Annotated in this window: 171 protein-coding genes, 4 tRNA genes and 5 pseudogenes (1 of these 180 running past the window's edge); 96 read left to right on the top strand and 84 right to left on the bottom strand. The window is 70.6% G+C overall.

Features of this window, described 5'->3' with window-relative positions:
- Positions 1-192: 192 nt before the first annotated feature.
- Positions 193-1,104, bottom strand: coding sequence for a phosphatase PAP2 family protein (locus ACIBZJ_RS36875; protein ID WP_395938126.1), 912 nt, complete (start codon positions 1,102-1,104; stop codon positions 193-195).
- Between the two features lie 572 nt (positions 1,105-1,676).
- Here ACIBZJ_RS36875 and ACIBZJ_RS36870 point away from each other — a divergent pair.
- From ACIBZJ_RS36870 to ACIBZJ_RS36855, 4 genes and pseudogenes are all read left to right on the top strand, one after another.
- Positions 1,677-2,489 (top strand): annotated as a pseudogene (locus ACIBZJ_RS36870) (BTAD domain-containing putative transcriptional regulator); the annotation flags it as partial.
- A gap of 156 nt (positions 2,490-2,645) precedes the next feature.
- The gene (locus tag ACIBZJ_RS36865; protein WP_395938160.1) at positions 2,646-5,132 is read left to right on the top strand and encodes an ATP-binding protein; all 2,487 of its coding nucleotides are present in this window, start codon (positions 2,646-2,648) and stop codon (positions 5,130-5,132) included.
- Between the two features lie 85 nt (positions 5,133-5,217).
- The gene (locus ACIBZJ_RS36860; protein ID WP_395938124.1) at positions 5,218-5,820 is read left to right on the top strand and encodes a VanZ family protein; all 603 of its coding nucleotides are present in this window, start codon (positions 5,218-5,220) and stop codon (positions 5,818-5,820) included.
- A 130-nt stretch (positions 5,821-5,950) separates the two neighbouring features.
- Complete coding sequence (locus tag ACIBZJ_RS36855; RefSeq protein WP_395938122.1) at positions 5,951-6,355, top strand: GntR family transcriptional regulator; 405 nt, start codon at positions 5,951-5,953, stop codon at positions 6,353-6,355.
- Positions 6,356-6,439: 84 nt separating this feature from the next.
- On the opposite strand, the gene ACIBZJ_RS36850 is transcribed toward ACIBZJ_RS36855, so the two are convergent.
- Positions 6,440-7,330 (bottom strand): ADP-ribosylglycohydrolase family protein, encoded by an 891-nt coding sequence (locus ACIBZJ_RS36850; RefSeq protein WP_395938158.1) that lies wholly within the window; start codon positions 7,328-7,330, stop codon positions 6,440-6,442.
- A gap of 222 nt (positions 7,331-7,552) precedes the next feature.
- Here ACIBZJ_RS36850 and ACIBZJ_RS36845 point away from each other — a divergent pair, with 222 nt between their 5' ends.
- A complete protein-coding gene (locus tag ACIBZJ_RS36845; RefSeq protein WP_395938120.1) occupies positions 7,553-7,945 on the top strand; it encodes a transposase in 393 nt (130 codons plus the stop codon).
- Positions 7,946-7,954: 9 nt separating this feature from the next.
- On the opposite strand, the gene ACIBZJ_RS36840 is transcribed toward ACIBZJ_RS36845, so the two are convergent.
- A complete protein-coding gene (locus ACIBZJ_RS36840) occupies positions 7,955-9,160 on the bottom strand; it encodes a serine hydrolase domain-containing protein (protein WP_395938118.1) in 1,206 nt (401 codons plus the stop codon).
- Positions 9,161-9,295: 135 nt separating this feature from the next.
- On the opposite strand from ACIBZJ_RS36840, the gene ACIBZJ_RS36835 reads away from it, so the two are divergent.
- The 5 genes from ACIBZJ_RS36835 to ACIBZJ_RS36815 all read left to right on the top strand — a co-directional run bounded on the left by ACIBZJ_RS36835 (position 9,296) and on the right by ACIBZJ_RS36815 (position 12,572).
- Positions 9,296-10,423, top strand: a complete 1,128-nt coding sequence (locus ACIBZJ_RS36835) for a histidine kinase (RefSeq protein ID WP_395938116.1) — start codon at positions 9,296-9,298, stop codon at positions 10,421-10,423.
- Complete coding sequence (locus tag ACIBZJ_RS36830) at positions 10,420-11,097, top strand: response regulator (RefSeq protein WP_395938114.1); 678 nt, start codon at positions 10,420-10,422, stop codon at positions 11,095-11,097. The genes ACIBZJ_RS36835 and ACIBZJ_RS36830 overlap by 4 nt, the downstream gene beginning before the upstream one ends.
- Positions 11,098-11,121: 24 nt before the next feature.
- Positions 11,122-11,334, top strand: coding sequence for a Scr1 family TA system antitoxin-like transcriptional regulator (locus tag ACIBZJ_RS36825; protein WP_395938156.1), 213 nt, complete (start codon positions 11,122-11,124; stop codon positions 11,332-11,334).
- The gene (locus tag ACIBZJ_RS36820) at positions 11,331-11,537 is read left to right on the top strand and encodes a DUF397 domain-containing protein (protein WP_395938112.1); all 207 of its coding nucleotides are present in this window, start codon (positions 11,331-11,333) and stop codon (positions 11,535-11,537) included. Before ACIBZJ_RS36825 ends, ACIBZJ_RS36820 begins: the two co-directional genes overlap by 4 nt.
- 405 nt (positions 11,538-11,942) lie before the next feature.
- Positions 11,943-12,572, top strand: a complete 630-nt coding sequence (locus tag ACIBZJ_RS36815; RefSeq protein WP_395938110.1) for a class I SAM-dependent methyltransferase — start codon at positions 11,943-11,945, stop codon at positions 12,570-12,572.
- 59 nt (positions 12,573-12,631) lie between these two features.
- On the opposite strand, the gene ACIBZJ_RS36810 is transcribed toward ACIBZJ_RS36815, so the two are convergent.
- Positions 12,632-13,333, bottom strand: a complete 702-nt coding sequence (locus ACIBZJ_RS36810; RefSeq protein WP_395938108.1) for a cation transporter — start codon at positions 13,331-13,333, stop codon at positions 12,632-12,634.
- Entirely contained in the window at positions 13,333-13,662 is a 330-nt protein-coding gene (locus tag ACIBZJ_RS36805; RefSeq protein ID WP_395938106.1) for an ArsR/SmtB family transcription factor, read from the bottom strand. The genes ACIBZJ_RS36810 and ACIBZJ_RS36805 overlap by 1 nt, the downstream gene beginning before the upstream one ends.
- Positions 13,663-13,769: 107 nt before the next feature.
- Between ACIBZJ_RS36805 and ACIBZJ_RS36800 the strand changes: the two genes are divergently transcribed.
- A complete protein-coding gene (locus tag ACIBZJ_RS36800; RefSeq protein ID WP_395938104.1) occupies positions 13,770-14,531 on the top strand; it encodes a TSUP family transporter in 762 nt (253 codons plus the stop codon).
- Here ACIBZJ_RS36800 and ACIBZJ_RS36795 read toward each other — a convergent pair.
- The 6 genes and pseudogenes from ACIBZJ_RS36795 to ACIBZJ_RS36770 form a co-directional block, all read right to left on the bottom strand.
- A pseudogene (locus ACIBZJ_RS36795) lies at positions 14,528-15,507 on the bottom strand (arsenic resistance protein). The gene ACIBZJ_RS36800 and the pseudogene ACIBZJ_RS36795 sit on opposite strands and share 4 nt — an antisense overlap.
- 106 nt (positions 15,508-15,613) lie before the next feature.
- Positions 15,614-15,922: pseudogene (locus ACIBZJ_RS36790) on the bottom strand (MerR family transcriptional regulator); the annotation flags it as partial.
- A 61-nt stretch (positions 15,923-15,983) separates the two neighbouring features.
- Positions 15,984-16,298 carry a hypothetical protein gene (locus tag ACIBZJ_RS36785; protein ID WP_395938102.1) on the bottom strand — a complete coding sequence of 105 codons (315 nt, stop codon included), beginning with the start codon at positions 16,296-16,298 and terminating at the stop codon, positions 15,984-15,986.
- The gene (locus ACIBZJ_RS36780) at positions 16,295-16,762 is read right to left on the bottom strand and encodes a MerR family transcriptional regulator (RefSeq protein WP_395938100.1); all 468 of its coding nucleotides are present in this window, start codon (positions 16,760-16,762) and stop codon (positions 16,295-16,297) included. The genes ACIBZJ_RS36785 and ACIBZJ_RS36780 overlap by 4 nt, the downstream gene beginning before the upstream one ends.
- Positions 16,759-17,094: a hypothetical protein gene (locus ACIBZJ_RS36775; protein ID WP_395938098.1), complete on the bottom strand. Its 336-nt coding sequence runs from the start codon at positions 17,092-17,094 to the stop codon at positions 16,759-16,761. Before ACIBZJ_RS36775 ends, ACIBZJ_RS36780 begins: the two co-directional genes overlap by 4 nt.
- Positions 17,095-17,154: 60 nt before the next feature.
- The gene (locus ACIBZJ_RS36770; RefSeq protein WP_395938096.1) at positions 17,155-17,787 is read right to left on the bottom strand and encodes a class I SAM-dependent methyltransferase; all 633 of its coding nucleotides are present in this window, start codon (positions 17,785-17,787) and stop codon (positions 17,155-17,157) included.
- 196 nt (positions 17,788-17,983) lie between these two features.
- Between ACIBZJ_RS36770 and ACIBZJ_RS36765 the strand changes: the two are divergent.
- The 14 genes and pseudogenes from ACIBZJ_RS36765 to ACIBZJ_RS36700 all read left to right on the top strand — a co-directional run bounded on the left by ACIBZJ_RS36765 (position 17,984) and on the right by ACIBZJ_RS36700 (position 31,126).
- Positions 17,984-18,309, top strand: a pseudogene (locus ACIBZJ_RS36765) (ArsR/SmtB family transcription factor).
- Entirely contained in the window at positions 18,306-18,788 is a 483-nt protein-coding gene (locus tag ACIBZJ_RS36760; protein ID WP_395938094.1) for an SRPBCC family protein, read from the top strand. The pseudogene ACIBZJ_RS36765 and the gene ACIBZJ_RS36760 overlap by 4 nt, the downstream one beginning before the upstream one ends.
- Complete coding sequence (locus tag ACIBZJ_RS36755) at positions 18,785-19,411, top strand: maleylpyruvate isomerase family mycothiol-dependent enzyme (protein WP_395938092.1); 627 nt, start codon at positions 18,785-18,787, stop codon at positions 19,409-19,411. Before ACIBZJ_RS36760 ends, ACIBZJ_RS36755 begins: the two co-directional genes overlap by 4 nt.
- A 311-nt stretch (positions 19,412-19,722) precedes the next feature.
- A complete protein-coding gene (locus tag ACIBZJ_RS36750) occupies positions 19,723-20,322 on the top strand; it encodes a phage integrase central domain-containing protein (RefSeq protein ID WP_395938090.1) in 600 nt (199 codons plus the stop codon).
- A complete protein-coding gene (locus tag ACIBZJ_RS36745) occupies positions 20,274-20,957 on the top strand; it encodes a site-specific integrase (protein WP_395938088.1) in 684 nt (227 codons plus the stop codon). Before ACIBZJ_RS36750 ends, ACIBZJ_RS36745 begins: the two co-directional genes overlap by 49 nt.
- A 207-nt stretch (positions 20,958-21,164) precedes the next feature.
- On the top strand, positions 21,165-22,337 hold the full coding sequence (gene xerC / locus ACIBZJ_RS36740; RefSeq protein WP_395938086.1) for a tyrosine recombinase XerC: 1,173 nt from the start codon (positions 21,165-21,167) through the stop codon (positions 22,335-22,337).
- A gap of 256 nt (positions 22,338-22,593) precedes the next feature.
- On the top strand, positions 22,594-22,779 hold the full coding sequence (locus ACIBZJ_RS36735) for a helix-turn-helix domain-containing protein (protein WP_395938084.1): 186 nt from the start codon (positions 22,594-22,596) through the stop codon (positions 22,777-22,779).
- A gap of 450 nt (positions 22,780-23,229) precedes the next feature.
- On the top strand, positions 23,230-24,045 hold the full coding sequence (locus tag ACIBZJ_RS36730) for a hypothetical protein (protein WP_395938083.1): 816 nt from the start codon (positions 23,230-23,232) through the stop codon (positions 24,043-24,045).
- A 437-nt stretch (positions 24,046-24,482) separates the two neighbouring features.
- Positions 24,483-25,934 (top strand): replication initiator, encoded by a 1,452-nt coding sequence (locus ACIBZJ_RS36725; protein WP_395938081.1) that lies wholly within the window; start codon positions 24,483-24,485, stop codon positions 25,932-25,934.
- Positions 25,935-26,256: 322 nt separating this feature from the next.
- Positions 26,257-26,634 (top strand): hypothetical protein, encoded by a 378-nt coding sequence (locus ACIBZJ_RS36720; protein WP_395938079.1) that lies wholly within the window; start codon positions 26,257-26,259, stop codon positions 26,632-26,634.
- A gap of 46 nt (positions 26,635-26,680) precedes the next feature.
- Entirely contained in the window at positions 26,681-28,042 is a 1,362-nt protein-coding gene (locus tag ACIBZJ_RS36715; protein ID WP_395938077.1) for a hypothetical protein, read from the top strand.
- A 145-nt stretch (positions 28,043-28,187) separates the two neighbouring features.
- Positions 28,188-28,967, top strand: a complete 780-nt coding sequence (locus ACIBZJ_RS36710; RefSeq protein ID WP_395938075.1) for a hypothetical protein — start codon at positions 28,188-28,190, stop codon at positions 28,965-28,967.
- 211 nt (positions 28,968-29,178) lie between these two features.
- On the top strand, positions 29,179-30,492 hold the full coding sequence (gene hisS, locus ACIBZJ_RS36705) for a histidine--tRNA ligase (protein WP_395938073.1): 1,314 nt from the start codon (positions 29,179-29,181) through the stop codon (positions 30,490-30,492).
- 22 nt (positions 30,493-30,514) lie between these two features.
- Positions 30,515-31,126 (top strand): hypothetical protein, encoded by a 612-nt coding sequence (locus ACIBZJ_RS36700; protein ID WP_395938071.1) that lies wholly within the window; start codon positions 30,515-30,517, stop codon positions 31,124-31,126.
- A gap of 308 nt (positions 31,127-31,434) precedes the next feature.
- On the opposite strand, the gene ACIBZJ_RS36695 is transcribed toward ACIBZJ_RS36700, so the two are convergent.
- Both ACIBZJ_RS36695 and ACIBZJ_RS36690 read right to left on the bottom strand, forming a co-directional pair.
- On the bottom strand, positions 31,435-31,821 hold the full coding sequence (locus ACIBZJ_RS36695) for a hypothetical protein (RefSeq protein ID WP_395938069.1): 387 nt from the start codon (positions 31,819-31,821) through the stop codon (positions 31,435-31,437).
- Positions 31,822-32,191: 370 nt separating this feature from the next.
- Complete coding sequence (locus ACIBZJ_RS36690; RefSeq protein ID WP_395938067.1) at positions 32,192-32,569, bottom strand: hypothetical protein; 378 nt, start codon at positions 32,567-32,569, stop codon at positions 32,192-32,194.
- A 122-nt stretch (positions 32,570-32,691) separates the two neighbouring features.
- Here ACIBZJ_RS36690 and ACIBZJ_RS36685 point away from each other — a divergent pair, with 122 nt between their 5' ends.
- The gene (locus ACIBZJ_RS36685) at positions 32,692-33,615 is read left to right on the top strand and encodes a helix-turn-helix domain-containing protein (protein WP_395938065.1); all 924 of its coding nucleotides are present in this window, start codon (positions 32,692-32,694) and stop codon (positions 33,613-33,615) included.
- On the top strand, positions 33,612-33,818 hold the full coding sequence (locus tag ACIBZJ_RS36680) for a DUF397 domain-containing protein (protein ID WP_395938063.1): 207 nt from the start codon (positions 33,612-33,614) through the stop codon (positions 33,816-33,818). Before ACIBZJ_RS36685 ends, ACIBZJ_RS36680 begins: the two co-directional genes overlap by 4 nt.
- A gap of 332 nt (positions 33,819-34,150) precedes the next feature.
- On the opposite strand, the gene ACIBZJ_RS36675 is transcribed toward ACIBZJ_RS36680, so the two are convergent.
- A tRNA-Lys gene (locus tag ACIBZJ_RS36675) sits at positions 34,151-34,223 on the bottom strand.
- Positions 34,224-34,523: 300 nt separating this feature from the next.
- Here ACIBZJ_RS36675 and ACIBZJ_RS36670 point away from each other — a divergent pair.
- The 6 genes from ACIBZJ_RS36670 (at position 34,524) to ACIBZJ_RS36645 (ending at position 36,714) form a co-directional block, all read left to right on the top strand.
- Positions 34,524-35,315: a polysaccharide deacetylase family protein gene (locus tag ACIBZJ_RS36670; protein ID WP_395938061.1), complete on the top strand. Its 792-nt coding sequence runs from the start codon at positions 34,524-34,526 to the stop codon at positions 35,313-35,315.
- A gap of 141 nt (positions 35,316-35,456) precedes the next feature.
- A tRNA-Glu gene (locus ACIBZJ_RS36665) sits at positions 35,457-35,529 on the top strand.
- A gap of 27 nt (positions 35,530-35,556) precedes the next feature.
- Positions 35,557-35,631, top strand: a tRNA-Asp gene (locus tag ACIBZJ_RS36660).
- Positions 35,632-35,680: 49 nt separating this feature from the next.
- A tRNA-Phe gene (locus tag ACIBZJ_RS36655) sits at positions 35,681-35,757 on the top strand.
- A gap of 92 nt (positions 35,758-35,849) precedes the next feature.
- Entirely contained in the window at positions 35,850-36,215 is a 366-nt protein-coding gene (locus ACIBZJ_RS36650; RefSeq protein WP_395938059.1) for a nuclear transport factor 2 family protein, read from the top strand.
- Positions 36,216-36,321: 106 nt separating this feature from the next.
- Positions 36,322-36,714: a VOC family protein gene (locus ACIBZJ_RS36645; protein WP_395938057.1), complete on the top strand. Its 393-nt coding sequence runs from the start codon at positions 36,322-36,324 to the stop codon at positions 36,712-36,714.
- A 105-nt stretch (positions 36,715-36,819) separates the two neighbouring features.
- Here ACIBZJ_RS36645 and ACIBZJ_RS36640 read toward each other — a convergent pair whose 3' ends face one another.
- Positions 36,820-37,128, bottom strand: a complete 309-nt coding sequence (locus ACIBZJ_RS36640; RefSeq protein WP_395938055.1) for an ArsR/SmtB family transcription factor — start codon at positions 37,126-37,128, stop codon at positions 36,820-36,822.
- A 92-nt stretch (positions 37,129-37,220) separates the two neighbouring features.
- Here ACIBZJ_RS36640 and ACIBZJ_RS36635 point away from each other — a divergent pair, with 92 nt between their 5' ends.
- Positions 37,221-37,697, top strand: a complete 477-nt coding sequence (locus ACIBZJ_RS36635) for a hypothetical protein (RefSeq protein WP_395938053.1) — start codon at positions 37,221-37,223, stop codon at positions 37,695-37,697.
- Here ACIBZJ_RS36635 and ACIBZJ_RS36630 read toward each other — a convergent pair.
- Positions 37,694-38,422, bottom strand: coding sequence for an alpha/beta fold hydrolase (locus ACIBZJ_RS36630; protein ID WP_395938051.1), 729 nt, complete (start codon positions 38,420-38,422; stop codon positions 37,694-37,696). The genes ACIBZJ_RS36635 and ACIBZJ_RS36630 overlap by 4 nt on opposite strands.
- A 251-nt stretch (positions 38,423-38,673) precedes the next feature.
- Between ACIBZJ_RS36630 and ACIBZJ_RS36625 the strand changes: the two genes are divergently transcribed.
- Genes ACIBZJ_RS36625 through ACIBZJ_RS36615 form a run of 3 tightly spaced genes read left to right on the top strand, consistent with a single transcriptional unit; the run spans position 38,674 to position 40,773 of the window.
- On the top strand, positions 38,674-39,090 hold the full coding sequence (locus tag ACIBZJ_RS36625) for an SRPBCC domain-containing protein (RefSeq protein WP_395938049.1): 417 nt from the start codon (positions 38,674-38,676) through the stop codon (positions 39,088-39,090).
- 10 nt (positions 39,091-39,100) lie between these two features.
- The gene (locus ACIBZJ_RS36620) at positions 39,101-40,297 is read left to right on the top strand and encodes an LLM class flavin-dependent oxidoreductase (protein ID WP_395938047.1); all 1,197 of its coding nucleotides are present in this window, start codon (positions 39,101-39,103) and stop codon (positions 40,295-40,297) included.
- Positions 40,298-40,341: 44 nt separating this feature from the next.
- Positions 40,342-40,773, top strand: a complete 432-nt coding sequence (locus ACIBZJ_RS36615) for a response regulator (protein ID WP_395938045.1) — start codon at positions 40,342-40,344, stop codon at positions 40,771-40,773.
- Positions 40,774-40,862: 89 nt separating this feature from the next.
- On the opposite strand, the gene ACIBZJ_RS36610 is transcribed toward ACIBZJ_RS36615, so the two are convergent.
- The 9 genes from ACIBZJ_RS36610 to bldC all read right to left on the bottom strand — a co-directional run bounded on the left by ACIBZJ_RS36610 (position 40,863) and on the right by bldC (position 53,892).
- Positions 40,863-41,708, bottom strand: coding sequence for a hypothetical protein (locus ACIBZJ_RS36610; protein ID WP_395938043.1), 846 nt, complete (start codon positions 41,706-41,708; stop codon positions 40,863-40,865).
- A gap of 110 nt (positions 41,709-41,818) precedes the next feature.
- Positions 41,819-43,048, bottom strand: coding sequence for an exonuclease domain-containing protein (locus ACIBZJ_RS36605; protein ID WP_395938041.1), 1,230 nt, complete (start codon positions 43,046-43,048; stop codon positions 41,819-41,821).
- Positions 43,049-43,193: 145 nt separating this feature from the next.
- Positions 43,194-46,580: a UvrD-helicase domain-containing protein gene (locus ACIBZJ_RS36600; protein WP_395938039.1), complete on the bottom strand. Its 3,387-nt coding sequence runs from the start codon at positions 46,578-46,580 to the stop codon at positions 43,194-43,196.
- A 51-nt stretch (positions 46,581-46,631) separates the two neighbouring features.
- Positions 46,632-47,132 carry a hypothetical protein gene (locus tag ACIBZJ_RS36595; RefSeq protein WP_395938037.1) on the bottom strand — a complete coding sequence of 167 codons (501 nt, stop codon included), beginning with the start codon at positions 47,130-47,132 and terminating at the stop codon, positions 46,632-46,634.
- 25 nt (positions 47,133-47,157) lie between these two features.
- Positions 47,158-48,810 carry an FtsK/SpoIIIE domain-containing protein gene (locus tag ACIBZJ_RS36590; RefSeq protein ID WP_395938154.1) on the bottom strand — a complete coding sequence of 551 codons (1,653 nt, stop codon included), beginning with the start codon at positions 48,808-48,810 and terminating at the stop codon, positions 47,158-47,160.
- A gap of 1,369 nt (positions 48,811-50,179) precedes the next feature.
- The gene (locus ACIBZJ_RS36585; protein WP_395938035.1) at positions 50,180-50,404 is read right to left on the bottom strand and encodes a hypothetical protein; all 225 of its coding nucleotides are present in this window, start codon (positions 50,402-50,404) and stop codon (positions 50,180-50,182) included.
- Positions 50,405-50,550: 146 nt separating this feature from the next.
- On the bottom strand, positions 50,551-52,074 hold the full coding sequence (locus tag ACIBZJ_RS36580) for an Hsp70 family protein (protein ID WP_395938033.1): 1,524 nt from the start codon (positions 52,072-52,074) through the stop codon (positions 50,551-50,553).
- Complete coding sequence (locus ACIBZJ_RS36575; protein ID WP_395938031.1) at positions 52,071-53,483, bottom strand: tetratricopeptide repeat protein; 1,413 nt, start codon at positions 53,481-53,483, stop codon at positions 52,071-52,073. The genes ACIBZJ_RS36580 and ACIBZJ_RS36575 overlap by 4 nt, the downstream gene beginning before the upstream one ends.
- A gap of 202 nt (positions 53,484-53,685) precedes the next feature.
- The gene (bldC, locus tag ACIBZJ_RS36570) at positions 53,686-53,892 is read right to left on the bottom strand and encodes a developmental transcriptional regulator BldC (RefSeq protein WP_035858691.1); all 207 of its coding nucleotides are present in this window, start codon (positions 53,890-53,892) and stop codon (positions 53,686-53,688) included.
- A 703-nt stretch (positions 53,893-54,595) separates the two neighbouring features.
- Here bldC and ACIBZJ_RS36565 point away from each other — a divergent pair.
- From ACIBZJ_RS36565 to tgmB, 3 genes are all read left to right on the top strand, one after another.
- Positions 54,596-54,796 (top strand): DUF3073 domain-containing protein, encoded by a 201-nt coding sequence (locus ACIBZJ_RS36565; RefSeq protein ID WP_395938028.1) that lies wholly within the window; start codon positions 54,596-54,598, stop codon positions 54,794-54,796.
- A gap of 258 nt (positions 54,797-55,054) precedes the next feature.
- Positions 55,055-55,423 carry a putative ATP-grasp-modified RiPP gene (gene tgmA, locus ACIBZJ_RS36560; protein WP_395938026.1) on the top strand — a complete coding sequence of 123 codons (369 nt, stop codon included), beginning with the start codon at positions 55,055-55,057 and terminating at the stop codon, positions 55,421-55,423.
- Positions 55,424-55,426: 3 nt separating this feature from the next.
- Positions 55,427-56,380, top strand: coding sequence for an ATP-grasp ribosomal peptide maturase (gene tgmB, locus ACIBZJ_RS36555; RefSeq protein ID WP_395938024.1), 954 nt, complete (start codon positions 55,427-55,429; stop codon positions 56,378-56,380).
- Here the strand turns inward: tgmB and purM are convergent.
- Positions 56,377-57,456: a phosphoribosylformylglycinamidine cyclo-ligase gene (purM, locus tag ACIBZJ_RS36550; protein ID WP_395938022.1), complete on the bottom strand. Its 1,080-nt coding sequence runs from the start codon at positions 57,454-57,456 to the stop codon at positions 56,377-56,379. The two genes, tgmB and purM, sit on opposite strands and share 4 nt — an antisense overlap.
- Before the next feature lie 82 nt (positions 57,457-57,538).
- Entirely contained in the window at positions 57,539-59,062 is a 1,524-nt protein-coding gene (gene purF, locus ACIBZJ_RS36545; protein WP_395938020.1) for an amidophosphoribosyltransferase, read from the bottom strand.
- 228 nt (positions 59,063-59,290) lie between these two features.
- Between purF and ACIBZJ_RS36540 the strand changes: the two genes are divergently transcribed.
- The gene (locus ACIBZJ_RS36540) at positions 59,291-59,749 is read left to right on the top strand and encodes a hypothetical protein (protein ID WP_395938018.1); all 459 of its coding nucleotides are present in this window, start codon (positions 59,291-59,293) and stop codon (positions 59,747-59,749) included.
- Here the strand turns inward: ACIBZJ_RS36540 and ACIBZJ_RS36535 are convergent.
- Positions 59,746-60,072, bottom strand: coding sequence for a sterol carrier family protein (locus tag ACIBZJ_RS36535; RefSeq protein ID WP_395938152.1), 327 nt, complete (start codon positions 60,070-60,072; stop codon positions 59,746-59,748). The genes ACIBZJ_RS36540 and ACIBZJ_RS36535 overlap by 4 nt on opposite strands.
- 201 nt (positions 60,073-60,273) lie before the next feature.
- Between ACIBZJ_RS36535 and ACIBZJ_RS36530 the strand changes: the two genes are divergently transcribed.
- On the top strand, positions 60,274-62,991 hold the full coding sequence (locus ACIBZJ_RS36530) for a carboxypeptidase regulatory-like domain-containing protein (RefSeq protein ID WP_395938016.1): 2,718 nt from the start codon (positions 60,274-60,276) through the stop codon (positions 62,989-62,991).
- A 77-nt stretch (positions 62,992-63,068) separates the two neighbouring features.
- Here ACIBZJ_RS36530 and purL read toward each other — a convergent pair.
- From purL to ACIBZJ_RS36510, 4 genes and pseudogenes are all read right to left on the bottom strand, one after another.
- Positions 63,069-65,303, bottom strand: a pseudogene (gene purL / locus ACIBZJ_RS36525) (phosphoribosylformylglycinamidine synthase subunit PurL); the annotation flags it as partial.
- Between the two features lie 23 nt (positions 65,304-65,326).
- The gene (gene purQ, locus ACIBZJ_RS36520; protein WP_395938014.1) at positions 65,327-66,001 is read right to left on the bottom strand and encodes a phosphoribosylformylglycinamidine synthase subunit PurQ; all 675 of its coding nucleotides are present in this window, start codon (positions 65,999-66,001) and stop codon (positions 65,327-65,329) included.
- Positions 65,998-66,258: a phosphoribosylformylglycinamidine synthase subunit PurS gene (gene purS, locus ACIBZJ_RS36515; RefSeq protein ID WP_395938012.1), complete on the bottom strand. Its 261-nt coding sequence runs from the start codon at positions 66,256-66,258 to the stop codon at positions 65,998-66,000. Before purS ends, purQ begins: the two co-directional genes overlap by 4 nt.
- A 164-nt stretch (positions 66,259-66,422) precedes the next feature.
- On the bottom strand, positions 66,423-67,016 hold the full coding sequence (locus ACIBZJ_RS36510) for a TetR/AcrR family transcriptional regulator (RefSeq protein WP_395938150.1): 594 nt from the start codon (positions 67,014-67,016) through the stop codon (positions 66,423-66,425).
- Positions 67,017-67,109: 93 nt separating this feature from the next.
- Between ACIBZJ_RS36510 and ACIBZJ_RS36505 the strand changes: the two genes are divergently transcribed.
- Entirely contained in the window at positions 67,110-67,733 is a 624-nt protein-coding gene (locus ACIBZJ_RS36505) for an NAD(P)-dependent oxidoreductase (protein WP_395938010.1), read from the top strand.
- A gap of 114 nt (positions 67,734-67,847) precedes the next feature.
- Here ACIBZJ_RS36505 and ACIBZJ_RS36500 read toward each other — a convergent pair whose 3' ends face one another.
- The 6 genes from ACIBZJ_RS36500 to ACIBZJ_RS36475 form a co-directional block, all read right to left on the bottom strand.
- Positions 67,848-68,435, bottom strand: coding sequence for a hypothetical protein (locus ACIBZJ_RS36500; protein WP_395938008.1), 588 nt, complete (start codon positions 68,433-68,435; stop codon positions 67,848-67,850).
- 580 nt (positions 68,436-69,015) lie between these two features.
- Positions 69,016-69,357 carry a hypothetical protein gene (locus tag ACIBZJ_RS36495; protein WP_395938006.1) on the bottom strand — a complete coding sequence of 114 codons (342 nt, stop codon included), beginning with the start codon at positions 69,355-69,357 and terminating at the stop codon, positions 69,016-69,018.
- Between the two features lie 1,381 nt (positions 69,358-70,738).
- Complete coding sequence (locus ACIBZJ_RS36490; protein WP_395938004.1) at positions 70,739-71,170, bottom strand: hypothetical protein; 432 nt, start codon at positions 71,168-71,170, stop codon at positions 70,739-70,741.
- A gap of 163 nt (positions 71,171-71,333) precedes the next feature.
- Entirely contained in the window at positions 71,334-73,160 is a 1,827-nt protein-coding gene (locus ACIBZJ_RS36485; RefSeq protein WP_395938002.1) for an ABC transporter substrate-binding protein, read from the bottom strand.
- Between the two features lie 96 nt (positions 73,161-73,256).
- The gene (locus ACIBZJ_RS36480; protein ID WP_395938000.1) at positions 73,257-74,096 is read right to left on the bottom strand and encodes a helix-turn-helix domain-containing protein; all 840 of its coding nucleotides are present in this window, start codon (positions 74,094-74,096) and stop codon (positions 73,257-73,259) included.
- 126 nt (positions 74,097-74,222) lie between these two features.
- The gene (locus ACIBZJ_RS36475) at positions 74,223-74,456 is read right to left on the bottom strand and encodes a hypothetical protein (RefSeq protein WP_395937998.1); all 234 of its coding nucleotides are present in this window, start codon (positions 74,454-74,456) and stop codon (positions 74,223-74,225) included.
- A gap of 770 nt (positions 74,457-75,226) precedes the next feature.
- Between ACIBZJ_RS36475 and ACIBZJ_RS36470 the strand changes: the two genes are divergently transcribed.
- Positions 75,227-75,457 carry a hypothetical protein gene (locus tag ACIBZJ_RS36470; RefSeq protein WP_395937996.1) on the top strand — a complete coding sequence of 77 codons (231 nt, stop codon included), beginning with the start codon at positions 75,227-75,229 and terminating at the stop codon, positions 75,455-75,457.
- On the opposite strand, the gene ACIBZJ_RS36465 is transcribed toward ACIBZJ_RS36470, so the two are convergent.
- The 5 genes from ACIBZJ_RS36465 to ACIBZJ_RS36445 all read right to left on the bottom strand — a co-directional run bounded on the left by ACIBZJ_RS36465 (position 75,454) and on the right by ACIBZJ_RS36445 (position 79,354).
- Complete coding sequence (locus tag ACIBZJ_RS36465) at positions 75,454-76,038, bottom strand: hypothetical protein (RefSeq protein WP_395937994.1); 585 nt, start codon at positions 76,036-76,038, stop codon at positions 75,454-75,456. The genes ACIBZJ_RS36470 and ACIBZJ_RS36465 overlap by 4 nt on opposite strands.
- An 8-nt stretch (positions 76,039-76,046) precedes the next feature.
- Positions 76,047-76,211: a hypothetical protein gene (locus ACIBZJ_RS36460; RefSeq protein WP_395937993.1), complete on the bottom strand. Its 165-nt coding sequence runs from the start codon at positions 76,209-76,211 to the stop codon at positions 76,047-76,049.
- Between the two features lie 33 nt (positions 76,212-76,244).
- On the bottom strand, positions 76,245-77,663 hold the full coding sequence (gene purB / locus ACIBZJ_RS36455; protein WP_395937991.1) for an adenylosuccinate lyase: 1,419 nt from the start codon (positions 77,661-77,663) through the stop codon (positions 76,245-76,247).
- A 14-nt stretch (positions 77,664-77,677) separates the two neighbouring features.
- Positions 77,678-78,607 (bottom strand): zinc-binding dehydrogenase, encoded by a 930-nt coding sequence (locus tag ACIBZJ_RS36450; RefSeq protein ID WP_395937989.1) that lies wholly within the window; start codon positions 78,605-78,607, stop codon positions 77,678-77,680.
- 72 nt (positions 78,608-78,679) lie between these two features.
- On the bottom strand, positions 78,680-79,354 hold the full coding sequence (locus tag ACIBZJ_RS36445; RefSeq protein ID WP_395937987.1) for a hypothetical protein: 675 nt from the start codon (positions 79,352-79,354) through the stop codon (positions 78,680-78,682).
- A 111-nt stretch (positions 79,355-79,465) separates the two neighbouring features.
- Between ACIBZJ_RS36445 and ACIBZJ_RS36440 the strand changes: the two genes are divergently transcribed.
- Complete coding sequence (locus ACIBZJ_RS36440) at positions 79,466-79,744, top strand: hypothetical protein (protein ID WP_395937985.1); 279 nt, start codon at positions 79,466-79,468, stop codon at positions 79,742-79,744.
- Positions 79,745-79,875: 131 nt separating this feature from the next.
- A complete protein-coding gene (locus ACIBZJ_RS36435) occupies positions 79,876-81,528 on the top strand; it encodes an APC family permease (protein ID WP_395937983.1) in 1,653 nt (550 codons plus the stop codon).
- 13 nt (positions 81,529-81,541) lie between these two features.
- Here ACIBZJ_RS36435 and ACIBZJ_RS36430 read toward each other — a convergent pair whose 3' ends face one another.
- Entirely contained in the window at positions 81,542-82,249 is a 708-nt protein-coding gene (locus ACIBZJ_RS36430) for a TetR/AcrR family transcriptional regulator (protein ID WP_395937981.1), read from the bottom strand.
- A 90-nt stretch (positions 82,250-82,339) separates the two neighbouring features.
- Between ACIBZJ_RS36430 and ACIBZJ_RS36425 the strand changes: the two genes are divergently transcribed.
- Entirely contained in the window at positions 82,340-83,194 is an 855-nt protein-coding gene (locus ACIBZJ_RS36425; protein WP_395937979.1) for an NAD(P)H-binding protein, read from the top strand.
- Positions 83,195-83,254: 60 nt separating this feature from the next.
- On the opposite strand, the gene ACIBZJ_RS36420 is transcribed toward ACIBZJ_RS36425, so the two are convergent.
- The 3 genes from ACIBZJ_RS36420 to ACIBZJ_RS36410 form a co-directional block, all read right to left on the bottom strand.
- Positions 83,255-83,443: a DUF2283 domain-containing protein gene (locus tag ACIBZJ_RS36420; RefSeq protein WP_395937977.1), complete on the bottom strand. Its 189-nt coding sequence runs from the start codon at positions 83,441-83,443 to the stop codon at positions 83,255-83,257.
- 137 nt (positions 83,444-83,580) lie between these two features.
- Positions 83,581-84,981, bottom strand: coding sequence for a dihydrolipoyl dehydrogenase (gene lpdA, locus ACIBZJ_RS36415; protein WP_395937975.1), 1,401 nt, complete (start codon positions 84,979-84,981; stop codon positions 83,581-83,583).
- Positions 84,982-85,015: 34 nt separating this feature from the next.
- Positions 85,016-85,435 (bottom strand): PaaI family thioesterase, encoded by a 420-nt coding sequence (locus ACIBZJ_RS36410; protein ID WP_395937972.1) that lies wholly within the window; start codon positions 85,433-85,435, stop codon positions 85,016-85,018.
- 105 nt (positions 85,436-85,540) lie between these two features.
- On the opposite strand from ACIBZJ_RS36410, the gene ACIBZJ_RS36405 reads away from it, so the two are divergent.
- Positions 85,541-86,908: an EAL domain-containing protein gene (locus ACIBZJ_RS36405; protein ID WP_395937970.1), complete on the top strand. Its 1,368-nt coding sequence runs from the start codon at positions 85,541-85,543 to the stop codon at positions 86,906-86,908.
- Between the two features lie 37 nt (positions 86,909-86,945).
- Here ACIBZJ_RS36405 and ACIBZJ_RS36400 read toward each other — a convergent pair whose 3' ends face one another.
- Positions 86,946-87,917, bottom strand: coding sequence for a magnesium and cobalt transport protein CorA (locus ACIBZJ_RS36400; RefSeq protein ID WP_395937968.1), 972 nt, complete (start codon positions 87,915-87,917; stop codon positions 86,946-86,948).
- Between the two features lie 110 nt (positions 87,918-88,027).
- On the opposite strand from ACIBZJ_RS36400, the gene ACIBZJ_RS36395 reads away from it, so the two are divergent.
- The 4 genes from ACIBZJ_RS36395 to ACIBZJ_RS36380 all read left to right on the top strand — a co-directional run bounded on the left by ACIBZJ_RS36395 (position 88,028) and on the right by ACIBZJ_RS36380 (position 92,986).
- Positions 88,028-89,725: an ATP-binding protein gene (locus ACIBZJ_RS36395; RefSeq protein ID WP_395937966.1), complete on the top strand. Its 1,698-nt coding sequence runs from the start codon at positions 88,028-88,030 to the stop codon at positions 89,723-89,725.
- A 126-nt stretch (positions 89,726-89,851) separates the two neighbouring features.
- Entirely contained in the window at positions 89,852-90,307 is a 456-nt protein-coding gene (locus ACIBZJ_RS36390; RefSeq protein WP_395938148.1) for a response regulator, read from the top strand.
- Between the two features lie 1,828 nt (positions 90,308-92,135).
- Positions 92,136-92,447, top strand: a complete 312-nt coding sequence (locus ACIBZJ_RS36385) for a hypothetical protein (protein ID WP_395937964.1) — start codon at positions 92,136-92,138, stop codon at positions 92,445-92,447.
- The gene (locus ACIBZJ_RS36380) at positions 92,444-92,986 is read left to right on the top strand and encodes a GAF domain-containing protein (RefSeq protein ID WP_395937962.1); all 543 of its coding nucleotides are present in this window, start codon (positions 92,444-92,446) and stop codon (positions 92,984-92,986) included. The genes ACIBZJ_RS36385 and ACIBZJ_RS36380 overlap by 4 nt, the downstream gene beginning before the upstream one ends.
- 75 nt (positions 92,987-93,061) lie before the next feature.
- Here ACIBZJ_RS36380 and ACIBZJ_RS36375 read toward each other — a convergent pair whose 3' ends face one another.
- Both ACIBZJ_RS36375 and ACIBZJ_RS36370 read right to left on the bottom strand, forming a co-directional pair.
- A complete protein-coding gene (locus ACIBZJ_RS36375; protein WP_395937960.1) occupies positions 93,062-93,376 on the bottom strand; it encodes an STAS domain-containing protein in 315 nt (104 codons plus the stop codon).
- A gap of 100 nt (positions 93,377-93,476) precedes the next feature.
- Positions 93,477-93,902, bottom strand: coding sequence for an OsmC family peroxiredoxin (locus ACIBZJ_RS36370; RefSeq protein ID WP_395937958.1), 426 nt, complete (start codon positions 93,900-93,902; stop codon positions 93,477-93,479).
- A 190-nt stretch (positions 93,903-94,092) separates the two neighbouring features.
- On the opposite strand from ACIBZJ_RS36370, the gene ACIBZJ_RS36365 reads away from it, so the two are divergent.
- On the top strand, positions 94,093-94,671 hold the full coding sequence (locus ACIBZJ_RS36365) for a hypothetical protein (RefSeq protein ID WP_395937956.1): 579 nt from the start codon (positions 94,093-94,095) through the stop codon (positions 94,669-94,671).
- A 13-nt stretch (positions 94,672-94,684) separates the two neighbouring features.
- Here the strand turns inward: ACIBZJ_RS36365 and ACIBZJ_RS36360 are convergent, their stop codons facing one another.
- Complete coding sequence (locus ACIBZJ_RS36360) at positions 94,685-95,059, bottom strand: cupin domain-containing protein (RefSeq protein ID WP_395937954.1); 375 nt, start codon at positions 95,057-95,059, stop codon at positions 94,685-94,687.
- Positions 95,060-95,144: 85 nt separating this feature from the next.
- Here ACIBZJ_RS36360 and ACIBZJ_RS36355 point away from each other — a divergent pair, with 85 nt between their 5' ends.
- Both ACIBZJ_RS36355 and ACIBZJ_RS36350 read left to right on the top strand, forming a co-directional pair.
- Entirely contained in the window at positions 95,145-95,588 is a 444-nt protein-coding gene (locus ACIBZJ_RS36355; protein WP_395937952.1) for a MarR family winged helix-turn-helix transcriptional regulator, read from the top strand.
- Between the two features lie 38 nt (positions 95,589-95,626).
- A complete protein-coding gene (locus ACIBZJ_RS36350) occupies positions 95,627-96,538 on the top strand; it encodes a hypothetical protein (protein WP_395937950.1) in 912 nt (303 codons plus the stop codon).
- A gap of 122 nt (positions 96,539-96,660) precedes the next feature.
- Here the strand turns inward: ACIBZJ_RS36350 and ACIBZJ_RS36345 are convergent, their stop codons facing one another.
- Together ACIBZJ_RS36345 and ACIBZJ_RS36340 are read right to left on the bottom strand one after the other, a co-directional pair.
- Positions 96,661-96,867: a DUF397 domain-containing protein gene (locus ACIBZJ_RS36345; RefSeq protein ID WP_395937948.1), complete on the bottom strand. Its 207-nt coding sequence runs from the start codon at positions 96,865-96,867 to the stop codon at positions 96,661-96,663.
- 25 nt (positions 96,868-96,892) lie between these two features.
- Positions 96,893-97,735 carry a helix-turn-helix domain-containing protein gene (locus ACIBZJ_RS36340; RefSeq protein WP_395937946.1) on the bottom strand — a complete coding sequence of 281 codons (843 nt, stop codon included), beginning with the start codon at positions 97,733-97,735 and terminating at the stop codon, positions 96,893-96,895.
- A 379-nt stretch (positions 97,736-98,114) separates the two neighbouring features.
- Here ACIBZJ_RS36340 and ACIBZJ_RS36335 point away from each other — a divergent pair, with 379 nt between their 5' ends.
- The 3 genes from ACIBZJ_RS36335 to ACIBZJ_RS36325 all read left to right on the top strand — a co-directional run bounded on the left by ACIBZJ_RS36335 (position 98,115) and on the right by ACIBZJ_RS36325 (position 99,826).
- Positions 98,115-98,297, top strand: coding sequence for a hypothetical protein (locus tag ACIBZJ_RS36335; RefSeq protein ID WP_395937944.1), 183 nt, complete (start codon positions 98,115-98,117; stop codon positions 98,295-98,297).
- Complete coding sequence (locus tag ACIBZJ_RS36330) at positions 98,294-98,824, top strand: hypothetical protein (RefSeq protein ID WP_395937942.1); 531 nt, start codon at positions 98,294-98,296, stop codon at positions 98,822-98,824. Before ACIBZJ_RS36335 ends, ACIBZJ_RS36330 begins: the two co-directional genes overlap by 4 nt.
- A 333-nt stretch (positions 98,825-99,157) precedes the next feature.
- Positions 99,158-99,826, top strand: coding sequence for a hypothetical protein (locus ACIBZJ_RS36325; RefSeq protein WP_395937940.1), 669 nt, complete (start codon positions 99,158-99,160; stop codon positions 99,824-99,826).
- 68 nt (positions 99,827-99,894) lie between these two features.
- On the opposite strand, the gene ACIBZJ_RS36320 is transcribed toward ACIBZJ_RS36325, so the two are convergent.
- A complete protein-coding gene (locus ACIBZJ_RS36320; protein WP_395937938.1) occupies positions 99,895-101,088 on the bottom strand; it encodes a PQQ-binding-like beta-propeller repeat protein in 1,194 nt (397 codons plus the stop codon).
- 95 nt (positions 101,089-101,183) lie between these two features.
- Positions 101,184-101,585: a winged helix-turn-helix transcriptional regulator gene (locus ACIBZJ_RS36315; RefSeq protein WP_395937936.1), complete on the bottom strand. Its 402-nt coding sequence runs from the start codon at positions 101,583-101,585 to the stop codon at positions 101,184-101,186.
- A gap of 77 nt (positions 101,586-101,662) precedes the next feature.
- On the opposite strand from ACIBZJ_RS36315, the gene ACIBZJ_RS36310 reads away from it, so the two are divergent.
- Positions 101,663-103,060: an MFS transporter gene (locus tag ACIBZJ_RS36310; RefSeq protein WP_395937934.1), complete on the top strand. Its 1,398-nt coding sequence runs from the start codon at positions 101,663-101,665 to the stop codon at positions 103,058-103,060.
- Here the strand turns inward: ACIBZJ_RS36310 and ACIBZJ_RS36305 are convergent.
- Together ACIBZJ_RS36305 and ACIBZJ_RS36300 are read right to left on the bottom strand one after the other, a co-directional pair.
- Positions 102,989-104,473, bottom strand: a complete 1,485-nt coding sequence (locus tag ACIBZJ_RS36305; RefSeq protein WP_395937932.1) for an acetyl-CoA acetyltransferase — start codon at positions 104,471-104,473, stop codon at positions 102,989-102,991. The two genes, ACIBZJ_RS36310 and ACIBZJ_RS36305, sit on opposite strands and share 72 nt — an antisense overlap.
- A 51-nt stretch (positions 104,474-104,524) precedes the next feature.
- The gene (locus ACIBZJ_RS36300; RefSeq protein ID WP_395937930.1) at positions 104,525-105,142 is read right to left on the bottom strand and encodes a TetR/AcrR family transcriptional regulator; all 618 of its coding nucleotides are present in this window, start codon (positions 105,140-105,142) and stop codon (positions 104,525-104,527) included.
- Positions 105,143-105,211: 69 nt separating this feature from the next.
- Between ACIBZJ_RS36300 and ACIBZJ_RS36295 the strand changes: the two genes are divergently transcribed.
- Positions 105,212-106,330, top strand: a complete 1,119-nt coding sequence (locus ACIBZJ_RS36295) for an NAD(P)H-dependent flavin oxidoreductase (RefSeq protein ID WP_395937928.1) — start codon at positions 105,212-105,214, stop codon at positions 106,328-106,330.
- Here the strand turns inward: ACIBZJ_RS36295 and ACIBZJ_RS36290 are convergent.
- A complete protein-coding gene (locus tag ACIBZJ_RS36290) occupies positions 106,327-107,556 on the bottom strand; it encodes a serine/threonine-protein kinase (RefSeq protein ID WP_395937926.1) in 1,230 nt (409 codons plus the stop codon). The two genes, ACIBZJ_RS36295 and ACIBZJ_RS36290, sit on opposite strands and share 4 nt — an antisense overlap.
- Positions 107,557-107,672: 116 nt before the next feature.
- Here ACIBZJ_RS36290 and dnaE point away from each other — a divergent pair, with 116 nt between their 5' ends.
- Genes dnaE through ACIBZJ_RS36270 form a run of 4 tightly spaced genes read left to right on the top strand, consistent with a single transcriptional unit; the run spans position 107,673 to position 113,901 of the window.
- Positions 107,673-111,212: a DNA polymerase III subunit alpha gene (gene dnaE, locus ACIBZJ_RS36285; protein WP_395937924.1), complete on the top strand. Its 3,540-nt coding sequence runs from the start codon at positions 107,673-107,675 to the stop codon at positions 111,210-111,212.
- Positions 111,209-111,730 (top strand): DUF6300 family protein, encoded by a 522-nt coding sequence (locus ACIBZJ_RS36280; RefSeq protein ID WP_395937922.1) that lies wholly within the window; start codon positions 111,209-111,211, stop codon positions 111,728-111,730. Before dnaE ends, ACIBZJ_RS36280 begins: the two co-directional genes overlap by 4 nt.
- A gap of 55 nt (positions 111,731-111,785) precedes the next feature.
- Positions 111,786-112,784: a nitronate monooxygenase gene (locus ACIBZJ_RS36275; RefSeq protein ID WP_395937920.1), complete on the top strand. Its 999-nt coding sequence runs from the start codon at positions 111,786-111,788 to the stop codon at positions 112,782-112,784.
- A gap of 55 nt (positions 112,785-112,839) precedes the next feature.
- Positions 112,840-113,901: a sensor histidine kinase gene (locus ACIBZJ_RS36270; RefSeq protein ID WP_395937918.1), complete on the top strand. Its 1,062-nt coding sequence runs from the start codon at positions 112,840-112,842 to the stop codon at positions 113,899-113,901.
- Here ACIBZJ_RS36270 and ACIBZJ_RS36265 read toward each other — a convergent pair.
- On the bottom strand, positions 113,898-114,158 hold the full coding sequence (locus ACIBZJ_RS36265) for a hypothetical protein (protein WP_395937916.1): 261 nt from the start codon (positions 114,156-114,158) through the stop codon (positions 113,898-113,900). The genes ACIBZJ_RS36270 and ACIBZJ_RS36265 overlap by 4 nt on opposite strands.
- Positions 114,159-114,490: 332 nt before the next feature.
- Here ACIBZJ_RS36265 and ACIBZJ_RS36260 point away from each other — a divergent pair, with 332 nt between their 5' ends.
- Together ACIBZJ_RS36260 and ACIBZJ_RS36255 are read left to right on the top strand one after the other, a co-directional pair.
- Complete coding sequence (locus tag ACIBZJ_RS36260) at positions 114,491-115,708, top strand: helix-turn-helix domain-containing protein (RefSeq protein WP_395937914.1); 1,218 nt, start codon at positions 114,491-114,493, stop codon at positions 115,706-115,708.
- Positions 115,709-115,742: 34 nt separating this feature from the next.
- Entirely contained in the window at positions 115,743-117,173 is a 1,431-nt protein-coding gene (locus tag ACIBZJ_RS36255; protein WP_395937912.1) for a hypothetical protein, read from the top strand.
- Here the strand turns inward: ACIBZJ_RS36255 and ACIBZJ_RS36250 are convergent, their stop codons facing one another.
- Positions 117,174-117,587, bottom strand: a complete 414-nt coding sequence (locus tag ACIBZJ_RS36250; protein WP_395937910.1) for a MarR family winged helix-turn-helix transcriptional regulator — start codon at positions 117,585-117,587, stop codon at positions 117,174-117,176.
- Positions 117,588-117,664: 77 nt separating this feature from the next.
- Here ACIBZJ_RS36250 and ACIBZJ_RS36245 point away from each other — a divergent pair, with 77 nt between their 5' ends.
- From ACIBZJ_RS36245 to ACIBZJ_RS36235, 3 genes are read left to right on the top strand one after another with little or no spacing between them, the layout of a single operon-like run.
- Positions 117,665-118,036 (top strand): VOC family protein, encoded by a 372-nt coding sequence (locus ACIBZJ_RS36245; RefSeq protein WP_395937908.1) that lies wholly within the window; start codon positions 117,665-117,667, stop codon positions 118,034-118,036.
- The gene (locus ACIBZJ_RS36240) at positions 118,033-118,467 is read left to right on the top strand and encodes a helix-turn-helix domain-containing protein (RefSeq protein ID WP_395937906.1); all 435 of its coding nucleotides are present in this window, start codon (positions 118,033-118,035) and stop codon (positions 118,465-118,467) included. The genes ACIBZJ_RS36245 and ACIBZJ_RS36240 overlap by 4 nt, the downstream gene beginning before the upstream one ends.
- Before the next feature lie 10 nt (positions 118,468-118,477).
- Positions 118,478-118,888 carry a VOC family protein gene (locus ACIBZJ_RS36235; RefSeq protein ID WP_395937904.1) on the top strand — a complete coding sequence of 137 codons (411 nt, stop codon included), beginning with the start codon at positions 118,478-118,480 and terminating at the stop codon, positions 118,886-118,888.
- On the opposite strand, the gene ACIBZJ_RS36230 is transcribed toward ACIBZJ_RS36235, so the two are convergent.
- The 3 genes from ACIBZJ_RS36230 to ACIBZJ_RS36220 all read right to left on the bottom strand — a co-directional run bounded on the left by ACIBZJ_RS36230 (position 118,875) and on the right by ACIBZJ_RS36220 (position 120,484).
- Positions 118,875-119,630 (bottom strand): maleylpyruvate isomerase family mycothiol-dependent enzyme, encoded by a 756-nt coding sequence (locus ACIBZJ_RS36230; protein WP_395937902.1) that lies wholly within the window; start codon positions 119,628-119,630, stop codon positions 118,875-118,877. The genes ACIBZJ_RS36235 and ACIBZJ_RS36230 overlap by 14 nt on opposite strands.
- An 85-nt stretch (positions 119,631-119,715) precedes the next feature.
- A complete protein-coding gene (locus ACIBZJ_RS36225) occupies positions 119,716-119,877 on the bottom strand; it encodes a hypothetical protein (protein WP_395937900.1) in 162 nt (53 codons plus the stop codon).
- Between the two features lie 22 nt (positions 119,878-119,899).
- Positions 119,900-120,484, bottom strand: coding sequence for a TetR/AcrR family transcriptional regulator (locus ACIBZJ_RS36220; RefSeq protein WP_395937898.1), 585 nt, complete (start codon positions 120,482-120,484; stop codon positions 119,900-119,902).
- A gap of 74 nt (positions 120,485-120,558) precedes the next feature.
- On the opposite strand from ACIBZJ_RS36220, the gene ACIBZJ_RS36215 reads away from it, so the two are divergent.
- The gene (locus ACIBZJ_RS36215; protein WP_395937896.1) at positions 120,559-122,010 is read left to right on the top strand and encodes an MDR family MFS transporter; all 1,452 of its coding nucleotides are present in this window, start codon (positions 120,559-120,561) and stop codon (positions 122,008-122,010) included.
- Between the two features lie 8 nt (positions 122,011-122,018).
- Here ACIBZJ_RS36215 and ACIBZJ_RS36210 read toward each other — a convergent pair whose 3' ends face one another.
- Together ACIBZJ_RS36210 and ACIBZJ_RS36205 are read right to left on the bottom strand one after the other, a co-directional pair.
- On the bottom strand, positions 122,019-123,488 hold the full coding sequence (locus ACIBZJ_RS36210) for a tetratricopeptide repeat protein (protein WP_395937894.1): 1,470 nt from the start codon (positions 123,486-123,488) through the stop codon (positions 122,019-122,021).
- 42 nt (positions 123,489-123,530) lie between these two features.
- A complete protein-coding gene (locus ACIBZJ_RS36205; RefSeq protein WP_395937892.1) occupies positions 123,531-123,950 on the bottom strand; it encodes a VOC family protein in 420 nt (139 codons plus the stop codon).
- A gap of 65 nt (positions 123,951-124,015) precedes the next feature.
- On the opposite strand from ACIBZJ_RS36205, the gene ACIBZJ_RS36200 reads away from it, so the two are divergent.
- Genes ACIBZJ_RS36200 through ACIBZJ_RS36160 form a run of 9 tightly spaced genes read left to right on the top strand, consistent with a single transcriptional unit; the run spans position 124,016 to position 130,611 of the window.
- Positions 124,016-124,561, top strand: a complete 546-nt coding sequence (locus ACIBZJ_RS36200) for an RNA polymerase sigma factor (protein WP_395937890.1) — start codon at positions 124,016-124,018, stop codon at positions 124,559-124,561.
- On the top strand, positions 124,558-125,364 hold the full coding sequence (locus ACIBZJ_RS36195) for a zf-HC2 domain-containing protein (protein WP_395937888.1): 807 nt from the start codon (positions 124,558-124,560) through the stop codon (positions 125,362-125,364). Before ACIBZJ_RS36200 ends, ACIBZJ_RS36195 begins: the two co-directional genes overlap by 4 nt.
- Complete coding sequence (locus tag ACIBZJ_RS36190) at positions 125,361-126,215, top strand: ATP-binding cassette domain-containing protein (protein WP_395937886.1); 855 nt, start codon at positions 125,361-125,363, stop codon at positions 126,213-126,215. The genes ACIBZJ_RS36195 and ACIBZJ_RS36190 overlap by 4 nt, the downstream gene beginning before the upstream one ends.
- Entirely contained in the window at positions 126,212-127,765 is a 1,554-nt protein-coding gene (locus ACIBZJ_RS36185) for a hypothetical protein (RefSeq protein WP_395937884.1), read from the top strand. The genes ACIBZJ_RS36190 and ACIBZJ_RS36185 overlap by 4 nt, the downstream gene beginning before the upstream one ends.
- Positions 127,753-128,433, top strand: coding sequence for a hypothetical protein (locus ACIBZJ_RS36180; RefSeq protein WP_395937882.1), 681 nt, complete (start codon positions 127,753-127,755; stop codon positions 128,431-128,433). Before ACIBZJ_RS36185 ends, ACIBZJ_RS36180 begins: the two co-directional genes overlap by 13 nt.
- A gap of 36 nt (positions 128,434-128,469) precedes the next feature.
- A complete protein-coding gene (locus ACIBZJ_RS36175) occupies positions 128,470-129,102 on the top strand; it encodes a TMEM175 family protein (RefSeq protein ID WP_395937880.1) in 633 nt (210 codons plus the stop codon).
- The gene (locus ACIBZJ_RS36170; protein WP_395937878.1) at positions 129,086-129,586 is read left to right on the top strand and encodes a DinB family protein; all 501 of its coding nucleotides are present in this window, start codon (positions 129,086-129,088) and stop codon (positions 129,584-129,586) included. The genes ACIBZJ_RS36175 and ACIBZJ_RS36170 overlap by 17 nt, the downstream gene beginning before the upstream one ends.
- A gap of 12 nt (positions 129,587-129,598) precedes the next feature.
- Positions 129,599-129,916, top strand: coding sequence for a hypothetical protein (locus ACIBZJ_RS36165; RefSeq protein ID WP_395937876.1), 318 nt, complete (start codon positions 129,599-129,601; stop codon positions 129,914-129,916).
- Positions 129,913-130,611, top strand: coding sequence for an alpha/beta fold hydrolase (locus ACIBZJ_RS36160; protein ID WP_395937874.1), 699 nt, complete (start codon positions 129,913-129,915; stop codon positions 130,609-130,611). The genes ACIBZJ_RS36165 and ACIBZJ_RS36160 overlap by 4 nt, the downstream gene beginning before the upstream one ends.
- A 24-nt stretch (positions 130,612-130,635) precedes the next feature.
- Here the strand turns inward: ACIBZJ_RS36160 and ACIBZJ_RS36155 are convergent, their stop codons facing one another.
- From ACIBZJ_RS36155 to ACIBZJ_RS36145, 3 genes are read right to left on the bottom strand one after another with little or no spacing between them, the layout of a single operon-like run.
- On the bottom strand, positions 130,636-131,082 hold the full coding sequence (locus ACIBZJ_RS36155) for an SRPBCC domain-containing protein (protein WP_395937872.1): 447 nt from the start codon (positions 131,080-131,082) through the stop codon (positions 130,636-130,638).
- A gap of 39 nt (positions 131,083-131,121) precedes the next feature.
- Positions 131,122-131,415, bottom strand: coding sequence for a hypothetical protein (locus tag ACIBZJ_RS36150; RefSeq protein WP_395937870.1), 294 nt, complete (start codon positions 131,413-131,415; stop codon positions 131,122-131,124).
- Between the two features lie 29 nt (positions 131,416-131,444).
- Positions 131,445-132,437: an EamA family transporter gene (locus ACIBZJ_RS36145; RefSeq protein WP_395937868.1), complete on the bottom strand. Its 993-nt coding sequence runs from the start codon at positions 132,435-132,437 to the stop codon at positions 131,445-131,447.
- A gap of 38 nt (positions 132,438-132,475) precedes the next feature.
- Here ACIBZJ_RS36145 and ACIBZJ_RS36140 point away from each other — a divergent pair, with 38 nt between their 5' ends.
- Positions 132,476-133,015 (top strand): CGNR zinc finger domain-containing protein, encoded by a 540-nt coding sequence (locus tag ACIBZJ_RS36140; protein WP_395937867.1) that lies wholly within the window; start codon positions 132,476-132,478, stop codon positions 133,013-133,015.
- On the opposite strand, the gene ACIBZJ_RS36135 is transcribed toward ACIBZJ_RS36140, so the two are convergent.
- Positions 133,012-133,689, bottom strand: coding sequence for a TetR/AcrR family transcriptional regulator (locus ACIBZJ_RS36135; protein ID WP_395937865.1), 678 nt, complete (start codon positions 133,687-133,689; stop codon positions 133,012-133,014). The genes ACIBZJ_RS36140 and ACIBZJ_RS36135 overlap by 4 nt on opposite strands.
- A gap of 79 nt (positions 133,690-133,768) precedes the next feature.
- On the opposite strand from ACIBZJ_RS36135, the gene ACIBZJ_RS36130 reads away from it, so the two are divergent.
- Complete coding sequence (locus ACIBZJ_RS36130) at positions 133,769-134,827, top strand: FAD-dependent oxidoreductase (protein WP_395937863.1); 1,059 nt, start codon at positions 133,769-133,771, stop codon at positions 134,825-134,827.
- 11 nt (positions 134,828-134,838) lie between these two features.
- Positions 134,839-135,228, top strand: a complete 390-nt coding sequence (locus ACIBZJ_RS36125) for a nuclear transport factor 2 family protein (RefSeq protein WP_395937861.1) — start codon at positions 134,839-134,841, stop codon at positions 135,226-135,228.
- On the opposite strand, the gene ACIBZJ_RS36120 is transcribed toward ACIBZJ_RS36125, so the two are convergent.
- Positions 135,221-135,826, bottom strand: a complete 606-nt coding sequence (locus ACIBZJ_RS36120) for a TetR/AcrR family transcriptional regulator (protein WP_395937859.1) — start codon at positions 135,824-135,826, stop codon at positions 135,221-135,223. The genes ACIBZJ_RS36125 and ACIBZJ_RS36120 overlap by 8 nt on opposite strands.
- Before the next feature lie 61 nt (positions 135,827-135,887).
- Here ACIBZJ_RS36120 and ACIBZJ_RS36115 point away from each other — a divergent pair, with 61 nt between their 5' ends.
- Complete coding sequence (locus tag ACIBZJ_RS36115; protein ID WP_395937857.1) at positions 135,888-136,454, top strand: GNAT family N-acetyltransferase; 567 nt, start codon at positions 135,888-135,890, stop codon at positions 136,452-136,454.
- Positions 136,455-136,457: 3 nt separating this feature from the next.
- Here the strand turns inward: ACIBZJ_RS36115 and ACIBZJ_RS36110 are convergent, their stop codons facing one another.
- Positions 136,458-137,075 (bottom strand): hypothetical protein, encoded by a 618-nt coding sequence (locus ACIBZJ_RS36110; RefSeq protein ID WP_395937855.1) that lies wholly within the window; start codon positions 137,073-137,075, stop codon positions 136,458-136,460.
- A gap of 239 nt (positions 137,076-137,314) precedes the next feature.
- Between ACIBZJ_RS36110 and ACIBZJ_RS36105 the strand changes: the two genes are divergently transcribed.
- Positions 137,315-140,086: an AAA family ATPase gene (locus tag ACIBZJ_RS36105; protein ID WP_395937853.1), complete on the top strand. Its 2,772-nt coding sequence runs from the start codon at positions 137,315-137,317 to the stop codon at positions 140,084-140,086.
- Between the two features lie 9 nt (positions 140,087-140,095).
- Here the strand turns inward: ACIBZJ_RS36105 and ACIBZJ_RS36100 are convergent, their stop codons facing one another.
- Positions 140,096-141,673 carry a DUF6194 family protein gene (locus ACIBZJ_RS36100; protein WP_395937851.1) on the bottom strand — a complete coding sequence of 526 codons (1,578 nt, stop codon included), beginning with the start codon at positions 141,671-141,673 and terminating at the stop codon, positions 140,096-140,098.
- A gap of 101 nt (positions 141,674-141,774) precedes the next feature.
- Here ACIBZJ_RS36100 and ACIBZJ_RS36095 point away from each other — a divergent pair, with 101 nt between their 5' ends.
- The gene (locus ACIBZJ_RS36095; protein WP_395937849.1) at positions 141,775-142,464 is read left to right on the top strand and encodes a TioE family transcriptional regulator; all 690 of its coding nucleotides are present in this window, start codon (positions 141,775-141,777) and stop codon (positions 142,462-142,464) included.
- Between the two features lie 30 nt (positions 142,465-142,494).
- A complete protein-coding gene (locus ACIBZJ_RS36090; RefSeq protein WP_395937847.1) occupies positions 142,495-143,169 on the top strand; it encodes an alpha/beta fold hydrolase in 675 nt (224 codons plus the stop codon).
- On the opposite strand, the gene ACIBZJ_RS36085 is transcribed toward ACIBZJ_RS36090, so the two are convergent.
- Positions 143,158-143,337 carry a hypothetical protein gene (locus ACIBZJ_RS36085; protein ID WP_395937845.1) on the bottom strand — a complete coding sequence of 60 codons (180 nt, stop codon included), beginning with the start codon at positions 143,335-143,337 and terminating at the stop codon, positions 143,158-143,160. The two genes, ACIBZJ_RS36090 and ACIBZJ_RS36085, sit on opposite strands and share 12 nt — an antisense overlap.
- 311 nt (positions 143,338-143,648) lie before the next feature.
- On the opposite strand from ACIBZJ_RS36085, the gene ACIBZJ_RS36080 reads away from it, so the two are divergent.
- Positions 143,649-144,644, top strand: a complete 996-nt coding sequence (locus ACIBZJ_RS36080; RefSeq protein ID WP_395937843.1) for a response regulator — start codon at positions 143,649-143,651, stop codon at positions 144,642-144,644.
- A gap of 22 nt (positions 144,645-144,666) precedes the next feature.
- Here the strand turns inward: ACIBZJ_RS36080 and ACIBZJ_RS36075 are convergent, their stop codons facing one another.
- Positions 144,667-145,191: an RNA polymerase sigma factor gene (locus ACIBZJ_RS36075; protein WP_395937841.1), complete on the bottom strand. Its 525-nt coding sequence runs from the start codon at positions 145,189-145,191 to the stop codon at positions 144,667-144,669.
- Complete coding sequence (locus ACIBZJ_RS36070; protein WP_395937839.1) at positions 145,188-145,970, bottom strand: hypothetical protein; 783 nt, start codon at positions 145,968-145,970, stop codon at positions 145,188-145,190. Before ACIBZJ_RS36070 ends, ACIBZJ_RS36075 begins: the two co-directional genes overlap by 4 nt.
- Before the next feature lie 115 nt (positions 145,971-146,085).
- On the opposite strand from ACIBZJ_RS36070, the gene ACIBZJ_RS36065 reads away from it, so the two are divergent.
- Positions 146,086-147,504: a class I SAM-dependent methyltransferase gene (locus ACIBZJ_RS36065; RefSeq protein WP_395937837.1), complete on the top strand. Its 1,419-nt coding sequence runs from the start codon at positions 146,086-146,088 to the stop codon at positions 147,502-147,504.
- A gap of 120 nt (positions 147,505-147,624) precedes the next feature.
- On the opposite strand, the gene ACIBZJ_RS36060 is transcribed toward ACIBZJ_RS36065, so the two are convergent.
- Positions 147,625-148,587: a hypothetical protein gene (locus ACIBZJ_RS36060; RefSeq protein ID WP_395937835.1), complete on the bottom strand. Its 963-nt coding sequence runs from the start codon at positions 148,585-148,587 to the stop codon at positions 147,625-147,627.
- A gap of 103 nt (positions 148,588-148,690) precedes the next feature.
- Positions 148,691-149,632, bottom strand: coding sequence for an NADP-dependent oxidoreductase (locus tag ACIBZJ_RS36055; protein ID WP_395937833.1), 942 nt, complete (start codon positions 149,630-149,632; stop codon positions 148,691-148,693).
- A gap of 26 nt (positions 149,633-149,658) precedes the next feature.
- On the opposite strand from ACIBZJ_RS36055, the gene ACIBZJ_RS36050 reads away from it, so the two are divergent.
- Positions 149,659-150,264 (top strand): TetR/AcrR family transcriptional regulator, encoded by a 606-nt coding sequence (locus tag ACIBZJ_RS36050; protein WP_395937831.1) that lies wholly within the window; start codon positions 149,659-149,661, stop codon positions 150,262-150,264.
- On the opposite strand, the gene ACIBZJ_RS36045 is transcribed toward ACIBZJ_RS36050, so the two are convergent.
- Positions 150,261-151,562, bottom strand: coding sequence for an MFS transporter (locus tag ACIBZJ_RS36045; RefSeq protein ID WP_395937829.1), 1,302 nt, complete (start codon positions 151,560-151,562; stop codon positions 150,261-150,263). The two genes, ACIBZJ_RS36050 and ACIBZJ_RS36045, sit on opposite strands and share 4 nt — an antisense overlap.
- 91 nt (positions 151,563-151,653) lie before the next feature.
- Between ACIBZJ_RS36045 and ACIBZJ_RS36040 the strand changes: the two genes are divergently transcribed.
- Both ACIBZJ_RS36040 and ACIBZJ_RS36035 read left to right on the top strand, forming a co-directional pair.
- Positions 151,654-152,151: an Lrp/AsnC family transcriptional regulator gene (locus ACIBZJ_RS36040; protein ID WP_395937827.1), complete on the top strand. Its 498-nt coding sequence runs from the start codon at positions 151,654-151,656 to the stop codon at positions 152,149-152,151.
- A 25-nt stretch (positions 152,152-152,176) separates the two neighbouring features.
- Positions 152,177-153,013, top strand: a complete 837-nt coding sequence (locus ACIBZJ_RS36035) for an SMP-30/gluconolactonase/LRE family protein (protein ID WP_395937825.1) — start codon at positions 152,177-152,179, stop codon at positions 153,011-153,013.
- A 302-nt stretch (positions 153,014-153,315) separates the two neighbouring features.
- Here the strand turns inward: ACIBZJ_RS36035 and ACIBZJ_RS36030 are convergent, their stop codons facing one another.
- The 4 genes from ACIBZJ_RS36030 to ACIBZJ_RS36015 form a co-directional block, all read right to left on the bottom strand.
- Positions 153,316-153,663 (bottom strand): hypothetical protein, encoded by a 348-nt coding sequence (locus ACIBZJ_RS36030; protein WP_395937823.1) that lies wholly within the window; start codon positions 153,661-153,663, stop codon positions 153,316-153,318.
- Positions 153,664-153,894: 231 nt separating this feature from the next.
- The gene (locus ACIBZJ_RS36025) at positions 153,895-154,140 is read right to left on the bottom strand and encodes a hypothetical protein (protein ID WP_395937822.1); all 246 of its coding nucleotides are present in this window, start codon (positions 154,138-154,140) and stop codon (positions 153,895-153,897) included.
- A gap of 33 nt (positions 154,141-154,173) precedes the next feature.
- Entirely contained in the window at positions 154,174-154,749 is a 576-nt protein-coding gene (locus ACIBZJ_RS36020) for a TetR/AcrR family transcriptional regulator (RefSeq protein WP_395938146.1), read from the bottom strand.
- Positions 154,746-157,034 carry a transketolase-like TK C-terminal-containing protein gene (locus ACIBZJ_RS36015; protein WP_395937820.1) on the bottom strand — a complete coding sequence of 763 codons (2,289 nt, stop codon included), beginning with the start codon at positions 157,032-157,034 and terminating at the stop codon, positions 154,746-154,748. The genes ACIBZJ_RS36020 and ACIBZJ_RS36015 overlap by 4 nt, the downstream gene beginning before the upstream one ends.
- 116 nt (positions 157,035-157,150) lie before the next feature.
- Between ACIBZJ_RS36015 and ACIBZJ_RS36010 the strand changes: the two genes are divergently transcribed.
- Entirely contained in the window at positions 157,151-157,612 is a 462-nt protein-coding gene (locus ACIBZJ_RS36010) for an Lrp/AsnC family transcriptional regulator (protein ID WP_395937818.1), read from the top strand.
- 9 nt (positions 157,613-157,621) lie between these two features.
- Positions 157,622-158,758: a hypothetical protein gene (locus ACIBZJ_RS36005; protein WP_395937816.1), complete on the top strand. Its 1,137-nt coding sequence runs from the start codon at positions 157,622-157,624 to the stop codon at positions 158,756-158,758.
- A 25-nt stretch (positions 158,759-158,783) separates the two neighbouring features.
- On the opposite strand, the gene ACIBZJ_RS36000 is transcribed toward ACIBZJ_RS36005, so the two are convergent.
- Positions 158,784-159,863, bottom strand: a complete 1,080-nt coding sequence (locus ACIBZJ_RS36000) for an epoxide hydrolase family protein (RefSeq protein ID WP_395937814.1) — start codon at positions 159,861-159,863, stop codon at positions 158,784-158,786.
- Between the two features lie 62 nt (positions 159,864-159,925).
- On the opposite strand from ACIBZJ_RS36000, the gene ACIBZJ_RS35995 reads away from it, so the two are divergent.
- The 3 genes from ACIBZJ_RS35995 (at position 159,926) to ACIBZJ_RS35985 (ending at position 162,689) form a co-directional block, all read left to right on the top strand.
- Complete coding sequence (locus ACIBZJ_RS35995) at positions 159,926-160,882, top strand: helix-turn-helix transcriptional regulator (RefSeq protein WP_395937812.1); 957 nt, start codon at positions 159,926-159,928, stop codon at positions 160,880-160,882.
- Positions 160,883-161,001: 119 nt separating this feature from the next.
- Positions 161,002-161,889, top strand: a complete 888-nt coding sequence (locus tag ACIBZJ_RS35990; protein WP_395937810.1) for a DMT family transporter — start codon at positions 161,002-161,004, stop codon at positions 161,887-161,889.
- Entirely contained in the window at positions 161,886-162,689 is an 804-nt protein-coding gene (locus ACIBZJ_RS35985) for a hypothetical protein (protein ID WP_395937808.1), read from the top strand. The genes ACIBZJ_RS35990 and ACIBZJ_RS35985 overlap by 4 nt, the downstream gene beginning before the upstream one ends.
- Here ACIBZJ_RS35985 and ACIBZJ_RS35980 read toward each other — a convergent pair.
- A protein-coding gene (locus ACIBZJ_RS35980) for an SIS domain-containing protein (RefSeq protein WP_395937806.1) crosses the window boundary here: on the bottom strand, positions 162,679-162,873 show its end. The gene runs 930 nt beyond the window's last position; the window shows 195 of its 1,125 coding nt (coding positions 931-1,125); its start codon lies beyond the right edge, outside the window — the gene reads right to left on this strand; its stop codon occupies positions 162,679-162,681. The genes ACIBZJ_RS35985 and ACIBZJ_RS35980 overlap by 11 nt on opposite strands.

Genomic DNA, 162,873 nt, shown 5'->3' with positions numbered 1-162,873 from the left:
CGCCCCGCGCCCCGCGCCCCGCGCCCCGCGCCCCGCGCCCCGCGCCCCGCGCCCCGCGCCCCGCGCCCCGCGCCCCGCGCCCCGCGCCCCGCGCCGACGATCTCAGCCGAGCTGACCCCGTCCAACGCTTCACGACACGCCGGCCGCCTCGAGCCCTTCAACAGGCAGGCACCGCCGAAGCGTCGGACGAGCTCAATCGCCCCCCTGGGAGTCAACCGATCCGAACGCGTTGAGAGACCCGGGTCGGCCTCCGTCGATCGTGTCGCCTAACGACTTCGCCGGGCCCCGCACGTCGATCTGATCAGCGGAAGGATCCCCAGCCTCATGCCGCCGCCGAGACAACTGGGCGAACGTATCGGCGGCCGCGACACCGAGCAGCACCAGCAGGCCCGCGGCCAGCGCGTCCGACCAGTAGTGATTGCCGGTGACCACCACCACGAGCACGGTGACCACAGCGTGGGCCGGACCGATCCACCGCCACCGGCTCTTCGCGACGCAGAAGACAGCCGCCCCGGTGGTGATCGCCCAGACGCAGTGCAGGGACGGCATCGCGCCGAGCTGCGGCGCGAAGCCGGCGCCGTCGTCGGCGTAGACCCGCGGGCCGTACAAGCTCAACGTGTCGACGATGCTCGACAGCGCCAGGCGAGGCGGTGCCACCGGGATCACCTGCACGAGCTCACCGACGATCGTGCCGACCGCCAGCACGGTTCGCCAGCGCGCGAAATCCGGCCGGTGCCAGAGGTAGAGCCACACCAGGAAGATGGTCATCACCGGCATGTGACCGGCGATGTAGTACCAGTTCGCCGCCTTGATGAGCAGGTGGCTCTGCATCGCGAGGTGCTGAGTCCATTCCTCGCTCGGGAGGTGGACCGTGCGTTCGAAATTCACGATGGCCAGGCCGTGGGCCACCGCTTGGGAGTTGCCCCCCAGGTTCAGCCGCCCGACGAGCTGCCAGACGGCGTAGAGGACCAGCGAGATCGCGCTCTCCTGGGCCAGGTCGCGAACCCACAGCCAGCGCCGCGACGGGACGTACACGCGCATGATCGTCGCCAGCACAGCGAGTCCGATGCTGAGCCAGACCGCGGCTCGCCACGACAACCACATACGTCATATCTACCCGGCAACGTCCGACCGGCGGCAAGCGGCCCGAAACGCCGGAGATTCTGCACCCGATCACGTCGGGCACGGTCTGACTGCCGATCCCCCCGGTCGTCGCTGTTGCAGACGCGAGACACCACGAGTTCGTCTCCGCGACGCTGACTCAGGCCGTCGAACGTCTCGCGACCGACCTGCGGTTCCTCGACGTCCGCGGTGCGTGCGAACGAGAACCGCGCCACCTGCTCCACGGTGAGCTGTCGCCTCGAGCTGATCAACCCACGGCCTTTCGTGCTCCCATTGCGGCATCGCCGGCGATCACGAGAGAAGTCCTGGGTCGGTGGCGAACTCAGCGGCGAGTCGGCCGCCAGCGCGGTACCGCTGAACAGTGCCACCAACGACCACCAGTACTGGCGCATCGCCGCCGACACCGGTGTGGTCGCGTGGAACTCGAGCTCGCCCGGCGCGACGCGGGCGATCTCGCCTGCTACCCGGTCCAACCGCGCGGCGGACAACTGCGGGATCTCGGCGTCGATGTCCTCGGCGCTGGCGCTCACCGAGACGCCGGCCGGACACCCACCATGCGCAGCCCCTACCGGAGGAGCGAACCACCGGCTGCCCTCGTCCGGACGTGCCCAGCGAGCGACGGGGGCGTTCGAGTTCGTCCACAACCGACAGTCGGGTTCGTGACTGTCGGCTGTCGGGCGTTCACTTCGATCAACTATCTTTCTCGCTTCATGGGGGAATTGCAGGTTCGCCTTCTCGGCCCGGTCGACATCGTCAAAGGTGACGAAGCTCGGCCGGTGGCCGGGCTCCGACGCAAAGCCATTTTGGCCGCTCTCGGACTGAGCCGCGGAATCGTGGTGAGCGTCGATCGCCTCATCGATATCGCCTGGCACGAATCCGCGCCTGCCACCGCGGTGAATACCCTGCAGCAGAACATCTCGTATTTACGAACGGTCTTCGGAGACCGGAGCGCGATCGTCTCACGCTCTCCGGGATACGTATTGAATACGGCCGAACCCAGTGACGCCGAAACCGCCGACCGGCTCATCGAACGCGCGAAATCGGCACCGGACGCCGAAGAACGCGCGCGGCTCCTCACCACGGCCCTCGCGCTCTGGCGCGGACCTGCACTTGCCGACGTGGCCGCGCTTCCCGAATTGCAATCGCACGCCCACCGATTGCAGAACCTCCGCGCGCAGGCCGAAAGCGAGCTCATCGACGTGCGCCTCTCGCTGGGCGATCATGCCCGGCTGTTGCCCGAGTTGGGTAAGCGCGCCGCCGAGCATCCGTTCGACGAACGCGTCCAGATCCAGCTCGTCCTGGCGCTGTATCGCGCCGGCCGGCAGTCCGAGGCGCTGGACGTCGTCCGTCGAATCGGGGTCGCGCTCCGTGGTGAATTGGGCGTCGATCCGGGACCAGAACTCCGTGAGGTGGAAGCGGCCATCCTCCGTCATGAAGTCCCACCGGTCGCCGCGCAACCGAAACGCGTTTCGTCTCTCGCCGCGGCCGCGGTGGTCCCGGTTCCCCACCAGCTTCCGGGAGAGGTGAGCGGCTTCATCGGCCGGGACACACAGCTGAGGTGGTTGTCCCAGCGCTCGTCCTCCGGAGACAGCTCTACCGGCGTGGTGATCGCGGCGATTGCCGGCGCCCCCGGGGTGGGCAAGACGGCGTTGGCGCTCCGGTGGGCGCATCAGGTGCGCGACCGATTCCCGGATGGGCAGCTCTACGTCAACCTAGGCGGCTACGCGAGAGGCGCGGAGATCTCGCCGCTCACTGCGCTGTCGGGCTTCCTGGACGCGTTGGGGATTCCGTCCGAGAGGGTGCCGGTCGACCTCGACCAGGCAGCCGCGGTCTACCGATCGTTGCTGACCGGGCGCCGGGTCCTGGTTCTGCTCGACAACGCCGCCAGCGCGGCTCAGGTACGGCCGCTGTTACCCGGTAGCGCTGGGTGCCTGGCGCTGGTCACCAGCCGCAAACGACTCTCGGGCCTCACGGCTCGGGACGGGGCGCACCGGCTGACCCTCGACGTGCTCTCCCCGGACGAGGGCGTCGCCCTGCTCCGAGCCGGCCTGGCACCCGAGCGCGTCGATGCGGAGCCCGACGCGCTCGGCGAACTGACCACGGCGTGCGCGCACCTGCCGCTGGCGCTGCGCATCACGTTGGCCCTGCTCAACGATCACCCTGATCGTTCGATCGCCGACCAGGTCGAGGCGCTCAACGGCGATGACTGGATCAACGTGTTGTCGATCGAGGACGACCCCGACACCGCGGTGGGGCCTGCCTTCGAACTGTCCTACCGCGCCCTGCCGACGCCGGCCCAGAGGATGTTCCGGCTCCTGGGGATCGTGCCCACCGCTAGCTTCACCGCGCCTGCGGTCACCGCCCTTACGGGCCTGCCACGGCCGGACGTCGACCGCATGCTCGACCGGTTGGCCGCCGCGCACCTCATCGGACCCAGCACGCTCGGCCGGTACACGACGCACGACCTGTTACGCCGGTATGCCGCGATCCGCGCGAGCGAGTCCGACTCCGAGCCGGTTCGCGCCGCGGCGATCGGCCAGCAAATGGATTGGTATCTGGCCACCGCGGACAGCGCGGCTCAGTTGCTCTATCCGCAGATGCTGCGGTTGCCGCTGGAGGCGCGGCGTACGGCCGGGGGCGAGATCTTCGCCGATCCCGATGCGGCCCTGGCCTGGCTCGGCGGCGAGCGCAGGAACCTGGCCGCGGTGATCACTCACGCTGCCGAGCACGGCCCGAGGCCCCTCGCCTGGCTGCTCGCGGACACGCTGCGGGGCTACTACTTCCAGTCGCGCCACATGATCGAATGGCTGGACGTCACCCGGGCCGGACTCGTCGCCGCAGAGCAGGACGGCGATCTCCGAGCGCAGGCCGCGATGAAGCTGAGCCTCGGCACCGCCGAGGCCAGCGCCGGCCGCGGTCTCGCGGCGATCGAGCACTACGCCTCCGCCGCTGACCTGGCGAAGCGGTCCGGTTGGGTCGACGGGGAGGCCGCTATCGCCGGCAACCTCGGCAACGTCCACGCCGAGGTGGGTCGACTTCCGCCGGCGATCGCGGCCCACACGAGAGCGTGGCGCCTCTATCAACAATCGGGACGGCTCGCCGGCCAGGCGAACACACTGTGCAACCTCGGCTACCTCGCCCGGCAGCTCGGTGATCTGCGCATCGCGGCCGACCATCACGCCGAGGCACTGCGCCTGTTCCGGCAACTCGGCTCCGTCGCCGGCGAGGCTCAAGCCAGGGAGAACCTCGGCGAGACCGAGCACGACCTCGGGCGGCTCGAGTCCGCCCGAGATCACTTGGAGGCGGCGCTGGCTCTTCACGGGCAGCTCGGCAACCGCTACGGCGAGGCCGGCACGCTGCTCTACCTCGCCGGCGTCCGTCGCGACGCAGGGCAGCTCGCCGCCGGCCACCAACTAGTCGAAGCGGCGGCGCAGGTGGCCGCCGACCTCGACGACGAACGTATCGAGGCGGAGGCCAGCAACGTCCTCGGCACGATCCAGCTGCGACTACGTCACCCGCGAGAGGCCCTCGCCGCGCACCGGCGCGCGCTCGACCTCGCCCGCGACGCCAGCGCTCACTACTCCAAGATCGTCGCGACGCTCGGCCTCGCGGAGGTCGCCGTGAGTCAGCACGACTGGACCGGAGCCGCCGATCTGGCGGATCGGGCACGGCACTTGGCCCAGCACGCCGGCTACCGCGTGCTCGAAGCCAATGCCCGGACGACGCTGGCCGCCGCACACCTGGCGTCCGGCCGGGGCGACCAGGCCACGGAAGCGGCCTATCGGGCCCTCACTCTTCACGCCCAGACCGGCCACCGGCTCGGTGAAGCACGGACACTCACGATCCTGAGCCAGATCGCCGACACCGACGCCGAACTCGGTGCCCTCTGGTCGGACCGCGCCCGCGCGACCTACCTCGCTTGCGGCGTCCCCGACGGCACCGTCGAAGAGATGCTGAACGGGGCTCCGAGCGGGCGACGGCACCCCCGTCGTCCCAGCGCCACGGCGTGAGTCATCCATTAACGGCCCACACGCCGCGTTTGGGTGTCCCGGCTACGCTGCGTCACGTCCGAGGCCGTCCGAGGAGACCCGCACGATGCCCGACCCGTACTACGAGATCTCCCGGCTGCCAGTGGCCCTGCCGCTCGCGGCGGCCGCCGTCGCGGCACTGCTGTGGCGACTGCGTCGCGTCGCGGCTCTGACCTGGCCGCGGGTCCTGGTCGTCGTCGCGTTCTGCGCCTACGGCGCCGCCGTGCTCGCCGCAACCCTCCTGCCGATCCAGCTCGGCAAGCCCGGCTACCCGGTGCCGTGGCGATGGCTCGTCAACCTCAGCCCACTGATCGACGCCGAGTGGTACGACGTGGTGCAGAACGTGGTGCTGTTCGTTCCCCTGGGTGTACTGCTGCCACTCGTCGCCCGTGTCGACTCGGTCCGCCGGATCCTGCTCGCCGGGTTTCTCGCCAGCCTCACGATCGAACTGCTGCAGTTCGTCTCCGACCTCACGATCCGCGCCGGCCACGCGGTCGACATCAACGACCTGCTGGCCAACGTCCTCGGGGCGCCCGTCGGATACGGCCTCTTCCGCGGCGCGCTGCGCCTACCTGCCCTCGCGCGCCTGGCCGACGCCGCAACCTGGCCGGCGCGAACGTCCGGCGAGGCCGGCCCGCAGCACGTCAGCGAGACGGCGCCCGGCGCCTGACCGTCACCGGCGCCAGGCGGGCCAGCGTCCGGTCGGTGCGGTCTCGCGCTCCAACCGCTGCTGCAGTGATTGACAACGGAGGTCCGGCTCTCCATCCTGTCTTACTGTCGTAAGACAATAGGGATGCGATGTGATCGAGTTCGTTCTGGACGGCCGTTCCCGGGTGGCCACGTACATGCAACTCGTGCTTCAGGTGAAGCAGGCGCTGCGAGTGGGGCTGGCCGAGCCCGGTGATCAGCTGCCGAAGGTGCGGCAAGTGGCGCAGTCGCTGGCGATCAACCCGAACACGGTCCTGAAGGCCTACCGGGAACTGGAGCTGGAGGGCCTCGCCGAGGGGCGCCCCGGCGTCGGAACCTTCCTGGTCCGTGGCCTGGCCGGGCCGTCGCTGGAGCACCAGGGCGGGCTGCGTGACGACTTCGTCGACTGGCTGCGCAAAGCCCAGGCCGTCGGCTTGAGCCCGGAGGACATCGCCGCCCTGGTCGAGACGACGATGCGCGCCACCCTCGACCGGCCCCCGACCAAGGAGAAGCGATGACCCAGGTACCTGGCGCGGTCCCCATCGCGCAACGGGTCGCTGGCGGCAAGAGCGGACGTTGGTCGCCGTCGCTTCAGCCGTCGGTTAAGCGAATGGCGACGTGACGAAGTCTGGCAGCGGCTCGCGGGAGGTCCGCCAGTCGAGAGGGATACCGTCGCGACCGGTGTACGTCGCGACGACGCCTCCGACGATCGCCGCGGTCGTGTCGACGTCGCCGCCGGCTCCGATGCAGGCCAGGATCGCCGAACGGTAGTCGTCGAGGTAGGTCGCGGCGACCCAGAGCGTGAACGGCACGGTGTCCTGGGCGAGGACCTGCGAGCCGTTGCCCAAGAGGTAGGCCGCTTCGGCGACCGTTGCGCCAAGTAGCCGCTGTGCTGCCTCCACCCCGGCTTTCACCCGGCTATCGACGAGGTGGTCCAGAACTGCGTCCAGGATCGCGGACGGCGCGGGCCGGACTCCGTTGTGTCGGGCCTGGCCGGCGCTCGCGGCGGCGACCGCCACCCCGACGGCTCCGAGGACCGCTTCGGGGTGCACATGGGTCACTTCGGCCGAGCGCACCGCGTCCAGGGCGGCGGTCGTGGGGCTTTCGGCATGGAACGCGCCGATGGGCGCGACGCGCATCGCGGCGCCGTTGCCCATCGATCCCTGTCCGCCGAAGGCTGCTCGTGACGCCTCCCGCCATCCGGTGCCGTTGCGGATCTGCCGGAGTATCTGCACGGCGCCACCGCCGTATCCGCGGTAGGGCTCGAAGTGCTCGGCGAAGGCGGCCGCGAGATCGTCCTGGTCGATAGCGCCGTTCACGCCGAGAACGGTGACCACCGAGCAGGCCATCTCGGTGTCGTCGGTCCACGGCCAGGGAGAGTCCGGAGCACGTCCCGCTACAAGGTCTGGGAACGACGTGCCCGGAACGAAGAACTGGGCGCCCATCGCGTCGCCGACAGAGAGTCCGTGAAGGCTGTCGAAGCAGAGTTCCATGGAGGGATCCCCGGCGGCGCGCAAGCGCGACGACGTCTTCGACGGTGAAGGTCCCGTCGCGTGATGAGGCCGCCGCGTCGACCGAGGCAGTGTTGGTGCTGCCCGCGCCGGTGGTGCTGCCCGCCGAACCCAATGCAACCCGACGGACCGGGGGCCGGACGTGCGTACCCTGGTCGATCGCCGCCGCTCGCCGGGCGAGGACCACATCAGGATGGCTCTCGCGTGTCCGACCGCGCGACGCCGCGGGCAAGACGCACCGACGTGTCGCCGCGGACCTCGTCGCCGACCGCTCCCATCGACGCCTCCTCCGGAGACCACGTCCGGCACCGGCTCTCCCGCGGCGGCAACCGGCAGATCAACCGAGTGCTGCACACCATGGCCGTGGTCCAGTTACGCAACGCGACCCTCGGGCGGGCCTACTACGACCGCCTCAAGAGCGAAGGCAAAACCTCGATGGAGGCGATGCGCGCGCTCAAACGTCGACGTCGACGTCGACGATCAGCCGCGCCCGACGCGGTGGTGCTGGCCGACGGCTTCTCCTGCCGCACACAGGTCGACGACCTGCGCGACCGGCCGTCCGTCAACCTGGCCCAGCTCCTCGCGCCGGGGCCCTGACCGCCGGGGTCAGGAGCAAAGCGCGTCCTCGATCAGGGTCAGCGACTGGTCCCGCGTCGGGGCCGGTGCGCCGGGCTCGGGGACCAGCGAATCGGTGTTGAGCGACACGATGATGCTGCGGCTGCCCTGCGAGTTCACACCGTTGCGGGTCTTGTAGCCATGGATGTCGCCGCCGTGTGACCAGATCAGGCCGCACGAACTCGGGGTCGACATCAGACCCAGCCCGTACCGGGCACCCGGGAACGGGGCCTGGAACCCCGGCGCCGGGACGGTCTTCTTCATCTCGGCCAGCTGGGCCGGGCGCAGCAGCGTGCCGGCGAGCAAGGCCCGCAGGAACGTGTTGCCGTCCGCGGTGGTGCTGATGATCGCACCGGCCGCGTCGCCCCAGGTCGGGCTGAGCTCGGTGGCGTCGATCGCCGGGCCGTACTTCGGGTCGGTCGCGGTCGCGTCCGGGCCGGGGAACCGCTCGTAGCCGATCGCGTGCGGCTCCGGGACGGTGTGGTCGGTCGCCGGGATCGTGGTGTCCTTGAGCCCGAGCGGCCGAATGATCCGCCGGGTGACCTCGGCGCGCCAGTCGTGGCCGGTGACCTTCCGGATGATCAGGCCGGCCAGCACGTAGTTCGTGTTGGAGTAGCTCCAGTTCGTGCCCGGGGCGAAGTTCGGCTTCAGCGCCATCGCGAACGCGACCAGCTGCCGGGCCGCGTAGTCCTTGTCCCGGCCGGCCGTGAAGCCCTCCTCGCTGCCGAGGAACGCGAACTGCGGGGCGGCCAGGTAGTCGGGCAGGCCGCTGGTGTGCTGGAGGAGCTGACGGACGGTGATCTTCGTGCCGTCGTTGCCGTTGCCGGTGACGACGCCCGGGAGCCACTTGTCGACTGAGTCGTCCAGCGAGAGCCTTCCTTCGCCGACCAGTTGCAGCACGGTTGTCGCGACGAACGTCTTGGTGAAGCTGCCGACGCGGAACTTCGCGTCCCACGGCACCGGCTTCCCGGTCGTCGTGTCGGCGACGCCGGCGCGGACCCGCACGTGCCCCGTCGACGTGGAGAGATCCGCGAGAACACCCGGGGCGCCCTGGCGGAGGATCGCGTTCGCGTCTTTCTGCAGCTGCCCGGGAACCTGCGTCGCGGACGCGTCCGGGGTCTGCGTGACCGCACCGATCACCCCGGCCACCCCGAGAACTGCCACCGTCGCCGCTGCTGCCATCGGAAGTCGTTTCATGCCGGGAAAGCTACGGGCGGCGGTGACGCTGAGTCATCGCCCTGAGAGGGCAACTGACCTACCCCCCTGGTGGTAGGTGGATCCGCTCCAGCCGGGTGACGCGGCGCGGGCCGGGCCTCACTAGCGTGATGCTCCGTGCGGGTCAGACCGAAAGCGTTCGCGATCGACGTGCTGCTGGCCGGCGTCCTGAGTCTGGTGACGGTGGGCGCGGCGTTCGTGCGCCCCGGTCCCGTCGCGGTGCTCGCGGTGGTGTTGTCGCTGCTCACGTCGGCGCCGATCGCGTTACGCCAGGCCGCGCCGGTCGGCGTGCTGAGCGTCGTGCTCGGAGCCGAGCTGGCGCTGGCGGTGCTGGCCGGAAGCACCTTTCCGGACGGTGGCTTCGCGGTCGTGATCGCCGGGATCTCGGTGGCCACGCTGTGTTCGCGGCGGACCGCGCTGGTCATGCTGGGGGTGACGTGTCTCGTGCTGATCGGGTGCCTGCTGATCACCGGCGTGAACGCGTCGGCGGCGCTGTTCTGGTCGGAGGGGATCAAGGCGTTCCTCGGCGTCGTCGTGGCCTGGACGATCGGCATCGGCACACGGCGGTGGGCCGAACGCACCGAGCGCCTGGCCTTACAGGCCGAGCGGGCCGCACTCCGGGCCGAGCGGGCCGCGTCGAACGAACGGGTCCGGATCGCCCGGGAACTCCACGACGTCGTCTCGCACCACATGTCGGTGATCTCGTTGCAGGCCGGGGTGTCCCGGTTCCTGCTCGACACCGACCGGGACGCGACCCGGACCGCGCTGGTCGCGGTCGAGGACTCCAGCCGCGAGGCGCTGTCGGAGATGCGCCGGCTCCTCGAAGTGCTCCGCCCGAACGAAGACGCCGACTACCGGCCTCAGCCGGGGCTGGCCGAACTGGACGGTCTGGTCGAACGGACCCGCGCGGCCGGCGTGCCGGTCGCCGTGACGGTCACCGGCCGGGCCCGGCCGCTGGCCTCCGGCCCGGACCTGTGCGCCTACCGGGTAGTCCAGGAGTCGCTGACGAACGTGATCAAACACGCCGGCCCGGCCGACGTCCGCATAGAAGTGGACTACGGCGAGAACACCCTCACGCTGCGGGTCCTCGACGACGGCGCGGGGCCGACGACGGCGGGGAAGACCGAAACGGCGGCGCACGGCATCCGCGGGATGCGGGAGCGCGCCGAGCTCTACGGCGGGGTGCTGACCGCCGGACCGCGGGAGGAGAGAGGGTTCGGCGTGGTCGCCCGGTTGCCGATATGACGATCCGGATCCTGGTCGCCGACGACCAGGCGTTGATCCGCGGCGGACTCGTCGCGCTGTTCACCGCGGTGCCCGGGATCGAGGTGGTGGGCGAGGCCGGCGACGGGGCCGAAGCGGTCGAGCTGGCCACCCGGACCCGGCCGGATCTGATCTTCATGGACATCCGGATGCCGGTCCTCGACGGGATCGCCGCCGCACGCACGATCTTCGCGACCGATCTCGAGCCGCGTCCGAAAATCGTCGTGCTGACGACGTTCGACCTGGACGAGTACGTCTACGCGGCGCTCGGCGAAGGCGCCTCCGGCTTCCTGCTGAAGGACACCGCGCCGGAACGGATCCTCGCGGCGGTGCACACCACGATGGCCGGGGACATGCTGATCACGCCGTCGATCACCCAGCGGCTGATCGAGCACTCCTCGCGGCACCATCGGGTCTCGGTCGTCGGTCAACCCCAGCTGACGTCGCTGACCGGCCGGGAGCTGGAGGTGTTGCGGCTGGTCGGGATGGGTCTGAGCAACGAGGAGATCGCCAGGCGCCTGGTGCTCAGCGCGGAGACCGTGAAGACCCACGTGAAGCACGTGATGGCCAAGCTCGGCCTGAACAGCCGCGCGCAGGCGGTGGTGATCGCGTACGAGACCGGGCTGGTGGTGCCGGGCACCGCCGAGCAATCGTAATGTTAGAGGCGGCGCAGCCTCACCATCCCCGACTTCGACAGCGACGATCCCCCGGTCGTCTACCTGGAGAACATCAGCGGCGCGTTGTTCCTGGATAAGGCCTACCATGTGCAGGGACACAGCCTGGCGTTTGACCATCTCAGGGCGACCGCCTTGTCCCCGGCGGACACGGTTACGCTTCTGCGCGGCAAGGCCGACGCCATGAAGGCACAAGCAGTAAGGGAGGGCGCAGAATGACTGCGCCAGAGTTTGCTAACGCAGTGTGGCGCAAGAGCACACGGAGCAACGGAACGGGACAGTGTGTCGAGGTCGCCGTCCTCGGTGAGGCGATCGCGGTACGCGATTCGAAAAATCCCGAAGGGCACGTGCTTCTGCTGCGGCCTGCCAACTGGTCAAGGTTCTTGGTGAATGTTAAGTCAGGGATGTTCGACCCTCAGTGAGTTGCTGACCGACGCTGAGGCGAAGCACGACGCAGGTTGACGCCATCAAGAATTGAGCCGCGCGTAGCCCGTCCGAGTGTCTTTGCACAGCTGAAACACCACGAGCCCGGCCGCGACGGGCGGAGAGCAGCGCGTTGATCACCGTGGACAACAACGAACGCATCAGGTCCGGGGAGGCGTCGGAGAGGGCTTGGCCCAGCAGGCGGCCAGGGTCGATCATGTGTGGTGCGGTCATCGCGTCGATGCCCTTTCGAGAGTGCTGTGAGAGGTTCGCTCGAAAGATCACGCGATGGCCGCGTTCCTCGTTCAGCCCAACCGGGCCGCCCGACGATCACGCCAACCGCGTCACACCACTATCAGGGACGCAACTCGGATGCTGTGAACGCTCGACGGGAGGAGTCACCCGTGTCCGAGCTCAAAAGCCGCGACGCCCGTCTTCGCCGGTTCTGGGACAAACAGTCGAAGTCCTATGACCGGCAGATGGGGTTCATGGACCGCCGCTTCTTCCGCGACACCCGGGCATGGATCTGTCGGCAGGCGGCCGGTGAGACCCTCGAGGTGGCGATCGGCACCGGGTTGAACTTGCCGCACTATCCCGCCGGCGTCCGGCTGACCGGCGTGGAGTGGAGCCCGGAGATGCTCGACCGGGCCCGCCGTCGCGCGACCGACCTCGGCCGGGATGCGGATCTGCAAACCGGGGACGCCCAATCGCTGCCGTTCCCCGATGCGTCTTTCGACACTGTGGTCTGCACGTTCTCGCTTTGCGCGATTCCCGACGACCGCCGGGCGGTCGGCGAAATGGTGCGGGTGGTCCGCCCAGGCGGACTCTTGCTACTCGCCGACCATGTCGAAGCCACATCCCGGATCGGACGCCTGCTGCAGCGATCACTTGAGCTCTACACCGTTCGGTTCCAAGGCGAGTACTGGCGTCGCCGACCGATCCGCCACGTCCAGGCACTCGGCCCACCGATCGAGCATCACGACGGCTTCAGTTACGGAGCCGTCGAGCGATTCGCCGCTCGAGTCCCGGGCTGACTGACCCGCGGCCGGCCTGCCGCCTCAGCAAACGCTAGCCACGTAAGTGGCGTAGGCCGTTAGTCACCCGCGCAGCAGCCGTCCGCACAACCGTCCGTATCCGTAGATGAGGCCGGGGTCAGTGCGGCGGCCGGGGAGCAGCAGGCGTCCCCACGCCAAGCCTCTCGGCCCTCCTTGACCGCCACGACCGCGATCACCAGAGCGGCGACCGGATCCGCCCACCACCAGCCGAACAGCGAGTTCACCGCCAGTCCGACGAGGAGGACACCGGAGAGGTAGGTGCACAGCAGCGTCTGTTTGGAGTCCGCGACGGCTGACGCGGACCCCAACTCGCGGCCGGCCCGGCGCTGTGCTGCTGAGAGCACCGGCATGATCGCCAGCGACAGCGCGGCCAGCACGAGGCCGATCGTCGAATGCTCGGCACGGTCGTCACCGAGAAGTGCTCGCACTGACTCGACCCCGACATAGGCTGCAAGGGCGAAGAACGACACCGCGATGATCCGCAGCGCCACCTTCTCCCGCGCTTCCGGGTCCTTCCCGGAGAACTGCCAGGCCACCGCCGCGGCCGAGGACACTTCAATGATCGAGTCCAGTCCGAAACCGATCAGCGCCGTCGAAGAGGCGATGCTCCCGGCGGTGATCGCGACGATCGCCTCGATCACGTTGTAGGTGATCGTGGCGGCGACCAGAAGCCGCACCCGCCGCGAAAGCACCGCGCGACGAGCCGGAGACGGACCGAGGCCGAGCAGCGGCAGGCTCATCAGCAGCAACCTTTCTCGTCGGAGTCGGGACAGGCCGCCGGGTCCACGGCCAGCACCAGACCCAGCAGGTCGGTCAAGGCGTGGGCCAGCCGCGGATCGGCGAGCTCGTACCGGGTGCGGCGACCCTCCGGGACGGACACCACGAGCCCACAGCCCCGCAGGCACGCCAAGTGGTTCGACAGGTTCTGCCGCGACGCACCCAGCAACTCGGCCAGATCCGCCGGATACCCCGGCCCGTCCCGCAGTGCCAACAGCACCCGTGCTCGCACCGGGTCGGACAGCGCGTGCCCGAACCGCGCCAGCACCTGCCCGTACGTCGCCGTCTCCATAAGGCCGGACAGTACATCAGATGATGAATACATCGCTAGATGTACTCCGAGGGCTTCGGCGCTCTCGGGATCTCCGCCGGTAGAGTCCGCGGCTTGTGGACGGGTGGATGCTCGCGGCAGCGTTTCTCGCCGGACTGGTGATCGCTGTGGTGACCGCGCCGGTGGGGGTGTCCGGTGCGGTGTTCCTGCTGCCGGTGCAGCTCAGCGTGCTGCACGTCCCCAACCCGGCGGTGACACCGACGAACCTGCTGTTCAACGTGATCGCCGGCCCGGGAGCGCTGCTGCGGTACGCCCGGGCCGGTCAACTGTGGAGTCCGCTCACCGGGCAGTTGCTGGCGGGCACGGTGCCGGGCGTGGTGATCGGCGCGGTGGTGCGGGTGTTCCTGCTGCCGGGCGCGGCAGTGTTCCGGCTGGTCGCCGCTGGTGTGCTGCTGCCGCTGGGCTGCTGGCTCTGCGTCCGCGCTCTCCACCCGGGGCGGGTCAGGGCAGCACCCGCGGGCCAGGTGACGGTGCTGGCGTTCGTCGTGGGTGTGGTCGGCGGGATCTACGGCATCGGTGGTGGCTCGATTCTCGGGCCGATCCTGGTCGGCCGGGGTCAGCCGGTGGCGGTGGTAGCGCCGGCCGCGCTGGCCTCGACGTTCGCCGCGTCGCTGGCCGGGGCCGCCACCTACGCGCTGCTCGCGCTCGTCGCGCCGGGCAGTATCGCGCCGCACTGGACCTTGGGGCTGCTGGCCGGGCTCGGGGGTCTGGCCGGCGGCTATCTGGGCGCGCGGCTCCAGCCCCGGCTGCCCGAGACCGGTCTGCGGTTCCTGCTCGGCGTCATCGCCGCAGCGGTCGGCGGGATGTATGCGGTCCAATCGCTGGTCTAGCGCACGAGCCGGGGCACGGCACGGACGTAGATCACCATGCCGATCACCTCGACCAGAGTCTGCGTGACCACGACGACCCCCGCGACGGCAAGGTCACCGGGCAGCGCGAGAGCCAGCGGAAGCACGACCAGCGAATTGCGGGTCGCACCGGTGAACACGATCGCGCGGCTATCGGCCACCTCCAGCCGGAACAGCCTCGCGACGAGCAACCCGGCCACCGCCATCACAACCAGGAACAGAACGTAGAACGGCACGACGCCGACGACGCGGGCGAAATCACCGTCGAGACGCGGGACCTGGGACGCAACAACGGTCAGCAGCGTGACCGCCATCAGCGGCACCATCGTGGCCCCCATCGCCGTGGAGAACCGCTCCCCCGCGGTCCGGCGCGCGGCCCAGGCCTGGGTAAGCCACGCCAACGCCAACGGCACGACGATCAGGATCACGAACGCCTCGACGAACGGCCGCACCTCCACCACCTCGGCCAACTCCGCACCGAGGAACAGGTACAGCAGGGCCGGCAGCGCGAGCATCTGGGCCAGCAGGAGCAGCGGTGTCGCCGCGAGCAACCGGCGGGCGTTTCCGCCGGCCAGGCCGGAGAAGACGATGACGTAGTCCACGCACGGCGCCAGCAGAACGAGCAGCACACCCAGCCGGACCGCCCGATCATCGGGCAGGAACGCGAACCCGCCGGCCACCACCAACGGCACGACCACGAAGTTGACGACCAGCGCCGCGGCCAGGAACACCCCGCCCGCAGCGACCGACCCAGCTCCGCCGCCGGGACCTGCAGGAACGTGACAAACAGCAGGGCGGCGAGGACGGGGTTGATCGCGTGTTCCAGGCCGGGTCCGGCCGCCGGTGCCGCCCGTCCGACCACCGCGCCGGCGACCAGGGCCCCGACGTAGGCGGCGACCTGGTGCTTCTCCAGGGACGCGGCGAGGCGTGCCGGGCCCTGCTGCGTAGTAGCGCTCATCGAACAGTTCCGGCCGCAGGCGGGCGCAGGAACGCGCACTGCGGATCACAGCGTCCGGACCGGTCCGGGGGCTGTCTAGGTGCTCGATCGAGCGGCGCAGCGTCGACGCGAAGTCCAGCAGTTGCGCGGCGCGCTGCTCGGCGTCGGCGATCCGGGCCGTGATCCGCGGCCGCAGATCCTGCTTGACCTGCGTACACGAGCTCGTGTCGCGGACTTGCAGGAGTTCGGCGATCTTCTCCAGCGGCAGGCCGAGGTTCTTGGCCGCGCCGATGAACGCCAGCCGTTCGACCGCGTCCTGCCCGTACACCCGGTATCCGGCCGGGGTCCGCTCGGTCGGGAGGAGACCGGCGGTTTCGTAGAACCGCAGTGTGGTGGCCGGGACCCCGGTCCGCTCGGCCAGGCCGGAGATACGCATCGTGCTCACCGGCCGACGGTAAACCCTCGACCTGACTCGAAGGTCAAGCCGCCCGCGCAGGTCAGCAGGCGCAATCGTCGCCGCAACCGGACTGCCCGGCACGCTGCGCGCGGCGGCGCCGCAGCCACAGCAGCCCACCGGCGGCGAGCATCAGCACCGCTCCCACCCCGAGAAACACGTTCTGCAGGCCGGCCGCCGCTGCGCTCGTGAGGAGCCCGACCCCGACCAGCACCGGCAAGCAACACGCCGCGCACGCGATCAGCAGGCCCAGGCCGCCGGAGATGGCCCCGGCCGATGCGGCCAGCCACCCCAGGATCCGGCCTCTGGGGCGCGCGGCAGTTTTCTCGATCGGCAGCAGTTCCAGTGGCGTGGTCATCCGTGTCCTTCCGAGACGGCGAGGGGCAGCACGGTGGAACCGGCCGGCACGTCGGCCAGCGCGGTGAACGGCAACGGGCAGCAGTCGCTGCCCGCGCACGCGGTCAAGTCGTCGCAGCCGGCGTCCAGTGCCTCGACGAGCGTGGCGCGGATGGTCTGCAGGTCCCGGATCCGGGCGTCGACCTCCACGAGCTTCGCCCGGGCCCGGGCCTGCAGCCCGGTGTCGGTGCGGTGCCGGTGACGGCCGGCTTCGCGCAGGTCGGCGACCTCGTCGAGGGTGAACCCGAGGCGTTGCGCGACCTTGATCACCCGCAGCACCGTCACCGCTTCGGCCGGATACACCCGATGCCCGCCGCTGGTCCGATCCGGCTCGGCCAGCAGACCCCGCCGCTCGTAGTAGCGCAGCGTCTGCGTGTTCACCCCCGCGGCCGTCGCGACCTGGCTCGTCCGCAACCCCTCACTCACGACGCCACCAGACCGGACGCCCGCTCGATCAGGCCGTCGAGCACCGCGACCTGCTCACCCGGCACCTCGACGCCGAGCCATAGCGTGTCCGCGTCGGCCGGTGTGAAAGTGAAGGTGAAGAACGAGCAGCACGCCGTTTCCCGCGCGGTGATGTCCGCTGCCTGCGCGCGTGCGGCCTCTAGCAGCAGGATCCGGGCCCGGGTCGGGCCGAGCCGCTCCACCCGGCGGGCCGCCGTGGTGAACAGATTGTCGAACTCGGCGATCCGCAGCGGGCGATCCGCGGTCGGCAGCGTGCACGAAGAGGGCGCCCACTCGGCGCTCGAGGTCGTCATGAAACGACCGTAAGCCTGTACCTAGGTACCGAATGCAAGCGTCGTGGCCCGATCGCCGGGCTAGATCTTCGCGCTGGGGTCGGGATCGGCGAGAAGCACCCAGGTGAACGGCTGCAGCCCGCCGCCGGGCGTGCGGTGCTCCTGCCGGGCGCTGTCCACCAGCTCCAGCCGCGGGAACTCGGCGGCGAGTTCCTGCGGGGTGTAGCGGGCGGTGGGCAATCCCGAGCACTGGGTCGGCCCGTCCGCGGCGAAGGTGCCGATCACCATGCGGCCACCCGGAGCCAGAGCCTCCGACGCGGTGCGCCGGTAGCGGTCCCGCGCGGCCGCGTCGGTGAGGAAGTGGAACACCGCGCGGTCGTGCCAGAGTGCGTAGCGGCGTTGCGGATGCCAGGACAGCACGTCGGCGACCAGCCATTGCACCCGCTCGGCCGCCGGTCCCAGCCGCGCCCGGCTGGTCGCCAGCGCTTCGGCGGCCACGTCGAGCACCGTCACGTCGGCGTAGCCGGCCGCCAGCAGCCGGTCGGCCAAGACGCTCGCGCCGCCGCCGACGTCGATGACCGGATCGCCCGGGCCAGTGCCCGCCTCGGCGATCAAGCCCAGCGACTGAGCGGGGTCGGACTCGAACCAGCTGACCTCGGTCACGGCCCGGCTGCCGTACACGCCGTCCCAATGCGCGCGCCGCTCGTCCTCCACGCCGCCAGCCTTCCATCTCGACAGGGCATGCCTCCAGCCCATTCACCCGAGCTTCACCTCACGCCCGCCGGGCACCCCCCTTTCCGCCGCGCGACTTCCCGAGATCATCACCCAGCACGTCACCGCCGCGATCGACGGCGTCATCAGCACCGCGAGGGCTTGAGACGCGCACTATGTGCGTCTAGGCTTACCGTTCGTGGCAGCTTACGGAGATGCCGGTCTGGGCCTGCTCGGAGACCCGAGCCGGCGGGCGATCTTCGAGCTGCTCGCCCGCGAACCGTGCTCGGTGCAGGAGCTGGCTGACCGGCTGCCGATCAGCCGACCGGCGGTGTCTCAGCATCTGCGTGTCCTGCGCGACGGCGGGCTGGTGATCAGCCAGGCCGAGGGAACCCGCCGGATCTACCGGCTCAACCCCGATGGCGTCGAGGCCCTGCGCACGTGGTTGGACGGGGTTGGGGCGCCGCGCTCACGAATTTCCAGAAAGCGGCCGACGCCGCCCGCGACCACGGAGCCTCGTCATGACTACTGCTGCCTCCATCCCGCCGATCACCGGGACCGTCACCGTCGGCCTGCCGATCGAACTTGCCTTCGCGCTGTTCACCGGATCGGTTGACGCGTGGTGGCCGCACCAGTTCCACATCGGGCCGGCCGACGTCGCCGAGATCCTCCTCGAACCGGCCGTGGGCGGGCGCTGGTACGAACGCGGCGTCGACGGCAGCGAATGCGACTGGGGCCGCGTCCTGGCCTGGGAGCCCCCGGACCGAGTGGTGTTCACCTGGCAGATCAACGGTTCCTGGCAGTTCGACCCCGACCCCGCGCACGCCAGCGAGATCGAGGCCCGCTTCACCGCGACCGGCCCCGACGAGACGACCGTCGACCTCGAACATCGCTACTTCGAACGCATCGACGGCGGGCAGACGATCCGCGACACCATCCAGGGCGGCGGCAGCTGGAAACTCCTGCTCGACAGCTACGCCACCCTCGCGGCCAGTCAGTCATGACCGACACGATGCGGCTCGCCGAAGACGAGCGCGCCGAACTCCTCGACCTGCTCACCGGGCTCACCGCCGAGCAGTGGGAGGCCCCGACGCTGTGCACGGGATGGTGCGTCCGCGACGTCGTGACTCATGTCGTCAGCTACGACGAGCTCAACCCGCTGGGCGCCGTCGGCGCCTTCCTCCGGGGCGGCTTCCGGTTCGGCCGCGTCAACCAGCTACGCATCGACGCCTACGCCGACCGCAGCCCCGACGAACTGATCACTCTGTTCAAAGCATGCCTGCATCCCCGCGGAATCACCGCGGGCCGCGGCGGCCGGATCGCGCTGTGCGACGGCATGATCCACCAGCAAGACATCCGCCGACCCCTCGGCCTGCCCCGCACGATCCCGGCGGAACGGATGATCGCCACCCTCGACTTCGCCCGCACCGTCCCGCTGATCCACGCCCCGAAACGCATCCGCGACCTCACCCTCGCCGCCACCGACCTCGACTGGACCACCGGCACCGGCCCCCGCGTCGAAGGACCCGCCGAAGCCCTCCTCATGGCCATCGCCGGCCGCAGTGGCATCACCGACGAACTCACCGGCCCCGGCCTGCCCACCCTCGCCCAACGAATCGGCGGATGACGACACCCCACGCCTGACCCCCGCCACGCCACCTCCACCCTCAGGCGGATACCCGCACCATTCCGCGAGCGCAGTCTCGAAGACAAACCGCAGCTCACGGGGGTAAACGATGGCCAGACACGGCACCATAACCAGATACTGCACCTGCAACAGCGACCACCCACGCCGGCGCCGCAACCGCACCTGCCCACGCCTGTCCGAACGCGGGCACGGCCGATGGGCGTTCGACTGCCGCATGCCCGACCTCACCGGCCGCTCCCGCCAAGTCCGCCGCGGCGGTTTCCTCACCAAAACCGCTGCCCTCCGCGCCCGTGACGAACTCCTCTCCCAGACACCCGAACTCCGCGCCGGCGCCGCCTGGACCCTCGAGCAATGGCTCAATCACTGGATCAGCACCCGCACCTCCATCCGGGCCCACCACCGCGCGCAGCTACCACAGCCACATCGAGCTCTACCTCGTCCCCACCCTCGGCCACTACAAGCTCGGACAAGTCACCGCCCGGCAACTCACCGCCGCCTTCGCCGAACTCGCCCAGCGCACCAACCGCTACGGCCAACCCCTCGCCGGCTCCACCCTCCACCGCGTCCGCGCCACCCTCCGCGCCGCATTCAACTCCGCGATCCGCGAAGGCATGATCACCGACAACCCGGCCCGCCGCATCGAGCTCCCACCGGCCCGCCGTCCCCACGCGGTCGTCTGGACCGACACCCGCGTTCAGCACTGGCACCGAACCCACGAGCGAGACTCGGTCTCGGTCTGGACCGTCGACCAGCTCGCCGTCTTTCTCCAACGGGCTCAGCGCGACCGGCTCCACGCTCTCTTCCACCTGTCGCTCTCCGCGGCCTCCGGCGGGGCGAAGCCGTGGGCCTGCGGTGGTGTGACGTCGACCTCGACGCGCGGCAGATCATGATCACCCAGTCGACCACCGAGTCCGGCTCGGAGATCGTCACAGGACCGCCGAAGAGCGCCGCCAGCCGCCGCACGATCGCGATCGACAAACACACCGTCGCAATCCTGCGCGCTCATGCCGAACGACAGCGCTTCGAGCGCCGCGCCGCCGGATACGACTGGGTCGACACCGGTCACGTCTTCACTCGCATCGACGGCACCCAGCTGCGGCCCAGCACCGTCACCTACCGCTTCCGGAAACTCTGGAAGGACGTCGGACTGCCGCCGGTCCGCCTCCATGACCTCCGCCACGGCGCCGCGAGTCTGGCGCACTGCGCCGGCGCGGACCTGAAGACGATTCAAGATCAGCTCGGGCACGCCAGCATCGTCCTCACCGCCGACACCTACACCAGCGTTCTCCCACCCGCCCAACACGACGCAGCAGCGGCCACCGCCCTCCTCGTCCTCGACGCCGCCCGGCGACTGAGAGGAGATGTGACCGCAGCGAACCGCCGCCGGCGCGCACGCGTGAACGCACGCAAACGACGGCTCGGTGAGAGCGCAAAGCCACAGGTCACAGCCTCACAACGGCTCACGCGACCGCAAGCAACCTGCCGGAAGAAGCGAGCAACCGGCGAGCAAGCAGTGTCCGCATAGGAACACGTAAGAGCGCATTGCCCCAGGTCAGCGGGTGGGCCGCCTGGGGATCGAACCCAGAACCCGCGGAATTCCAGTGGCAATTTTTCGTTGCTTTTCGTTAATTGCCGATTGTGCCCCTAACCTGCACAGACGCTATTCTTTGGTTCCTATTCATCACCCCTGTAATTCGTCATTTTCGGGGGGTTAATGGGGTATAGTAAAGGCATGGGACGGCCAACACTTCCGCTCGGCACCTACGGTTCGATCAGTACCGAGCGTTACGGCAAAGGATATCGGGCGCGTACGTACTTCCGGGATTTCGACGGAGTGACGCGTCGAGTCGAGCGGCACGGAAAGACCAGGGGTGCTGCTGAGAACAATTTGCGTGAGGCTTTACGAGATCGCGGGACCAGTGGCGGTTCGGTGGGGATCACGCGTGAGACTCGGTTGAACGTGCTCGCCGAAGAATGGTGGAAGCAGGTCGAGGCGGGAAAGCTCAGCATCAGCACGAAGGAGAAGTACCGGTACCGGCTGGATGGGATCATCCTTCCGGCGCTGGGGAATCTGAAGCTGCGTGAGCTCACGGTGTCGGTGCTGCATCGTCATCTGACGACGGTCGGCGAGAAGCACGGGAAGTCGTCGGCGAAGATGGTTCGCACGGTGCTTTCTGGGGTGCTGACTCGGGCGGTTCAGGAAGACGCGCTCGACCGGAATCCGGTGCGTGAGGTCGCGTCGCTGGACATGGGGCCGAAGAAGCTCGCTCGGGCGCTGACGGTGGAACAGTGCGTGGCACTGCGGGCGGCGCTGCGGGCCGACAAGAAGGCGACCGACCGGGACCTTCCGGAGTTCGTGGACTTGATGCTCGCTACGGGGCTGCGGATCGGTGAGGCGGCGGCGGTCGTCTGGGATGCCGTGGATCTGGAGGCGCGCACGGTGGAGGTACGGGGCACCGTGATCCGAATCAAGGGCAAGGGGCTGATGATCAAGGAGGAGCCGAAGACTGACGCCGGTTACCGGACGCTGGTGATGCCCGCGTGGGCGGTCGAGATACTGAAGGGTCGTCTACCGGATTCGGGTGAGCCTCGGGGCGGTGACGTGGTGTTTCCGGCGGTCATGGGCGGTCTTCGTGATCCCTCGAACACTGCGGCGGATCTGCGGGACGCTTTCGACGACACCGGGTTTGACTGGGTGACCTCTCACGTGTTCCGCAAGACGGTGGCGACACTGATGGACCGTGCGGGACTGGGTGCGCGGGCTGCGGCTGATCAGCTCGGCCACAGCAAGGTGTCAATGACGCAGGACAACTACTACGGGCGGAACGTGGCGGACACGGGTGCGGCGACGGTGCTGGAAGCGCTGGTTCCGGCGGCGGCCGGTGGTGCTGCGTCGGCGGCGTGAGGGCTTGGTTGTGCTCATCGGGTGGGGGTGCGGGCGTCGGCTGGCGAATGGTCGTGAACCTTCGGCGGTCGGCGTCCGTGCCTCTTCTGTCGCCGCGCTGATCGCCGTACGGGGTTGATGTTCCCCCGTTTCTGATTTCCCTCATTCTTCCGCACTGGTCGCGTGCTCACACACATTTCTTTGCCGTTGCTGTGTGGTGGTCGCGGCCTATCCGTGATCGCTGGTTCGATCCGACTTGGCGGGATAGGTGGCAATCATGGCTCGTGTGGAGTGGCTGACGGTGGAGGATCTCGCGGCGGAATTGCGGGTGCCGAAAGCGACGATCTACAAATGGCGGTCGATCAAGTACGGTCCGCGTGCTGCGCGTGTCGGGAAGTATCTGCGGTACCGGCGTGAGGACGTGGACGCGTTCTTGACCTCGTGCATGGATGACGCTGCATAGGCATTCGGCCGGCTGCTGGCTGGCGGTTTGGATGTTGGGCGCGCTGCGCGTACGGGCAGTTGGTGGTGTGCTCCCGTCGGCCGTCGTCCCGCCGTGAGGGTGCGGGCCAGCACCGGGGCTGCCCCCTGACCGCGCGTCGTGTGACGGTTGCTCCAGTCGATGGGCGGCCCCGGTGCTGGGCTGCTCGGCTTGCCCGGGTCGACGGACGTCGGGAGCACACCACCCCTACAGGACCCCCTCTGACGGAGCGCCCGGCGGCGCGCCATGGGCTCAGTCCTGCTGCTCTCGGAGCGCCCGAGGAAAGCTGTTGTTCCTGCTCTCGCGTGATTCGAGTATCCACGCAATCCCTGTGATCGCTCGCGCTGTTGCGCTGGCCGCCCCTGCTGTGGGCCTTGCCGAGAACCGACATCACACCGGTTGTCCACGGCGATTCGTCAGGAGGACGAAGACATGGGCAGGCATGCGAATCCGGGCGACCCGGCAGATGAACCGGTCGCCCCGACCCACCCGGAAGAAGACGGCTCGACGGAACCGGGCCGCGGGGGCATCCGGCGCGGGTCGGCATGGTCGGATGCGGAGAACATCCAACTCGTCGACGGCGTGAAGGCGGGCCGCAGTATCGCGGAGCTGGCGACGGCGCACGAGCGGTCCTCGTCGGCGATCCGGGCGCAGCTCGCCGCGATGTGTCCGGCGGAACTGGGGCTGGCGCGGGCGGTCGCTGCCGAATGGACGATCCGAAGGCTGGTGCGCGGGGATGGTCACTACGACTGGCGGCGTTCGCTGCGCGCCAAGCGCCGGGTGTACTGGTCGGTGGAGGATGACGTGCTTCTGCGGGCAGCGTGGACCGATCGGGAACCGCTGCCGGTGGTCGCGGCGCACTTCGGCTACGTCGAGCACGACGTGCACAAACGGTTGACCGAACTCGGGCTCTCGACGTCGTATCAGGCCACGATGGTGCAGATGGGCGCCACCCCGACCGGGGTCGTGTCCGCCCGCGCCCGGCGTGAGTCAGCCTTGCCGCCCCTGTCGGTGGTGGTCCTCCAGGTAAATGGGGTCGCGTCGGCGTCCGGGCCGGTGCCGGTCGCAGTGTCGCTGCACTCCTCGATCGAGGCGGCGCACGTGGCGGTGCGGGAGCTGTCGCGGCTGCACCAGGCGAACTCGGCGCGGCTTCGGATGGGTCCGGCGTCCTGGTGGCTGTGGCCTCGGATGGTCGACTCCCATCGGCCGGTGGGCCGCGATGAATCCGGGCAGATCGCGGCGGCGTAACGCCGAAGCAGGAGCACGACGGGTCGCGCTCTCGACGGTGAATCCCGTACAGCAGAACTGCTGTAAATGATGCTTGAAAGCCTGTCGCTGTTGCCGTTGATTCGTGTGATAACGGCTGTGGCCAGCGTTTTGCACGGGGATTCAGAACAGCAGAATTGCCGTCGACAAAGAGTCATTCGTCTGTGCTGATCGCGGCGGAGGCAGAGTGGCTCCCGCTGCCGCCCGGGTCCGGGGCGGCGTGACCGCCGGGCCGTGCCGCGCGCTAGCGGCGGCAGGCCCGAAGCGGGCGCGCCGCAGACCCGGCCCGAGGGTGCGGCGGCGGGAAGGCCACGGCGGCCGGAGTCCGCCCTTGAGAACTGTAAGGAATCTCTAATCAAGCCGCCGGTTCTGGCGCTGGTCGCCGGGCTGGGTGGTTGCTGCGCGCGGAGGACAGAGGCGTGTCGGAGGAAGAGGGTTGGGCGGCGGTGCTGGCGCGAGCCGGTGTGCCGTGGGATGCGTGGTCGGGGCTTGTGGTGTGGGGCCGGTCGGGTGGCCTCGCCGAGTTGTCCGAGCAAGTGGCGGCGGTGGGTGGGTGCACGCGGCCGGTGCGGCTGGCCGGGACGGTGCGGTCGTTCTCGGCGTCCACGGGTGAGCTGGTCGGCGAGTACGAGACGGGTAAGGGTCCGGCGGGTGGATTGCTGGTGGCGTGCGGGTCGCGGCACGCCGGTGTGTGTCCTTCGTGCGCGCGGAGGTGGCGCGGCGATACCTGGTGGCTGGTGCTGGCGGGGATGGTCGGCGGGAAGGGCCGGGCGGCGGCGGTGCGGTCGCATCCCCGGGTGTTCCTGACGCTGACCGCTCCGTCGTTCGGCGTCGTCCATACCCGACGCACGGGTGTGGATGGTCGGGTCCGGCCGTGTCGTGCGCGGCGGGATTGGCCGGTGTGTGTGCACGGGGAACCGGCGTGGTGTGGTCTGCGGCACGGTGAGCACGATCCTGAGCTGGGCGCGCCGTTGTGTGCGGGTTGTTACGACTGGGCGGGGCTGGTGTTGTGGAACGCACACGCGGGTGCGTTGTGGAACCGGTGGAGTGTGCAGACGGGCCGGGAAATCGGCCGGCTGTCGGGTCGGACGGCGGCGGCGGTGCGCGCGGCGGTCAAGGTCGAATCCACACGGGTCGCGGAGATGCAGGCCCGGGGCGCGGTGCATCTGCACGCGATCGTGCGGGCGGACTCCGGGAGGGATCCGGATACCGGGCCTCCGGCCTGGCTGAGCCCGGAACTGCTGGCAGAGGCGGCGATCGGTGCAGCGCGGCGGGTCAGGCTGGAGGCGGACGTGCCCGGCCTCGGGGAGTGGGTGCTGCGTTTCGGTGAGCAGATCGAGGCGCATCCGATCCCGCCCGGGGCCGATGATGGGCAGGAGCGGCGGCTTGCCTCATACCTGGCCAAGTACGTCACGAAGGAGACCGCGGCCGGGTTGGAGCGCCCGATCGGTGGGGCCGGTGAGATACCGCTGCTGGGAGTAGCGCCCCATGTGCGGGCGCTGGTCGGTACGGCGTGGCGGCTGGGCAGCCTGCCGGGGCTGGCGGAGTTGAAGTTGCGGCGGTGGGCGCATCAGTACGGCTATCGGGGGCCGGTCGCCACTCGCTCGCGCCGGTACTCCGCGTCGTTGGCTGCGTTGCACGCCGATCGGGTGGCCTACCGGCGGCAGCAGGCCGCGCGGACGGGTGACGACCGGCTGGCGCCGGTGGGAATGCCGGGACAGACAGTGACTGTGCCCGCGCTGCGGCTGTCACGCATCGGATTGGACGCGGCCGGTGGCTGGCTGGCCGAACAGGCGAGGACGGCCCGGGACGACGCGCGACGGGTGGGACGTGAGGAAATCGAGAGGGATCTGGGGCCGGATGCGGCGTAACAGGTTCACGACCGGTCACCCATTTCTGTAATTGGGTATACCGTCCGTGAAGACTCTGCACTTCATGCAAATATGCCCGACTCGGGTGCTTTGAATAAGCGCGTGGGAAATGAATCACGCGTGTCCGGTATGACTCGCAGTCATATGCTCCTAGCTGGACGAACACGCAAAGAAATCAGTGATTCACGTGAACCTTCCGAGTTGCGGTACGCGTGTACTTGCTGACGATTCACCGCTTCACCGGGAAGCGGGGGGCCTGAATCGCCGGGGCGGCACGGCAGGTCGCGGTGTCGTTTCACGAATCAGGTTGGAGAAATTTGTCATGGCTCGGAATGAGATCAGCGTCAATCTCACGGGTGCAATTGTGTTGTCGGCGGGGGTGGCTCAGCCGCGGACGGATCGCAAAAGCGGGGAGCAGTTGATCGATCGGGAGACCGGTGCGCCGTTGTACCGAGTGCAGATGCTGGTGATTCAGGCGGCGGGTGCGCAGCTGGCGGACGTGACGGTGCCGAACGCGGCGGGACTGCCGGTGGCGGCGCCGCTGCGGGTGGAGGGCATGCGGATCAATCAGTACGAGTTCGACGGCCGTTCAGGGATTTCGTGGCGGGCGGACTCGGTGGAGGCGATCGGCGGGGCGTGCGTGGACGAGAACGGCAATCCCACGGTGCCGGTCCGGGGTTCCCAGAAGCAGGCGAGCTAAAAGGTCGGCTGTCGGTTCTCGTCGGTCCTGACGGGCTGATCCGGCGGTGCTTCTGCTGCTGGGCTACCTGATCGGGCAGAACGGCCTACTGCGGACGCTGTGGCGACTCTTTGCGTTCGGGGTGTGGCTGGTGCTGGCGGTGGCGTGGCTGGGTGTGCTGTTTACCCGGCCCGCCGCTGCGCTCGCCTTATCGGTGGCATGGACTCTCTTCTATATTCTTTGGATTCTGCGCGCCCGGGTGTGGGCGCTGGTCTGGCGCTTATGGGGTTATCAGATTTCGTTGTGGATCCCGCGTCGTGCCTGGATGTGGCATTTCCAGTTCAATTCCTGGCCGCGTCTGGTGTTCCGGCTGGGTCTGGTGTTCCGGGACGGGCACGGTCTCTCGCGTGGCACGGTGCGTTATCCGAAAGGCCGGTGGACTCTCGCCGGGGACAACAACGGCTGGACCGTGGTCGTGAACGTCCTCGATGGGCAGTCTCCGGCGGACTTCATCGCCCACGCGGAGACCTTCGCCGAAGCATGGGGTGTACATCACGTCGCTGGGGATTCCCCCAAGCGGGGCACGGTGCGGCTGCGCGCCTACATTACTGACCCGCTGCGCACGCCGCTCCCGGCGCCGCCGATCCCGGCCGAGACCGACTTCTACTCGGCGCTGCTCGGGATGCGGGAGGACGGCCAGCAGTGGCGGGAACGCCTTCTCGGGCGTCACCTGTTCATCGGGGCGGCGACCGGTGGCGGTAAGGGGTCGGTGCAGTGGGCGGTGATTCGCTCGCTGTGCCCGGCAATCCGGGCCGGGGCGTGTGAGGTGTGGACCGTCGACCCGAAGGCCGTGGAGTTCGCCAAGGGCAAGTGGCTGTGGCGGCGCTACGCCGCTGATCCCGAGGACATCGTGGAACTGGTCGAGAGAGCTGCTGAGTTGGTGGCTACCCGCCGGGCGGCGATGGCCGGTGACACGCGCACGCACGTGCCGGTGCCGGGTGATCCGTACGTGCTGCTGAACATCGATGAGCTAGCGGCCTGCACGGTGTACATGTCTAAGGATCTGGTCGACCGGTTTAACCGGGCGTTGGGGTTGATCCTCACTCAGGGGCGTTCGCTGTCGGTGTCGGTGATGGCAGCGGTGCAGGACCCGCGCAAAGAGATTGTGCCGATGCGGCAGCTGTTCACCACGCGCATCGTGCTGCGGGTCGATGAGGTCGGGCAGGCCGATCTGGTGCTGGGGGGCGGCGCTACCGCAAGGGGTGCGCACGCGCATCTGATCCCGGCCGATGAACAGACCGGCGCCGGTATCGGCTACGTGAACGGCGATGACCGGGCCACCCCGATCCGGGTGCGGGCCGGTTACACGTCGGACTCCGACATCGACCGCATGTGCCTGACCTACGCCCCGGCCATCACCGAGCCCTAAGCCGGGGCACGTTCGCTGGGCCGGCGGCGCCTCTTCGCAACTGGCGTGCGCGAATCCCACACGTCCGACGGCGCGGCCGGCGCAGCGAACCCCAATGCGGCGGTGACCTCACCGCACTCCCCAGACAGGAGAAAGGACCATTGTCATGCTCGGTTTCCGCAACGGCGACGATCCACTGTTCACCGCTGATGGGCCGTCGCTGCCCACACTGCGCCCTCGTTTCCACGACGACGACACAGAGTTGTTGGCCGACGCACAGCAGGACGGGGGCGCCGGTGACAGCGGGTCGGGTGATCGCCGGACGGCTCGCCGGTCGTTACGGCTGCGGCTCGGCGTCGTCGGGCTCGTCGCGGTGGTGATTCTGGCCGCGCTCGGTGTCACGGCCGATCTGCTGCGGCCTGATCCTCCGCCCGATCGCCCGGACCTGCGGGTGATGACGTGGTGGTGGGACACCTTCGACGTGCTTCCCGGTAACCCGGTCGGGTCCGGCCCGTGGGAGGACTCGGTGTGCGGCGGCGACGTCGGTCACGTTCTGGAGGTGATCGACTCGGAGGTGCAGCGGCAGACGGCCGGATGGCCCCCGAACAAGTTCGTGGTGTCGATCGACTTCGCGGATGTGGCGTATACGTCGACCGGCGGGGACGCGGCGACGGTGACGCTGACCTCGACTACGGATTTCTATCCGCGCGGGGAGAACGGTTTCAACTCGTGGGCGGCGCCGGATCAAGACTGGACGTTCACGATGCGGCGATACGGCGATCGGTGGTGCGTGCACCGGATCTCGGTAATGTACCGGCCCGGGTTCGACCCGGCGCAACAAACTCCCACCTACGGTGCAGGCGACCTGATCGGTGGCGACGCGTCAGGCGGGGCCGGTGACGACGACAGGGCCGGAGGCGGTGGCCAGGGACAAGCGCACAGGTGACTCGACCCTGCGGAGGGCCAGAAGGAGGTGGCGGTAGTCGACCGGCGGCCGGTTCCCTGAACGACGGGGACCGGCCGTCCAATGTTTCAGCGGATGAACCGCCCCGTTTTCCTGAACTGTGGGTAGCCGTTCAGGTACTTTCTGTCAGAAGGTCAGGCGGCGGGCGATGGCCGGTTTGTGCCGGGTCTTGCCCGTCGGGAAGGCTGGTCGGGTGACTGCGAAAAAAGTGGATGCCGCGTCGGGCACGCGGGACTTTCTGGCGTCCGACGTGCGTGCACGTGAGGAAGCCTTCGCCATCATCCGGCAGACCTTCGACCGGTACGGCTTCGAGCCACTGCAAACCCCGGCGTTCGAGCGGCTGGAGCTATTGACCGGGAAGTACGGCGAAGAGGGCGACAAGCTGGTCTTCAAGATTCTGCGCCGGGGCGAGCATGAGGCCAGCGGCGAGGCGGACTTGGCGTTGCGTTACGACCTGACGGTGCCACTGGCACGGGTCGTTGCGACGTACGGCAGTCAGCTCCCGTCGCCGTACAAGCGGTATGCGATTGCTCCGGTGTGGCGGGCTGACCGCCCCGGAAAGGGCCGATTCCGCGAGTTCTATCAATGCGATCTCGATGTGGTGGGATCGACGTCGCCGCTTGCGGATGCTGAGGTCGTGTCCGCGCTGGCCGATGCGCTGAGCGCGCTCGGCGTTCCGGAGTTCCGATTCCTGGTCAACTCGCGCAAGGTGCTCTATGCCCTGCTGGACGTGTTCGAGGTGCCGAGGGCGCTCGGGGGTCGCACGCTGATCGTCCTGGACAAGCTGGACAAGCTGCCCCCTGCGGCTGTCGCCGTGGAACTGGGGGGTCTCGGACTCGACGCGGGTACGGCTGGGCGGCTGGTCGACACGCTCTCCGGGCCGGATGCGGACACGTCGGTACGGAAAGCGCTTGCGGGCTCGGACGCAGGACGCGCGGGACTGGCGGAGGTCGATCAACTCATCGGGATGAGTGTCGGTCAGGTTGGGGAGCATCGGATCGGGTTCAGTGGTTCTCTGGTGCGCGGACTGGACTACTACACGGGGCCGATCTACGAAGTGACTGCGCCGGGTGTGCCGGGGTCCATCGCGTCGGGGGGCCGGTATGACGGGCTGGTCGCCAAGCTGGGCGGACCGGACCTGCCCGCGTGCGGCGGCTCGCTCGGTGTGGAGCGTATTCTTCCGCTCCTGCCGACAGCTGAGACCGCCGGTACGGGGCTGGACGTCGCGGTCACGGTGCTCGATGCGGACAGCGGCGCTGATCTCGCGGGGATAGCTGGCCGACTGCGGGCAGCCGCGATCCGCACGGGCGTCTACCTCGGGGGCAGCGGCAAACTTGCCCGTCAACTGAAGTGGGCCAACGACCAGCACGCGCGTTATGCGCTGCTTTACGGCGCGGCCGAACGTGAGCGCGGTGGCGTCACGGTCCGGGACATGCAGACCGGTGAACAGCAGGACGTACCGATCGAGGAAGTGACGGCGTACCTCGCTGGGAGGCTCGCCGAGTAGCCAACCCGAAAGGTGGCGGCACATGGGTGTCCAGGGACGCAAGATTTTCGCGGTCACGGCGGAGCGAGGCTTTCCCGAACCGTGGCTATCGTTCGGCAACTGCCTGTGCAACGAGTCGGCGTTATCCACGCGCCTGAAGGCCGCCATCGAGACCGCCCGCAAGGAGCAAGACGGAGTAAGCCTGGCCACGGTCGGGGAAGTCTTCGACGCGAAGCAAGCCAACCTCGCCACGGCGGCTGGCATTCTCCAGCAGGTTCGCTCGGAGTACGACGGCACCGGGGAGTGGAAGCGGCTGGACGCGCTGGCGGCCCGGTTGGACATCGCCGATGTCTCCGAGGAATGGGGCGCGGTCCTCAACGTTCATCCGCTGCCGCTGGTGATGACCTCCCTCCAATTCAACTGGGCATACATGAAGGAGCACGGTGTCGCGGCGTTCTATGCCATGTGCTCGGAGTACGTGGCGGCGCTTCAGAAAAACACCGCCCGGTGGCGTACCGCGTGGACGACGGAGGTTGAAACCGGCGCGGTCGACATCTTGACCACGGTGCAATGCGACCTTGTGTCGATCGAGGCGCCGTTGCACTGCGACGCGTGTAAGAAGACCATCACCGCCCTTCTATATCTGGACGTCTGACGGTGACATGAGCGGCTGCCAGCGCGACCACCAACAAAACGCGCTGGCAGCCCTTCTGCAATGTGGTCAGCCGTGCTGCATGGGGTTGTACTCACGGTGCGGCGTGAACCAGTGGGACGGTCCCTCGTCGTCCGTCGCGCTCCAGTCGGGGAGGTCTAGGGCGCGTAGAGTCGAACCCGGAACGCGCCTGGGCAGACGCGGGAGTCCTGCACCGCGGCTCCTGGTCATGGTCTGAGGCTGGCGGTAGCGAACCGGTGCCCTACCGCTGATTATTGGCCGGTCGTCGCGGAGCGGGGTGGACGTGGAAATCATGCCGGTGCCTCCGTGCCGTGGTGGTCCTCTTGTTCGGTGTCCTCGTCTTGGTCGGTGTCCTCGTGCCGCTTGTAGCCGTTGCTCGCTGTGACCGGTGGGAGCTGGCCGAAGAAATAGACGTCGCATGCGGGCGGAGATAACGGCGGTTGGTCGCCGGGACCGTCGGTGATGCGCTCCATCGCCCATGTGTCGGTATCGCATGGCCAGGGTGTGAGGTCACGGGCGCAGACCTCGATGCGTCGGCGCGTGCCGTCTGGTCCGGTGTCCCATCCCGTGATCGGCCGGTGGGTAGCGAGCACGTCACGCGCAAGTCCGTACTCGACGCGGGCGACCTGTTCGGGTGACAACTCCGCGTCGGGAGGCACGGGGGTGCCGTTGTTCATGACGGCGCTCCTTCGGACTCGACGTAGTGAATGACGCCCCCGGCGGCGTGAACCCATGCGGTCAGTGATGCACGCTGCGACGGGTCCACTGCGAGGTCGGCTCGGTGCGGTACGACGACGGCGTGGGCCGGTCCCATTCGGATCGCCGCTAGACACCGGTCGAATCCGCTGGCAAGCATGCCGTCGGTGGGCGCGGAATCGTGGTAGACGGCAGCGACAACGCCGAGGTGATGACTGGCGGCGTATGCACGAACGTCTCGTTCGAGGGCCGCGATGTTGGCGAGAGCGTCTCCGACGACGTAGCCGACCACCTGAGGCTCGCCGGGGGTGAGGCGCTGTGGCTGCTGGCGGTCGGGGTGCGATGTGTGGGTCATGCCGTTGCGCTTTCCATCGGGTACAGCACGCCACCGGCCGCGCGGACCCACGCCTCCAAGATCCTTCGGTCGTACTGATCGGTGGCGATGGTGTCGTCGTCAGGGACAATGACACCGTGCGCTCGGCCTGAGGCCAGGTCGCGGAGAGCAGCGTCGAATCCGGCGTAGAGGTTGCCGTTCTTCGGCCCGGTGTCGCGGTAGACCGCTTCGACCATCCCGAGCTGCCGCCTATCGGCGAAATCATGGACCGCGTCGAGCCACGCCGGAAGTTCTGCCGGCTCTACGAGACCCACGTAGGCGACAACCCGACGATGCGTGAGGTCTCGCGTATAGACCTTGAACGTCTTCGGCGACGAAAAATCCGCGTTGGGCATACCTCTGCCTTCGTTCGGGAGGTCGGGGCAGTGGGCCGCTCAACGGCCCGTCGTGATGCTCTCTCACGATTGCAGGATTCTCACAGTCGCGCAACTCTCAGAATCGTGAGAACAATGATCGCGTGAGATTCGGCGGCTCTGAGCGATGCGGCACACTGTCGCGTGTGAGCTTCACCCCAACTGCGCAGAGTCGACGGCTTGCGGCTGAGCTCCGGAACCTCCGAGAGGCGGCCGGGCTAACCATTGAGCAAGCGGCGTCGCAAGTGGAGACGACCCTGAGCCGTGCCACGTTGTCGCGGATCGAGACGTCCAAGACGGGCGTCCAGCCGCGTACGGTTGCCGCGCTGCTGCGGATCTACGAGGTCGGCGAAGCAGAGGCGGAGGCGCTAGTCGAGCTGGCCCGAAGCGCCCGCCAACATGCCTGGTGGTACGACTACGCCGGAACGATGCCGAAGTGGTTCGCCGGATACGTCGCATTCGAAAACTCGGCTACGCAACTGCGGGTGTACGACATCCAGCTCGTTAATGGGCTGCTCCAGACGGATCGGTACGCCAGGGCACTGATCGCTGCCGACCACCCCGAAGACCCGCCCGGGAGGATCGATGAGCGGGTCGAGCTACGGATGGCGCGTCAACAAATCCTCCATCGCGACAAGGCGCCAAGGCTCTGGATCGTCATGGACGAAGCGGCGCTCTGCCGTCCGATCGGCGGTCCGGCCGTGATGGCGGCCCAGTTGCAACACATCGCCGACCTTGCCCAGCTACCAACAGTGACAGTCCAGGTACTTCAGTTCAGCCAAGGTGCCCACATGGCGATGGGGGCCAGCTTCACCATCCTCGACTTCGACAGCGACGATCCCCCGGTCGTCTACCTGGAGAACATCAGCGGCGCGTTGTTCCTGGATAAGGCCTACCATGTGCAGGGACACAGCCTGGCGTTTGACCATCTCAGGGCGACCGCCTTGTCCCCGGCGGACACGGTTACGCTTCTGCGCGGCAAGGCCGACGCCATGAAGGCACAAGCAGTAAGGGAGGGCGCAGAATGACTGCGCCAGAGTTTGCTAACGCAGTGTGGCGCAAGAGCACACGGAGCAACGGAACGGGACAGTGTGTCGAGGTCGCCGTCCTCGGTGAGGCGATCGCGGTACGCGATTCGAAAAATCCCGAAGGGCACATGCTTCTGCTGCGGCCTGCCAACTGGTCAAAGTTCTTGGTGAATGTTAAGTCAGGGATGTTCGACCCTCAGTGAGTTGCTGACCGACGCTGAGGCGAAGCACGACGCAGGTTGACGCCATCAAGAATTGAGCCGGGCGTAGCCCGTCCGAGTGGTCTTTGCACAGCTGAAGCACCACGAGCCCGGCCGCGACGTGGGTGGCGCGTGGGTGGGGGGCGGCGCGGCCGACCCCCGCTCACGCAGAGTGACCAACCAAAAGATCGCATCCAAGGGATAGCATCATCCACATTGGAGCCTCTGCCCCCTGGAAAGATCGTTCTCGGGGGGTAAGTAGGGGGCGCAAACCGGGGGGCAACGTCCCCATCTCGGCTACACCTCCTCTGACCTGCGGCGGAACGTCTTGCGGGTGGGCCGCCTGGGGATCGAACCCAGAACCCGCGGATTAAAAGTCCGCTGCTCTGCCAATTGAGCTAACGGCCCGGCACCTCAAGTGTCTCAGACCGGATGGCGAACCACGACAGACATCCCCCCGGCCCGGGATCGCACGCTACGGTACCCGGTTCGTCCGGCGTGCGGATTGTGGACGCTTGACCTTCTTAAACGGTCCAAACGTGCCAACTTTCTGACAGTTGCCGCGCAGTGACCGCTCCCTGCCGCACAGTGCTGAGCTGGGTGGACGTTGTTTTCTACCGAAAACGGCGACCTCCACGGCGGCCTACGAGCCTTGCGAGCGGCTCATACGGTCCGATGCACTGCACGCTTTAGTGACAGGCAGGAACGATGACGCGAGCATTACTCGGCCTCGGCGCCGCGGTGGTACTGGTCGTGGCTCTGGTGACCTCGGTGGCCCTGCACCGGCCGGCAGACGGTACCTGGCTCAGCGCTGCCGACCTCCGCGCCGACGGTGAGGGCGGAACCGTCCTCGCGCACACCGTCCCGAGCAAGAAGCCCAAGGCGAAACCGCAGCCGAAGCCGCTGCTGCCGCCCGCGTCCAAGCCCTACTTCCGCACCGGTACGAACGCGGTGGCCCTCACGTTCGACGACGGCCCCGACCCGCGCTGGACGCCCCAGGTCCTCGCCCTGTTACGCAAGTACCACGTCAAGGCGACGTTCTGCATGATCGGCGTCAACGTCCGGGCCCACCCCGACCTGGTGCGGAAGATCGCCAAGGACGGGCACGCGCTGTGCAACCACTCGACGACGCACGACCTGCACCTGAAGAAGAAGTCGCGCGCCGCGATCTTGTCGGATCTCCGACACACCAACGCGCTGATCACGAAAGCCAGCGGCGGCATCGCGCCGACGTACTTCCGGGCGCCGGGCGGTAACTGGTCGGGCGTCATCGTCTCGGCGGCGCGGTCGCTCGGGATGGCGTCGATCGGCTGGAACGTGGATCCGAAGGACTGGACCAAGCCCCCGTCCAGCACGATCGTGGCGCGAGTGCGGGCCGGCATGGCCCCCGGTGTGATCGTCCTCATGCACGACGGAGGCGGCGATCGGTCCCGCAGCGTCGCCGCGTTGAAGGTCCTGCTGCCTCCACTGAAGTCCCGGTACCGCTTGACCAGGCTCTGACCTGGGAATATCCAAAGGTCGGCCCCTGCTTTTGGTAACTGGTGGCGCCATCGCCTATGCTGGGAACCGCTCCCGACGCGGACGGGGTGGGTGCGCCGCCCGGCGGACATGTGTGACAACATGAACGCCGTTCGGGTTCACGCCCTCATCGTCTAGTGGCCCAGGACGCCGCCCTTTCAAGGCGGTAGCACGGGTTCGAATCCCGTTGGGGGCACGGCAAGACCCGGTCTTACCGAGACCAGGTCCCGTGGAGCAGCTCGGAGTGCTCGCCGCCCTGTCAAGGCGGAGGTCGCGGGTTCAAATCCCGTCGGGACCGCTCACGTTGCCGCGCTAAGGCGCGGCAACGGAGCGGCGTCGCCGCAAACGGCCAGGTAGCTCAGTTGGTACGAGCGTCCGCCTGAAAAGCGGAAGGTCGGCGGTTCGACCCCGCCCCTGGCCACCACGAAACCGCCACCGATCAATCAGCGCCCTCGCCGAGGGTGCTTTTTTGTCGGAACCTTGTCGAGGCCGCGCCATCGGCTACGACTAGGCCCCATGAGCGCACACAAGCAACTGGTCGAGACCTACCTCGACGGCTTCCGCACCAACGACCACGCGACGATCCTGTCCTGCCTGGCCGACGACATCCGGTGGACGGTCTTCGGGCACTTCCGCCTCACCGGCAAGGACGCGTACGACGCCGAGATCGACGGCCCCGACTTCGTCGGCCCGCCGCGTCTGGAGGTCGTGCGCCTGGTCGAGGAGGGCGACACGGTCATGGCCGAGCTCCGCGGCTGGGCTCCCCAGAAGGACGGCGACCCGGTCCGGATGTCGATGGCCGAAGTCTTCGTGATCCGTGACGGCAAGATCGCCGAGCGCCGGGCCTGGGTGATCCCGCTCGCCGAAAATGAGTACCGCTGACTGCGATACTGGTCACCACGTCGATACCCGGAAGGAGGTGCGGTGATGACCACGTCCGTTTCCCCGCGCGTCCGCATGGTGGCGCGCTGTCTGTAAAGGACACCGCATGAACGTCCGTGTCAGGAACATCACGATCGACTGTGCCGATCCGTATGCGCTGGCCCAGTTCTGGTCCGCGCTCACCGGCTACGGCGAGGACCCGGAAGACCCGAACGCGCCGGAAGACCCCGAGGCGTTGCTCGTCGGCCCGGATCGTCAGACTCCGGCCCTGCTGTTCGTCCCGGTCCCGGAGCCGAAGACGGTCAAGAACCGGATCCACCTCGACCTGCAGCCCACCGGCGGCACCCGGGACGAGATGGTGGCCAGGGCCCAGCAGCTCGGCGCCACGATCGTCGGAGACCACCGCAAGCCCGACGGCACCGGCTGGGTCACCCTCACCGATCCCGAGGCCAACGAGTTCTGCATCGAACGCAGCGCCGCCGAACGCACGGCCCACTGAGCCCACCCGGCCCCAGCAACACGTTCCGCTGAGGCCTCCCGGCCCCAGCGACACGTTCGGCTGAGGCCTCCCCGCTCCGGCGGCCCGGGAGGGCCGCTGGAGCGCTCATTCCGGGTGCGCGTCCAGGTGCGCCTCCAGCGCGTCGAGGCTGCGCCCCCACAGACTCCGGTACGGCGCCAGCCAGCTGTCGATCTCGGCCAGCGGCTCCGGCCGCAGTTCGTACCAGCGACGCTGCGCGTCCTGCCGCACCCGCACGAGCCCGGCGTCCCGCAGGACCTTCAGATGCTTGGACGTCCCGGGCTGGCTCAGCCCGAGTTCCTCGACCAATTCGTTCACCGGACGGGGACGTTCGAGCAGCAGATCGAGGATGCGCCGGCGGGTCGGCTCGGCCAGCACCGCGAACGAAGTGGTCACCCCGCAAATATAACCGAGGCGGTATATGCGCCACCCGAAAATCGTCGGTGGTCGCCGCTACGGTGCCTTCGACGAAGTCAGGGAGGCCACGGATGTTCGACAGCGACGAGCCCACCGACGACTGGTTCGGGCCCGGGCTCGGCGACGACGAATCCACCACCGACCGGTTCGACGCCGGTTCCGACGAGAACAAGGAGGGCGTGGCGTCCGCGATCCACGGTGCGGTCGCGCTGCTCCAGTCCCTGCACACCGACCGGGCCGCGGTTCCCGCGGCCGTTGCCTCCTGGGCCGCCGTCTACGGCACGGCGACCGTAGAGCCCGATCCCGACGATCTGCAGCGCGAGTTCCTGCTGCGGCGCCCCCGCACGGTGGCCGACGCGTTCATGGCCGGCGCCGTCGCGATGGGCGACGCGATCAGCACGCCCACGTCCGACCTGGTCAGCCAGCAGCTGGCCGCCCACGTCAAGATCGAGACCGAGCTGCTGCGGCTACTGGCCCAGGCCACCGACCAGCCGATCCGCGAGGTCCTGGGCACGCTGGAGGAGTGGGCAGCCGTCGAAACCAGCTAGCCGGGCGCCACCACATCGACGAGTAGTCCGGCGAAGTCCTCCGGGCGGGAGAGGAACGGATGGTGCCCGGCAGCGAACTCCACCAACTGCGTCGCGTGCTTCGCCCGCTCGCGCTGGGCCTCGGCCGGGATCGCCAGGTCGTCCGTGCAGACCACGTAGGTCGACGGCACGTCCCGCCAGGCCGCGGCCCGCACCGGCTGGCCGAACACCGTCATCGCCTGCCGGGTCAGGCGGCCTACGGCCGCGTCCTGCGTCGGGCCGTCACAGTCCTGTACGAACAATTGGCGGACGCTATCCGGCTGGACGCCGATCGTGCCGTCCGCGCTCGGGTCCAGCCAGGGGGCCGGATCGGTGCCGACGATGGCGCCCTGAGACTCCCCCACGTCCGGCATCACCGAGCTCACGTACAGGAGGCGCCGCACGGCCGGGTGCCCGGCACCGGCCTCGGTGATCACGACGCCGCTGTACGAGTGCCCCAGCAACACCGCCGGCTCGTCGTCCTCGTCCAGCACCGCCCGCACCGCGTCCACGTCGTCGTACAGGTCACCCAGCCCCGCCCCGCCGGCGATGCCGCCCGGCACCGCCCCGCCGGCGACGTCGTCGCGGCAGCTCGGCAGGGCGACCGTGCGGCTGCGCAGGCCGGCCTCGGCGAGCGGCCCGACCATCCGGTGCCACCACCACTCGCCGTCCCGGACGCAGGCTCCGTGCACGTAGATCAGCCGCATCGATTCTCCCGACCGGTCCGGCCCGGACGAGCTCCGAGCACACCGCCCACGCAATCACGCCCCCGGCGCAGCCCCGCCCCGATTCCGCCCCGATTCCGCCCCGAGCAGAACGATTGCGCTCTCCGCGCACCCGCTCCCCAGCCCGGCTCGCGCCCGGTCCCGCCCGCCGCATCCGCACCCCGTTCCCGCAGACCCTCCCGCTCCCCGCACCCCACAGACTCACACCCCCACAAACCCGCAGGAGGCCCGGCATGGAGCGACAGACAGGCCAGACGAGAGACGTCGGGTTCGAGATCGGCGTGTCCCGCACCGTGCCACACCCCCTCGAAGAGGTCTGGGCCTTCCTCACCGGGGCCCCGGGCCTCGCGCTCTGGCTCGGCCCCGGCGCAACACCGGCCTGGGCCAAGGGCACGCCGTACGAAACCGCCACCGGCACCACCGGCGAGGTCCGCAGCTTCCGCCCCGGCGACCGGCTGCGCGTCACCTGGCAGCCCGACTCCTGGCCCCACGACAGCACCGTGCAGATCGTCGTCCGCCCGGCGGCGAACGGCACCAGCATCCGCTTCCACCAGGAGCGTCTGGCCGACGCGACCGAGCGCGAAATCCAGCGCGAGCACTGGCGCTCCGTCCTCGACGAGATCGAAACGGCTCTCCTACTTGCCCGATAGGGTTAAACGCATGAGCCTGACCTTTCACTGGTTCCTGCCGACGATGGGCGACAGCCGCAATCTCGTCGCGGGCGGCCACGGCGTCGACCTCGGCCAGGCGGCCGGCGACCGTCCGGCCTCGCTCGGCTATCTGACCCAGATCACCCGCGCCGCCGAGCAGCTCGGCTTCGTCGGCGCGCTCACCCCGACCGGCGTCTGGTGCGACGATGCCTGGCTCACCACCGCGATGCTGGCCCAGGCGTCCGAGCGGCTGAAGTTCCTGGTCGCGTTCCGGCCCGGCATGCTCTCCCCCACGCTCGCGGCCCAGATGGCGTCGACGTTCCAGCGGCATTCGAACAACCGGCTGCTGCTCAACGTCGTCACCGGTGGGGAGAGCAAGGAGCAACGGGCGTTCGGGGACTTCCTCGACAAGGACGGCCGCTACCGGCGGACGGACGAATTCCTCGAGGTCGTCACGCGGCTCTGGCGCGGTGAGAGCGTCACGCTCGACGGCCGGCACCTCCGGGTGGAGGACGCGATGCTGAGCCGCGTCCCCGACCCGATCCCCGACGTCTACTTCGGGGGGTCGTCCCCGGCCGCGGGTGACGTGGCCGCGAAGCACGCGGACGTCTACCTGACCTGGGGCGAGAAGCCCGAACAAGTGAAAGCCAAGATTGACTGGATCAAGGGCCTCAGTCAGAAGCGCAACCGGACGCTGCGGTACGGCATCCGGCTGCACGTGATCAGCCGCGACACGTCCGAAGCGGCCTGGGCCGAGGCCGAGCGCCTGCTCGGGGCTCTCGACCCGGCCACGATCGCCCGGGTGCAGGACGGGCTGGCGCACAGCGAGTCCGAGGGGCAGCGCCGGATGGCCGAGCTGCACGATCACGGCCGCGCCAAGACGGGCCTGCGCGACCTGGAGATCTCTCCGAATCTCTGGGCCGGGGTCGGACTGGTGCGCGGCGGCGCCGGTACCGCGCTGGTGGGCAGCCACGCCGAGGTCGCCGACCGGATCGTCGAGCTGAGCGAACTCGGGCTCTCGGAGTTCGTGCTGTCCGGATACCCGCACCTGGAGGAGGCGTACTGGTTCGGGGAGGGCGTACTCCCTCTGCTGCGGGCGCGCGGGCTCTGGCAGCACCCGTCGGCCGCGACGCTCGAGGCCCCGTCGGTCGACGTGCCGTTCGCGGGCAGCGCAGGCCGATCTCTGGCACCGACGGCTCCGCAATGAGCGGTAAAGTGCGCCGACGAACCGCCGGAACCGGAGAGTAGGAAATGCCCACACCGCCACTCGAGGTCTTGGTCGTCGAGGACGATGCCGGTGACGTGCTGATGATCGAGGAGGCCCTGGAAGCCAACGACGTCCCGAGCCGCCTGCACGTCGTGTCCGACGGCGTCGAGGCGCTGGCGTTCCTGCGCAACGAGGAGCCGCACGCAGAAGCACCGCGCCCGCAGCTGATCCTGCTCGACCTGAACATGCCCCGGATGGACGGGCGTGAGGTGCTCGCGGCGGTCAAGGGTGACGATGCTCTGCGCTCGATCCCGGTCGTCGTGCTCACGACGTCGGCGCTCGACGAAGACGTCCTGCGCAGCTACCAGCTCCACGCGAACGCGTTCGTGACGAAACCGGTCGACCTCGACCAGTTCACCTCGATCGTGCAGCAGATCGAGTCCTTCTACGGCCGCACGGTCCGCCTGCCCCGCTAGCCCGCCAGCCCCGCTGCCCCGCTGCCCCGCCAGCCCGCCTGCCCCGCCAGCCCGGTAACCCGGAACCCGCCCCTGACGCCCCCAAGATGCTAACTCCCCCGGAGACGAGCGGTCGCGCGCCGTTGCCGGTCCTCGGCGGTCAGCAGCGCCCGTTCGGCCACCTCGAAGCCACGGTCGGCCTCGGCCAGCCGCCGGGTCGCCTCGGCGAGCACCGCGGCGGCCTCGTCGCGCGCGTGCCGCGCCACGTCGCGTCCGCGCCTCGCGGCATCCCGCTCGCAGCGTGCCGCCACCGCCTCCTGGTCCGCCAGCGCGCTCTCCGCCAAAGCGCTCTCCGCCATAGCGCTCTTCGCCAACGAGCCCCCGGCCAACGAGTCCGCGGCCGCCTCCGGCTCGCCCGCTCCGGACGCCACCCGGCGCGCCCCCTCCGTGAGGGAGCTCTCCGGAAGTGGCCCGAACCCGGCGTACGACTCGGCCCGGACCAGCCGGCCCGACAGCACCCGCTGAGCCACCGCCGCGTCGGCCACCGCTGCGTTCAACGTCGACTCCAGATCGACGATCACCGACGACTCGAGCGGCCCTTGCGCACCCCACCGCGGATGCGACTGCGCCACCAGCCGCCCGGCCGCCTCGACCAGCGTCGCTATCCGCTGCCTCCGCTCGGCCGAGAGCGTCCGGATCGCGCCGAGATCAGCCCGCCGCTGTGCGTCGGCCAGCCGCGCGCCGAGGGCCGTCAGCGCCACCAGGTCGTCCCGGTGTGAACCCACCAGGAGGTTCACGCACCATGCGGCCATCGTCGGCCGGCGTAAGAGCTTGAGCCGCCCGGCCAGCGCGGCCTGGTTCTCACCCCGCAGCTCCGCGATCCGGACGTCGCGGGCGGTCGTGAACTGGCCCGGCGGCAACGCGTACAGCGCGGCCGCCTCCCGTTCGTAGTCCATCCGATCCGCCTTCCGATCAACACGATGTATTGATCGGAACACAGTGCGTCAGCGATCGACAGGCCCTGGGAGCAATGACCCCAGGAGCTCGGCCCCGAGCGCCGGGACGTCTAACTCGCGTGTGTGTGGTGCGTCCAGGTCTTTCCGTCGTACCACCGCAAACCCGGCTGACCGTACGGATCCGGGTACCACCCGGCCTCGTACTGGGGGCTGGCCGCCATCGCCGGGGCCGAGCCCTCCTCCGCGTCCGGGTTCGTCTCCTCGATCAGCCCGTCGACCTCGGTCGGGGACAGGTCCAGCAGCTTGCCCACCGCCACCAGGTCGGCGCGCTCCTCGTCGGTCACCTGCCGGTCGGCCCACGCCGTCGCGGCGAGCGTCCGGACGTACTGCCGGTGCGCGTCGCTCTGCTCGGCCTCGAAGATCGCCAGCGCGCCGGCCAGATCCTTGAGGTGGATCGCCTCGGTGAACGAGAGCACCCGGTCGGACACCGCGTTGTCGAGCGCGCCGAGGTAGGCGCTGACCGGCCCGGACTCCTCCGGCGACCGCGGTGCGTCCTCGACGACCTCGGCGACGAACTCGCTGTCGACGGCCGGCGCCTCGGCCACCGGGGTCGGCGCGGCCCCGGACGACATCCCGGCGAAAGCCGCCGCCATCTTCGCCATCTCGGGGCTGACGATCGCGGTCTGCTCCGGGTCGGCGGCCTCCCAGTCTTCTTCCTCGGAGCGGGGCGACATCTGGAAGTCGACCATCGGAACCCGCGGCCACGACATCCGACGGGCCCGCTCGATGTACTGCACCCACGGCGACGGCAACGTCGGACGCTGGGCCAGGAACGTCCCGAACAGGGCGCCGGCGGCGCGGGCGTGCGTCATCGCCGACCGCGGGCCGTCCAGCGGGATGCCGGCCGCGGCGCAGCACTGTTCCAGCGTGCGCCCGGGCAGCGAGGGCAGGTAGCGGGGCGCGTTGGTCATCGTGCAGATCGCCGGGACGTGCGGCATCTCGAACCCGGCGCGGCGGAATTCCTCGTCCAGGAAGGCCGAGGTGAACAGCAGGTTGTGCCCCACGAGCACCTTGCCGCGCAGCCACTCGACCAGCCAGCCGGCCAACTCCTCGAACTGCGGCGCGTCGAGCACGTCTTCGTTACGGATGCCGTGGCCGTCCGCGGGGCCGACGTCCATGCCGGGGTTCACCAGCGTGGCCGCTTCGCCCATCGAGTTGCCCCGCTCGTCGAGCACCACGACCGCGAGTTCGACGATCCGGTGTTCCTTCGGGCTCAGCCCGGTGGTTTCGGCGTCGATGACGACCCACGTCGGGGCCCCGGCTTCAGTCGACACGCTCATCGCGTCGAGGATAGGCCACCCACCGGCCCCGGCCACCAGCGCTCAGCCCGAAATGCGCCCGATCGAGATCTCAGCGTCGCGCCCGGCTACGCCCCGTAACGAGAACCGCCTCCACGGGCCCTCCTGGTAACCGACTGCGCCCGCGTCAGATCAGGCGCATCTGGCGGGCGGCCGGGCGCCGCGGGGACCCGACCGCGCCGGTACGGTCCAGGAGCCCTTCGTCCACCGGGGTCAGGAACGGCGTGAGCTCGGCCGGTGACGTCCGCCCCCGGCGCGACACCCCTCTCGGCGCCGACACGAACAGCCGCCGCTGCGCCCTCGTGACCCCGACGAAGAACAGCCGGCGTTCCTCGGCCTCCTGCGCCGGATCGGCCGGACCGCCGAACCGCATCGGCAGCACGCCGTCCACCGCTCCGACCAGGAACACGACCGGATACTCCAGTCCCTTGGCCGCGTGCAGCGTCAGCATCGACACCGCGTCCGCGCGCGGATCCAGCGCGTCCACCTCGGCTCCGGTCGCCACCTGGGCCAGGAACTCGTCCAGGTCGTCGCCGCACGAGGCCGCCAACGGCCGCAGCAACTCCGTCGCCGCCCACACGTCGGTCGCCCGCAGCCCCGAATCCGCGGCGAACAGATCCGGCGCCGCCGCCCGCGCCGCCAGCACCGCCCCGGCCGCTCGCAGACGAGCCGCCACGGATCCGGGCAACCGCGTCATCTCCTGCAGCGCCACGCCGACCCCCGGCCGGGACGCCAGCCGGTCGATCCCCCGCTTCTGGAACGGCAACCCTGCCGACGTGAACGCGGTCTGCAACGCCCGCGACTGCGCGTCGGTCCGGTACAACACCGCGACATCCGCGAACCCGTAGTGCTCCTCGACCTCCGAGTTGCCGTCCACCCGGCCCGAATCCAGCGAATGGAACGACGCCCCGCCGACCAGCCCGTCGATCGTCGCCGCGACCCACCCGGCCTCTTCGACGTCGGAGGCGACCGAGTGCACCACGATCCGCGCCGCCCCCAGATCACGCCGCTCGGCCGAGAGCCCCCGCCCCGGCACCAGCGTCTCCGGCCGTACGACCTGCACCGCCGCCGCCACGATCGGCGGCGCCGACCGGTAGTTCCGCGTCAGCGTGACCGTCGCCGCCCCGACGAAATCCGCCGAGAACCGCAGGAAGAACCCCACGTCCGCGCCCCGGAACGAGTAGATCGACTGGTCCGGATCCCCGATCGCGAACAGGTTCCCGCCCGGCGGCACCAACGCGCTCAACAGCGCGTACTGCGACGCGTCCACGTCCTGGTATTCGTCCACCAGCACGTGCGTCCAGCGCGCCCGGTACGCCTCCCTGAGCCCGGCGTCGGCGAGCACCGAGACCGCCGACGGCACGAGTTCGTCCAGCTCCAGCAACCCGCGCTCGCGCAGCCGCTTGTGGTACCCCTCCCGCAGTTCGTCGGGCACCGGCTTACCGCTCGGCACGTCGAGCTCGGCCAGCACCGCCGCCTGGTCCGCGTCGTCCGCGACCGACGGCGGCGCGTCGAACCCCAGCGCGACGAACTGCTCGCGGCAGATCGCCAGTGCCAGCGCGTGGAACGTCGCCACGAACGGCGAACCCGCCCCGGACGGCAGCAGCTCCGTCAGCCGCGAGGAGAGCTCCCCCGCGGCCCGCCGCGTGAACGTGATCGCCAGGCACGCCTCCGCCGGCACCCCGCGTTCCGCCACCAGGTACGCGACCCGATGCGTCAGCGTCCGCGTCTTCCCGGTGCCCGGCCCGGCCACGACCAGCAGCGGCCCGTCGGCCGCGCCCGCCGCCGCCCGCTGCTCCGGATCGAGTCCCTCCAGCACCCCTCGGTCGGGGATCTGCAGTGGAAGAGCGATGTCTACGCCGGCCCGGTCGCCCGCCGCCGGCTCGTCCGCGGAGTCGTCCGGTGGCCCGCCGTACGAGGCCCCGCCGTGCGTGGCCGGCCCCGCAGCATCCTGCTCGCCCCGTGCCGTGGCGGGCCCGGCGCCCCGGCCGGCAGCGTTCCCGACCACGTCGGTGTTCCCGTCCGGGGCGGTGGCCAGCCCGCGAGGAGCCGGAATCCCGACCGTCTCGATCAGCGCCGCCGGATCGGCCGTGCGCCCGGCGGCCGAGCCGGAGCGGCGCCGCCCCGGTGCGACGGCGGCCTTCCCGCTGTCCGCGCCCACCCGGGCGGACACCCCACCCACGGTGGTTCGCCGATCGGCGTAAATCTCCTGTTCCGGCAGATCGAAGAGCGCGGACGTGCCGGCCGAACGCCGGAGCTCGGACGGCTCGAAGAGCCGGATCACGCCGTACTCGCCGTCGTAGCCCGGCTGACGGATCACGTCACCGCGACGGAGGCGGCCGATCGCCTCGCCGAGCAGCTCGCCGCCGACCGCGGCGATCTGGTCGGCCGGGACCTCGGTCAGGATGTCGAGCTCCGGGCCGAGCGCGGCGACCAGGCTGTCGACCTCGCGGGCCACGGTCTTGCTGCGCGGGCCGACCGAGTGGATCTCGCCGACGACCTCCGGCAGCGGAACGAGGTTGCGGAAGTTCGCCGCCCCGGGCGGACGCTCCCCGTCCGGACGATCGGCCAGTGCCTCGACCCGGGAGAGCACCCCGACCGTGACCGGCTTGCCGCAGACCTCGCACTTCCCGCCGGCCGCGATCGTCTCGGCCGGTTGCCAGCTCACCTCGCAGGCCCGGTGACCGTCGGCGTGGTACTTGCCCTCCTCGGGGAAGAACTCGATCGAGCCGGCGTACCCCTCACCCGTGCGCAGCGCGTCGCGCACCGAGAAGTAGTCGAGTTCGCAGTCGTAACTGTGCGCCTCGCGGGCCAGTGCCGGTGGCGAATGCGCGTCGGAGTTGCTGACCAGCGTGTACCGGTCGAGCGACGACACCCGCCAGTTCATCGACGGGTCCGAACTCAGGCCCGTTTCCACCGCGAAGACGTGGTCGGCCAGGTCGGCGTAACAGTCGGCGATCGCGTCGAAGCCCGACTTGGAACCGAGCGCCGCGAACCAGGGTGTCCAGATGTGCGCCGGGACGAGGTAACCGTCCGGACTGGCCTCCAGCGTGATCTCCAGTAGGTCGCGCGAGTCCAGTCCGAGGATCGGGCGGCCGTCGGAGGCGATGTTGCCGATCCGGGCCAGCCGGGTGTTGAAACGGCCTACCGCCTCGAGATCGGGCAAGTAGACGAGGTGGTGGACCTTACGGGTCTGGTCGTCTCGCTTGTAGATGGTCGAGATCTCGACGCTGAGCATGAACCGGACCGTGCTGGCCGCGACGATGCCCGGGAGCGTGCGATCGACCGATCTCGCGAGGTCGTCGTTGAGGCGGTAGAGCCCGGGTTCGGCCTCGACCAGCGTCTCGTGCAGGTGGGCGTTCCAGGCCGGATGGGTGAAGTCACCGGTGCCGACGAGGGTCAGGCCCTTGCGCTTGGCGTACCAGGTGAGATGTTCGAGGTCGCAGTCCCGGCTACAGGCCCGGCTGTACTTCGAGTGGATGTGCAGATCCGCGTGGAATCGGGGGCGCGGCATCACCCGATCTTCCCACGCGCCCCACCAACCCCGGAGCCCGCCACGCCCCGGTCAGAAGATCACTCGCAGTAGGAGCGCGCCGAGAATGATCAGTGCGATCAAGCCTCCGATGCGGATCAGTTCCCGGCGGAGGGCGGCCTTGCGGGCGGCCTCGGCGGCGCGTTCCATCGCGCGGGCACGGCCGGCGCGACGAGCCTCGTTCAGGCCTGCCACCTCGGTCGCCAGCTTCTTGTCGAGTTCGCCGAGCCCCTCGATCAGCGGATCCGGTGCGTCGTACGAGATCGTCGGCGCCGCGGACGCGTCCGGCACCAGGATGTGCGCCGCGACCAGGCGCGCCTCCGAGTTCGCGAGCGTCCGCTTCGCATAGGTCTGCCACTCGTCGCACCGGTTCAGCGCCAGCTCGCGCGCGCTCGTCGCCCGGGCGATCGACGCCTCTTCGTCCGATTTCGCGATGCGGCGCCGTTCGTCGACCAGGTTCGGCAGCCCGGCCAGGCCGTTGACCGCCTCCAGGTAGTCGATCCACTCCGGATCCGGCGACGGGTGCTGGCTCATCGTCCCCCTCCGTTCGGGCTACGCATCATGAGGGCAGGGCAAAAGGCACCACCGGCACCGGGCGGCCGCCGTGCGAGAGGTCGCAGAACAGACCCCGGTGCGGCTGCGGTGCGTACCGCAGATACGGCCCCAGCACGCCTTGGACGTCGGCCTCCGGCGCCCGCAGGAACACGTAACCGCCGACCAGCGACGTGAATTCGTAGCCGACGTGCTCGGTGAACACCCGCAGGCTGTTCCACCACCCGATCAGATGGACGTCGACCAGCGGGCCTTCGCGCACCAGCGTGCGGAGCGCGTCGGTCGGCGCGACCCCGGTGTCGTCGTAGTGGTCGAGTCGCGCGGCCCGGTGCAGCCCGATCCCGAGCACGTAGATCGGACGCCGCTCGGCGCTCAGATCGGCGTGCTTCCCGCTGGCCTTGATGCGCTCCTCGACGATCTCGGCGAGTTCGGAGAGCCCGCGCCCGACCCCGCTGCCGGTCTGCCGGTGGACCTTGTGGTCGTACGCGCCGGCGGCCTCGTCGAGGAGCTCGGTCTCCGGCGAACCCGTGTCGCCGCCGACGGCGTCCAGCAGCACGAACTCGGCCCCGCCGCGGACGTGCTGCGCGGCCAGCGACCAGACGACGGCCCCGAGCGTGCCGAACGCGTCGTCCCGGCCGTCGCCGACGATCGCCAGCGTCCGGCCGGGGTCGGCGGTGAGTCCGAACGCGACCGGAGCCGGATCGACGTCGACCGGCAGGCCGAGCAGGGCGAACTTCGTGTCGTCGCCCGGCGGCGCGTCGGTGAGGACACGCTGGAGCGCACCGGTGAGCAGGTTCGGGTCGGACGGGCGGGCCGCGTAGAACACCCGCGGTGCCATCGGACGCCCGGCCCGCTCCCAGAGGTCGTGGCGCAGGTCGTCCAGCAGCTCCTCGTCGGCGTAGGCGACCACGCCCCGGCGGTTGTGCGTGGGGTCGCCGTACTCGCGGTTGAGCACGATCTCGCCGCGGAACCGCAGCTGGGCGGCCTCGGTGTTCTGCCGTCCGAGCACCGCCTCGGACTCGCTGGCCTCGGTCTTGAGCGACACCCGCCAGGGGAACTGGCCGAAGATCGACCGTTCCTTGGTCACCAGCGTCTCGATGCCGCTCAACGTCTGCGAGGCCAGAACGAGGTGGACGCCGACCGCACGGCCCCGGCGGGCCAGCGTCTCGAGGATGACGATCGACGCCCTGGCGATGTCGTCGTCCTCGGCGACCAGCACCTGGAATTCGTCGATCACCAGCAGCAGCCGCGGAACGGTCTCGTTCGGGCGCAGCGTGCGGTACCCGGCGAGGTCGTTCGCACCGGCCAGCCGGAACTGCTCGGCCCGGCGGCGGAACTCCCCGTCGAGGTAACGCAGCACGGCCAGCCCGAACGCGCGGTCGCCCTCCAGGCCCAGCACCCGGGCGTGCGGCAGGTGCCACGGACGCCCCGGACGCGGGCCGAGCCGGTCGAACTCCAGGCCGTCCTTGAAGTCGAGCAGGTACATCGCGACCTCGTCCGGCGAGTACGAGGCCGCGATCGAGTGCAGCAGCACCAGCAGCAGGTTCGACTTGCCCTGCCCCGACGCCCCGCCGATCAGCACGTTCGGCAGCGACGGGTCGGAGCCACGCAACTCCAGCTCGACGACGTCCAGGCCGGCCCGGCCGATCTTGGCCGTCATGCCCTTGACCGCGCTTTCCGACCAGACGCCGGCCGGGCCCGGCAGCAGCGCCGCGAAATCGACGACCGGGGCCGCGCCGCGCCGGGCGCCCTCGGCCACCTTCGCCGACACGCTCTCGATCAGCTGCCTGCTCGGCGGCAGATCGGGCCGGACCGTGACCGCGGGCAACGCGCTCACGGTGATCGCGGAGTTCCGGCCACGGGCCAGATTGAGGTGCTTGAGCAGATCGTTCGGGTTGACGTTGTCGTCGGTCTGGGCCCGCGGATCGTGGTGGACGAGCAGCGAGACGCCCCGGCGCGGGCCGCCCTCGGCCAGCCGGATCAGCTCGGTCTGCGCGTCGGCGTCGATGCCGTACGGGTAGTCGCAGACGACGAGCAGCCGGTACGGCTCGGGCTGCACACCGGTCGCCTTGGTCAGCTCGGCCAGGTCGGGGACGTCGTGCGCACCGGCCAGCTCGGCGACGCGCATCACCGCGGCACGCAACTGGATCAGCCGCTTGATCAGCTCGGCCGGCGTGGCCAGCGGATCGGCGAGCAAGTCGTTGCCGGCCTTGCGCAGTGCCGCGAACGGGCTCGTGACGCCCCGGATCCGCGGATCGTAGGTGACGATCTCCAGCCGCCCGGGCGGTGCGGTGGCCAGCGCCCGCAGCAGCAGCGAGCGGATCGTGCCGATCGGCCACTCCCGGTCGTCGCCCTCGGCGATCAGCCCGAGCGAGGCCGCGTCGAGCAGCGGGATGAGCGCCGGAAGCGAGTCGGGATTGGCGTTGCCGGTGCGCGGGCCGGCGCCGGGCACCGAGAGCGAACCGAGCCGGATGTACCGGGCCGGGCCGCCGCCGAGCCAGTCGTCCGAGCGCCAGCCCGGGTCGGTCCAGTCGGCGGACGCCGCGAACGGCGCGATCCGGCGGGCGCGGTCACCGAGGATGTCGCGGGCGCGCTCGTAGGCGTCGTCGGCCTCCGCGCCGGCCCGCTCGACCGCGCGGTGGGTGCGCCGGGCGGCGTCCCGCTCGGCGATGTCGTAGGCACCGGTGGCGGCGCTGCGCCCGGCGTCGGCGGCGGCGAGGATCGCGTCGGCGGTGCCGCGCAGGCGCAGGAACGTGGTGCGGATCTGACGTTCCTCGTCGGGCAGCGGGTCGCCGTCGTGGTCACCCGCGCCGAGCGGCGAGTCGTCGCGGAGCCGTTCCTGACGGTGGTCGTCGTCGGTCGGGCGGCGCGCGCGGGACCAGCGTCCACCGGCCCGGCGAGTGCCCGGACCGCCCGGGTTGCCACCGGGCTGATTCGTGCGTGGAGGCATCATCCGACGCGTCGTCTCCTCACCTGCCACACCGCTCGCGATTTACGGACTCCGGGTTACCCACATAATCACGGGGGTCCTACAGGGTGCCTGCGAACTTCTTGCCCTCCGAGGCCGCGTGCTTGAGCGCCTGCGCCGCCTCGTCCAGCTTTTTCTCGGCGGCCTGCAGGGCGGCCACCATGTTCTGATCGGTTTTCCGCGCCGAGCCGCCGATCGTCCCCTGTACCGCGGAGATGGCTTGGTTGAAGCTCTGTTTCTGCGCGAGGAGGGCTGTGGCCATCTTCTCGGACTTGTCGGACAGCATGGAGAGCTGCTGTCGCAACTGGACGAGTCTCGACTGCGTTGACACCGGCCTCGTTCCTCACTTGCAGTGTCTTTGTGCAAACCACCAGTAAACAGGGTAGCCGCTGCAGCGGCGGCCCAACCCTGTGCCCGGCCTATCCAATCGCATCATCCGACCTCGAGGCTCCGGAGGGCCGCGCGCATGCGGTGGATGTCCGCTGCGTCCAGATTGGCCTGACGGTCGATGTCGAACTCGGCGATCTGCCGCCCATCGTCCGGTTCGGTGAGCGACACGTGAATGATGCCGTCTGCGTCGTACGAAATCACAATGTCGAACTCGACCGCACCGGTCTTCTGCGGAATCGCCAGCCGGGCCGAGCCGACCACGGTCGCGAACCGGAGATCCTGGTCGTCCCCTTCGGTGACCACCAGTAACACCTCGCGCTGGTTCTCGGCGAGGGTCCGGAACCGGCGGCGGCCCTGGCACGGGATCGGGGTGTTGCGCGGGATCACGATCGAGTTGACCTGCTCACCGCTGTTACGGGCTCTCGCGACCACACCGACACCCTGCGACGTGACGTCGTTCACACTCACGGTCCGGCGTGGACGGCTGTCGGGCTTGCGGCGCGCGTTCGCCAGCACGTCCGCCAGGACCGCGGCGCCGAGTGCGACCGCCTCGTCCGGATGGACCGAACGGTCGGCGCGGACGCCGGTCACCTTCTCGACCATGGCGGTCACCATCGGCATGCGGGTCGACCCACCCACCATGAGGACGCTCCCCAGCCGGCCGAAACCGACCGCGGCCTCCTCCATGACCTCCTGGACGATCTCCTCTGTGCGGCGCAGGAGCGGCCGGGTGAGCGCCTCGAACGTCGGGCGAGTGACCGTGACGACGTGCTCGCCGCCGTCGACGTCCATCGCGATCTTCGCCTCCGGCAGCGTCGAGAGCTGCCGTTTGGCCTGCTCACAGTGCTCGCGCAGGATCGCCTCGGTCTCGCCGTCGTCCAGGCCGGGCGCGAGCAGCCAGAGGCCGGTGGCCTTCTGCAGCAGCTCGGCGACGTGGATCATCAGCGCGTTGTCGAAGTCGAACCCGCCCAGGTTGCGGTCACCGGCGGTGGCCAGGACGTCGAACCGGCCGTAGCCCATCCGCATGACCGTGCAGTCGAACGTGCCGCCGCCGAGGTCGTAGACGAGCAGCGTCTCCTCGCGGTCGGCGTTGTAGCCGAACGCCAGCGCCGCGGCGGTCGGCTCGTTCAGGACCCGCAGGACGTCGAGCCCGGCGATCTCACCGGCGTCGGCGGTGGCCTTGCGGCGGGCGTCGTCGAAGTACGCGGGCACCGTGATCACGGCCTCGGACGCCGGGGCGCCGAGCGCGGTCGCCGCGTCCTCGGCCACGCGCTTGAGGATCATCGCGCTGATCTGCTCGGCGCTGTACTCCTCGCCGGTCGTGGTCGGGAACCGCCAGGTGGGATCACCCATGTGCCGCTTCACGAACTCGACGCAGTCGGCCGGAGCCGCGGTCACCGACCGGCGGGCGGCCAGTCCGACGACCGGCTTGTTGTCGCGGAAGCAGACGACCGACGGGGTCGTGGAGTGTCCCTCGCGGTTGCGCAGGATGTACGGCTCGCCGTTCTCGGCCACGGCGGCCGCCGCGGAGAACGTCGTGCCCAGGTCGATGCCGATCGCGTTCACGACGTTGCCCCTCCACCGCGACCCGGCCACCGCAGGACGCGGCGGCCTTTGCTGCGCTCCTCCCCGGCCGGTGCGGGGCCCTCGTCGCCCGCCTCCGGGCGGAAAGAGCCCTTGCCGTCGGCCGGGGCCTTGCCATCGCTCCGGTCACCGGGGCCACGGCCGACCCGCCGTGGCACCGTCCGGGCGATCAGCGCGGCGTTGCGTCTGTAGACCGGTTCGTAGCAGGTGTACAGGAGTGCACCGAGGAACGTCAGTACGACGATCAGGAGCCCGACAGCGAACGACTGCTGGACGATGTCTCCGCTCTGACTCGCCCGCCAGATGTTCGGGGCGCAGCAGCAGCCCGACACCGCCAGCAGGCCGATCCCGACCGGCCACCGCCAGTTGCGGCGGAACGCGTTCGGGGAGAACTTCCGGCGCCGGGCCCGGCGGGAGTACTCGCGCTGCTGCTCGAGGTCCTCCCTCACCGCCGGGTCGGCGGGGCGGATCGAGATGCCCCGGCTGGCCAGCGCGTACACGTAGCTGGCCTGGGCCTCGCTGGAAATGACCAGGCGGCCGTCCTCGAGCTCGTGCTGCGCGGCCACCGCTCGTTCGGCCAGCGCGGTGCCGAGCGCGGTGCGGACGTCGCCGTCGTCGGGACGGGTGCGGTAGGCGTCCTCGCCCTCGCGGACGGCCTCGTCGACGCGGCCGGCCCGGAGCAGCGCGGTGACGATGCGGACCCGGTAGTCGATGCGCTCGGGGTCGAGTTCGGCGGCGGTGCGGTAGGCGGCCACCGCGCGCTCCGGGCGTCCTCCGCGGTCGAGGATCCAGCCCCGTTCGGCGTGCAGGTGTGCGGAATCGGGTTCGAGGGCGAGCGCCCGCTCGATCGCCGACTGGGCGGTCTCGGTGTCGTCCGACCGGGCGGCCGCGTCGGCCAGCACCGACCAGGCGTAGGCGTTCTGCGGGTCTTCGTCCACCGCGCGGCGGGCGGTGAAGATCGCCAGGTCGGACTGACCGCTCTTGAGCTGCTCGACCGCCCGGACCAGCCACTCGCGGGCGGCCGGGGCGACCGGCGGGGGTCCCGGCTGATCTCCGGCCGGCGGCGTCTCCGGCGGCTCGGTGGCCGCGGACGCGTGCGGAGCGCCGGTATTGGCGTCGGGGTCGTCGGGCGGTGGCACCCGGCGGGGACTCTCACCCCCGAGCAGCGTTCGTTCGGCCAGGTCGAGCGCGGCCATCCAGCGCTCGGCTTCCTGGCGGGCGTTGATGTCGGGTGCGGTCGTGCGGCGACGCCATTTGCGACGTTCGGCGGTGATGCGCTGGCGGATCGTGGCCGGATCGGCGCTCCGATCCAGACCCAGGAGCGCGAGATAGTCGCCGTCCGGAGCCAAGGGTCCGGGCCCGGCCGGCCCGTCAGGCCCGAGGCTGCCCACTGCGCGACCTCCGCTGTCCTTCCGCCGCCGCTCGGGCGCGGGCGTTCCGTGCTGGGACTATAGCCTCGCGCACAGGTGACAAACGAAAGCGCGGCCTACGACGAAACGTCGTAGGCCGCGCTCGAACCGATGAGTGTCGAGACCGGAATGCTGTAGGGGCAGCTGGTCTCGCGCACCGGAAGCGTGTAGCTGAGCTTTTCGCTCAGTCGCCGGTCCGCTGCTGCGGGATGCCGGCGAGAAGGGCCCGGACCTCTGACTCCCGGTACCGGCGGTGGCCGCCGAGCGTCCGGATCGCGCTGAGCTTGCCGGCCTTCGCCCACCGGGTGACGGTCTTCGGGTCGACGCGGAACATCGTCGCGACCTCGGCCGGCGTGAGCAGGGGCTCCGATTCGGGGGTACGGGTAGCCATGGAAATCTCCTTCAGAGGGGTATGCGACGGGGAGGGCGCCGCATTGCCCTCCATGCTCCCGGGTGTCCGCCTTGCCCGACATGGGCCGAAAGGATGATCCTACGTACCGATCCGGCCTAATAAGGGAACCGTGCGCATACCAGCCGTTTACTGACGGTAGTCCGAAAGGTTGGTAGGGCGACTGTATCCGCAGGTAGGCCCCCTTTCGACGACGGTTTCACCGCATCTCAACCGTTCGGCCAATACGGATACCGCCATGTTGTCGGTCGTGGCGGTCTGTCCCGACTAGCCCAACCATCCGCCTTCTTTAGGCGACCGTCCCTTTGCCGGGTGTAGCTGACGAATCGGCGGAGGTCTGATCGTCTTTCCGTACCACTGCGAGAGGGGCCGAGTGATCGGCGTTTTCTACCGGCCGGTCTGATCGGCGTCACCACCGGGCCGACCACTTCGTCCGCCAACGGCTGATCCCGGCGAACGGCATGTGATGCGCGTCACGTAAAATCGCCCTGCAGAACGCTGCACGAGAACGCCGCCGCACCTCCAGGTGCGGCTATCGTCCTCAACCGTCCCCCGAGAGACGATCGGCCCAACCCGCGAGGTGCCGAACGTTGGGTGGGGACGGTACGGTGTCACTACGAGACATGCCATCATCCGGGGCCTCTCGCATGACGCCCCGATACACCTGTGCGAGGGGGTCGAGCCAATGGGGCGCGGCCGTGCTAAGGCAAAGCAGACGAAGGTCGCGCGTGAGCTGAAATATAGCTCTCCTAACACCGACCTCGACGCTCTCCAGCGGGAGCTTTCAAGCTCCCCTAGTTCCGCCTCCACGGACGACGACGACGACGAGTACGAAGACGAGTACTCGGGTCAATACGACGAAGACGACTGGGCGCCGAGGCGTTAGCCGTACAGCGTCCGGTCACGTCGTCCTGTCTGGTACCAGTTGCCGCGCCGGCACCTTCCGGCGCGGTGTTTCGTGCCGGGCTAGTGGGAGCGGTGAGTGTCGAGGTCTGCGGGAGCAAGCTCACGCAGCAGGGGCTGGCGGGGTGGGACGAATCACCCCGCAGTCAATGGATGCGGGATCTCCGGGAGCCTGCCCACCCAGTTCTGGGATGCTGATCAGTGGCCCAGACGGTGCGCGGAATCCCTGGAGGACACGGTGTTGACCAGCCAGCACGCGGCTTACGCGACGGTATTTCCGATCAGCGATCAGCTGCCGCTCGGCCGGGCCATGATGGCGGCGTTGCGATCCGGCGAACCGCTGGGCAGCGACGGCGTCAAGACCGGTCACGATCCGGACGAGCGTCCGGCCGAGGGTGCCGCCCGGCCGTTCGGGCTGCGGTTCGCGACGTTGCCGGAGCACGGCGTCGAGTTGCCGCTGGACGCGATCGCCTACGACGACGACGCCCAGATCGCGCTCGCGCGCGACGGTGCGGGCTGGACGCCGCTCATCGACCACTCGATGGGTCTCACGCTGCGAACCACGGGCCAGATCCCGCGCGAGGACGAAATACACGACAAGTCGTCCTGACTCGTGCCCCGCACCGTGCTCGTTCTCACCGAACAGCTCGATCCGACCGCTGACCTGGTCGTGACCGCCCTGCACGAGCGCGGCGCCGAGGTTTTCCGGGTCGACACCGCGGCGTTCCCGCTGAGTCTCACCGTCACCGCGTCGCTCGGCGACTCCTGGCACACGGAACTACGCTCGCCGTCCCGCTCGGTGCGTCTGGAAGACGTCTGCGGTGCCTACTACCGGCGTCCGTCGTCGTTCGTGTTCCCGCCGATGAGTGCGGCCGACCGGCAGTGGTCCGAGCTCGAGGCCCGTGTCGGCCTCGGCGGATTGCTCGCGACGGTGCCGAACTGGCTCAACCACCCCAGCCGGATCGGCTACGCCGAATACAAACCGGTGCAGCTGGCCACGGCCGCATCGGCCGGCCTCGCGGTTCCCCGCACGCTGATCACCAACGATCCGGACGCGGCCGGGCGCTTCGCCCACGAGATCGGCCCGATCGTCTACAAACCGTTCTCGTCGCCGGCCGAACAGGACGGGCGTACGGCGTTCGTCTACACCTCGCCGGTGTCGGCCGCCGAGCTGTCCGACGAGGCGATCCGGCTCACCACGCACCTGTTCCAGGAACACCTGGAGAAGGCGTACGAGGTGCGGCTGACGGTCGTCGACGACCAGTTCTTCGCGGCGTCACTGACGGCCCGCTCGGCGGCGGGGCGGATCGACTGGCGGAGCGACTACGACGCGATCGAGTACGCGGTCGCCACAGTGCCTCCCGCGGTACGGGAGGCACTGTGCCGGATGCTCCAGACGCTCGGCCTGCGGTTCGCCGCTGTCGACTTCGCGGTGACGCCGTCCGGCGACTGGTACTTCCTCGACCTCAACCCCAACGGCCAGTGGGCCTGGATAGAACACGAGACCGGTCTCCCGATCTGTGCCGCCATCGCTTCCGCGCTGATGGGACCGGCCCTGACCGGCTAGGCCGGATGCTCGTCCACCAGGCGCACGGTGCCCGTGCCGGAGACGATCTCGCCGGTGACCCAGGCGTTGACGCCCTTGGCCGAGAACGACGCGACCGCGCGGTCGACGTCTGACGGCGGCACCACCACGACCATGCCGACGCCCATGTTGAACGTCCGCTCCATCTCGGCCCGGGTGACCCGGCCGACGGTACCGATCAGGTCGAAGATCGGCTGCGGACGCCAGGTGGCCCGGTCGATCACGACGTCGACGTCCTCGCCGATGACCCGCACGACGTTGCCGGGCAGCCCGCCACCGGTGATGTGTGCCAGCGCGTGCACCTCGCACTCGCCGATCACTTCGAGGCAGGCCTTGGCGTAGATCGTGGTCGGCGTCAGCAGCTCCTCGCCGAGCGTCCGCTGCTTGCCGAGCTCCGGGATCTCCTGGTCCAGGCGCATCTTGCCGCCGGCGAGCAGCGCGTGCCGCACCAGCGAGTACCCGTTCGAGTGCAGCCCGGACGAGGCCAGCGCGATGATCTGGTCACCGGCCTTGATCCGCTCGACCCCCAGGATCGAGTCGGCGTCCACCACGCCGATGCCGGTCGCCGCGATGTCGTACTCGCCCGGTTCGAGCAGCCCCGGGTGCTCGGCCGTCTCGCCGCCGAGCAGCGCGCACCCGGCCCACCGGCACCCGTCGGCGATACCGCCGACGATGTCCGCGACCTTCTCCGGGACGACCTTGCCGATCGCGACGTAGTCCTGCAGGAACAGCGGCTCGGCCCCGCACACCACCAGGTCGTCGACGACCATCGCGACCAGGTCGACGCCGACCGTGTCGTGGATGTCCATCTGCTGGGCGATGGCCAGCTTCGTGCCCACTCCGTCGGTCGACGACGCGAGCACCGGCTTCTTGTACTTGTCGGTGTCGAACGCGAACAACCCGGCGAACCCGCCGATGTTGCCGACCACCTCGGGCCGGAACGTCTTCTTGACCTTCGAGCGCATCAGCTCGACGGCCCGGTCGCCGGCCTCGATGTCGACCCCGGCCGCCCGGTAGGAGGAGCCCTCCTCCTTGGCATCGCGTGACGTACGCGTCACTCGAGCACCACTCTGGGTTGGTGCTCCGGACGTCACCACGTCCTTCACTCTGCCTCCATGTTTTTCGGCCCCGTAAGGAAAGTTAGGGCCGGCTGAGAGCGCCGGCGCCGCCTGGCGAACCCACCAACGGCAATGGCTTACCGACTCCACGCTCGATTCCCTCGAGCACGTGCTTACCGATCATGTCGTCGGCGGGCAACGGGATCGGGTACTTCCCGTCGAAGCACGCCATGCACAGCCGCTTGCGCGGTTGCTCGGTGGCGGCCACCAACTCGTCGAGCGACACGTAGCTCAGCGAGTCGGCGCCGATCGCGGCCCGGATGCCCTCGGTGTCGAGGCCGTTGGCGATCAGCTCGGCCTTGCTCGCGAAGTCGATGCCGTAGAAACACGGCCACTTCACCGGCGGCGACGAGATGCGCACGTGCACCTCGACCGCGCCGGCCTCACGCAGCATCCGCACCAGCGCTCGCTGCGTGTTGCCGCGGACGATCGAGTCGTCGACGACCACGAGCCGCTTGCCGCGGATGACGTCACGCAGCGGGTTGAGCTTCAGCCGGATACCGAGCTGGCGGATCGTCTGCGACGGCTGGATGAACGTCCGGCCGACGTAGGAGTTCTTGACCAGACCGAGGCCGTACGGAATGCCGCTGGCCTGGGCGTAGCCGACCGCGGCCGGGGTGCCGGACTCCGGCACCGGGATCACCAGATCTGCGTCCACCGGGTTCTGCGCGGCCAGCCGCCGGCCGATCTCGACGCGCGTCGCGTGCACGCCGCGACCGGAGATCGTGGTGTCGGGCCGGGCCAGGTAGACGTACTCGAAGATGCAGCCCTTGGGCTCGGGCATCGCGAACCGCTCGGAGCGCAGGCCGCCCTCGTCGATCGCGATCAGCTCGCCGGGCTCGACCTCGCGGACCAGGCTCGCGCCGACGATGTCGAGCGCGGCGGTCTCGCTGGCCACCACCCAGCCGCTCTCCAGCCGCCCCAGCACCAGCGGCCGGACGCCCTGCGCGTCGCGCGCGGCGTACAGCGTGTGCTCGTCCATGAAGACGAAGCTGAACGCGCCGCGCAGCGTCGGGAGCACCTCGAGCGCCGCCTGCTCGAGCGACCGATCGGGATCGGACGCGAGCAGCGAGGTCACCAGCGAAGTGTCGTTCGTGCTCACCGGGCCCTGGGCGCCGATGCCGGTCGAGGCGACCGCCCGCGCGAGCTCACCGGTGTTGACCAGGTTGCCGTTGTGGGCCAGCGCCACCGAGGTACCGGCACTGGTCGACCGCAGCGTCGGCTGCGCGTTCTCCCAGGTCGAGCCACCGGTCGTCGAGTAACGGGCGTGCCCGATCGCGAGGTGGCCCTGCAGGCTGGCCAGCGTCGACTCGTCGAAGACCTGGGAGACCAGGCCCAGCTCTTTGTAGACCACGACACCGGTACCGGCGCTCACCGCGATTCCGGCGGCTTCCTGCCCCCGGTGCTGGAGCGCGTACAGGCCGTAATACGTGAGCTTGGCGACGTCTTCGCCGGGGGCCCACACGCCGAAAACCCCGCAAGCGTCTTGGGGGCCGGTGTCTGAGGGGTCGAGTTCGTGCGTCAGTTTGCCGTCACCACGGAGCACGGGCCCAGTCTAGGCCCTGTTTTCCGGAACGCCTGCCGCCAGCGGGTGCGCGCAGGTGGGGACGGTGTGGTTCACTCTTCGTCGTGACCACGACCTTCGCCTGCGCCCTGTCACCGGTGATCACCGGTCAGTGCGGCGAGTGTTGTCGCTGACGATTCGTCCGGCTCGCGCGCAGTCCGCTGCGGACGCCGTGAGCATTCCCGCGCTCTACCTCGAGACGGATTCGTCATGCTGGATTACCCCGAGCCTTACCTGCTCGCACCCTCCGCGCTGACCCCGACCGCGCTACGTGAGCGCGCCGAGTCGATGGTCGTCGACGCCGCTCTGCTGGCCGACCTGCCGATCGGCGGCGCGGTCGAACTGCGCGGCAACTTCCTCTACGACGCCTGGCTGGTGAAACTCGGCCCGGACGCCGCCAGCGACCTGCACGCCCACGAGGCCGGATACGGCGCGGTCGCGGTCGTGTCGGGCGCGCTGCGGGAGACCAGGGCGTCCCGCGACGGCCTGGACGAGCGGGTGGTGCGTGCGGGCGGCACGGTCAGCACCCGCCCCGGCGACACGCACCGCCTCACGGTCGAGGGCCCGGGCGCGGTGGCCGTGTACCTGGCGTCCCCGCCGCGCGGCGACGCGCCCCGCATCGTCACCAGCGCGACCGCCGTCCCGGTCGTCCCGATGGCCGTGGTCTAGGCGAGCGGGAGCCATCGGGTCAGGTCGGCACGCGAGCCGCTCGCCGAGACCTTGCCCGCCGCCACCGCGTCGGCCCACGGCAGCCGGCCGGTGGCCAGGGCGATCCAGGTCTCGGGGTCGGTCTCGACGACGTTCGGCGGCGTACCGCGGGTGTGCCGCGGTCCGTCTCCGCACTGCACCGCCCCGTACGGCGGCACCCGCACCTCCACGGTTCTACCGGGCGCCGTGCGCGCCAGTACGCCCAGCAGATGCCGCACCGCGTTCCGGAGCACCAGCGGCGCCACCGCCTGCCCCGCGTCCAGCGACGCGACCGCACTGGCCACCGCGTCCGGATCGTCGACCACCTTCGCCACCAACGAACCGTATCCGGCCCACCGGACGGCCGATCGCAGCCGGTCCGAGCGGTCGGAGGTAAGGCCTGCGACTCGGGCAAACCGGTGAGACGTTAGGTATCGGATACCTCGGCAAGGCATAGTGATCGGTCGGAGCGCTGTCCGGCGCGAACCGATACGCGGGAGACAGTGGTGTACGCAAAGCGACTGGGCTCGACGCTGTTAGCGGCCCTCGCAGCGGCGAGCCTCGTTTTCCTTCCGGCCGCTCCCGCCAGCGCCGGTGACCCGGCCGACCTGCGGCTCGAGGTGCGTCAGGGCAACCTGGCGACCCAGGCCGGCGGCCAGCCCGCCACGCTCGTGTTCGCGATCACCAACGACGGCCCGTCCAAGGCCGACGCGTTCAACGCCAACGTCGTCATCCCGTTCGGCGACCGGGGCGTCGTGCTGGCCAGCAGCAGCCCGAGCTGCAACCAGGTCGGCGGTCCGACCGTGCTCTCCTGCCCGGTGAACGAACTCGACGTCGGCAAGACCACCGTGTTCACGCTCGTCATCGCGCCGCCGCAGGCCGGGTCGCTGCCCGCCACCGATGCCCCGCTGAACGCCACCGGCCAGATCAGCATCGACGCGGGCGGCGACGACCCGAACGGCGCCAACGACACCAGCCAGTTCACGCTGACGCTCACCGGCGCGCCGCCCCCCGTCACCCAGATCAACGGCACGGTCGCCGACGGCCAGTCGGGCCAGCCGGTCGTCGGGGCCAGCGTCACGACCCGGGACGTGAACGGCGCCACCTGCCTCTCCACCACCGACGCGACCGGCACGTTCAACTGCACGCCCGCCCAACCGCTCGCCGGTGGCCAGGTCACGATCGAAGCGACGATGGCCGGCTACCAGGTCAGCCGCACGACGGTGACGCCGCAGAACGGCACGGTCACCGGGGTGTCGCTGGCGCTGGAACCGGCCGCGAGCGCCAGCCCGAGCCCGTCGCCGGCCGCGCCGAGCAGTCCGGCGGCGTCGACCCCGGCTCCGCAGGCCGCGGTGAAGTCCGACGGTGGCGGATTCCCGTGGGACACCGTGCTGTTGATCGTCGGCATCGTGGTGGCGCTCGGTGGGCTGGGGGCGCTGGCGTTCTGGCTCTACAAGCGCAGCGAGAAGGACAACGGCGACCCCGGGGGCCCGGGCGGGCCCGGCGGGCCCCAGGATCTGCCCGACCTGGTCGCGGCCGAGTCGATCATGCCGACGATGCCCATGCGGGTGCCCGGCGCACTGGCCGAGACCACGGTGGCGACGCAGCCGCCGTACCCGGCCCCGGTCGGTGCCGACGCGACCGCGGTGTGGGGTGCACCGCCTCCTTCCCCGGAGGGCGCGGGCAACTGGCAGCACGTGAACCGGTCGACCGAGCCGATCCAGGTCTCCGGGGGCGCGGCCGGGTGGTCCGCCGGCAATGCCACCGACAGCACCGCGGAGTGGCCCGTGGTGTCCCCGGACGCCCCGGCGTCCGGGATGCCCGCGCCCGTCTCGGCCGACGCGACGGCGGCGTGGCCCACGGCCGATCCCTCCGTCGAACAGCAATGGGGGACGCCCGGCCGCACGGCGTACGGCTCTCCGCCCGCGGAGGCTCCGCTGGCGGGCTGGGACGTTCCCCCCGCGGCGGCCCAGCCCCCGGCCGGCTACCAGCCCTCGGCCGCGTACCCGGCGTCGGCACCCCCGGCCGCGTACCAGGCCTCGGGGCCTCCGGCCGCGTACCAGGAGGCCTCGGCACCCCCGGCGGAGTACCAGTCCTCGGCACCTCCGGCGGGGTACCAGTCCTCGGCACCTCCGGCGGGGTACCAGTCCTCGGCACCTCCGGCTGGGTACCAGCAGGCCTCGGCACCCCCGGCGGAGTACCTGGCCTCGGCACCCCCAGCGGGGTACCAGTCCTCGGTGCCTCCAGCGGGGTACCAGTCCTCGGCACCTCCGGCGGGGTACCAGACGCCGGTGCCTCCCGCGGGGTACCAGACGCCGGTGCCTCCGGCGGGGTACCCGGCGGCCGCGAACTATCCGGCGTCGGCCCCGCCGATGGGCTATGCCGGGTCGGCGTCCTCGGCGTCGGGCTACCCGCCGCAGCCCATGTCCGGACCGCCCGCACCGGGCTACCCCGCCCGGCCGATGTCGGGGCCACCGGCAGGCAGCTACACCGCGTCGCCCACACCGCCGATGTCGGGGCAACCCATGTCGGGGCCACCTTCGCCGGGCTACCCGGCCTACCCCGCGTCCGGGCCGCCGGCCCCGGGTTACCCGGGCCGGCCGATGTCAGGACCGCCCGCACCGGGCTACGCGCCTCCCGCACCGCCGATGTCAGCACCGCCCGCACCGGGCTATGGGCCTCCCGCGCCGCCGACGCCGGGACCGCCGATGTCCGGACCGGCGATGTCGGGAGCACCGATGTCGGGGCCGCCCGCACCGGGCTATGGGCCTCCCGCGCCGCCGATGTCCGGGGTTCCGCAGCCGACCGCGCAGTGGCCTGCCTCCGACTACTCCGGACCGCCGCCGAACGGCTACCCGGCCTCCGCGCCACCGGCGTACCAACCCCAGCCGCCCGCGCCGGGCTACCCCGGCCAGCAGGCGAACTACCCGTCCTCGGCGCCGCCCACCGGTTACCAGCCGCCCGCCGGGTACCAGCCGCCCGCCGGGTACCAGTCACCGGCCTGGCAGCCCCCGCCCCCTCCGGGTAACCCCCCTCCGGGTAACCCCCCTCCAGGTAACCCGTCTCCGGATTACCCGTCTCCGGGGTACCCCTCGTACCCGGCCCAGGGCTACCAGCATCCGCCACCGCCCCCGCCCGGCCAGCCGTACGGCTCGTATCCGCAGCAGCCCGAGCCGCCCGAACCGGAAGTCCCCGACTGGGACCAACCGCGCCGGCAGCGGTAGGCAGCCAGGCGCCAGAAACCACACCGGCCCGCACCCCGAACAGCGAGGGGTACGGGCCGGCCCGATGAACGCCCAGCTCAGTGGCGTCCACCAAAAAGAGCAGGAAGGGTGCCGGTCCACGCGGACCGCAACTCCTCCAACGGAATCGTGAACTGACCCTGGACCTCCAGCGCCCCGCCGACCTTGTCCACGACGCCGATCCGTGCCCACGGAAGCGCCCGCATGGTGCACATGTCGGTGAACCGGAGTTCCTCGGTGCGCGGCACCGAGACCAGCACCCGGCCGGCCGACTCCGAGAACAGCCAGACGAACGGGTCCGCGCCTTCCGGCAGCACGACCCGCGCGCCGACGCCGTACCGCAGCGTCGCCTCGGTCAGCGCCTGCGCCAACCCCCCATCGGACAAATCGTGCGCGGCCGACAGCATCCCGTCGCGCGAACCCGCGATCAGGATTTCGCCGAGCAGCTTCTCGCGGGCCAGGTCGACCCGCGGAGGCACCCCGCCGAGGTGGCCGTGCAGCGCCCAGGCCCACTCCGACCCGGACAGCTCCTCCTCGGTCGACCCGAGCAGGATCAGCGACTCGCCGTCGTCGGAGAATCCCATCGGCGTCCGGCGGGCGACGTCGTCGAAGACCCCCAGCACGCCGATGACCGGCGTCGGGTGGATCGCGGTCGTCCCGGTCTGGTTGTAAAAGCTGACGTTACCGCCGGTGACCGGCGTCCCCAGCGTCTGACAACCGTCGGCCAGGCCGGTGACGGCCTGCTGGAACTGCCACATGACGCCCGGGTCCTCCGGACTGCCGAAGTTGAGGCAGTTCGTGACCGCCAGCGGAGCCGCACCGGTCGTCACGACGTTCCGGTAGGCCTCGGCCAGCGCGAGCTGGGCCCCGGCGTACGGGTCGAGTTTCGCGTACCGGCCGTTACCGTCGGTAGCCAACGCGATCCCGCGGTTGCTGTCTTCGTCGAGCCGGATCACGCCGGCGTCTTCCGGCTGCGCCAGCACGGTGTTGCCCTGCACGTACCGGTCGTACTGCTCGGTCACCCAGCTCTTGTCGGCCAGGTTCGGGCTCGCGACCAGCGTCAGCAGCGTCTCGCGCAGCTCGTCGCCGGTCTTCGGGCGCGGCAGCGTCTCGGCGCGGTCGGCCTGGACCAGTTCGAAGTCACTGGGCCGCTCGATCGGCCGGTTGTAGACCGGACCTTCGTCGGAGAGGCTGCGGGGAGGAACGTCGACCACGACCTCGTCGTGCCAGGTGATCACCAGGCGGTCACCGTCGACGACCTCGCCGATCGCGGTAGCGAGCACGCCCCACTTCGCGGCCAGCGCGAGCACCTCGTCGAGCTTCGACGGCTCGACGATCGCGAGCATCCGCTCCTGCGACTCGCTCGCCAGGATCTCGTGCGGCTCCATCGACGGCTCGCGCAGCGGGACCCGCTCGAGCCAGACCCGCATGCCGACCTTGCCGGCCGCCGCGGTCTCGGTGGTGGCGCAGGTCAGTCCGGCGCCGCCGAGGTCTTGAATGCCGACGACGAGCTCGCGGTCGAACATCTCCAGACACGACTCGATCAGCAGCTTCTCGACGAACGGGTCGCCGACCTGGACGGACGGACGCCTCGACTCCGAGCCGGCCTCGAACGTGGCGCTGGCGAGCACCGAGACGCCGCCGATGCCGTCACGGCCGGTCTTGGCGCCGAGCAGCACGACGACGTTGCCGACGCCCTTGGCCGCCGACAGCTGGATCCGGTCGTGCGGCATGACGCCGACGCAGAGCGCGTTGACCAGCGGGTTGCCCTGGTAGGAGGGGTCGAACACGACCTCGCCGCCGATGTTGGGCAGGCCGAGGCAGTTGCCGTAGCCACCGACCCCGGCGACGATGCCGGGCAGCACCCGGGCGGTGTCGGGGTGGTCGTGGGCGCCGAACCGCAGCGGGTCCATGACCGCGATCGGGCGGGCGCCCATCGTCAGGATGTCGCGGACGATGCCGCCGACACCGGTCGCCGCGCCCTGGTAGGGCTCGACGAAGCTCGGGTGGTTGTGGCTCTCGACCTTGAACGTGACCGCGAGCCCGTCACCGACGTCGACCACACCGGCGTTCTCACCCATGCCGACGAGCAGCGCGTCGGTCTTCGGGGCCTTCTCGCCGAACTGGCGCAGGTGCACCTTGCTCGACTTGTAGGAGCAGTGCTCGCTCCACATGATCGAGTACATCGCGAGCTCGGTCTGGGTGGGACGACGGCCGAGGATCTCGCGGATCCGGGCGTACTCGTCGTCCTTCAGGCCGAGCTCCAGGAACGGCTGCTGCTCGTCGGGGGTTTCCTCGGCGGCTTTCGTCGTGTCGGTCATGCGGGCACCAGCGCCCGGATCACCGAGGTGAAAAAACCCAGGCCGTCGGTCGACGGCCCGGTGAGAGCCTCGGTGGCGTGCTCGGGGTGCGGCATGAGCCCGACGACGTTGCCGGCTTCGTTGCTGATGCCGGCGATGTCACGGGCGGACCCGTTCGGGTTGCCGACGTACCGGGCGATGACCCGGCCTTCCGCCTCGAGCTCGTCGAGCGTCTTCTCGTCGGCGACGTAGGCGCCCTCGCCGCTCTTCAGCGGGATGAGGATCTCCTGGTCTTTCTCGTAGTCCTGCGTCCAGCGAGTCGCGGTGGACGCGATCGTCAGCTTCTGGTCGCGGTTACGGAAGTGCAGGTGGTGGTTGCGACGGAGAGCGCCCGGCAGCAGGTGCGACTCGCACAGCACCTGGAAGCCGTTGCAGATCCCCAGCACGGGAAGGCCTTGTTTGGCCCCATCGACCACTGAGGCCATCGCGGGCGCGAACCGGGCGATCGCCCCGCAGCGCAGGTAGTCACCGTACGAGAAGCCGCCGGGCAGGATCACCGCGTCGACGCCGTGCAGGTCGGCGTCCGCGTGCCAGAGGGACACCGGATCACCGCCGGCCAGCCGGACCGCGCGCAGCGCGTCCCGGTCGTCGAGCGATCCGGGGAACGTGACGACTCCTATTCGCGGGTTCATTCCACGACCTCGACGCGGACTTCGTAGTCCTCGATCACCGGGTTGGCCAGAAGCGTCGCCGCGGCGCGGCGCACCTCGTCGAGAGCCTCTTCGGTGGCCTCACCGGCGAGTTCGACCTCGAAGCGTTTGCCCTGACGGACACTCGCGATCGAGGAGAATCCCAGAGTGGGCAGGGCGTTGGCGATCGCCTGACCCTGCGGGTCGAGGATCTCGGGCTTGAGCATGACTTCGACGACGACGCGTGTCGGCGCGGGCACGGAAACTCCTGGAAGGCACGGGATGCGACGATTCAGCCTACCGAGGCTTCCGCCGTACCCGGTCACGACCGCCAGGGATACGCCCCGCACCCGGCGAGTCACCCGGCGAATCGCCCCGCGCCAGCCCGTTCCGGACCGCCGGAAGCCCGTTCCGGACCGCCGGATCAGCGCTGCCGCGGGTCGTCCGGCGGGCGGCGAGACGACGTCAGCGCTGGAGACAAGGCGTCGACCAGCGCGGCGGCGGTTGCCTCGGCGTCCGCACGTTCGTGGTCCGCGAATTGGGCCAGGAACGCGTGCTGGAAGCAGGCGCCCAGCAGTAGCGCGGCCAAACTGGCCGCATCGGCCTCCGGGTCGACCCGGCCGAGCTGCTGCTCAGCGGTCAAGTAGGCGGTCAGAGCCTCGTTGGCCTTGTGGGGACCGGCGCCGCTGCGGCGGAGCCCGGCGCGGTGGGCCTGGAGGACCTTGGGCTCGGCAAAGATCGACCCGGAGATCGGAAAGCTGTCGGTATAGAAGTTGATCGCCGCTTTTGCGGTTTCCCGGAGGTTGGCGGCCACGGTCGCGTCACCGGGTCGCAACGCATCGATCGCCGACGAGAACGGCGGCAGTCGCTCGGCCAGGACGCGCACGAACATCTCGGTCTTGTCGGCGAAGTGCTTGTAGAGCGTGGCCTCGGAGAAGCCGGCCGCCCTGGCGATCTCTTTCGTGGTCGCGTGGGCCAGGCCGCGCTCGCGCATGACCGAGGCGGCGGCGTCGAGGATGCGGTCGCGGGTACTCAGCGGGACTCCCTTGACGGGACGGCGGTGGTGTCGTCAGTCTAGGGTGGTGAGTACTTACTAACCACGGAGGGTGTCGTGAAACTTGTCGTGATGGGAGCCACCGGCGGAATCGGCCGGGAGGTGGTCCGGCAGGCTCTGAAAGATGGCGACCAGGTGACGGCGCTGGTGCGCAACCCGCTCGACCTGGAACATCCAGCGCTGGAGGTCGTGCGGGTGGACGTGCTCGATCCGGCGGCGCTGGCGCCGGCCATCGCGGGCCACGACGCCGTGATCAGCGCTCTGGGCCACCGAGGAGGCGGTCCAGCCACGGTCTGCGCGGACGGGGCTCGGGCGTTGGTGGCCGGAGCCGGCGACGTAGGCCTGCGCCGGGTGCTCCTGGTGAGTGCGAGCGGCGCGTACGTCGAACCATCCGACGACGTGGTGACGCGGCGACTGGTGAAGCCGATGCTCGGCCGATTCCTTCGCCGCTCGTTCGACGACACCCGCGAAATGGAGGCGCTCGTTCGGGCGAGCGATCTGGACTGGACACTCGTACGCCCACCGCGCCTGACGAACGGCCCCCACACCGGCCGGTACCGCACCGGCGTCGATGGCGTTCGCCGGGGCTATCGGGTGGCCCGGGCCGACGTGGCTGACGCGCTCCTGGCGCTGATCCCGCAACGCGGCTCGATCCGGCGCGCCCTGACCGTCGCCGGTTGAGGCTCGGCCCGCCCTCACCGTCGCCGGTTGAGGCTCGGCCCGCCCGGCGACGCCTACCCCGCGTACCACTGCGAGGTAGACGCCGCGGTCGACGCGACTATCGCGTGGGCCTGATCAACGCCAGCCGGTCACGGCGGAGATCATCTGCCCGAAGGGACCACTGGCCACCGGGAACCCCTGCGGCGCGGTGGTGATCGCCCCGGGAGCAGGCGATCCGTTCACCGTGTTGCCGGTCCCGTCGGCACCCTGGACGCCACCGATACCCACGTTGACGAGGCTGTAACTGCCCGCCTCGTTGTAAATACCGGGGCCGCCTTTTCCGCCGGATCCCGCCTCGACGTCGTTGCCGCTGGCGGAATTGTCATCGCCGCCGTCGCCGCCCGATCCCCCGTATCCGAAGTTGACCGGGGAAACCGAACCGGCCGGGTTGTACCGAGCCGGACCGAGGAAATCTCCGCCACTGCCCGAGCGAGTCCCGTCACCGTGAGTCGAGTTGAAATTCCCGCCTTGGCCACCGGAGCTACGCCGCAGATCCGCATTGTCGCCGACGTCTTGAAGAGCCGTGTCGGCAGCCCCGACCGCCGGTGAATCGGTCGGCAGATTCGCGTCCACCGGTGACGCTTGCGCCACGCCTGCGCCGGCCAAAACTAACCCACTGGTCAAGGCGGCGATCCCCGCACTCCGCTGCATCCATTCGTTCACGATTGAGTACACCTTCCACGACTGAAACGAATTACTCGGAATTACCGAAATATCTCCGGTCGATCATCGAATGCGCTTTCGGCTTCGATGATTGAACAGCCTGCCATTCGCGCAGATCGATCTTCAACCCCGAGGACACGAGTCAGTCGGCCAGCAAATCAGGGGGCGGCACAAATCACTGAGCCCGGAGCTCCTGCCTGGCCCCCGCGCCCGTCGACGACATTTCCTTGTCCACCGCTCCCAGGGTGCACCCGGACACTGATACCCCCGCATTCGACCACGAGCCCGTCAGCAGTGGCGGCGCCCGATACGACCGGTGACGTCACCGGCACCGGACTGGGCGGAGCGGCCGATCCATTTACTCCGGCCCCCTCGGGCGCGGCCTCACCGGCTGATCGCCCGATAGCGTCGATCATGCACAGCGACAAGGCGAAACTAATAACTGCAACCGTCACCCGAACGAACATCACTAAACCCCCGATTCCCAGCGTGGCTGCCGGGATAAAGGCCAGTGCCCGTCCCGTTCGCGACGGGACGGGCACTGGTGAAGGACTCGGCTGAAATGTCAGCCGTCAAGGCGTCAGCGCAGGATGACGTTGCCACCGACGCCGGCGTCGGCGCCGTAGTAGCCGTTGTTGTCGTTGCCGCCGGTGCCGCCGTAGACGTCGTAGTTGGCGGGAATGGCTCCCCGGCCGACGTCGACGGTGCCGCCCTGGCCAGCCACACCGGTGGGGCCGTAGGCGCTGTTGTTGTTACCGCCGTAACCGCCCTGGACGACGCCACGAACCGGCGGCGCGGGCGGCGGGGGCGGCGGCGGGGTCAGGTGCACGCCGGACAGGTTGGCCTGCGGCGTGGCGGCCGACTGCGCCGCCTGGGCACCGGCAGCGCTCGCGGCGACCATTCCCGCAGAAAGCAAGCTCACGGCAACGCCGTAGCGAATCCACGACTTCATTCTGAAGATTTCCCTTCACGACGGCATCCCTGACCAGAAGGCAAGAATGCCGAGTATGAGATGGATGGAACCGCGAACTGCCTAACACAGTTCTCGGCGCCTTCGCCCGACAGGATTGCGGACGGCCACCGAACCCAACTGCGCTAGCCGGTCGGCACCCACGATGATTGATGGCACCGATTCGCGGCCGGATCTTGCTGACGAGGAAACCTGCGCTTGTCTAAGCAGGCAGTTAAGCCGGCAGCGCGACTCACAATGCTTCTTCGCCGGAGGGCGTGATTCGCGGTGCGATTGAATCGTGCCCTAAGGCTTGAACCCCCCGCCACGAACCTTGGCATATGCCCCGAGGCGGTGCAACCCCGACATCGCTCATTTTTCGTGACACTTCATCGTGACTTGCGGCTAACAACGGTAGGGGTCAACGCGCCCGGCGCGGACGAGTCGGCATTACCCGGCAGGTGCCGTCCCGACCGATCGTTATTGAGTGCCCCACCCCGGCGGCGGCGCCGGGCCCACGAGCCTTTTTGCCGTTTCCGCCACTCGGAGCCGTAACGATCAACCGGCCTCCCACTCGTCTCACCTGGCAGCCGCGGAAGGAACTACTGGCGCCTCCGGCATGGGCCGCCGGCGGGTGCGGCGGAATAGGTGCCCGGGGTGGCGGCGCGGCAGCAGGCGGCGGCGGTGGTGGAGGCGGGGGAGGTGGCGGGGACGCAAAAGCGTCCGTCATCGGCGAAACACACGCTCCGGCGACTCCGACGGTTACCGCGAATAGGCGAAACCGTTTCAGTCCTCTGTTCATCATCTCAGCTACTTCCTCGGAGATTCGATGGCACAACCCCGACAAGCGGTCGCATCGTGCTACGAGATGCCGTCGTGTCGCGGTACGGTGCTATTCCGAGTGCGACCCCGGGCTCGACGGCTCCTCGATGCTACGACTCCCCGATCAATAACGAGGCCCCTCGCTCCGGCGCGCCGACGGACTTGCCTCTCATGCCCCTGAGATGCGGTAAAGCAGGAGAGACATGCCGCACACCAGCGCTTACGAGAATAGAAATAGAAATTGCCGAGGGTTCGAATCAGAACCGGAACGAAGTGGCCGCTCCGAGGGAACGGCGTCACCGAGCCACCGATGTTCCGGACGACACCGAGCATTGCGCGCGACCGGCCACGGTCCGCACCCGAGGGGTTGCGTAGCTACCCCACCGACCTGAGCACGTCGACTGACGATAACTCATCGTCAATCCCGACAAAAGCCCTGCACAGGTCTTTTCTGCGCCCGGCCCATCAAACGTCCCCCGCGGAGACCCGGGTCGGCCGTCCCGTTCCGCCCGCCGCGGGGCAGTTGGCCGGTCTAGTACGCTTGGTACATCGGGATCTTGCGGTTGCTCCGGGACACGCCGGTAACCAGGAACATCACCCCGGAGCCCACCAGCAACGGCGGCCCCACGAGCCCAGCCAGGTACTGCACGACCGGCGGCCGCGTCCGCGCCGTCTCGCCCACCAAGCGGGCCGGAATCGCGTCGTACTCGAACTCGCCGCCCGACTGGCGGTAGTCGATCAGATGCCCCTGGTGCACCTGGGTTCCGGTCAGCCACATCGCGTCGCTACAGGTCACCTGACCGGTCGTCGTCTGCAGCGCCGACAGGCACTCGTCACCGGGCTGGATCGTCACCTTCGAGCCGAGCAGGTAGGTCCACGCCATCCACGCCCACACGCAACAGAGCGCGGCGATCGCCACTAAACCGATCGCTACGACCCTGGCCGGCCGGATCGAAGAGCTCACGCCACCTACTCGCACCATGACACCAATTGAGGGGTCAACTATAGGGTCGAGCCAGCGGGTTTACGGGATGTTTACGCCTTTGGTCCCGACCCGAGTCCCGGCGCACTCAACAAGTGGACTGTGCATACGCACAGTAAGGTAATAACCCACCGATAGCGGCCGACTACTGCACGCGGCTCTTGCCCAGGAATCCATCGGTGCCGACCACGAAATACCACTCCGGTGGAGTGCCGGCCAGATCACCGTCCGGCTTGAACGCGATCGGCCCGGTGACGCCCTTGCCCTGGTACGAATCCAGGAACTTGTTCACGTCGGCGCGCGACTTCTTTCCCGCCGCGAACGCGGCGAGGAGCGCGTTCGTGGCGTCGTAGGCCTCCCCGGTGAAGACCGCGGGGCTCGTCGTCGTCTTCGACCGGACCTTGGACTGGAAATCCGCCGGCAGACCGGCCCCGGGCACGCACGCGCAGACGACGATCGTGTCCTTGCCGCCTTCACCCGCGTCCGTCACGTACACGGTGTCGAGCAGACCGGGCCCGCCCACGAACTCGATCTTGCTGCCACCCTTGTCGTTGACCGCCAGCCGGAGCGCGGCGGCCTCCTGGGAGAACCCCGCGAACGCGATCGCGGTCGCGCCCGAGTTGACGATCGTCGACGCGAGCAACGTGAAGTCGGTCTGGCCCGGCTTGATCGTCGACGAGTCCACGACCGAGGTGCCCAGCGCCTCCTTCGCGGCTGCGGCGGCCGCCTTCGGGTACGTCGTTCCGTCGTCGACGACGAAGACCTTGGCGTCCGGCTCGCCGCTCTTGATGTACTTCGCCATCGCCCGGCCGGTGTCGCCGTCGGTGCCGACCGTCCGATGGAAGCTCTTCATCTTTTTCTCGCTGAGCGAGACCGTGGAGACGGTGGGGTTCACCATCGGCACGCCGGCCGCGTCGAAAATCGGCGCGGCCGCGTCGGCTTCCTTCGAGAACAGCGGGCCGATCACCCCGAGGATCGACTTGTCCTCGATGATCTGCTTCGCCAGAAGCTTGGCCTTGTCAACCTCGCCGCCGCTGTCGAACTCGCGGATCGCGACCGTGCAGTCCGGGTGGGCGGTGTGGTACTCCTCCGCGGCCAGGTTCGCGACCGCGACCACCGCCTCGCCGATGCTGTCGGCGTCACCGCCGGTGTCACCGACGACCGCGAGCGTTCCGCTCGAACACTTCGCCGCGACCGGCGCCTTGGCCTTCGCCGTGTTCGTGTCGCCCTTGTCGTCCTTCAGCGCGTACCAGGCGGCCGTGCCGCCCCCGCCGATCAAAACCAGAGCAACTACCACGATGAGGACGACGCCCAGCAGCGATTTTTTGGGCCTGGGAGCGTCGGGGGGCGGCGCGGCGGCGTACTCCTGGGGCCCATATTGGACGTAGGCGGCCTGGTCGGCGTAGGGCTGCCCGGACGCGTCGTAACCGGCGTACTGCTGCTGCTCGTACTGAGGCTGCTCGTATTCGGGCTGGCCGTACTGAGGCTGAGCGTATTGAGGCTGGCCGTACTGCTGCGGTTGCTGGTACTGGGGTTGCTCGTACTGCGGCTGCTCGTACTGGGGCTGGCCGTACTGGGGCTGGCCGTACTGGGGCTGGCCGTACTGGGGCTGGCCGTACGGGGGCTGGCCGTACTGCTGCGGCTGCTGCTGTTGAGGCTGGTCGTACTGGGGCGGCTGCTGCCGGTACTGCTGCGGGTCTTGCCCGTACTGCTGCAGGTCTTGCCCGTATTGGGGCGGCTGCTGCGCGAACTGGCCGTACTGCGGGGGCTGCTGGCCGTAGGACGGATCCTGTGGCCCGTAGCTACCGTGCGAATACTCTCCGTACGACGGTAAACCCGGCTGCGGCGGCGTCGAGGATTGGCCCGGCGCCGGTGGTCCGCTCGGCGACTGCTCGGGCGGGAGAGTCCACGACGGCTCGTTCGGATTCTCGCCCTCGGGCGGTTGGCCACCGCCGGCCGGATACTGGGTCATCACCGTTCCCCGTGGTCACACTGGCATTACTCGGAAGCTCTAGTACCCCCCGAGAAGCGCCAGAATACGGACCACCCGCCACCGGCGCATCGCCGACTACCCGGCGTACCGCCGCGTGGCACCGAGAATCAGGTCGGTCGCCATCGATCCGCGCACCGCCAGAAGCGAGAACGCGTCGAAGATCCGCTCGTACACGAGAATCTCCGCGGGCTCACGCAGCGTGAGCTCGGCACCGAGCGTCTCCACCAGCGCGTAGTCCCGATCGAAGAGCCAGAACCCGTTCAGCGGCCCCACCGGCCAGCGCGCCCCGAACGGAACCACGGCCAGATCGACGTTGGGCATCCGGGCGACCGTCAGTAACCGATCGAGCTGGGCGTGCATGACCGGCGCCTCGGCCATCCGGCAGTAGAGCGCGGTCTCGGCCAGGACGAACTGGTACCGCCGCCCGGGCTGGTGCAGCAGCTCCTGGCGACTCAGCCGGGCCCGGACGCCGTCCTCGACGTCGTCCGCGATCTGGTACGTGCTCACCAGCCCTTGGAACACCGCTCGGGCGTAGTCGGCGGTCTGCAGTAAGCCCGGCAGCACGCCCGGCTCGAACACCCGGATCAACGTCGCTTCGGCCTCGGCCTCGAGACGCTGCACCTGGCGCGCCCGCGTGCCGGTGGACAGCCGCTGCCGCCACTGGGTGTACTCCATCCGGGCCTGCCGCAAGGCGACGTGCAGCCGCTCGGCGTCGTCCGATCCCGCACCGGTGGCATCCACCCATGCGTCCACATCAGACCTGGTCGCGGTCTGCTGACCGCGCTCCAGCTTGGACACCTTCGAATGCGGCCAGCCGGTGCGATCGGCAACCGCTCGCCCGGTGAGACCGGCATCTTCGCGCACTTGGCGCAGTTGCAATCCGAAGACGCGCAGAGCGTCATGGGGCTTGGCCACGGAACCGGTGATCCCTCCTCGCCGAAGGGTAACGGTCGGGGTCCGCCCGTCCGGACACCGACCACCGCGATTACCGACCCCTCCGTCCTCAGTGGTCTCCCACCGCCGCAGGGGATCTCAGCTACCTCACGGATCGGGCGGAAAAGACCCCAAACAGCCGTCGGCGGGGAAATATCCCAGCAGCTCCAACGGGATCTCGACCGCCGTCTCGTGTGCCGGTAGCCCCCGCGCGGCCAGTGCTGCCACTGCTTCCCCGTCGGTGACGCGCCAGCCCTGGACGACCAGCGTCCCGCGATCGGTCTCGTAGACGGACGGGCACGAGCCGCTCGAGCTGTTCGTGCCGCGAAAAGTGAGTTTCATGATTCCCCCCAGGTCCACACTGAACTACCCAGCACCGCCCGGTATTGCGCTGGAGAGTCAGATGGTTGCTAAACGCGGAGAAAATCCCAACCCCGCATCGGCCATCTGCAGTCTATTTCTCGCAATTTCTTGAAGTTGAACACGGTAAACCGGCATCCTCGAAGGAGGGAGCCGAGCGCCGACGACGCCGCACGGCCCCCACACCCCGCCCCGAGTACCCCACTCTCCGTTCCGGGATGAGGGGATCGGAGGACACGTGTCGAGGCTCTCGGCAGTTCGCCGCACCACCGCGCTCCACGCCCGCCAGGGCACTCAGTCGCGCCCGCACGGGGCCAGCACCACGCGTCCGAGACCGGGCCGTCCCCGGCCGGCCGGGCCGCGCCCGCCGAGTCCGGCCACGGCCGGGTGAGCCTGCCGGGGCCGGTCGGCGGTACCACCGACGCGGAACTCTGGCTCGCCGGCTATGAGTTACGAACCGCGCATCTCCCGGTCGGTGATTCGCCCGAGTGCCCGATCTGCCACACGAATGGGGAGTGCGTCCTCTACCGGACCGGCGTCGAGATGATGCGCCGGGCGACCGACGTCCCCCCGCCGCCCCTCGGCCGCGACTGGGCGTCCGGCGAACCGCGCTCCGGAACAGGTTGACCCGCTCGGGAGCGGGCCGGTGGGCGGCACCCGAGCCGCAACCGGGCTGCGACCGGGGACGCTCTTCCGGGCCGGGATGGTCTCCCTATCGCCTCGGGGGAGGCGCAACCGGCAGGGGGAACACCATGACGCTCACTGTGAAGGCCGAGGCACTGTTCGTCAGCGTGCTGCAGCCGTCGGACGCCAGCAGTTCGGCTCAGCTCGAAGCCGCGATCGAGAGCAGCCTCGAGCAGTTCGGCGGCCCGTCCGGCTGTGCCCAGCGCCTGGCCGCGGAGTTCGGCGACCACCCGGAGATCGCGGTCCCCCGCATGCGGTGGGCGCTCGAGGCGCTGGAAGCCACCGACGCACCGTTCTAGTCGCGCTCACGCTCGTTCACATAGGCGTCCCGATCGAATGGTCCCAGTCGTAGCGCCCGGCCGGTTCGGTGCTCCCCACGGACGCCACCCGGACCCCGATGTCGTCCCGCCACTGCATCGCCCACCGCCGAATCGCGCCGATCCGCCCGTCGTCGAGCCCATAGGCCCGGAAGAGTCGGTCGCCCAGGTACTCCACCGCTCCGAGGCGGTCCGCGCACTTTGAGCCCGACTGCGTCCTCCAGGCTGACGACCGGCCCGAACGCCGACCGGGCCGGCGGCTGCAGCGCCTCTTTCAAGAGGTCGACCTCGCACTCTCCGTCCGGCGTACGGACCTCCATGCGGGCCATCCGAGGGGTCACCTGGAGCACCTCCACGCCGAACCCTCTCGCGCGGTAGGCGGCCGCGAGTCGCTCGACCACCACGGCCATCGGTATGGGCTCGCAATAGGCGAAGTCGACGTCCTTCGACGGCCGGTCGACGAGGTCGTGGGCCTGCATCGCGTAGCCGCCGGCGAGTACCAGGCCTAACTCGTCCCCCGCGTCGAATCCGACGTCGAGCATCCGCCGATGCAGGGGATCCATCGGCATGGTCAGACCGCCGGCGTGAGCGAAAGCCGTTCTTCCCACAGTTGCCGCAACTGTTTAAGGATCAACCGCCGCAGCAGCGCCCAGTCGTGCCGGAGCAGCGTGGCATCCATGTACTCCGCGACATCGCCGCGCTGACCCACGTCGATCAGGATCCGGTAGAGGTGCACCCGATCCTCGGCGTCGAACTCCTCTAGACGTCCCTACAAGATGTCCCCCGGCGCATACGCCGCCGCCGCCGGATGCCGCGCCGCGATCTCCGAAACCCTCCGCGCCACCTCCGCCACCTGCGCCGACGCCGCCCCGGTGAACGACGTCGGGTCGGCGACGAGCCCCCGCACGGTGGCCGTGTCCAGCCGCAGCCGCTCGTCCGACGCCAACCGCTCCAGCAGGTCGTTGCGCTCGATGCCCTTCTCGCGCATCTCCAGCGCCACCGCCACCGCGTGCTCCTTGATCGCCTCGTACGCGACCTCCCGGCCCACCCCCCGCTGCACAGCCGCGACCAGCACCTTCGTCGTCACGAGGAAGGGCAGGTACCGGTCGAGCTCGCGCTGCACCACCGCCGGGTACGCCCCGAACTCGGTCAGCACGGTGAGGAACGTCTGGAACAGCCCGTCCGCGGCGAAGAACGCGTCGGGCAGCGCGACCCGGCGGACGACGCTGCAGAACACGTCACCCTCGTTCCACTGGTTGCCGGCCAGTTCACCAGTCATCGTCGCGTACCCGCGGATGATCACCGCGAGCCCGTTCACCCGCTCGCACGAGCGCGTGTTCATCTTGTGCGGCATCGCCGACGAGCCGACCTGACCGGCTTTGAAGCCCTCGGTCACCAACTCCTGACCGGCCATCAGCCGGATCGTCGTCGCCAGGCTCGAAGGCCCCGCGGCGGCCACGACCAGCGACGAGACCGCGTCGAAGTCCAGCGACCGCGGATACACCTGACCGACGCTGGTGAACACCTGACCGAACCCGAGGTGCCTGGCCACCGCCTGCTCCAACGCGGCCAGCTTCAACGGGTCACCGCCGAGCAGGTCGAGCTGGTCGGCCGCGGTGCCGACCGGGCCCTTGATGCCACGCAACGGGTACCGCTCCAGCAGCGAGGAAATGCGGTCGTACGCCAGCATCTGCTCCTCGGCCGCCGACGCGAACCGCTTGCCGAGCAGCGTCGCCTGCGCGGGCACGTTGTGCGAGCGGCCGGTGAGCACCAGGGCGTCGAATTCGACCGCCCGCGCCGCCAGGCGCACCAGCGACGACACCACCCGGTCGCGGATCAGCTCCAGCGAACCCCGGACCTGCAGTTGCTCGACGTTCTCGGTCAGGTCGCGCGAGGTCATGCCCTTGTGGATGTGCTCGTGCCCGGCGAGCGCCGAAAACTCCTCGATCCGTGCCTTCACGTCGTGCCGGGTGACCCGCTCGCGCGCCGCGATCGACTCCAGGTCGACGTTGTCCACGACCGCTTCGTAAGCCTCGACCACGCCGTCCGGAACGGACACCCCCAGGTCCCGCTGTGCTCGGAGCACCGCGATCCACAGCTGGCGCTCGAGCACGATCTTGTGCTCTGGCGACCACAGCTTGGTCAGCTCGGGAGAGGCGTAGCGGGCGGCGAGAACGTTCGGGATCACGTCCCCATCTTCGCTCACACGGCGAGCAGCGTCTTACCGACCGCGGTCCGCGCCTCGATGGCCGCGTGCGCGTCGGCCGCCCGGGCCAGCGGGAACGTCTGGCCGATGAACGGCTCCAGGCCCGCGGCCAACGCGTCCCGCGCGAGTTCGGCGGGCGTCCCGGTCAGGTCCCGCAGCGTCAGGATTCGCGCGTTCACCGTCGCCGGGTCCGTCATCGACCCGCTGGCGGCTCCGTGGATCACGAACCGGCCCGCCGTGCTCACGAGCCCGGCCGCCGCCGTGCCCACCGCGCCGCCGACGCCGTCGAACACCACGTCGACGGCCGCGCCCCCGGTCAGCTCGCGGACCCGATCCGGCCACTCGGGCTGCCCGTAGTCAACGGCCTGCGTCCTCTTTCTGACGATATTCAGCTTGCCACCACTCGACGCCCCGATGACCCGGGCGCCGGCGCGGAGCGAGAGCTGAACGAGCAGCGTGCCGACCCCACCGGCCGCCGACTCGACCAGCACGATCTCCCCGGCGACCGGAGCGGCCAGCCGGAACAGCCCCAGCGCGGTCCGCCCGTCGGTGGCCAGCGCCACGCTGTCCGCCGTCGTCATCCCGGCCGGGATCTCGACGAGGTCGCCCACGCCGGCCAGGGCCTTCGACGCGTACCCGCCGTGGCCGCCGGTCGTCGCGAACACGCGCCGCCCGAGCAGCGCCCGGTCGACGCCCGGACCGACCGCGCTGACGACCCCGCCGACCCCATTACCCGGGATGAACGGCGGATCGGGCAGCGGAAACGCCCGCGGCGGTCGCCCGGCCCGAATCTGGGTCTCGACGAACGAAATGCTCACTCGTTCGACGTCCACCAGAACTTGGCCGGAAGCGGGAACCGGATCTTCGACCTCGACCGGCACCAGAACAGAGGGATCGCCGAAGGCGGTGAGCTGTATCGCGCGCATGGGGAGCAGCCTGCAACCTCAACCGAACTGGAGGTCAAGCGGTCGCCGGCGAATCGGCGCGACCTGATCGGCCTATCCGGCGGAGTAGGCGGCGAGCGCGGTGTCCCAATCGATGGCGAGCGCGTTGGGGTCGGTCGGTGAGAATCGCGCCGGCAACCGCGAGCCGGGGAACAGCAGCGGCACGGCCGCCGGCGGCACCGGGTTGCCCAGGCGGGCCTGGTAGGGCGCCATACCCGGCCGGAACACGGTCAGGATGAACGCGTACAGGTCGACGCCGGTCGGGCTGCGCATGCCCATCGAGTCGCTCTGGATGATGACGATCTCGCCCGGCAGGCCAGTCTGCAGCAACTCCGCGGCGGTCGGCCGGCCCGGCGTGGCCACTGCCCGGACGACCGGGGGCTGCGTGTGCCAATCGATCGCGACTTTGGCCCGGTCGACGGGGTCGACGCGTACCGCGACCAGCGTCCGGCCCGGCTGCAGCTGAGGAAGGACGTGCTCGGCGATCCGCTGCCGCACGGTGGCCCGGTAGGGCGGGGTGTCGTCCAGGCTCACCTCGAGAGTGACGACGCAGACCCGCTCGGGCGGCCCGCCCATCTGGACGGTGGTGCCGGTCAGCTGGACGTCGACGATGACGCCCCGCGCGAGTTGCCCGGCGCGCATCAGCTGCTCGTCGACGCCGGCGACCAGGCCGCTGGCCGCCGCCTTCATTTCGTCGGCAGCCTTGCGCATGTTCGAAAAGATTCCCATGCCTTGGAAGGTAAAGCCCTACGACTCCACAGCCCCGGCCAATGACAAAAAGTCGACCGCCCGGACGCTAGGGTCGCCCTCGCACCGGTCGGGCTAGCGCGAGGCAGGAACATGGCCACGGAGTTCGTGTTCGACAGGCAGATCCTCGTACTGGACGGCCGAGTCCTGGAGATCTTCCATCGCGACACCGAGGAGAGCCTCCGCTATCACGTGGCCTTCCTGCGGATCGAGGCCACGCCGCACCGAGACGGCTTCAAGGTACGGCTGGGCCGCGCCTACGGCGAGAACGACATCATGGGCGGACGGCGCTGGACGATGACCGCGGACGAGTTCGCCGCCTTCCGCGTCTTCATCGCGGATGCCATCGCCGCGCGCGACGGTCACCGATAGACAGCTCTCAAGTTCACGGTCCTTACGACCCGTAAGCGAAGAATGTCGCCGGAACGTCCTCCGTGTGGTGGATGCCGGGACGCCGCTCTCGAATGCGATAACCGGAGGACCGGGTGGCTGGGAGGGGCGCGATGACACACGACACGCAGGCCGTGGCGGATTCGGGCGCGGGGGCCGGCGACAAGGGGCTCAAAGGCGGGGCACTGGGGTTGGCCGCCAGCGTCGTGATCGGGATGTCGTCGACCGCGCCCGCCTATAGTCTGGCCGCGACCCTCGGCTTCATCGTCGTCGCGGTGGGCGTGAAGGCACCCGCGGTCATCCTGCTGGCGTTCATCCCGATGTACCTCATCGCGCTGGCGTACCAGGAGCTCAACAAGGCCGAGCCCGACTGCGGTACGACGTTCACCTGGGCGTCGCGGGCGTTCGGCCCCTGGGTCGGCTGGCTCGGCGGCTGGGGCATCATCGCCGCCGACATCATCGTGATGGCGAACCTGGCGCAGATCGCCGGCTCGTACAGCTACAAGCTGGTCGGAGCCGACGGGTTAGCCGACTCCACGTTCTGGAGCACGGTCGCCGGCGTGCTCTGGATCGTGATCATGACCTACATCTGCTACCGCGGCGTCGAGGTCTCGGCCCGGCTGCAGTACGCGCTGCTGGGCATCGAACTCGTGCTGCTGATCGCGTTCGCGGTGATCGCGCTGGCCAAGGTGTGGTCGGGCAACGGCGCCGACACCTCCATCCACCCCGCGCTGAGCTGGTTCTGGCCGGGTGGCCTGGGCGCCAGCGACCTGGTGGCAGCAACCCTGCTGGCCGTCTTCATCTACTGGGGCTGGGACACCGCCGTCGCCTGCAACGAGGAGACCGCCGACCCGGCCAAGACCCCCGGCCGTGCTGCGATCCTCTCCACCGTCCTGCTCCTGGTCACCTACGGGCTGGTCGCGGTCGCCGCGGTGGCGTTCGCCGGGGTCGGGACGAAGGGCATCGGCCTGGGCAACCCCGACAACGGGGACGACATCTTCAACGCGCTCGGGCCGGCGGTGTTCGGGCACTCGTTCATCGGTCAGGCCTTCGAGGTTCTCCTGCTGATCTCGGTGCTGACCTCGGCGTCGGCCTCCACCCAGACGACGATCATCCCGACCGCGCGCACGGCGCTGTCGATGGGCGCCTACCGGGCCATCCCCCGCAGCTTCGCCCGGATCCACCCCAAGTACCTCACCCCGACCGTGGCCACGATCTGGATGGGCGTCCTGTCGATCGTCTTCTACGTGGGCCTCACGCTGGTCAGCCAGAACGTGCTGGGTGACTCGATCGCGTCGGTCGGCCTGATGATCGCGTTCTACTACGGCATCACCGGCTTCGCCTGCGTGTGGTTCTACCGCAATCAGCTCACCAAGAGCGCACGCTCGTTCTGGATGCAAGGGGTCCTGCCCGGCCTGGGTGGGCTGATGCTGCTCGCCGCGTTCCTGAAGTCGGCCTACGACTATTCGAAGCCGGACGCGGGGAGCACGACGCTGGGCGGCGTCGGCGGGGTGTTCATCATCGGCATCGGCACGCTCGTGCTGGGCGCCTTGTTGATGATCGGTTACGCGCTGGTGGCGCCCGCGTTCTTCCGGGGCCGGACGCTGGTGAAGGGGACGGCAGATCTGGTGCTGGCGGGCACCGAACGGGATCCGTTGTTCGGTCTGCCCGACTCCGGCGACCAGTCGATCGTGATCGCGCCGGACCTGTCCAACGAGCCGCCGACCGTGCCGCCCGAGGACGTCATCCGACGGCAGCGGGATTAGTCGGAGTCCGGGGTTATCGGGGCTGTTCACCCGCCGGCCCCGGTCGGGCGGCGGCCAGCGAGCGGCTGAGCCACTCGCTCATCAGTGTCCGCTCGGCGTCGGTGAGGGCGGGCAGGTCGTCGATCAGCGTTCCGAACGTGATCGCGACCGTCCGCAGCGAGTCGTCGGGTACGGCCGTTCCCGCGCCGAGGATCGCGCTCGCGACCGCGTCGAACATCGCGTCGGCGAACCCGGGGTCCCGCCGGTCGGCGGCGCCGTCGAGCACCGCCAGCACGGCGCCGACACCGGCCGCGTGCACCATCGCGAGCGCGCGGTCCTCGTCGACCCGGAGCAGCCCGGCGGTGGCGAGCGCCCGGATGCGCGCGCGGAGCTTCTCGATACCGGCGGCGATCGCCGGTGACTGCGCGGTGCGCTCCGACGAGTACATCAACGTGAACAGGCTCGGGTTGGCCAGGCCGAACTCGATGTGCGACCGCCAGCCGGCCCGCAAGTCGGCCACCGGGTCGTCGTCGACGTGGGTGCGCAGTTTCGCGGCCACGTACGCGCTCAGCACGTGTTCGGCGACCGCGTCGACCAGGCCGTCCTTGTCGCCGAACAGGCGGTAGATCGTGGGCGCCTGTACGCCGGCCGCCTCGGCCACGGCGCGGGTGGTCACGGCGCGGATCCCGTGCTCGCGCAGGAGTTGGGCCGCGGCCTCGACGATCTGCTCTCTTCCGGTCACTTATCAACGATAACAATCGGCCGTTGGCAGTGAAAACAAACCAGTGCTAACGTCGTTTGCGTATCGCTGGAAACAACAAGGGAGACCGCCATGTTCGTCATCACCGGAGCCACCGGCCAGCTCGGATCGCGAATCGTCGAGCGGCTGCTGCGGCGGGTGCCGGCCGAGCGCGTTGCGATCAGCGTGCGGGAACCCGCGAAGGCCGGCGCGCTCGCCGAGCGCGGCGTACGGATCCGCGCCGCCGACTTCACCGACCCGGCCTCCCTGGAGCACGCGTTCGAGGGCGCAGAGCAGGTGCTCGTCGTCTCGGCCGCGATCCGCGGCGCCGACGAGGCAGTGGCCGCGAACACGGCCGCGCTCGACGCAGCCAGTGCGGCCGGCGCGAAACGGATCCTCTACACCAGCCACCAGGCCGCGTCCCGCAACTCGCTGTTCGGGGCGGCGCAGACCCACGCGCGGACCGAGGAGCACCTGGCCGGGCTCGGCGTGCCGTTCACCGCGCTGCGCAACGGCTACTACGCCACCGCGATCGGCCTGACTCTCGGCGGCGTCCGGGAGACCGGTCGGCTGACGCTGCCCGAGGACGGCCCGTTCTCCTGGACCTCGCACGACGACCTGGCCGACGTCGCCGTGGCCGCGCTCACCACCGACGGCCTGTTCGACGGCGCCACACCGCCGCTGACCGGGCCCGAGGCGCTGGACTTCGAGGCCGTGGCCGCGGTCGTCAGCGACGTGCTCGGCCGCCCCGTGACGCGGGTCGTGGTCAGCGACGAGGAGTGGGCGGCCACCAGCGGCATGCCACCGGCCGCCGCCGAATTCTTCCTCGGCATGTTCCGCGCCGCGCGCCGGGGTGAGTTCGCGGTCACCGACCCGACGCTGGAGAAGGTGATCGGCCGGCCCGCGACCGGGGTGCGCGCCGTCGTGGAGCGGTTGCTTCAGACCTGACCGATCGAGAACAGGACTGGCCCGCGCTTCGCGGGACCGGCAACCGCTACTCCTGGGTAGCTACCGGAGCAGCCGGCTCGCGCCGATGATCTCGACGCCCAACAGGTGGCCGGCAGCGTCGAAGTCGAGCACGACGTCACCATGGCCAGGCCGATCGATGACCACTTGCTCGACGGCTTCCCCGTCCTGGACGTCGTCGGCGATCTCGACGTACGCCGCATCGGCTTCCTCGTCCACCGTGATCCGCACGCTGGTAGTGGACCACGCTCGAACCTCATCCCCAGCGAGACCCGGGCGCGCAAGCCATCGACCAGACGCCCAAGAACGACGCATGGCCTGAGCGGCCCCCTGACCCGCACAACCGCAGGTCAGGAGGCCCAGTAATGTCAGAAGTTGATCATGTGGCCGGCCAGGCCGTGGATCGCTTCCTTTACCGCCTCCGACAGCGTCGGGTGCGCGTGCACGTTCCGGCCCACCTCGTGCACCGTCAGGTCCCACTGCTGGGCCAGCGTCAGCTCCGGCAGCAGCTCGGTCACATCCGGCCCGATCATGTGCGCGCCCAACAGCTCGCCGTACTTCGCGTCCGACAGGATCTTCACGAAACCACCCGGGTCGCCCAGCCCGTGCGCCTTCGCGTTCGCGGTGAACGGGAACTTCGCGACCTGGACGTCGTACCCCTTCTCACGCGCCTGGGCCTCGGTGTAGCCGAACGAGGCGATCTGCGGCTGGCAGTACGTCGCCCGCGGGATCATCACGTAATCGACCGACTGGGTCTCGGCCCCGGCGATCGTCTCGGCGGCGATGATGCCCATCGCCTCGGCGGCGTGCGCGAGCATGAGCTTGGCGGTGCCGTCGCCGATCGCGAAGATGTGCGGGACGCTCGTCCGGCAGAACTCGTCGATGTCGATCGCACCGCGGTCGGTGAGAGCGACCCCGGTCTTGTCGAGGCCGAAGCCCTCGGTCCGCGGCGCGAACCCGATCGCCTGCAGCACCTTGTCGGTCTCCAGCACCTGCTGGGACCCGTCTTTGGAGACCGTCACCTTCACCGACGGTCCCGAGTCGTCGATCGACTCGACCCGGGTCGACGTGAGCACCTTGATGCCGAGCTTCTTGTAGCGCTTCGCGAGCTCCGTCGACACCTCGACGTCTTCCAGCGGCACCAGCCGGTCGAGGAACTCGACGATCGTCACGTCGACGCCGTAGTTGCGCATCACGTACGCGAACTCGACGCCGATCGCGCCGGCACCGGCGATGACGATGCGCTCGGGCAGGTTGTCGGTGAGGATCTGCTCCTCGTACGTGACGACCCGGTCGGAGAGCGAGGTGCCCGGCAGCAGGCGGGTGGTGGCCCCGGACGCGACGATCGCGTTGTCGAACGTGATCGTCTCGGTGCCGCCGTCGTTGAGCGCGACCTCGACCGTGTTGGCGTCGGTGAACGTGCCCCAGCCGTGGAACTGCTGGATCTTGTTCTTCTTCATCAAGAAGTGGACGCCCTTGACGCGGCCGTCGGCGACCTTGCGGCTGCGGTCGTACGCGGCCTTGTAGTCGAACGAAACCGTGCCGTCGACGGTGATGCCGAACTGCTTCGCCTCGTTCTGGAAGAGGTAGGCGAGTTCGGCGTTCCGCAGCAGCGCCTTGGACGGGATGCAGCCCACGTTGAGGCACACCCCACCCCAGTACTGCTTCTCGATGATCGCCGTCTTCTTGCCGAGCTGCGCGGCTCGGATCGCGGCGACATACCCACCCGGGCCCGCGCCCAGTACCACGACGTCGAAGTGTGTGCTCACGGTGTCCACCCTATGCCGGAACGCCGCGCGAGCATTAAGCGCCCGGTAGCGGCACGTTCTGCAACCGGACCTGCCCTCGAGCCACTGCTTTGTCGTCGGAGTCCCTGGTCAGGACCACCAGCCACAGCTGCTGCGTCCGGCCCTGCTGGATCGGCGTTGCGACCAGGCTCACCCTCCCGTCGGTCATCGACCGCAGAAAGTCCGTGGCGTTGTGTACGCCGACGGCGAACTGGTTGCGGTCCTGCACCGCGAGCGACGCTCCGAAGCTCGCCGCCGTCTCCACCGCGGACGCGTACACGCCGCCGTGCACCACACCGAACGGGGTGTGGTGCTCCGGCCCGAGGTCGAGGTACCCGCGCACCTCGGTGCCGCCCGCCGCGGTCAGGATCAGGCCGGCGGCCCGCATGTACGCCGACTGCGACTTCCCGAGCTCTTCGAGCTCCGACTGGCTCATCTCCATTGGTGGTGCTCCTCAACTATCTATTGGGACGTCCATTGAGCAACCGAACCGCAACCGCGCTCTACTCGCCGGCTAACAGACGGCACCGATCAAGTCAGCATGACCGAGACTTCGTACGCCGAGCGGGCCGCGGACAGCACGCTCCGGCTCGTACCGCGCCCCGGCTCGATCGCCGCCCAGGCCCGCTCCGGAGCGGTCGGTGCCGCGCGCCCCGACAGCCGCGGCCGCGCGAATACTCGGTTCCCCACGATCGACGCGGTCATCGACGCCCGCGCGATCTTCCCGATGTTCCAGCCGCTGGTCCGGGCCGAGGACCGGGCGCTGATCGGCTACGAAGCACTGAGCCGCGGTCCGCAAGGCACCCCCTGGGAGTCGCCGATCGCACTGTTCGAGGCGGCCGCCGAGGTCGGACGGGTCGCCGAGCTCGACTGGGCCTGCCGGGCCCGGATCGGCCGCGCGGCGATCGCCGCCGGCCTCGACCGGACCACCGCGCTGTTCGTCAACGCCGAACCACCGGCTGCCGCGACCGCCTGCCCCGACGACCTGCTGCCCGCGATCCGCGAGGCCGAGCGCCGGCTGCACCTGGTCGTCGAGATGACTGAGCGGTCGATCGCTGACGACCCGGCGGGCCTGCTCACCGCGGCGTCCGCGCTGCGGGCCGCGGGCTGCGGCATCGCGCTGGACGACGTCGGCGCGATTCCGGCGTCGCTGGCGCTGATGCCGTTGCTCGACCCGGACGTCATCAAGCTCGACATGCACCTGATCCGTCGTCCGGACGACCTCGAGACCGCCCGGGTGGTGAACAGCGTCATCGCGCAGGCCGAGCGGTCCGGCGCGGCGATCCTGGCCGAGGGCATCGAGACCGCCGCGCACCTCGCGACCGCCCGCACGATGGGCGCGTCGATCGTCCAGGGCTGGCTGACCGGGCGTCCGGCGGCGCTGCCGACCGAGGGCGCCCCGTCGCTGCCGCCGGAGCGGCTCTACCGCCGGGTGGTCGAAGATCCCACCGGGACGCCGTTCGACCTGCTCTCCGCGTGCCGCCCGCCGCACCGAGCGACGAAGAGCGCGCTGCTCACGATCAGCAAGTACCTCGAGACGAAGGGATTGGACTCCGAGGAGCCGCCGGTCGTCCTGGCGTGCTTCCAGCACGACCGCAACCTCTCGCCGACCACCCGGGCCCGGTTCGCCACGCTGGCCGAGTCGGCCGGGCTGGTGGCCGCGATCGGCGAGGGGGTCAGCGCCGAGCCCGCGCCGGGCGTCCGCGGTGCCGGCCTGGAAACGCACGACCCGCTCACGCGCGAGTGGAACGTCGTCATCGTCGGACCGCACTTCGCCGGTGCGCTGGTGGCCCGCGACCTCGGCGACACCGGCCCGGAGGGCGAGCGCCGCTTCGACTACGTGCTCACCTACGAGCGCTCGCTGGTGCTCCGCGCGGCGCGCTCCCTGGTCCGATGGCTCGCCCCGTGAAGCCGAGGGCTCGCTCCGTGAAGCCGAGGGCTCGCGCCTAGAGCCAGTGGTTCTTCCGGAACACCCGGTACAACGCCCCCGACACCGCGACCATCATCAGCACCGCCAGCGGATACCCGAGTAGCCAGTGCAGTTCGGGCATGTGCGTGAAGTTCATGCCCCAGATCCCGGCCAGGAGCGTCGGCCCGGCGATCAGCGCCGCGTACGCGGAGATCTTGCGCATGTCCTCGTTCTGCCACGCCCCGGTCCGGGCCAGCTGGGCGTTGAGGATCGAGGTGATCAGGTCGTCGAAGCCCCTGACCTGCGTGTTCACCTGCAGTACGTGGTCGGCGACGTCCCGGAAGTGCGGCGTGTTGCCGCCCGGCAGCACGGTGTCGCCGCGCATGATCGCGCGGGCCACCGGCTCCAGCGGCTCGACCGCCTCGCGGAACTCCAGCACCTCGCGCTTGAGCTCGTAGATCCGCTGGGTGACGTCCTGGCGTTCCGGCGCGAACACCGCCAGCTCCAGCTGGGTGACGTCGGTGCGCACCTCACCGACGATCGCCACGTACGAGTCCACGATCGCGTCGGCCAGCTCGTAGACGACCGCGCCCGCGCCGTGCTCAAACGCCTTCGGGGAGCCGTCCAGCCGGCGGCGGGCCTCCCGCACCGGGTCGTGCTGGTTGCCGTGGCTGACCGTCACCACCGCGTTCCGGAGGAGGAACAGCTCGATCTCACCGGTCTCGATCGCCGAGGTCTCGTCGGTGTATTTCAGCGTCTTCAGTACGACGAACGTCTGATCGTCGTACCGCTCGACCTTGGCCCGCTGGTGGGCCTGCAGTGCGTCCTCGACGGCCAGCGGCGGCAGGTTCAGCCTGGTCGCGACCGTGCCGAGCTCGTCGGCCTCCGGCGTCCAGAGGGAAAGCCAGCCGAAGTCGGAGCCGGTGAGTCCCTCCATCGCCGCCAGCATCGCTTCGAGGTCACCCTCAACCGGTTTGACCACGCCGTCGACGTAGATCACGCAATGCATCGATCACCCCTTACAGGCCTCACGCCAGTGTTATCCAGAATTCGTGCTTAGCCGCTCAGCGCAGCGGGTAAAGAAGAGAATTACGCCGTTTCTGGGCTAATGTCCGCGAGATGGCGCAGCGCGACATCCCCCCGGCCAAGCCGCCCACGGATCCCTTCCCCGAGAACCTTCCGCAGCAGTTCCTCCGTTCCCTCGTCGAGAACCTCGACAGCGCTGTCGTTTTGTGTGATCCGAAAGGACGCATCCTCCTCTTCAACCGTGCGATGGCGATCGCCTGCGCCAGCGGCACCACCGCGAGCTGGGAGCGGACCGCCGACGACGCCGACCTCGGCGAGTTGCGCGTCGGCCTCGACGTGAGTCGCATCTCCGGATGCCTGCGCAATCCCGACGGCTCCCGGCTGGTCCAAGGGGAGCTCCCGCTGTCCAGGGCACTGCGCGGCGAGCGGATCCGCGACCACGAGATCCACCTCGGCCCGGACGGCCGCCGCCCCCGTACCTACCGCGTCCACGGCGAGGCGGTGCGGAACGAGGCCGGACGCACGCTGGGTGCGCTGCTCACCCTGCACGACATTACCGAGCGCCGTCTCGCCACCCGATTCGGCGACTGCGAACTGGCCGTGTCCGAGGCGCTCACGATCTCGGCTTCCGTCGCCGAGGCCGGTACGGCCGTTCTGGCCGCGGTCGGGAAACGGCTGTCCTGGCCGTACGGCGAGCTCTGGCTCGCCGACGAGGCCGAGGACGTGCTCTATCCCGCGGCCCGGTGGGTGGCACCCGGCCATCAGCCGTCCGACCCGATGCCCGACCGGCTGGCCCGCGGCGAGGGACTTCCCGGCGAGGTCTGGGCGACGACCGCTCCCCGCTGGTACGCCGACGTGGCCGCCGCCGGAGCGCATCCCAGCCTGGCCGCGACCGCCGGCCGCTTCGGGCTGCGGTCGGCCGTCGCCGTCCCGATCCGGACGCCCGAGCAGTTCATCGGCGTCCTGACGTTCTTCGGCGCGACGGTCGAAGAGCCGGAGAGCTCGCTGCTCTCGCTGCTCTCGGGCGTCGCCGCGCACGTCGGGCAGTTCCTGTCCAGACGCAGGGCCGACGGCCTCTCCCTCGAACTGACCCGGACCAAGGACGACTTCCTGGCCCTCGTCGGGCACGAGCTCCGCACGCCGCTCACGTCGATCGTGTCCCACACCGAACTGCTGCTCACCGACACCGAGCACATCGTGGGCGACAACCGGATGCTCCTCGAGTCGGTCGACCGCAACGCCCACGCGCTGCGCGGCATCGTCACCGGCCTGCTCGACCTCGCCGGATTGGAGTCCGGCGACATCTCGCTGGACCTCGTCCAGGTTGATCTCTGCGAGATCGTCGCCGCGTCCGTCTCGGCGCTCCGCCCGGTCGCCGAACGCAACGACGTCAAACTTCACGTGGACGCTCCGCGGGTGCTGGCGGTGTGCGGGGACCCGGTGCGGCTGCGCCAGCTGGCCGACGAGTTGCTGTCGAACGCGGTGAAATACTCCCCCGACGGCGGCGACGTCGGAATACGGCTCGAGCACGACGGCGATCACGCGGTGCTGACCGTGACCGACGCCGGTCTGGGGATCCCGGAAGCCGAGCGCCCACGCTTGTTCGAGCGGTTCTTCCGGTCTTCGGCCGGTACCGAGCGGGGCATCAACGGGACCGGTCTGGGCCTGCCACTGGCCCGGGCGATCGTCGAGAGACACGGCGGCACGATCCGGGTCCGGCACGCCAATCCCGGCACGACGATGGCGGTTTCGGTGCCGGTCGACGGCCCGGAAACGAGCCCGAAGAATTAGCCGTATCAGGCCTTCGGCCCCCTATACCGTCCGACGTCGTGGAACCGTACGATTGGCGCCGGACTCCCGTCCAGAAGCGCGCGGGGCGATCCGTACCCGTCGGCACGGTAGGAGACCCCCATGATGATGACGCAGATATCTCCGCCGGTTCCGTTCGATGTCTTGATCGTCGACGACGACGCCGGTGACGTCCTGATCATCGAAGAAGCGCTGATCACCCACGGTTTCGGCAGCACGCTGCACATCGTCTCCGACGGCGTGCACGCGATGGAGTTCCTGCGCCGGGAGGGTGAGCACAAGGACGCGCCGCGTCCGCACCTGGTGCTGCTCGACCTGAACATGCCCCGGATGAGCGGCCGCGAGGTGCTCGAGGAGCTCAAGCGCGACGACGACCTGGCGAGCATTCCGGTCGTCGTGCTGACGACCTCGTCCGCCGACGAAGACATCCTGCGCTCCTACGACCTGCACGCGAACGCGTACGTGACCAAACCGGTCGACTTCTCCGAGTTCGAGGGCGTCGTCGTGCAGATCGAGCAGTTTTACGGTCAGACGGCGCAACTCCCAGGCCGCCGCCGCGATTAGTGGGCGGCCTGCTGAGGACGACGAGGACAGGCGAGCGGGCCTCCTTGAGGCGGGATCCCTGGGGCCACGGCGTCGGCCCGCTCGACTGTCCCCGACGCCCTCAGCAGGCTCCAGGTTTCAGACCTACCCGCGACCTCTCTTGGCGGGAACGCTTGGGAGCGGAGATCGGGTGGACCGAGCGCGGCTTGGGCGTCGGCGGACTCGGCCCGCCATCGCAGCCGGTCGGTGAGGGTTCGCATGAGCAGCGATGCGAGGGGTGGGCAGTCGTCGTCGGTGGGCGTGGCGCGCTGCCAGGTGTAGGCGTCGGTGTTCTCGATCTGTTTGCCGACGCGCCGAGGACGCACAGGACGTGGCGTTTGCGGTCGGCGCGGTGGTCGGTGAGGGTTTGCCGGACCATTTGCAGGAGATGAGGATGCGCCGTCCGACGAAGCCGAGGGTTTCGCGGCGGTGGGCTTTGCCGGAACACCGTCCGGGGCTGAGCCCGGGGTCGATCGAGGTCACCGTCGAGGCAAGTGCCGAGGACGCGGAGGCGGCGAGCCAGGCAATTGCTCGGACTCCCTGCCCCGACGAAACCACGACGGTCCGCGTCCAGTCCCGTGGACGATCTATCGGCATGAAGTCGACGGGCAGCAGCGAGCGGACGCTCTCGACGAGTTCGACACTCAGCGTCCGTCGTTCTGAGAACCATCGGCGGCGACTACCCGCAGTATCCGACGCAGGGTCCGTGGATCGAGCCGAGCAGCGGCCGGACGGACGCCATCGCAGGCCGTCACCAGGCCGTCGGAGGTTCACCCGCGGCCACCGACGACCACCATCAACGTCGGGGCAGGTCAGAGCGCCGGAACACCGATACGGCCCAGGTCGCCCAGCGCCCGGACCAATTGATCAACTTCTGACGTTACTGGGCCTCCTGAACTGCGGTTTCGTGGGCCTTTGAGGCATCTGGTCGATGGCTTTGCGTGCCCTGGTCTCGCTGGTCGGCATCAGGTGCGTGTACGTACGGAGTGTGAACCCGGCGTCGGAGTGGCCGAGGTTGTTCCGGTTGTGCGCGTTCCGGTCGCCGGTGTAGACGAGCAGCTTGGCCGTGACCGGCTTGCCGGTCGGGACCTCCCACGGCAGCGCCGGCCGGCCCGAAGATCTCTCCCCGCCGTAGGCCGGCGGCCGAGCCGAGGTCGACCATGACCCGGCTGTTCGGTTCGATACCACCCCGCACCGCCGCCACGCGTTCGCGGGTCCAGGGGACGACCTTGCGCTGATCGACGCGGGGAGCCTCGACCGTCGGAGCCTTGCTGGGGTACTCGGCGATTCGCTCGTCGTCGACGGCCGCGGAGAACATCGCCGAGAGGTGGCCGAAGATCACCCGCCGGTAGGACTGGGCCAGGCTGTCCTGTTGGAGCTTCCGAACCCACGTCCGGACCTGCTCGGGGCCGATTGCCGAATGATCGAAGTCGCCGAACGTGGGATGGATGTGCACCCGGATCGGGACTCCGTCAGCTCGCGAGACGACTCGGTCTCGGTCGTGACGAGGAACGCGTCAGCGGCCTTCTTCTCCCGGTCGGGGAACGGCTTGCTCCGGTCCCTGCCGTCCGGCGCGATGTACCGGACGCGGTAGCGCAGCGCGCGAGGGTGGTTCGGTTATCGCGGAAACCTTCCTCTTGGCGGTCGTCGGCGTGTCCTCCCGGTCAGGCGGCGTGGATCGTCGGAGCGGTTGAGCGCTCGGGGCTGGGGTCCGGGTCGGATTCGGTGGGTTGGCTAAACGGACTTTATGGGCGATCATGGGCGTAACCGCCAGTAGTTTCAGGGTGGCGGAACGTGAGGACGGACGACAATGATCGATCTCCCGCACCCCCCGCCCGGCGCGACGTCCGGGCCGTACGGTCTGCCGCGACCGGACCTGGACGAGGCCCACATGGCGCTGGCCGAGGTCTACGCCGAGATCACCGACCGGATCTGGCACCAGCTGCTCAACGACACCAAGCTGTCCGGGCGCGAGACCGACCCGGACTCCCTGGACCGGGTGATCGAGGCGATGAAATCCGGCGACCCGATCACCGCCCTGTGCGGCCGCTCGCTGGAGATCCGGGTCGCGGCGTTCGACGCGATCGCCACCGACCGCGAGCTGCTCGGGAGCACCGCATGAGCACACTGCTGCACCACCGGCTGGCCGGCCGCGAGCGTCTCACCGCGATCGCGAGCTACGACCTCGACGATCCGCACCTCAGGCAGCAGCTCGACGCGATCGCGATGCGCACCGCGTCGCACCTGCACGTGCCGACCGCGATGACCACACTGATGCTCGACAACGCGGCGATGATCGTGGGCTCGTCCGGCGTCGAGGGCTGGATGCGCGCCGGCGGCGGCCCGGCCGAGTGGGCGTTCTGCGCCCAGACCGTACTGACCGGTGAGCCGTACGTCGTCTCGGACGCCACCACCGACCCGATGCAGTGCACGAACCCGGAGGTGGAGCTCGACGGCGTCCGCGCCTACGCGGGTGCGCCGCTGATCACGCCGGCCGGACACGTCCTCGGCGCCCACTGCGTCATCGAGCACGTCCCGCACGTGTTCAGCGCGGACGAGATCACCGAACTGCAGGCAGCTGCCCAGGACGTCGTCACGGCGCTCGAGCAGCACCCGAGCCGGCACTCCGCGCAGTACCAGCCGTCGTTCTTCACGAACTGACGCCCGAAACACCCGGCGCCGGCCCCGGAGGGTCGGCGCCGGCGTTGTGCCCGGACGACTCAGGACCCGGACCGATCAGGCCACCGGAATCAGGTCGGAGAGACCGACCAGGTCGAGGACGCGCTGGGCGTAGCGGCCGATGTTGCGCAGGTGGAACTGGCCGCCCTCGGCGTTGGCCGCCTTCCAGCCGTACACCAGGACGCCGATGCCGACCGAGTCGAGGAACGGGCACTGCGCCAGGTCGACGATCACGGACCGGCCGGCGTCGAACTCCTTGGCCATCATCGTGCGCAGCGTCGGGGCGGAGTCGGAGTCGAGGTCACCGACGACACCGATGACGGTGTCACCGTCGACGGCGCTGACGACGAAGCGCGCTGGTGGCCGCTCCATGGCTACCCTCCTCACCGCGTGGCATTGGAAGGGCTACCCCGCGCGACGGAGGGTTACGCGGGCTCCGGCCCATGCAACCCCCCGGCGCGCCCGGGAAAGGTCAGGCGAGCGAGGCGTCCAAGGTGATCTCGACGCCCGAAAGCGCCTTGCTCACCGGGCAGTTGGCCTTGGCGTCGGCGGCCGCGGCGGCGAAGTCGTCGGCGGAGATGCCGGGAACGTCGCCCCGCAGCGTCAGCTTGATGCCGGTGATGCCGGTGCCGGGCACGAACGTCACGTCGGCCGAGGTGTTCAGCGCCGTCGCCGGGGTGCCGGCCTTGGCCAGCCCGTTGGAGAGCGCCATCGAGAAGCAGGCCGCGTGAGCCGCGCCGAGGAGCTCCTCCGGCGTGGTGGTCGACGCCGCACCCTCGGAGCGGGCCTTCCAGTTGAGGTCGAACGACCCGAGGCCGGAGGAATCGAGGTTGACCGACCCCTTGCCCTCGAAGAGGCTTCCCTCCCAGTGCGCGGTCGCGGTGCTGGTAAGCGCCATGTCCGTCTCCCAATCGCGTAGGACGTGTCATCGGTGAACGTACCCGGGCGGTTACCGCACCGCCCGCGCGGTAGCCCTGCGAAGCACGTCGACAAATCGAGAAACACGAACCCGCACCAATAGGGCGTTTCCGCCTGTTGTGTCCTGTTCTCCTCCGCGCTCTCCGTGCGCGGATCGAGAGGAGTTCAGGTTGACGAAAATTCGCATGCTCGTGACCGCGACGATCGCTGCCGCCTGCGCGATCGCCACGGTCGAGGTCACGGCGTCACCGGCCTTGGCCGGTGCCCAGGTCACCGGCGTCTACGACCGGCACTACCAGCGGACCGCTCCCCGCTTCTACTACGACATCAACATCCGCGCGGCGCAGAACAGCCGGCTCACGCTCTACTACTCCTCCCGGCTGGACAACGTCCGGCGATTCGTTTCGGTACGGGCAGGCAGCGGACAAGGTTCGCTCGACGAGTGCGCGAAGGGCCGCGGGGTGCTGCCGGTCGGGCGGTACTCGGTCCGGTTCCTCTCGAACTACCGAGCCGGTAACCCGGTCGTCCGCGGTGACGTCTGGGCGCTCTCCGCCCAGCGCTGCAAGAACCGCCGGACCGTGCGGAACGACCTGTTCATCCACTCGAGCGGCATCCCCGGGACGAAGTTCCGCCACTACAAGACGCTCGGGTGCATCAAGGTCGACCAGGCCGACCGGGCCCGCCTGGCCGCCGCCTGGCGGTCGGCCTGGAGCAACGCCCGCGGCCAGCTGATCGTCCGCAGGCGCTGAACGTCCGCAGGCGCTAGTTCGCCCACGGCGGGGTGAGGGTGGAGCCGTCCGGGAGTTCGGCGACCAGGCCGACGGACGTGGTGACCCAGGCCCGCAGCGGCCCGTCGCCGGTGACGTCGACCTGGAAGCTGGCTCCGGCCGGCACCAGCACGACGTCTCCGGCGGTGGCGGTCTTCGCCTCGCCGTCGATCGTCACCAGGGCGGCGCCACCCAGCACCACCAGCACCTCTTCGCGGCTCGGCCGGTGCGGCACCCCCGCCGTGCCGGCCGGGACGTCCAGGCGCCAAGTACACAGCTCGGCGCTTCCGGAAGCCGGCCGGACGTAGGACGTGAAGCGGCTGCCGTGGATCTCGTGCACCGCAGCCGACTCTTCGGACAGGACTGGCATCGCGCGCTCCTTCGATATTGGTCAAGCTGGTTGACTAAATAGTCAACTAGCTTGACCAAACCGTCAAGCACTTATTCTCGGAGCCATGGCCGACGAACTCGCGCTCTCCACGCTGTTGCTGAGCGCCGCCGGCACGCTCGTCGACCAGATCCACGCCGGTGTGGTCCGCCGCGGATTCGACGACATCCGGCCCACCCACGGATACGTGTTCGCCCGGATCGCACCCGGCGGCGCGACGATCAGCGCGATAGCCGAGCACCTCGGCGTCACCAAGCAGGCCGCGAGCCAACTGGTCGACGAGCTGGTCAAACGGGGATACGTGGACCGGCGGCCGCACCACGGGGACGGCCGGGCGAAGCTCGTCGTCCTCACCGATCGGGGCTGGGCCTGCACCCGTGCCGCCGACGACGCGGCCACCGAGGCGATCGGCGGCTGGGTCGGCGTGCTCGGTCAGGAACGGGTCAGTGCGCTGGTCAGCGATCTCCGCGCGGTGACCCGGCCGGGGCACCTCCGGCCGGCTAGCTGGTGAGGCGTTAACACCACCGCCTAGGTGGGCATGCACTCCGGATGGAATCTCTGAGCCGATCGGATCAGGCGGTCTTAGCAGGGGCGATCGTCGTCGTCTGCTTCGTCGTCGCGCTGAGCCTCCGCGGAACCCGGCCGGGCGCACCGGCGCGGATCGGCGCGATCGTCGCCGGAATCGCCGTGATTCTGACCCTGATGGTCGGTATGCGGGCCAATGATTTGACGAACCCGCGATCCGACGACCGGGACACGCCCCAAGCCCTGCACCCGCGCACCGCGCAGGCGTACGGCGGCGCGACGCTCGTCGGCGACCCGCAGTCCGGCCTCACCGTGCATCCGCCCGCCGAAGGAACGACCGGCGGTGCCTACCTGGCCGACGCGAAGTTCTGCGACGGACGGCTCCAGGCCGGCGTCCATCTGGAAACGGACGGCCGGCAACTCAGCGCGGCGGCCGATCTCCCGGCCCAGCCGTCGGCGACGCCGACCGACCTCACGGCCGACCCGTCGGCGACGACGGGCGCCCCCTCGCCGGCAGCAGCCGAACTCTCGGCTGACCCGTCGGCCGCGGCGGCCGATCCTTCCGACGCCCCCGCTGCCCCTTCCGCGACGGCAACCGACCTTCCGGCCGAGCCCTCCGCGACGGCAGGACTGGTGCTGAGCGTGCGGGCGACCGCGGATCCGGGTTCCCCGGCGGCGCTCACGGTCGAGTACCGGCCGTCCGAACAGGAAGTCCGCCTGCTCGACCAGGACGGCGCGGAGATCGCGAGCCTCGAAAGCGCGGCGACGGACCCGGTCGTCCGGATCGAGATCCGCGGCACCAAAGCGTCCGTCTGGTTCGACGGGCAGCGACTCTCCGACCACCCGGTACCGGTCGCCGAGGGATGCGGCGCGGTGCGATTCGGCGCCTGGGGTTCGGACGCCGTCCTGCGCAACGTGGTGATCCAGCCGGTCTGACCAGTGCTACCCAACTGGCCGACCAGCTCCCCCGCTCGTATCACCCCGCCGCGGACTCGCAGCCCGGCCTGGAAGCCGGGCACGTTTCCGCGGTCGGGGACCACAGACGGGGGTTTTCCGTTTCAGACCAGGTCGAATTCTCCGGCCTTGGCTCCGTTGATGAAGGACCGCCATTCCGCGGCCGGCAGCACCAGAGCCGCACCACCACGATCCTTCGTGTCACGGACAGCGACCACGGTGTTCATCAGCGCAACCTCGACACAGTTGCCGTTGCCCGTGCTCGCCTTGCTCTTGTGCCACGGAGCGTAAGTGAGATCGATGTTCGTCATACCTGCCTCAGCTTTCCTGCCACGACTACGACATGTCACCAGCGGCTTCGCGGATCCGGAGTACGGATTGTTCCGGGTCGAGTGCTATGCCGCACAGCTTCCCGTGGACGGTCTGGTAACCCTCCACTTGATCCGGCTCCTCCAGAGCGATACCCACAGTGAGGTTATCTAGGTAGACGACAGAATTGTCGTCCGGATCCGGGAAACTAAGGATGACATAGGGTGTGGTCATCGCGGGGTGCCCACCGACATCGAACGGCAACACCTGGATGGTTACATTCGGTAGTGCTGCTAGCTCGGCTATGTACTCAAGTTGTTCACGCATCACCGTTACGCCACCGAACGCCCGCAACAGAACTGCTTCATTGAGAACGGCGGAGAATTCTGCCGCCGAGTCTCCTTTCAGCAGGTCCTGACGACGTAGGCGAGCCGCCACCTTCCGATCGACGTCGTCGTCTCCGGCGGTGAGGCGGAACGCCGCGCGGGCGTAGGCCTCGGTCTGCAGCAGTCCGGGCACGGCTTCGGCTTCGTAGGTGCTGATGCGCACCGCCTCGGCTTCCAGACCGACGTAGAACTCGAACCACGACGGCAACACGTCGCCGTAGTTCTGCCACCAGCCTCGTTGCTGGGCGCCGCGGGCGATCTCGATGAGGGGCTCGGAGTCCTCGCCCGTGACCCCGTACAGGGCCAGGGCGGCGCGGACGTCCCGGGGCTTGATTCCGATTTGGGCGGTCTCGATCCGGGACAGGTTGCTGCGGGACATGTCGAGCTGGCGAGCAGCCTGCTCGAGCGTCATCCCCGCGTTTTCGCGGAGGTTACGCAGCTCTCGGGCGATGCGACGGCGACGAACCGTGGGGCTTCCTGACACCGCGCGAGTTTCGCACCACCCGCTGCCTCACACCAGCCTCGATCTCGCACCACGCCGAAGTGGGAGTTGCATTGCAAGGGTCACAGATGCACTATCGAGACAGAGGTCGTCAGCATGTGACCCGCGGCGTCTACCGGGACCGCCGAGGTGTCATCGCGATGCCGTCCGTTGCGATGACGCGCGCCCTGCAGCCCGAGACCCGGAGAGAACCGAAATGGCAACGACCGTTGTCGGCTACCTGCGACCGCATCGCGACTCATCCGTTGATGCGGCAGCCGATCACGAGGCCCTTCGACGTTACGCCGAGGACCGCGCCCTGGACTTGCGACACGTCTACGCGGACGGACGCGGTCCGAATGCGACTCGAGGGCGGCGCGGGGTGCGGAGCGGCTTCGCGGCCGCGCTGGCCGACGTCCGGGAACGCCGCGCGGACGGGGTGCTGCTGCTCGACGTCGCGCACCTGTCCTGGCACCCCGACATCCGCGACTCGCTGACCTATCTGGTCGAAGACGCCGGTGGCCGGCTCTTCGTCGCCGACGAGCCCGCACAGGTCCGGACATGAACGCGGTGACGCTGCCGGCCGAGCCCACGATCCCGATCGCGTGGCCGCCGGCACTCGGTTCGCCGGAGGATCGCCCGGCCACCATCCGCCTCGTCCCGGCCCCGGTCGAGTCCACACTGCCTCCACTGGCCGAGTCGGTACTGCCATTCGGCGACGTCTCCCGGGTGGTGGTCGGCTACCTCCGGGCCGCGCCGACCGCGCCGAATCCGATCGCCGAACTCGTCAACGGCACGGACGCCGACGGGGCCGACGAAGACGCGACCGCCCCGCTGGTCGCCGCGATCGCCCGGTACGCCCGCGAGCGTGGCCTGACCCTGCTGCGGGTCCACCGCGACGACGTGGCCGACGACGACGCCCGGCGCCCCGGGTTCTCGGCCTGTCTGCGGCACCTGTACCTGTGTGAGGCATCGGCGATCATCGTGCCCACCTGGAGCCATCTGGCGCCCAACGATGTATTGCGGCGCGCGCTCTGCCACAACGCGACGTCCGCGGGCGGAACGATTCACGTCGTCGACGGCATCGAATAGTCAGTCCCCTCGAGGCGGATTGGAGAAATCTCCGATCCGCCTTTTTCATGCCCAAATGTCGGAATGAACGACTATCGCCCTGCGCGCTATTGACGGAAAGCCGGATAGGTAACGGGCATCCAGGCCAAACCGCCCGAACGGCCTACTACTTCCTTCCGAACGGATCTCGCGGATTCACTCTGGCGGGCAAACCTCCCTATTCACACAAATAGTGAATGCCGTCAGGCCCTATCCGGGACAGAACTAACGCCGATGCCTCTGCTTTGCTCCATCCCGCCTGAACATCTGAGGAGGCTTTGAATGGGAAGCAAGGCACGACGGACGACATTCTCGGTGGCTGGACTGGCTCTGGTCGGCGGCGCCTCGCTCGCTCTCGCCGCGCCGGCATCCGCGTCGACGCCCGCCGGGGACAACCCCGGTCGCGGCTACGGCTACGGCTACGAGAACGGCGGCTACGAGAACGGCTACGGCGTGGACCACGAGCAGTCCACGGCGGTCCAGGGGACGTACAAGAAAGTCGAAACGACCACGCTGAACTGGGCTGCGGCGGACAGGAAGAAGGAGCAGGCGGCCGGGGGGAACAAGGGCTACTTCGAAAAGGGCCGGCAGACCGGCCACGACCCGAGGGGCCACCAGCACGACCCCAAGGGTGACCGGTGGGACCACGACAAGGACCGCGACCGGGACCACGGCCGGGACCACGACAAGGGCCACGGCAAGGGGTGGGGCAACGACCACGACAAGAGCCGTGACTGGGACCGGGACAAGGACCGGGACCACGACGGCGGCCACAAGTGGAAGAAGGACCGCGTCAAGGGCTTCCACAAGAGCTACAAGGACTGCAAGAAGGCCGGCATCAACGGCGTGCGCAAGGGTTGGTGGGACTCGTACGACTGCGACTTCACCAAGCGCGGCTACAAGGGCTGGCACAAGAGCTGGGACAAGTACGGCGACAACGACTGGCGCTGCCGCGGTACCTGGGTGCTGAACGTCCGCGGCTGACGATCAGCGTCTTTCCCTGAGTCGAACGCCTCGGGTGCTGCAACTGCGCACCCGGGGCGTTCTCGCGTTCAACCGGTGGCGGAAAACAGCGTCAGCGAACCGGAGTCGGCCGACAGTCCCGCGTATTCGTTCACCAGTGACGGCGCCGCACCCGCGGACGGAGTACGGATCGCCCCGGTCTTCCCGTCCATTGTGACCGGTTTGCCGTCCAGGACGCCGTACACCGCCCCGTGCCAGGCCGTCGTGATCCGCGGCGCGCCCCGGTCGCCGACCGGCAGCTCCCAGAGCTCCTGCAGGCTCTGCACGTTGTACCCGACCGCGACGTTCCGGGTACCGGACGCCCCGCAGACGACCAGCGTCCGCCCGTCGAACCAGCAGTTCTGCAACTGCTTGATCTCGGAGCGGGGCCCCGGGTACCGGGCCGTGCCGGTGACCGGGTCGAGGAAGTCGAAGTACGGATCGGTGCTGGTGAACTCGCGGCCCTGCACGCCCATCAGCCCCGGGCCGAGCGGGAACGAACGGCCCTGCTGCAGCGCGGTGTCCGAGCTCCAGAGCTGGACGCCGTCGGTGAGACGCAGGCCGACCGTCCGCGTCTTGGTCTGGGTGGTGTCTTCCCCGATCTGACCGGCCACGACGGTGCCGTCGACCACCGTCGGGTCGAAGTACTGGACGGTCCACCGGGTACGCCGGGTCTGCGCGTCGACCACGTACGTGGTGGTCGACGTGTCGAGCACGATGGAATCCGCAGTGACGCCGACCAGCCGGACCTGCTGCACCGGATCACCGGGTAACGCGTCGATCGTCGCGGTCCAGAGCTCGGCACCGGTCTCCGGATCGACGGCGACCAGTGCGATCGCCCGGTGGTCGGTCACCCGGGACGTCCCCGGCACGGTGACCGAGGCGGCGGCGTACACCTGGCTCTCGTACAGCACCGGCGGGGCGATCTGGGTGGAGTTCGCGAACGTTACCCCGGGCATCGTGATGACCCAGCCCTCGTCGCCGGTGACCGCGTCGATGGACGCGAGCTCGGTCTCGTCGGCGTAGACGACCGTGCGTCCGACCAGGACGGCCCCGATCGGAGGCCGGCTGAGGCCGTCGTTCGAGCGCGCGGCGGCGGTGAGCGTCTGACCGTCGCTGACGAACTTGCCCGGCGGGTCGAACGCGCGGGCCTCGGGCTCACTCGGTGTCGGTGCCGCACTGGTCGGATCGATGCCTTGAGCGCCGTCCGAGTTGTCGCCGCATCCCCCCGTGAGTGCGAGCACGACTAACACCGCTCCGAGCAGAGCTCCCTGGCGAACCACAGGTCGCACGGTAACCAAGGTTGCGCAGTGAGATCAGCCAATTACTGATTTGTGTCTCAACCAGCCACGGAATCCGCATTGCGCGTCTGGTCGTAGACGTCCTGGGCCTGAGCGATCGCGGTGCGGTGCCGCTCCGCCCACGACGTCAGCTGGACGAGCGTCCCGTACAGCTCACGGGCCATCTCGGTGGCCGTGTACTCGACCTTCGGCGGCACGGTCGGGTACACGGTGCGGGTCAGCAGCCCGTCGCGCTCCAGGTTCCGCAGGGTCAGCGTCAACATGCGACGGCTGATCCCACGCACGGCGCGCTCGAGCTCGGTGAACCGGACCGGGCCGTTGGCCGCCTCGACCAGGATCCCGATGCTCCACTTGCTGCCCACACGGCCGAGAACCTCGGAAACCGTACAGGCCCGCGCGCGCTCGTCCTGCACGGTCACATCGCTGTTGCAGAGGGACATGAAAGTGCCTCCTTACGGATCAGTCATGGGGAACACACCATGGGCTCTGTAACAAACCATGCCCCAAGGAGCCTCCCGTGCGAACCCCCTCGGCACTCGCGATCCTGTGCGGCGGGCAGTTGCTCGTCGTCCTTGATCAAACGATCGTCAACGTCGCACTGCCGGTGATCCAGGACGATCTGGACTTCAGCCCGGCCGGGCTGGCCTGGGTCGTCAACGGCTACCTGATCGGCTTCGGAGGGTTCCTGCTGCTGGCCGGACGGCTCGGCGACCTGATCGGACGGGTCCGGGTGCTGCTGGCCGGCACCGTGCTGTTCTCGCTGGCGTCGGTGGCCTGCGGGCTGGCCACCGGACCGGGATCGCTGATCGCCGCACGGTTCGTCCAGGGCATCGGCGGAGCACTGCTCTCCGCGGTCGCGCTCGGCATGATCGTGGCGCTGTACCCGGAGGCCAGGGAGCGGGCCACCGCGATCGGCTTCTTCAGCTTCGTGGCCGCGGTGGGCGGCGCGCTCGGCCCGATCATCGGCGGTGCACTGACCCAGGGTCTGAGCTGGCACTGGATCTTCTTCGTCAACGTCCCGATCGGGGCGTTCATCACCGTCGCGGCGGCGCGGGTGCTGCCCGCGGAGCGGGGACCGGGCCTGCGGTCCGGCGCCGACGTGCCGGGCGCGGTTCTGATCACCGGCGGGCTCATGCTCACGATCTACACGATCGTCAGCCCCTCCTGGACGACCGGTGTCCTCGCGGCGGTGCTGCTCGCCGGGTTCGTCGTCCGGCAGGCTACCGCGGCCACCCCGTTGCTGCCCCTGCGGCTGTTCCGCTCGCGGACGCTCTCCGGTGCCAACGGCGTCCAGCTGCTGCTGGTCGGCGCGATGTTCGGGTTCCTGTTCCTGTCGACGCTGCTGCTCCAGCGGGTGTTCGGGTTCGGAGTGAGCGAGACCGGGTTCGCGCTGCTCCCGGCACCGGTCGCGATCGCGGTCGTCACGCTCCTGTTCTCGCCCCGGCTCAACACCCGGTTCGGCGAGCCTCCGGTGCTGGCCGCCGGCCTGGTGCTGATCTTCGCCGGGTTCCTCGTCCTCACCCAGGTGCCGGTCGAGGGGCCGTACGCGACCCGGTTGCTGCCGGGCATCCTGCTGGTCGCGGTCGGGTTCGGCACCGCGATCCCGGCCCTGACCGGGCTGGCGATGGCCGGTGCCCGCCCGGAGGACGCCGGTCTGGCGTCCGGGGTGTTCAACACCGGCCAGCAGGTGGGTGGGGCGCTCGGGCTCGCGGTGCTGGCCACGCTGGCCGCCTCGCGCACCGGCTCCTCGTCCGCGCCCGGCGCCCTGCTGGCCGGCTACCACCTGGCGTTCGGCGTCGCGGCCGCGCTGGTGGCGACCGCGTTCGTGCTCACGATCGTCGTCCTACACCGGACGTGGTACCCCGTCGCGGAGAACCGCCCGGCGGCCGACGTGAGTGACGCGACCGTCAAGTGACCAGGCCGCCGCAGCCGCGGTGTCGCCCCTCGGGGTCGAGACCGCGGCCCGGCGCCCGTCGGGGGTACTCACCACCACGAACGCCTGCGCCGGAGCTCCGGCCCGGTCGTGCTCCACGGTGGCGGTCTCGACCACGTGCCCGTCGTCGTCCAGCTGCGTGACGTCGGCAACGACCGGAAGAGCACGCTCACGGCGGAGTACCGGACCGGTGACGTAGCGGTCCGCGGGCGTGGACCCGAGCACGACCGCGTGCTGAGAGGTGAGGAACCCACCGTTGGCGTGCACGAGCCCGAGGCGGTCTCCACCGCGGAGGCGTTCGGCCGCGCGGGCCAGCGCGTGCAGCGAGTAGCTGTTGAGCGGGCCTCCGAACGACGAGTGGCCACCGGTGACCGACAGGACCGCCTCCCGGGGCAGGCCCAGCGCGAGACCGGCGAGCTTCGCCACGATCGGGAAGCAGGTGTAGACGTCGAGGAAGTCGACGGCCGGGACCTCGGCCCGGTCGAGTACGCCGGTGAGGGCGTCGGCCAGTGCGGTCGACCGGCCGAGCTTCGGGCGGGCCACCACGTCGGCGAGGTCGTCGACCCCGGCGGCTGCCCGGACGTGCACGATCTTCTCCTCCGGCACCCGGGCCGCGCGGGCGGCGGCGAGCGACGTGACGATCACCGCGGCGGCCTGGTCGACGAACGGCAGCGCGTTCATCGACAGCGGGTAGGGCTCGCAGACCAGGCGGTTCTTCGCGGTCACCTCGCCGACGGCGGCCGGGCTCAGCGCGGTGGTGTTCCACGCGATCGGGTTGGTCGCGGCGACCGCGCTGAGGTCGGCGTAGAGGCGCGCCGACCAGTCCGCGTTCTCCGCCGGGGTGAGGCCGAGGTCGGCCTGCAGACGGTTCTCGTACAGCGGATAGACCCGCGTCGGCAGCAGCAGGCCCGCGGCCTGCATGGCCGGACTGCCCAGGTCGGCCGCGTCGATCGGTGTCGGCCCTCCGGGCCGGGCGGTCCAGCCCAGGTCCCGGACCGGGTCGGCCACCGATTTGGAGAGCGCCGAGGCGGACGCGGCGGCCTCGCCGCCGACGAGCAGGGCGACACTGCTCTGGCCGGACGCGATCCGGGACGCCGCTTCGTCGAGCAGGCGGATCGGCCACTGCCCGCCGATCGGGCTGTCGACGCGATGCTTCGGTTTCGCCTCGACGCCCTCGGCGACGTCGGCCGAGAGCTCGTCGTAGGCCCAGCTCGCGACCCGCACCGCGTAGACCGCGTCGGCCGCCCGCAGCAACGCGGGGGCACCGGCGTCGGCCGCGGCCAGGTCGAGCGCCTCGAGGATCAGCGCCAGCGGTTCACGGGCTTCGCCGACCGACCGGCCGCGATTGGCTCGTACCTCGCCCACACCAACGAGAACGGGAAGCTGATAGTCCATGGCATTTATTCCGATTTCGGGGGGCTGGGTGGGGGTGTAGCGGCTGGGATTTCACATCCTGGCGACGGCGGTGAACAGTTCGGTGAGGTGCTCGACGAGTTCGTCGGCTCCGCTGCGGCGCACGACCAGCGAGCCGAGATCGGACGCGTGCGACTTGCTCTCATTGGCGGTGGCTCCGGCGATCAGCACCTCGACGACGCCGCCGACGAGCACGCCGGCCGAGAGAAGATCTCGGCGGGCATCGCCGCCGCTCCCGACGCGCAGGGGGCGCATCAGGCGGGCCGCGAGCTCGACGAACGAGGCCAGCAAGACCCGGCGCTGCTCGCGGAACTCCGGAGTGGCCAGTGATTCCATCAGCAGGACGCGGACCGTGCGCGGGTCGTTGATGAAGTAGTCGGCGAGCGCGGCCAGCACGTGCCTGGCGTCGCCGGGTGCGGCCACGAGCGACTCCCGCACGACCCGCTCGACCTCGGCCGCGATGCGGTCGGTGGCCGAGAGGAACAGGACCTCGCGGCGAGGGAACTCGTCGTAGAAGAAGCGCGGCGAGAGCTTCGCGGCCCGGCAGACGTCGGCGACCGTGGAGCCGGCCCAGCCGACGGTGCCGAACACCTCGACGGCGGCATCGAGGAACTGCTCGCGGCGGCGGGCGACCCGCTCCTCGGAGCTCATCCCTCCATAAACCCGTGTCATCGTGAAGAACACTTTACAACATGAATACCGGCGTTCACGATGGCGGTCATGAAGACCGCGATCTGCGACCTGCTCGGTATCGACCTGCCGTTACTCGCGTTCAGCCACTGCCGCGACGTGGTCGCCGAGGTGAGCCTGGCCGGCGGGTTCGGGGTGCTCGGCGGCTCGATGTTCACGCCGGAGCAGCTCGACGTGGAGCTGAACTGGCTCGACGCGCACGTGGGCGGCCGTCCGTACGGTGTCGACATCATCGTTCCCGAGCGTGCCGAGGCGATGCGGCCCGGCGTCCGCGTCGACATGGACGCGCTGCTGGCCGCGGTGCCGGCCGGGCATCGGGCCTACGTCGACGAGATCCTCGGTAATTTCGGCATCTCGAGCGCCGGCGTCGACTCCGCCGCGCTGGGCATCACCGAGAACATCCCCTCGCCGGACGACTTGCTCGACGTGGCGTTCAGCCACCCGATCAAGCTGATCGCGAACGCGCTCGGGGTGCCGCCCGCGGTGATGCTCGAGCGCGGACGCTCGGCCGGGGTGCCGGTGGCGGCACTGGTGGGAGCGCGGGAGCACGCGCTCCGGCAGGTCGAGGCCGGTGTCGACATCATCGTCGCCCAGGGCACCGAGGCCGGCGGGCACTGCGGCGAGGTGACGACGATGGTGCTGATCCCCGAGGTGGTCGACGCGGTGGCGCCGGTGCCGGTGCTGGCCGCGGGCGGCATCGTCACCGGCCGCCAGATGGCGGCGTCGATCGCGCTGGGTGCGGCCGGGGTGTGGACCGGGTCGGTGTGGCTGACGACGCCCGAGGCCGAGACCGCCCCCTACACGCGGGAAAAGCTACTGAAGGCGACGTCGCGCGACACCGTCCGCTCGAAGGGCCGCACCGGGAAGCCGTCCCGGCAGCTGCGGTCACCGTGGACCGAGGCCTGGGCCGCCACCGGCGCGCCCGAACCGCTGCCGATGCCCCTGCAGACGCTGATCAGCGAACCGGCCCTCCGTCACGTCGACGCGCTGGCGGCAGCGGGTGACGCGGGCGCGCAGGAACTCGCCACGTACTGGGTCGGGCAGGGCGTGGGCCTGATGAACGAGGTGAAGTCGACGCGCGACGTCGTGTACGAGATGGCGTCCGACTACGCCGACGCGGTCGCGCGGGTGACGTCCACGCTCGGCTAACCGGCGGCGGTGCGAATGGCCGGGGCGCCCCGGAACGGGCGGCCGGAGGCGTCGAGCCAGCCCGGGCCGAACGTGGCTCGCCCGGCCGCCGCCAGGTCGGCGCCGAACTCCTCGGCGTCGGTGTGGCGCTTCTCCGGGTACGCGTTGAGCGAGCGGAGGAGCACCGCCGCGATCCGGGGCGGGATGCCGCTCATGCTCGCTCGGGGCGTCCCGTCGGCGCCCGGCATCGCCGGGGTGCTGCCGACGAACAGGCGGTACAGGGTGGCCGCGAGCCCGTAGAGATCGGTGCGGGCGGTGATGTCGTCGGCGTTGAGCTGCTCGGGTGCCGCGTAGCCGGGGGTGAGCGCGAGGACGCTGGCCGGCTCGCCGTCGGCCCCGGCGGCCAGCAGCTTCGCGATGCCGAAGTCGGTGACCTTCACCGTGCCGTCGTCGGCGAACAGCAGGTTGCCGGGCTTGATGTCCCGATGGACGACGTTGCGCTGGTGGGCGGCGTCCAGCGCGGACGCCACCCCGAGCCCGAGCGCGCAGATCGCCTCCGGCCGGTCGGCCCCGCGGCTGACCGCGCTGCCGCCCGGCAGGTACTCCATCACGATGCAGTTCTCGACGTACTCGTAGACGCGGGCGATGTGCGGGTGGTCGAGGCTCTCCATCACCTGGGCCTCGCGCAGGAACCGTTCGTGCGAGTCGGGCAGCGCCGTCTCCGTGAGCAGCTTGACCGCGCGGCGCCAGCCGGCCTGCCGGTGCTCGGCCAGGAACACCACGCCGCAGCCGCCCTGGCCCAACCCCTCGCGCACGACGTAGGCGGGAAGGGCCTCCTCGATCCGCGCGACCGCTTCGTCGACGTCGGGGCGCTCCGCGGGGGGTACGGATTCCGGGACGACCAGCGTCGCCAGACGGGTGGTGAGCTCGGCCTCACGGCGCTGCATCCGGGCGCCCCGCCGGGTCAGCACGACGTAGCGCCCGACCGACGTCCACGCCGCGAACAGAACGAACGGCACCGCGATCAGCGACAGCACGACGAACGCCTGACCCCGCCCGGTCTGCCCGGACGCGAACGAGAACGCGGCCACGGACGCGAACACCGAGAGCCCGATCAGCATCAGCACGAGGCTCAGCACGTCGTACCGGTCGAGCACCTCGCGCCGCCGTGCGGCCACCTCGTCCAGCGCGGTGCGGAGCCCCACGACCTCTTCCGAGAGCAGCGACGGATCCCCCTGCTGCGCCATGGGGGCAAAGGTACTGCACCCTCGCAGGAGCGGCCCGTCGCTCGCTCCGGGCGGTGCCCCCGACGGGTAGGGTCTGGGGTGCTCCGGCCACTCCCGCCCCAGGAGGCGCTCGTCCGATGTCCCGCGCCGCCGATGGATTCGTCCACCTGCACGTTCACACCGAGTACTCGATGCTTGACGGAGCGGCGCGGCTCAAGCAGATGTTCGCCGAGGCACAGCGTCTCGAGATGCCCGCGATCGCGATGACCGACCACGGCAACACCTACGGCGCGTACGACTTCTACACCAAGGCCATGGACGCCGGGGTCACGCCGATCATCGGTACCGAGGCCTACGTCGCACCGGCCAGCCGGTACGACAAGAAGCGCATCCAGTGGGGGCGCCCCGACCAGAAGAGCGACGACGTCTCCGGTTCGGGCTCGTACACCCACATGACGATGTGGGCGCGCAACAACGACGGGCTGCACAACCTGCTGCAGCTGTCCTCCCGCGCGTACACCGAGGGCTACTTCGTGAAGTGGCCACGGATGGACGCCGAGACGCTGGCCGAGCACTCCAACGGCATCATGGCCACGACCGGCTGCCCGTCCGGTGAGGTGCAGACCCGGCTGCGGCTGGGCCACTTCGACGAGGCGCTGGCGGCGGCCGCGAAGTACCAGGACATCTTCGGCAAGGAGCACTTCTACCTCGAGCTGATGGACCACGGGCTGCGCATCGAGCGCCAGGTCCGCGACGGGCTGCTCGACATCGGGAAGAAGCTCGGCATCCCGCCGGTCGTCACGAACGACTCGCACTACACGCACGAGGCCGAGGCGACGTCGCACTCGGCGCTGCTCTGCATCCAGACCGGCTCGACGCTGGCCGCGCCGACGTTCCAGTTCGACGGCACCGGCTACTACCTGAAGTCGGCGGCCGAGATGTACGGCATCGATTCCTCCGACGCGTGGCAGGAGGGGTGCCGGAACACGCTGGCGATCGCCGAAAAAGTAGACACGACCGGCATGTTCCAGAAGAAGAACCTGATGCCGAAGTTCCCGGTCCCGGCGGGCGAGACCGAGGAGAGCTGGTTCCGGCACGAGGTCTGGGAAGGCATGAAGCGCCGGTTCCCGGAGGGCTACGACGAGCAGCACAAGAACCAGGCCGAGTACGAGATCGGCGTCATCCTGCAGATGGGGTTCCCGTCGTACTTCCTGGTCACGGCCGACTTCATCAACTGGTCGAAGGCCAACGGCATCCGCGTCGGCCCCGGCCGCGGGTCGGCGGCCGGCTCGATGGTGGCGTTCGCGATGGGCATCACCGACCTCGACCCTCTGCCGCACGGCCTGATCTTCGAGCGTTTCCTCAACCCCGACCGCGTCTCGATGCCCGACATCGACATCGACTTCGACGAGCGTCGGCGCGGTGACGTCATCCGGTACGTGACCGAGAAATGGGGCGCCGACAAGGTCGCCCAGATCGTCACGTACGGCACGATCAAGGCCAAGGCGGCGATCAAGGACTCGGCTCGCGTCCTGGGCTACCCGTACGCCGTCGGCGACCGCATCACCAAGGCGATGCCGCCCGCGGTGATGGGTAAGGACATCCCGCTCAGCGGCATCTTCGACTCGAGCCACAAGCGGTACAACGAGGCCGGCGAGATCCGGGGGCTGTACGAGACCGACCCGGACGTCAAGAAGGTCATCGACACCGCCCGCGGCCTGGAGGGGCTGATCCGGCAGGCCGGTGTGCACGCGGCCGGCGTCATCATGTCGGCCGAGCCGCTCACCGACCACATCCCGGTCTGGATGCGCGCCTCCGACGGCGCGATCATCACGCAGTTCGACTACCCGACCTGCGAAACGCTCGGCCTGCTGAAGATGGACTTCCTGGGCCTGCGGAACCTCACGGTCCTGGACGACTGCCTGAAGGCGATCGTGGCCGACGGCGGCCCCGACATCGACCTGCTCAAGCTGCCGCTGGACGACAAGGCGACGTACGAGCTCCTCGCGCGCGGCGACACGCTCGGCGTCTTCCAGCTCGACGGCGGACCGATGCGCTCGCTGCTGCGGCTGATGCGCCCGGACAACTTCGAAGACATCTCCGCGGTGCTCGCGCTGTACCGGCCCGGCCCGATGGGCGCGAACTCGCACATCAACTACGCGCTGCGCAAGACCGGCCAGCAGGAGAAGACCCCGATCCACCCGGATCTCGAGGAACCGCTGGCCGACATCCTGGGCACCACGCACGGCCTGATCGTGTACCAGGAGCAGGTCATGGCGATCGCGCAGAAGGTGGCCGGCTACACGCTGGGCAACGCCGACCTGCTGCGTCGCGCGATGGGCAAGAAGAAGAAGGAGATCCTCGACAAGGAGTTCAAGCCGTTCTCCGAGGGGATGGCCAGGGAGGGCTTCAAGCCCGAGGTCATCAAGGCGCTCTGGGACGTCCTGGTCCCGTTCTCCGACTACGCGTTCAACAAGGCCCACACGGCCGGGTACGGGCTGGTCTCGTACTGGACCGGTTACCTCAAGGCCAACTACCCCGCGGCGTACATGTCGGCGCTGCTCACGTCGGTCCGCGACGACAAAGACAAGATGGCGGTCTACCTCAACGAGTGCCGCAAGATGGGCATCAAGGTCTTCCCGCCCGACGTCAACGAGTCCGACGCGAACTTCACCCCGCGTGGCACCGACATCCGCTTCGGCCTGGCCGGTGTGCGCAACGTCGGTGCGAACGCGGTCGACGCGATCATCGCGGCCCGCGCCGAGAAGGGCGCGTACAAGGACTTCTACGACTTCCTCAAGAAGACCCCGGCGATCGTCTGCAACAAGAAGGTCGTCGACGCGCTGATCAAGGCCGGTGCGTTCGACTCGCTGCTGCACACCCGCAAGGGCCTGCTCGCGGTGCACGAAGCCGCGGTCGAATCGTTCGCCGAGATCAAGAAGAGCGAGGCGGTCGGCCAGTTCGACCTCTTCGGGGCAGCCTTCGGCGACGACTCCGAGGATCTCGGAACGGCGTTCACCCCGCCGGTCGGCACCGACGAGTGGCCGAAGAACGAGAAGCTCGCCACCGAGCGCGAGATGCTCGGCCTCTACGTGTCCGACCACCCGCTCTCCGGCGTCGAACACCTGCTGGCCGCGAAGGTCGACTGCCCGATCTCCGCGCTCACCGGTGACGACTATCCCGACGGACGGCAGGTGGCGGTCGGCGGACTTCTCTCCGGGCTGCAGAAACGCGTCACCAAGCAGGGCAAGCTCTGGGCCAGCGCCCGCCTCGAAGACCTCGAGGGTGGCGTCGAGGTGCGATTCTTCCCCGCCACCTACGAGCTGGTCGGCCAGCACCTGGTGGAAGACGCGGTCGTGCTGATCAGAGGCCGCCTCGACAAGCGCGAAGACCAGCCGCAACTGCTCGCGCAAGACCTCGCGCTGCTCGACCTCGGTGAGGCCGACTCGGAGAAGCCGGTCATCATCGTGGTCACGGCCAACCGGGTGAACGACCAGTTGGTCGCTTCGCTGCGGGAGACGCTGTCGATCCACCCCGGCACGACCGAGGTGCACCTGAAGCTGCAGCACAAGGCGCGGGCCACCCGCTGGAAGCTGGGCGACAACGTCCGGGTGACCCCGACACCGGCGCTGATGGCGGACTTGAAGGCACTGCTGGGACCGTCGGCGATCGAGTGACCACCTGCCCCCGCTGCGGCGGGCCGGGGTTGCTCGCGGTCGAGGACGCGGTGCTGTGCGCGGCCTGCGACCTCTCCCATCCGACCGGTGGGCCGGTCGTGCTGTGGTTCGCGGTCAACGGGCGGATCGACACCGCCGCCCAGGTGGAGGAGCTCGCGGCCCTGGTGCGTCCGTGGGTGGATTCGGTGCTGGTGGACAGCGCCGAACTGGAGGCGGCCGTGGACGCCTGGGTCGCGTCGGCGTCGGCTCCGGTCACCGCCGGTGCGGGGCTGATCTGTGACTTCTGCGAGACCGCGGTCCCGCGCTGGGCCTACCGCGCCGGCCCGGCGGCCGCGGTCCCCGCGGGCGACTGGTACGCCTGCGACGACTGCCGGCCTTTTGTGGACGCCCGGCAGTGGGCGAGCCTGGCCGGCGTCGTCGGCGACGACCGGACCTCGTGCTGGGAGGCGTTCGCGGAGGCCGATCCCCGGGCCGCGCGCCCGTGGCCGCCCCGAGCGACCAGCTACCGCTGGCCCTGAACGCCGCGGCGACATTTCTTCGTACACAGGTTCTATCCACAGGTGTGGAAAGCTTGTGGACGTGCCCTCGCTGCCGCAGACCGAGCTGCCGATCGTCCAGTCGCCGATGGCGGGCGGTGCGACCACTCCCGCCCTGGTGGCTGCCGTCGCCGGGGCCGGCGGGCTGGGGTTCGTGGCGGCCGGTTACCTGAGCGCGTCGCAGCTGCGGGATCAGATCGCCGCGGTGCGCGACCGCACGTCCGAGCCGTTCGGGGTGAACCTGTTCGTGCCGTGGCGGCAGGTGCCGGTGTCGGTCGAGGGGTATCGGCGGCAGATCGAACCCGAGGCCGAGAAGCTCGGCGTCGCGCTCGGCACCCCGCGCTGGGACGACGACGACTGGGCCGGGAAGCTCGAGCTGCTGCTCTCCGACCCGCTACCGGTCGTCGGCCTGACGTTCGGCTGCCCGGCGGGCGCGGTCGCCGCACTCCGGAACGCCGGCTCGGCGGTCGCGGTGACCGTCACCACCGTCGACGAGGCCCGTGCCGCCGCGGCCGCCGGAGCGGACGCGCTGCTGCTGCAGGGCGCCGAGGCCGGCGCCCACCGCGGCTCCTGGACCCCGGATGCGTCGCCGGTGGCGCTGAACGCGCTGCTCGAGGACGTGAAGGCGGTCACCGACCTGCCGCTGGTGGCCGCCGGCGGCCTCGCCGACCGGGCCGCCGTCCGCGGGGTCCTGAGCGCCGGTGCGACCTACGCCCAGGTCGGCACCGCACTCCTGCGCTCGCCCGAGTCGGGTGCGTCGGCGGCGCACAAGTCCGCGCTGGTCACGCTGGGGGAAACGACGATCACCCGCACGTTCACCGGCCGCCGAGCCCGTGGCCTGGTCAACGAGTTCATCCGGGCGTACGAGACCGACGCCGTCGAGGCCTACCCGCAGGTCCATCACCTGACCCGGCCCCTGCGCGCCGCCGCCGCCGAGGCCGGTGACACCGGCCGCATGGCGCTCTGGGCCGGCACCGGCCACGCCACGGCTCAGGACGCCCCGGCGACCGAGATCATCCACGCGCTGACCCCCTGACTTTTTGGGTGCTCGCACCCTGGCAGGCAGCTTCAGGACATCGTTCCCTGAAGGTGTGCAACTGGTAGGCCGCTCGCGAATCCTCGTCACCACCCTGATGGGGTTCGCCGTCGTCGCGTTGGTGGCGATCGAGGTGCAGCGCCCGCCCGCGGTCGGGCCGGTCGCCGTCGCGGTGTTGTTCGCGCTGGTGGCGGGCGCGCTGGCGGCCCTGGCTGCGGCCGTGCTGACCACCGCGCTGCGGGTGCGGCTGTTCCAGCTCCGCGCCGCCGAGCTGCCCCGCCCGGTGACCGGCGAGGCGGTTCTCCCGATACTGCGCAAGGCGGTCGGCGACCCCGGGCTCGAGATCGCGTACTGGTCCCCCGGCGTCGGGGTCTACGTGGACGCGGAGGGTCGTGAGGTGCCCGCGGGCGGCCTGGAGGTCGCCGACCCGACCGGTCAGCCACTGGCCACGGTCACCGTCGCGCCCGCCTCCCGCAGGAGCGCGATCGACGCACTCGCCCGCATCGGCCCGGCGCTCGCGTCCGCGCGTCTGCACGCGGTGTCGAACGCGCACGGCACCCAGGCCAGGGCGCTGCAGGCCGGCTGGGCCGAGCGGCGCGAGCTCGAACAGCTCCTGCACGACAGCGCCCAAACCCGCCTGTCCGCGCTCACCGTCCGGCTCGGTGTCGCCCGCAGCCACGAGACCGACGAGAAGGCGGTCCGCGTCCTCGCCGACGCCCAGGAACAACTCGGCCTCGCCCTCCGTGAGCTGCGCGAACTGGCCCACGGCATCCACTCGATGACGCTCACCGAGTCCGGCCTCGGCCCGGCGCTGGAGGCGGCTGCGAGCCGGTACGGCGTCCCGGTGGTGGTCACGGTTCCGCCGGGCCGGTTCGATCCGGACGCCGAGGCGCTGGCGTACTACGTCGCGTGCTGGCTCTTCGCGAGCTACCAGGACGGCAGTGTGGACATCAGCGGCACCCTCGCTGGCGACCGCCTCGGGCTGCGGATCAGCGGCAGCGGCGCCGACGCCGACGCCGTGCTGAACAGCTCGATCGCGCTCCGGGTCCGTGCGGCGGGCGGGGTGCTGACGACGTCCGGCACCACGGTCGACGTCAGCATCCCCCGCCGGCTCTAGATCTCCTGGCGATCGGCGGCGTCCAGCACCGCCTTGGCCCACAGATACTGCTCGCACGGCCAGGGCGGCGGGTTGATCAGGTGCAGCGCGCTCGCGCAACAGCCGCGCGAGGTCTCGGTCGGGGCGTGCATCGGCAGGACGCGGTGCGCGGTGGCCACGTCTTCGGTGGTCGCGGTGCGCGTCCAGCCCGGTGGTCGAAACGGCCGGGCGACCGGCCGGCCAGGTCTCACGGGGTCGGCAACACGATGGTGTGCCATCGGAAGGCTCCTTCCGCCGAGGGGCTCTCGGGATCGAGGGGTCCTCTCCCGGCGGCCAGGGACGCGAAGCCTGGCGACCGGGTGAGCCGGGCCGCGCGATCCCCACGCACCGCCGGGAGAGGGGCTGTGCGGAACTACCCTCCGGAATGGACGCGGGAAGGCAGTCACCAGTGCCTTCCGCCGCGGCTCCCGGACAACGCGACGGAGCGGATGCCTCTAGCCTGATACCCGGCGAACGCGGCAGGTAGGGCACGCCGCTGCACCCACGCTGCACTCACGCTGAAAACACGGGATCCGGGCACCGTCGTCACGTTGTCGCGCCCGGAGGCCGGATGACCGCAGTCACGCACTGGACCGGACGTGAGGCGCGGGCGCTGCGTGAGGCGTTGCGGCTCAGTATCCGTGACTTCGCCGACCGGCTCGGCGTCGCGGCGCGCACGATCTCGAACTGGGAGTCGGCCGGTTCCGAGATCCGCCCCCGGCCCGACATGCAGGCAGTACTCGACACCGCGCTGGCGCAGGCGTCCGGCCCGGCGCGCGACCGCTTCACCCACCTGATGTCCGGCGCCGACGACGACGTGCTCGCCCCCGAACCCCGGCCCGCCCGCGTACTGCCCGCGCTCACCGCCGACGACCTGAGCAAGATCATCGCCGCACTCGACGACGCCCGCCGTTACTTCGACGGGGACGTCGTCGCCCAGTTCCGCCAGCGGCTCGGGATGCTGGCCCACGACGACGGGTCGCTCGGTCCGCGCGCCGCCCTGCCCGCGGCGCTGGGCCTGGTCGGCGCGATCGACCGGAGCGCGCGCTCGGTACGCAGTGACGTCCGCGACGAGTTGCTCGGGGTGGGTGCGCGGGCCGCCGAGTTCACCGGCTGGCTGTACCGCGACGCCGGTGGCCGGAGCCAGGCCGCCTACTGGCGCGACCGGGCCACCGAATGGGCGCAGGAGGCCGGTGACCTCGCCATGCAGGGGTACGTCCTGCTGCGCAAGAGCCAGGCCGCCTGGGACGACCGGGACGCGCCCCGGATGTTGACGCTGTCGCGGGCGGTTCAGGACGGGCCGTGGCACGTCCCGCAGCGCGTCCGGGCCGAGGCGGCGCAGCAGGAGGCGCGGGCGCAGGCGATGCTCGGCGCCCGCCTCCCGGTGATCCAGGCCAAGCTGTACGAGGCCGAGGAGCTCCTGTCGGCCGAGTCCCCGCACGACCTCGGGGCCGGCTACGGCTATCCGCTATTCACGTTCCAGTCCGCGCTCTGCTACTGCGAGGCCGGCGATGCGGAGCGCGCGCTGGAGGCGCACGCCCGCTGGCAGTCGTCTCACGGGTTTTCCCGGCGCGACCGGGCGTACTCGCTCACACTGCTCGGGATATCGCTCGCCCGCGCCGGGCGTCCCGAGGAGGCGGCCCGGTTCGGGCTCGCGGCCTACGACGTCGCGACCGACCTGAACTCGGTGCGGATCCGCCAGGAACTCCAGCGCCTCGCCGGAGTGCTGCGCGGTGGCACCGACCGTCCGCTGGCCGTCCAACGCCTCTTCGACGCCGTCCGGCGCTGAGCGTCCGCTCGCCCCGGCCTGGCAGGATGGCCGGATGGACGGGGAGAGCGGCGCGGGCCTGCTGCACCGCCTGACGTCGTTGTCGGTCGAGCGCGGCTGGGACGTGCCCTCCGACGACCCGCGCATCCGCCACGACATCGTCCCGAACGACGACGCGATCAGCCCGCCGTTCACGAAGACCTACCGCGGCCTCCCGGTCACCCCGCTGCCCCGCGATCTGCCGTCGCCCGGCGTCCGCGCCACCGAGGTACTGGCCGGTCACCCGGCCGCGCCCGTACCGCTCGACGCCGCGGGTCTCGGGCGCATCCTATACCTCGGTGCCGGTATCACCCGCGTCACCGAGCGCCGCGGTCGTCCGCATCCGTTCCGGGCGTCCGGTTCGGCCGGTGCGCGATTCCCGCTCGAGGTCTACGCCAGCACCCGGGCGGTCGCCGGCGTCCCCGACGGCGTCCACTGGTACGACCCCCGCGCCCACGCGCTCGTGCGGGTCGGCCCGCCCACGTCCGGCGGTGCGACGACGCTCGTCGTCACCGGCGTCCCGTGGCGCACCGGCTGGCGCTACGCCGAGCGCGGCTGGCGTCACCTCTACTGGGACGCGGGCACGCTGCTCGCGCAGCTCTCCGCGGCCGCGGAGAGCGCGGGCCTGCCCGCTCGCCTCCGCACCCATTTTCCGGACGCCACCCTGCGCGCGCTCGTCGGGGCCCACGGCGTCCACGAGTACCCGCTCGCGCTCCTGACGTTCTCCGACGGAGTCCCCGCGATCGAGCCGACCGGCCCGGCCGAGTGCGGCGAACTACCGCCGGTGGAGTTCCCGCTGTGCACGCTCGCGCAGCGCGCCGGCGAGCGGCAGGATCTCGGTGATCCCTGGCCCTCCGACCCGCCGCTCGACGACGCCCCGCCGTCGGAGCCGCTCGACGCCGTGATCCTCCAACGGGGTTCGCAGCGCCGGATGGACCCCACGCGGAGCCTGTCCCGGGCCACGCTCGACTGGTCGCTGCGAGCCGCGCTGCGCGGCGTCGCTGTCCCGCACTGGGTCGTCGTGCACGGCGTCGACGACGTGACACCCGGCCTGTACCGCTGGCCCGACCTCGAGACGCCCGTCCACACCGAGACGTCACGTGACGAGCTGGTCCGGGTCTGCGTCGGCCAGGAACTCGGCGGCGAAGCGTCGTTCGTGGTCATCGCCGCCGTTCCGACCGCTGACCTCGACGACCACACGTACCGCGAGGCCCAGCTCGCGGCCGGCCTGGTCGAGGGACGGCTGCACGTGGCCGCGTACGCGCTGGGCGCCGGCGCCACCGGCATGACGTTCTACGACTCGGAGGTACCGGCGCTCCTCCGCGAGCCCGACGACCTGGTCACGCTGCTGTTCACCTGCGTCGGCGTCCCGGCCTACCGGAATCGCCGGGGAGGCGCCCCCGGTGCGCCTGCCGACTTCCGGATGGTCACCCCGAAGTTCCGCTGATCAGGCCCCGGCCTCGTCGGCCAGGCGCTGCAGATACGACCCGAACTGCTCGCGATCGGACGCCGGCCACTCGGCGGTGAGCTGCTCGAACGTCGCGCGCTGCCAGTCCCGGGCCGACTCCAGCAGCCGTTCGCCGTCCGGCGTGAGCCGCAACTCGCGGCGCCGGGCGTCCGCGGTGCCGGGCGCCCGCTCGACGTAACCGGCCTCGGTCGCCGCCGCGACCATCCGGCTGGCGCCCGACTGGTCGAGCCCCAGTTGCCGGGCCACGTCGTTGACGCCCGCGCCCGCGCCCGCCACGTGCACCGCGTCGAGCGTCAGCATCAGCTGCGGGTGCGCGCCGCCGGCGGCGTCGCGCGCCCAGCGCCGGGACCAGAACCGCACCAGCCGGAAGAGCGCCGGACCGCCGTCGTTCATGCCCGCACTCTAGCCAATCAATGCGTATCGCATCTATATTGAATGCGATCCGCATATTTTCTGTTCAGGAGGCCCCCATGACCGTCGTGCTGAACCACACGATCGTCCGCGCGCGCGACCGGCACGCGTCGGCACGCTTCTTCTCCGCGTTACTAGGCCTGGAACCCGAGCCCGATGCCGGACCGTTCGCGGCGGTGCGCGTCAACGACGACCTCACGCTCGACTTCGACGACCGCGGGCCGGTCGCGGCCGGTCACTACGGCTTCCTCGTCGACGACCCGACGTTCGACGCCCTGCTGGGCCGCCTCGACGGCATCCCGTACGGGTCGGGCCCGGAGCACGGCTGGGACCGGCGGATCAACACGATCAACAACGGACGCGGGGTCTACGTCGGCGATCCGGACGGCCATAGCTACGAGTTCTTCACCGTGCCACCCTCACTGGTGTGACCCCGGACGACATCGCTGGTCTGCGGCGCGCACGAGACCGGATGGACCGCGAGTACGCGCAGCCGCTCGACGTCCCGGCGCTGGCCCGCACCGCGCTGATGTCACCGGCGCACTTCGCCCGCCGGTTCCGGGCCGCCTACGGCGAGACGCCCTACGGCTACCTGATGACCCGCCGGATCGAGCGGGCCAAGGCACTGCTCCGCCGGGGCGACCTCGGCGTCACCGAGGTGTGCATAGCGGTCGGGTGTACGTCGCTGGGCTCGTTCAGCTCCCGGTTCACCGCGGTGGTCGGCGAAACCCCCAGCGCCTACCGGCGGCGCTCCCACGAGGAGCTGTCGCGGCTCCCCGGCTGTGTCGCCCGGCACTACGACCGGCCGGCCGCACCCAACCGAGCAGTTTCGGAGAAGCGTGCCGCCCCGGCCCCCGCCTAGCGTGGCCGTCATGGAACTTTCGCTCTCGCACTGCTTCGTTATCGTCAACGACCAGGACGAAGCCCTCACGTTCTACCGGGATGCCGTCGGCCTCGTGGTCAAAGAGGACCTGACGTTCGGCCCGAACCGCTGGCTGTCGCTCTACGCACCCGGCCGGCCGGAGACCGAGATCGTGCTCGAGACGCCCGCGATGCGCCTCGGCCCGGACGCCGAGACGTTCAGCGCGATCCTCGGCAAGGGCAATCTGACCGCGCTGATCTTCACGACCGACGACTGCATCGCCACGTTCGAGCGCCTGACCGCAGCCGGCGCCGAGGTGATCCAAGAGCCGGTCGAGCAGTCGTACGGCGTCCGCGACTGCGCGTTCCGCGACCCGTCCGGCAACGCCGTCCGGTTCTCGGAAGACCTCAAAACGCCGTAGTGGCCGACCACCGCGCGAGCAGGCTGGAGTCGCCGGTGATCTGCGGGACCGACGGGCGTCCCCACAGGAACAGGTACAGGTTCGAGACGGTCGCGGTCGCGGTGACGGTCGCCTCGGTCGGCTCCTGACCAGCCGCGGTGGGACGCCAGTCGAAGCTGGCCGAGCCGATCTCGATCCGCCACCGGGCGTCGACGTCGGTGGCGACCAGTTCGATCGACTGGCCGTCTCCGCGCACCGCACCGAAACCGGCCAGGCGAGGCGCGAAGGGCAGAATCGTGAGGATTTCCTCGACCCCGTCCTTCGCGACGACCGGATCGATCGACGCGGAGACGCCGAGCGCCAGCGCAGCGTCCACCCGGTGGACGGCGGCTTCGTGGAGCATTCTGCGGGCCCAGAACGCCGTCGGACGGGTCGTGCCGCCCAGCGTCCAGACCTGCTGGTGGGCGGGCGCGGCGACGAGCGCACCGATCAACCCGTCGACCCCGGCGGCGACCCAGTCGGACAGCCCGGTGGCCTCGGCCGGTATGCCCTCTTCGAACTCGGCGAACGGCAGCTTCTCGGTGGAACCCGAGGTGATCATCGCGGTGACCCACCGCTCGGTGGAACCGACGTGACCGGCCAGTTTCGCCAGGTCCCACGCGGGGCAGCTCGGGACCGGCGTGGTCAGATCGGCGTCCGACAGCAGGGCGGCTAACCGATCGATCTCGCGGAACAGCGCTTTGCAGTATTCCCCGTGGTCCATGCAGTGACGGTAGCTCGCCGCGGCCCCCGCCGCCGCTTCCGGTGCGCGCGTCGCGTCCCGACAATCGTTCTCTGGACCGATCTTGTCAGCGCTTCCGCGAACTGGCACCCCAGCCCAGGCCGATCGCGATCCCTAACGCGATGCCGACGCCGAGGTTGTGGAACAACACCCCGAAAGCGACACCGAACGCGAGGCCTAAACTGATGCCCACGCCCATCCGGTTCTGGTCGGCCTTCTTCTCACCCATGCCACTACCGTAAGTGGTGCGCTCAAAGCCCGACGATCGGCAGCACGACCTGATCGACGATCTCGACGATCGTCTGCTCGGGCACCGGGCGACGGGTCATCATCAGTTCGGTCCGGAGCAGGTCGAACGGGAGCGCCTCGACCCGGGGCGTGAGGCGCTCGGGTCCGATCTCGCCGCGCTCGACCGCCCGCCGGAACACGATCTCGCTGCCCTTGGCCCGGCCGCTCAGCACCTGCTCGCGCAGATCGGCGGGCGTCTCGCCGCTGTCGTCGAAGTACTCCGCCAGCGCGACGGTGAACACCGCGATCAGTTCGATCCGGGCGACCGATGCCGAAATGAGGTAGGCGATCAGGTCACTCCGTAGGCGGCCGGTGTCGGGAATTTCCACCGTGTTCGTATCGAAATAGCGGTTGATCGCGGCGATGACCAGGTCTTTCCGGTTCGGCCAGCGACGGTAGAGGACCTGCCGGCCGGTCCGGGCGCGCTCGGCGACGGACTCCATCGTGAAGCCCTGGTAGCCGCGCTCCTTCAGCTCCTCCCAGGCCGCCTCCAACAACGCGTCCTCCAGCGCTTCCCCGCGCCGTCGGGTCTGCCGCCCCTCCTGCATTAGATACACCTCTGCCTCTTATTGACATCGCCGACCTTTAAGGTACACGATTGTCTCCTACATAAGGAGCAGTGATGTCTCTTAAGCCTCTTTCCTTGAGGACGCTCGCGATCGTCATGATCCCGGGGATCCTCGCGGTCCTGTTCGACACGACGATCGTCGCGATCGCCCTCCGGACGCTGGCCCGCGAACTCTCGTCGCCGCTCTCGACGATCCAGTGGGTCACCACCGGCTACCTGCTGGCCCTCGGCATGGTCATCCCGATCACCGGATGGCTGCTCCGCCGCGTGGGCGGCAAGCGCGCCTGGATGCTCGCGATGACGCTCTTCCTGCTCGGCTCGATCGGCTCGGCGTTCGCCTGGAGCGCCGCGAGCCTGATCGGTTTCCGCGTACTGCAGGGCGCCGGCGGCGGCCTGATGCTCCCGGTGATGCAGACGCTCGCCGTCCAGGCCGTCGGCGAGCGCGGGCTCGGGAAGGCCACGGCCACGATCGCGCTGCCCGCAGTGCTCGGTCCGGTGCTGGGGCCGGTGCTCGGAGGCCTGATCGTCGACTCGATCTCCTGGCGGTGGATCTTCTGGGTCAACGTGCCGCTCTGCCTGTTCTCGCTGGTCATGGCCTGGCGGATGCTTCCGGACGACCGCCGCGACGAGGAGTCGGCGCATCTCGACCTGGTCGGGCTCGCGTTGGTCTCGCCCGGAATCGCCGCGCTCCTGTACGGGCTGTCCGAGGTCGGCACCCACGAGGGGTTCGGGCACCCGTCGGTGGTGGTACCGATCGTCGTCGGCGTGGTGCTGGTGGCCGCGTTCGCGGTCCGGGCGCTGCGTAGCCGGACCGAGCCGCTGGTCGACCTGCGGCTGTTCCGCCACTCGACGTTCACCGCGTCGACCGTGCTGCTGTTCTTCTCCGGGTTCGTCCTCTACGGCGCGATGCTGGTCATGCCGCTCTACTTCCAGCAGGTCCGCGGCCACGACGCGCTGGCCGCCGGATTGCTGCTCGCCCCGCAAGGCCTTGGATCGCTGCTGTCCCGCAGCGTCGCAGGCGTCCTGTCGGACAAATACGGCCCCCGGTGGTTCGTCTTCGGCGGCCTGGTCATCGTCGCGCTCAGCACGGTCCCGTTCGCGCTCGCCGACGCCGGTACCAGCGAGTGGTTGCTGGCCGGTGCGCTGGTGGTCCGCGGCTTCGGGCTCGGTGGTGTGGTGATCCCGCTGATCGCCGGCGCCTACCAGGGCCTCGATCGCGCGGACGCGCCGCACGCCAGCATCCTCACCCGCACCGCGCAGCAGATCGGGGGTGCCTTCGGCGGCGCGGTCCTCGCCGTTGTGCTGGCCCGTACGTCGGCGGCCTCCGGCCCGGTCTCCGCGTTCGAAACGACGTTCTGGTGGACGATCGCCTTCACTGCCGTCGCGGTGCTCATCGCGGTGTTCTTGCCGACGCGGCCACGCGAGGCCGAGGCACCAGTGGCCGGTAGCGAGCCGGTGGCCGTCGCGGTCGGTGGCGACCTCCCCGAGAAGCCCGAAGGCCACTGACCGGGTTTCTACACCGGCTTCAGTGCGCTGATCGGACGGCCGGAGTGGGAGCGGGCCCGCTCGTACCACGAGCGGGCCTCCTCGACGTCGCCCAGGTCGCCGGCCAGGTCGCCGAGGTCGACCATCGCGCTCGCCGCCTGCACCGGGTCGTCGCTCGCGGCCGCGCCGGTGAACCAGCGGCGGGCCTCGTCCACATTGCCCTGTTCCCGTTCGAGGACGCCGAGCCCGTGCATCGCCCGGGACGCCTCGCCGGGGTCGTCGCCGTCGATCGCGGCGCGGAACCACGTCCGGGCCACCGGCGCCCGGCCCTCGGCCGCCTCCAGGACCCCCAGATCGACGCGGGCCGGGATCGATCCGGCCGCGATCGCCTTCTCGTACCAGCGCCGGGCGATGGCCACGCTGCGGGCGCGGTGAGCCCGGTAGGCGATTCCGTACATCACCCGGGACGGCACGTCGGCCACGCCGTCGAGCAGGTCGCGGGCCCGCGGGTAGTCACCGCGGTCGAACGCGGCCAGGCCCACCTCGCGACGCAGGTCGGCCGGGAACGCCCGGGCCGCGTACCGCCAGAACCGGCTGCTCACCGGCGTCCGCTCCTGGTCGGCCACGGCGGAGAGCAGGCCGCTGCCGTAGTAGAACCCGCGCCCGGGCACGGCGGTGACCAGACCCCGGTCGACCGCCCACTCCAGCGCCCGGGAGAGCGTCGGCACGCCGACCGGACCGAGCTCGCGCCGGTAGTCGACGTAGAGCGCGGCCAGCGTCTCGGCGGTGAGCGGCACGGGCGGGTCGAGCCGTTGCCAGTCGGCGAACACCCGCAGCAGCGCCTGCCGGTCGAGCCCGGCCTCCCCGTCGAGGGCCCGCCGCAGTGGCTCCAGCGGCACGACGAGCTGCCCCACCCTGGCCGGTCTCGGCTCGGCCGGTAGGTCCACATCGGCTGCTCGCAGAGCGTCCACATCGGTGGCCGTGAGCGAACCGACCTGCACTGCCGCACCCGCGAGCGGGTCGGGAAGCCTCGCTCCGGCGAGCAGCGCGGAGTGCGCGGTGACCAGCACCTGCACGCCTGCCGGGACCTCGATGCGGCCGAGCTGGCGTAACGCAGTGGTGCCGGCCGCGTCGATCCAGAGGATCGCGCCGTCGTCCGCGTGCCGCTTGGCTGCCGCGACCAGCGCGGTCAGGGGCACCCGCGGGTCGGGATGGAACGCGAGCAGGGTGTGGTCGGGCAGCTGGGTGCGGGCCGCCTCGGCGACCGCGCGCGTGGTCCCGGCCAGCCTCTTCCCGTGGACGACGACCAGCGGGGTGCCGCCGGCGAGCAGAGACACCAGCGCTCGGTCGACGTCCCTGGACACGTACTGGCCGTGCGGAGCGTGGACGCCGAGGTCGGCCAGCCGCACGTCCGCCAGGCGCGGCGGCCGGCCGCGGTCGTCGGCGAGCTTCAGCGCCGGCTTGGCGTTGGCACGCCCGGGAAGGGACCATCCCGCCACTCCGCTCTCCTCTCACGCCGAAAAAATCACCGTAACCCGGGATCAGCCCGCCGCCAGGAAGATGCAGAACGGGTGACCGGCCGGGTCGGCGTAGACGTAGATCGCTTCGTCCGGATCATCCGAACGGGTGTCGTCGAGCAGGGTCGCGCCGAGGCTCATCGTTCGATTGTGGACTTCCTCCAGCGTGGCCCGGTCCGGCACGGTCAGGTCCAGGTGCAATTGCTGCGGCACCGGCCCCTCGGGCCAGGTGGCCTCCGGCAGGCGGTCGACGCGCTGGAACGCCAGCCCGGGCCCGGCCGGGTTGCGCAGCACGAGCCAATCCGCGTTCGGGTCGGGCTCTCCGGCCGGAGGTGCCTCGTGGCCGGGGCGGTACTCGAAGCCGAGCAGCCGGCGGTAGAACTCGGCCAGCGCCCGGGGGTCTTCGCAGTCCAGGACCGTGTGCCGGAGCCGTGGCAGTGTCATGGTGGTTTGTATATCTCGCGCGCGGATCCGTGAACCGTTCTTCCGGCCCGGCGCGATGGAGGGGTGTGAACGATTTCCCGCGCGACGACGACCTGCTGGCCCGGGTCGCCACCGGTGATCGGGCGGCGTTCGAGGCCTTCTACCGGCGCCACGCGGGATGGCTCGGGCTGCGCCTGCGTCACCGCTGCGCGGATCTGACGCTGGTCGACGACGTCGTCCAGGAGACGTTCCTGGGGATCTGGCGCGGCGGAGCCGGGCGCTACCGCGAGCAGGGTGACGTCACCGGCTGGCTCTGGCGGATCGGTTCCCGTCGTCTGGTCGACGCGCTGCGCAAGCAGAGCGCCAAGGAACGCCTGCGGCAGGTGCTGACGCGGTTCCGGGTCACGACGCCGGAGCCGTCGGCGGAGGACCTCGTGCTGCGGGGCGTCGAGCACGGTGACCTCGCCGGTGCGATCGGCCGCCTCTCGCCGGAGCTGCGGGCCGTGTTGCAGGCGACGGTCCTCGACGGGCTGACGACCGGCGAGGCGGCCGTGCTGCTCGGTATCCCGGCCGGAACCGTGAAGACGCGGGCAATGCGTGCCCGCAAGCAGCTGCGTCAGGAGCTGGCATGAGTTGGCACATCGACGAGCCGGTGCTCGACGGATACCGGAACGGGACGCTGCCCGCCCCGGCCCTGTGGTCGGTGGAGTCGCACCTGATGGCGTGCGCCCGGTGTCGTTCACGGCTGGAACTGCCCGGCGCCGACGCCGGATGGGAACGGCTGGACGCCGAACTGGACGCCCCGCGCCCGGGGGTGTTCGAGCGGGCGCTGGTCGCGTGCGGGGTGCCGTCGGCGACCGGACGGCTGCTGGCGGCGACGCCCGCGCTACGCGGTTCCTGGCTGACCGCGATCGCGGTGACGCTGGCGCTGGCCGCGCTGATGGCGCGCTTCGTCGAGCCGTTCGTGTTCCTCACGGTGACGCCGATGCTGCCGCTGCTGGGCGTCGCGGTGTCGTTCGGGCCGGGGATCGATCCGGCCTACGAAATGACGGTGACGGCGCCGTTCTCGACGTTCCGGCTGCTGCTGCTGCGGTGCCTCGCCGTGCTGTCGGTGAACACGGTGCTGGCCGGGGCGGCCAGCGTGTTCATGGCCGGCTACGGCATCCGGATCGCCGGGTGGTTCCTGCCGTCGCTGGCCCTGATCCTGCTGACGCTGGTGTGCGTGCCGCGGCTGGGATCGGTGCCGGCCGCGACCGTCGTGGGCCTGGGCTGGCTGGGCCTCGTCGTGCTGGTCGGTCCGCTCGGGAACTCACCGCTTTACACGCTGACCGGTCAGCTGGCGGTGGCCGCGGCCGCCGTGGTGGCCGGATTCGCCCTGCCGCGCCAGGTCGCCGCGTTCGATCGCACTCGTCCGCCTGTCTGGAGGGCTCGATGACGACATCGACCGACGTCGCCGTCTCGGCTACCGGTCTCTCGCTGCGCTACGGCCGGACGATCGCGCTGAACGACGTGTCGTTCACGCTCGGCACCGGCGTGACCGGCCTGCTCGGGCCGAACGGCGCGGGCAAGACCACGCTGCTGCGGGTGGTCGCGACCGCGGTGACCCCGGACTCCGGCAGCCTGCGCGTGTTCGGGTTCGATCCGCTCACCGGCACGGGGCGGCTCGCGACCCGGCGCCGGATCGGGTACCTGCCCCAGGATCCGGGTTTCCACCGCTCGTTCACCGCGTTCGAGTTCGTCGACTACGTGGCGATCCTGAAGGAACTGACCGAGCGCCGGGCCCGGCACACCGCGGTGCGGGACGCGCTCGAGGCCGTGGGCCTCAGCGACCGGCGCGGTTCCCGGATCCGGACGCTGTCCGGCGGGGCGCGCCAGCGGGTCGCGCTGGCGGCCGCGCTGGTCGGCGACCCGCCGGTGCTCATCCTGGACGAGCCGACGGTCGGGCTCGACCCCGAGCAGCGGATGCGTTTCCGCGAGCTGATCGCGGAGCTGGGCGAGCAGCGGTCCGTACTGCTCTCGACGCACCAGACCGAGGACGTGATGTCGCTCTGCCGCGAGGTGATCGTGCTGGACCACGGCGGGGTGCGCTTCACCGGCACCCCGGGTGAGCTGACCGCGCTGGCGGACGGTCGGGTGTGGACGAGCGCGGCGCGCGAGCCGGAGGCGCTGGCCTCCTGGCGGACCGGGACCGGGCTGTTCCGGCACGTCGGGAGCGCGCCGGCCGGTGCCGACCTGCTGCCGCCGTCGCTGGAGGACGGATACCTCACGCTGGTGGACCTCGCATGACCACGCTCGCGGTGCCGTCGGTGCGCGTGGCGTCGCCCGACCGGGCCGGGGCTCTGCGGGCGCTGGCCCGGGTCGAGGCGGTCCGGATGCTGCGGTCCCCGGCGACGATCGCCTCGGCGGCGCTGTTCCTGGCGCCGTGGATCTACGGGTGGATCTCCGGATCCGGCAACCGGTATCCGTCGCTGGCCGACGACACGCTGACCGTGCAGTTCCTGACGCTGCTGATCCTCGGCAGCGGGACGATGATCGCGGCCAACCTGGCGACGCTGCGGTCGCACCGGCACCGGGCCGACGAGTTCTTCGACGTGCTGGTGCTCCCGCCGTCGTGGCGGACCGGCGCGCTGCTGCTGGCGCTGGCGGCTCCGGCGGGGCTGGCGCTGGTGCTGGCCGGAGCGCGGCTGGGCATCGAGGCCGCGCTGCCGGACGCGGCCGGGCGGCTGAACTGGCTCGAGGTGCTGACCGTGCCTGCCCTCGTCGCGCTGATGGGGTCGTCCGGGGTACTGCTGGGGCGGGTCGTGCGTTCGGGCATCGTCGCGCCGCTGGTGGCGCTGTTCCTGGTCGCGGCCGCGTTCGTGGTGCCGGTCGGCGGCTCGAGCGGTGCGCGGTACCGGTTGCTGTTCCCGACCGTCTCGCCGGAGTTCGCGATGCCGGTGCCGACCGAGATCCTGGCCCGGCCGACCGGACGGCACCTGCTCTATCTCGTCGGGCTGATTCTGGTGATCTGTGTGCTCGCGCTGCTGCGGTCGGGGGCCAGGCGGGTGTGGCTCGCCGGCGGGGTGGCGCTGACGCTGGTGGTGTTCGGTGGGGTCACGCAGTTCCGGGTCCCGTCGTCGGTGGCGTCGCTACGGGAGACCGCCACCACGGCACCGGCCTCGATGCAGACGTGCCGGGTCGTCCGGGACGTGAAGTACTGCGCGTTCGACGACTTCACGCCGTGGGTGCCCGGATGGGCCGGGGTGGTGCGGGACGTGCGGTCGGCCGTGCCGGACGTGCCCGCGTCCGGGCTGGTCGTGCGTCAGCGTGTGCTGGCGGTGGGGTATCCGGGAGCGGTCCGGACCGCCGACCAGGAAAGCGCACGCCTCTCGGCCGACCAGCGCGCGAACGCGGCCGCGGGAACGCCGGACGCGATCCCGGTCGGGACGACCTGGGGGTCGCCGAGCGACTCCGCGATCTTCGCCGGCGCGGTGGCGTACCGGCTGATCACCGGACACGCGTGGACGAGCGGGCAGTCGGTGTGTGGTTCCCGGGGCGCGCTGCTGGTGTGGCTGGTCGGCCGGGCCGCCCCGGACGGGTTGCGGGAGCTGGACGCGTCGAGCTGGAACGCGCTGGTCTTCGGCGACCTCGGCGGATACGCCACGCTGGCCGTTCCGGACGTGGACGCGTCGTCGGGGCTGGCCCTGGTGTCGAAGCCGGGCGGTGCCGCGGCGGTACGGGAGCACTGGGCGGAGCTGACCGCCCCGGGCACCAGCACGGCGCGGTTCGCCGAGCTGACCGGAGTGGCGGCCGCGCCGCAGCCGCCCGAGAACGAGCGGGCCACGTGCGACCGCTGACCGGCCGGCGGGCCGACGGCCGCGAGCGTTCCGGGGCCCCGGTGCGGGTGCTGAGGGTGTCGGCGTGGCCGGTGATCCGCGCCGCCCGACTCGGGCCGCTCCTGATCGGGGCGCTGGCCGGCTGGGCGCTGCTGGCGATTCCGGCCGCGCTGACGACGACGACCGACCCGGATTCGCTCACGTTGCAGTTACGGCTGGCGACCGTGTGCACGGCGGTCGGTGCGCTGTTCCTGCTCGACGACCCGGCGAAGCCGACGACACTGGTGGTGCCCGCCCCGGCATGGGTCCCGGTGGCGATCCGGGTCGGGTTCGCGCTGGTCGCCTCGGGCCTGTGGTGGGCGGTCGCGGTCGGGATCGTGCTGGCCGGGGCCGCGGACGGCGTCCGACAGGCGCTCCGACTGCCCGGTACCGGGCTGGAGGCCGCGGCGATGGTGGTCGTCGCGCTGGCGCTGGCCGTGGCCGGGTCGCGGCTGGCCGAGCGCGGCGTCGCGTCTCCGGCGACCGCTCCGACGCTGCTGGCGCTGCTCGGCTCGCTGGCCGTGCTGCCCCGCGAGGCCGCGCTCTTCGTCGGCGTCGAGGATCCGGGCTGGTCGGTGGCGCACGAACGCTGGGCCGGCGTCCTCGCCGTGGGGTGCGTGGCGCTGGTGGTGGCGGCCCGCCGCGGTTGACGTTGGCCGGCGCACCCGACGTTCTAGGCTCGCCGGGTGCGCACACCCCTCAGCCTCGATCGGTATTTGACGTTCATCGACGCGATCGTGGCGATCGCGGTGACCCTGCTGATCCTGCCACTGGTCGAGATGACGTCGGATCTCACCGACGCCGAGTCGTTCCACGACGCGGTGCTGAGTCAGGAGGCGGTCGTCAAGTACGGCAGCTTCGTGCTCAGCTTCGTGGTGATCTTCCGGTTCTGGCGGGTGCACCACCGGCTGCTGGAGCCGATCGAGTCCTACGACAACGTGCTGGTGACGCTCACGATGTTCTGGGCGATGACGATCGTCTTCCTGCCCTACCCGACCGCGCTGATCGAGATCTACGACGGGAACACCCAGGCCAGGGGCCTCTACCTGGTCACGCTCGTGATCAGCTCCGGGCTACTGACGTCGCTGAGCCTGTATCTCTCGCGGAAGCCGGCGCTGTTCAAGGACGAGGCCTACGTGGACGGCTACTGGGACCTGATCGTGCCGTCGGCCGCGACCACCGGCTTGCTCGCCGTCATCACGCTGGTGGCCGTGTTGGTGCCGAAGATCAACTGGGGCGCGCTGCTCCTGCTGCTGCTGACCGGCGTCGTGTCCCGGCTCGTGAACCGCTGGAGGCACCGGAATGTCGTCGTTTCCTGAACCGACCGAGCCGGCCGGCTCCCGGGACGAGGTCTTCCTGCGCTACCTCGACCACTTCCGGGAGACCACGCTGACGAAGGTGGCCGCGCTGCCCGACGCCGCGCGCCGGGCGAGCGTCCTGCCGTCCGGCTGGACGCCGCTGGAGTTGCTCCAGCACCTGCGCTACGTCGAGCTGCGCTGGATCGAGTGGGGATTTCTGGGACGTCCGGTGGCCGATCCCTGGGGCGATCGGCGCGAGGGCCGCTGGTACGTCGCACGGTCCTTCGAGGAGGTGGCGGAGGCACTGCGGGCCCAGGGCGCGTACACCCGGGAGGTCGTCGAGTCGTCGGACCTGGCGGCGATCGGTGCGCCCGGCCCGCGCTGGGACGGCGCGCCGCCCGCGTCGCTGGAGCGGATCCTGTTCCACCTGCTGCAGGAGTACGCACGGCACACCGGTCATCTGGACGTCGTCACCGAACTCGCCGGCGGCCCGGTCGGGGAGTGAGAGGGTGTCGGCATGCCGGACGTCGGAAACCTTCTGCGGGACTTCGCGGCGCGGATCGACGCGTACGAACCGGATGCGCCGGTCAGCGCCGAGATCGAGGTCGACGGCGTGGCGCTGACACTGCGGGCGCCGGTGGTACGGGCGCTGGCCGAGGCGCTGGCCGCCTATCACGACCCGCGCGACCGCGGCCGCTGCGACCACTGCGGCGGGCCGCGGATGGACGAGAACTTCCAGTGCCGTGACTGCGGGCGGCTCAGTGGCCTGTTCGGCCGGATGGTCACCGAACGCGCGGCGTCCTACTCGCCGCTGACCGAGATCAGAGACACATGAACGTTCTGCTGATTCCGGGGTTGTGGCTGGACGGGTCGTCGTGGGAAGCGATCGCGCCGGAGCTGGAGCGGGCCGGTCACCGGGTCCGGGCCCTGACGCTGCCGGGCATGGAATCGCACGCTGCCGACCGATCGGCGATCACGCTGCGCGATCACGTCGACGCGGTGATCGCCGAGATCGACGCGTGCGAGGGCCCGGTCGTGCTGGTCGGTCACTCGATCGGCGGCGCGGTGGCGCACGCCGCCGCCGACGCCCGGCCCGACCGCATCGCCCGGGTCATCTACGTGGCCGGCGAGCCGCTCGGCGAGGGGCAGTTCAACAGCGACCAGTTCGCCGCCGAGAACGGCGAGGTTCCGCTCCCGGAGTGGTCGTTCTTCGACGACGAAATGGTGGCCGACCTCGACGACGAACTGCGGGCGGTGTTCCGGGAGCGGGCGATCCCGGCGCCGGCGCAGGTCGCGAGCGGGGTGCAGCGGCTCTCCGACGAGCGCCGCTACGACGTCCCGGTGACGGTGATCGCGTGCGAGTACTCGTCGGCGATGTTGAGGCAGTGGCTCGCGGACGGCCAGCCGGGCGTCGCCGAGCTGAGCCTGATCAAGGACGTCGAGTACGTGGACCTGCCGTCCGGGCACTGGCCCCAGTTCACCCGCCCGACCGAACTGGCCGAACTCCTGGCGGCCCGCATCAGCAGGTAGCCCGCCTCACTCGGCGGTAGTGCCTCACGCGGTGGTGTGGGGGACGAACTGCGCCAGGGCAGCGGCGCGGGCAGCGGCCAGGTCTTCCGCCGACGCCGTGCCGGACGCGTCGACGACCTCCGTCCAGGCATCGATCGACTCCCGGGAGAACTCGATCGCCTCGGGCGAGTTCGCGGCCTCGACCGGGCCGCCGAACGTCACCTTCAGTCGCTGTGGCGGCTCGCAGTCGAGGATCTCGCCGCCCGCGTTGCCTTCGAGCTGGAACGTCCCGCCGACCGTCAGGTCACCGCTGACCGGCAGGAACCAGCGCCTGATCCGCTCCGGGTCGGTGAGGGCGTTCCAGACGTCCTCGATCTCGGCGTCGTACTCGCGCCGGAGCAGCACGGCCACGGTCTCTTCGGGCACCTCGGCATCGGCCGGTCGCAGCGTCACGGCACGGTGGATGGCCTTGATCTCGCTGGGGATGTCCATGACCGCATCATGCCAGCCTTCACTTATATAAGCTAGAGCTTATGCATCCCAGAGTGGGAGCTGGCGTGGGCCGTTGCCGGTCACCGTGCTGTAGTGGCCGGTGGAGAGGCATCGCGCACACGTCACCGGATCGTCCGTGGGCACCAGCGCGTCGAGCTCGAACCCCGCGACGCCGACCCGGCAGGCGGGTGCCGGTACCCGGATCTCGCCCAGCCACCGCTCGGGATGCACCGCGTGGACCACCGACGAGCCGCGCACCCGCCCGTTACGCCCGGCGAACCGCTCGACAATGGCAGCCGCGACGCCGGCGAACGCCTCCACCACCGTAGTCATGCCGCCGGTTTACCACCCCGGTCCGACAATTAGGCCCCGACTTCGGCCGGGCGGGCGTCCGCGATCGCCGGATCGGGCTCCTGCGTGACGTCCGCGGACGAGTCGGTGGCCCGGACGACGGCGACGCCGACCAGCACGACCAGCCCACCGGCCAGCTGCGGAAGACCTGGGATCTGGCCGACCGACAGGGCGGCGAAGAGCACCGCGAACAGAACCTCGGTCAGCCCGACGAACGACGCGACGGTCGCGCCGAGCAGGCGGGCCGCACCGACGCCGGTGGTGTAGGAGAGGGCGGCGGCGACGACCGAGAGGCCGAGCACCGGCACCAGCCAGCTGACCTGCTGGCCGAACAGCTCGACCGAAGTGGTCGCGGCGCGCATCGGCAAGACGCCGACCAGCGCGAAGACCCCGAACGTGAGCGCGCCGACGACCATGCCGCTCCACGCCACGACCAGCGGCGGGAGGGCGTCGTCGGTGCGGGACGAGATCACGAAGTACGTCGCCAGCCCGGTGCCGGCGAGCAGGCCCCAGACGACGCCGACGAGGTCGAGGCCGCCGGAGGGGTTGAGGACGAGGACCAGCCCGGCGATCGCGGTGACGATGCCGGCCAGCGTGAGCCGGCGGGGGCGGCGGCGGGTCCGGGCCCAGACCCAGAGCACGACCAGCACGATGCCCATGTACTCGAGCAGCAGCGCGACGCCCACGTCGAGACGCTCGACCGCGTTGAAGAAGAACAGCTGACAACCGGCGACCGCGACGAGGCCGTAGAGGGCGACCGTGCCGAGCGACGAGCGGAGCAGGCGCCAGCGGCCGCGCATCTGCACCAGCGCGGGTGCGGTGAGCACCAGCGCGGCCAGCGAGATACGGATCGTGACCACGGCACCGGAGCTCCAGCCCTCCGACAGCAGCGAGTCGGCGAAGCTGCCCGCGGTGCCGAAGGAGGCCGCGGACAAGAGTGCGAGGCCCAGACCCAGCGCACCCCGGCGACGACTCGCGTAAGGGTCATTCACCGCTAGACTCATGACTTCGAACCTAGGTGCCGAAGCCGTAAGGAGTCAAGGTGCTTTTTGCTCATGACACCGAGGCGTCTCTCGCGGCCGCCGCCGAGCTGGTCAACACCGCGCACGACACCCCGGATTCACTGGCCGACCCGGCGGACGTCGTCGCGTTCACCGAGCGCTGGGGCTACACCGGGCGCGTCGCCGGCGACGCCGAGGAGCTGGCCGCGATCCGGGCGATCCGGCCGCGGCTCGAGCGCCTCTGGCACGCCGACCGCGACGAGATCGTGGCGACGACCAACGCGATGCTCCGCGAGACCGGCGCGCTACCGCAGCTGGTGCGCCACCACACCTGGGACTACCACCTGCACGCCGTCCCCCCGGAAGCCGATCTGGCGGTGCGGATCCTGGTCGAGACCGCGATGGCGCTGGTCGACGTCGTCCGGCTCGACGAGCTGGGCCGGATGCGGGTCTGCGGGGCCGACGACTGCGAGTCGGTGCTGATCGACCTGTCGAAGAACCGGAGCCGCCGGTTCTGCGACGGCGGTTGCGGCAACCGCACGAACGTCGCCGCCTACCGCGCCCGGAGGGCCGGCAGCTAGTCCCCGCCGATCCCGTCGAGGAGGTAGTTCAGGCCGGTGGTGAACGTGGTGTCGGGATCCTCGTCCGGGCCGCTGCCGATCACGTGGGCGAGGGTGGGGTACTGCGCCAGCGCTCTGGTCAGGTACGGGGCCACCGACCGCCGCCACTCGTGCTCGTCCTGGCCGCTCGTCCTGGCCGCTCGCGCCTCGGCCACTTCCTGCCGCACCGCGCCGATCGCGTAGGCGGTCACCGCACCGACCGACCGCCACGCGAACGCCGGGTTCTCGGCTCCCCCGGCCGCGGCGAGCGTCGCCTCCATGGTGGCCAGCGCATTCGGCCCGATCTGCGGACGCCCGCCGATCAGATCCGCGAACCACTCGTGCCGCCGGACGGCGTCCCGGAGCTGGTATGCCCGCTCGCGCAGAGCGGCCCGGACGCCGGGCGTGCCGGGGTGCGTCATCTCGCCGTACACCTCGTCGACCATCAGGTCGAGTAGCTCCTCCTTGGTCGCGAGATAGCCGTAGAGGCGCATCGGGCCGGCCCCGAGCGCCGCACCGACCTTTCGCAACGACACCGCGTCGAGTCCCTCGGCGTCGGCCAGGTCCATCGCCGCCCGCACGATCGACGCCCGGCTCAGCGGCGTCGGCGCCGGGCGGCTCGGAGGCTCCGGACGCTCCCACACGAGGTCTGCCACGGAATCGAGAATAGCCGCTTCCCAATACGGCGTCAGACTCGATACGGTGTATCGAGCCAATACAGCGTAAGGAGACTTCATGAAGATCGCGATCATCGGCGCCGGCCCCGGCGGCCTGACGCTCGCCCGCACGCTCCACGTCCTCGGTCTCGAATCGACGGTCTACGAGCGCGAGCCCTCCCGCGACGCCCGCGGCCAGGGCGGCATGCTGGACCTGCACGCCGACACCGGCCAACTCGCACTCCGGGCCGCCGGGCTGCACGCCGGGTTCCTGGCCCTCGCCCGCCGCGAAGGCCAGGACCTCCGTCTGCTCGACGAGACCGGCACGCTCTTGCTGCAGCAAGACACTCCGGACGACGCCCCGATGGACCGCCCCGAGATCGACCGGGCCGACCTCCGCGATCTTCTGCTCGACTCGCTGCCCGCGGGCACCGTCCGGTGGGGCAAGGCACTGGCGGACGCGACACACTTCGACGACGGCAGCACCCTCGAGTACGACGTGCTCGTCGGGGCCGACGGAGCCCGCTCCCGGGTCCGGCCGCTGCTCACCGACGCGCAGCCGGCCCCGATCGGGGTCGAGACGGTCGAGCTCGGCATCCCGGACGTCGACCGCACGCACCCGTACCTCTCCACCGTGCTCGGGCGCGGCAACTACTGGGCACTCGGCCCCGGCCAGGGGCTCAGCGCCCAGCGCAACGGCAGCGGCCGGGTCCGCGTCTACCTCACGTTCGAGAACCGCGACCGGCCGGCGCTCACGAAGGAGGCGCTCGCCGAGGCTTTCGCCGACTGGGGTCCGGACGTCCCGGCGCTGATCCGCGCCTGCGACGACGTGATCGTGCCCCGCACGATCACGACGCTCCCGGTCGGCCTCCGCTGGACGCCCCACCCGGCCGTCACGCTGATCGGCGACGCCGCCCACCTGATGCCGCCCTCCGGCGAGGGCGCCAACCAGGCCATGCTCGACGGCGCCGAACTCGCCCAGGCCCTGGCGTCCGACCCGGGCTACCCGGCCGCCGCGATCCGCGCCTACGAGGCCATGATGTTCCCCCGTACCGCCGACGCCGCCCGCCGGTCGGCCCAGATCCGGAAGATGGTCAGCGCGGGCGCCCACGAGATGCTCACGTTCTTCACCCGCTAACGTCGTACGCCATGGACGCGTTTCGTACGGCAGCGGAGGCTCGGGACACGGACGCCATCGAGGCGCTCCTCGCCGAGGACGTGGTCTTCACCAGCCCGGTCGCGTTCAAGCCCTACCCGGGCAAGGCGCTGACGCTGGCGATCCTGCGCGGCGTTCTGCGGGTCTTCGAAGACTTCCGCTACGTCCGCGGGTACGAGGGCACCGATCCGCACGACTCCGCGCTGATGTTCACGGCCACGGTCGACGGCAAGGCGCTGCAGGGCTGCGACTTCCTGCACACCAACGCCGACGGGCTGATCGACGAGCTCACCGTGATGGTGCGCCCGCTCTCGGCCGCGCAGGCCCTGGCCGAGGCGATGAACGCCCAATTCACGCAGATCCAGCGCGACGCCGCTAGCTGAACGCCTCCACCATCCGGGCCCAGGCCGCGTCGAGATCCGCGTCGGCCGGGAACCACCCGGCCAGTTCCAGGTCGACCAGCCCGTGCGCGGCTCCCCACACCGCCCGGGCCAGCCCGTGATCACCCCCGACCGCCTGGACCAGCGGAGCCGTGGCCGCCGCCTCCGGCAGGGCCGCCGTCTCCGTGGTGGACGCCGCCTCCGTGGTGGACGCCGCCTCCGTGGTGGACGCCGCCTCCGTGGTGGACGCCGCCTCCGTGGTGGACGCCGCCTCCGTGGTGGACGCCGTCTCGAACTGCTCGTGCCGGAGCGGCCGCCGGGTGGCCAGCGCGTACAGACGCGGGTGTTCCAGCGCCCACTGCCGGTACGCGGACGTCAGTCCGGCCAGCCCTCCGGACGAGCCCTCCAAGGCCGACTCGAGCGACCGCAGCGCCCGGTCCTGCAGTGCCGCCTCGATCTCGGTCTTGTTCGCGACGTGCTTGTAGAGCGACGGTGCCCGCATCGAGAGCGCGGCACCCAGCCGCCGCATGGTGAGGCCCTCGAACCCCTCGGTCTCGAGGATCTGCTCCGCCGCGTCGACGACGTCGTTCCGCCTGCTCATGATTCCTCCCGAGACGGCACACTGACCGGCGTCTCCACTCCCCGTCCGAAGGAGGTACCGGATGTTCGCGGTGGAACTCGGTGACGGCGCGCAACTGCGCCCACTCGAGCCCTGGAACGCGGACGAATTTCTGCGGCACATGGACCGCGGGCGTGAGTTCATCGGGCAGTTCATCCGCCTGGCCGACGTCGTCACCGACGCCGCGTCCAGCCGGGCGTTCCTCCTCGACTACGCCGGGAAAGCCACGACCGACTCGGGTCGGATCTACGGAATCTGGCTCGCCGGGACCCTCGTGGGCGGTGTCCTGTTCCGGACGATGAACGTCGACGAGGGCACCGCCGAAGCCGGGTGCTGGCTCGAACCGGCGGCGGTCGGTCGCGGGCTGATCACCCGCGCCGCGCGATTGATCATCGACTGGGCGATCGACGAGCGCGGCCTCCACCGGATCGAGTGGCGGGTTTCGGCGCGGAACGCATCGAGCATCGCGGTCGCCCGCCGGCTGGGGATGCAGCGCGACGGCGTGCTCCGCGGGGCCGGCGTGCATCGCGGGCAGCGCGTCGACCACGAAGTCTGGTCGGTCCTCGCTCCGGAATGGCGCGCCGCCCGCTCGTCCCGCCCGGCGGGGTGACCGTCAGTCGTTGAACACGGCCCCGAGGAAGCTCGAACCGGCCGGGGCCGGTGGCACGCTCGCGCCGGACGTCCCCGTCTGCGCCGGAACGCTGCCGGCCGTCGGCGTCCACGCCGGCCCGTTCGATCCGGACGCCGTCCCGGCGGGCGGAGCCGCCACCGCCCCCGCGGGCTGGGTAGCCACCGCCCCCGCGGGCTGGGCCGACGTGGTTCCGACGGGCGGGGCCGACGCGGTTGCGGCGGGCGGGGGCGGCGGGGTGCTGGTCGGGCACGCCACTCGGGAACCGCCATCGCGGAGGGCGTCGCCGGGCACCCAGCCGTTCACACCCCGGTGGTGGTCACGCAGATAGGTCCAACGACCGGTCGCCGTCGTCGCGGAGCAGAAATAGATCATCAGGTCGGCAGGACTACCGAGCGTGATGGCCTGGCACTCCGGCGCGGGCGCCACCCGGATCTCCCACGACGCCCGGACGCGCAGCCGGCTCCCCGGCTGCGGCGCGGACGTGGCGGCCTGCGCCGGTGCACACCCGGCCGCCTGCGCCTGCTGCCCGAACCCCACTGCGGTGAGCGGTACGAACGCAGCCACTCCGACCGCGCTCGCCAGCTTCCGTCCCACGTTCATTCCGTGCTCCTCCGGGTCGAGTCCGACCCCCAGACAATCCGGACGCCGGGGCAGCGCGCATCGGGGGATCACCGGTCGCTGAGCCGGGCGATCACACTGAACACCGTCAACGATCCGCCTGCCTCAACACAGAGAGTGACCGACGGTACCTAAGCGGTCTTTTCAGGCATAAGGGAAATCCCTTAGTTTGCTTTCAACCCCGATTCCGCCGCGACCCGAGAAGGTGCGCAATTCCCACCGTGTCCCCGGAACGCTCCCGACTCAGCTCGGACGTCCAGCTCGTCGGCCGCACCCAGGAGCGTTCGTTCCTCGACCGCCTCCTGGACGGGCTGGCCACCACGGGCGGCGCGCTGCTCGTCCGGGGCGACCCGGGCGTCGGCAAGACGACGCTGCTCGACTACACGGAGCAGATCAGCGCCGCGAGGTACCGGGTGCTCCGGGTACGCGGAGTCGAAACCGAGATGTCGCTGCCGTTCGCCGCGCTGGGCGAACTGCTGCTGCCGCTCCGCTCCCACTTCGGCGCGGTGCCGCGGGCCCAGCGGGAGAGCCTCGAGGCGGCGCTGGCCCTCAGTGAGCGGACGCCCCGGGCGGGCGTCAACCCGTACGCGGTCTGCGTCGCGACTCTGAACGTGCTGGCCGCGGCCGCGCACGCCGAGCCGCTGGTGGTGCTCGTCGACGATCTGCAGTGGGTGGATCCGGACTCGGGCCAGGTGTTCGGATTCCTGGCCCGCCGGGTGGCGTCCGACCGGATCGCGTTCGTGGCCGCGAGCCGCACCGCGCCGGACAACCCGGCCGGATTCACCACGGTCGAGATGCGGGGCATGGACGAGCGTGAGTGCGGCGAGGTACTGCAGAGCCGCGGGCTGACCGTCGCGGCGGGCGTCCTACCAGCTCTGATGTCATTCTCGATGGGGAACCCGCTCATCCTGCTCGAGTTCACCTCGCGGCTCAGCCCCGCGCAGCGGCGTGGCGACCGGCCGTTGCCGGCCTCGCCGGCCGCGGGCCACCGGGCCGAGGAGGGGTGGGCCGCACGGCTGCGCGCGCTACCGGAGCCGACGCACCGGGCGCTCGCGCTGGTCGCGGCGGCCCGGGAGCCGACGATCGACGCGCTGGAGCAGGCGCTGACCGCCACCGGCCTGTCCCTGCACGACCTCACCCCGGCCGAGGAGGTCCGGCTGGTGACGGTCGAGGACGACCGGTACGAGTTCGTGCACCCGATCCTGCGGAGCGTCGCGTTGCGGGCGGTCACCGCGGCGGTCCGGCGGGGCGCGTACCGGGTGCTGGCCGAGGGTGCCACCGGCGCGGTCCGCGCCTGGTACCGGGCCAGCGCGGTGACCCAGCCGGACGAGGACGTGGCGTCCGGCCTGGTCAGCGCCGCGGTCGAGGCCGAGCAATGCGGCTCCCACCTGGCCGCGGCCCACGCCTGGCACCGGGCCGCCGAGCTGACGCCGGAGTCGGACCTCTCGGCCACCCGCCTGCTCAACGCCGCCCGGAACGCGCTGCTCGGCGGCGCCTGCGACGAGGCCGCCGGCTGGTGCGGCCGGGCGCAGGCGACCGCGCTCGCCCCGGAGCTGGGCGCCGACATCGCGCTGCTGCACGGCCGGGCGCTCACCTGGGCCGGCCGGGTCCGGGCGGCGAACCGCCTGATGAGCGAAGCGGCCGAGACGATCGCGCCGCGCGACCCGGTCCGCGCGAGCCGGCTGGCCGCCGAGGCCACGCTGCCGGCGCTGATGCGGGCGGACACCGCGGTATCGGAGCGCTGCGCCCAGCGAGCCGTGGAGCTGAACTACGGCGACCCGCAGGCCCAGCTGGCGCTCGCCCAGGCCCTCTGCCTGACCGACCGGACGGCCGAGGCGGACGCGCAGCTGGATCGGACCATGGCGGCGTACGCCGGGCTCGATCCGGCCGCCGTCCTGATGGACCTGGGCAAGCTCGCGCAGACCTGCATGGGCCTGGAGCGCTTCGACGACGCCCAGCGCCTCCTGCACCAGGTACTGGACGGCGCTCGCCGGACCGGAGACCCGATCGCCTACGCCTATGCCTTCGGCCTGCGGGTCGAGGTCGGCTGGTGGCTCGGCCAGTGGTCGGCCGCTTATGCGGACGGTCTGGAGTCACTGGCCAAGGCCCGGGCGTTGCGGCACCGGGGCACGGCCGCGAACGCGCTGATCGCGCTCGCCCGGCTGGACGGCGTCCGCGGTGACCACGACATGTGTGTTCGCCGCGCCACCGAGGCCGCAGAAGGACTGGACTTCGCCGACTTCCGAGGACTGTGGATCTGCCGGGAAGCCGCGCTCGGGCTGAACAGCCTGGGGATCGGAGCGTGCGCGGACGCCGTCTCGCACCTCGCGTACGCCCACGACGTGTTCGTCAGCACTGGTCTGCGGAACCCGAACCTCATGTCGTTCGCCGGTGACCTGATCGAGGCGCACGTCCGGGCCGGGAACCCGATCGCGGCCCGGGAGGCGCTCAGCTGGCTCGAGGACACCGCCCGGCGGACCGGGTTGTTCTGGCAGCTCGCGGTGAGCGCCCGCGGCCGGGCACTGCTGGCCGACGACCCGGACGAGGCGGACGCGGCGTTCCGCGCCGCGCTCGCCGCCCACGAGCGTCACCTGGGGGCGTTCGAGCAAGCCCGGACCCTGCTCTGCCAGGGCGAACGGCTCCGGCGCACGCGACGCAAGGCGCAGTCGCGGAAGCCGCTGCTGGCGGCGCACCGCACGTTCTCGGTGCTGGGTGCCACGCCCTGGGTCCAGCGCTGCCTGGCCGAGCTGGCGGCGAGCGGCGCCGCTCCGCCCGGTGACCAGCCCACCGGCGGGCTCGACCGGCTCAGCCCGCAGGAGCTGCAGGTGGCGCGCATGGTCGCCGACGGGCTCACGAACGCCGAGGTCGGTGCGGCGCTGTTCATCTCGGCGAAGACCGTGGAGGCCCACCTGACGCACGCGTACCGCAAACTCTGCGTCCGGTCGCGGGCCGGGCTGACCCGCATCGTCACCGAGAGCGGCCTGACCGACTAGCCGCCACGCCTAGCCTCGGCGCGCCACCCTCGCGGCCGCCGCGTCGCGGGCCAGCTCCACCAGGCGCTTCACCTCCGGCATCCGCTCCGTGCCCGGGTTCAGGACGCACACCCAGCCCTGGGGCCCGTACTGCGGATGCGGCAGCACGACGTCGAGCGCCGCGTAGTCGTACCCGCCCCGCCGGGCCGGCAGGTCACGGGGCGCGAACCCGAACAGCCGGGTGAACTCGTCCCGCCCGACGTGCACGTTCACCCGGTACACCCCCGGGCGCCCGAGCGCGGACTCCTCGTCGAACCCGGCCATGTCGTGCAGCACGATCGTCGCGAACGGGTGGTATTCGTCGCCGGTGATCGAGAAGAACGAGTTGCCCCAGTTGTTCTGCGGCGCCCCCATCTCCTCGGTCGCCACGACCGTGCCCACCTCCGGCAACCCGCCGATCCACGACGCGATCTCGTCGGCCGGTGGCCCGGCCGGCAGCGCCACCGCGGGCAGCGCCACCACCGCCGTCCCGTGGGCCACGTGCAGGATCGCGTCGGTGGACGCCAGGTCTTCCGCCGCCAGCGGGAAGTACCGGTAGGACCCGTCCGGCCGCGCCACCGCGTCGAGCGACGGCCGCACGGTGAGCCCGTCGTCGAGGACGGCCTCGTACGTCCCCGGCCCCGGAGCCCCCACCTCGGCCCCGGCGCTCTCCCCCAGCGACCCGGTGATCAGCACGTACCGGTCTCCGAGCAGCGCCGACAGGATCGAGCCCGCCCCGGCCCACTCGGCACTGGCTCCGCCCACGTCCATCCGCCCCGGGTACCGCTGGACGTGCCGGTTGTGCGCGAACACCAGCGTCGGCCCGCGGTCGACCTCGAGCAGCCGGATGTCGAGCAGGTTCCGCGCCATCCACGCGTCCCGGACGCTCAGCAGCCGCGCGATGCGGTCGGCCCCCGGCCGGGCGACCTCGGCGTGGTAGCGCAGCATCCCGATCGCCGCGTTCGCGAAGACCTCCATCCGCCGCCAGGCCGCCCGCGACGACTCGGCGATCAGGCGCGGCGCCCCCGAGTACAGCAGCGAGAGCAGGTCGTCGGCCCGGCCGCGCAGCCGGACCGCCCGCGGCGACTCGCCGATCGAGCGCCCGGCCTCCCGCACCTCGTCCCACGGCTCGTCGTCACCGAGCAGCTCGTCGATCTCGGGCCAGGCGTCGGGGGCGACGTACTCGCACACCGCGGTCAGGAATCGGCGCGGGCTGGGCGCCTCGGTGTTCTCGGTCGGCGCGTCGAAACCGTGGAACGCGAGCGGCTCGGGCTGGTTCCGCATCCACTCGACCAGCTCGCGGTTGGCCTCGAAGCGTCCGAAGTTGTGGCTGAAGCCGGTTTCCATCACGAGATCGAGAGTGCCGGCCCCGCCGCGGACGTAATCGTCGACCGCCAGCGCGGTGACCCGGTCGGACTCGATCGCGATCGAGCGGAAGCCGTGGTTCGCGACCAGGACCGCGAACAACTCGTTGCGCCGCCGCAGGAATTCCTGTTCACCGTGCGTCGGCTCACCCATCGCGAGCATCGCGGGAGACTTCGAGAGCAGAGACTGGAGTTCGGTTTCCATAGCCTTCAACCGTATCTTTGAACCAGCGATTGAGGATTTATGGAAACGGTGCTGTGGATATCGTCCGGAAAGTTAAAACGGGGGTACGCGCCTACCGGCCGGTGGACCTCGCTCGGGAACACGGGTTGTCGGCCCAGGCGGTCCGGAACTACGAGCGGCAGGGCCTGATCCCGGCCGCGGGCCGGACCGCGACCGGCCATCGGACCTACACCGAGGTGCACCGGTTCGCGCTGCGCGCGTTCCTCGCTCAACTCCCCGCCCACGGCTACGCGATCGGCAACGAAATCATGCGCGCGGTCAACAACGACGACGTGGACGTCGCTCTGCGCGCCGTCGACCGCAGCCACGCCCAGCTGCTGCGCGACCGGGAGACGCTGGACGCGGTCGAGGCGGCGATCGGCGTGCTCACCGGTCCGCCCGGAGCCGGGCCGGCGGCGCGCGCACTGCCGGTGAGCGCGGTCGCCAGGCACCTCGGCGTGACCCCGGCGACGCTGCGCAAGTGGGAACGGGCCGGGATCCTGAGCCCGCAGCGCGAGCGCGGTACCGGCTACCGGCTCTACGACGCCGACGACGTCCGGGACGCCGAGCTGGCGCACCTGCTGCGCCGGGGTGGTTACCTGCTGAGCCATATCGCACCGGTGATCACGCAGGTCCGGCTGGCCGGCGGGGTCGAGCCGCTGGCCGAGTCGCTGGCCGGGTGGCGTGAGCGCCTGGCCACCCGCGGACGGGCGATGCTGACCGCCGCCGCCCGCCTCGACGACTACCTGCTCCTGGGCGCCCGACCCCACTAGCCACCGGACCGGAGCTGCGAAGATCTGGGGATGGCAACGTTCGGATTGATTCCCGGGGCCGGCGGGCAGGCCTGGTACTGGCATCGGGTGGTGCCGCTGATCGAGGCCGCCGGGCACCGCGCGATCACTGTCGAGTTGCCCGCCGCGGACGACGACGCCGGCCTCGACACCTACGCCCGGGTGATCGAGAAAGCGGTCGGGGGCGCCGACGACCTCGTGCTGATCGCGCAGTCGATGGGTGGGATCACCGCGCCGATCGTCGCCGATCGGATCCCGGTCCGCCGGCTGATCCTGGTCAACGCGATGATCCCCGCGCCCGGCGAGACGCCGGGCTCCTGGTGGACCGCCACCGGCCAGGACCGCGCTCAGCGCGAGAACGACCTCCGCGAGGGCCGCGACCCGGATGCGCCGTTCGACCCGCTCGTCTACTTCCTGCACGACACGCCGGACGACGTCACCGCCGAGGCGATGAAGGGGGCACCCGAACAGTCCGGCACCCCGTTCGGCGACCCCTGGCCGCTCGCCGGGTGGCCCGGCGTCCCCACCACCGTCCTGGTCGGACGCGACGACCGGCTGTTCCCGGCCGACTTCCAGGTCCGGCTGGCCCAGGAGCGCCTGGGGCTGGCCGCCGAGGTCCTCCCCGGCGGCCACCTGATCGCCCTCAGCCGGCCCGACGAACTGACGGCCCGGCTGCTACGCGACTGAACTCCGCCGCACGCGCACCAACCCCACCGCGCCCGGCACCGCCACCCAGACCAGCGCCGACGTCAACAGCTGAGCCCACTCCACCCCGCTGACCCCGGCCCTCACCAACGGCTCCCGCGCCTGTCCGACGTCGAGCCAGGGCGGGCCGCCGACGCCGACCCGCCCCATCGGTCCACATCGTCCGCTCGACGCCGCGGAGCGGAACTTTGGTAGGGGGTCCGGCCCCCGTTCCCCGCCTACCCTGAACGGCATGTTCCGCTGGCGCGACTTCAGCTGCGTCGGGCTAGCTCTGGTCTGCGGCGGGCTGCTGCTGAGGTACGGGGCGGCACTGTCCGGCGGCCCGACCCCCTGGCCCGCCGACGCCGTCCTCGGCGCCGCCTGTTGCCTCGCTGCGTCAGCGCGCCGCTCAGCTCGAGGAGGAGCAGGGCCGCCGGCTGGAGCAGGCCCGCCTCACCGAGCGGACCCGGATCGCCCGCGAGATGCACGACGTGCTCGCCCACCGGTTGTCGCTGCTCAGCCTGCACGCCGGCGCGCTGGAGATCCGCACCGACGCCCGCCCGGAGGAGATCGCGGCCGCCGCCGGCGTCATCCGCGTCACCACCCACGCGGCGCTGGAGGACCTGCGGTCGGTGATCGGTGTCCTCCGAGCCGACGGCCCGGCCGGCCCCTCCGGCGCCGAGCGCCCGCAGCCCGGCCTCACCGACCTGCCGGAGCTCATCGAAACGGCTCGCGCTGGCCGGTGGGCGCCTCGAACACGGCCCCGGCGCCGACGGCCGGTACCGCCTCGAGGCCTGGCTACCGTGGCCGCGATAAGAGTGCTGCTCGTCGACGACGACCCGCTGGTGCGCACCGGGTTGCGGATGCTGCTGGCCGCCGCGCCCGACCTCGAAATCGTCGGGGAGGCCGCCGACGGCGGCGAGGCCCTGACCCAGGTCGACGTCCACTCGCTGGACGTCGTGCTGATGGACATCCGGATGCCCGCGGTCGACGGGCTGGTCGCCACCGAGCGGTTGCGGCACCGCGCGAACCGGCCGCACGTCGTCATGCTGACCACGTTCTCCGCCGACGAGAACGTGCTGCGCGCGCTCCGGGCCAGTGCCAGCGGGTTCCTGCTCAAGGACAGCGCGCCGCAGGAGATCATCCAGGCCGTCCGGACCGTCGTCGGGGGCGAGGCGATGCTCTCGCCGTCGGTGACCAGGCAGCTCATCGAGCACCTCGCCGACACCGGGGTCCCGGCGCAGCGCGACCGGGCGCGCACCCGGCTCGACCGGCTGACCGCCCGCGAGCGCGACGTCGCCCTCGCGGTCGGTCAGGGTCGCTCCAACGCCGAGATCGCCGCCGACCTGCGGATGAGCCTCCCCACCGTGAAGGCCCACGTCTCCCGCCTGCTGGCCAAACTCGACGCGGCCAACCGCGTGCAGGTCGCGCTGCTGGTGCACGATGCCCGCTGGCCGAGACGCCCGCTAGTCGAGTAGCGGGCGCCCGAACCGAAGCGACTCAGACCGCGGGCCGGGACAGGGCGTCGGATTCGAGCGCGGTCCGCAACCGGGCCCGGGCCCGGTGCAGGCGGGTCCGGACCGTCCCGGGGGTCAGGTCGAGGATCGCGCCGATCTCGGCCGAGCCGAACTGCTCCCACGCGGTCATCGTCACGATCGCCCGGTCTATGTCCGAGAGCCGTCCCAGTGCCATCTCCAACGCGTCCGCGTCCACGGCCACCTCGGTCGGGATCGACGGGGCCTGGCCTCGGAGCCGGCCCAGCGCCGCGGTCAACTCGTCCACCAGCCGCACCCGCCGACGTCGGCTCCGGGCGTGATTGGCCAGCGTGCGGTAGGCGACGCCGTACAGCCACGGCCGCTCGGCGTCCCCGTCCGGGATGTCGTCGATCCGGCGCCAGGCCGTCGTGAACACGTCCGACAGCGCGTCGGCGGCGTCGGCCGGTTGCGCGCACCGGCGAAGCAGGAAAGCCAGCACCGGCGCCCGGTGCTCCCGGTAGAGCCGCTCGAATCGCGTGGAGTCGCTCATCGGCCCTTCCGATCCTGGTCGGTCAGGTAGCCGGGCGAGTTGATCGACGGCTCCGGTGTCACCGGCGGCCCGGTGGGAGAAATCTCCCCGGTGCAGTTCAGCTGGTACAGGTACCGCACCGACGGCTCGTCACCAAGCCGCGCGGCCTTGGCGATCGACAGCTCCTGGTCGGTGCCGTTGTCGCTGGTCCGCTTGAGGATTTCCCAGTCCGGGATGTCGTCCAGCACCTTCTGGGCCGCTGCCTGCTGGGCCGGATCGTGCCGGTCGTAACCCGTCAGCCAGTACCCCTGCCACTGGCACGAGGCCTCCCGGGCGAGGTCCGCCCGCAGTCCGGTGTCCTGGATCGTCTGCGGACCGAGCGGTTCGGCGGCCTCCCGCCGGATTCGCCGCAGCACGGACGAGTAGTCGCCCCCCGGAGGCAGCGGATAGTCCCGCCCGTACCGCTCGAGCAGCCTCGGAAAGTCCGGAGAACCGACCCGCAGGTACTCGCTGGTGTCGTTCTCGGTCGCGCCGGGCTGCCCGAAGACGCCGGTGTGCAGCCCGATCCAGTTCGCGGCCGCGGGCGCCCCGACCGCGAGGGCCGCGGCCAGTGCCGCCGACGCGGCGATCATCACGCCGCGGCGGCGCGGCCGCCGCGGTAACTCGGACTCGCCGGCCCGGATCCGCTCGCCCAGCGCGTCGAGCGCGGCGTTGATCTCCGGTGTGTCGAGCGCGGCGACACTCGGCCGCGCGTGCTCGGCGAGCAGCCGGTCGAGGTCGTCGGGTGGGCGTTGCGGCATCGGTACTCCTCCGGAGGCGGTCGACACCACTTTCTGTCCGGATCGGATCCGAGCGTTACACGTTCGCCGCTGGATTCGGGTATGGAACCGGCCCTCCGCCTCTACGCTGCCGCTCATGCCGGGCGATCAGTCGAACGTTCGCGCCTCGTACGACCTGGTCGCGAGCGCCTACGCGGACGACCTGTACGACGAACTGGAGGCCAAACCGGCGGACCGTGCGCTGCTCGGCGCCTTCCTCGAACTGGCCGGGGACGGCCCGGTCGCCGACGTCGGCTGCGGACCCGGACAGGTCACCCGGTTCCTCGCCGGCACGCACCCCGACGTCGTCGGGCTCGATCTCTCCCCCGCGATGATCGCCGAGGCCCGCCGCCGCGCGCCGGGCGTCCGATTCGTGGTCGGAACGATGACCGACCTGCCTGCGGCCACCGACACGCTCGCCGGGGTGGTCGCGTTCTACTCGCTGATCCACCTGACCGCCGCGGAGCGACGGCGGACCTACCGGGAGTTCTCCCGGGTGCTGCGGCCCGGCGGGTCGCTGCTGCTGGCGTTCCACGTCGACGACGCCTCGGTCGACACCGGCGGCGTGAGACACCTCAGCACGTGGTTCGGGGCGAAGGTCGACCTCGACTTCCACTTCCTCGACCCGGACGAGGTCGCGGCCGATCTGGCGGCGGCCGGGGTCACGGTCGTGTCCAGCACGATCCGGGTCCCGGGCGAGGGCGAGTACCCCAGCCGCCGCTGCTACTTGCTGGCCCGCAACCGCCCGGACCCGGCCGCCCCCGCGGTCACCAGCGTCCGCCCGGTGGCCCGCCGCCGGTCCCGGACCTCGCGCATCCTGACGACGCTGCTCCCGCTGCTGCTGGTGTTCGCCTGCTGCTGCGGGGGGTGCGAGAAACTCACTCGCCTGCCCAGTTCCCAGCTGTTCGTCGCCGACCGGCCGGACGTCCACAGCACGAAGTTCACGGCGGCGCGCCACGACGCCGAGCAGCGAATCCGGCAGACGTTGGCGGTGCCCGCGCCACCGGGCGCGAAGCCGGTGGCGGAGACCCACCAGGCGACCTGCTATCCCGGCTCGCACGGGCTCAAGCACAACGACGAGTTCGACAACCTCTGCCTGGTCCGGATCACTGCGTTCTACAGCCTCCGGGGCTCGACGCTGGCCGCAGCGACCGAGGCGATGGACCGGCATCTGCGCGGTGCGGGCTGGCAGGTCCGTCGCCCGGTGGGGCACGGGCTGATCGACCCGGTCGTCCGGGCCGTGCGGCCCGAGGACAGCGGAACCCCTCGCTCGGCGATTCCGGCCACCTACCACCGGAACTCCGACGAAGTCTCGATCACGTTCGGCCCCGACGACGGCGATTTCCTGGAGCAGGCGACCCACGAACAGACGACCGTCGGGTGGATGCTCTTCGATCCGTACTGGACGGACGACACCCGGATCGACCAGGTCTCGATCTGGCAGAAGCTCCGGGGCGCCGGCGGCGACGCCGGTATCACGATCACCGCGCAGCGCGAGTTCTACCGGAACGGGTAGATGTGCGGCATCCCGACCCCGTTCCCCACGGTGCGCGACTGGGGGCAAGGGTACGCGAGCGAGGGGTCGCGGGCGCTGGTCGACAAGGGGTTCGCCGAGCTCGGGGTCGAGCCGCGCTGACTAGGACGGAGTGGGAGTCGGATCGCGGCGTGCGCTGAGCGCGGCCCCGATCACCAGGGACAGCGTCACGACGGTGATCGTGACGTCGCCGATCAGGGCCTGGGCCGGTGTGGCCGGGGCGTAGTTCGGTACCAGGTAGGCGGTGATCCCGGCCAGCAGCAACGGCCCCGACCAGGCGGCCAGCACGTGCCTCTGCCCCCACCCGTCCCGCCGGGACCACCGCACGACGACCACCGCGGCGACGACGATCGCCGCCACGTAAACGGCCGGCCCACCCCAGCCGGGCACCAGATCCGTGCCCGCTGCTGCCGCGAGCGTGACGACCCCGGCCCAGATCGCCCTCGGCGCCCGCCCGGCCGACGTCACCGTTGCCCGCCGGCGAACGAGCAGCGCTGCGGCGATCAGCACGAGCACGGTGGCGGAGGCGATCGCGAGCTGATGCCGTGCCGCGGTGAAGCCCTTGGAGGAATCCGCGTGGATCAGCACGCTCCCGAGCACGAACAGCACGCCCACGGCCCCCAGCCCCCACCGCCCGAGCCACGGTTCCCGCCGCCGCGAAGGCCGCACGAACGACTCGATCACCGCGATCGGCGCGCAGATCGTCAACGCCACGTGGTTCCCGACGAAGTTGAGCGCGTCGCCGAGGCTGACGCCGACTCCCGGCACGAGCGTGTCGCGCGGGTCCCGCATGATCCCCGCGAACTCGGTGTCGTCCAGGTAGTCCAGATTGAACAGCGACTGATCGACGAGCCCAGCCATGTAGACCCCGAACGCCGTCGCCAGCAGCACGATCGCCGGCCAGCCACCGCCGGTCCGGCGGGCCGCCTCCCGGATCAACACCGCCGCCCCGCCGTACAGCGGCCCGAGGAACAGGATCACGAACGGGTAGTCCGGTAGCGCGAACCCGCCCCACGAGCACTCGGCGGCGTAGGGTGCCAGGACCCAGAGCGCGAACACGGGCATGGGGGCTCCTCGGCCGTCGGGACGCTGTCACGATCAGCGTTCCGCCCGACGGCGTCCCCGGGCTGCGGCCGGGGGTCGCCCCCGCGTCGACCAAGGTCGATCGTCAGGGGACCGTGATCACGACCTTCCCGCGCGCGTGCCCGGTCGCGACCCGTGCGTGCGCGGCCGGCCCCTCGTGCAGGGGGTAGACGTCGGCCAGGTGGACGACGAGCCGCCCGTCGGCGACGAGCCCGGCGCCGTACCGCAAGGCACCGCGGACGTCGCCGCCCGGGTCGAACCGCACCAGACGGACGCCGTGCTCACCCGCGGTCGGGTCGATCAGCGTGACGACCGTGTCCGGGTCGCCGGTGAGGCGCACGAGCTCCCCCACCGACCCGTGCCCGGCGACGTCGATGGCGGCGTCGACCCGCACGGGGCGGGCGGGGATCCGGGCGTCGATCCGGGCCGGGAGGCCCGGGCCGTACCCGACCGGGGTGGCACCGAGGCTCGCCAGAAAGGCGTGGTTCGCGGGGCTGGCCGTGCCGATGACCCTGGCTCCTCGCGCGACCGCGATCTGCACCGCGATCGCCCCGACGCCCCCGGCGGCCCCGTCGATCACCACCGTCCGCCCGGCGGCGGCCCCGGCGGCGGCGGCGGGGTTCACCGCGTCGAGGGCCCGGACCGCGGTCTCGATGCTGCCGGCCGCCCCACCGGCCTGTTCCCAGCTCATGCCGGCCGGCTTCGGCGCCCACGCGTCCAGCAGGGCGTGCTCGGCGGTGGTCCCGCCGCGCAACCGCAGCCCGAACACCGCGTCCCCGATCCGGACGTCGTCCACGCCTTCCCCGACCTCGTCGACGATCCCGGCGGCGTCCAGGCCCACGACGTACGGCAGGGTCAGCGGGACCCGATCCCGCCAGGCGCCGGAGCGCATCGCCGCGTCCCCCGGCGAGACCCCGGCGGCGCGCACCGCGATCCGGATCTCGCCCGGCCCGACGTGCGGCTCCGGAACATCGCCGACGACGAGGACGTTCGGATCCCCGTACTCACCGAACTGCAATGCCTTCATGTCCAGCGACGTTAGGGACCGGGACCATGGGCAGCCCCGAAGCGGGACACCTTCGCGCCGAACTGCCTCGGAACGACGGCGCGCCGCGCACCGGCCCACGCCGCGCCGACGCCGCCGAGAACCGTGCGCGCTTGCTCGCCGCGGCTCGGCGGCTGGCCCGGCCGGGTGCGCCGGCCTCGGCGCGCGACCTCGCCCGGGAAGCCGGGTTGTCGGCCGCGACGTTCTACCGGCACTTCCCGACCCGCGACGACCTCGTCACCACCGCCTACGCCGAGCAGGCGCGGGCGTGCGAGGACGCGGTCCACCGGGCGGTCACCGACCCCGACCCGGCCCGCGGACTGCGCCGCTACGTGCACCACACGATCACGGTCCAGGCCGAGCATCCCGCGTTCGTGGCCGCGTTCCGGGCCGCCGCCCCGGCCCCCGACCCGCTCTTCCGCCGGGACCTGGCCTCGCTGGTCGGCCGAGCCCGCCGTGCCGGTGTCGTCCGCCCCGACCTGGTCCCCTCCGACGTCCTGCTGGCCCTGGCCGCCGGGAGCAGCGTCCGTGCCGCGACCCGCGCCGAACGCCTCGCTCGCTCGGCCCGCCTCGCCGACATCGTCCTCACCGGCCTGGGTCTCGCGCCCGCCTAGACCGGAGGGGTGGCCGTCGTCGAGACCCGGAGCGCGATCGGGATCAGGAGCCCGACGACGCACACCGCGGCCACGGCCGCCGGCGCCGGGTATCCCCCCAGGCCCACCAGCACCCCGGACGCCGCCCCGCCCACCGCGGCGGCCAGCCCCATCGCGATCTCCCCCACGGCCTCCGCACGCGGCCGGGCCGCCGCGGTGGCACTGCGCACCAGCGCCGCGCTACCGGTCACCACCGCAGCGCTCCACCCGAGCCCGAGCAGCCCGATGGCAACCGTCAGCAAGACCGGCGAATCGGCGCTCAGCGCCGCCAGCGACGTGGCCGCCAGCAACGTGACGCTCGCCGCCACCGCACCCCCACCGACCCCGAACCGGTCGACGAGCCATCCGCTCAGCGGTGCCGGCGCGAACATCGCCCCGATGTGCACTCCGACCACCGCGCCCACCACTCCCAGCCCGGCCCCCAGGTGGTGCAACTGGACCGGCGCCATGGTCATCGTCCCCACCATCACCAGGTTGGCGACCCCCAGCAACACGATCGACGGTGCCAGCTCCCGGCCACCTCGGACGGCCGCCGGAGGCCGGGTGGGGGTCGCACCCGCCACCAGGCTCCAGACCGCGGCCGCTGCACCGAACGCCACCGCCGCGACCACGAACGCCAGCGCGTACTCGGGGAACCCCTCCACGGACGCTGCTGGCGCGAGCAGGTTCGGACCGGCCACGGCGCCGACCGCCACCGCCGCCAGCACCGACGCCAGCGCCCGGCCTTCGGTGCCCGCCCGTACGGTGCCCGCCCGAGCGGCGTCCGCCCGAGCGGCGTCCGCCCGAGCGGCGTCCGCCCGAGCGGCGTCCGGCCGAGCGGCGTCCGGCCGAGCGGCGTCCGGCCGAGAGGCGTCCGGCCCGGCGTCCGGAGTGGGGTCCGGAGTGGGGTCCGGCCCGGCGTCCACCGCGGCGTAGCGGGCCAGCGCGACGGAGGCCGCGCCCGCCCCGGTCGCGCAACTCCCTGCCAGTGCCATCGGGACGCTCGCCGACGCGGCCGCAGCCACCAGCACCGCGCATCCCCCGGCACCGACCAGCCCGCCGCACCCGAGCGCCACCCCGCGCCCCCACCGCGCCGACGCCCGCGCGATCAGCGGCGCCGCCACCGCCGTCCCCAGCACCTGCATCGTCTGCGGTAGCCCCACGACTCCGTTCGACGACGACATGCCACTCACCATCAGCGTCACCGCCACCCCGGCCAACGTCTGCGCCAATCCCCCGAGCGCCCCGGCGATCCACAGTCCGACCAGCTTCCGCGTCATGCCCGAAACGCTAGAAATCCCGAGTGCGAACCCCCATGGGCGACGACCATCGATACGCCCGGCCCACTTACCGATCACAAGGCGATTGCCGATGAATGCTTTCCACCCGGACGACACCGACTGGCGCATCCTCGACGAGCTCCAGCAGGACGGCCGGCTGTCGTTCAACGAACTCGGCCGCCGGATCCACCTCTCCTCGCCCGCGGTCGCCGAACGGGTCCGCCGCCTCGAGCAGCACGGCGTCATCACCGGCTACCGCGCGGTGGTCGACGCGCGCCGCGCCGGCCACGAGATCACGGCTTTCGTCCAGCTCCGCTGCAAGCTCGGCAGCTGCCTGCTGCGCACCAGCCGCGCCGAGGACTACCCGGAGGTCGTCGAGGTGCACAAACTCAGCGGCGCGCACTGCACGATTCTCAAACTCCGCGCGACCACGCTGGCTCATCTCGAAGGCGTCATCGAACAGCTCGGCCTGCACGGCGAGCTGCACACGCACGTCGTGCTCTCCACCCCGTACCAGGACGGAACCGTCGCCCGCCCCGGCTCCGTCGAACGCCCGGTCACCCCGTCCGCCGGATGGACTGTCGATTAGCCGGGACGCCGTTCGTCTCTTGGCCATGGAAACCAAGCTCAGCGGATTGATCGTCGGCGAATCGCCGCGGTGGCACGACGGGCACCTCTGGTTCGCCCACTGGGGCGCGAACGAGATCGTCCGGCTCCGCCCGGACGGCTCGCCCGAGGTGATGGCCCGCCCCTCGAAGCCCGCCGGCGTCTGCATCGACTGGCTGCCGGACGGCCGCCTCGTCGTGACCGGCAACGACGAACTACTTGTTCTGGACGCCGACGGCGCCCTGAAGACGCACACCGACCTGACCGGGTACGGCGAAGGTGGCTGGAACGAAATCGTCGTCGACGGACGGGGCACCATCTACCTGAATTACGTCGGCTTCCAGTTCGGCCGGGAGGAGTTCAGGCCCGGCGGCATCGTGATGATCCGGCCCGACGGGACCGTGCAGCACCTCGCCGACGACATCGCGTTCCCCAACGGCATGGTCGTGACGCCCGACAACTCGTCGCTCGTCATCGCCGAATCCTGGGCGAACCGCCTCACCGCGTTCGACATCGCCGACGACGGCACGCTCTCCGGACGCCGCACCTGGGCCGACGTCGGCGGCGACGGCATCTGCCTGGACGCCGAGGGCGCGATCTGGTGCGCGGGCACCCGCGAGGGCGGTGCCACGGTCAACCGGGTGGCCGACGGCGGCGAGATCCTGGAGCAGTTCGAGCTCGACGCGGCGTGCTTCGCCTGCATGCTCGGCGGCGAGCAGGGCACGACCCTGTACCTGATGGTCGCGGAATGGCGCGGCGTCGAGAACATGGGCGAGCTGTTCACGTCCCGCACCGGACGGATCCTGACCCGAGAGGTCACGGTGCCCCGCGCCGGCCGTCCGTAGCGCGTCGTCCCGGGTGCCGCCGGACGCCGGTCGACCGAACTCACCCCAGCCCGCCTCACCCTGGCCCGCCTCCCTGGCCCGGCTGGCCCTGGCTGGCCCTCGCTGGCCCTGGCTAGCCCTGGCTAGCCCTGGCTAGCCTTGCCCTGGCTGGCCTTGCCCTGGCTGGCCTTGCCCTGGCTGGCCCTGCCCTGGCTGGCCCTGCCCTGGCTGGCCCTGCCCTGGCTGGCCCTGCCCTGGCTGGCCGTGATTACGTGAGGCAACCTCGGGGCGAATCGGGCTTGCGCCGAACAAGTCAATGCGAATCAACCCAACGCAACCAGAATCGCGATCGGTTCCGGATCGACCGGCCGCATGCGGACCAGCTTCATCGCACCCGGTGCACCGTTGCTCGCGCAGCCCGCGAACGACTTCGGGAACAGGTCGACCCACGGCCCGTTGCCCGACCAGGCGTTGCCCGCCCCGTCCTCGGCGTAGAAGAAGCGGTCGTGGGGTGAGGACGACTTCAACGTGAAGACCAGGTCTCCCGGCTGCACCGTCCACCAGCCCTGGATGAACGGATCGGTGCCGCAACCGCCCGAGTTGAGCTGGCCGACGATCAGGTTGATCGGGTTGGCGGTCTTGTTCGTGAACCCCAGCAGATGGTCAGGCACCGGTGAACCCCCAGATCGGGTCGCTCGTCGTACCCGGGACCGTGGCCGGCCCGGGCTGACCCGTAGTCGTCCAGACCGGATCACCAGGCCCCTGCGGCGCCCCCGCACTCTGCCCCGGTCCCGGCGCCCCCGAGTTCTGCGCCCCCGAACCCGACCCCGTCGTCGACGGCGCGCCCGCCCCCGACTCCTGGGCGCTACCAGGAGTCCGACGAAACGCCCAAGTGTCAGGGTCTAACCTCCCGCCACCGGACGATGGGCGTCGCTGACGTCACGCCAGTCGTCGTTCGGATCCCGCAGGTGGGTCTCGGCTTCTCCGACCGCGTCTTCGGCGGTGTCGAAGAGCGCGACCCAACGCTTACCCTCGGCCCCGCCCTGGACGACCTCGACTTCGAAACGGGAACCGTTCGAGCGGACGTAGACGTCCCGGCGCCCCATCCGTCCCCACTTCTGGTTCCACCAGTGCCGCACGACCGCCATACCGCCGAGCATACGAACGCACGTTCGATAAAACTATCGACCCTGAGGTGTACCCGAGCGGAGCAGCGCGTCGAGCGCGTCCAGCGTCCAGGACCACGACTCGTCGGCGCCGGGCGAGCTGTGCGAAAACGACCCGGCCGCCTCCAGGCTCACGTACCCGTTGAAAACGCTGCCCAGGAGGCGCACCGCGTGCGTCTGCTCGGGCTCGGCCAAGTCGTAGCCGCGCAGGATCGCCCGCGTCATCCGCGAATGCCTGCCGCCCGCGCTCGCGGCGGCCGTCGCCGGGTCGAGGTTCCGCTGCGCCGCGGTCCACCGGCCCGGGTGCTCGCGCGCGTACCGGCGGTACCCGTCCCCGACCGCGGCCAGCGCGTCCCGGCCCGCCCGCCCGGCCAGGGCCACCTCGAGCCGGTCGGCGAGCTCCTCCAGCGCGAGCAGCGTGATCCGGGTCTTCAGGTCCGCAGAGTTCTTGACGTGCGAATACAGGTTCGCGACCGGCACGTCGAACCGCCGGGCGATTCCGGACACGGTGACCCGGTCGAAGCCGACCTCGTCGGCCAGGTCGGCACCGGCGGCCACAAGCCGCTGCGCAGTCAACGTCACGTGCGTCAGTCCACCAGATCCAGCGCCGCCGCGACGATCGAGTCGACGTCGAGCCCGTGGTACCGGTACACGCTCTCCAGATCGCCGGACTGCCCGAACCCGGTCACGCCCAGGTGCGCCGCCGGCACCCGGTTGACGCCGGACAGGAACGCCAGCGTGTGCGGATGCCCGTCCAGCACCGTGACCATCGGCGCGGCCCGGTCGGCACCGAACGCGGCGTCCAGGATCCAGGACGGCGCTCCGCTGCGTCCGCGCCGGGCCTGCACCGCCCGGAACAGCAGGTCCGGGCTGGTCACGCACACCACGTCGGCCCCGAAGCCGAGGGCGTCGAGCCGGTCTGCCGCCGCCAGGACCTCCGGCAGGATCGCCCCCATCCCGCACAGCGTCACGACGGGGCCCGAGGCGGCCCGGCGCAGCAGGTATGCGCCCGCCACCACGTTCCGCCGCCGCCGCTCCCTGGCCGCCGGGTCGTCGGGCACCGCGGCCAGAGCCTGGTCCACCGGCCGGGTGGACAACCGCAGGTACGCCGAGGTCCCGTCCGGTCGCCCCAGCCGCGCCATCGAGGCGAGCAGCGTCCACTCGGCGTCGATCGCGAACGCGGGCTCGTAGCTGACGCACCCGGGCTGCTCGAGGCCGATCGACGGCGTGGTGATCGACTGGTGCGCCCCGCCCTCGGGCGCCAGCGTCACCCCGGACGGCGTTCCGACCAGGATCGACTGCCCGCCCGCGTAGATGCCGAACGACCAGGGTTCGAGCGCCCGCTCGACGAACGGGTCGTACATCACCCCGATCGGGATCAGCGGCTGACCCCACCGGCTCCAGGTCGCGCCCAACTCGCCGAGTGCTCCGACCAGGTTCGTCTCCGCGATCCCGAGCTCGATGTGCCGTCCGCTGGGCCGCTCCCGCCAGTGCAGGATCGTCTCGGCGTCGTCGGCGAACCAGTCGCTGCGCTCGGCGTGCGACCAGACGCCCACCTTGTTCACCCAGCCGCCGAGGTTCGTGCTGGAGCTGACGTCCGGGCTCACGGTCACGATCCGCGACCCCACGTCCGGCGCCGCCCGGTTCACGTCCAGGAGCGTCCGCCCCAGCGCGGCCTGCGTCGTGCGCACGCCGACCGGCGTCCGCCCCAGGTCGGCCGGGATCGGCGGCGGGTCAGCCGCGGTCAGTGGGGCCCTCCGCAGTCGCTCCGCGACCTCGGCGCAGAGCGCCGCCTCGGCCGTGCCGTTCCCGAACCTCGACCAGGGCTTCCCCTCTTCGATACCGGTCTGGACGCCGAGAGCAGCGAATTGTTCGGGTGTCAGCAACGCCGAGTGGTTCTGGGGATGGCCCTCGGTGGCCAGCCCGTAGCCCTTGATCGTGTACGCGAACAGCACGGTCGGGCGGGTGTCGTCGATCGCGTCGAACGCGTCGGCCAGCGCGCGGTGGTCGTGGCCGCCGAGGTTGCGGATCGCCCGGAGCACGGTCTCGTCGTCCAGCGCGTCGAGCAGTCCGCCGAGTTCGGCGTCCTCGCCGGGCAGGCGTTTCCGCAGTTCGTCGGCCGAGCACCGGAGCAGCCGCTGGTACTCCGGATTGGGCATCCCGTCGATGCGGGTGCGCAGCGCGTCGCCACCGGGGCGGGTGAACAGGTCTTCGAGCAGTGCGCCGTACTTGACCGTGAGCACCTGCCAGCCGGCCGCGGCGAACATGCGCTGCAGCCGGTCGGCACCGACGATCGGGACGACCCGGTCGAGCGACTGCCGGTTGAGGTCGACGATCCAGACCAGCTCACCGAATTCGGCGACCATCGGGTCTCCGATCGCCTCCCAGATCGCGCCTTCGTCGAGCTCCGCGTCGCCGACCAGCGAGTACTGCCGCCCGGTGGGTCCGAGATCGGTGTCCGCGCGCCCGTCGAGATAGCGGCGGGCCAGCGCGCCCCAGATCGGGGCGGTGGCGCCGATGCCGACCGATCCGGTCGAGTAGTCGACCGGATCGGGGTCCTTGGAACGGCTCGGGTAGGACTGCAGGCCGCCGAACTCCCGCAGCGAGGTCAGGTACGACTCGTCGAGCCGGCCGAGCAGGTAGTTGATCGCGTGCAGCACCGGGGACGCGTGCGGCTTGACCGAGACCCGGTCTCCGGCCCGAAGACGGTCGAACCACAGCGCGGTCATGATCGAGACCATCGACGCGCTGGACGCCTGGTGACCGCCCACCTTGAGGCCGGACGGGTTCGGGCGCTCGCGGTTGGCCCAGTCGACGATCGCGGTCGAGAGCCAGAGCACGCGCTGCTCGATCGAGCGCAACACCTTGTCAGACATCTACCCAGTAGGGGGTACCAGCCGCACACTGCACAAGATCGACGGTTCCGGTTGATCATTATGCTCAAGCAGCGGCAGCCGCCCCGGCGCCGGAGTGAGCAGATTGCGAGGACCGGATGGACGCCACCGACGCCCGCCTGCTGAGCGCGCTGTCCGACGACCCGCGGGCGACGATGCTCGCACTGGCCGATCGGCTCGGGCTCTCCCGCAACACCGTGCAGTCCCGGCTGGCCCGGCTCGACGCCAGGCTGGCCGGGTTCGAGCGGCGGATCGACCCGGCCGCGCTCGGCTACCCCCTGGCCGCGCAGCTCACCGCGACCGTGACGCAGCAGCGCCTGGACGAGGTGGCTACCGCGCTGGCGGCGATTCCCGAGGTCTTGGAGGTGCTCGGGATCAGCGGCGCCGAGGACCTGTTCATCCGGGTCGCGGCCCGGGACGCCGACGACCTGTACCGGATCGCCGGGCAGATCCTGGCGACCTCCGGGGTGGAGCGGACCGAGACCGCGCTGGTGATGCGCAACCTCGTGGACTACCGGGTCCGGCCCCTTCTCGACCGCGCGGTGGGCTCGGTGCGGTAGGACGAGGGCATGTCGTTACCTCCACCGCCCCACTACCCTCCAGGGCTGCTTCCGTACGCGTCGACGCAGCAGCCGAGTTTCGAGCCCGCTCCGGTCGCACCCGGTCCGGTCGGCTCCGGTGCGGCCGCGGGGGCCGTACCGCAGCCGAGCGGCACGCGTCCCCGGTCGGTGAAGACCGCACGGGTCGCCGGGCTGATCGCGGTGATCGGCGCCCTGCTCAACGGCGGAGCGTTCGTCACCTGGGTGATCAGCGACGCCACCAACGACCGGTACGACTACGGCACCAGCACCTACGTCGCGATGACGCTGACGTCTCTGTTCCTCTTGCTGTTCACGACCGCGGCGCCGTGGGGATCGATGATCGGCGCGTCCGGGTACTCCGGCGGGCGGGCGGTGCTGTGGGTGTTCGGACCGCTCTCACTGCTCGCGACGGCAGTCGGTGCGATCGGGAACTCGATCGCGCTCGGGCAGGACGAATTCCCGACGTCGGTCAAGTTCCTGGGCGTCGTCGGGCTCGTCGGGGCGGCGGCGTGCACGATCGGGCTCGGCGTCGCGATGGTGGCCTGGATCGTGCCGGGCTCGCGCCGCTACCTCGCCGAACACCGCCGGCCGGGACGGGAGGGCCGGGGCCGGATGACGCTGGTCGTCCAGGCGGCCATGGGCGCGCTCGGCGTCCTGCTGCTGGGTGCCACGTTCGTGTTGCTGGTCGTGGCGAGCAAGAACTACGAGACGCCGGAGTGGCGTACGTACGACGACAGCACCCCGGGGTACTTCATCGCGGGCATGCTGTTCGTCGCGACGGCGCTGGTGGCCGAGGTGGCGCTGGTGGCGGGCGCGCTGATCACGAGGTTCACCCGGCTCTGGTGGGTGCGCACCGGGACGTTCGTCGTCGGGACGGGCTCGCTGTTCGCCCTCGTCCTCGGTGCGTTCTTCGTCGCCCGGTCCTGGTCGGACGCCTCGCGTGACCTCACGCCCGACGGCAGCGGCACCGCCGAGGCCGCGGCGATGGCCGCGCTCTTCCTGGTCATCGCCGCGGCGCTGCTGCACGTCGCCGCCGTGCTGGTGCTGGCCATGCCGTCGGTGTCGGCCTGGGTGGCCAGCCGGCCGACGTCATCCGGCGGGGTCAGGGCCGGGGTCGGTGCGTAACCGGCTCGGCCGCGGGCCGGCTGGTTCAGTCGAGCGCGCGGAAGAACGCCCGGACGTCTCCGACCAGCAGATCCGGGGCCTCGATCGCGGCGAAGTGGCCGCCCCGGCCGAACTCCGACCAGTGCACGATCGTGTTGAGCTCGTCGGCGTACCGCCGGATCGCCGGGTCCCCGGCGAAGTTCGCGACGCCGGTGGGCACCGCGGACTTCGTCGGCCAGTTGCCGGAATGCATCGACTCGTAGTACATCTGCGCCGACGACGAACCGGTGTTCGTCAGCCAGTACAGCGTGGCGTGGTCGAGCACGTGCGACGCCGGGATCGACCCGGCCGGGACCGCCCAGTCGTGGAACTTCTCGCCGATCCAGGCGAGTTGCCCGGCCGGTGAGTCGGCCAGTCCGAAGCCCAGCGTGTGCGGACGGGTGGCCTGGATCTGGAAGTAGCCGTAGCCGTCGGTGGTGAAGCGCTGCACGCTCTCGAGCCTGACCTTCTCGGCGTCGGTGAACTCGCCCGACGGCTCCCCCAGCGGGATGAACCCGAACGAGGCCGCGTTCACGTGGACGCCGATGACGTGCTCGGGGTCGACCCGGCCGAGGTCGGGGCCGACGATCGCACCGAAGTCGCCGCCCTGCACGCCGTAGCGCTCGTAACCGAGCCCGGCCATCAGCGTCGCGTAGGCGGTCGCGGTCCGGTACGAGTTCCAGCCCGGGCCCGCCGGGCCGGACAGGCCGAAGTTCGGGTGGGACGGGATGACCAGCGAGAAGTCCTCCGAGAGCGGCTCGATCACGTCGAGGAACTCCAGGATCGAGCCGGGCCAGCCGTGCAGCAGGATCAGCGGGGTCGCGTCCGGGCGCGCCGACTTCACGTGCAGGAAGTGGATCCGCTGACCGTCGATCTCGGTGGTGAACTGCGGGTACCGGTTGACGCGGGCCTCGGTGAGACGCCAGTCGTAGGACGTCGTCCACTGCGCGATCAGATCGGTCAGCCACGACACCGGCACCCCCCGCTCCCAGCCCACGCCCGGAACCTGGTGGGGAAGGCGGGTGTTCGCCAGTCGCTCGTGCAGGTCACCGATAGGCAGCCGGAGTTGGAACTCTGTGATGTCCATGCGTCCACGCTCGCAGCCAATGAGGTCAGCTTCGGTCCTCGTTAGGACGCAGAATGAGCGGCATGCTGGAAACGTCCGCGCGCCTGCTCCGACTGCTCTCGTTGCTGCAGCAGCGCCACGAGTGGAGTGGCCCGCAACTCGCCGAGCGGCTCGAGGTCACGGTGCGGACGGTCCGCCGGGACGTCGACCGGCTGCGTGAGCTGGGCTATCCCGTGCACGCGACGATCGGCAACCTGGGCGGCTACCGGCTCGGCGCCGGGGCTCACATGCCCCCGCTGCTACTCGACGACGAGGAGGCGGTCGCGGTCGCGGTGGGCCTGCGCACGGCGGCGAACGGCACGGTGAGCGGCATCGAGGAGACGTCGGCCCGTGCGCTGGTGAAGCTCGAACAGATCCTCCCGCCGCGGCTGCGGCACCGTGTCTCGGCCCTGGGCGCGGCGACGATCGCCGAGAACCGGCCCGGCGCGGTCGTCGACGCCGAGCTCCTGACGACGCTGGCCGGTGCCTGCCGGGACTCGCAGCGGCTGCGCATCGACTACCGCAACCACGAGGGGGTCGAGTCGATTCGCCTGGTCGAGCCGCACCGGCTCGTGCACGCGGGACGCCGCTGGTACCTGGTCGCCTTCGACGTCGACCGCGACGACTGGCGAACGTTCCGCGTCGACCGGCTACGCCCCTGGACGCCGCCCGGGCCGAAGTTCACCCCGCGCACGCCGCCACCGCTCGATCCGGGCGCGTTCGCGTCCTGGGACGTGGGGGTCGCTCGCTACCGCTACCAGGGGCGGTTCACGATGCACGCCCCGGCGAACCAGGTCGCGGCGAAGGTCGCGGCCGACTCCGGGCTGGTCGAGGCGATCGACGAGCACTCGTGCACGCTCCGGGCCGGTTCGAACTCGCTGGACGGGCTGGCCATGCACGTCACGCTGATCGGGTTCGAGTTCACCGTGCACGAGCCGGTGGAGCTGGTGGAGCACTTCCGGTTCCTGCAGGCCCGGATGGCCCGGGCGATTAGTCTGTAGCCATGCACCGGAAGCTGCTGCTCGTCACCCCGCCGCCCCGCTCCTGAGCGGGGTCGTCCCCTGGCGGTCCGTGCCCCGCTCTTCGCGACCGAATTCCTTCCTCGTCGCTGGAGCTTCCGTTGTCTCGTTCTTTTGCCATGCTCGTCGTCGCCGGGATCTGCTGGGGTACCGGCGGAGTCACCGGCCGGGCCCTCTCCGCCGTCGGTGGCGTCTCTGCCCCCGCCGTGGCCGCCTACCGTCTGCTGATCGGCGGCCTGCTCCTCGTTGTCGTGTTGACCGTGCTGCGCCGGGTCCCTCGTGGCCGGCGCGCCTGGCGTCGGGTCGGGACGGTGGCCGTGCTCGCGGCGCTGTTCCAGGCCAGCTACTTCTCCGCGGTCGCGGTCAGTTCGGTGACGGTCGCGACGCTGATCGCGATCGGGTCGGCGCCTCTGCTGGTGCTGGTCGTCGACGTGGTCGCCACCCGCCGGCGGCCGGACCGCGCCACGATCCGCCCGGTCCTGCTCGGCATCGGCGGACTCTCGCTGTTGGTAGGCGCACCGACCGGCGGGACGCTCGCCGGCATCGCGCTGAGCCTGGTCGCCGGGGGCGGGTTCGCCGTGCTGACGCTGCTGGGCCGGCGCCCGGTCGACGGCCTCGACGAGGCCACGACCACCGGCTACGGCTTCCTGCTCGGCGGGGCCGCGCTGGCCACCGTGCTGTTCGTGACGCCCGGCAACGGCGCCGACCTCAGCGTCCACCTGGGTCTGACGTCGGTGGCGTTGCTGGCGCTGCTCGGAACCGTCCCGACGGCGTTCGCCTACACGCTGTACTTCCGCGGGCTGCGGAGCAGCACCGCGGTGACGGCCACCGTCGTCGCGCTGCTGGAGCCGCTGACCGCGACCGTGCTGGCCGTGGCCCTGCTCGGCGAGCAGCTCGGCGTGCGCGCCGCCGCCGGCGCGGTGGTGCTGCTGCTCTCGGTGGTGGACACCGGACGACGTCCGGCCGTGCTCACTACAGTCGCCACGTGAATCTCGAACCGGCCGACCTGGCGGCGCTCGTGCGACGGAGCCGTCTCGCGGCGGCCGTCGGAGCGGCGATCGGTACGTCCTGCTACCTGGTGGGAGCACTCGGGTCGATGCCCGACGCCGCGGTCGGGGCGCTGCTCGTCGTCCCGATCCTGCTGGCGATCGCGCACCAGCTGGTGTTCCGGCAACTAGGCTGGCGTTCCGCGCGGGCACCGCAGGCGTTCCTTCTCGACCGGAACGGCTTCGCGGCCGCCCGGCCGCAGACGCCGTACGGGGCCGGGCTGATCATCGGCTGCGCGTTGGTCGCGGGCCGGCTCGCGACGATCGAGGGGAAGTTGACCGCCTTGGGCGGCCTCGCGTTCTTCACCGCGGTCACGATCTGGTGCGGAACCCGGCTGTTCCTCGGCCCGTACCTGGTGATCGGCCCAGCCGGGCTCACGGTCGGGACGAACACGATCCGGTGGGACGCGGTCTGGCCGGAGGGCCCGCCCGCACCCGGGAAGTTCGCCCGGAGCCTGCGGGTTCCGGTCGTGCCGGGGACGTCCGGCGCGGATCGGCCGGGCGTCTCCGCCTCGTCATGGGACCGGCTGCGCGAGCGGGGACTCAACGAGGAGGTCGACGAGCTGCTGGCGAACGATCCGTCCCTGGTGAAGGAGGGGCCGCCGTCGGTGCCGATCGACCTGCGCTGGGTCACCGTCGACCGCACGTTCCTGGCCGGCGCGATCCGGTACTACCGGGCGAACCCGGAGGCGCGGCCGGCCATCGGCACCGAGGCCGGCCACGCCCAGCTGGCTACACGCTGACCGGGTAGATCGTCACGCCCCGGACCACCCGGTTGACCTCCCCGGAGGGGAACGGGTTGTCCGGGGTGTGACCGAGCGCGAGCGAGAAACGCAGTGCGAGCATCTGCGCGGCCAGGACGAACGGCAGCGACAGCACCGCGTCCGGCACCCCGTCGAGCCCGTCCACGTACCAGACGCCCTCGTC

Origin of the sequence: Cryptosporangium sp. NPDC051539 (assembly GCF_044454545.1) — a bacterium.
GTDB lineage: Bacteria > Actinomycetota > Actinomycetes > Mycobacteriales > Cryptosporangiaceae > Cryptosporangium.
This window is presented reverse-complemented; position numbering and strand designations above follow the sequence as displayed.

Coding starts and splice junctions, on each gene's coding strand:
- ACIBZJ_RS36055 (WP_395937833.1), bottom strand. CDS start 149,632: ATGAAGGCATTGCAGTTCGGTGAGTACGGGGATCCGAACGTCCTCGTC.
- ACIBZJ_RS36085 (WP_395937845.1), bottom strand. CDS start 143,337: ATGGGGCGGGTCGGCGTCGGCGGCCCGCCCTGGCTCGACGTCGGACAG.
- ACIBZJ_RS36610 (WP_395938043.1), bottom strand. CDS start 41,708: ATGGACTACGAACGGGAGGCGGCCGCGCTGTACGCGTTGCCGCCGGGC.
- ACIBZJ_RS36380 (WP_395937962.1), top strand. CDS start 92,444: ATGAGCACACTGCTGCACCACCGGCTGGCCGGCCGCGAGCGTCTCACC.
- ACIBZJ_RS36840 (WP_395938118.1), bottom strand. CDS start 9,160: ATGAAACGACTTCCGATGGCAGCAGCGGCGACGGTGGCAGTTCTCGGG.
- ACIBZJ_RS36170 (WP_395937878.1), top strand. CDS start 129,086: ATGTCGTCGTTTCCTGAACCGACCGAGCCGGCCGGCTCCCGGGACGAG.
- ACIBZJ_RS36625 (WP_395938049.1), top strand. CDS start 38,674: ATGGAGCGACAGACAGGCCAGACGAGAGACGTCGGGTTCGAGATCGGC.
- ACIBZJ_RS36130 (WP_395937863.1), top strand. CDS start 133,769: ATGAAGATCGCGATCATCGGCGCCGGCCCCGGCGGCCTGACGCTCGCC.
- ACIBZJ_RS36800 (WP_395938104.1), top strand. CDS start 13,770: ATGCTCGCGGCAGCGTTTCTCGCCGGACTGGTGATCGCTGTGGTGACC.
- ACIBZJ_RS36475 (WP_395937998.1), bottom strand. CDS start 74,456: ATGAAACTCACTTTTCGCGGCACGAACAGCTCGAGCGGCTCGTGCCCG.
- ACIBZJ_RS36355 (WP_395937952.1), top strand. CDS start 95,145: ATGGCCGACGAACTCGCGCTCTCCACGCTGTTGCTGAGCGCCGCCGGC.
- ACIBZJ_RS36590 (WP_395938154.1), bottom strand. CDS start 48,810: ATGACGGCCAAGATCGGCCGGGCCGGCCTGGACGTCGTCGAGCTGGAG.
- ACIBZJ_RS36195 (WP_395937888.1), top strand. CDS start 124,558: ATGAGTTGGCACATCGACGAGCCGGTGCTCGACGGATACCGGAACGGG.
- ACIBZJ_RS36050 (WP_395937831.1), top strand. CDS start 149,659: ATGGGCAGCCCCGAAGCGGGACACCTTCGCGCCGAACTGCCTCGGAAC.
- ACIBZJ_RS36080 (WP_395937843.1), top strand. CDS start 143,649: ATGCACGACGTGCTCGCCCACCGGTTGTCGCTGCTCAGCCTGCACGCC.
- ACIBZJ_RS36755 (WP_395938092.1), top strand. CDS start 18,785: ATGACCGACACGATGCGGCTCGCCGAAGACGAGCGCGCCGAACTCCTC.
- ACIBZJ_RS36760 (WP_395938094.1), top strand. CDS start 18,306: ATGACTACTGCTGCCTCCATCCCGCCGATCACCGGGACCGTCACCGTC.
- ACIBZJ_RS36540 (WP_395938018.1), top strand. CDS start 59,291: ATGCTGGATTACCCCGAGCCTTACCTGCTCGCACCCTCCGCGCTGACC.
- ACIBZJ_RS36690 (WP_395938067.1), bottom strand. CDS start 32,569: ATGCCCAACGCGGATTTTTCGTCGCCGAAGACGTTCAAGGTCTATACG.
- ACIBZJ_RS36435 (WP_395937983.1), top strand. CDS start 79,876: ATGACACACGACACGCAGGCCGTGGCGGATTCGGGCGCGGGGGCCGGC.
- ACIBZJ_RS36345 (WP_395937948.1), bottom strand. CDS start 96,867: ATGACGAACATCGATCTCACTTACGCTCCGTGGCACAAGAGCAAGGCG.
- ACIBZJ_RS36250 (WP_395937910.1), bottom strand. CDS start 117,587: ATGAACGACGGCGGTCCGGCGCTCTTCCGGCTGGTGCGGTTCTGGTCC.
- ACIBZJ_RS36860 (WP_395938124.1), top strand. CDS start 5,218: ATGCCCGACCCGTACTACGAGATCTCCCGGCTGCCAGTGGCCCTGCCG.
- ACIBZJ_RS36025 (WP_395937822.1), bottom strand. CDS start 154,140: ATGGCGGTCGTGCGGCACTGGTGGAACCAGAAGTGGGGACGGATGGGG.
- ACIBZJ_RS36650 (WP_395938059.1), top strand. CDS start 35,850: ATGAGCGCACACAAGCAACTGGTCGAGACCTACCTCGACGGCTTCCGC.
- ACIBZJ_RS36090 (WP_395937847.1), top strand. CDS start 142,495: ATGGCAACGTTCGGATTGATTCCCGGGGCCGGCGGGCAGGCCTGGTAC.
- ACIBZJ_RS36110 (WP_395937855.1), bottom strand. CDS start 137,075: ATGAACGTGGGACGGAAGCTGGCGAGCGCGGTCGGAGTGGCTGCGTTC.
- ACIBZJ_RS36115 (WP_395937857.1), top strand. CDS start 135,888: ATGTTCGCGGTGGAACTCGGTGACGGCGCGCAACTGCGCCCACTCGAG.
- ACIBZJ_RS36100 (WP_395937851.1), bottom strand. CDS start 141,673: ATGGAAACCGAACTCCAGTCTCTGCTCTCGAAGTCTCCCGCGATGCTC.
- ACIBZJ_RS36600 (WP_395938039.1), bottom strand. CDS start 46,580: ATGCCGCGCCCCCGATTCCACGCGGATCTGCACATCCACTCGAAGTAC.
- ACIBZJ_RS36300 (WP_395937930.1), bottom strand. CDS start 105,142: ATGAGCTCCGAGGAGCGGGTCGCCCGCCGCCGCGAGCAGTTCCTCGAT.
- ACIBZJ_RS36565 (WP_395938028.1), top strand. CDS start 54,596: ATGGGGCGCGGCCGTGCTAAGGCAAAGCAGACGAAGGTCGCGCGTGAG.
- ACIBZJ_RS36385 (WP_395937964.1), top strand. CDS start 92,136: ATGATCGATCTCCCGCACCCCCCGCCCGGCGCGACGTCCGGGCCGTAC.
- ACIBZJ_RS36125 (WP_395937861.1), top strand. CDS start 134,839: ATGGACGCGTTTCGTACGGCAGCGGAGGCTCGGGACACGGACGCCATC.
- ACIBZJ_RS36045 (WP_395937829.1), bottom strand. CDS start 151,562: ATGACGCGGAAGCTGGTCGGACTGTGGATCGCCGGGGCGCTCGGGGGA.
- ACIBZJ_RS36775 (WP_395938098.1), bottom strand. CDS start 17,094: ATGACGACCTCGAGCGCCGAGTGGGCGCCCTCTTCGTGCACGCTGCCG.
- ACIBZJ_RS36700 (WP_395938071.1), top strand. CDS start 30,515: ATGGGTGTCCAGGGACGCAAGATTTTCGCGGTCACGGCGGAGCGAGGC.
- ACIBZJ_RS36595 (WP_395938037.1), bottom strand. CDS start 47,132: ATGAGCCAGCACCCGTCGCCGGATCCGGAGTGGATCGACTACCTGGAG.
- ACIBZJ_RS36005 (WP_395937816.1), top strand. CDS start 157,622: ATGTCGTTACCTCCACCGCCCCACTACCCTCCAGGGCTGCTTCCGTAC.
- ACIBZJ_RS36230 (WP_395937902.1), bottom strand. CDS start 119,630: ATGGACCACGGGGAATACTGCAAAGCGCTGTTCCGCGAGATCGATCGG.
- ACIBZJ_RS36680 (WP_395938063.1), top strand. CDS start 33,612: ATGACTGCGCCAGAGTTTGCTAACGCAGTGTGGCGCAAGAGCACACGG.
- ACIBZJ_RS36400 (WP_395937968.1), bottom strand. CDS start 87,917: ATGCATTGCGTGATCTACGTCGACGGCGTGGTCAAACCGGTTGAGGGT.
- ACIBZJ_RS36065 (WP_395937837.1), top strand. CDS start 146,086: ATGCCGGGCGATCAGTCGAACGTTCGCGCCTCGTACGACCTGGTCGCG.
- ACIBZJ_RS36465 (WP_395937994.1), bottom strand. CDS start 76,038: ATGGATCCCCTGCATCGGCGGATGCTCGACGTCGGATTCGACGCGGGG.
- ACIBZJ_RS36075 (WP_395937841.1), bottom strand. CDS start 145,191: ATGAGCGACTCCACGCGATTCGAGCGGCTCTACCGGGAGCACCGGGCG.
- bldC (WP_035858691.1), bottom strand. CDS start 53,892: ATGGCTACCCGTACCCCCGAATCGGAGCCCCTGCTCACGCCGGCCGAG.
- ACIBZJ_RS36645 (WP_395938057.1), top strand. CDS start 36,322: ATGAACGTCCGTGTCAGGAACATCACGATCGACTGTGCCGATCCGTAT.
- ACIBZJ_RS36260 (WP_395937914.1), top strand. CDS start 114,491: ATGACCGCAGTCACGCACTGGACCGGACGTGAGGCGCGGGCGCTGCGT.
- ACIBZJ_RS36040 (WP_395937827.1), top strand. CDS start 151,654: ATGAATGCTTTCCACCCGGACGACACCGACTGGCGCATCCTCGACGAG.
- ACIBZJ_RS36220 (WP_395937898.1), bottom strand. CDS start 120,484: ATGCAGGAGGGGCGGCAGACCCGACGGCGCGGGGAAGCGCTGGAGGAC.
- ACIBZJ_RS36830 (WP_395938114.1), top strand. CDS start 10,420: ATGACGATCCGGATCCTGGTCGCCGACGACCAGGCGTTGATCCGCGGC.
- ACIBZJ_RS36445 (WP_395937987.1), bottom strand. CDS start 79,354: ATGGGAATCTTTTCGAACATGCGCAAGGCTGCCGACGAAATGAAGGCG.
- ACIBZJ_RS36060 (WP_395937835.1), bottom strand. CDS start 148,587: ATGCCCGTGTTCGCGCTCTGGGTCCTGGCACCCTACGCCGCCGAGTGC.
- ACIBZJ_RS36225 (WP_395937900.1), bottom strand. CDS start 119,877: ATGGGTGAGAAGAAGGCCGACCAGAACCGGATGGGCGTGGGCATCAGT.
- ACIBZJ_RS36605 (WP_395938041.1), bottom strand. CDS start 43,048: ATGAGCGTGTCGACTGAAGCCGGGGCCCCGACGTGGGTCGTCATCGAC.
- ACIBZJ_RS36215 (WP_395937896.1), top strand. CDS start 120,559: ATGTCTCTTAAGCCTCTTTCCTTGAGGACGCTCGCGATCGTCATGATC.
- ACIBZJ_RS36255 (WP_395937912.1), top strand. CDS start 115,743: ATGGACGGGGAGAGCGGCGCGGGCCTGCTGCACCGCCTGACGTCGTTG.
- ACIBZJ_RS36160 (WP_395937874.1), top strand. CDS start 129,913: ATGAACGTTCTGCTGATTCCGGGGTTGTGGCTGGACGGGTCGTCGTGG.
- ACIBZJ_RS36000 (WP_395937814.1), bottom strand. CDS start 159,863: ATGGACATCACAGAGTTCCAACTCCGGCTGCCTATCGGTGACCTGCAC.
- ACIBZJ_RS36620 (WP_395938047.1), top strand. CDS start 39,101: ATGAGCCTGACCTTTCACTGGTTCCTGCCGACGATGGGCGACAGCCGC.
- ACIBZJ_RS36585 (WP_395938035.1), bottom strand. CDS start 50,404: ATGCTGTCCGACAAGTCCGAGAAGATGGCCACAGCCCTCCTCGCGCAG.
- purQ (WP_395938014.1), bottom strand. CDS start 66,001: ATGAACCCGCGAATAGGAGTCGTCACGTTCCCCGGATCGCTCGACGAC.
- ACIBZJ_RS36710 (WP_395938075.1), top strand. CDS start 28,188: ATGCTCGGTTTCCGCAACGGCGACGATCCACTGTTCACCGCTGATGGG.
- ACIBZJ_RS36010 (WP_395937818.1), top strand. CDS start 157,151: ATGGACGCCACCGACGCCCGCCTGCTGAGCGCGCTGTCCGACGACCCG.
- ACIBZJ_RS36015 (WP_395937820.1), bottom strand. CDS start 157,034: ATGTCTGACAAGGTGTTGCGCTCGATCGAGCAGCGCGTGCTCTGGCTC.
- ACIBZJ_RS36805 (WP_395938106.1), bottom strand. CDS start 13,662: ATGGAGACGGCGACGTACGGGCAGGTGCTGGCGCGGTTCGGGCACGCG.
- ACIBZJ_RS36205 (WP_395937892.1), bottom strand. CDS start 123,950: ATGACACTGCCACGGCTCCGGCACACGGTCCTGGACTGCGAAGACCCC.
- ACIBZJ_RS36155 (WP_395937872.1), bottom strand. CDS start 131,082: ATGGACATCCCCAGCGAGATCAAGGCCATCCACCGTGCCGTGACGCTG.
- ACIBZJ_RS36070 (WP_395937839.1), bottom strand. CDS start 145,970: ATGCCGCAACGCCCACCCGACGACCTCGACCGGCTGCTCGCCGAGCAC.
- ACIBZJ_RS36730 (WP_395938083.1), top strand. CDS start 23,230: ATGGGCAGGCATGCGAATCCGGGCGACCCGGCAGATGAACCGGTCGCC.
- ACIBZJ_RS36185 (WP_395937884.1), top strand. CDS start 126,212: ATGACCACGCTCGCGGTGCCGTCGGTGCGCGTGGCGTCGCCCGACCGG.
- ACIBZJ_RS36315 (WP_395937936.1), bottom strand. CDS start 101,585: ATGTCCCTCTGCAACAGCGATGTGACCGTGCAGGACGAGCGCGCGCGG.
- ACIBZJ_RS36670 (WP_395938061.1), top strand. CDS start 34,524: ATGACGCGAGCATTACTCGGCCTCGGCGCCGCGGTGGTACTGGTCGTG.
- ACIBZJ_RS36360 (WP_395937954.1), bottom strand. CDS start 95,059: ATGCCAGTCCTGTCCGAAGAGTCGGCTGCGGTGCACGAGATCCACGGC.
- dnaE (WP_395937924.1), top strand. CDS start 107,673: ATGTCCCGCGCCGCCGATGGATTCGTCCACCTGCACGTTCACACCGAG.
- ACIBZJ_RS36410 (WP_395937972.1), bottom strand. CDS start 85,435: ATGAGCCAGTCGGAGCTCGAAGAGCTCGGGAAGTCGCAGTCGGCGTAC.
- ACIBZJ_RS36875 (WP_395938126.1), bottom strand. CDS start 1,104: ATGTGGTTGTCGTGGCGAGCCGCGGTCTGGCTCAGCATCGGACTCGCT.
- ACIBZJ_RS36470 (WP_395937996.1), top strand. CDS start 75,227: ATGACGCTCACTGTGAAGGCCGAGGCACTGTTCGTCAGCGTGCTGCAG.
- ACIBZJ_RS36375 (WP_395937960.1), bottom strand. CDS start 93,376: ATGGAGCGGCCACCAGCGCGCTTCGTCGTCAGCGCCGTCGACGGTGAC.
- ACIBZJ_RS36720 (WP_395938079.1), top strand. CDS start 26,257: ATGGCTCGGAATGAGATCAGCGTCAATCTCACGGGTGCAATTGTGTTG.
- ACIBZJ_RS36390 (WP_395938148.1), top strand. CDS start 89,852: ATGACGCAGATATCTCCGCCGGTTCCGTTCGATGTCTTGATCGTCGAC.
- ACIBZJ_RS36035 (WP_395937825.1), top strand. CDS start 152,177: ATGGAAACCAAGCTCAGCGGATTGATCGTCGGCGAATCGCCGCGGTGG.
- ACIBZJ_RS36695 (WP_395938069.1), bottom strand. CDS start 31,821: ATGAACAACGGCACCCCCGTGCCTCCCGACGCGGAGTTGTCACCCGAA.
- ACIBZJ_RS36810 (WP_395938108.1), bottom strand. CDS start 13,333: ATGAGCCTGCCGCTGCTCGGCCTCGGTCCGTCTCCGGCTCGTCGCGCG.
- ACIBZJ_RS36350 (WP_395937950.1), top strand. CDS start 95,627: ATGGAATCTCTGAGCCGATCGGATCAGGCGGTCTTAGCAGGGGCGATC.
- ACIBZJ_RS36190 (WP_395937886.1), top strand. CDS start 125,361: ATGACGACATCGACCGACGTCGCCGTCTCGGCTACCGGTCTCTCGCTG.
- ACIBZJ_RS36405 (WP_395937970.1), top strand. CDS start 85,541: ATGACCGAGACTTCGTACGCCGAGCGGGCCGCGGACAGCACGCTCCGG.
- ACIBZJ_RS36165 (WP_395937876.1), top strand. CDS start 129,599: ATGCCGGACGTCGGAAACCTTCTGCGGGACTTCGCGGCGCGGATCGAC.
- ACIBZJ_RS36395 (WP_395937966.1), top strand. CDS start 88,028: ATGGCGCAGCGCGACATCCCCCCGGCCAAGCCGCCCACGGATCCCTTC.
- ACIBZJ_RS36150 (WP_395937870.1), bottom strand. CDS start 131,415: ATGACTACGGTGGTGGAGGCGTTCGCCGGCGTCGCGGCTGCCATTGTC.
- ACIBZJ_RS36735 (WP_395938084.1), top strand. CDS start 22,594: ATGGCTCGTGTGGAGTGGCTGACGGTGGAGGATCTCGCGGCGGAATTG.
- ACIBZJ_RS36235 (WP_395937904.1), top strand. CDS start 118,478: ATGGAACTTTCGCTCTCGCACTGCTTCGTTATCGTCAACGACCAGGAC.
- ACIBZJ_RS36820 (WP_395938112.1), top strand. CDS start 11,331: ATGACTGCGCCAGAGTTTGCTAACGCAGTGTGGCGCAAGAGCACACGG.
- ACIBZJ_RS36120 (WP_395937859.1), bottom strand. CDS start 135,826: ATGAGCAGGCGGAACGACGTCGTCGACGCGGCGGAGCAGATCCTCGAG.
- ACIBZJ_RS36330 (WP_395937942.1), top strand. CDS start 98,294: ATGAACGCGGTGACGCTGCCGGCCGAGCCCACGATCCCGATCGCGTGG.
- ACIBZJ_RS36295 (WP_395937928.1), top strand. CDS start 105,212: ATGAAGACCGCGATCTGCGACCTGCTCGGTATCGACCTGCCGTTACTC.
- ACIBZJ_RS36615 (WP_395938045.1), top strand. CDS start 40,342: ATGCCCACACCGCCACTCGAGGTCTTGGTCGTCGAGGACGATGCCGGT.
- ACIBZJ_RS36440 (WP_395937985.1), top strand. CDS start 79,466: ATGGCCACGGAGTTCGTGTTCGACAGGCAGATCCTCGTACTGGACGGC.
- ACIBZJ_RS36425 (WP_395937979.1), top strand. CDS start 82,340: ATGTTCGTCATCACCGGAGCCACCGGCCAGCTCGGATCGCGAATCGTC.
- ACIBZJ_RS36850 (WP_395938158.1), bottom strand. CDS start 7,330: ATGGAACTCTGCTTCGACAGCCTTCACGGACTCTCTGTCGGCGACGCG.
- xerC (WP_395938086.1), top strand. CDS start 21,165: ATGGGACGGCCAACACTTCCGCTCGGCACCTACGGTTCGATCAGTACC.
- ACIBZJ_RS36265 (WP_395937916.1), bottom strand. CDS start 114,158: ATGGCACACCATCGTGTTGCCGACCCCGTGAGACCTGGCCGGCCGGTC.
- ACIBZJ_RS36635 (WP_395938053.1), top strand. CDS start 37,221: ATGTTCGACAGCGACGAGCCCACCGACGACTGGTTCGGGCCCGGGCTC.
- ACIBZJ_RS36245 (WP_395937908.1), top strand. CDS start 117,665: ATGACCGTCGTGCTGAACCACACGATCGTCCGCGCGCGCGACCGGCAC.
- ACIBZJ_RS36290 (WP_395937926.1), bottom strand. CDS start 107,556: ATGGCGCAGCAGGGGGATCCGTCGCTGCTCTCGGAAGAGGTCGTGGGG.
- ACIBZJ_RS36785 (WP_395938102.1), bottom strand. CDS start 16,298: ATGACCACGCCACTGGAACTGCTGCCGATCGAGAAAACTGCCGCGCGC.
- ACIBZJ_RS36450 (WP_395937989.1), bottom strand. CDS start 78,607: ATGCGCGCGATACAGCTCACCGCCTTCGGCGATCCCTCTGTTCTGGTG.
- ACIBZJ_RS36305 (WP_395937932.1), bottom strand. CDS start 104,473: ATGGACTATCAGCTTCCCGTTCTCGTTGGTGTGGGCGAGGTACGAGCC.
- ACIBZJ_RS36630 (WP_395938051.1), bottom strand. CDS start 38,422: ATGCGGCTGATCTACGTGCACGGAGCCTGCGTCCGGGACGGCGAGTGG.
- ACIBZJ_RS36370 (WP_395937958.1), bottom strand. CDS start 93,902: ATGGCGCTTACCAGCACCGCGACCGCGCACTGGGAGGGAAGCCTCTTC.
- ACIBZJ_RS36485 (WP_395938002.1), bottom strand. CDS start 73,160: ATGACCCAGTATCCGGCCGGCGGTGGCCAACCGCCCGAGGGCGAGAAT.
- ACIBZJ_RS35995 (WP_395937812.1), top strand. CDS start 159,926: ATGCTGGAAACGTCCGCGCGCCTGCTCCGACTGCTCTCGTTGCTGCAG.
- ACIBZJ_RS36145 (WP_395937868.1), bottom strand. CDS start 132,437: ATGAGTCTAGCGGTGAATGACCCTTACGCGAGTCGTCGCCGGGGTGCG.